At 64.7% G+C, this 178,509-nt stretch carries 156 protein-coding genes and 2 pseudogenes (1 of these 158 only partly in view); 72 read left to right on the plus strand and 86 right to left on the minus strand.

The window, feature by feature from the left end; genetic code table 11:
- On the minus strand, positions 1–739 hold the 5' portion of the coding sequence (locus ACIPZB_RS15000) for a PepSY-associated TM helix domain-containing protein (protein ID WP_400641097.1). Its footprint begins 395 nt before the window's first position; 739 of the gene's 1,134 nt are visible here — the first part of the coding sequence; its start codon is at positions 737–739; the stop codon falls past the left edge of the window.
- Positions 740–1,127: 388 nt separating this feature from the next.
- On the minus strand, positions 1,128–2,114 hold the full coding sequence (locus ACIPZB_RS15005; protein WP_400641099.1) for a hypothetical protein: 987 nt from the start codon (positions 2,112–2,114) through the stop codon (positions 1,128–1,130).
- 91 nt (positions 2,115–2,205) lie between these two features.
- Between ACIPZB_RS15005 and ACIPZB_RS15010 the strand changes: the two genes are divergently transcribed.
- On the plus strand, positions 2,206–2,499 hold the full coding sequence (locus ACIPZB_RS15010) for a hypothetical protein (protein ID WP_400641101.1): 294 nt from the start codon (positions 2,206–2,208) through the stop codon (positions 2,497–2,499).
- A 78-nt stretch (positions 2,500–2,577) separates the two neighbouring features.
- The gene (locus tag ACIPZB_RS15015; protein ID WP_400641103.1) at positions 2,578–2,868 is read left to right on the plus strand and encodes a YceK/YidQ family lipoprotein; all 291 of its coding nucleotides are present in this window, start codon (positions 2,578–2,580) and stop codon (positions 2,866–2,868) included.
- A 265-nt stretch (positions 2,869–3,133) separates the two neighbouring features.
- Here ACIPZB_RS15015 and ACIPZB_RS15020 read toward each other — a convergent pair whose 3' ends face one another.
- The 4 genes from ACIPZB_RS15020 to ACIPZB_RS15035 form a co-directional block, all read right to left on the minus strand.
- Positions 3,134–4,093 carry a zinc-binding alcohol dehydrogenase family protein gene (locus ACIPZB_RS15020; protein ID WP_400641105.1) on the minus strand — a complete coding sequence of 320 codons (960 nt, stop codon included), beginning with the start codon at positions 4,091–4,093 and terminating at the stop codon, positions 3,134–3,136.
- A gap of 149 nt (positions 4,094–4,242) precedes the next feature.
- Complete coding sequence (locus tag ACIPZB_RS15025) at positions 4,243–4,905, minus strand: hypothetical protein (RefSeq protein WP_400641107.1); 663 nt, start codon at positions 4,903–4,905, stop codon at positions 4,243–4,245.
- Between the two features lie 97 nt (positions 4,906–5,002).
- Positions 5,003–5,194, minus strand: coding sequence for a DUF1289 domain-containing protein (locus ACIPZB_RS15030; RefSeq protein WP_016394824.1), 192 nt, complete (start codon positions 5,192–5,194; stop codon positions 5,003–5,005).
- A gap of 262 nt (positions 5,195–5,456) precedes the next feature.
- Entirely contained in the window at positions 5,457–6,632 is a 1,176-nt protein-coding gene (locus ACIPZB_RS15035; protein WP_400641110.1) for an MFS transporter, read from the minus strand.
- A 207-nt stretch (positions 6,633–6,839) separates the two neighbouring features.
- Between ACIPZB_RS15035 and ACIPZB_RS15040 the strand changes: the two genes are divergently transcribed.
- The 5 genes from ACIPZB_RS15040 (at position 6,840) to ACIPZB_RS15060 (ending at position 12,332) form a co-directional block, all read left to right on the plus strand.
- Positions 6,840–7,295 carry a GNAT family N-acetyltransferase gene (locus ACIPZB_RS15040; protein WP_400641112.1) on the plus strand — a complete coding sequence of 152 codons (456 nt, stop codon included), beginning with the start codon at positions 6,840–6,842 and terminating at the stop codon, positions 7,293–7,295.
- 90 nt (positions 7,296–7,385) lie between these two features.
- Positions 7,386–8,606 carry a putative DNA modification/repair radical SAM protein gene (locus tag ACIPZB_RS15045; RefSeq protein WP_400641113.1) on the plus strand — a complete coding sequence of 407 codons (1,221 nt, stop codon included), beginning with the start codon at positions 7,386–7,388 and terminating at the stop codon, positions 8,604–8,606.
- Positions 8,597–9,436: a TIGR03915 family putative DNA repair protein gene (locus ACIPZB_RS15050; protein WP_400641115.1), complete on the plus strand. Its 840-nt coding sequence runs from the start codon at positions 8,597–8,599 to the stop codon at positions 9,434–9,436. The genes ACIPZB_RS15045 and ACIPZB_RS15050 overlap by 10 nt, the downstream gene beginning before the upstream one ends.
- Before the next feature lie 128 nt (positions 9,437–9,564).
- Positions 9,565–11,733 carry a TonB-dependent siderophore receptor gene (locus ACIPZB_RS15055; RefSeq protein ID WP_400641117.1) on the plus strand — a complete coding sequence of 723 codons (2,169 nt, stop codon included), beginning with the start codon at positions 9,565–9,567 and terminating at the stop codon, positions 11,731–11,733.
- Positions 11,734–11,828: 95 nt separating this feature from the next.
- Entirely contained in the window at positions 11,829–12,332 is a 504-nt protein-coding gene (locus ACIPZB_RS15060; RefSeq protein WP_400641119.1) for a GNAT family N-acetyltransferase, read from the plus strand.
- 160 nt (positions 12,333–12,492) lie between these two features.
- On the opposite strand, the gene ACIPZB_RS15065 is transcribed toward ACIPZB_RS15060, so the two are convergent.
- The 3 genes from ACIPZB_RS15065 to ACIPZB_RS15075 form a co-directional block, all read right to left on the minus strand.
- Positions 12,493–13,464: a biotin-dependent carboxyltransferase family protein gene (locus ACIPZB_RS15065; RefSeq protein ID WP_400641121.1), complete on the minus strand. Its 972-nt coding sequence runs from the start codon at positions 13,462–13,464 to the stop codon at positions 12,493–12,495.
- Positions 13,461–14,348, minus strand: a complete 888-nt coding sequence (locus ACIPZB_RS15070; RefSeq protein ID WP_400641123.1) for an allophanate hydrolase subunit 1 — start codon at positions 14,346–14,348, stop codon at positions 13,461–13,463. The genes ACIPZB_RS15065 and ACIPZB_RS15070 overlap by 4 nt, the downstream gene beginning before the upstream one ends.
- Positions 14,349–14,416: 68 nt before the next feature.
- On the minus strand, positions 14,417–15,175 hold the full coding sequence (locus ACIPZB_RS15075; protein WP_400641125.1) for a 5-oxoprolinase subunit PxpA: 759 nt from the start codon (positions 15,173–15,175) through the stop codon (positions 14,417–14,419).
- 117 nt (positions 15,176–15,292) lie between these two features.
- On the opposite strand from ACIPZB_RS15075, the gene ACIPZB_RS15080 reads away from it, so the two are divergent.
- From ACIPZB_RS15080 to ACIPZB_RS15095, 4 genes are all read left to right on the plus strand, one after another.
- Entirely contained in the window at positions 15,293–16,210 is a 918-nt protein-coding gene (locus ACIPZB_RS15080) for a LysR family transcriptional regulator (RefSeq protein WP_400641127.1), read from the plus strand.
- An 83-nt stretch (positions 16,211–16,293) separates the two neighbouring features.
- A complete protein-coding gene (yddG, locus tag ACIPZB_RS15085) occupies positions 16,294–17,184 on the plus strand; it encodes an aromatic amino acid DMT transporter YddG (protein WP_400641128.1) in 891 nt (296 codons plus the stop codon).
- 336 nt (positions 17,185–17,520) lie between these two features.
- Positions 17,521–19,587, plus strand: a complete 2,067-nt coding sequence (treS, locus tag ACIPZB_RS15090) for a maltose alpha-D-glucosyltransferase (RefSeq protein WP_400641130.1) — start codon at positions 17,521–17,523, stop codon at positions 19,585–19,587.
- 166 nt (positions 19,588–19,753) lie between these two features.
- Positions 19,754–20,383, plus strand: coding sequence for a riboflavin synthase subunit alpha (locus tag ACIPZB_RS15095; protein WP_400641132.1), 630 nt, complete (start codon positions 19,754–19,756; stop codon positions 20,381–20,383).
- Between the two features lie 98 nt (positions 20,384–20,481).
- On the opposite strand, the gene ACIPZB_RS15100 is transcribed toward ACIPZB_RS15095, so the two are convergent.
- From ACIPZB_RS15100 to ACIPZB_RS15145, 10 genes are all read right to left on the minus strand, one after another.
- Positions 20,482–21,186 carry an SDR family oxidoreductase gene (locus ACIPZB_RS15100; protein WP_400641134.1) on the minus strand — a complete coding sequence of 235 codons (705 nt, stop codon included), beginning with the start codon at positions 21,184–21,186 and terminating at the stop codon, positions 20,482–20,484.
- 84 nt (positions 21,187–21,270) lie between these two features.
- Positions 21,271–22,176: a LysR substrate-binding domain-containing protein gene (locus ACIPZB_RS15105; RefSeq protein WP_400641136.1), complete on the minus strand. Its 906-nt coding sequence runs from the start codon at positions 22,174–22,176 to the stop codon at positions 21,271–21,273.
- Between the two features lie 33 nt (positions 22,177–22,209).
- Positions 22,210–23,712, minus strand: a complete 1,503-nt coding sequence (proP, locus tag ACIPZB_RS15110) for a glycine betaine/L-proline transporter ProP (RefSeq protein WP_400641137.1) — start codon at positions 23,710–23,712, stop codon at positions 22,210–22,212.
- Between the two features lie 88 nt (positions 23,713–23,800).
- Entirely contained in the window at positions 23,801–24,775 is a 975-nt protein-coding gene (gene hemB / locus ACIPZB_RS15115; RefSeq protein WP_400641139.1) for a porphobilinogen synthase, read from the minus strand.
- A 228-nt stretch (positions 24,776–25,003) separates the two neighbouring features.
- Complete coding sequence (locus ACIPZB_RS15120; RefSeq protein WP_400641141.1) at positions 25,004–25,834, minus strand: substrate-binding periplasmic protein; 831 nt, start codon at positions 25,832–25,834, stop codon at positions 25,004–25,006.
- 33 nt (positions 25,835–25,867) lie between these two features.
- Complete coding sequence (locus ACIPZB_RS15125; RefSeq protein WP_400641143.1) at positions 25,868–26,536, minus strand: amino acid ABC transporter permease; 669 nt, start codon at positions 26,534–26,536, stop codon at positions 25,868–25,870.
- Positions 26,533–27,174 (minus strand): amino acid ABC transporter permease, encoded by a 642-nt coding sequence (locus tag ACIPZB_RS15130; RefSeq protein ID WP_400641145.1) that lies wholly within the window; start codon positions 27,172–27,174, stop codon positions 26,533–26,535. Before ACIPZB_RS15130 ends, ACIPZB_RS15125 begins: the two co-directional genes overlap by 4 nt.
- Positions 27,174–27,974: an amino acid ABC transporter ATP-binding protein gene (locus ACIPZB_RS15135; protein WP_400641147.1), complete on the minus strand. Its 801-nt coding sequence runs from the start codon at positions 27,972–27,974 to the stop codon at positions 27,174–27,176. Before ACIPZB_RS15135 ends, ACIPZB_RS15130 begins: the two co-directional genes overlap by 1 nt.
- 14 nt (positions 27,975–27,988) lie before the next feature.
- Positions 27,989–29,281: a M24 family metallopeptidase gene (locus tag ACIPZB_RS15140; RefSeq protein WP_400641149.1), complete on the minus strand. Its 1,293-nt coding sequence runs from the start codon at positions 29,279–29,281 to the stop codon at positions 27,989–27,991.
- Positions 29,282–29,381: 100 nt separating this feature from the next.
- A complete protein-coding gene (locus tag ACIPZB_RS15145) occupies positions 29,382–31,418 on the minus strand; it encodes an FAD-dependent oxidoreductase (RefSeq protein ID WP_400641151.1) in 2,037 nt (678 codons plus the stop codon).
- A gap of 126 nt (positions 31,419–31,544) precedes the next feature.
- Here ACIPZB_RS15145 and ACIPZB_RS15150 point away from each other — a divergent pair, with 126 nt between their 5' ends.
- Complete coding sequence (locus ACIPZB_RS15150) at positions 31,545–32,186, plus strand: TetR/AcrR family transcriptional regulator (protein ID WP_400641153.1); 642 nt, start codon at positions 31,545–31,547, stop codon at positions 32,184–32,186.
- On the opposite strand, the gene ACIPZB_RS15155 is transcribed toward ACIPZB_RS15150, so the two are convergent.
- From ACIPZB_RS15155 to ACIPZB_RS15185, 7 genes are all read right to left on the minus strand, one after another.
- The gene (locus ACIPZB_RS15155) at positions 32,187–32,708 is read right to left on the minus strand and encodes a GNAT family N-acetyltransferase (RefSeq protein ID WP_400641155.1); all 522 of its coding nucleotides are present in this window, start codon (positions 32,706–32,708) and stop codon (positions 32,187–32,189) included.
- 562 nt (positions 32,709–33,270) lie between these two features.
- Entirely contained in the window at positions 33,271–34,164 is an 894-nt protein-coding gene (locus ACIPZB_RS15160; protein ID WP_400641157.1) for a PA4780 family RIO1-like protein kinase, read from the minus strand.
- Between the two features lie 102 nt (positions 34,165–34,266).
- Complete coding sequence (locus tag ACIPZB_RS15165) at positions 34,267–35,223, minus strand: 2-hydroxyacid dehydrogenase (RefSeq protein ID WP_400641159.1); 957 nt, start codon at positions 35,221–35,223, stop codon at positions 34,267–34,269.
- A 9-nt stretch (positions 35,224–35,232) separates the two neighbouring features.
- The gene (locus ACIPZB_RS15170; RefSeq protein WP_400641161.1) at positions 35,233–36,564 is read right to left on the minus strand and encodes an MFS transporter; all 1,332 of its coding nucleotides are present in this window, start codon (positions 36,562–36,564) and stop codon (positions 35,233–35,235) included.
- 79 nt (positions 36,565–36,643) lie between these two features.
- Positions 36,644–38,218, minus strand: a complete 1,575-nt coding sequence (locus ACIPZB_RS15175) for an aldehyde dehydrogenase (NADP(+)) (protein WP_400641163.1) — start codon at positions 38,216–38,218, stop codon at positions 36,644–36,646.
- A gap of 21 nt (positions 38,219–38,239) precedes the next feature.
- Positions 38,240–39,229: an AraD1 family protein gene (gene araD1 / locus ACIPZB_RS15180; RefSeq protein WP_400641165.1), complete on the minus strand. Its 990-nt coding sequence runs from the start codon at positions 39,227–39,229 to the stop codon at positions 38,240–38,242.
- 28 nt (positions 39,230–39,257) lie between these two features.
- On the minus strand, positions 39,258–40,565 hold the full coding sequence (locus ACIPZB_RS15185; RefSeq protein ID WP_400641167.1) for an MFS transporter: 1,308 nt from the start codon (positions 40,563–40,565) through the stop codon (positions 39,258–39,260).
- A gap of 184 nt (positions 40,566–40,749) precedes the next feature.
- Between ACIPZB_RS15185 and ACIPZB_RS15190 the strand changes: the two genes are divergently transcribed.
- Both ACIPZB_RS15190 and ACIPZB_RS15195 read left to right on the plus strand, forming a co-directional pair.
- Positions 40,750–42,483 (plus strand): IlvD/Edd family dehydratase, encoded by a 1,734-nt coding sequence (locus ACIPZB_RS15190; RefSeq protein ID WP_400641169.1) that lies wholly within the window; start codon positions 40,750–40,752, stop codon positions 42,481–42,483.
- A gap of 151 nt (positions 42,484–42,634) precedes the next feature.
- Positions 42,635–43,357 (plus strand): FadR/GntR family transcriptional regulator, encoded by a 723-nt coding sequence (locus ACIPZB_RS15195; protein ID WP_400641171.1) that lies wholly within the window; start codon positions 42,635–42,637, stop codon positions 43,355–43,357.
- A 7-nt stretch (positions 43,358–43,364) separates the two neighbouring features.
- On the opposite strand, the gene ACIPZB_RS15200 is transcribed toward ACIPZB_RS15195, so the two are convergent.
- Positions 43,365–43,796: a multidrug/biocide efflux PACE transporter gene (locus tag ACIPZB_RS15200; RefSeq protein ID WP_400641173.1), complete on the minus strand. Its 432-nt coding sequence runs from the start codon at positions 43,794–43,796 to the stop codon at positions 43,365–43,367.
- A 257-nt stretch (positions 43,797–44,053) separates the two neighbouring features.
- Here ACIPZB_RS15200 and ACIPZB_RS15205 point away from each other — a divergent pair, with 257 nt between their 5' ends.
- The 4 genes from ACIPZB_RS15205 (at position 44,054) to ACIPZB_RS15220 (ending at position 49,937) form a co-directional block, all read left to right on the plus strand.
- Positions 44,054–45,799 (plus strand): hydantoinase B/oxoprolinase family protein, encoded by a 1,746-nt coding sequence (locus ACIPZB_RS15205; protein WP_008090900.1) that lies wholly within the window; start codon positions 44,054–44,056, stop codon positions 45,797–45,799.
- A 13-nt stretch (positions 45,800–45,812) separates the two neighbouring features.
- Positions 45,813–47,897: a hydantoinase/oxoprolinase family protein gene (locus ACIPZB_RS15210; protein WP_400641176.1), complete on the plus strand. Its 2,085-nt coding sequence runs from the start codon at positions 45,813–45,815 to the stop codon at positions 47,895–47,897.
- Between the two features lie 132 nt (positions 47,898–48,029).
- A complete protein-coding gene (locus ACIPZB_RS15215) occupies positions 48,030–48,986 on the plus strand; it encodes an AraC family transcriptional regulator (protein ID WP_400641178.1) in 957 nt (318 codons plus the stop codon).
- A gap of 96 nt (positions 48,987–49,082) precedes the next feature.
- The gene (locus tag ACIPZB_RS15220; RefSeq protein WP_400641180.1) at positions 49,083–49,937 is read left to right on the plus strand and encodes a LysR family transcriptional regulator; all 855 of its coding nucleotides are present in this window, start codon (positions 49,083–49,085) and stop codon (positions 49,935–49,937) included.
- Positions 49,938–49,943: 6 nt separating this feature from the next.
- Here the strand turns inward: ACIPZB_RS15220 and ACIPZB_RS15225 are convergent, their stop codons facing one another.
- A complete protein-coding gene (locus ACIPZB_RS15225; protein ID WP_400641181.1) occupies positions 49,944–50,840 on the minus strand; it encodes a DUF2950 domain-containing protein in 897 nt (298 codons plus the stop codon).
- Positions 50,837–52,483, minus strand: a complete 1,647-nt coding sequence (locus ACIPZB_RS15230) for a DUF3300 domain-containing protein (RefSeq protein WP_400641183.1) — start codon at positions 52,481–52,483, stop codon at positions 50,837–50,839. Before ACIPZB_RS15230 ends, ACIPZB_RS15225 begins: the two co-directional genes overlap by 4 nt.
- 158 nt (positions 52,484–52,641) lie before the next feature.
- Between ACIPZB_RS15230 and ACIPZB_RS15235 the strand changes: the two genes are divergently transcribed.
- Both ACIPZB_RS15235 and ACIPZB_RS15240 read left to right on the plus strand, forming a co-directional pair.
- Positions 52,642–53,019: a VOC family protein gene (locus tag ACIPZB_RS15235; protein WP_400641185.1), complete on the plus strand. Its 378-nt coding sequence runs from the start codon at positions 52,642–52,644 to the stop codon at positions 53,017–53,019.
- Between the two features lie 79 nt (positions 53,020–53,098).
- On the plus strand, positions 53,099–53,818 hold the full coding sequence (locus ACIPZB_RS15240) for a TorF family putative porin (RefSeq protein ID WP_400641187.1): 720 nt from the start codon (positions 53,099–53,101) through the stop codon (positions 53,816–53,818).
- Between the two features lie 15 nt (positions 53,819–53,833).
- On the opposite strand, the gene ACIPZB_RS15245 is transcribed toward ACIPZB_RS15240, so the two are convergent.
- A complete protein-coding gene (locus ACIPZB_RS15245) occupies positions 53,834–54,721 on the minus strand; it encodes a LysR family transcriptional regulator (protein ID WP_400641189.1) in 888 nt (295 codons plus the stop codon).
- A 226-nt stretch (positions 54,722–54,947) separates the two neighbouring features.
- Here ACIPZB_RS15245 and ACIPZB_RS15250 point away from each other — a divergent pair, with 226 nt between their 5' ends.
- The 8 genes from ACIPZB_RS15250 (at position 54,948) to dctM (ending at position 63,575) form a co-directional block, all read left to right on the plus strand.
- The gene (locus ACIPZB_RS15250; protein ID WP_400641191.1) at positions 54,948–55,787 is read left to right on the plus strand and encodes a MaoC family dehydratase N-terminal domain-containing protein; all 840 of its coding nucleotides are present in this window, start codon (positions 54,948–54,950) and stop codon (positions 55,785–55,787) included.
- 21 nt (positions 55,788–55,808) lie between these two features.
- The gene (locus tag ACIPZB_RS15255; RefSeq protein ID WP_400641193.1) at positions 55,809–56,972 is read left to right on the plus strand and encodes an acyl-CoA dehydrogenase family protein; all 1,164 of its coding nucleotides are present in this window, start codon (positions 55,809–55,811) and stop codon (positions 56,970–56,972) included.
- A 10-nt stretch (positions 56,973–56,982) separates the two neighbouring features.
- Positions 56,983–58,332 carry an MmgE/PrpD family protein gene (locus tag ACIPZB_RS15260; protein ID WP_400641195.1) on the plus strand — a complete coding sequence of 450 codons (1,350 nt, stop codon included), beginning with the start codon at positions 56,983–56,985 and terminating at the stop codon, positions 58,330–58,332.
- A gap of 9 nt (positions 58,333–58,341) precedes the next feature.
- On the plus strand, positions 58,342–59,541 hold the full coding sequence (locus ACIPZB_RS15265) for a CaiB/BaiF CoA transferase family protein (protein ID WP_400641197.1): 1,200 nt from the start codon (positions 58,342–58,344) through the stop codon (positions 59,539–59,541).
- Positions 59,538–60,356, plus strand: a complete 819-nt coding sequence (locus tag ACIPZB_RS15270; RefSeq protein ID WP_400641199.1) for an HpcH/HpaI aldolase/citrate lyase family protein — start codon at positions 59,538–59,540, stop codon at positions 60,354–60,356. The genes ACIPZB_RS15265 and ACIPZB_RS15270 overlap by 4 nt, the downstream gene beginning before the upstream one ends.
- Positions 60,357–60,592: 236 nt before the next feature.
- Positions 60,593–61,591 carry a TRAP transporter substrate-binding protein gene (locus ACIPZB_RS15275; protein ID WP_400641201.1) on the plus strand — a complete coding sequence of 333 codons (999 nt, stop codon included), beginning with the start codon at positions 60,593–60,595 and terminating at the stop codon, positions 61,589–61,591.
- Between the two features lie 68 nt (positions 61,592–61,659).
- Positions 61,660–62,292, plus strand: coding sequence for a TRAP transporter small permease (locus ACIPZB_RS15280; RefSeq protein WP_400641203.1), 633 nt, complete (start codon positions 61,660–61,662; stop codon positions 62,290–62,292).
- Positions 62,292–63,575, plus strand: a complete 1,284-nt coding sequence (dctM, locus tag ACIPZB_RS15285; RefSeq protein ID WP_400641205.1) for a C4-dicarboxylate TRAP transporter large permease protein DctM — start codon at positions 62,292–62,294, stop codon at positions 63,573–63,575. Before ACIPZB_RS15280 ends, dctM begins: the two co-directional genes overlap by 1 nt.
- A 114-nt stretch (positions 63,576–63,689) precedes the next feature.
- On the opposite strand, the gene ACIPZB_RS15290 is transcribed toward dctM, so the two are convergent.
- Positions 63,690–64,571, minus strand: coding sequence for a LysR substrate-binding domain-containing protein (locus tag ACIPZB_RS15290; RefSeq protein ID WP_400641207.1), 882 nt, complete (start codon positions 64,569–64,571; stop codon positions 63,690–63,692).
- A gap of 44 nt (positions 64,572–64,615) precedes the next feature.
- Entirely contained in the window at positions 64,616–66,406 is a 1,791-nt protein-coding gene (gene ggt, locus ACIPZB_RS15295; RefSeq protein ID WP_400641209.1) for a gamma-glutamyltransferase, read from the minus strand.
- Between the two features lie 115 nt (positions 66,407–66,521).
- On the opposite strand from ggt, the gene ACIPZB_RS15300 reads away from it, so the two are divergent.
- Positions 66,522–67,157: an ankyrin repeat domain-containing protein gene (locus ACIPZB_RS15300; RefSeq protein ID WP_400641212.1), complete on the plus strand. Its 636-nt coding sequence runs from the start codon at positions 66,522–66,524 to the stop codon at positions 67,155–67,157.
- 152 nt (positions 67,158–67,309) lie between these two features.
- On the opposite strand, the gene pobA is transcribed toward ACIPZB_RS15300, so the two are convergent.
- Positions 67,310–68,497 carry a 4-hydroxybenzoate 3-monooxygenase gene (gene pobA, locus ACIPZB_RS15305; RefSeq protein WP_400641214.1) on the minus strand — a complete coding sequence of 396 codons (1,188 nt, stop codon included), beginning with the start codon at positions 68,495–68,497 and terminating at the stop codon, positions 67,310–67,312.
- Positions 68,498–68,627: 130 nt separating this feature from the next.
- Between pobA and ACIPZB_RS15310 the strand changes: the two genes are divergently transcribed.
- From ACIPZB_RS15310 to ACIPZB_RS15320, 3 genes are all read left to right on the plus strand, one after another.
- Positions 68,628–69,506: a helix-turn-helix domain-containing protein gene (locus ACIPZB_RS15310; RefSeq protein ID WP_400641216.1), complete on the plus strand. Its 879-nt coding sequence runs from the start codon at positions 68,628–68,630 to the stop codon at positions 69,504–69,506.
- A gap of 200 nt (positions 69,507–69,706) precedes the next feature.
- Positions 69,707–70,105 (plus strand): MerR family DNA-binding transcriptional regulator, encoded by a 399-nt coding sequence (locus ACIPZB_RS15315; RefSeq protein WP_008095733.1) that lies wholly within the window; start codon positions 69,707–69,709, stop codon positions 70,103–70,105.
- Between the two features lie 20 nt (positions 70,106–70,125).
- Complete coding sequence (locus ACIPZB_RS15320; protein ID WP_400641219.1) at positions 70,126–71,025, plus strand: hydroxymethylglutaryl-CoA lyase; 900 nt, start codon at positions 70,126–70,128, stop codon at positions 71,023–71,025.
- A gap of 532 nt (positions 71,026–71,557) precedes the next feature.
- On the opposite strand, the gene ACIPZB_RS15325 is transcribed toward ACIPZB_RS15320, so the two are convergent.
- A complete protein-coding gene (locus ACIPZB_RS15325; RefSeq protein WP_400641221.1) occupies positions 71,558–72,097 on the minus strand; it encodes an MgtC/SapB family protein in 540 nt (179 codons plus the stop codon).
- Positions 72,098–72,396: 299 nt separating this feature from the next.
- On the opposite strand from ACIPZB_RS15325, the gene ACIPZB_RS15330 reads away from it, so the two are divergent.
- From ACIPZB_RS15330 to ACIPZB_RS15350, 5 genes are all read left to right on the plus strand, one after another.
- Complete coding sequence (locus ACIPZB_RS15330; RefSeq protein ID WP_400641223.1) at positions 72,397–72,636, plus strand: DUF3203 family protein; 240 nt, start codon at positions 72,397–72,399, stop codon at positions 72,634–72,636.
- A gap of 123 nt (positions 72,637–72,759) precedes the next feature.
- Positions 72,760–74,145 (plus strand): cytochrome c oxidase accessory protein CcoG, encoded by a 1,386-nt coding sequence (ccoG, locus tag ACIPZB_RS15335; protein WP_400641530.1) that lies wholly within the window; start codon positions 72,760–72,762, stop codon positions 74,143–74,145.
- A 40-nt stretch (positions 74,146–74,185) separates the two neighbouring features.
- Positions 74,186–75,595: a GntR family transcriptional regulator MpaR gene (mapR, locus tag ACIPZB_RS15340; protein WP_400641225.1), complete on the plus strand. Its 1,410-nt coding sequence runs from the start codon at positions 74,186–74,188 to the stop codon at positions 75,593–75,595.
- A gap of 56 nt (positions 75,596–75,651) precedes the next feature.
- Complete coding sequence (locus ACIPZB_RS15345; RefSeq protein ID WP_400641226.1) at positions 75,652–77,310, plus strand: ATP-binding protein; 1,659 nt, start codon at positions 75,652–75,654, stop codon at positions 77,308–77,310.
- Positions 77,311–77,376: 66 nt separating this feature from the next.
- Positions 77,377–79,452, plus strand: coding sequence for a PAS domain-containing protein (locus tag ACIPZB_RS15350; protein ID WP_400641228.1), 2,076 nt, complete (start codon positions 77,377–77,379; stop codon positions 79,450–79,452).
- A gap of 10 nt (positions 79,453–79,462) precedes the next feature.
- Here ACIPZB_RS15350 and ACIPZB_RS15355 read toward each other — a convergent pair whose 3' ends face one another.
- The 6 genes from ACIPZB_RS15355 to ACIPZB_RS15380 form a co-directional block, all read right to left on the minus strand.
- The gene (locus tag ACIPZB_RS15355; protein ID WP_400641230.1) at positions 79,463–80,209 is read right to left on the minus strand and encodes an SDR family oxidoreductase; all 747 of its coding nucleotides are present in this window, start codon (positions 80,207–80,209) and stop codon (positions 79,463–79,465) included.
- 184 nt (positions 80,210–80,393) lie between these two features.
- Entirely contained in the window at positions 80,394–81,929 is a 1,536-nt protein-coding gene (locus tag ACIPZB_RS15360) for a DHA2 family efflux MFS transporter permease subunit (protein ID WP_400641232.1), read from the minus strand.
- The gene (locus ACIPZB_RS15365) at positions 81,926–83,119 is read right to left on the minus strand and encodes an HlyD family efflux transporter periplasmic adaptor subunit (protein WP_400641234.1); all 1,194 of its coding nucleotides are present in this window, start codon (positions 83,117–83,119) and stop codon (positions 81,926–81,928) included. The genes ACIPZB_RS15360 and ACIPZB_RS15365 overlap by 4 nt, the downstream gene beginning before the upstream one ends.
- 31 nt (positions 83,120–83,150) lie before the next feature.
- On the minus strand, positions 83,151–83,624 hold the full coding sequence (locus ACIPZB_RS15370; RefSeq protein WP_400641236.1) for a MarR family winged helix-turn-helix transcriptional regulator: 474 nt from the start codon (positions 83,622–83,624) through the stop codon (positions 83,151–83,153).
- 215 nt (positions 83,625–83,839) lie between these two features.
- The gene (locus tag ACIPZB_RS15375; RefSeq protein ID WP_400641238.1) at positions 83,840–84,460 is read right to left on the minus strand and encodes a response regulator transcription factor; all 621 of its coding nucleotides are present in this window, start codon (positions 84,458–84,460) and stop codon (positions 83,840–83,842) included.
- Positions 84,461–84,472: 12 nt separating this feature from the next.
- The gene (locus tag ACIPZB_RS15380; RefSeq protein ID WP_400641240.1) at positions 84,473–85,879 is read right to left on the minus strand and encodes a sensor histidine kinase; all 1,407 of its coding nucleotides are present in this window, start codon (positions 85,877–85,879) and stop codon (positions 84,473–84,475) included.
- Between the two features lie 192 nt (positions 85,880–86,071).
- Here ACIPZB_RS15380 and ACIPZB_RS15385 point away from each other — a divergent pair, with 192 nt between their 5' ends.
- From ACIPZB_RS15385 to ACIPZB_RS15395, 3 genes are all read left to right on the plus strand, one after another.
- On the plus strand, positions 86,072–87,694 hold the full coding sequence (locus ACIPZB_RS15385) for an acyl-CoA synthetase (RefSeq protein WP_400641242.1): 1,623 nt from the start codon (positions 86,072–86,074) through the stop codon (positions 87,692–87,694).
- Positions 87,695–87,820: 126 nt separating this feature from the next.
- A complete protein-coding gene (locus ACIPZB_RS15390; RefSeq protein WP_400641244.1) occupies positions 87,821–89,590 on the plus strand; it encodes an acyl-CoA dehydrogenase C-terminal domain-containing protein in 1,770 nt (589 codons plus the stop codon).
- A 245-nt stretch (positions 89,591–89,835) separates the two neighbouring features.
- The gene (locus tag ACIPZB_RS15395; protein ID WP_400641246.1) at positions 89,836–90,843 is read left to right on the plus strand and encodes a FecR family protein; all 1,008 of its coding nucleotides are present in this window, start codon (positions 89,836–89,838) and stop codon (positions 90,841–90,843) included.
- Positions 90,844–90,847: 4 nt separating this feature from the next.
- Here the strand turns inward: ACIPZB_RS15395 and ACIPZB_RS15400 are convergent, their stop codons facing one another.
- Positions 90,848–92,167 (minus strand): Na+/H+ antiporter family protein, encoded by a 1,320-nt coding sequence (locus ACIPZB_RS15400; protein ID WP_400641247.1) that lies wholly within the window; start codon positions 92,165–92,167, stop codon positions 90,848–90,850.
- Between the two features lie 721 nt (positions 92,168–92,888).
- Between ACIPZB_RS15400 and ACIPZB_RS15405 the strand changes: the two are divergent.
- Both ACIPZB_RS15405 and ACIPZB_RS15410 read left to right on the plus strand, forming a co-directional pair.
- Positions 92,889–93,854 (plus strand): annotated as a pseudogene (locus ACIPZB_RS15405) (HAMP domain-containing protein); the annotation flags it as partial.
- Positions 93,855–93,956: 102 nt separating this feature from the next.
- Complete coding sequence (locus ACIPZB_RS15410) at positions 93,957–94,712, plus strand: methyl-accepting chemotaxis protein (RefSeq protein ID WP_400641532.1); 756 nt, start codon at positions 93,957–93,959, stop codon at positions 94,710–94,712.
- Here the strand turns inward: ACIPZB_RS15410 and ACIPZB_RS15415 are convergent.
- Complete coding sequence (locus ACIPZB_RS15415; protein ID WP_400641249.1) at positions 94,709–96,595, minus strand: S8 family serine peptidase; 1,887 nt, start codon at positions 96,593–96,595, stop codon at positions 94,709–94,711. The genes ACIPZB_RS15410 and ACIPZB_RS15415 overlap by 4 nt on opposite strands.
- Before the next feature lie 155 nt (positions 96,596–96,750).
- Here ACIPZB_RS15415 and ACIPZB_RS15420 point away from each other — a divergent pair, with 155 nt between their 5' ends.
- Positions 96,751–97,767: an ABC transporter substrate-binding protein gene (locus ACIPZB_RS15420; protein ID WP_400641251.1), complete on the plus strand. Its 1,017-nt coding sequence runs from the start codon at positions 96,751–96,753 to the stop codon at positions 97,765–97,767.
- Between the two features lie 12 nt (positions 97,768–97,779).
- Here ACIPZB_RS15420 and ACIPZB_RS15425 read toward each other — a convergent pair whose 3' ends face one another.
- A complete protein-coding gene (locus ACIPZB_RS15425; protein WP_400641253.1) occupies positions 97,780–99,267 on the minus strand; it encodes an aldehyde dehydrogenase family protein in 1,488 nt (495 codons plus the stop codon).
- Positions 99,268–99,469: 202 nt separating this feature from the next.
- Between ACIPZB_RS15425 and ACIPZB_RS15430 the strand changes: the two genes are divergently transcribed.
- From ACIPZB_RS15430 to ACIPZB_RS15470, 9 genes are all read left to right on the plus strand, one after another.
- Positions 99,470–100,621, plus strand: a complete 1,152-nt coding sequence (locus tag ACIPZB_RS15430) for an amine dehydrogenase large subunit (RefSeq protein WP_008094649.1) — start codon at positions 99,470–99,472, stop codon at positions 100,619–100,621.
- 15 nt (positions 100,622–100,636) lie between these two features.
- Positions 100,637–101,173 (plus strand): MauE/DoxX family redox-associated membrane protein, encoded by a 537-nt coding sequence (locus tag ACIPZB_RS15435; RefSeq protein WP_400641254.1) that lies wholly within the window; start codon positions 100,637–100,639, stop codon positions 101,171–101,173.
- Between the two features lie 5 nt (positions 101,174–101,178).
- On the plus strand, positions 101,179–101,814 hold the full coding sequence (gene mauD / locus ACIPZB_RS15440) for a methylamine dehydrogenase accessory protein MauD (protein WP_400641256.1): 636 nt from the start codon (positions 101,179–101,181) through the stop codon (positions 101,812–101,814).
- A gap of 14 nt (positions 101,815–101,828) precedes the next feature.
- Positions 101,829–102,350 carry a methylamine dehydrogenase light chain gene (locus ACIPZB_RS15445; RefSeq protein ID WP_016392015.1) on the plus strand — a complete coding sequence of 174 codons (522 nt, stop codon included), beginning with the start codon at positions 101,829–101,831 and terminating at the stop codon, positions 102,348–102,350.
- 4 nt (positions 102,351–102,354) lie between these two features.
- Complete coding sequence (locus ACIPZB_RS15450) at positions 102,355–102,873, plus strand: cytochrome C (protein ID WP_400641258.1); 519 nt, start codon at positions 102,355–102,357, stop codon at positions 102,871–102,873.
- Positions 102,874–103,332: 459 nt separating this feature from the next.
- Positions 103,333–103,893: an FMN reductase gene (msuE, locus tag ACIPZB_RS15455; protein ID WP_008100285.1), complete on the plus strand. Its 561-nt coding sequence runs from the start codon at positions 103,333–103,335 to the stop codon at positions 103,891–103,893.
- Positions 103,894–103,902: 9 nt separating this feature from the next.
- Positions 103,903–105,090, plus strand: coding sequence for an acyl-CoA dehydrogenase family protein (locus ACIPZB_RS15460; RefSeq protein WP_400641261.1), 1,188 nt, complete (start codon positions 103,903–103,905; stop codon positions 105,088–105,090).
- Positions 105,091–105,099: 9 nt separating this feature from the next.
- Entirely contained in the window at positions 105,100–106,200 is a 1,101-nt protein-coding gene (gene sfnR, locus ACIPZB_RS15465; protein ID WP_400641263.1) for a sigma54-dependent transcriptional activator SfnR, read from the plus strand.
- A 151-nt stretch (positions 106,201–106,351) separates the two neighbouring features.
- Positions 106,352–106,933, plus strand: coding sequence for a hypothetical protein (locus tag ACIPZB_RS15470; RefSeq protein ID WP_400641265.1), 582 nt, complete (start codon positions 106,352–106,354; stop codon positions 106,931–106,933).
- 150 nt (positions 106,934–107,083) lie between these two features.
- Here the strand turns inward: ACIPZB_RS15470 and ACIPZB_RS15475 are convergent, their stop codons facing one another.
- The 10 genes from ACIPZB_RS15475 to ACIPZB_RS15520 form a co-directional block, all read right to left on the minus strand.
- Positions 107,084–108,556, minus strand: coding sequence for a hypothetical protein (locus tag ACIPZB_RS15475; RefSeq protein WP_400641267.1), 1,473 nt, complete (start codon positions 108,554–108,556; stop codon positions 107,084–107,086).
- 146 nt (positions 108,557–108,702) lie between these two features.
- Positions 108,703–109,146, minus strand: a complete 444-nt coding sequence (locus tag ACIPZB_RS15480; protein ID WP_400641269.1) for a hypothetical protein — start codon at positions 109,144–109,146, stop codon at positions 108,703–108,705.
- A gap of 35 nt (positions 109,147–109,181) precedes the next feature.
- Positions 109,182–110,999 (minus strand): hypothetical protein, encoded by a 1,818-nt coding sequence (locus ACIPZB_RS15485; protein ID WP_400641271.1) that lies wholly within the window; start codon positions 110,997–110,999, stop codon positions 109,182–109,184.
- A 94-nt stretch (positions 111,000–111,093) separates the two neighbouring features.
- Entirely contained in the window at positions 111,094–112,476 is a 1,383-nt protein-coding gene (locus tag ACIPZB_RS15490) for an MFS transporter (RefSeq protein WP_400641273.1), read from the minus strand.
- Positions 112,473–113,684 (minus strand): acyl-CoA dehydrogenase family protein, encoded by a 1,212-nt coding sequence (locus ACIPZB_RS15495; protein WP_400641275.1) that lies wholly within the window; start codon positions 113,682–113,684, stop codon positions 112,473–112,475. Before ACIPZB_RS15495 ends, ACIPZB_RS15490 begins: the two co-directional genes overlap by 4 nt.
- Before the next feature lie 159 nt (positions 113,685–113,843).
- Complete coding sequence (locus tag ACIPZB_RS15500) at positions 113,844–115,556, minus strand: dipeptide ABC transporter ATP-binding protein (RefSeq protein ID WP_400641277.1); 1,713 nt, start codon at positions 115,554–115,556, stop codon at positions 113,844–113,846.
- Positions 115,553–116,416 carry an ABC transporter permease gene (locus ACIPZB_RS15505; RefSeq protein ID WP_400641279.1) on the minus strand — a complete coding sequence of 288 codons (864 nt, stop codon included), beginning with the start codon at positions 116,414–116,416 and terminating at the stop codon, positions 115,553–115,555. The genes ACIPZB_RS15500 and ACIPZB_RS15505 overlap by 4 nt, the downstream gene beginning before the upstream one ends.
- Positions 116,413–117,399, minus strand: a complete 987-nt coding sequence (locus tag ACIPZB_RS15510) for an ABC transporter permease (protein WP_400641281.1) — start codon at positions 117,397–117,399, stop codon at positions 116,413–116,415. The genes ACIPZB_RS15505 and ACIPZB_RS15510 overlap by 4 nt, the downstream gene beginning before the upstream one ends.
- Positions 117,396–119,030 carry an ABC transporter substrate-binding protein gene (locus ACIPZB_RS15515; RefSeq protein ID WP_400641283.1) on the minus strand — a complete coding sequence of 545 codons (1,635 nt, stop codon included), beginning with the start codon at positions 119,028–119,030 and terminating at the stop codon, positions 117,396–117,398. The genes ACIPZB_RS15510 and ACIPZB_RS15515 overlap by 4 nt, the downstream gene beginning before the upstream one ends.
- 264 nt (positions 119,031–119,294) lie before the next feature.
- Positions 119,295–119,558 carry a DUF3077 domain-containing protein gene (locus ACIPZB_RS15520; RefSeq protein WP_400641285.1) on the minus strand — a complete coding sequence of 88 codons (264 nt, stop codon included), beginning with the start codon at positions 119,556–119,558 and terminating at the stop codon, positions 119,295–119,297.
- Positions 119,559–120,211: 653 nt separating this feature from the next.
- Between ACIPZB_RS15520 and ACIPZB_RS15525 the strand changes: the two genes are divergently transcribed.
- From ACIPZB_RS15525 to ACIPZB_RS15535, 3 genes are all read left to right on the plus strand, one after another.
- Positions 120,212–120,697: a hypothetical protein gene (locus ACIPZB_RS15525; protein WP_400641287.1), complete on the plus strand. Its 486-nt coding sequence runs from the start codon at positions 120,212–120,214 to the stop codon at positions 120,695–120,697.
- A gap of 118 nt (positions 120,698–120,815) precedes the next feature.
- Positions 120,816–121,907 carry a polymorphic toxin type 44 domain-containing protein gene (locus tag ACIPZB_RS15530; RefSeq protein WP_400641289.1) on the plus strand — a complete coding sequence of 364 codons (1,092 nt, stop codon included), beginning with the start codon at positions 120,816–120,818 and terminating at the stop codon, positions 121,905–121,907.
- Between the two features lie 16 nt (positions 121,908–121,923).
- Positions 121,924–122,307: a hypothetical protein gene (locus ACIPZB_RS15535; RefSeq protein ID WP_400641291.1), complete on the plus strand. Its 384-nt coding sequence runs from the start codon at positions 121,924–121,926 to the stop codon at positions 122,305–122,307.
- Between the two features lie 335 nt (positions 122,308–122,642).
- Here ACIPZB_RS15535 and ACIPZB_RS15540 read toward each other — a convergent pair whose 3' ends face one another.
- The 10 genes from ACIPZB_RS15540 to ACIPZB_RS15585 all read right to left on the minus strand — a co-directional run bounded on the left by ACIPZB_RS15540 (position 122,643) and on the right by ACIPZB_RS15585 (position 134,637).
- On the minus strand, positions 122,643–122,906 hold the full coding sequence (locus ACIPZB_RS15540) for a DUF3077 domain-containing protein (RefSeq protein WP_400641293.1): 264 nt from the start codon (positions 122,904–122,906) through the stop codon (positions 122,643–122,645).
- 142 nt (positions 122,907–123,048) lie between these two features.
- A complete protein-coding gene (locus ACIPZB_RS15545) occupies positions 123,049–123,288 on the minus strand; it encodes a hypothetical protein (protein ID WP_400641295.1) in 240 nt (79 codons plus the stop codon).
- A gap of 323 nt (positions 123,289–123,611) precedes the next feature.
- A complete protein-coding gene (locus ACIPZB_RS15550) occupies positions 123,612–125,399 on the minus strand; it encodes an ABC transporter ATP-binding protein (RefSeq protein WP_400641297.1) in 1,788 nt (595 codons plus the stop codon).
- 134 nt (positions 125,400–125,533) lie between these two features.
- Complete coding sequence (locus ACIPZB_RS15555; protein WP_400641299.1) at positions 125,534–127,180, minus strand: dipeptide ABC transporter ATP-binding protein; 1,647 nt, start codon at positions 127,178–127,180, stop codon at positions 125,534–125,536.
- Positions 127,177–128,031 (minus strand): ABC transporter permease, encoded by an 855-nt coding sequence (locus ACIPZB_RS15560; protein ID WP_400641301.1) that lies wholly within the window; start codon positions 128,029–128,031, stop codon positions 127,177–127,179. Before ACIPZB_RS15560 ends, ACIPZB_RS15555 begins: the two co-directional genes overlap by 4 nt.
- A gap of 139 nt (positions 128,032–128,170) precedes the next feature.
- Entirely contained in the window at positions 128,171–129,226 is a 1,056-nt protein-coding gene (locus tag ACIPZB_RS15565; protein WP_400641303.1) for an NADP(H)-dependent aldo-keto reductase, read from the minus strand.
- Positions 129,227–129,368: 142 nt separating this feature from the next.
- A complete protein-coding gene (locus tag ACIPZB_RS15570; RefSeq protein ID WP_400641305.1) occupies positions 129,369–130,718 on the minus strand; it encodes an LLM class flavin-dependent oxidoreductase in 1,350 nt (449 codons plus the stop codon).
- A 14-nt stretch (positions 130,719–130,732) separates the two neighbouring features.
- Entirely contained in the window at positions 130,733–131,977 is a 1,245-nt protein-coding gene (locus tag ACIPZB_RS15575; protein WP_400641307.1) for an acyl-CoA dehydrogenase family protein, read from the minus strand.
- Positions 131,978–131,998: 21 nt separating this feature from the next.
- Entirely contained in the window at positions 131,999–132,931 is a 933-nt protein-coding gene (locus ACIPZB_RS15580) for an ABC transporter permease (RefSeq protein WP_400641309.1), read from the minus strand.
- Complete coding sequence (locus tag ACIPZB_RS15585) at positions 132,928–134,637, minus strand: ABC transporter substrate-binding protein (protein WP_400641310.1); 1,710 nt, start codon at positions 134,635–134,637, stop codon at positions 132,928–132,930. The genes ACIPZB_RS15580 and ACIPZB_RS15585 overlap by 4 nt, the downstream gene beginning before the upstream one ends.
- Positions 134,638–135,128: 491 nt before the next feature.
- Between ACIPZB_RS15585 and ACIPZB_RS15590 the strand changes: the two genes are divergently transcribed.
- Complete coding sequence (locus ACIPZB_RS15590) at positions 135,129–137,240, plus strand: TonB-dependent receptor family protein (RefSeq protein ID WP_400641312.1); 2,112 nt, start codon at positions 135,129–135,131, stop codon at positions 137,238–137,240.
- A 121-nt stretch (positions 137,241–137,361) separates the two neighbouring features.
- Here ACIPZB_RS15590 and ACIPZB_RS15595 read toward each other — a convergent pair whose 3' ends face one another.
- The gene (locus tag ACIPZB_RS15595) at positions 137,362–137,985 is read right to left on the minus strand and encodes a glutathione S-transferase family protein (RefSeq protein ID WP_400641314.1); all 624 of its coding nucleotides are present in this window, start codon (positions 137,983–137,985) and stop codon (positions 137,362–137,364) included.
- 118 nt (positions 137,986–138,103) lie between these two features.
- Here ACIPZB_RS15595 and ACIPZB_RS15600 point away from each other — a divergent pair, with 118 nt between their 5' ends.
- Positions 138,104–138,640: a GNAT family N-acetyltransferase gene (locus ACIPZB_RS15600; protein ID WP_400641316.1), complete on the plus strand. Its 537-nt coding sequence runs from the start codon at positions 138,104–138,106 to the stop codon at positions 138,638–138,640.
- A gap of 12 nt (positions 138,641–138,652) precedes the next feature.
- On the opposite strand, the gene ACIPZB_RS15605 is transcribed toward ACIPZB_RS15600, so the two are convergent.
- The 3 genes from ACIPZB_RS15605 to ACIPZB_RS15615 all read right to left on the minus strand — a co-directional run bounded on the left by ACIPZB_RS15605 (position 138,653) and on the right by ACIPZB_RS15615 (position 142,436).
- On the minus strand, positions 138,653–139,531 hold the full coding sequence (locus tag ACIPZB_RS15605) for a DMT family transporter (protein WP_008100921.1): 879 nt from the start codon (positions 139,529–139,531) through the stop codon (positions 138,653–138,655).
- A 173-nt stretch (positions 139,532–139,704) separates the two neighbouring features.
- Entirely contained in the window at positions 139,705–141,798 is a 2,094-nt protein-coding gene (locus ACIPZB_RS15610) for an EAL domain-containing protein (protein WP_400641319.1), read from the minus strand.
- A 143-nt stretch (positions 141,799–141,941) separates the two neighbouring features.
- Positions 141,942–142,436: a GNAT family N-acetyltransferase gene (locus ACIPZB_RS15615; protein WP_400641321.1), complete on the minus strand. Its 495-nt coding sequence runs from the start codon at positions 142,434–142,436 to the stop codon at positions 141,942–141,944.
- A gap of 273 nt (positions 142,437–142,709) precedes the next feature.
- Here ACIPZB_RS15615 and ACIPZB_RS15620 point away from each other — a divergent pair, with 273 nt between their 5' ends.
- A complete protein-coding gene (locus tag ACIPZB_RS15620; protein ID WP_400641323.1) occupies positions 142,710–143,027 on the plus strand; it encodes a hypothetical protein in 318 nt (105 codons plus the stop codon).
- 48 nt (positions 143,028–143,075) lie between these two features.
- On the opposite strand, the gene ACIPZB_RS15625 is transcribed toward ACIPZB_RS15620, so the two are convergent.
- Positions 143,076–143,288, minus strand: coding sequence for a PLDc N-terminal domain-containing protein (locus ACIPZB_RS15625; RefSeq protein WP_008100931.1), 213 nt, complete (start codon positions 143,286–143,288; stop codon positions 143,076–143,078).
- A gap of 275 nt (positions 143,289–143,563) precedes the next feature.
- On the opposite strand from ACIPZB_RS15625, the gene ACIPZB_RS15630 reads away from it, so the two are divergent.
- The gene (locus ACIPZB_RS15630) at positions 143,564–144,571 is read left to right on the plus strand and encodes a GlxA family transcriptional regulator (protein WP_400641325.1); all 1,008 of its coding nucleotides are present in this window, start codon (positions 143,564–143,566) and stop codon (positions 144,569–144,571) included.
- 7 nt (positions 144,572–144,578) lie between these two features.
- On the opposite strand, the gene ACIPZB_RS15635 is transcribed toward ACIPZB_RS15630, so the two are convergent.
- From ACIPZB_RS15635 to quiC, 3 genes are all read right to left on the minus strand, one after another.
- On the minus strand, positions 144,579–145,250 hold the full coding sequence (locus ACIPZB_RS15635) for a TetR/AcrR family transcriptional regulator (protein ID WP_008093737.1): 672 nt from the start codon (positions 145,248–145,250) through the stop codon (positions 144,579–144,581).
- Positions 145,251–145,448: 198 nt separating this feature from the next.
- Complete coding sequence (locus ACIPZB_RS15640) at positions 145,449–146,378, minus strand: malate dehydrogenase (RefSeq protein ID WP_400641327.1); 930 nt, start codon at positions 146,376–146,378, stop codon at positions 145,449–145,451.
- Positions 146,379–146,591: 213 nt separating this feature from the next.
- On the minus strand, positions 146,592–148,499 hold the full coding sequence (quiC, locus tag ACIPZB_RS15645) for a 3-dehydroshikimate dehydratase QuiC (protein ID WP_400641329.1): 1,908 nt from the start codon (positions 148,497–148,499) through the stop codon (positions 146,592–146,594).
- A 388-nt stretch (positions 148,500–148,887) separates the two neighbouring features.
- On the opposite strand from quiC, the gene ACIPZB_RS15650 reads away from it, so the two are divergent.
- Positions 148,888–150,261: an MFS transporter gene (locus tag ACIPZB_RS15650; protein ID WP_400641330.1), complete on the plus strand. Its 1,374-nt coding sequence runs from the start codon at positions 148,888–148,890 to the stop codon at positions 150,259–150,261.
- A 137-nt stretch (positions 150,262–150,398) separates the two neighbouring features.
- Here ACIPZB_RS15650 and ACIPZB_RS15655 read toward each other — a convergent pair whose 3' ends face one another.
- The 5 genes and pseudogenes from ACIPZB_RS15655 to ACIPZB_RS15675 form a co-directional block, all read right to left on the minus strand.
- A complete protein-coding gene (locus ACIPZB_RS15655; protein ID WP_400641332.1) occupies positions 150,399–151,811 on the minus strand; it encodes a DOPA decarboxylase in 1,413 nt (470 codons plus the stop codon).
- Positions 151,812–152,013: 202 nt separating this feature from the next.
- Positions 152,014–152,958: a LysR family transcriptional regulator gene (locus ACIPZB_RS15660; protein ID WP_400641333.1), complete on the minus strand. Its 945-nt coding sequence runs from the start codon at positions 152,956–152,958 to the stop codon at positions 152,014–152,016.
- A 138-nt stretch (positions 152,959–153,096) separates the two neighbouring features.
- The gene (locus tag ACIPZB_RS15665; protein WP_008093726.1) at positions 153,097–153,807 is read right to left on the minus strand and encodes a YebC/PmpR family DNA-binding transcriptional regulator; all 711 of its coding nucleotides are present in this window, start codon (positions 153,805–153,807) and stop codon (positions 153,097–153,099) included.
- 94 nt (positions 153,808–153,901) lie between these two features.
- Complete coding sequence (locus tag ACIPZB_RS15670) at positions 153,902–155,293, minus strand: FAD-dependent oxidoreductase (protein WP_400641336.1); 1,392 nt, start codon at positions 155,291–155,293, stop codon at positions 153,902–153,904.
- Positions 155,294–155,514: 221 nt separating this feature from the next.
- Positions 155,515–155,850 (minus strand): annotated as a pseudogene (locus ACIPZB_RS15675) (MFS transporter); the annotation flags it as partial.
- A gap of 244 nt (positions 155,851–156,094) precedes the next feature.
- On the opposite strand from ACIPZB_RS15675, the gene ACIPZB_RS15680 reads away from it, so the two are divergent.
- Entirely contained in the window at positions 156,095–156,964 is an 870-nt protein-coding gene (locus ACIPZB_RS15680) for a LysR substrate-binding domain-containing protein (RefSeq protein ID WP_400641338.1), read from the plus strand.
- Positions 156,965–157,121: 157 nt separating this feature from the next.
- Positions 157,122–157,487: a DUF2784 domain-containing protein gene (locus ACIPZB_RS15685; protein WP_400641340.1), complete on the plus strand. Its 366-nt coding sequence runs from the start codon at positions 157,122–157,124 to the stop codon at positions 157,485–157,487.
- Here ACIPZB_RS15685 and tam read toward each other — a convergent pair.
- Positions 157,484–158,260: a trans-aconitate 2-methyltransferase gene (tam, locus tag ACIPZB_RS15690; protein ID WP_008093713.1), complete on the minus strand. Its 777-nt coding sequence runs from the start codon at positions 158,258–158,260 to the stop codon at positions 157,484–157,486. The two genes, ACIPZB_RS15685 and tam, sit on opposite strands and share 4 nt — an antisense overlap.
- A 180-nt stretch (positions 158,261–158,440) precedes the next feature.
- On the opposite strand from tam, the gene ACIPZB_RS15695 reads away from it, so the two are divergent.
- Positions 158,441–158,620 carry a hypothetical protein gene (locus ACIPZB_RS15695; protein ID WP_008093711.1) on the plus strand — a complete coding sequence of 60 codons (180 nt, stop codon included), beginning with the start codon at positions 158,441–158,443 and terminating at the stop codon, positions 158,618–158,620.
- A 3-nt stretch (positions 158,621–158,623) separates the two neighbouring features.
- Here ACIPZB_RS15695 and ACIPZB_RS15700 read toward each other — a convergent pair whose 3' ends face one another.
- On the minus strand, positions 158,624–160,033 hold the full coding sequence (locus ACIPZB_RS15700) for an amino acid permease (RefSeq protein WP_400641342.1): 1,410 nt from the start codon (positions 160,031–160,033) through the stop codon (positions 158,624–158,626).
- Positions 160,034–160,358: 325 nt separating this feature from the next.
- Here ACIPZB_RS15700 and ACIPZB_RS15705 point away from each other — a divergent pair, with 325 nt between their 5' ends.
- A complete protein-coding gene (locus ACIPZB_RS15705; protein WP_400641344.1) occupies positions 160,359–161,783 on the plus strand; it encodes a PLP-dependent aminotransferase family protein in 1,425 nt (474 codons plus the stop codon).
- Positions 161,784–161,948: 165 nt separating this feature from the next.
- Here ACIPZB_RS15705 and ACIPZB_RS15710 read toward each other — a convergent pair whose 3' ends face one another.
- Genes ACIPZB_RS15710 through ACIPZB_RS15720 form a run of 3 tightly spaced genes read right to left on the minus strand, consistent with a single transcriptional unit; the run spans position 161,949 to position 165,546 of the window.
- Positions 161,949–162,971: a histone deacetylase family protein gene (locus tag ACIPZB_RS15710; RefSeq protein WP_400641346.1), complete on the minus strand. Its 1,023-nt coding sequence runs from the start codon at positions 162,969–162,971 to the stop codon at positions 161,949–161,951.
- Positions 162,971–164,212, minus strand: coding sequence for a Zn-dependent hydrolase (locus ACIPZB_RS15715; protein WP_400641348.1), 1,242 nt, complete (start codon positions 164,210–164,212; stop codon positions 162,971–162,973). The genes ACIPZB_RS15710 and ACIPZB_RS15715 overlap by 1 nt, the downstream gene beginning before the upstream one ends.
- Positions 164,213–164,241: 29 nt before the next feature.
- The gene (locus tag ACIPZB_RS15720; protein ID WP_008092695.1) at positions 164,242–165,546 is read right to left on the minus strand and encodes an MFS transporter; all 1,305 of its coding nucleotides are present in this window, start codon (positions 165,544–165,546) and stop codon (positions 164,242–164,244) included.
- Positions 165,547–165,700: 154 nt separating this feature from the next.
- Here ACIPZB_RS15720 and ACIPZB_RS15725 point away from each other — a divergent pair, with 154 nt between their 5' ends.
- Both ACIPZB_RS15725 and ACIPZB_RS15730 read left to right on the plus strand, forming a co-directional pair.
- Positions 165,701–166,609 (plus strand): LysR family transcriptional regulator, encoded by a 909-nt coding sequence (locus tag ACIPZB_RS15725; protein ID WP_400641350.1) that lies wholly within the window; start codon positions 165,701–165,703, stop codon positions 166,607–166,609.
- A 127-nt stretch (positions 166,610–166,736) separates the two neighbouring features.
- Positions 166,737–167,279, plus strand: coding sequence for a WYL domain-containing protein (locus tag ACIPZB_RS15730; protein ID WP_400641352.1), 543 nt, complete (start codon positions 166,737–166,739; stop codon positions 167,277–167,279).
- A gap of 157 nt (positions 167,280–167,436) precedes the next feature.
- Here ACIPZB_RS15730 and ACIPZB_RS15735 read toward each other — a convergent pair whose 3' ends face one another.
- The 5 genes from ACIPZB_RS15735 to codB all read right to left on the minus strand — a co-directional run bounded on the left by ACIPZB_RS15735 (position 167,437) and on the right by codB (position 172,947).
- Complete coding sequence (locus ACIPZB_RS15735) at positions 167,437–168,171, minus strand: hypothetical protein (protein ID WP_400641354.1); 735 nt, start codon at positions 168,169–168,171, stop codon at positions 167,437–167,439.
- Between the two features lie 80 nt (positions 168,172–168,251).
- Positions 168,252–168,995, minus strand: coding sequence for a sulfite exporter TauE/SafE family protein (locus ACIPZB_RS15740; protein ID WP_400641356.1), 744 nt, complete (start codon positions 168,993–168,995; stop codon positions 168,252–168,254).
- A gap of 226 nt (positions 168,996–169,221) precedes the next feature.
- On the minus strand, positions 169,222–170,463 hold the full coding sequence (gene codA, locus ACIPZB_RS15745; RefSeq protein WP_400641358.1) for a cytosine deaminase: 1,242 nt from the start codon (positions 170,461–170,463) through the stop codon (positions 169,222–169,224).
- Positions 170,464–170,467: 4 nt separating this feature from the next.
- Entirely contained in the window at positions 170,468–171,685 is a 1,218-nt protein-coding gene (locus ACIPZB_RS15750; protein ID WP_400641360.1) for a PucR family transcriptional regulator, read from the minus strand.
- Entirely contained in the window at positions 171,682–172,947 is a 1,266-nt protein-coding gene (gene codB / locus ACIPZB_RS15755; protein ID WP_400641362.1) for a cytosine permease, read from the minus strand. Before codB ends, ACIPZB_RS15750 begins: the two co-directional genes overlap by 4 nt.
- A gap of 288 nt (positions 172,948–173,235) precedes the next feature.
- On the opposite strand from codB, the gene ACIPZB_RS15760 reads away from it, so the two are divergent.
- From ACIPZB_RS15760 to ACIPZB_RS15785, 6 genes are all read left to right on the plus strand, one after another.
- Positions 173,236–173,859, plus strand: a complete 624-nt coding sequence (locus ACIPZB_RS15760) for a glutathione S-transferase family protein (protein ID WP_400641364.1) — start codon at positions 173,236–173,238, stop codon at positions 173,857–173,859.
- Positions 173,860–173,949: 90 nt separating this feature from the next.
- The gene (locus ACIPZB_RS15765) at positions 173,950–174,435 is read left to right on the plus strand and encodes a hypothetical protein (protein ID WP_400641366.1); all 486 of its coding nucleotides are present in this window, start codon (positions 173,950–173,952) and stop codon (positions 174,433–174,435) included.
- Between the two features lie 89 nt (positions 174,436–174,524).
- Positions 174,525–175,301: a ParA family protein gene (locus ACIPZB_RS15770; RefSeq protein ID WP_400641368.1), complete on the plus strand. Its 777-nt coding sequence runs from the start codon at positions 174,525–174,527 to the stop codon at positions 175,299–175,301.
- Positions 175,302–175,364: 63 nt separating this feature from the next.
- Positions 175,365–175,775, plus strand: coding sequence for a DUF2946 family protein (locus ACIPZB_RS15775; RefSeq protein ID WP_400641369.1), 411 nt, complete (start codon positions 175,365–175,367; stop codon positions 175,773–175,775).
- A gap of 68 nt (positions 175,776–175,843) precedes the next feature.
- Positions 175,844–177,994 carry a TonB-dependent receptor gene (locus ACIPZB_RS15780; protein ID WP_400641371.1) on the plus strand — a complete coding sequence of 717 codons (2,151 nt, stop codon included), beginning with the start codon at positions 175,844–175,846 and terminating at the stop codon, positions 177,992–177,994.
- A 7-nt stretch (positions 177,995–178,001) separates the two neighbouring features.
- Positions 178,002–178,331, plus strand: coding sequence for a hypothetical protein (locus ACIPZB_RS15785; RefSeq protein WP_400641373.1), 330 nt, complete (start codon positions 178,002–178,004; stop codon positions 178,329–178,331).
- Positions 178,332–178,509 lie beyond the last annotated feature (178 nt).

The raw sequence follows: 178,509 nt of genomic DNA on the forward strand, positions 1-178,509 counted from the left end.
GCGAGCCGAGTGTTTTCAGCGGCGGCGCGCTCTTGTAGGGAGCGGTCATCTCGGCCAACTGGCCGTTCTGCCACAGTCCAACGATGGGCAGCGCCAAAGTGTTGACCACCCCAGTGACGCCAACCACCATCACCCAAACCAGCGTCACCATGCCCAGTACATTGTGCAGATCGAGCCATTGCAGCCGGCGGCTGCGCCCGGTGCGCACGGTGGCGAACTCCAGCTTGCGCATGAACGGCGTGTAGACCACCACGCCCGACACCAGTGAAGCCACCAAGAACAGTCCCATCGTACCCAGCAGCAAGTAGCCGGGCAGGCCGATGAAAAGATCGGTGTGCAGGCGCAGAACCACGTCCATGAAGCCGGTCTGGGGCGGCTCGGGGGCAAACAGTTGGCCATTGCGCTTGTCGAACAGGTGCACATGACCGTCCAGCGGCGGCGGTACCAAGGTCTTGCCGGTGAATACCGCGCCGTAGGGATCGTCCGGCTCAAGGCCGACAAAGCGCACGACCTCATCCGGACGCGCAGCGAGTGCCCCGGCGATGACCTGGTCGTAATTGATTACCGGAGCATCGGCAGTCAGCGCCTTGGGCGCCGGATGCGGATCGAATACCGATTCGATTTCCTCGTGGAAGATCAGCGGCAGGCCGGTCAAGCACAACAGGAGCAGGAACACGGTACAGACCAGGCTGGTCCATTTGTGCACGAGATACCAGTATTTGAGGGCTTGCCGGGTCATGTGAAGTGATCCTTCAACAATCCATACGCGTCAACGAAGTGCGCAGGGTACCTGCCCGTCCGCAAAGAGCGCCAGTCGATCTGGATGCAATCGGTGATTAAGCTATCTTCCACCAACGGCAACTCTGGGTCGAAAGCAGTCAGTCGAGAGTGGCTGATTTCGATCCATAGCGGCCACCTGCAGAAAGCGCTTTTGTCAGTGCCGGCCACATCGCCGGCACTAGCAACAGCACTTTGCACAGGTGGCCGCTTTGGGCCGATAGTGGTCGGTCGCAATTGACCGCATTCGAACTGAAGCGCATTCGAATCATCATTGGAGCCGTGTATGGCGCTAAGAACATACATAGGTACTCAAGATGCCCTGCCCCATGCCAATACGGGACTGAACCTCAGGGCACCACGATCTCATCGGGATACGGATCGCCCGCCCGGCGACTCGGACGCACGCCCAGCACCTTACCTTCCAGGGTCTGTACTACGGTGTTTCCTCCCTCGATTGGCGACCCGCTACGCCGATCCTGGGCTTGCGCATCCAGGGGCAGGCTGAACAGTAATTGCCCGTGATAACGGCTGACCTGGGTGTTGGCGGGGTAGTAAACAGGGCCGAAGTCGAAGGGATGATTCGAATAGCCCTCCCACGAGTCTCCCTCTCCGTAAGGCCGGTCAAGGATCATGATGAATTCGCGCAGTTCGATACCCTGTACCGTTACCGGCGTTTCGTCGGACCTGGCAACCCACCCAGCGCCGTTGGCGATTACCCTTACCGGCCCAGGCCAGGTGATGCCACCCAGCGCGGTGCCAGGCGCCAGCGTGCATTGATCCAGCCGCCATTGCGAATGCTTGAAGCGCGCGCCAAACGGAAACTCGTACACGACCTGACCTGGCTCGCAGTGCCAGCCTTCCAGTTCATGTGCCGCCAATGTCTTGACCGTCGCTGAGCCATCCCACAATTCAAGACGCCTTACCTCAAGGCCCTTGATGGTGCCGGGCGTGCGGTCGAAGTCGGCGTGCTTGAGACTCTGCAGGCCATATGGAACGGGCTCGCCGGCCAAGTCGTCGAAAGGTTCCAGGTATTGCAAATGGACCTTCGTACCTACTGGTAGCACCAGGTCGCCCACCACTTGCTGCTCCTTCAGCCGAGGGTGGTGGGCTCGCCAATCCTGCCAGAGCCTAAGGGTGGACTCGACGTACGGCAGGCTGCCGGCAGCTAAGAACATCATCAAGAATCCGAACTTCCACCGCCGCGCCAGCATGTAACGACGGCTTGACGGAAACAGCATGGCGATCAGGCCAGCGGCGAAAAGCCAGAGAAAAACCTCGGAAAAAAGGTAGATCATGTAGCCGAGCAACATGAGCGGCATATCGACAGGAATCATGGACGTCCTTGTAAGTCCTGATGCAGTCCGCGCAGAATAAATCAGCTCGCAGTGATGCCCCAAGCTTCATCATGGAAGGAAATCCCCCGGCATGATGCCCGACGACTCTTTACGTTTTACCCGCTGGCTTGCAGGCCTCTCGATCACGACCGTGATCCTGGGCTTGGTTTTGGCGCTCTATGTACTGCAATCGCCAACCACTTCTCCCATCAACATTTCGGGTGTCCTCGCGCTCGGCGTTCTGGGGCTCACCAACCTGATTTCAATGGCGTTGAACGCGGTTTACTGGTTTATCCGCAGGTGGCCGAAATGGCTGCTGGTGACGCTCGTCATTCAGGCCACGCTGGCAGTGGCTGGATTGCTTCCCTTCATTTGGCCAACCTGATTTTGTGGGGTGAATGGTTCCAGGGCGCTCCAATCGAGTTACACGTTCACGGACGAAACCACATCTACAAGGGAATGTATGCCTGCAAAAACTCTGTTGTTTGTCATCGTGTTGTCACTAGGTGGCTGTTTCAGCACCATCGGTCACATGAGTGGGGAGCGCTGCGTTTATTACGGTACTCGCACATCCTGGGCCTGGGCGAATCACCCCGATACGCTGAGCAGTTGGCCAATCCTGATCGATACGCCGTTCTCGTTTGCGCTGGACACCCTCTTGCTGCCTTACGACCTCACAGCGTTCTTGCCTGAAAGCATGGGTGGGGACCGTAGCGAGTGCGTGATCAAGGGAGGGCTGAACGTCATCATGTGATCAGACCGTGGTGACGTACAGCCGACCAAGGCCAGTTGAAGCAATGCTGTCTTTACCGAAAGGCTGCCATGGTGGCCGGACGGTGCGCTGATTCGCTAGGCGCAACGACACGGATCTCGACTGCACTTTTCAGCCTTCAAGGCGACCAGGTGCTATGGCGTCATCTCCATGAAGCCTGGGCCGCGTGAGCCTTCGCAAGGCGGCCCCTTCCCTGGCCTGGTAGGCCTGAATCAGGCGAATACCTTGAAGGCCTCGCCTATTCGGCCTACACGACGAACACGATGCGTTCTGCAGTGCTGCGCTGCCAGGCCGATTCGACCTCGCTCAAGGGCACGGCCTGCGCCTCGACCTTCATCCCGGCCGGCTTGATTGCGTTCAACAGCTGCCCGACCACCTTCACCAAACCTTCGTTGGAGACACTGCCCAGGCCACTGCCGAGCATCTCCAGGCCCGTGCCGCGCAATACGCTGGGGTTCATCGGCAGGGTCGCACCAGCAATCGCGCCAATATTGACGAAGCGCACACGTGGCGCGGCCTCTCGGCTGGTATGACCGCCTAATGCATCGAGGATGCAGGCAGCCGGTTGCCCCCACAGGTAATCCAGCACGATGTCGACGCCCGGCCCGCGAATTTCATCGCGCAACGCAGCGGTCAACGGATCGGCAGGCTGGTCCAGGCAGATGAAGTCGTCCGCGCCCAGTTCGCGCAGTTCTGCTTCCACTGCACGATTGCGTGCAGTCGCCACCACGCGCGAAGCACCCAGGTGCTTGGCCACCTGAATCGCCAGGCGCCCGGACGCACCGGCAGCGCCGTTGATCAACACGCGCTCACCCGGCTTGAACCCTGCCCGCTCCTGCAGCGCCGACCAGGACGACATGCCCGGGTTGGCGATCGCCGCGGCGGTGATGTCATCGATGTCATTCGGTATGGCCACGCAGCAGCGCGCATCCACGGCCACGGTCTCGGCCATGGCGCCGATGGGGGCCCGAGGGAAGGCGAAGTACACGCGAGTGCCGTCCTCAAGCAGGCCGACACCATCGGCACCGGGTACCAACGGCAAGGTCTTGCCACTGCTGTAGTGTTTGCCGCTGGCCTGCGCACGCACCAACTGGCTGAGCGCGGCGGCACGCACCCGCACCAGCACCTCGCCCGCCGCAGCCTGCGGCACGTCGATATCGCCATAGCGTGGGGGTTGGTCGAAGGCGTGGACGATGGCTGCTTTCATGAATGGTCTCCAAGAGTTGCGTCGGCTCGGCATGCTCGAGGATATCGCGCAGCGCGAGTTGGCAAGGATGCCTGGGTGCACATGGTCATGGCCAGTGTTGGTTACGACCAGTCCGCTTGCCAACGCAACGTGGATTTCTCGCTCGCCCTTCACCCCCCTAGCGCAATGATCCCGAACATCAGTGCCGTACCCAGGATCGCAAAGGCCAACCCCGTCGCCATGGGGTAGCCACCCGAGTGACGGGCCAACAGCCAGCCGCAGATGAACAGCAGCGCCAAGGCCACCAGGTTGGAGGCACGCAAGGCCACTGCGGCGTCGTTGGTGAGCAAGAACGGAATCACCACAGGGAAGGTGGCCAGCACCACCAGCGAGAAAACGCCCAGGCTGCCAAGCACATCGACAGGCCCCAAGCGAGGGCGGACCGGCTGGTCGGCATACTCGACCAGACGCTGGCGTAGCATTTCCAGCACCTGCGGGTTCGCTATCACAGCGATGCGGGACGGTAGCGCATCGGCGATCAGCGCTCGCCCTTCCTCTTCGCTGGCGTCGTGCTTCAAGTAGCTCACGAAGTTGCGGTTGCGCGTACGTTCGGTCCAGGTACGCAGTAGGTACATGACCGCGTCGGCGAGCCCCCAGGCCAGGTTGCAACCCAAGGCGGCGTACAGCATGGTCCGCACTTCTTCACGGCCTGCCGTGGCGACGCTCAGCGTGCCTACGAACGTCATCGCCATGAGCAGGCCGAAGATGACTTCGGTGACCCGGTCGACGGGGTCGAGGATTCGATTTCGTTTGTCTTCTCTGGGCTTGGCCATAGTACCCTCGCTGCCGCTCGTCACACGAAAGCCCGACCTTTTGCACCACTACTGACGGCGTACCGAATCAAGGATAGTCGGCGTTACCCGCCGGTGTTCAGCGATGCTTGGCATTCTTCTTGGCAATGGCCTTCATGCGCGTCGCGGCGCGCTGTACGGTGGCCATCTTCTCCGGGCGTTTCATGCCACGCCATTTGCGGATTTCCTCGCGCGTGCGGCCACAGCTGACGCACAGCTCGCTGTTGAGTTGGCACAGTGAAACGCAGGGGTTGTCGATGTCTTTGGCCATGGGCTGCTCCGGTGCGGGGCGCGGATCATAACCCTTTATCGCCTGTTCGGGCCCAATCGCCGGCAAGCCGGCTCCCACAGGTACTCCGCAGGCCTTCAAGTCAGTGCTTATACTGGGGAAACAACTGTCTCGCTCAATTTGTATGAGCTGACCCGCTCCCGCAGGCTTGAAGTCAGTGCTTATCCTGTGGAAACAACGATTCCTGTGGGAGCCGGCTTGCCGGCGATGCAGGCGCCACGGTGCAAGCCAGCGCCCACAAGCCTCAAGCCACCGCCACTGCGCGCCGGCGCCGCCAAGCCAGGCGTGCCACGGTGATCGACCAGTTGGCCAGGGCGATCACCAGCAGCAGTTGCAGCAGCGCAGCCATCCCTGCCTCGACAATGACCTTACCCGCCAGCAGCGGGAAGCCGAACACTCCGATGAAGTACGCCAAGCTGAACAACAGCAACGCCTGCGCGGTCTGCCCGGCCGGTGCTTCGTTTGCCGCCAGCCCGTTGATCACCGAATAGGTCAACCCATAGCCGACCCCCAGCACGATCGCCGCCAGCAAGTACCCGCCAGGGCTCTCCACCCAATACATGAACATCAGCACCGACAGCACGATCAGCGCCGTGAGCACGCACGCCATCACGTAAGGGTCGCGTTTGACGATAAAGCCCGCGACCAGCAGGCGGCACGCGATGACCGCGGACATGAAGCCGATGAAGAACAGCGAGTAGTCCAGGTGCAGGAGCGCGGCATAAGAGGTCTGGAAGCTGGACAGCCCACCAAAGATCGCACCGCCCAACCCGACCATCAGGATGGCGAAGGCGGCCTTGGACGACAGCACCGAACGCGCCGCCACCGGCGTAATTCGGCTCACGGCAACAGCGCGCTGATGCTGTTGTATACGCGGCGCCATCAGCCAGAACATCACACCCCCCAGCACACTGGCCCCGGCCGCGACCACGAAGGCCGCTTCGACCGGATAGCCCAGCGCCTGCGCCACCCGCCCCAACAATGGCCCGGTGCCGATGCCCGTCATCATGCAGCCCGAGAGCAGGGCAAAATACTTCACCCGTCGTTCAGGCTCGATCAGCATGGCCACGATGATCGGTCCGAGGGTATAGAACACCCCCCAGCCAAAACCGAGCAGCAGGCCGAACAGCATCATGGCAACGCCCAGGCCTGGCAGCGCGGCAAAACCCAGGCAGGCTGCAGCGAGAAACACCGCGCCAACGGCCACCGATTTGGCCGCGCCGAGGTGGTCGCTCAGGTGCCCGGAAAAGATCACGGCGAGAAAGGTACTGAGCATGGCCGTGGAGATCACCGAGCCGGCGTCGGCCTCGCTGGCGCCGTGCGCGCGCAAGGTCATCGCCAGGAGAAAGGTGGTGCCATAGGACAGGGACAGCAGGTAGCTGCTCAGGCAGAAGGTGCCAAACAGGCGATTGGAAGACATCGTTGTTCCTTGACGTGCAAGCGGCCGTGAAGCCGGCTTTCCGAGCATTGTTGTTGGAGGTTCGCAAGACGTTCTACCACGGGCTTGCGCAGGCTTGGATATGAAATCGGCGGAGTGAAGCGTGGCAGGCTCATACCTATCGGCCTGCTGCATCGACCCCAGCGTGGCTGCAGTTTATGCTCGGGTCATTTCCCGGAGACCGCCCACGTGCACCCAGCCCCTGCCCTGCGCCGCGCCAACCCTGCCGACGTCGAAGCCATCCGCGTATTGGTCCACGCTGCCTATTCGCCCTATATCGCCAGGATCGGCCAAGCCCCGGCGCCGATGCTGGACGACTACCATCAGGTGATCGAGGACAACGACGTGTTCGTGGCACTGGAGGCCGGGCGCGTTGCCGGCGTGCTGGTGCTGCACCAGGAAGGCAGCGAGATGCTGCTGGTCAATGTCGCGGTGTTACCCGCCTGCAAAGGCAAAGGCCTGGGCAAGGCCCTGATGCAGTTTGGCGAACAACACGCAAGGCAGGCCGGGTGCCGTGCCATCCGCCTGTATACCCATGAGCGCATGAGCGAAAACATCGAGATCTACCAGACACTCGGTTATGTGCAGACCCACAGGGCGCACGAGCACGGTTTCGCCCGGGTGTTCATGCGCAAGCCCCTTTGACGGGGCGCAGCCACCGCCCGTCTCTCCCCCTCTTGCAATCAGCCGGCTCACAAAATACTGTATGAATAATCAGTATGACGAGATCGGCCCATGCAACTCATCGCCAAGCTAGGCATCCTCGCCGACGCCGCCAAGTACGACGCCTCCTGCGCCAGCAGCGGCGCCCCCAAGCGCAGCTCGCGCGGCAGCGACAGCCTGGGCGCCACCGACGGCATGGGCATCTGCCACAGCTACACCCCGGATGGTCGTTGCGTGTCCTTGCTCAAGGTGCTGCTTACCAACTTCTGCCTGTACGACTGCCAGTACTGCGTCAACCGCCGCTCCAGCAACGTGCCCCGGGCGCGCTTCACGCCTGAGGAAGTGGTGCACCTCACCCTCGACTTCTACCGGCGCAACTGCATCAGCGGGCTGTTCTTGAGCTCGGGCATCATCCGCTCGGCCGACTACACCATGGAGCAGCTGATTCGCGTCGCCCGCTTGCTACGTGAGGAACACAACTTCCGCGGCTATATCCACCTCAAGACCATCCCCGATGCCGACCCGCTGCTGATCGAAGAAGCCGGACGCCTGGCCGATCGCCTCAGCGTCAACATCGAGCTGCCCACCGAAGCCAGCCTCAAGCGCCTGGCCCCGGAGAAGCACGCGCACACCATTCGCCAGGCCATGGGTGTGATCCACCAGGGACAGCAGGCCGTGGCCAACGAGCCGAAGGCGCCGCGCTTCACCCCGGCCGGGCAAAGCACCCAGGTGATCGTCGGTGCCGACGCCACCGACGACAGCACCCTGCTGCGCAACGCCGAATCGCTGTACCAGGGCTACGGCCTCAAGCGCGTGTATTACTCGGCCTTCAGCCCGATCCCCGACAGCCCCGGCAGTGTGCCGTTGGCCGCCCCGCCGCTGCTGCGCGAGCACCGGCTGTACCAGGCCGATTTCCTCTTGCGCGGCTACGGCTATAGCGCTGGCGAGCTGCTGAACCAGGGCAGCAACCTGGCCCTGGACATCGACCCCAAGCTGGCCTGGGCCTTGGCCAACCGCGAGGTGTTTCCGCTGGATGTGAACCGTGCCGAACCGGCCTTGCTGGCGCGTATTCCCGGCATCGGCCTGCGCAGCGTGCAGCGCCTGGTGGCGTTGCGCCGCGAACGGCGCGTGCGTTACGACGACTTGATCCAGTTGCGTTGCGTACTGGAAAAGGCCAGGCCGTTCATCGTCACCAGCGACTACCGCCCGGCCCAGGCAGAGCTGCGCAGCGGCCTGTTGCGTGCCCGTCTGCGCGAGCCGCAAGCCCCTGTGCAGATGGGGTTGTGGGGATGATCGCGCTCGATTGCGGCGAGCGTTTCGACACCTGGCGGGAGCAGGCGCGCAAGTTGCTCGGGCACGGCATCGATCCGGCTGCAGTGACCTGGGCACAAGGCCCGATCGCTGACCTGCTGGCCCTACCGGCAGCGCTACCCGAGGGCTCCGGCCCTTTTCGCGCCAAGGTGCCGGCAGCGCTGTTGCCCCTGCTGGAACAAGCGGCCCGCTACCGCGGTGAGCAACGCTGGAACCTGCTCTACGAAGTGCTCTGGCGTGTGGCCCATGGCGACCGCACGGCCATGCTCGCCGGTGACCGCCTGGGCAGCGAGCTGCACCGGCGCATCAAGCAGGTCAGCCGCGAAGCGCACCACCTGCATGCCTTCGTACGCTTCGTACCCTTGCCTTCTGCACTGGCCGAGCAGCTGCAGCTGGACCTGGTGGCCTACCACGACCCCGCGCACGACATTCTGGACAGTGCCAGCGCGCATTTCGCCGACCGCCTGGGGCGCCAGCGCTGGCTGATCGCGACCCCTGTGGACGGCATTCGCTTCGACGGCGAGGGGTTCGACTATCGGCGCCAGTGCCCGCAAGCGTGGCGGCAATGGGCACGCAACGCCGAAGACTCAGGTGCGGAACTGTGGCGCACCTACTATCGCCACACCTTCAACCCGGCACGGCTCAACCCCGATGCCCTGCGCCTGCACATGCCCGGGCGTTTCTGGCGCCATCTGCCGGAAGGCATGCTGATTCCCCAGCTGGAAGGGTTGGCGCGACAGGGCAAGCAACGTGATGGCCAAGCGTTGGAAATCGCGGTTCAACGGGGCAAGAAAATCCTCCCGGGCGAGTGACGCTTGCTGCAAATGTGAAAAATTCGTGATTTTTTGGCATACCACACTTTCAAGGTGCGACGAATCCTGACACACTTATTGCTAATCGTTCTCATAAGCGCTTTCAATAATAGTCAGGAACCTGCCCCATGTCGTCGTACCTTGCGCCCACGCGCTCACTCCCCGCCCGCAGTCTGCTCGCCATGGCCGTGTGCATGGCCATCGTCACGCCGGCCATCGCCGAAGACGAAAAGCCCACCACCCTGGAACTGGGCGCCACCGAGATCAACTCTCACCAGCTCGGCAGCACCACCGAAGGTTCGGCGTCCTACACCACCGGCTCCATGTCTACCGCTACCAAGCTGCCGATGAGCCTGCGTGAAACCCCGCAGGCGGTGACGGTGATCACCCGCCAGCGCATGGACGACCAGGCCATGACCAGCATCAACGATGTGGTCGCCGCCACTCCGGGGCTGTACCTGGACTATTCCAGCGGCCCGGGCCGGCAAACCTACTCGGCGCGTGGCTTCGACATCGACAACCTGATGTATGACGGCATCCCCAGCGGTTATCAGGGCTGGACGGTCGGCGCCCAACCGAACCTGGCAATGTTCGACCGGGTCGAGATCGTGCGCGGCGCCACAGGCCTGGTCACCGGCTCCGGCAACCCGTCGGCGGCAATCAACCTGGTACGCAAGCGCCCGCTGGCGGAGCAGAAGGTCACCCTCACTGGTGCTGCCGGCAGCTGGGACAACTACCGCGGCGAACTCGACGCCTCCAGCCCGCTCAACGACAGCGGCACCGTGCGCGGGCGCGTGGTGGCTTCGTACCGCGACGCCAACAGCTTCGTCGATGACGTGGAAGAAGACCACGGTCTGTTCTACGCCGTGACCGAGGCCGACCTCACCGACGACACCACCCTGACCGTCGGCTTCTCGCACCAGAAGGACAAGACCAACTACTTCTGGGGCGCCATGCCCACGGCGCTGGACGGCCACCACATGGACTTCTCGCGCTCCTACAACCCAGGCACCGACTGGGAGAACAAGGACCAGGAGATCAACACCGTATTCGCCGAGGTGCGCCAGCGCCTGGCCAATGACTGGTCGCTGCAGGTCAACGCCAACTATTCCGAACAGGATGCGGTATTCACCGGCTCCTACCAGTCGCGCTGGGCCGGCCTGCAAGCGCCCCTGTCGCGCACCGTCTACCAGTCCAAGCACCAGGAAAACCAGGCCGGCGTGGACGGTTTCCTCAGCGGCCCGTTCCAGGCCTTCGGCCGTACGCATGAGCTTGTGGTCGGTGCCAGCAAGCGCATCTATGACATGGACACGCGCAACTACAGCCCGTATGACACCAACTGGCCGTTGAACGGCGGCAAGCCCAACTTCGTACACACCGACAACACCCGCGAAGTCACCACCCAGGAAGGCGTGTACCTGACCACCCGCCTGAGCCTCGCGGACCCGCTCAAGCTGATCCTTGGCGGGCGCCTGGACTGGTACGACTACGACAACAAGGAAAGCGCCACTGCCGACTACAAGGTCACGCGAAACGTCACCCGCTATGCCGGCCTGATCTACGACCTCGACGACCATCACTCGGTCTACGTCAGCTACAGCGACATTTTCAACCCGCAGAGCTACAAGGACGCCTCGGGTAGCCCGATCAAGCCGATCGAGGGCAAGAACTATGAAGTTGGGGTCAAGGGCGAATACTTCGACGGCGCGCTCAATGCCAGCATCGCGCTGTTTCGCATCGACCAGGAAAACCGCGCCGTCGCGCAGACCGACCTGAGCGGCTGCAGCGACCCGACCAACTGCTACGTCGCCTCCGGCGAAGTGCGCAGCCAAGGTATCGACCTGGAACTGCAAGGCGCGCTGACGCCGAACTGGCAGGTCGGTGCCGGCTACACCTACGCCCGCGTGCACACCCTCAAGGACGCCGCCAAGCCGGCCAACGAGAACCAGCGCTTCGACACCGACACGCCGGAGCACATGTTCAAGCTGTCGACCACCTACCGCCTGCAGGGCCCGCTGGAAAAAGCCCGCATTGGCGGCAACGTCACCTGGCAGAGCCGCATCTACAATGACTTCACCGTCGCCGACGGCAGCGAGTACCGCCTGGTCCAGGGCTCCTATGCGATCACCAACTTGATGGCCGGCTACCAGGTCAACCAGAACCTCGACCTGCAGCTGAACGCCAACAACGTGTTCGACCGCAAGTACTACTCCGCCGTCGCAGGTTCTGTGGACTATGCCGGCGACACCTGGGGCACCCCACGCAACCTGATGCTGACTGCCAAGTACAGCTTCTGACCGCTATCGCTTGACCGAGCGCAGGGACGCGCTATTTCGTCATGGCATACTGATCGTCGGCCTTCGCCAATCAGTCATCCACCCTGGAAGCCGCCATGCTCATCCGCCCCGAAACCCCCGCCGACTGCTCCGCCATCAGCCGCCTGACCTTGCAGGCCTTCACCAACCACCCACATCACGCCCCCGGCCAGGCGCCTACCGAGCACCTGATCATCGAACGCTTGCGCGGCAATGGCGCACTGACGCTGTCGCTGGTGGCAGAAGATGAGGGTGGGATCGTCGGGCAGGTCAGTGTTTCGCCTGTCAGGATCGATGGGCAAGACCTCGGCTGGTATGGGCTGGGGCCGATTGCTGTAGCGCCGGGCAGGCAGGGGCAAGGGATCGGTGCGGCATTGATGCGCGAGGCGCTGGACGGCATGCGCGAGCAAGGTGCCGCAGGGCTGGTGTTGCTCGGCGAGCCGGACTATTACCAGCGCTTTGGTTTCAAGGCGTATGCGCAGTTGAGTTACCCCGGTGTGCCGCCGGAGTACTTCATGGCGTTGCCTTTTGCAGGGGATGTTCCTGCTGGCAGCGTGGCGTACGACCCAGCCTTTGGCTGAGCCTTCACCGGCCCTATCGCCGGCAAGCCGGCTCCCACAGGGATCTCTGCAAATCTTGAAGGTTGCGCAGTACCTGTGGGAGCCGGCTTGCCGGCGATAGGGCCGGTAAGCCAGGCCACAGGATTTCGTACTGTACCGTACCATGCAGTACAGTACAGACTCAGCCAAACAACTTCGCCAGATACCCCAGCTTCTTCTTGTACGACCGCCGCGCCTCCAGCGCCTGCTCCATGCTCACCGGCAAGAACCGCGCCTGCTGGTTCGGCTGCATCTGCCCGACCAGGTCCAGGTCGGCGCTGATCACCGTGCCGATCATGGCATAGCCCCCACCCGACACCGCATCGCGGTGCAGAATGATGGGTTCGAGCCCCGCCGGCACCTGAATCGAGCCAATCGGGTAGCAGCTGTCGACGATGTTCGACGGATCCGACCCGGCCCCAAATGGCTGCTCGCGCGGCTGGAAACTCAGCGCATCGCCGCCCTTGTAGCGATAACCGATGCGGTCGGCTTCGGACCCGACCGTCCAGGCATCGGTGAAGAAGCTTTGCGCCGCCGCCTCGCTCAGGCGGTGGAAGTACAACCCCGGCACCACCCGCAACACCACTTCCCCACCCAGTGCCTGGCGCAGCGCCATGGGCAGGCTGGCCCCCGCGCGGGTCTTGCCGCTGGGCTGGCCAACCGGCAGCACGTCACCCGTCATCAACTTGCGCCCGTGATAGCCACCGAGTGCGCCCAGCGCGTAGGTCGACCGGCTGCCAAGCACCTCAGGCACATCGATGCCGCCGGCCACCGCCAGGTACGCCCGCGCCCCCGCCCTGGGGAAGCCGAAACGCAGCACCTGCCCTGCCCTCACCGCAAACGCGGTGTACGGGTGCTGCTCACGCCCATCGAGCAGCACCGCCATCTGCGCACCACACACCGCCACCAGGGCATCGTGCTGGAACTCCAGCTCCGGCCCCACCAGCGCGCATTCGAGGCCGGCAGCACCAGGCGCGTTGCCCACCAGATGGTTGGCGGCGCGAAGGGCGTACTGATCGAGTGCGCCGGAAGGCGGAATACCCAGGTGATAGAAGCCTTCGCGGCCAAGGTCCTGCACCGAGGTGGCCAGGCCAGGTTTGAGCACCTTGATCATGCCAACGCCTCCTGCAACGACTTGGGATAGCCGACAGGGTCGGCGAGAAACGCATCCAGGGAAAACTCCACCGGGCGGATACGCAGGTCGAAGCGCCCGTCCTCGACGTCTGTCACCGCCTGGTCGTAGGTACGGCGGTCGATGGGTTTGAACTGCACGATATCGCCCGGGCGGAAGAACACCATGTGGTCCTTCAGGTAGGCCAGGGTCTGCTGCGGGTCGTAGATCGGCGCCGGGGTAACGCCGAACATCTGATAACCGCCCGCGCCCCGCACCGAGTAGATGCAGCCGAAACAGCCGCCATGGCCCAGGGTCAGCTTGGGCGTGTCGGTACGCGGGCGCAGGTACTTGGGCACCTGCAACTGGCGCTCGCGCTCGACCATCTGGAACATGAACGGCAAGCCCGCGACGAAGCCGACCATCGACACGAACCACGGCGCGCCACTGTGCGCGGCAATGAACGCGTCGACATCGGCCAGGCCGTTGACCCGCGCGGCGTACTCCAGGTCGGTGCTCTGCGGGTCTTGATGGCGGTCACGAAACCGCATCAGGGTTTCATGGGTCCAGGGGTCGTTGTACAGCACCGGGATCTCGATGATCCGCGTGCTCAACGAACGCTCGGCCACCGCTTGCGCCTCGGCGCCGCGCACGGCTTCGAGCAGGGCTTCGGGGGCGATACGGTCGGGGTCGAAACGGATCTGGAAGGAGGCGTTGGCCAGGCACACGTCGAGCACGCCCTCCAGCGCCAGGCGCTCGACTGCGCGGGTGACCGCCAACCCCTTGAAGAAGGCTTCCAGCGACATGCTTTCGCTGACCTCGGCGAACAGGTGCTCGTCGGCACCGAAGCTGTAGCGGATCGGGGATGTGGCAAGCGGCTCGGCCATGTCTGCTCCTTTTCTTGGAATCTTTATCGGTATGGCAGGCAAAAACAATGCGGTGCAGCGGATGTCGCCTAACGCGGCGTGCGCACCTTGATGCCAGCGTTGTCCAGCGCCGTGCGCGTGGCCTCGACCAGGTCGAGGGCGCCCGGCGTGTCGCTGTGCAGGCAGATGGAATCGAATTCGATTGCCAGGTCCTGCCCTTCGACAGTCCGCACCACGCCCTCCTGGCATGCCCGCAGCACCCGCTCGGCGACCCGTTGCGGCTCGTAGCCACGCACATTGCGGGTGAACACGATGGAGCCGCTCAGGTCGTACTCGCGGTCCGCGTAGAACTCGCGGACCACCGGCTGGCCGAGTTCCTGGGCGATACGGCAGATCACCGAGCCCGGCATGCAGTACAGCAGCAGCTCGGGCTCGATCACTCGCAGGTTTTCCACCAGCAGCCGCGCGGCCTCTTCATCACGGGCCAGGTGCATGTACAGCGCGCCGTGCGGCTTGATGTGCTGCAGGCTGACGCCCTGGGCACGGGCGATTTCCCGCAGTGCCCCCAGCTGGTAGAGCATGTCGTCGACCAGCTCCTGGGCCGGCGCGTTGATGTGCCGGCGGCCGAAGCCGACCAGGTCACGAAAGCCTGGATGCGCACCCACCGCCACGCCAAGCGCCTTGGCCCGCTCGACCGTGCGGCGCATCGTGCCCGGGTCGCCGGCGTGGAAGCCGGTGGCGATGTTGGCCGAGCTGATGAAGGCCATCAGTTCGTTGTCGACACCATCACCGATGGTCCACGGGCCGAAGCCCTCGCCCATGTCCGAATTGAAATCCACCGCCTGCATGTCTATCTCCTGGTGCTTGTGGCTGCATGAAGGCCACGTTAGATTCTCCCTACCCCCTTGGGAAGATCTATAAACAGATAGGGTGTCTTCGGAAAAACAGATACCCAGGAGTTGCCCGTGTCATTGACCTTGCGCCAGGTTCGCTACTTCGTCGCCACTGCCGAGATCGGCCAGATCTCCCAGGCGGCGATCCACCTCAATATCTCCCAGTCGGCGGTGACCACTGCGATCAAGGAACTGGAGGCGATGCTGGGCGTGCTGCTGTTCCAGCGCTCCCCGCAGGGCATGAACCTGACCGAGGCCGGCCGGCACTTTCTCAACCGCGCCTATGTGATCCTGCGCAGCGTCGACGATGCGCTGAACAGCCCACTGCCGGACGTGCGCGCCAGTGGCCTGCTGCGCCTGGCGGCCAGCTACACGGTGATCGGCTACTTCCTGCCGCACCATTTACAGCGCCTGGAGCACTGGCACCCCGATGTGACCTTGCAGGTGCACGAACAGGAGCGCAGCACCATCGAACAAGGCCTGCTGGACGGCCGCTTCGACATGGCGGTGGTGCTCACCGCCAACCTCACCCACCCGGACATCGTCTCGGAAACCCTGTTCAACTCCGAACGCCGCCTGTGGCTGCCAAGCCATCACCCGCTGTGCGAACGCTCGGCCGTGAGCCTCGCCGATGTCGCCCGTGAGCCCTTCATCCTGCTCACCGTGGACGAGGCCGAACAAAGCGCCATGCGCTACTGGGAGCAGGCCGGTCAACGCCCCAGCGTGCGCGTGCGCACCAGCTCGGTGGAAGCGGTGCGCAGCATGGTCGCCAATGGCAGCGGCGTGGCGATCCTTTCTGACCTGGTGCACCGACCCTGGTCGCTGGAAGGCAAGCGCATCGAAACCGTGACCATCAGCGACCCGGTGACGCCGATGAGCGTGGGTCTGGCCTGGCACCGCGAGCGGGCCTTCAGCCCGGCCATGCAGGCGCTGCGCAACTACTTCCATGATGCGTTCCTGGCGCCGCAGCAACTTTCTGCTCGGCGCTGAACCGATCACGCACCAGGCAGCCCAGTGACCCACGGCAGCCGAGCCTTTAGACTTGCCGATTTTTTCGCCCGAGAGAGCCCGCCATGCGCATCACCAGCCCCTCTGCCGCCACCGCCTGCGGCTTGGCGGCGATCCTTTTGTGGAGCACCGCCAGCGGCCTGATCCGCAGTGTCAGCGAGCACTTCGGCCCGATTGGCGGCGCCGCGCTGATCTACACCCTGGGCGCTGCCCTGTTGGTGATGCTGCTGGGCCGCCCGCGCCTGCGCCACGCCTCGCGCTTCTACCTGTTCAGCGGGTCGGCGCTGTTCATTGCCTACGAGATCTGCCTGTGCCTGGCCCTGGGCTACGCCGTGAGCCGTACACAGGCGATCCAGCTGGTGGTGGTCAATTACTTGTGGCCAAGTCTGACGGTACTGTTGGCGATCTTCATGAACCGCCAGCCGGCGCGCTGGCTGATCGTGCCCGGCACCGCCATTGCCCTGCTGGGCATCCTGTGGGTGGTGAGTACCGATGGACTTTCGCTGGACAGTATCGCCAGCAATGTTGCCTCCAATCCGCTGAGCTACAGCCTGGCGGCGGCCTGTGCGATCACCTTCGCGTTGTACTGCAACGTGACTCGGCGCTATGCCAATGGGCAAAGCCATGTGGTGCTGTTCTTTCTGCTGACTGCTGGCGTGCTGTGGGTCAAGTACCTGTTCAGCAGCGAGGCGCTGCCGCCCTTCTCTTTGCCCCACAGCCTGGAGTTGCTGGCGGCAGCGGTGGGCATGGCGGGTGGGTATGCGCTGTGGAACATCGGCATTCTGCGCGGCAATCTGACTTTGCTGGCGACTGCTTCGTATGCGGCGCCGGTGTTGTCATCGGCATTTGCCGCCGCATGGCTTGGTGCGCAGTTGGGGTTGCAGTTCTGGCAGGGGGCGGTGCTGGTGACTGCGGGATCACTGTTGTGCTGGCAGGCAACGCGGCAGGCCCAGTAAGCCTTCTTCGCGGGACAAGCCCGCCCCTACAGGTTCATCACAATGCTCATGGGCGGTGGAAATGCTCGAAATCCAAAAGCCAGCGCTAATCCCTGTGGGAGCCGGCTTGCCGGTGATGAGGCCAGGGCAGGCAAAAGCGGACTGATGTAGCCTTGTACTGGCTGTTCGGGCCCTATCGCCGGCAAGCCGGCTCCTACAGGGGAAAGCATTGTTTTCAGTGACCGTGGTGTAGCCGTGGGAGATGCTGACTGCCTACAAACTTTCCCCCCAACCGAACATTCCGCCCCCCGCACCGTCATAACTTGAGCCAATGCCGACCCGCAGCGAGGACGCCAAATGACCCAGCCCGACCCGTCATACGTCAAATGGCTCGAAGACCGCTCCATGCTCAAGGCCTCCCAGGAGCGGGCGCGCTTGTACTCCGGCCAGTCACGCCTGTGGCAGAACCCCTACGCCGAAGCCCAGCCACGCCGCGCCACGGAAATCGCCTCGGTGTGGCTGACCGTCTACCCCGACGCGATCATTGCGCCTGAAGGCGACTCGGTGCTGTCTGCCCTGGGTCACGAAGCCTTGTGGAAACGCCTGTCTGACATCGGCGTGCAAGGCATCCACACCGGCCCGATCAAGCAGTCCGGCGGCGTGCGCGGGCGCGATTTCACCCCCAGCGTGGACGGCAACTTCGACCGCATCAGTTTCGACATCGACCCGCTCTACGGCAGCGAGCAGGACCTGGTGCAGATGAGCCGCATGGCCGCCGCGCACAATGCCGTGACCATCGACGACCTGATCCCCTCGCACACCGGCAAGGGCGCCGATTTTCGCCTGGCCGAACTGGCCCATGGCGCCTACCCCGGGCTCTATCACATGGTCGAGATCCGCGAGGAGGACTGGCCGTTGCTGCCCGACGTGCCCCCTGGGCGCGATGCGGTCAACCTGCTGCCGGCCCAGTGCGACCAGCTCAAGGCCCACCACTACATCGTCGGCCAGCTGCAACGGGTGATCTTCTTCGAGCCGGGCGTCAAGGAAACCGACTGGAGCGTGACGGCACCGATCACCGGGGTCGATGGCAAGACCCGGCGCTGGGTCTATCTGCACTACTTCAAGGAAGGCCAGCCGTCGCTCAACTGGCTCGACCCCAGCTTCGCCGCCCAGCAGATGATCATCGGCGACGCCTTGCACGCGCTGGACTGCCTGGGCGCGCGTGGTCTGCGCCTGGATGCCAACGGTTTTCTCGGCGTGGAAACCCGCGCCAGCGCCACAGCCTGGTCGGAGAGCCACCCGCTGTCGATCGTCGGCAACCAGCTGATCGGTGGCATGATCCGCAAGGCCGGCGGCTTCAGTTTCCAGGAGCTGAACCTGACCCTGGACGACATCGCGCAGATGTCCAAGGGCGGCGCCGACCTGTCCTACGACTTCATTACCCGCCCCGCCTACCAGCATGCCCTGCTGACCGGCGACACCGAGTTCCTGCGCCTGATGCTCAAGGAAATGCATGGCTTTGGCATCGACCCGGCGTCGTTGATCCATGCCCTGCAGAATCACGACGAACTGACCGTCGAGCTGGTGCACTTCTGGACCCTGCATGCCCACGACATGTACCTGTACAAGGGCCAGACCCTGCCCGGCGGCATCCTGCGCGAGCACATTCGCGAAGAGATCTACGAGCGGCTGTCCGGCGAACACGCCCCGTACAATCTGCGCTTCGTCACCAACGGCATTGCCTGCACCAGTGCCAGCCTGATCACCGCGGCGCTGGGCATCCGCGACCTGGAGCAGATTGGCGCGGCCGAGATCGAGCAGATCCAGAAGGTGCACCTGCTGCTGGTGATGTACAACGCCATGCAGCCTGGCGTGGTGGCGCTGTCCGGGTGGGACCTGGTCGGTGCCCTGCCGCTGCCTGCCGAGGCGGTGGCCGAGCGCATGCTCGATGGTGATACCCGCTGGATCCACCGCGGCGGCTACGACCTGGCCGGGCTCGAGCCGCAGGCCACTGAATCGGTACGCGGCATGCCGCGTGCCCGCGCGCTGTACGGCAGCCTCGACAGCCAGCTGGAAAACCCCGACTCGTTCGCCAGCAAGGTGAAAAAGCTGCTTGCCGTGCGCCAGGCCTATGGCATCGCCACCAGCCGTCAGGTGCTGGTGCCCGAGGTCAGCAGTGCGGGGTTGCTGGTGATGGTGCATGAGCTGCCGGCCGGGCGCGGCATACAGATCAGTGCGCTGAACTTTGGTCAGGAGGTGATTGCCGAGGAGCTGCTGCTGACCGGGTTTACGCCGGGGACGGTGGTGGACATGGTCCACGAGACGGTCGAGGGGGACCTGACTGAAGATGGGCGCTTGATGATCAACCTGGAGCCTTTCGAGGCGCTGTGTTTGAGGATTGTCAGCAGCAGCGGGCATGTTTGAGACTGTACCGGCCCTATCGCCGGCAAGCCGGCTCCCACAGGTTTTGCAGCGCCGTGGACACTGTGGGAGCCGGCTTGCCGGCGATAGGGCCGGTACAGTCAACTTGCTTTTAAAGCCCCAGGGGCATAGTTTTCCGGGCATTCATTTCCGTGCCCAGGAGCAACCCATGTACACCGGCATCGTCCAGGCCGTGCGCCCTCTTCTCGCTGTGACCACCTACCCGGGCCACAACGAATTCACCGTCGACCTCACCCCCGAGCTGCTCGACGAACTGAAGATCGGCGCCAGCGTCAGTGTCGAAGGCACCTGCCTGTCGGTCACCGAAATCGACGGCACCCAGGTGAAGTTCGACGCCATGACCGCCACCCTGGAGCGCACCAACCTGCGCTTCTTCAAGGCCGGCCAAGGCGTGAACATCGAGCGCTCGGCGAAGATGAACGCCGAAGTCGGCGGCCACCTGATGGCCGGCCACATCGCCACCACCGCCGAAATCGTCGAGCTGTCGATCAAGCAGACCGGTGCCTTCATCACCTTCCGCATGCCGCCGGCATGGGCCAAGTACGTGTTCCCGCGCGGCTTCCTCGGGGTCAATGGCTGCAGCCTGACCGTCGCCGATGTCGACGACACGCTGATCACCATCAACCTGATTCCGGAAACCCTGCGCCAGACCACCTTCGCCCACTACAAGGCCGGCGAGTTGATCAACATCGAAGTGGACCACCAGACCATGGTGCTGGTCGATGTGGTCGAGCGCACCCTGAAAAACACCCTGGCCCGCGAAACGTTGTTGTCCTGAAGGGCCTCATCGCCGGCAAGCCGGCTCCCACAGTGTCCGCAGCACTGCAGAACCCTGTGGGAGCCGGCTTGCCGGCGATAGGGCCAGGACAATCAACCTCAAACGCTGCGGGTAATCCCACCGTCGACCCGGATGTTCTGCCCAGTGATGTACGCCCCACCTTCGCTTGCCAGGAAGGCCACGGTCGCGGCGATTTCCTCGGCAGTGCCATAGCGCTTGAGCGGCACGCTGTCGCGGCGTGCGTCGGTGGCCGGCAGGCTGTCGATCCAGCCCGGCAACACGTTGTTGATACGAATGTTTTCGCCGGCATAGGTGTCTGCGAAGATCTTGCTGAACGACGCCAGCCCCGCGCGGAATACCGCCGAGGTGGGGAACATCTCGCTCGGCTCGAACGCCCAGGCGGTGGAGATGTTGATCACTACCCCGCCCTGCTGGCGTTGCATGATCGGCGTGACCAGGCGGGTCGGGCGAATGACATTGAGCAGGTAAGTCTCCATGCCCTGGTGCCAGTCCTCGTCGCTGATTTCCAGAATCGGTGCACGCGGGCCGTGGCCGGCGCTGTTGACCAGCACGTCGATCCGGCCCCACTGGGCGACCACCGCATCGACCAGGCGCTTGATGTCCTCATTGGACTGGTTGCTGCCGGTCACGCCGATGCCACCCAGCTCCTGGGCCAGTGCCTCGCCCTTGCCGGACGACGACAGAATGCCAACCTTGAAGCCGTCGGCCGCCAGACGCCGGGCGGCTGCCGCGCCCATGCCACTGCCACCGGCGATCACGATTGCTACTTTTTCAACTGCCATGGGGCCCCCTTGTCGAGCTTGGTCTGCATGAATGATGGGTTCAGCCTAGCAGCCGGCGTCGCCCTGCAGGGAGCCAGGCAAGCTTCAATCAGTCGATAGAAAATCTACTGCCTGCTCGATCAGCCAGTCACGAACGGTAGCCAGCGCGGGCGGCTGGTAAGCATTGCGCGGCCACACCAGGTAGAAGGCTTGGTCCAGACGCAACTCGTGGTCGAACGCCAAGGCCAGGCGCCCGGCGGCCAGGTCGCTCTGCACGAAGTAATAGCTGGCCAAGGCCAGGCCCTGGCCAGCAATCGCCGCATCGATCGCCAACGCCGTCTGGTTGAAGCGCACGTTCCGCGCTGCAGGCTGCAGCGGCAGCTGGAACACCTCGCCGATGAAGTCGGGCCAGAAGTTGTGCGCGTCGTGCAGCAAGGTGTAGCGCTGCAGCTGCTGCAGGTCGGCCGGCGCGCCTTGTGCCTGCAACAACGCCGGGCTGCCCACGGCCACGATGCGCTGGGGCAGAAACAGTTCGGTATTGAGCGCCGGGCCGAAGGGCGGGCGCCCGTAGCGCACGGCAAGGTCCACACCCTCCGGGCGAAACTGCGAAAGGCGGTCGGTGGCCAGCACCTGCAGATCGATGCCCGGGTGCTGCTCGGTGAAGGATGCCAGCCTCGGGATCAGCCACTTGGCGGCGAAGGTTGGGGTCACGCTGACGGTGAGTTGTGCGCCATCCGGCCGCAGCGCCTGGGTGGCGCTGGCGATCAGGGCGAAGGCGCTGCGAATGTCGCCGCTGTAGCGCTGGCCGGCCCCCGTCAGGCCAAGCCCTCTGGGCAGGCGGTCGAACAGCTTGAGCCCCAGGTTCGCCTCCAGGGCGCGAATCTGCTGCGCCACCGCCGCCTGGGTCACGCCCAGCTCGTCGGCCGCCAGGCGGAAATTGAGGTGCCGCGCCACCACCTCGAACACCCGCAGGGCATTAAGGGGTGGCAGCGCTGAGAAGCCATCGACCATGAAGTTTATCTACTGAGTTCAGACCCTCATACCTTACTCGATCCGTGGGTGCTGCTGCACCAGCAGCTTGCGCTTGGCCTCAAGCTCGGCGATCTGGGTATCGATGTCCTCGATCTTCTGTTCGATGGTGTCATGGTGCTCCTGCAGCAGTTCGCGGGCCTCTTCGATGTCCGACGCGGCTGGCGCGGCGCCGCGCAGGGGCTTGTTGGCGGTTTCCTTCATGGTCAGGCCGGTGATCAGGCCGATGGCGGCGATCACCATCAGGTAGTAGGCCGGCATGTACAGGTCGCCGGTGGTTTCCACCAGCCAGGCGGCGAGGGTCGGGGTGAGGCCGGCGATCAGCACCGAGATGTTGAAGGCGCTGGCCAGGGCGCTGTAGCGGATATGGGTGGGGAACATCGCCGGCAGGGTCGAGGCCATGACGCCGATGAAGAAGTTCAGCATCACGGCGATGATCAGGAGGCCTGCGAAAATCACCCCGAGCACGCCGCTGTTGATCAGCATGAAGGCCGGAATGGCCAGGGCGAACAGGCCGACGCTGCCGACGATGATGAACGGCCGACGGCCCCACTTGTCGCTGAGCAGGCCGATCACCGGCTGTACGAACAGCATGCCGACCATGATCGCGATGATGATCAGCACGCCGTGGTCTTCGCTGTAGTGCAGGTTGTGCGACAGGTAGCTGGGCATGTACGTGAGCAGCATGTAATAGGTGACGTTGGTGGCGATCACCACCCCGACGCAGGTCACCAGGCTGCGCCAATGCTGGGTCGCAACCTCCTTGAACGACACCTTCGGCCCGGATGCCAGGCCCTCGCGGTCGCCTTGTTCGAGCTTTTCGACGTGCTGCTGGAAGGCTGGCGTCTCTTCCAGCGCATGGCGCAGGTACAGGCCGATGATGCCCAGCGGCAAGGCCAGGAAGAACGGCAGGCGCCAACCCCATTCGAGGAATTTCTCCTCGCCAAGAATGGTGGAAATCAGCACCACCACCCCTGCCCCCAGCACGAACCCGGCAATCGAGCCGAAGTCCAGCCAACTGCCCAAAAAGCCGCGCTTGCGGTCCGGGGCGTACTCGGCGACGAAGATCGAGGCGCCGGTGTACTCCCCGCCCACCGAGAAGCCCTGGGCCATCTTCGCCAACAGCAGTAGGATCGGCGCCCAGATGCCGATCGAGGCATAGGACGGTATCAGGCCGATGGCGAAGGTGCTGAGCGACATGATCACGATGGTGGCGGCAAGGATCTTCTGCCGGCCGAAGCGGTCGCCCAGGGCGCCGAAGAACAGCCCGCCCAACGGACGGATCAGGAAGGGTACCGAAAAGGTCGCCAGCGCAGCGATCATCTGCACGCTGGGGTCGGCGTTGGGGAAGAACACCTTGCCCAAGGCATAGGCGACGAAGCCATAGACGCCGAAGTCGAACCACTCCATGGCGTTGCCCAGTGCAGCGGCGGTGATCGCCTTGCGCATCTTGGCGTCGTCGACGATGGTGATGTCTTGCAAGCCGATTGGCTTGACGGTTTTCTTGCGTGATTTCATCCCAGTGTCCCTGTGGCTGAGCTTCTCTGGCATCAGAACCACAGGGACACTAAATAATTCCACACTCAGCGATTTCTCGCTGCCAGGGTCAGATGCCCTCGCGTGCCAGGTCCATGGCGAAGTAGGTGAGGATCAGGTCGGCACCGGCACGCTTGATCGCGCCAATGCTCTCGCGCACCACCCGGCCTTCGTCGATGGCGCCGGCCAGGCCGCCGAACTTGATCATCGCGTATTCGCCACTGACCTGGTACGCCGCCAGCGGCAGGCGCGAGGCCGCGCGGATGTCGGCGATCACGTCGAGGTAGGCGCCGGCTGGCTTGACCATCAGTACATCGGCCCCTTCCTGCTCGTCGAGCAGCGACTCGCGCACGGCTTCGCGGCGGTTCATCGGGTTCATCTGGTAGGCCTTGCGGTCGCCCTTGAGCGTGGTGCCGCCGGCTTCACGGAACGGGCCGTAGAGCGACGAGGCGAACTTGGTCGAATAGGCCATGATCGCGGTGTCGTGGAAGCCTGCGGCATCCAGTGCGCCACGGATGGCCTGGACCTGGCCGTCCATCGCCGCCGACGGGGCGATGAAGTCGGCACCGGCAGCGGCGGCGATCACCGCCTGCTTGCCGAGGTTGGCCAGGGTGGCGTCGTTGTCCACGCCATGGTCGTGCAGCACGCCGCAATGGCCGTGGCTGGTGTACTCGCAGAAGCAGGTGTCGGACATCACCACCATTTCCGGCACGCTGTCCTTGCAGATGCGCGCCATGCGCGCGACCAGGCCGTTTTCGTTCCAGGTGTCGCTGCCGGAGGCATCGAGGTTGTGGGAAACGCCAAAGGTCATCACCGACTTGATGCCGGCGCGGGCGTAGCGCTCGATTTCCTGGGCGAGCATTTTCTCGGGGATGCGGTTGACCCCCGGCATGCTGGTGATCGGCACGAAGTCATCGATGCCTTCCTCGACGAAGATCGGCAGGATCAGGTCTTCGAGGCGGAATTCCGTCTCCTGGAAGATAGTGCGCAGCGATTCGTTCTGGCGCAGGCGGCGGGGGCGGACGGACGGGAAACGGTTGGACATGACAGCTCCAGGGAATATGGACGGCGTACACCATATGCCTGTTGGGCGCCAGTGAAAAGGGCGGATGAGGAGATTGTCTGTTGCGCTGGGTGCAGTAGGTTTGTTTTGCAGTGGCTGGGCTGGCCCTATCGCCGGCAAGCCGGCTCCCACAGGAACCCCACATTTCTCAAGACCTGTGGTGTACCTGTGGGAGCCGGCTTGCTGGCGATAGGGCCCGTCAGGCCACCCTCACTCCACCAACCGCGGCGCCCCCACCTCTGCCGCCTGTCGGTCCAACCCATGGGCCTCGAGAATCCGGGCAATCTCGCCACTGCCATGCAACGCCTGGATATTGGCATCCAGCGCCTTGCCCAGCTCGACGTTGCTCAGCATGTACGGAATCGCCGTCTGCCCCGGCTGCTCGGTGGCCTTCACCCGCGGATCGGGCGCCGACACCTTGATGCTCGCCCCCTGGTACGCACCCTTCTGCTGCGACACCACCGCCACCGCATGGCTGTCGATGCCCGCCTCGATACGCCCGGACGCCAGGTCCTGGGCCATGGCCACCGGGTTGGGGTAAAGCACCAGGTTGTCACCCAGCACCCGCTTCAGGTCATTGATCCACAGGTAACCCTGCACGGTACCCACGCGCTTGCCCTCAAGCTCCGCGACCGTGGCATAGCCCTGGGGCGAGATGATGCCCATCACGTCCAGGTACAACGGTGCCGAAAGGCCCAGCACCTTGCCGCGCTCGACCGTGCGGTACCAGTCGCCGATCACCACGTCGGCGCGGCGGGTGACCACCGACTGGATCGCCGCCCCCGGATCAAGCACGCTGGCCTTGATCTCCAGGCATTCGCGGGCGGCGATCTGCTGGATGATCTCGCCGTCCACCCCGCCCAAGGTCTTGTCCGGCCCCGGAATGGAATACGGCGGGAACACATAGGCCGCCACCGTCAGTACTCCCGGCGTGAGGGTTTCGAAACTGTGGGTGGGCTTGCACTCGGCCAGGGCCTGGGCACTGCCCACCATCGCGAAGCAGAGGGCCAGGTAACGGTTTAAGCGCTTGATGGGTTTCATGTTTGATTACCTATGCAGTGTCAGGGACAGGGTTCAGGCAGGTGTGTGCTGGCCGGGCGCCAGTCTTCTTTCCAGGGCCGCAACGCCCAGGCTCGCCGGTGCGCATACAGCCGCGTACATCAGGCCGGCCAGCACCAGCACGGGCATGTACTGGAAGGTCGAGGAGCCGATGGCCGAGGCGCGGCTGACGATTTCGGGCAAGGCGATGGTGAAACACAGCGACGAGGCCTGGAACATCATGATCGAGAAGCCCAGCAGCGACGGCAGTGCCACCCGCAGGGCCTGGGGCAGGATCACGTAGCGCAGGGCATCGACACGGTCCAGGCCGATCACTTCGGCGGCTTCGTGCTGGCCACGGGCAACCGCCTCCAGGCCACCCCGGATGATCTCGCTGGTGTAGGCCGCCGTGCAGTAGGCCAGGGCCAGCACCGCCGCCCAGAACGAACTCAGCGTGAGGCTCACCGACGGCAGGCCGAAGTAGAAATACTGCAGCAGGATCAGCGCCGGTGCCCCGCGCCCCAGCTCCACGATCACCAGTGACGGATAGCGCAGCGCCCTGCCCTTGGCACTCACCCCCAGGGCCAGCAACAAGCCCAGTGCCACGCCGAGGGCCAGGCTGATCGCCGTCACTTGCAACGACAGCACGAAGCCTTTCCACAACTCCGGGAACCATTCGGCCCAAAGGGCCAGCAATTCGTTCATTGGCTGATCCTCCGCTGCAAGGTCGCCGACAGCCAGCGCGAAGCCAGCGCCACCGGCACGCTCAGCACCAGGTACACCAACGCCGCGGCGCTGTAGACGCCCAGTCCCTGGAAGGTCTGTTGCGACACCTGGTAGGCCTGGAAGCTGATATCCGACACCCCCAGGGTGGAAGCCACCGCCGAGTCCTTGAGCAGGCCGATGGCATAGGTGGCCGCGGTGGGGATGGAGATGCGCATCAGCTGCGGCAGCACCACGTCGAAGAAGCGCTGCGGCGCCGACAGGTTGAGTACGTGCGCCGCTTCGTACTGGCCATCGGGGATGGCCGCGAAGGCACCGCGATAGACCTCCGCCATCTGCGCGGCGGTGATCAGCCCCAAACCCACCACCGCTGCGACAAACGGCGACAAGGTGAGGTAGCCGCCACCGATGCCGAAGAAGATGAAGAACAGCCAGACAATCGGCGGAATCGAGCGCACGGTCATCACGATGGCGGCCCCCAGTGCCGCCAGCAGCGGCGTGCGGGCCATGCGCAGGGCACACAGCGGAAAGCCCAGCACCACCCCGGCGGCGAAGGCGCACAGGGTCACGCCGAGGGTCCACGGCACGCCCGCCAGCAACATCGACAGAATGTCGTTCATCAGCGGTCCCTCACGGCCTGGAGGAATTTCGCCACCCGCTCATGGCGCGGCTGGCGCATCACCTGGGCGCTGGGGCCGTGCTCGATGATGCGCCCGTCGGCCATCACCACCACCCGGTCGGAGACGGTTTCGGCAAAGTGCATCTCATGGGTGACCACGATCATCGACATGCCCTCGGCGGCCAGCTCCTTCATGACCGCCAGCACCTCCAGGCCCAGCTCGGGGTCGAGCGCCGAGGTGGGTTCGTCGAACAGCATCAGCTCCGGCTCCAGGGCCAACGCCCGGGCAATGGCGATGCGCTGTTGCTGGCCACCGGAGCAGCGCGCCGGATAGTGCCCGGCCTTGGCGGCCAGGCCCACCCGCTCCAGTAGCTGCATCGACCGCGCATCGGCCTCGCGCTGGCTGCGCCCGAGGGTACGCACCTGGGCCAGGCTGACATTGCGCAGCACGGTCATGTGCGGGAACAGGTTGAACGACTGGAACACCATGCCGATGCGCCGGCGCAGTTTCAGCAACTCGGCACGCGGCAACGGCACGGCGGCGTCGATGTCCAGCTCATCCAGGCGGATGCGCCCACGGGTCGGCGGCTCCAGCTGATTGATGCAGCGCAGCAAGGTGCTCTTGCCCGAGCCACTGGGGCCGATGATGGCCACCACCTCGCCCTTGCTCATCTCGAAATTGACGTCGTGCAGCACTTCATAAGGGCCGAACTGCTTGTGGATCGATTCCAGGCGCAGGAAGGACGGCTTGGGTGCGGCCAGCGGGGGTACCTGGCGCAGCGCTATGCTCTTCGGATTCATGGGCTGACCCTCCCTCAAGACCATTGGTCATCGACCAGCGGCGTGCTCGACAGCTTGATCGCGCCATGGGCGGTGATCAGCACCTGCTCCTCAAGCTTCACGCCTTCGCGCCCGCCGCGCTCGCCGATGTAGCTTTCCACCGAGACCACCATGTTTTCCTGGAAAAATCCGTCATAGCCCCACTCGGCGAAGTCCACCGCGTAGGCCACGCTGGGGTATTCGTCGACCAGGCCGACGCCGTGCAGCATCATCATGTAGCGGTTGTGCTCGTACTTGCCGGGCACCGGCCAGCAGCGTTCGGCGAACTCGCGAAACGACAGGCCCGGGCGCAGCAGGTCGAGGTTGTGGCTGATCTGCTGCGAGGCGACGTCGAGCAGTTGGCGCTGGGCGGCGGTCACCGGCTTGCCGGGGCAGACGAAGCTGCGCGAGATGTCCGACAGGTAGCCACCGGGGCCGACCATGTCGGTGTCGAAGCAGACCATTTCCCCGGCTTCGATGACCTTGTCGGTGGCGTCCTGGAACCAGGGGTTGGTGCGCGGCCCGGAACTGAGCAGGCGGCTCTCGGCCCATTCGCCGCCCTGGGCCACGTTGGTGCCGTGGAGGATGCTCCACAACTGGTTCTCGGTGATGCCCGGCCGCAGGCTGGCACGCATGCGGGCGATGGCCAGGTCGCAGACGGCCATCGACACCTGGTGGCTGGCGACCTCTTCGGCCGACTTGATCAGCCGCGCCTGCTCCATCAGCGGCTGTGCGTCGAACAGCTCGATGCCCTTGGCCTTGAGCTTTTCGGCGCCCCACGGGTCGCAACGGTCGACCGCCAGACGGCGGTTGCCACCACTGTGGCGGACCATCAGCTCGGCCACCTCGGCGGCCCACAACGCGGCCTTTTCTTCGACCCGAGGGCCGGCGAGGAAGTACAGCCAGGGCAGCGCCGGGCGGATCTCGTCGATGGTTTCGACGTGTTCGCTGTTGTGCCGGCTGCTGGTGAACTCGAACAGCACCACCGGGCCTTCGGTGGGCACGAACACATAGCGGCTGGGCGAGTGCATCACCCACAGGCCGAGGTTGTTGGTGTCGGTGGCATAGCGGATGTTGATCGGGTCGGCGAGCAGGATGCCGCCATAGTCGTGGGCGCGCAGCTGCTGGCGGATGCGGTCGAGGCGGTAGCGGCGCAAGGCCTTGCGGTCGATGGCGGCCTGGGCGGCGAGCAACTGGCTGTCTACCGGGGCCAGGGCATGCTCGGTAACACTGGAATCGTCACGAAACTGCAGGGATGGCGCAGGGCTCGGTCGGGTACCGATGTGCATGGTTACACTCTCCACTGGATATCGTTGTCGTTGTTGGAGCCAGGGCAGTAACAGCAAAGGGTGGTGCTGGTTTTGGTTCTTCTGGGGTATCGCTGGGTGCTCAGAGGTCCTTCACCAGGCGCAGGGCGTCATAGATGGCGGCGTGGGTATTGCGCGAGGCCACCGCGTCGCCGATACGGAACAGCTGGAAGCGGCCATCGTCACGGCGGGCCACCGCCTGCGGGCGGCCGGCGATCAGGTCCATGTACTCGACCGCGCCTTCGTTGCTCGACAGCGGCACCAGCTGGAAGTACAGGTCGTCCAGCGGCCGGGTGCCGTGGTTGACCACCACCTGGTCGACCAGGCGGGTCTGGCGCAGCTCGCTGTAGTCGGTGCCGATGGTCGCCAGCAGGCCGTCTGCGGTCTTGCTCACCGCTTTCAGGCGCCAGGTCACGGTAAAGGTCGTGTCCAGCTGCTGCAGCGCACGCATGTAGGGCACCAGGTTCATGCCCATGACCTCGGGCGAAAAGGTGCGGTCCGGGGTCATGATCTCGGTACGCGCGCCACTCTGGGCGATGAACTCGGCCGCCTGCAGCGCGGCATGGTCGCCGGCGTCGTCATAGACCAGCACATTGCGCCCCGGCTTGACGTCGCCGGAGATGATGTCCCAGCTCGACACCACCAGTTCGTTGCCCTGCTCCAGCACCTCGGTGTGTGGCAGGCCGCCCGTGGCGACGATGACCACGTCGGCGGCTTCGTCGAGGATGATCTGGCTGTCGGCCCAGACGTTGTAGTGGAACTTCACCCCCAGCCGCTCGCACTGGGCCAGGCGCCAGTCGACGATGCTGATCATTTCCTTGCGTCGCTCCGATTGCGCGGTCAGGCGGATCTGCCCGCCGGCCTTGTCGGCCACCTCGTACACCACCACTTCATGGCCACGCTCGCCGGCCACCCGCGCCGCTTCCAGCCCTGCGGGGCCAGCACCGACGATGACCACCTTGCGCCGCTGCGCAGCCTTGGGGATCTGGTGCGGCATGGTGGTCTCGCGGCCGGTGGCCGCGTTGTGGATGCAGTAGGCGGCGCCGCCGTGGTAGATGCGGTCCAGGCAGTAGTTGGCACCGACGCAGGGGCGAATCTCATCTTCGCGGCCTTCGATGATCTTGCGCACGATATGCGGGTCGGTCATGTGCGCGCGGGTCATGCCGACCATGTCCACCTTGCCGGCGGCGATGGCATGGCGAGCGGTGGCGACGTCCGGAATCTTCGCGGCGTGGAAGGTCGGGAAGCCGGTCAATGAGCGGATTTCGCCGGCGAAGTCCAGGTGCGGTGCGTTGCGCATGCCCTGGATCGGGATGATGTCGGTGAGGCCGGCGTCGGTGGCGATGTTGCCGCGGATCACGTTGAGGAAGTCGATCATGCCGCTGTTCTTCAACAGCTGCGAAATCTGCAGGCCCTCTGCCTTGCTCAGCCCGCCGGCCAGCACCTCGTCGCCGGTGTAGCGGATGCCGACGATGAACTGGTCGCCCACCCGCTTGCGAATCGCCGCGAGCACTTCGAAGGTAAAGCGCAGGCGGTTTTCAAGGGAGCCGCCATAGACGTTTTCCAGCTCGTTGGTCAGCGGCGACCAGAACTGGTCCATCAAGTGGCCGTAGGCCTGCAGCTCGATACCGTCCAGGCCAGCCGCCTGCATGCGTTCGGCGGCATCGGCGTAGTCCTTGACGATGCGCTCGATGTCCCAGATTTCCAGGCGTTTGGGGAAGGCCCGGTGCGCCGGCTCCTGATTGTGCGAGGGCGACACCACCGGCAGCCAGTCGCCTTTGTCCCAGCGGGTGCGGCGGCCCAGGTGGGTGAGCTGAATCATTACCGCTGCGCCGTGTTCGTGGCACTCGTCGGTCAAGTCCTTCATCCAGCCGACCACTTCATCCTTGTAGGCCAGCACGTTGTTGAACACCGGTGGGCTGTCGCGCGAGATGGCGGCGGAACCTGCGGTCATGGTCATGGCCACGCCGGCCTTGGCCCGCTCCACGTGGTAGGCGCGGTACAGCTGCTTGGGCATGCCGTCTTCGGGGTAGGCGGGTTCGTGGGAGGTGGTGATGATGCGGTTGCGCAAGGTGAGGTGCTTGAGTTGGTACGGCTGAAGCAACGGATCATTGGACATGGTCGTTCTCGCGTTCAGGTCATCAGGCAAAATCGACATTAGCCGCCATGTACACAGGTGTCAATTAATTCGACAGTGGTGTACATTGAGCTTGTCAGGCCCCCATGGATACGGAACAATGCGCCTATGAACATGACGTCGAACAACCCGGAAATCACCGCCCGCGGCTCGATCGAGAGCTGGCTCAACGCAGCCTTCGAAACCCTCAAGGAATCGGGGGTGGACGCCGTGCGCGTGCTGCCGCTGGCGAAAAAACTCAACCTGGCCCGCACCAGTTTCTACTGGTACTTCGAGGACCGCGAAGCGCTGCTGGCGGCGCTGATCGAGCAGTGGAAGAACAAGAACACCCACAACCTGGTGACCCAGTCGCAGGCCTATGCGGCGTCGATCACCGAGGCGATCCTCAATGTGTTCGATTGCTGGCTCAATACGGAGCTGTTCGATTCACAGTGCGAGTTCGCCATGCGCAGCTGGGCGCTGCAGTCAGAGCAGGTGGCAAAAGAAATCCAGCAGGCCGACAAGGTGCGCATGGATGCCCTGAAGCAGATGTTCGACCGTTTCGGCTTCAGCGAGGACGCCGCCACCACCCGCGCCCGCTCCATCTACTTCACGCAGATCGGCTACATCAGCATGAAGACTTCCGAGCCGCTGACCTACCGCATGCACTTCATCCCCGAGTACCTGCGCATCTTCACCGGCCAGGAGCCGGCAGCGCACGAACTGGAGCGCTTCTACCAGCGCAACGACTTCGTCCCCCCTGCGGCCTGATCAGCCTTCGGTGGGCTGCAGCGGCGTGGCCAGGATCTTCTGGTAGAAAGCAAGGTCCAGCCAACGGCCGAACTTGTAGGCCGCCTCGCGAATGACGCCTGCCGGCTCGAAACCCAGGCGCTCGTGCAAGGCGATGGACGCTTCGTTGGCGAGATCGATACCGCCGACCATCACATGCACGTCGCGCTGGCTCGCCAGCTCGATCAGCTCGCTGAGCAAGCGCTTGCCCAGGCCCATGCCGCGACAGTCGTGGTGCACGTAGACCGAGTGCTCGACACTGTACTTGTTGGCCGGGCGGTCGCGGAACGGACCGTAACTGGCGAAGCCCAGCAGCGTGCCCTGCTCGTCCTCGTAGCCGATCACCGGCAAGTCGTTGCGGCGCTTGTTGGCGAACCACTCGACCATGGACGCGGGTTCGCGCGGCTTGTAGTCATACAGGGCGGTCGAGTTGAGGATGGCATGGTTGAAAATGGCGAGAATGGCCTCGGCATGGCGTTCTTCGCTGCAGTGGATGAGGCGCATGGTTGGTTGTCTACCCGGGTCGATCACTATGAGATACGTTTTGTATCAAATAGTGGATGACCAGAGAAGCGTCTCTGCCCACTCAGAGGATGTCGAACGGGAGCCCGAACAGACAGTCCAGGTTGCCTGCCCCGGCCTCATCGCCGGCAAGCCGGCTCCCACAGGGGGCGCGTCAACATTTACCTGGTCCGGCGCAACCTGATTGCCAGGTAGGTGAGCTTCCTGACACAAGCCTTGAAAGCAACGCTCTCTCTGTCTGTGGGAGCCGGCTTGCCGGCGATAGGGCCCGATCAGACAGACCAGGATGCCTGCTCCGGCCTCATCGCCGGCAAGCCGGCTCCCACAGGGGGCGCGTCAACATTTACCTGTTCCGGCGCAACCTGATTGCCAGGTAGGTGAGCTTCCTGACACAAGCCTTGAAAGCAACGCTCTCTCTCTGTGGGAGCCGGCTTGCCGGCGATAGGGCCCGATCAGACAGACCAGGATGCCTGCTCCGGCCTCATCGCCGACAAGCCGGCTCCCACAGGGATCGCGCAAGCATTTGTTGGTGCAAGCCTTGAATTCACTGCAACCAGGGCGGCGGCGGTTCCTCGCCCTTGACCGGGCCATGTTCAGCTTCGGCCAGCGCCGCCTGGCGCCGGGCCTCATCCCGCTGCGCCGCCTCGATCTCGCGCATCACCCCGATCACGTCGGCGGCATGCTCATCTTCGGCGAACTCGCCACTCAGCGGGCTGTCCGGTCGCAGCTCACCCGCCTCGTAAAGCGCCCACATCTCCTGGGCATAGCGGGTGCCTTTCAATTCCGGGGCAAAGCGCCCGAAATAGTGCGCCATGTTCGCCACATCCCGCTGCAACATGCTGAACGCGTGGTTGTTACCCGCCGCATCCACCGCCTGCGGCAGGTCGATGATCACCGGGCCGTCCGGGCCCAGCAACACGTTGAACTCGGACAAGTCGCCATGCACCAGCCCGGTACAGAGCATCAGCACGATCTGACGGATGACGAAGGCATGGTGCTCCCTCGCTTCCTCTGCCTCCAGGTGCACATCGTTCAGGCGCGGTGCAGCATCGCCGTCGGCGTCGGTCACCAGCTCCATCAACAGCACGCCATCCTGGAAATCGAACGGCTTGGGCACCCGCACGCCGGCATTGGCCAGGCGGAACAGCGCCGCCACTTCGGCGTTCTGCCAGGCATCCTCGGCTTCCTTGCGCCCGTACTTGCTGCCCTTGGCCATGGCCCGGGCCTGGCGGCTGTTACGCACCTTGCGGCCTTCCTGGTACTCGGCGGCCTGGCGGAAGCTGCGCTTGTTGGCTTCCTTGTAGACCTTGGCGCAACGTACCTGGGTACCACAGCGCACTACATAAACGGCGGCTTCCTTACCGCTCATCAGGGGTCGCAGTACTTCGTCGACCAGGCCGTCTTCAATCAGCGGTTCGATTCGTTTTGGCGTCTTCATCAGGCTAGGTTTCGGGGTCCTGTCTGGCCACTTGGCTGGAAAGCGGCCATCCTCTCACAGGCTGATCCGTCTTGCTCGTTTGTCTGCGCCCACAGCCCGCTATCAGACCACCGGATGCCTGGCCGCCCGGCCTTCGAGCAGCGCCGCCAGTTCCGCGGCCGCAGTACGCGCCATCAAGCCACGGGCCTCGACCGTGGCCGAACCGATGTGTGGCAAGGCCACCACCTGGGGCATCGCCAGCAAGGGGGAATCGGCCGGCAATGGTTCGCGCTCGAATACGTCAAGCCCGGCCGCGCGCAACCGTCCCTCGGCCAGCGCCTCTACCAGCGCCGGCTCGTCGACCACCGCGCCACGGGCGATATTGACGAAGATCGCCCCTGGGCGCATGGCTGCGAATTGCTCGCGGCCGAACAAGTGGTAGGTCACCGCGCTCAGGGGCACGCAAACGCAGATGAAGTCGGCCTCGGCCAGCAGCTCGGGCAACGGCAGGCGGCGCGCGCCGAACGCCGCTTCATACTCAGGCTTGTCGCTGTTGCCGCTGTACACCACCGGCATGCCAAAGCCGAAATGCCCGCGCCGGGCCACGGCCGCGCCAATGCGCCCAAGCCCGACGATTCCCAGGGTCTTGCCGTGCACGTCCAGGCCGAAGCGAGACGCATCGATACTGCGCGTCCAGCCGCCATCACGCACCAGCTGCGCCAGCTCGCAGGCGCGCCGCGCGGCCATCATCAACAGCATGAAACCGGTATCGGCGGTGGTCTCGGTGACGGCATCCGGGGTGTTGCTCAGGCGTATACCGCGCTGGCGCAGGTAGCCCAGGTCATAGTTGTCATAGCCCGCCGAGACACTGGCGATCACCTTGAGCGCAGGCGCCTGGTCAAGCAGTTCGGCGCCCAACGGCAAGCTGCTACCGATCAGCCCGTCCGCCGTGGCCAGAGCCGCGAGGAAACGTTCAGGGTCGGCCAGCGGCTCGTCGAAGCGCTGGAAGTGGTAGCGCTGGTCGAGCTCCGCCAGCACCTGGGCACTGGCAATAGGGCCGAAGGAAACGACATGGTGCATGGAACCTCCTCAGTCGATGGGGGATACGGTTGGGGCCGCATACAGGCGGCGGGGGACACCCCAGAGGATCAATACGATCGCCAGCAGACTGACCACCGTCAGCAGCCACAGGGCCGGTGTCGGCGAGCCGCTGGCATCGCGCACCTTGCCCACCAGGAAGGGGCCGACGATGCCGCCGAGCTGGCCGATGGAGTTGATCAGCGCGATGCCGGCCGCCGCCGCCAGGCCCGTCAGGTACTTCGGTGGCAGGGTCCAGAAGATCGGCATCCAGGCGATGATCCCGGTCATGATCAGGCTCATGCCCAGTATCAGCAGCGGCAGCTGGCCGCTGAACGCCGCGCACAGGGCATAGCCGACGGTGGTCATCGTCGCGCAACTCGCCATGTGCCAGCGCCGCTCGCCACGCAGGTCGGAACTGCGGCCGACCAGCAGGTTGCCGACCACCGCCACCAGGTACGGGATCATCGTCAGCCAGCCGATGTCCATCGCATCGGCCACCCCGGCATTGCGAATCAGCTGCGGCATCCAGAACAGCAGGCCTGTCAGGGCCATGACCAGGCACAGGTAGATCGCCGACAACGCCAACGAGGCCGGCTCGCGCAGGATCGCGCGGATCGAGCTGCTACCGCTGGGTTGCGGATCGGCATCCAGGCGTTCACGCAAGTAGCGTTTTTCCTCGGCATCGAGCCAGCGCGCCGTCTCGATGCGATCGCTGACCAGCCACAGCACCAAAAGGCCGAGCAGCACCGACGGCAAACCTTCGAGCAGGAACAGCCACTGCCACCCGGCCAGGCCGTTGACCCCGTCGAAGTGGCTGAGGATAAACCCCGCCAATGGGCCTCCGACGATGCCGCACAGGCAGATCGAGCTCTTGAAATAGGCATTGATGCGTGCGCGCCGGTCGCTGGGGTACCACTGGGTGAAGAAATACAGCACGCCCGGCACGAAACCGGCTTCCATCACCCCGATCAGAAAGCGCAGCAGGTAGAACCAGGTTTCGCTGGTGACGAACATCATCGCCGCCGAAGTCAGCCCCCAGCTGATCATGATACGGGCGATCCAGATGCGCGCGCCGATACGGTGAAGCAGTACGTTGCTGGGCACTTCGAAAAGGAAATAGCCGACGAAGAACAGGCTCGCGCCCAGGCCATACACCGCGTCGCTGAAGCCTAGCGCGCTCTGCATCTGCAACTTGGCGAAACTGATGTTGACGCGGTCCAGGTAGGCGAACAGGAAACACACGATGAACAACGGCACGATGCGCCAGTTGATCTTGCGAAACAGGCGGTTATCCAGGGACTCCCGCGCGACCAGGTCGGCGGGCACGGAGCGACTGGGCATGGCTGCAACCTCTTGTTGTTGTTCTAAGGTCTTGGGTAAAGCCCGCCAGGTCAGGCCTGGCGGGGATGGGCCGGCAGCGTCAGCTCAGCGCCTGGCGGCTGTGCGCGCCATCGACCAGGCGCAGCAAGCCCAAGGGGTTGGCGTCTTTGAGTGCATCCGGCAACAAAGCATCCGGGTAGTTCTGGTAGCACACCGGCCGCAGGAAGCGGTCGATGGCCAGGGTGCCTACCGACGTGCCTCTAGCATCGGAGGTGGCCGGGTACGGCCCGCCATGCACCATTGCATCGCTGACCTCGACACCGGTTGGGTAGCCATTGACCAACAGGCGTCCGGCCTTGCGCTCGAGCATCGGCACCAGCGCGGCAAACTGTTCGAGGTCCGCCGGCTCCGCAAGCAAGGTGGCGGTCAGCTGGCCATGCAGGCTTTCGACGGCACGGCGCAGTTGCGCCTCATCAGCCACTTCCACCACCACCGTGGTCGGGCCGAACACTTCCTCCTGCAGCAGTGGGTCACCGTCGAACAACAGGCTTGCCTCTGCCTGGAACAGTTGCGCAAAAGCCTGCTCGCCGTTCAGTTCGGCGCCTGCAAGGTGTCGTACCTGGGGATGCTGACGCAAGCCTTGCACGCCACTGATGTAACTGCGCAAGGTGCCGGCATTGAGCATCGTCTGCCCGGGCTGGTCCGCCATGCGCGCGACCAGGGCGGCCTTGAAGGCGGTGAACGCAGGCCCGGCGATGCCGATGACCAAGCCGGGGTTGGTACAGAACTGGCCGCAGCCAAGCACCACCGATGCCGCCAGTTCGCCGGCCAGCTGTTCGCCACGGGCCTGCAACGCAGCTGGCAGCACCAGCACCGGGTTGATGCTGCTCATTTCGGCAAATACCGGAATCGGCTGCGGGCGCGCCGCAGCCAGGTCGCACAGCGCTCGGCCGCCCTTGAGCGAACCGGTGAAACCGACCGCCTGGATCGCCGGGTGCTTGACCAGCGGCTCGCCCACGCCGGCACCGTAGATCATGTTGAATACCCCGTCCGGCATGCCGGTGGCCGTGGCCGCCCGCTGGATTGCCTCGCCGACGTATTCGGCGGTGGCCATGTGGCCGCTGTGCGCCTTGACCACTACCGGGCAACCGGCGGCCAGGGCAGCCGCGGTATCGCCACCGGCCGTGGAGAACGCCAGCGGGAAGTTGCTGGCACCGAACACCGCTACCGGGCCGACGCCGGTACGGTACTGGCGCAGGTCAGGCCGTGGCAGCGGCTGGCGCTCGGGCAACGCGCGGTCGATGCGCGCCCCCAGGTAGTCGCCCCGGCGCAGCACCTGGGCGAACAGCCGCAGCTGATTGCTGGTGCGGCTGCGCTCACCCTGGATCCGCGCGGCAGGCAGTGCGGTTTCACGGCAGACCGTGGCGATGAATGTCTCGTCGAGGGCATCCAGCTGCTCGGCGATGGCGTCCAGGAACTGCGCCCGGCGCTCCGGGGCCAGGCGGTTGTAGCAGGCGAACGCCTCTTCAGCGGCGCGTGCAGCAGCATCCACCTCTTGCACCGTGGCCTGGCTGAAGACGATCGGCAAGGCCTCGCCGGTGCGTGCATCGAAACTCTGCAGGTGCACGTTACCGGCGGCGCTGCGGGCGCCGCCAATGAAGTTGCTTCCAGACATGCTTGACTCCTTCAATTGCGTTCAGAGGCTCTTGACCAGGCCAGGACGGACGTCCCGCGGGGCAGCGGCGATACCGTTGCGCAGCGGCTGGCCGAAGGCATCCAGGCTGACCTCGAAGGTATCGCCGGGCCGGGCCTGGACGCCGTCGGCGAACGACAGCGTGGCGGTGCCGAAGTAATGCACATGGACATCACCCGGGCGCAGGAACTGGGTGTACTTGAAATGGTGGAACTCTAGGTTCTCGAAGCTGTGGCACATGTTCTGCTCGCCCGACAAAAACGGCTTGCTCCACAGCTCCTGGCCATCACGCAGAATGCGGCTGGTGCCCTCCAGGTGCGCCGGCAGCGCGCCCAGGCGCAGCTCGGGGCCGAAACTGCAGGCGCGCAGCTTGGAATGCGCCAGGTACAAGTAGTTGCGCCGCTCCATCACGTGGTCGGAGAACTCGTTGCCCAGGGCGTAGCCCAGGCGGAACGGCGTACCGTCCTCGCCGATCAGGTACAGCCCGACCAGCTCCGGCTCCTCGCCAGCATCCTCGGCGAATGCCGGCAGCGGCAGCTCGGCACCGGGGCGCACGACGATGCCGCCATCGCCCTTGTAGAACCACTCCGGTTGCGCGCCCTCTTCACCCGCCGGCGGCCGGCCGCCCTGCAAGCCCCACTGGAACATGCGCATGCTGTCGGTGACCGCACCCTCGGCCTGCTGCTGGTGCATCTTGTCGCGGGTGGCGGCACTGCCGAGGTGGGTCAGGCCGGTGCCGGTGACCAGGCAGTGCGCCGGGTCTTCATGGTCCAGCGGTGGCAGCACCCGGCCTTCGGCCAACAGCGCCAGGTAGTCATGGCCCTCGCCCAAACCGGCCAGTTGTACCTGGCGGGCCAGGTCACGCCCGCCTGCGATGGCCTGCAAGGCCAGCTCGCGGGTGCTGGTGACGCCGCGGATTTCCAGGGCGCGCTCGCCCTCCACCACGCCGACCCGGCGCTGGCCGGCGGCGGTTTCGAATTGGATCAGTCGCATGCTTGTGCTCGCTTGTCGGTTGCGGATTTCAGCGGGAGGCATCTGCCACCTGCGTGTTTGCCAGGCGCTGGCGGCGCTCCAGGCGGTTGTAGACGACGCCGGTCAGCACCAGCCCGAACAGCATTACCAGGGCCAGGAAGTACAAACCTGACGAAAGCTGGCCGGTGTGTTCCTTGAGTGCACCGATGCCGAACGGGCCCAGGTAGCCACCGAGGTTGCCGATCGAGTTGATCAGGGCGATACCGGCCGCCGCGCTGGCCCCGGAGAAGAACCGCCCAGGCAAGGTCCAGAAGATCGCCGTGCAGGAAAACAATGCAAAGGCCACCAGGCACAGCGCCCCCAGCTGCAGCACCGGCGCGCTCAGCCAGGCACTGAGGAACAGGCCCAAGGCGCCCAGAGCGTAGAGCAAGCCAAGGTGGCCGTAGCGATCGTTGAGGCGGTCGGAGCTGCGCGGGATGATCAGCAGGCCAATGATGCCGAACAGGTACGGCACCGCCGAGACGAAACCGGTCGTGAGGTCGCTGCCACCGAACTGGTGGATCAAGGTCGGCAACCAAAGGCCCAGGCCATAAATGCTCAAGGTCACCGGCAGGTAGAACAGCGCCAGCAGCAGCACTCGGCTGTCCTTCAAGGCATGCAGCGGGTTGCCGTGGCGGGTCTGGCCGAATTCGCGCAGGTCGTTGGCCAGCTGCTCCTTGAGCCAGCTGCGCTGTTCATCACTGAGCCAACGCACCTTGTCCGGGCCATCTGGCAGCAGGCGCAGGGTCGGCCATGCCAGCAGCACCGCCGGGGTGCCGATGCAGATGAACAGCCATTGCCAGCCATGCAGTCCAAGGTTGCCGTCCAGCCCCAGCAGTGCCCCTGACAGCGGGCCGGTCACCAGCATCGCCAGCGGCTGGGAAAGGATGAAGAAGCCGAGGATCTTGCCGCGATGGCGCACGGGGTACCACTGGGTGATGTAGTACAGCACACCCGGGAAGAACCCGGCTTCCGCCGCCCCCAGCAGAAAGCGCATCACATAGAAACCAGTCGGCCCGGTGATGAACGCCATGCCGACGGTGATCGCGCCCCAGGTCAGCAGGATGCGGGCGAACCAGCGGCGTGCGCCGAAGCGATCGAGCATCAGGTTGCTGGGCACTTCGAAGAAGAAGTAACCGATGAAGAACAGCCCGGCACCCAGGCCGTAGGCAGCATCGCCCAGGCCGATATCGGCACCCATGTGCAGCTTGGCAAAGCCCACCGCCGAGCGATCGACGTAGGCCACCAGGTAAAGCAGGACCAGAAAGGGGATGAGTTTCAGCGTGATCAGGCGGACGAGCCGCTGCTCCTGAATCATGGCGAGGTCTCCAATTGTTCTTGTAATGGGGACAGCACACAGCCGGGGTTTTAGGGGCAGACCTCCGGCAAGTGGAAGGATCATATAGTATTACTATTTAAAACAACAAGCCTTCACACACCGCGTTTTTATCGGTAAAGTCGCCGGCATAACGACAAATAGTATTACTAATTAGGTGCCCGCAATGTCTGATAGCAAACGCCCCCTGCGCTCGGCCCAATGGTTCGGCAGCGCCGACAAGAACGGCTTCATGTACCGCAGCTGGATGAAGAACCAGGGCATCCCCGACCACGAATTCCAGGGCAAGCCGATCATCGGCATCTGCAACACCTGGTCCGAGCTGACCCCGTGCAACGCCCACTTCCGCAAGATTGCCGAGCATGTGAAGAAGGGTGTACTGGAAGCCGGCGGCTTCCCGGTGGAGTTCCCGGTGTTTTCCAGTGGCGAGTCCAACCTGCGCCCGACCGCGATGCTCACTCGCAACCTGGCGAGCATGGACGTGGAGGAATCGATCCGGGGCAACCCGGTGGACGCCGTGGTGCTGCTCACCGGCTGCGACAAGACCACCCCGGCCCTGCTGATGGGCGCTGCCAGCTGTGACGTGCCGGCCATCGTGGTCACCGGTGGGCCGATGCTCAATGGCAAGCACAAAGGTCGCGACATTGGCGCCGGGACCATCGTCTGGCAGATGCACGAGCAGTACAAGGCGGGGCAGATCGACCTCAACGAATTCCTCTCGGCCGAGGCCGGCATGTCGCGCTCGGCGGGCACCTGCAACACCATGGGCACGGCGTCGACCATGGCCTGCATGGCCGAAGCCCTGGGCACCTCGCTGCCGCACAACGCGGCGATCCCGGCGGTGGACTCACGCCGCTACGTACTCGCCCACCTGTCGGGCATGCGCATCGTCGACATGGTGCACGAAGACCTGCGCCTGTCGAAGATCCTCACCCGCGAAGCGTTCGAGAACGCCATCCGCGTCAACGCCGCGATCGGCGGATCGACCAACGCGGTAATCCACCTCAAGGCCATTGCCGGGCGCATCGGTGTCGACCTGCAACTCGAAGACTGGACCCGCATCGGCCGCGGCACGCCGACCCTGGTCGACCTGCAGCCGTCCGGACGCTTCCTGATGGAGGAGTTCTACTACGCCGGCGGCCTGCCTGCAGTGATCCGCCGCCTGGGCGAACACGCCCTGCTGCCCAACCCCGACGCACTGACCGCCAATGGCAAGAGCCTGTGGGACAACTGCCAGGGTGCACCTTTGTATGACGAAGAAGTCATCCGCCCGATCGACCGGCCCTTGGTGGCCGAGGGTGGTATCTGCATCCTGCGCGGCAACCTGGCACCCAAGGGCGCGGTACTCAAGCCGTCGGCCGCCACCCCGGCGCTAATGCGCCATCGCGGCCGCGCCGTGGTGTTCGAGAACTTCGAGGATTACAAGGCGCGCATCAACGACCCTGAGCTGGACGTGGATGCCAGCTCGATCCTGGTGATGAAACACTGTGGGCCCAAGGGTTACCCGGGCATGGCCGAGGTCGGCAACATGGGGCTGCCGGCCAAGCTGCTGGCCCAGGGCGTGACCGACATGGTGCGCATCTCCGATGCCCGCATGAGTGGCACCGCGTATGGCACCGTGGTCTTGCACGTGGCGCCGGAAGCGGCGGCTGGCGGGCCTTTGGCGGCGGTGCGCGAGGGTGACTGGATCGAACTTGACTGCCATGAGGGGCGCCTGCACCTGGATGTTTCCGACGACGAGCTGGCGGGGCGACTGGCGGACCTGCAGGCACCGCAGCAGCTGATCAGCGGCGGGTATGCGCGGTTGTACCTCGACCATGTGATGCAGGCCGATGAAGGCTGCGACTTCGACTTCCTGGTCGGGTGCCGAGGGGCGGCGGTGCCCAAACATTCGCATTGAGCCTGCACTGACCTTATCGCCGGCAAGCCGGCTCCCACAGGGATTGCACACGCGATTGCCTCTGTGGGAGCCGGCTTGCCGGCGATAGGGCCGGTACTGCCTCAGGGGTGCTATCATCCCTGCCCGTCCCGATGGATCGCCCCCGCCCCACATGAACTACCGCCAGCCCACCTCGCGCAAAAGCATGCACGCCACCCTGGTCCAGGACCTGGGCCTGCAGATCGTTTCCGGCCAACTCGCGCCTGGGCAGAAGCTGCCCGCCGAGGTCAGCCTGTGCGAAGCCTACGCGATCAGCCGGCCGGTGTTCCGTGAAGCGATGCGCGCGCTCACCGCCAAGGGCCTGGTCGAAGCCCGCCCCCGCGTAGGCACCCTGGTGCGTCCGCGCCACGATTGGCACATGCTCGACCCCGACGTGCTGCACTGGCTGATGCAAGCCACGCCGCAGCAGGAATTCTTCAACACCCTGTCCAGCGTGCGCTGGGTCATCGAACCCGCGGCCGCCGCGCTGGCCGCCACCAACGCCACCCCCGCCGACGTCGCCTCGATCAGCGAGGCCTATCAGCGCATGGAAGCTGCCCGCAGCCACGAAGAACGGCTGCAGCCCGACCTCGACTTCCATTCGCGCATCGCCGACGCGACCCACAATGACCTGTTGGCCTACCTGTGCAACATGCTGTCGATGGCGCTGCGCGAATCGGTGCGCTACTCCAACCAGCGCGCCAACTTCGACGAACTGGCCCTGCCGCGGCACAAGGCGATTCTCACTGCCATCCAGAACGGCGACGCCCTGGGCGCCCGGCATGCTTCACTGGTGCAACTGGAAGACGCACGGGTGGCCTTGAGCAAGGTGCTGGGGCAGGACCCGATCGGCTAAGGTCGCTTCAAGCCGCCAGCCGACGCTGCAGCACGAAATACCGAACCCGGTCGAACGCCCAGTTGTACAGCACGGTGTAGGGCAGGATGACGACGAAGAAGCCCAGCTCGACCATGAACGCCTGCCACAGCGAAATCTCCAGCATCCACGCCGCTACCGGCAAGCACCACACCACCAGCCCGGCTTCGAAACCCAGGCCATGGATGAACCGCGTGGTGGCCTTCCAGTGGATACGTTCGGTCTTCACTACACGGTCCACCAGCGCGTTGTAGAGCATGTTCCACAGCATCGCGATCATCGACAAGGTGACGGCCAGCGCACCGGCGGTGGCCAGCGACTTGCCCATTACCCAGGACAACAGCGGCGCACAGAGCAGCACGGCGAACACTTCATAGCCAACGGCATGGACCAGGCGCTCGGTGAAAGAAGTCTTTTTCATTGCAGATTCCATCATGTGATTACGTCGTGGTTCACATTTTCTTTGATGGAACTGATACCCGCGACATAGCTCCTATCGATTTTATCTATACCTGTGCGCTACGCGTCCGCAGCGGTGGCTGCTGATTGGTGCGTGCGCGCAAACGCAACAACGGGTACACCCAACGACAAGTCAGCGTTCTCCTTCCCCCGTAGCCTGTCACCACAGGTCGCCAGCGGCGGCCTCACCCAAAAACACAAGAAAAACCTCGGTGACCTATGAATTCAGTTGACCCGATTACCCTGGCGGTCGTGCGGGGTGCGCTGGAGACGGCGCAGCGCGAGATGACCCTGACCCTCGAAAAGACTGGCCGCTCCAGCGTGTTCAACCTGGCGCACGATTACTCCAACTCGCTGTTCGACCACCTGCCGGAGATGATCCTGCAAGGCCAGGACATCCCGATCCACCTGGGCTCGCTGATTCCGGCGATGAAATGCGTGGCCGGCTTTTTCGGCGACGACATCGCTGAAGGCGATGTGATCTACCACAACGACCCGGCCTACAAAGGCAGCCACATCCTCGACTGCTGCATGTACAAGCCGGTGTTCTACCAAGGCGAGTTGGTGTTCTGGACCGTGTGCAAGGGCCACCTGACCGATATCGGCGGCCCGGTGCCGGCCGGCTACAACCCCGATGCCAAGGAGATCTACGCCGAGGGCCTGCGCATCCCGCCGGTCAAGCTGTGGGAACGGGGCAAACGGCGTGAGGACGTGATCAACTTCATGCTCACCAACATGCGCGCCCGCCCCTATCAGGAAGGCGACCTCAACGCCCAGTACGGCGCCTGCAAGGTCGGCGAACGCCATTTGCTCGACCTGCTCGACAAATACGGTGTGGCGCAGGTGCGTGCGTGCATCGCCGAGTTGAAGAACATGGCCGACCGGCATATGCGCGCACTGCTGCGTGACGTACCTGACGGTCACTACAGCGGCACTGCGGTACTGGAAGATTCCGGGCATGGGCTGGGCGAGCTGGCGATTACCGCACACGTGGAAATCCGCGGCGAAACGGCGCACGTGCGCATCGAAAGCCCGCCCCAGGTGCCCTACTTCATCAACTCCTACGAAGGCAACTCGGTCTCGGGCGTGTACCTGGGCCTGATGATGTTCGCCCAGGTCGCGCCGCCCTATAACGAAGGCCTGTACCGCTGCGTGAGCGTGGATGTCGGCGCCAAGGGCACCTTGTGCAACGCGGCCGAACCCGCCCCCCACGTCAACTGCACCACTACCCCGATGGAAACCCTGGCCGATGCCGTGCGCACCGCGCTGGAACAGGCCTCGCCGCAGCGGGTCACCGCCTCCTGGGGGCACACCAGCGGCATCAACATCGCCGGCCATGACCCTCGCCATGGCAACAGCGAGTACGTGACCATGGTGCTGGCCTCGATCATCTCCGGCGCAGGCGCCAACCAGGTGATGGATGGCTGGCATGCCTGCGGGCCGCTGTGCTGCTTCGGCGCCTTGATGAGCGGTGACATCGAGCTGCTCGAACACGCCTACCCGATCCTGATCCACCGCTACAGCCTGATGGCCGACAGCGGTGGCGCCGGCGAATACCGCGGCGGCTCCGGCACGCGGCTGGAGATCGAACCCTTGGACCACGCCATGACCGTCGTCGGCTTCGGCGAGGGCCGCCAACTGCCCACGGCAGGTGCCGCAGGAGCACGCAATGGCCTGCTGCAACCCAAGCTCGGCCGGCTGATCCACCGCCATGCCGACGGCCAGGAAGACCATTACCTGCAGAACCCGATGCTGACCCTGCAACCCGGCGAGCGAATCATCAACATCAACCCAGGCGGCGGCGGTTACGGCGACCCGCTGCGCCGGCCGGTGACATCGGTACTCGAAGACCTGCGCAATGGCCTGGTGTCCCCCCAGGGCGCAGCCCTGGACTACCGCGTGATCGTCGACGCCGACGGCCACCTCGACGAAACCGCCACCCACGCTGCCCGCGGCCAGCTCTGACCGGAGATCCAACATGCGCAACCAATATCGCCTGGGCATCGACGCCGGCGGCACCTTCACCGACTTCATCCTGGCCGACCGTGACGGCGGCGTGCAATTGTTCAAGGCACCTTCCACGCCGCACGATGGCACCCTGGCGATCCGCGCCGGGCTGGCGCAGATCGCCGACGCCACCGGGCACAGCCCGGCCGAAGTGATCGCCAACTGCGACCTGTGCATCAACGGTACCACCGTGGCCCTCAACGCGCTGATCGAACGCACCGGCGTCAAGGTCGGCCTGCTGTGCACCGAAGGCCATGAGGACAGCCTGGAAATCCGCCTGGGCCACAAGGAAGAAGGCCACCGCTACGACGCCCACTACCCGCCGGCGTTCATGCTGGCGCCGCGGCACCTGCGCCGGCCCATCGGCGGGCGGATCCTGGGCGATGGCCGCGAGCACAGCCCGCTGGACGAACAGGCCGTGCACCAGGCCATCGAGTATTTCCGCGCCGAGGGCGTCGAGGCGGTGGCCATTTCGTTCCTGTGGTCCGTGCGCAACCCCAGCCACGAGCAACGCGCCGCCGAACTGGTGCGCGCCGCGCTACCTGGCGTGTTCGTCTGTACCGGTGTCGAAGTGTTCCCGCAGATCCGCGAATACACCCGCACCTCCACCACCGTGGTCAACGCCTACCTGAGTCCGGTGATGGCCCGCTATGTGGCGCGCATCGACGCGCTGTTCGAGGAACTCGGTGCGCACCAGCCGGTGCGCTACTTCCAGTCCAACGGCGGCCTGGCCCCCGGCCACCTGATGCGCGAACGGGCGGTCAACGCGATCAACTCAGGCCCGGCGTCGGCACCCCAGGCCGGCCTGTCGGTGGCCAGGCCATTCGGCATCGACAATGTCATTACCGTGGACATGGGCGGCACCTCGTTCGACATCACCCTGACCAACGCCGGGCGTACCAACTTCAGCAAGGACGTGGACTTCCTGCGCCAACGCATCGGCGTCCCCATGATCCAGGTGGAAACCCTCGGTGCCGGCGGCGGCTCCATCGCCTCGCTGGACACCCTGGGCATGCTCCAGGTCGGCCCGCGCAGCGCCGGCGCCACGCCGGGGCCGGTGTGCTACGGCAAAGGCGGTACCGAGCCGACGGTGACCGATGCCAACCTGGTCCTGGGCTACCTGCCGGACGGGGCGCTGCTGGGCGGCAGCATCCGCCTGAACCGCCAGGCCGCGCTGGAGGCCATTCGCAGCAAGATCGCCGAACCACTGGGGATCAGCGTGGAGCGCGCCGCCTTCGGCATTACCACCCTGGTCAACCTGAACATGGTCAACGGCATTCGCCGGGTCTCCATCGAGCGTGGCCACGACCCGCGTGACTTCGCCCTGATCGGTGCCGGTGGCGCGGCCGGCATGCATGTGGTGCGCCTGGCCGAGGAAATCGGCATGCGTACCGTGCTGATCCCCAAGGTCGCGTCGGGCTTGTGCGCCTTTGGCCAGATTCTGTCCGATGTGCGCTACGACCAGCTCACCAGCCTGTCGATGCGCCTGGACGCGGCGCATGCCGACCTGCCGTTGCTCAACCGCACGCTGGCCGATCTGCGCCAGCAGGGTATGGCGAACCTGCGCGAAGACGGTTTCGGCGATCAGGCCAGCAGTTGCCACTACACCCTGGAGATGCGCTACGCCGGGCAGATCCACGAGTGCAGCGTGGAGTGGGAGGCTGACGCGCTGGACAGCACCGGCCTGGGCGCACTGATCGAGGCGTTCCACCAGCGCCACCAGACGCTGTACTCCTACAGTGAGCCGGGCAGCCCGGTTGAGCTGGTCAACCTGGAGTGCTCGGTGATCGGCCACCTGCCACGCCCGCCCCAACCGCTGCTGCAAGGCCCGGCCGAAGTCCCCGTGGCAGTACCGGACAGCCAGCGCCCGATGCGCTTCAGCGCCGAAGGTGATTGGCAAGCCACGCCGGTGTTCAATGGCAATCGCCTGCTGCCGGGGCAAAGGGTGCACGGCCCTTGCGTGATCGAAGAGGACACCACCAACATCGTCGTGCCGCCGGGCTGGCAGGCCTGCCTGGAACCGTCGGCGACCTACCGGCTGACACCCGTCGCCTGATACAGTGGTCGGCGTACAAAGCCGCCCGGAAGCCTCGCGCTGCCGGGCGGCTTGCACAATAACAAGAGCTGCTTGAGTAGCTTGCCTGCAGTTCCTTTTTTCAATGCTGCCCTCTTTGAAAAAGGACCGATGATGCCGACAGAAATCTCGACCCACAGCTGGGCTTTGCCCGAGCGCCAGGCGCGCTGGGCCGAAGCCGTCAGTGACACCTACTTCCCCTTGAGCCTGGCGTTCGCCGCCGAGCAACCCTTCGATGGCCATCTGCAGCGCTGGAGCACGCCCAGCACGCCCTGCAGCCTGTCGCGCCTGCGCTCGAGCCGGCTCGGCTATTCGCGCAGCAAGGCGCAGATCGGCCAGGACCGCGAGGCGTTCTACCTGGTCACCGTGCCCAGCCGCAGCGAGGTGCACTTCGAGCAGGACGGCCACCAGCTCAGCTGCCGCCCGGGCGGCTTCATCGTCGAGCGCGGCGATGCACCCTACCGTTTCCATTACGGCGCCGAAAATGACCTGTGGGTGCTCAAGCTTCCCGAAAGTGCCCTCAAAGGCCACCTGCGCGGGCACCGGCGTTACACCCGCCATTGTTTCGATGCCACCCAAGGCCTGGGGCTTATCTTCGTCGAGCAGCTGGACCTGTGTGCCCGGCACTTCGATGCCAACCCGCAGGCTGCCCGCCACCTGTTGCTGGAGCAGGCCATGGCCACCTTGCTGCTGGCGCTGCAGCAGGACGAACGCGTGCTTGGCAGTGAAGGGTCCAACCTCAGCACCCTGCACCTGACCCGGGTCGAGCACTACGTGCTGCAAAACCTCGCCGACCCTGAGCTGTCGCCGCAGGCTATCGCCAGCGCCTGCGGGCTTTCACTGCGCTACCTGCACAAGCTGTTTTCCAGCACTGCCTACACCCTGGGCGAATGGATACGCCAGCAGCGCCTGGAGGCGGTGCACCGGCAGCTGCGCGACCCGCAATGCCACCTGCCGATCGGCGAACTGGCGTTTCGTTGGGGCTTTGCCGACCAGGCGCAGTTCACCCGGGCGTTTCGCCAGTACTTCGGCTGTACCGCCCGCGAGGTGCGCGCAGCCTCCAGACACTAACGGCGCAAGGAGGCGCCAGCGCCCATCGGGTGCTTCCCATTTGCTTTGATGGAACTGATACTCGTGGCATAGCTCCTATCGGTTTTATCCATACCTATGCGCTACTCGCCCGAAGCCCTCGTCGCCTTTGTCGAAGCCGCCGCACTCGGCTCGTTTTCCGCCGCGGCCCGCAAGCTGCGCAAAAGTCAGTCGACCATCAGCATCGCCATCGCCAACTTCGAGGCCGACGTGGGTTGCCCCCTGTTCGACCGCGACGGCCGTCACCCCACGCTGAATGCGGCCGGGCGCCAGGTGCTGGGGCACGTTGAAGCGATACTCGATGCCAGCGCTCGCCTCGATGCCCTGGCGGTGCGCCTGGCCGGGCAGGTCGAGCCGTTGGTGTCGGTGGTGATGTCGGACAGTTACAGCGTGACGTCCCAAGGGGCTGCGATGAGCCTTTTCGCTGAACTGTATCCCCACACCGAACTGCGCTGGGGGCCTTCCGAAGACGCCGATGTGGTCGAACTGGTCCAGCAGGGCCTGGCGCAAATCGGCATCCTTGCCGCACAGCAGCATTACCCCGCCGATGTCAGGGTGGCGCGTTTGCCTGAACAGGCCGAGTTCAAGCTCTACGTGAGCTGCGATCACCCCTTGGCGAAACAACCGATGCTGCAAGCGGAGGATCTGCAAGCCGAGCGCCAGCTGTACATGAAGACCTACGCCCCCAGCCTGCACCATGGCCGTGGCCAGGCCTGGTCGGCACCGGACTACCTGACCCTGCTGGAGTTCGCAGTACGAGGCTTTGGTTGGGCAGAACTGCCCACCGCGCTGGTGGCGCGCTTTGGCAGTGGCCTGGTGGAGCTGCCGGTGGCGGGCTACCCGAGGCGGGTCGCCATGGACGTGGCCTGGTCACGGCAACGTGCACTGGGGCCCGCCGGGCAGTGGCTTCTGGGGCAATTGCTGGGGCGCTAGCGCGGCTCAATCGTTGCCGTCCTGGTTCACCTCTTTCCAGCTGTCGTCCGGGTCGAAGCGCTTCATGGCCTTGGCCAGCTTGTCGCCTTGCGGGCCCAGGTCTTTCTCGAACACCTGGCCATCATGGCTGATCATGAAGCTCATCACTCCGGTGTCGTTGTACTTGGCCGGCCAGGCGACCAGGGCAAAACCCCGGCTCATCTGGTTGCCGATCAGGTAGCTGTAGGCGCCACCCGGGGCCGAGGGGCCTTGGCCATCGAGGATGCGGAAGTGGTAACCGTACCAGTCGTCCCCCACCACGTCCTGGCCGAACAGCGGACCCAGCGGGCTGACCTGGCCATCCGCCTCGTCTTCCCAGAACAAGCCGTCGTGCTTGCCAGGGGTGCTGAAGATCTGCTGGGCATATTCCAGCGCGCCGTTGCCGTTACGGTCCTGCGAGGCGTAGTCCATTTGTGCATCGTGGTAGGCCAGCACCGATTGCAGCGCACCCAGTTCGTTGCGCCCAATGCGCCGCGCGCGGATCTCGGCACTGCCGGCCTTGAGGTCGAAGTGCCAACCGTTGGCGGCCTTGGTCAGTGGGATGGGCAAGGTCCAATGTTCGCTGCCCACTGCCAGGATAGCCTTGGCATCGCCTTGATTTTCGATCTGATGCTGCTGGTGGTACTGCTGCAGGAATGCGTCCACATCGCTGCGCTGCACGCCTTCGCGCGGAATATAGGTGCGCCAGTCTTCACCGAACAACTGCGCCAGGCGGGCCTCGTCGGCCTTCTCCGTGCCCAAGGCGGCGACCAGGGATTCCACGGCTTTTTCGGGTGTCGGGAACGCCTCCTGGGTAGCGGCCCAGCACGGCCACGTCATCGCCATGGCCAACATCAATGGGGCGAGCATGCTCATGCGTTTCATCGACGGCCTCCTCCCCCACCACCGCGACGCGCGGGCGCGCTGGGCCTGGAAATGGTATGCCCTGCCGCACGCGAGGTATTCGGCCGCTGGGCGAGGGTCTGGCTGGTGCGGCCGCGATTGGCCTGGGCCGTGGTCCGCGAAGGCGAACGCACGCCGTCGAAGGCATTGTTGCGTGCACTGCCGGCGCTGCTTCTGGGCCGGTCTTGCAGCTTCTGACGCGCCTGGCCGTCACCTTGCCGGCGCTGGCTGACCTGGGAATTCTGGTTCCTGGCCTGCACGTTCTCGCGGGTGGGTCGGGTGTTCTGCTGGCGGTCCGTCGCGCGCGGTCTTTCGGTCTGGGTCTCACGCACCCGGTCGCGGGCTTCGCGATTGCTGGTGGCTGGCCGCTCGATACCTGCCCGGTCCATCGACTCACGGGCGCGGGCGCGCGCGTCGTTGTCGGCCGTGGCCGGCCGCTCGATGCCGGCCCGGTCCATCGAAGCACGGGCGCGGTCGCGCGCCTCGCTGTTGGTCGTGGCCGGCCGCTCGATGCCTGCCTGGTCCATCGAAGTCCGGGCGCGGTCGCGCGCCTGGGCACGCTGGGCATCGTCGCCACGGAAGGCCGCGCGCTGGCTGGCGCCGTCGAGCTGGCGACCATATTGCTGGCGGCTGAGGTTGTCGCGGTAGGGCACGCCATCGCGGTGTACCGCGTTGTGCTGCCACTTGCCCTGGTTGTTGCCGATGCGGTTGTTGGCATTGATGTTGTTGTAGCGGTTCACGTCCACGTCGATGTCGTGGTCATCCCAGTCGCAGTCGCCCCAGAGCGAGTTGACGATCGCAACGCCGGTGCCGAAGGCCAGCCCCGCCATCAGCGCGGTGCCGGCGGTATACAACGGTGACGGCGGGTAGTAGGCCGGCGGCGACGAGGGGTAGGCCCAGGTGCCGTAGGTGGTGGTGGGGTTGTAGCTGGGCACGTACACCACCTGTGGGTTGGCGGGCTCGATGATGATGGTCGATGAGCTGCTGGCCGGGGCACTCGTCGAACTCGCGCCGCCGGATGCCGCGGGAGCGGGTGCCGGCGCGGCTTGAACCGTGACGTTCTGGTACTGGTTGCTCTGCAAGTTGCCAGCAGCCTTCGCCTGTTGCCGCAGGCGCTGCACCGAAGCCATCACATCGTCGGGCTGCGCCAGGAACGCGTCGCCCATCCGTTGCACCCAGACCGGGTCCTGGCCGAGCAGCACCAGCACCTGCGGGAACGCCACCAAGGATTGCACGCTCGGGTCCCAGGTCTGCTGCGCCACTTGCTTGACCGCTTCATCGCCCTGGGCCTTGGGGTTGGCCTTGGACCAGGCCACGGCTTCGGTGACTTCGCCAGGATAGGTGGATGCCATCAGCACCTGGGCCAGCAGCGAATCGGGGTACAGGGCAATGGGCGCCATCATCTGGTCCAGTTGCTCCTGATTGAACACGGTCTGTTTGGGCGCTGGCGCCTCGGCAGCCGGGGCCGGGGCGGGAGCTGGGGGTGTGACTGGAGCTGCAGCTGCAGCTGGGGCTGCGGTTGTTGCGGGTGCTACAGGTGTCGCAGGGTCTCGCGCCAGGAAGTAGCTGGCAACGACACCCAGGCCAAGCACACCCGCCACGACGTAGAGCAATGGCTTGCGCATCACAGTTCCCCTCGGGGCCTTACCGCGTGGAATTTAAGGTTAGCAAAGGCTGAGCTTTCCACACGACGGCCATCACAGTTGTCGAAAGCCTCGCAGGGTGCACTATCATGGCCCGGGCCGGACTGCGCTACGTCAGTCCCCCAAGCCTGAGGTTGCCAATGATCGATCACCTGGACCATCTGGTGCTCACCACCTGCGACGTGGATGCCTGCACCGACTTCTACACCCGGGTACTGGGCATGCAACTGGAAACCTTCGGTGCCGGGCGGCTGGCACTGCGTTACGGCCACCAGAAGATCAACATCCATGTACGCGGCCAGGAGTTCGAGCCCAAGGCCCACCTGCCCGTGCCTGGCGCACTCGATCTGTGCTTCATCGCCAGTGTCGACCTGGATCAGGTGATCGCCCATCTGCAGCACGCCCAATGGCCGATCCTGCAGGGGCCGATACAACGCACCGGTGCGACCGGGCCGATCCTCTCCGTCTATGTGCGCGACCCGGACCTCAACCTGATCGAAATCGCCCAACCGCTTTGAGTCACACCCCACGGTTTGCCCTGCTGGCCAACCCAGGTATGCTGGGTCGCTCAAGTGCAAGCCTTCCAGGACGGTGACCATGACCAGGCCCCTGCTGTTGCTGAGTGCCGCCCTGCTCTTCAGCCCGACGCTGCTGGCCCAACAGATCCAGCGTCAATTGGGCGACTTCGATTTCAAGCTCGGCACCACCGCTTCGCGCACCATGGCCCAAGGGCTGATCTCGCCGAGCGCAGTCGGCGCCTTCCACGGCGGCCTCGACCTCAGCCACCCAAGCGGCTGGTACTTTGGCCAGTACGCGCCGAGCATGGGCGTGACGCCCGATTCCACCCTGCGCCTGGACAGCTACTTGGGCTACAAGCATCACTTCGACAGCACCCTGGGCTACGAGATGGGCCTGATCCACTACAGCCAGCCGAACATCGAAGGCGCCGACAGCTATGCCCTGTACGGCGGCATCTCGGTCCTGGGCAGCCGCTTTGGCGGGGCCTTGCGCGACACCCCCGACCACCGCACCGGCACCCTGTTCGCCGACCTCGGCCAACTGCCGCTGTTCGACGTCGACCTCACCGTCAAGATGGCCCACCATCGCCTGGGCACCCCTTTCACCATCGGCGACGGCAGCCAGGTAAGCGGGTTTTCCGACTGGTCGCTGGAGCTCTCGCGGCCGTGGCTGGGGCTTGACCTCAACCTGATCTACAGCAACTCCGACCTCGGTGGCGGTGGCTGCGAGGCCTATGCGGGCATGAATACCTATTGCCAGAGCATGGTGACGTTCAAGGCCCAGCGCAGTTTCTTCTAGCGGCCCAAATGCGCTTCAGGCCTGCGGCATCAAGGTCGCGATCAACGCCCGCACCGTGCCGGGCAAAGCCTCCAGCTCCCGCACCAGAATGCTCCGTTCCCGTACTGCCCAAGGCTCATCGAGGCTGATGGTGACCAGGTCCATGGTCTGGCTGTGCCGCAGCGCCGCCGACTCGGGAATGATGCCGATCCCCACCCCCGCCTCCACCAGCCGGCAGATGGCCTCGAAGCTCGACAACTGGATGCGCAGCGACAGGGTCATGCCCATGCGCTCGACATGGTCGCGCAGAAAACTCAGCAAGGTGCTGCCGTCGTGCAGGCCGATATGCTGGAAATCCAGGGTCTGCTTGAAGGACACCCGTTGGCGTGCCGCCAACTCGTGCCCGGCCGGCACGATCAGCACCAGGCGGTCGGTGCTGAAGTGCATCACCTGCAGGCCACTGGCTTCCACGGGCCCGGCGATGATGCCCATGTCGGTGCTGCCATCGAGCACGCCGCGCACGATGTCCCGCGACAGCCGCTCCTGCAGGTCGACCGTGACCCCCGGGCGTTGGGCGAGAAAGCCGGCCAGCACTTCGGGGAGGAATTCGGTCACCGCCGTGGTGTTGGCGAAGATGCGGATATGCCCGGCCGAATCGGTGCCGAACTGGGTGAATTCGGCTTTCAGGTAGTCCACCTGGCGCATGATCAGGCGCGCATGGGTCAACAGCTTGTGCCCGGCCGGGGTCAGTTCGACGCCACGGCTGTCACGGTACAGCAGGCGCGTGTCGAGCTGCGCCTCCAGCGCCTTGATCCGCGCACTGGCGGCGGCCGGCGACAGAAACGCCCGGCGTGCGCCCTGGGTCAGGCTGGGTGACTCGCCGATATGAATGAAAAGCCGCAGGTCTGCCAGGTCGAAATGCATTGGGGCTCCGGTTGTGGCCAATGGCCTCATCGCCGGCAAGCCGGCTCCCACAGGTATGAAGCACACCGCCGTCACTGTGGGAGCCGGCTTGCCGGCGATGAGGCCCGTACAGGCAAAAAACGGCGTTCAGCATACACGAACGCTGCTTCACACAAATGCAAATTCACAGAATGCCAAACAGCTCGCATGATCCAGTGCATAACAACAAATGCAGAGGCCAATGGTTATGACTGCCACGCAATCCCCCACGGATTACCGTGCCTGGCTCGGCCGCACGGAAGAAGCCGTCGATGAGCTCAGCCGCAACCTGATCAAGCGTATCGCCGCCACCTTCGGCGAGACCGCGCCCGCCGTCGGGCAACCGTTGCCACCGTTGTGGATGTGGTGCTTCTTCCAGGAACCGGTGGCCGAAGCGCAACTGGGCAGTGACGGCCACCCGGCCCGCGGCGGCTTCCTGCCCCCGGCCGACAACCGCAACCGCATGTGGGCCGGGGGCCGGGTCGAGTTCATCGCCCCGCTCAAGGTGGGTACCGAGGCCCATCGCCTGTCGACCATCGTGCACATCGAGGAAAAGCACGGCCGCACCGGCGCCTTGCTGTTCGTCACCGTGCGCCATGACTATTCGCAGCACGGCCAGCTGTGCGTGCGCGAAGAGCAGGACATCGTCTACCGCGAACCCAACCCGCCCAAGCGCAGCAGCGCGCAAGCCGCTGAGCCGGCCGACTGGAACGAGGCCGTGGCGCCGACGCCAACCTTGCTGTTCCGCTACTCCGCCGTGACCTTCAACGGCCACCGCATCCATTACGACCAACCCTACGTCACCGCCACCGAAGGCTATGCCGGCCTGGTCGTGCACGGCCCCCTGATCGCCACCCTCAACCTGCGCGCCTTCATTCGCGCCAACCCCGGCAAACAGGTGCGGCACTTCGCCTATCGCGGCGTGCGCCCGCTGACCTTGCCCACCCCCTTCGAAGTGGCCGGGCGTATCAGCGCGCCGGGCCAGGCCCAGCTGTGGGCCGGCAATGCCGATGGCGTGGCACAGAGCGCCGAAGTGCTTTTCGACTGAAACCAGACAGAGACCACCTGCATGCATAAGTACGACAGCGAAGACCTCACTGCCATCCGTGAAGGCGTGCGCGCCTTGTGCGCCGAATTCGACGCCAGCTACTGGCGCAAGATCGACGAAGAAAAGGGCTTCCCGGAAGCGTTCGTCAAAGCCATGACCGACGCCGGCTGGCTGTCGGCGATGATCCCCGAGCAATACGGCGGCTCCGGCCTGGGCCTGGCCGAGGCCTCGGTGATCCTTGAAGAAGTGAACGCCTGCGGTGGCAACTCCGGCACCGTGCACGGCCAGATGTACAACATGTTCACCCTGCTGCGCCACGGCAGCGAGGAACAGAAGCGCCATTACCTGCCCAAGCTTGCCAGCGGCGAGCTGCGCCTGCAGTCGATGGGCGTGACCGAGCCCACCACCGGCACCGACACCACCAAGATCAAGACCACCGCCGTGCGCCAGGGCGACACCTATGTGATCAACGGCCAGAAGGTGTGGATCTCGCGCATCCAGCACTCCGACCTGATGATCCTGCTGGCCCGCACCACACCCTTGGCCGAAGTGAAGAAAAAGTCCGAAGGCATGTCGATCTTCCTGGTCGACCTGCGCGAGGCCATCGGCAACGGCCTCACCGTGCAACCGATCGCCAACATGGTCAACCACGAAACCAACGAGCTGTTCTTCGACAACCTGCAGATTCCGGCCAGCAGCCTGATTGGCGAAGAAGGCAAAGGCTTCAAGTACATCCTCGACGGCCTCAACGCCGAACGCACGCTGATCGCCGCCGAATGCATTGGTGACGGCCGCTGGTTCATCGAAAAGGCCAGCGCCTACGCCCGCGATCGCGTGGTGTTTGGTCGCCCGATCGGGCAGAACCAGGGCGTGCAGTTCCCGATTGCCGAGGCCCATATCGAAATCGAGGCGGCCGACCTGATGCGCTGGCGCGCCTGCGCCGAGTACGACAGCGGGCAGAACGCCGGGGCCAGCGCCAACATGGCCAAGTACCTGGCCGCCAAGGCTTCGTGGGAGGCCGCCAACGCCAGCCTGCAGACCCACGGCGGCTTTGGCTTCGCCTGCGAGTACGACGTCGAGCGCAAGTTCCGCGAAACCCGCCTGTACCAGGTGGCGCCGATCTCCACCAACCTGATCCTGTCCTACGTGGCCGAGCACCTGCTCGAACTGCCGCGCAGCTTCTGAGGGCCTGAACATGCAACATACCCAAGCCCTGGCGGGCTTTCTCGCCGACCTGTGTTACGCGCACATTCCAGGCCACGTGCTGGACCGCACCGAAGACCTGTTCCTCGACTGGCTGGGCTCCGCCCTGGCCAGCCAGGGTGCGCACCCGATCCCGCTGTTCGAGCGCTATGCCGAACGCATGGGGCCGGCGCAAGGCAGCGCGCGGGTGCTGACCTGCGGACGCACGTCTTCGCCCTACTTCGCCGCGCTGGTCAATGGCGCCGCCTCGCACCTGGTCGAACAGGACGATCTGCACAACAGCTCGGTGCTGCACCCCGCCACCGTGGTGTTCTCCGCCGTGCTGGCGGCCGCCCAGGACCTCGGCAAATCCGGTCAGGACCTGCTGCTGGCGGCGCTGGCCGGTTATGAGGCGGGCATCCGCATCGGTGAGTTCCTTGGCCGTTCGCACTACCGCATCTTCCACACCACCGCCACCGTCGGCACCCTGGCCGCCGCGGTGGGCGTGGGCAAGCTGCTGGACTTCAACCGGGAACAGTTCATCAACCTGCTGGGCAGCGCCGGCACCCAGGCCGCGGGCTTGTGGGAGTTCTTGCGCGATGCCGCCGATTCCAAGCAGCTGCACACGGCCAAGGCGGCCGCCGACGGCTTGCTGGCCGCCTACCTGACCGCCGACGGCCTGAGCGGTGCGCGCAACATCCTCGAAGGCGAGCAAGGCCTGGCGGCAGGCATGTCCAGCGACGCCGACCCGGCGCGCCTGAGCGACCGCCTGGGCACACGCTGGGCGCTGGTGGAAACCTCGTTCAAGTTCCACGCCTCGTGCCGCCACACCCACCCCGCCGCCGATGCCCTGCTGCAGCTGATGACCCGCGAAGGGCTGGGCCATGCCGAGATCGCCAAGGTGGTCACCCGCGTGCACCAGGGCGCGATCGACGTGCTGGGCCGGGTCACCACGCCCACCACCGTGCACCAGGCCAAATTCTCCATGGGCACCGTGCTTGGACTGATCGCCGTGCATGGCAGCGCGCAGCTGCTGGAGTTCCGCGACCTGGCGCTGACCGATCCACACGTGGCGGCGTTTCGCGACAAGGTGCAGATGCAACTGGACCCTGAGGTGGACGCCGCCTACCCGGCCCGCTGGCTGGGCCGCGTCGAGGTCACCTGCACCGACGGTCGCCATTTCCACGCGGCCATCGACGAACCCAAGGGCGACCCCGGCAACACCCTGTCGCGCCCTGAGCTGGAGGCCAAGTTCCAGCGCCTGTTGGCGTACTCCGGCGCGCGCAGCCCGGCCCAGGGCCAGGCTCTGATCGAGCGCGTGTGGCAACTGCGCGATGCCCGCTCCCTGGCCGATCTGCACTGAGGTTACCCCATGACTCAAGCAACCCCTCGCCCGCTGGACGGCATCACCGTCGTCAGCCTGGAGCACGCCATCGCGGCACCGTTCTGCACCCGCCAACTGGCCGACCTCGGCGCCCGCGTGATCAAGGTCGAGCGCCCGGGCAGTGGCGACTTCGCCCGGGGCTACGACCAGCGTGTCGACGGCCTGGCCTCGCATTTCGTGTGGACCAACCGCTCCAAGGAAAGCCTCACCCTCGACCTCAAGCAGGAGGCCGCGGGCGACATCCTCGACGCCCTGTTGGCCAAGGCCGACGTGCTGGTGCAAAACCTCGCACCGGGCGCGGCCGCGCGCATGGGCCTGTCGTTCGAAGCCTTGCATGCGCGCTTCCCACGGCTGATCGTGTGCGACATCTCCGGTTATGGCGAAGGCGGCCCGTATGAAAAGAAAAAGGCCTATGACCTGCTGATCCAGAGCGAAGGCGGCTTCCTGTCGGTGACTGGCGGGCCCGGCGACAACGAAATGGCCAAGGCCGGCTGCTCGATCGCCGACATCGCGGCGGGCATGTACGCCTACACCGGCGTGTTGTCGGCGTTGATGCTGCGCGACAAGACCGGGGTCGGCAGCCGCATCGACGTGTCGATGCTGGAAAGCCTGGTGGAGTGGATGGGCTACCCGATGTACTACGCCTACGACGGCGCACCGCCGCCCCCGCGTGCCGGCGCTTCGCACTCGACCATCTACCCCTACGGGCCATTCCCCACGGGCGGTGGCGGCACCATCATGCTCGGCCTGCAGAACGAACGGGAGTGGGCGCTATTCTGCGAAAAAGTGCTGCTCGCCCCGGCGCTGGCCAGCGATGACCGCTTCAGCGCCAACTTCAAGCGCTCGGAAAACCGCGAGGTGCTGCGCCAGATCATCATCGATGGCTTTGCCGACCTGTCGCTTGACGAAGTGGTCGCACGCCTGGAGCAGGCGCAGATCGCCAACGCTCGGGTCAACGACATGCACGGGGTCTGGCAACACCCGCAGTTACAGGCCCGCGACGGCTGGCGCGAGGTGGACAGCCCGGTCGGCAAGCTGCCGTCGCTGCTGCCACCGGGGCGCAATGCGGCCTTCACCCCGCGCATGGATGCCGTACCCGCGCTGGGTCAGCACACCCAGGACATCCTCGCCGAGCTGGGCTTGAGCGCGCACGAACAGGCCAGCCTGGCTGCCGGCGGTGCGGTATGAACAGCGTGCGCTCCGCCCTGTTCGTGCCGGGTAGTCGGCCCGAGCGTTTTGCCAAGGCCCTGGCGGCAGGTGCCGATGCGGTCATCGTCGACTTCGAGGATGCCGTGGAAGAGCCGTTGAAACAGCAGGCCCGCGAGCACCTGGCGGCGTTTCTGCAGGCCACGCCGCAGGCTGCCGTCTGGGTCCGGGTCAATGCGCCGCACCATCCCCAACACAGCGCCGACCTTAGGTTCTGCGCGCAACACGCGGGGGTTGTCGGGCTGCTGCTGCCCAAGGTCGAGAACGCTGCCCAGGTCGCGGTCGCCCGCCACATCGGCAAGCCGGTGTGGCCGATCATCGAGAGTGCCAAGGGCCTGCTGGCCTTGCAGCAGATCGCCCAGGCCGAAGGTGTCCAGCGCTTGTCGTTCGGCAGCCTGGACCTGGCGCTGGACCTTGACCTGAATACCGAAAGTACGGCGGCCCGGCAGTTCCTCGATCAGGCGCGCATGGCCGTCCAGCTGCATTCGCGCGGCGCCGGTTTGTTGCCGCCGTTGGATGGGGTGTTTCCGGCCATTGACGATGCCGACGGTTTGCAGCGGGCGATGCGGCATGCCTACGACATGGGTTATGGCGGGGCCCTGTGCATTCATCCGAGGCAGGTGGCGGTGATTCATGCGGCCTTGGCGCCGAGTGCTGACGAGCTGGTGTGGGCGCGCAAGGTGCTGGCCGCGAGCGAGGCGGCCGGTGGCGCCGGGGCGTTTCAGCTGGATGGGCAGATGGTGGATGCGCCGGTGGTGTTGCGGGCGCAGCGCTTGTTGGCTCGAGAGGTTGGTTGAAACTACTGGCCCTATCGCCGGCAAGCCGGCTCCCACAGGGACTTCACAGTTCTTGAGTGCGGTGGTGAACCTGTGGGAGCTGGCTTGCCAGCGATAGGGCCAGTCAAGGCAGAGCAGATGCCGGGTGTTCGGCCCAGCCGAACGCCGCCTTACACAAATGCTGATTCTCCACACGCAGGTGATTGGTCCATCGTGACGCTCAATCCTCCTACAACAATAAGTCAGAGGTGACATCGATGTTCAAGCTGACCCACGCGCTGTTCTGCGCCGCTGCTGTGTCCATGGCGAGCCTGGCCCAGGCCGCCGACCCGATCATCATCAAGTTCGCCCACGTGGTGGCCGACAGCACGCCCAAAGGCCAAGGCGCGCTGATGTTCCAGAAACTGGTCGCCGCCGACCCACAACTCAAGGACAAGGTCAAAGTCGAGGTCTACCCCAACTCGTCGCTGTTCGGTGACGGCAAGGAAATGGAAGCCCTGCTGCTGGGCGATGTGCAGATGCTGGCGCCGTCGCTGGCCAAGTTCGAGCACTACAACAAGCAGGTGCAGATTTTCGACTTGCCGTTCCTGTTCGACGACCTGGCCGCCGTCGACCGCTTCCAGCAGGGCCCGCAAGGCAAGGCGCTGCTGACCTCGATGGAAGACAAGGGCATCCGCGGCCTGGCCTACTGGCACAACGGCCTCAAGCAGTTGTCGGCGAACAAGAAGGTGCTGCTGCCCAAGGATGCCCGTGGCCTGAAATTCCGCGTTCAGGCCTCCAGCGTGCTCGAAGAGCAGTTCAAGGCCATCCGCGCCAACCCGCGCAAGATGAGCTTCGCCGAGGTCTACCAGGGCCTGCAGACCGGCACGGTCAACGGCACCGAGAACACCTGGTCGAACTACGAAAGCCAGAAGGTCAACGAAGTGCAGCCGTTCTTCACCGAGACCAACCATGGCCTGATCGACTACATGGTCATCACCAACGCCAAGTTCTGGAACACCCTGCCTGAAGACGTACGCGGCGAACTGCAAGTGATCATGGACGAGGTCACCGTCGAGGTGAACAAACAGGCCGAAGCCCTCAACCAGACCTCCCGGCAGAAGATCCTCGACGCCAAGACCAGCGAGATCGATCCGCTGACCGCCGAGCAGCGTCAGCAATGGCGTGAGTCGATGCGCCCGGTGTGGGACAAGTTCTCAGACCAGATCGGTGCCGACCTGATCAAGGCTGCCGACGACGCCAACAAGGCGTCCTGACCCTTCCTGTGCCCTGCCCCGGCCACCTGCCCCAGGTGGCCCGCCCTCTCTTTGTCTGGAGAATCCTTATGCAATCGCTCAGGCGTGCCTGGGAGCACTTCGAGGAAGGCATGATCGCCTTTCTCCTGGCGGCCATGACCTTGGTGACCTTCATCTACGTGGCGCTGAACAACCTTTACACGATGTTCTACACGCTCAGTGACCACTGGACCTTCGCCAGCGAGTTGTTGCTCAGCATCGGCGACCACCTGATGGACTACGCCCAGGAGATGACCTGGAGCATCGCCCTGACCAAGGCCCTGTTCGGCTGGCTGATCTTCTTCGGCATCGCCTACGGCGTGCGCACCGCAGGCCATCTGGGTGTCGACGTGCTGGTCCGGCGCTTTCGCAAGCCCGTGCAACGGGTCTTGGCGATGATCGCCTGTGCCTGCTGCCTGGCCTATGCCGGGCTGTTCCTGATGGCGAGCATCAAGTGGGTGAGCGCGGTGCTGGTCGCCGGCATCGGCGCCGAAGACCTCGACCGCTACGGCATCAAGGTCGGCCATATCGCGCTGATCGTGCCGTTCGGTTTTGCCTTGGTGATCATCCGCTACCTGGAAATCCTCTACCGCCTGTTCACCCACCGCCAGTACGGCCTGGGCCTGGCCGACGAGGCCGCCGAAGCCAGCAAGCTGGCCAACTCCGGTGAGGAGCACCACTGATGACGGTCATCTGCCTGTTCCTGCTGCTGTTCGTGTTCATGTTCCTGGGCGTGCCGATCGCGATTTCGCTGGGCCTGTCGGGGGCGCTGTCGATCCTGCTGTTCAGCCAGGATTCCCTGAGCTCGCTGGCGATCAAGCTGTTCGAAACGTCCGACAGCTACACCTTCCTGGCCATCCCGTTCTTCCTGCTGTCGGGTGCGTTCATGACCACCGGCGGCGTGGCCCAGCGGCTGATCGACTTCGCCAATGCCTGCGTCGGCCATATTCGAGGCGGCCTGGCGATTGCCGCCGTGCTGGCGTGCATGCTGTTCGCCGCGCTGTCGGGCTCTTCACCGGCTACCGTCGCCGCCGTCGGCTCGATTGCCGTGGCCGGCATGGTGCGCTCCGGCTACCCACGCGAATTCGGCGCCGGGATCATCTGCAACGCCGGCACCCTGGGCATCCTGATTCCGCCGTCGATCGTCATGGTGGTGTACTCGGCCGCCACCGAAACCTCGGTCGGCAAGCTGTTCATGGCCGGTGTGATCCCGGGCATCCTGCTCGGCGTGGCGCTGATGGTGACGATCTATATCGTCGCCCGGATCAAGAAGCTGCCCGCGCAACCACGGGCCAGTTTCGCCGAATGGCTGCGCACGGCCAGGCGCGCGTTCTGGGGGCTGTTGCTGCTGGTGATCATCCTCGGCGGGATCTACAGCGGCATGTTCACCCCCACCGAAGCGGCGGCCGTGGCGGCGGTGTATTCGGCGTTCATCGCGCTGTTCGTGTACAAGGACATGCGCCTGCGCGACTGCCCGAAAGTGCTGCTGGAGTCTGGCCGGCTTACCATCATGCTGCTGTTCATCATCGCCAACGCCATGCTCTTCGCCCATGTACTGACCACCGAGCAGATCCCCCAACAGATCACCCAGTGGGTGCTGTCCGAAGGGCTGACGCCGATCGGCTTTTTGATCATGGTCAACGTGGTGTTGCTGGTGGCGGGCAGCTTCATGGAGCCGTCGGCGATCATCCTGATCCTGGCGCCGATCTTCTTCCCGATCGCGATGAAGCTTGGCATCGACCCGATTCACCTGGGCATCGTGATGGTGGTGAACATGGAGATCGGCCTGGTGCATCCACCGGTGGGGCTGAACCTGTTCGTGACGTCGGCGGTGACCGGGTTGACCTTGGGGCAGACGATTCGCGCGTCGCTGCCGTGGCTGTCGATCCTGCTGCTGTTCCTGGTGCTGGTAACCTATGTGCCGTTCGTTTCGCTGGCACTGCCGCAGTGGTTGGGGATGCCCTGAGGTCTGCAGTGGCCCTATCGCCGGCAAGCCGGCTCCCACAGGGCCTCCACCGTTCTTGAGCGCTGTGGTGAACCTGTGGGAGCCGGCTTGCCGGCGATAGGGCCAACACAGATATTAGATCCCACCACCGGCAAGCAACTCGCTCATCACCTCGGCCAACGCCTTGACCATCACATCCGCCGTCGGCCGATGAACGATGACGATCTCGTAGCTGTCCACCTCCGGCAACCCCTGCCCCTCACCCAGCACCCGATGCTCGCCGGTCGCCGCCCGCGGCGGCAGCAGGCTGATGCCCATGCCATCGGCCACCGCCGCCTGGATGCCACTGAGGCTTGAACTGGTAAAGCTGATGCGCCAACGCCGCCCGATCCCTTCGATGGCACTGATCATGTCCTCACGGTACAACCCGCGCGGCGGAAAGGTCACCAACGGGATCGGGTCGAGCTCGAAGGACGGCATGCGCGCGCTGTCGATCCACTGCAAACGCTCCGGCCAGCACGCCACCCCTTCGCGGGTGTTGCGCCGCTGCTTGAGCAGCACCAGGTCGAGCTCACCGTTGTCGTAGGCCTGACTGAGGTCGCGGCACAGCCCGCTGGTGACCTCCAGCTTGACCTGCGGATGCAAACGGCTGAATGCCGACAGCGCATTGGTGGTGCGGCCGCCGACGAAGTCCTCGGGTACGCCTAAACGCACGGTGACGCCGACCATGGCCCCGGCCAGGGCTTCGAGCATCTGGTCGTTGAGCGCCAGCATATGCCGGGCATAACCCAGCAAGGTCTGCCCGGCGTCGGTCGGCAGCACGTCACGGTTGCCGCGCACCAGCAAGCGGTGGCCGACCATGTCCTCCAGGCGGCGCACCTTCTGGCTGATGGTCGACTGGGTCGAATGCAGGCGCGTGGCGGCCGTGGTGAAGCTGCCGCAATCGGCCACCACGACGATGGCGCGCAGCAAGTCGAGGTCGAACAGGGCTCTATTCGATTTCACGCTGATGGACATCTTGGTATTCAACTTCTGAATGACAAGACTGACTTCTACCACGCCTAGTCGCCCAGCGCCACGCCCTCGCGCCGCGGGTCGGCACCACCCGACCAGCCGTCGGCCGTGCGCTGGATGATCTGCATGCCGCTGGTCATGGTCAGCGGCGTGACCTCATGGCCCCAGGCCGCCAGTTGCCGGATCAGCGCCGGGCTGGCCAGCCCCGCCTCCACTTCGGTGCCCGCGTTGCGGCTGCCAAAGTTGGGCAGGTTGGCGGCCTGCTGCGGGTCGAGCTGCCAGTCCAGCAGGCCGACCAGGGCCTTGTTCACGTAGCCGATGATCTGCGAGCCACCGGGTGAACCGAGGCTGGCCACCAGCTCACCGGAATCGCGAGCGAATACCAGCGTCGGCGCCATGGCCGACAGTGGCCGCTTACCGGGTTCGACGCGGTTGGCCACTGGCCTGCCGTTTTCCTGCGGGATGAATGAAAAATCAGTGAGCTGATTGTTCAGCAGGAAGCCCTTGACCATCAGGTGCGAGCCAAACGCTGCCTCCACCGAGGTGGTCATGGCCAGGGCCTGACCGCTGTCGTCCACGGCAGAAAGGTGCGAGGTGGAAATGCGCAGCGGCGAACGATCCGGGGCCAGTGCCAGGTTCGCGCCCTGCGGCGTGCCCGGGCGGGCGTACTTCATGCTGGAGTCGCCAATCAGCGTGGCGCGCCCGGCCAGGTAAGCCGGGTCGGTCAACGCCTTGACCGGCACCGGCACATAGTCGCTGTCGGCCAGGTACTGGGCACGGTCGGCAAAGGCCAGGCGTTCGGCCTCGGCAACCAGGTGCACCGCCAGTGGGGTGGGCTCCAACCCCGCTGGGGAGGCAACCTTGCGTGGCAGCTGGGTGGCCAGGTCGCGTTGGGGTGAAGCACGCTGCACGGCTTCGAGGATGCCCAGGGTCTGCAGCACGCCTACGCCACCCGAGGAAGGTGGCGGCATGCCGCAGATCTGCCAGGCCTTGTACGGGCCGCATACCGGTGTGCGCGCCTTGGCCTGGTACTGGCGCAAGTCCTGTAGCGACAGCTGTCCGGCATTGGCATGGCTGCGCACCTGGGCAACCATCGCCTCGGCGATCGGGCCGGTGTAGAAGGCCTCGACGCCCTGCTCTGCCAGTTGCTCGAAGGTGTGCGCAAGCTCGGGGTTGCGCAGCAAGGTCCCTACCGCCAGCGGCTTTCCCTGGTCGTCCAGAAAGTATCGGGCCATGGCGGGTGAGCTGGAAATGTAGGGGTCTTCGGCCACCAGGGTATGCAGGCGTTCGGAAATCGAAAAACCTTCGCGCGCCAGGGCAATGGCCGGTTTGAACAGCTCACTCCACGGCAGTTTGCCATGCTGCTCGTGGGCCATTTTCAATGCCCGCAGCACCCCGGGGACAGCCACCGAGCGACCGCCGATCTGCGCGGCCCTGAACGGCATCGGGCTACCGTCGGGTTGCAGGAACAGCGTTTCGGTCACGGTGGCCGGCGCCGTCTCGCGGCCATCGTAGGCCTGCACCTGCTGGCCATCCCAGTACAGGATGAACCCGCCACCGCCAATGCCGCTGGACTGCGGCTCGACCAGGGTCAGCACCATCTGCATGGCGATCGCCGCATCGATCGCGCTGCCGCCGGCCCGCAACATCGCTCGCCCGGCCTCGCTGGCCAGCGGGTTGGCAGCCGCCACCATGTGCCGGCTGGCGTGCACCGGTTGCAGGCCGCTGCGGTAGCCGGACTGCACCTCCGGGGGCGCGGGCAGCAGTTGGTCGGCCCAGGCCCAACTGCTTGTGGCAGCCAGGCACAGGGCAGCGATCGCTGGCATCGGAAATTTCATCGGTAGGCTTCCTGCTTAAGCTATTCAGCAGGGCACTGTGGGTCATGCACATTCTTGACTTCAACCCCTGCCGTCGATTTTCTAGGATTTAGGCAGCCATTGAGGAGCCTTTGCCATGCGCTTGTCACTTACCGCTTTAGCCTTCGCCTTGTTCACCAGCCTTGCTTTCGCCGAGACGCCCGCCATGCACAACGCCGCCGCGCACAATGACACCACCACCTTGCAACGCCTGCTCAAGCAAGGTGCCGCTGTGGACAAGCGCGATGACCAGGGGCGTACCGCGCTGATGGTCGCCACCCACGCCAACCAGGTGGCAGCGGCGAAAGCGTTGATCGAGGCCGGTGCGGATGTGAACGCCAAGGACAACATCGACGACAGCCCCTACCTGTATGCCGGTGCGCGGGGATTGAACGACATCCTGCGCTTGACCCTTGCCCATGGCGCCGACCTCAAGAGCACCAACCGCTATGGCGGCACCGCCCTGATCCCGGCCGCCGAACGCGGGCATGTGGAAACCGTGCAGTTGCTGATCGATGCCGGCGTGGACGTCAATCACCTGAACCGGCTGCACTGGACCGCGCTGCTGGAGGCCGTGATCCTCGGTGATGGCGGGCCCCGCCATGTGGAGATCGTCCGGCGCCTGCTGGCGGCGGGTGCGGATCGCCAGATCGCCGACAAGGACGGGGTGAGCGCGCTGGAACATGCGCGCCAGCGCGGCTATCGGGAGATGGAGGCGCTATTGGCCCAATAACAGATTGCAGCCTTGCCACTGTACCTGTGGGAGCCGGCTTGCCGGCGATAGGGCCCGAAAAGCCAACTCATGACGGCAGTTGTCCAGCTTTCGTCTGCACCGGCCTTATCGCCGGCAAGCCGGCTCCCACAGGGGATCGCGCGCGCTTTTCGTCAGGCCACTTCTTCGAACGGCAAGCCCACATAGTTCTCGGCAATGTTCACCAACCCCGCCGTCGATGACAGGAAGTACTCGCGGTCCGCCTCCTGCATCTTCTGGTCCCAGGCATCCTTGTGCTCGCCGAAATCATGCAACAGATGGGTCATGAACCAGCTGAAGCGCTCGCCCTTCCACACCCGGCGCAGCGCCAGCGGCGAGTACTGCTGCAGCAGGTCGGTACGCCCCTCGCGGTAGACCTTGACCAGGATGCGGTACAAGTAATTGACATCCGAGGCCGCCAGGTTGAGGCCTTTGGCACCGGTGGGCGGCACGATATGTGCGGCGTCGCCAACCAGGAACAGGTGGCCGTACTGCATGGGCTCGACCACCAGGCTGCGCAACGGCGCGATGCTCTTCTCCAGGGCCGGGCCAGTCACCAGGCGCGCCGCCACATCGTCCGGCAGGCGGGCCTTGAGCTCGTTCCAGAAACGCTGGTCGGACCAGTCCTCGACACGCTCCTGCAGCGGCACTTGCAGGTAGTAGCGGCTGCGCGTCAGCGAACGCTGGCTGCACAGCACGAAACCACGCTCATGGTGGGCGTAGATCAGCTCATGGTTGACCGGCGGGGTATCGGACAACATGCCTAGCCAGCCGAAGGGATACACCCGCTCGTAGTGCTTGAGCACACCCTCCGGGATGCTTTGCCGGGAGACCCCGTGGAAGCCGTCGCAGCCGGCGACGTAGTCACAGTCCAGGCGCTGCTGCTGGCCCTCGTGGTCGAAGGTCACGCAGGGCCGCTGGCCCTTGAGCTCATGGAGCTGGACATTACTGACCGAATACAGGATTGGCGCGCCGCTGGCCGAGCGGGCTTCCATCAGATCGCGGGTGACTTCGGTCTGGCCATAGACCATCACCGTCTTGCCGCCGGTCAACCCTTTGAGGTCCAGGCGCTGGCGACGACCACCGACCAGCAGCTCGACACCGTCATGCACCAGCCCTTCACGGTCCATGCGCTCGGCGACGCCCGCCTCGCGCAGCAGGTCGACAGTGCCCTGCTCGAGCACCCCGGCGCGGATGCGGCCGAGCACGTAGTCAGGGGTCTGGCGTTCGAGGATGACGGTGTCGATGCCGGCCTTGTGCAGCAGTTGGCCCAGCAGCAGGCCAGACGGACCAGCGCCGATGATTGCTACCTGAGTCTTCATTGTTGTTGTCTCGTGCTGTTTGGGTATGCACTTGCATTTTTACGGGTAACAGCCGCCAAATAAGTGTGCAATTCCATGGAAAAACTGCACTTTTACAAAAATCGTTCGATTAACGGACAGGCACCCACGCATGCAATCCACCCTCCCCGGCGTCCCGTTGTTCCAGCTCTACGGCGAAAACCAGGCCTGGCCTGGCACCGACCTGCTGCATTGCGAATCGATCCCCGCGCGCAGCCGCCTGCACCATTGGGAGATCAAGCCGCACCAGCACGCTGAGCTGTTCCAGCTGCTGTATGTGCAGCGCGGCCAGGCCGAGGTGGAGATCGAGGGCGTGCGCAGCGCCATCGACGAGGCGGCGATCCAGGTGGTGCCACCGCTGACGGTGCATGGCTTTCGCTTCAGCGCCGATATCCAGGGGCACGTACTGACCTTCGGCACAGCCCTGGTGGCGAACCTGGAACAACGCCTGGGTACACCGCTGGGGGTGCTGACCCAGGCGGCGTGCTACCCGTTGGACAAGGACCGCGTGCGCCTGCGCAGCCTGATCGATACCCTGCAGCAGGAGTACCAGGGCAACGCCCCGGGGCGGGCGGCCTTGCTCGAAGCCCTGGTGACGGCACTGCTGGTATGGATCAGCCGTTGCCAGCAACAGGGCCAGGCGCCGCGTAACCGCGATGAACGTGACCGACAGTTGCTGGGGCAGTACTTGCGCCTGGTCGAGGCGCATTACCGCGAGCATCTGTCGGTGGAGGATTTTGCCGCCCGCTTGAAGGTTCCGAGCCTGCAGCTCAATCAGCTGTGCCGGGCGTTGTGCGGGCAGAGCGCGCTGCAGGTGGTGCACCAAAGGCTGCTGCTGGAGGCGCGGCGCAATCTGGTCTACACGCGGATGAGCATCGGGCAGCTGTCGGATAGCCTGGGGTTTAGTGACCCGACTTACTTTGCGCGGTTCTTCAAGCGGTTGAGTGGGCAGACGCCCAATGGGTATCGGCGCTCGGTGCAGCCTGACTGACCTGCTTTTGTCTGTACCGGCCCTATCGCCGGCAAGCCGGCTCCCACAGGTTCACCACATCGCTCAAGAACTGTGGGGTCCCTGTGGGAACCGGCTTGCCGGCGATAGGGCCCACAAAACCGACACCCCTCCACAGCCCTGCTTGACGTATACGTCAACCTGCCCTCAGGATACCGGCATACCCCACGCCGAGCCCTAGCATGAGCAGCCAGACCTACAGCATTTCCGACCTGTCCCGCGAACTGGACATCACCACCCGTGCCATCCGTTTCTATGAGGAACAGGGCCTGCTCAGCCCCGAACGCCGTGGCCTGGAGCGCATCTATACAGCCCGTGACAAGGTCAGCCTGAAGCTCATCCTGCGCGGCAAGCGCATCGGTTTCTCGCTGGCCGAATGCCGCGAACTGATCGAGCTCTACGACCCCAGCAGCGGCAACCTCAAGCAGCTCAACAGCATGCTGGGGAAAATCGCCGAGCGACGCGCCCAGCTGGAACAGCAGATGCTCGACATCCACCAGATGCAACTGGAACTGGACACCGCCCAGGAGCGCTGCGAACAGGCCCTGGCCGCCACCTTGAACAATAACGACAACCGTTGACCTGCCACAGGAACCCCGCCATGTCCTTGCCCGAAAAAGTCCGCCTGGTCGAAGTCGGCCCCCGCGACGGCCTGCAGAACGAAGCCCAACCCATCAGCGTCGCCGACAAGGTGCGCCTGGTCGATGACCTCAGCGCGGCCGGGCTGGGCTATATCGAGGTGGGCAGTTTCGTCTCGCCCAAGTGGGTACCGCAGATGGCCGGGTCCGCCGAAGTGTTCGCCGCAATCGAGCAGCGCCCAGGCGTCACCTATGCCGCCCTGGCCCCCAACCTGCGCGGCTTCGAGGACGCCCTGGCGGCCGGGGTGAAGGAAGTGGCGGTGTTCGCCGCGGCCTCCGAGGCCTTTTCCCAGCGCAACATCAATTGCTCGATCAGCGAAAGCCTGAGCCGTTTCGAACCGATCATGGACGCCGCGCGCAGCCACGGTGTGCGGGTGCGCGGTTACGTGTCCTGCGTGCTCGGTTGCCCCTATGAAGGCAAGGTCAGCGCCGCGCAGGTCGCCGCGGTGGCCAAGGCCCTGCATGACATGGGCTGCTACGAGGTGTCGCTGGGCGACACCATCGGCACCGGCACGGCGGGCGATACCCGGCGCCTGTTCGACGTGGTCTCGGCCGTGGTGCCACGGGAACAATTGGCCGGGCACTTCCACGACACCTACGGTCAGGCCCTGGCCAATGTGTACGCCAGCCTGCTCGAAGGCATCAGTGTGTTTGACAGCTCGGTGGCGGGCCTTGGCGGCTGCCCATACGCCAAGGGCGCCACGGGCAACATCGCCAGCGAAGACGTGCTGTACCTGTTGCAGGGGCTGGGCATCGAAACCGGTATCGACCTCGACCGACTGATCGCCGCCGGGCAACGCATCAGCCAGGTGCTGGGCCGGGCCAATGGTTCGCGGGTGGCGCGGGCGCGCAGCGCCCAGTGATTCACACGATTGTCACAGGGGTGTGGGCGGAGTGTTACCGCCCACACACAATTCAGCAAAAAATCGGGTAACAGGGAAACAAATCGGCAGAATTTCAGGCCGCTCGCATTGGGTGACTTTCATCAAGCCATTGATTTTAAAGGGTTTTCAAAAGTTGGCACGGCACCTGCTATATCTTTGGTACAACAACAACAAAAATGCGATACCCAATAAAAACAACAGATAACGGCTCTGACATAACAAGAACAACACGGCAGAGGCGTAGCAAGCAGATTTTTTTGGAGTCGACACGCTTTTCAGGGGTTCGCCCCGCGATCTGACACAGAACAATAAAACTACCTCAAGGTAGCGGCAGTCAGGATCGGATCATCACGATGAAAGCAGGTCAGCGCTCAAAAAAATACGTTTGCTCTTGACCCCGCATGGGGGTCGCTCGCGACATCAAGGCAGGCTAATAAAAACAACAAATGGCCAGTCTTCAATAATAAGAAAAGAGCAGGCAACAACGCTTTGAGGGGAGCTTCGGCTCCCCTCAGTGCTTCCTGCCCCCCTCCTCTTCCTTCGTTTCCTCCCCCTCCTTGCGTTTCGCTTCGCCTTCCCCCTCGATCTTGTCCACCACCAACGGCATCGTCGCCAGCACCAGCAACGCCATCACGGTACTGATCAGCGCCGTGGCTTCGCGCCCCATGCCTGCAGCCGTGCCGATGGCAGCCGTCATCCACAGACCGGCCGCCGTGGTCAGGCCTTTGACATGACTGGCGTCGTGGCCATTGCCTTTGAGAATCGTACCCGCCCCCAGAAAACCGATACCGGCGACGATACCCTGGACCACCCGGCTCAGTGCTTGCTCGTCGGCGCCGGCCATGCTCGGTGCCAACACGAACAGCGCCGCGCCCATCGACACCAGCATGTGGGTACGCACGCCGGCAGCCTTGCCCTTGCTTTCGCGCTCGAAGCCCAGCACGGCGCCCAGGATCGCCGCCATCAGCAAGCGCAGGAGGATGCGGGTGACTTCGCGCTCGTCGGTGATATCGGCGAATTCTGCTTGCAGGGTTTGCCAGACAAGGTCCATCGAATATCTCCTCACAGGCTTTGAAAGCCACGGCTAGCGCGATCCCTGTCATCTCTGTGGGAGCCGGCTTGCCGGCGATAGGGCCCGAGATGTTCTTCGCCTGCCCGGACCTCATCGCCGGCAAGCCGGCTCCCACAGGGATCACAGGAGTTACAGGGGTCACAGGGGTTACAGGAATCGCGCTGGCCTTTCTGGGTTGACCTGGGCAACGCACGCAAAGTGCCCGCCCAGCGGACCAATGCAGCAACCCGTCCACCCCAGCGGTCACAACTGGTAACCGCACCCCGGAGGACCACCCCATGCCCGTCGAAATCGAAGAAAGCACCCGCCGCTGCACACTCATCGGCGAAGAGCTGCGCATCGAAGGCGAAGGCCCGGACATCGAGATCGTTACCGATGAGCAGATGCACATGTCGGTGGCGCTGTTGGCCGGCCAACGTGTTCCGATCACCGAAGCCGAAGCCGATGCACTGACTGTTGCAGGTGCGGTGGATAGCCGCAGGCACTTGAAGGCCAGCGTTCCAGGCTCGGTGATATAAGGTCTCGGACGCTATTTGGCAGCCATCTGATACGCTTTTTATCGCACAACCTGAGTCTGTGCTGAAAACAGCCAGGGGGCCATAGTGCTCAGGCCTGATCGAGGCCTGATGAGCACCGTAGCCATGTACGAGAAAATCGACGTCATCCAGATCGCTGCCAAGCGCCCCAGCGCCAGCGGCATCCATACCCGCAGCTTCACCGGGCTGTACCGCAACCTGCGCATTGGCTTCGCCGGGGTGCTGTTCGTGCTGTTCTTCGGCACGGCCTGGCTAGACTGGAACGGCCGCCAGGCGGTGCTGTGGGATCTGGCCAGCAGCAAATTCCACATCTTCGGCGCCACCTTCTGGCCCCAGGACTTCATCCTCCTCTGCGCCCTGCTGATCATCGCCGCCTTCGGCCTGTTCGCCATCACCGTGTATGCCGGCCGGGTCTGGTGCGGCTACAGCTGCCCGCAAAGCGTATGGACCTGGCTGTTCATGTGGTGCGAGAAGGTCACCGAAGGTGACCGCAACCAGCGCATCAAGCTCGCCGCCGCGCCCTGGACCCTTGGCAAGCTCGCCCGCCGCACGCTCAAGCACGGTTTGTGGCTGGCCATCGGTGTGCTCACCGGGCTGACCTTCGTCGGCTACTTCACCCCGATCCGCCCCTTGGCCCAGGAACTGTTCACCCTGCAACTGGAGGGCGTGGCGCTGTTCTGGGTGCTGTTCTTCACCGCCGCCACCTACCTCAACGCCGGCTGGCTGCGCGAAGCAGTGTGCCTGCACATGTGCCCTTACGCGCGCTTCCAGAGCGTAATGTTCGACAAAGACACCCTGGCCGTGGCCTACGACCCACGCCGTGGCGAAACACGCGGCCCGCGCAAGAAAGGCAGCGATGCCCGTGCGCAAGGCCTGGGCGATTGCATCGACTGCACCCTGTGCGTGCAGGTCTGCCCCACCGGCATCGACATCCGCGACGGCCTGCAGATGGCCTGCATCGGTTGCGCCGCCTGCATCGATGCGTGCGACAACGTCATGACCAAAATGGGCTACCCCAGCGGCCTGATCGGCTACAAGTCCGAGCACAGCCTGCAAGGTGGCACGACCCGCTGGCTGCGCCCGCGCCTGCTGGGTTACGCCGCCGCCCTGCTGGTGATGATCGCGGCCTTGGTAGTGGCCTTGCAGCTGCGCCCGATGGTGTCGCTGGACGTGATCAAGGACCGTGGCCTGTTCCGCGAGAATGCCCAGGGTCAGATCGAGAACATCTACCTGCTCAAGGTCATCAACAAGACCGAGCACAGCCAGCGGTATCAGTTGCGCCTGCTGGATGCCGACGGTTTCGCCCTGCAGGGCCGCAACGAGCTGGTGATTCCCGCCGGAGAAATGGCCGAGCTGCCGGTATCGGTGGCCCTGCTGGCCGAACGCCCGGCCAGCAGTTCGCAGGAACTGGCCTTCGAAATCCAGGACAGTGACCAACCCGAGGTGCGCAGCGTGGCGCGTAGCCGCTTCGTGGCGCCGATCAATCGCTGATCCCTTACACTCAACTGTTCACCTTGCCTGCCGAGCCCTCATGAAACGTTACGAACGCTTTGCCGACGACATTGCCGAACTGATTCGCTCCGGGGTACTCGGCCCCGGCCAGCGCGTGCCTTCGGTGCGCTATGCCAGCCAGACCCACGGTGTCAGCCCGTCGACGGTGTTCCAGGCCTACTACCTGCTTGAACGCCGCGGGCTGATCCGCGCGCGGCCGCGTTCGGGCTACTTCGTCAATGCCCACGCGCCACGCCCGTTCAGTGAGCCGCAGGCCCTGGAGCCGCAGAGCGAATCGACCGACGTGGATGTCAGCGCCCTGGTGTTCTCCATCCTCGAATCGATCAAGGACCCGAGCACGGTACCGTTCGGCTCGGCCTTCCCCAGCCCCGAACTGTTCCCGCTGCAGCGCCTGTCCCGGTCGCTGGCCAGTGCCAGTCGGGCGATGGACCCGCGCATGGTGGTCACTGACCTGTCGCCGGGCAACCCGCAGCTGCGTCGGCAGATTGCCCTGCGCTATATGGTCGGCGGGCTGATGCTGCCCATGGAAGAACTGCTGATCACCAACGGTGCGCTGGAGGCCTTGAACCTGTGCCTGCAGGCTGTCACCGAACCCGGCGACCTGGTGGCGATCGAAGCGCCGGCCTTCTATGCCTGCCTGCAGGTGCTGGAGCGGCTCAAGCTCAAGGCCGTGGAAATCCCGGTGCATCCGCGCGAAGGCATGGACCTGGCAGTGCTGGCGCAAACCCTGGACAAACACCCGGTCAAGGCCGTGTGGTGCATGACCAACTTCCAGAACCCGGTGGGCGCCAGCATGCCCGAAGCGAAGAAACAGGCACTGGTCGAACTGCTGAGTCGCCACCAGGTGCCACTGATCGAGGACGATGTCTACGCCGAGCTGTACTACGCCCAGCAGGCGCCCAAGCCAGCCAAGGCCTTCGATACCCAGGGCCTGGTGATGCACTGCGGCTCGTTCGCCAAGAGCCTGGCACCGGGCTACCGCATCGGCTGGGTGGCGGCCGGGCGCTTTGCACAGAAGATCGAGCGGCTCAAGCTGATGACCTCGTTGTGTGCCTCGATGCCGGCCCAGGCGGCCATCGCCGACTACCTGCAGCACGGTGGCTATGACCGCCACCTGCGCAAGCTGCGCTATGCCCTGGAAGGCCAGCAGGCCAACATGCTCGCCGCCATCGCCCGGCATTTTCCGGCGCAGACGCGGGTCAGCCAGCCTGCTGGCGGCTACTTCCTGTGGCTTGAATTGCCCGAGCAAATGGACGCCCTGAAGCTGTTTCACATGGCCTTGGCGCAGGGCATCAGCATCGCCCCGGGGCCGATCTTCTCGCCCACCCGACGCTTCGGCAACTGCATCCGCCTGAACTACGGAAGCCCCTGGAATGCAACGGCGGAAAACGCCATGGAAACCCTGGGACGGATCATCCGCTCCTTTTGAAGGCACATTGCCTTGCACGCGACTATAGTTGGGCGACCTGATACCGGATCGCCCGCATGCCGACAGACCCATCCACCCCCACCCTCGAAGAGCTTCAAGCGAAAGTGGCAGAGCTTGAAGCGCAATGTGCACAACGCGTCGACCAGGCGCAGGCCAACAGCAAGCTGCTCGGGGAGCTGGTCGACCACAGTCTGGCCAACGTGTTCGCGGCAGATCGCGACTTTCGCCTGCTGGCCATCAACCGTACCGCGCAGGACACCTTAAAGCGTTTTCGCGGCTTCGTTCCCAAGGTCGGCGACTACATTCCGCAGCTGCTCGCCAGAGAGCCTGACATCATGCGCCAGTTGGAGCCGGTCTGGCCAAGGATCCTGGCGGGCGAGGCGTTCGTCGAGATCATCGCGCTGGGCGCATCCGGCGCGCTGCGCCACTACGAAATCCGCTACAACCCACTGCGTGACGCGCAACAGGAAATCCAGGGCGGCTACCTGTTCGCCTACGACATCACCGAGCGTGTCATCGAGCAGGAACGCCTGCGCGAAACCGAAGAAGCCCTGCGTCAGTCGCAAAAGATGGAGGCGATCGGGCAGTTGACCGGCGGCATTGCGCACGACTTCAACAACCTGCTGGGCAGTATCCTTGCTGCGCTGGAGATGGCCGAGCAACGGCAGTCCGAAACACGCCTTCAGGACAGCCGGCAGTTGATGACAGTGGCCCGCCACAACACCCAACGCGCCGCCACACTGGTACAGCGCCTGCTGGCCTTCGCCCGCCAGCAGAAACTGGTGCCACAAGCCGTCGACGTGCAGCAACTGGTGGCCGGCATGCGCGACCTCATCGGCAGTTCGATCGATTCGCACATCACCTTCGTCGATGAAACCCTGGCCGGCCAATGGCTGATCCGGGTCGATCCGCCGCAACTGGAAAATGCCCTGCTCAACCTGTGCCTCAATGCCCGCGACGCCATGCCTTTGGGGGGTACGCTGCGCATAGGTTGCGAGAACACCCGGCTCGATCCGGCCAAGGCCCGTGCACTTGATGTGCCGCCTGGCCAATACCTGCAGATCACCATCAGTGACAACGGCACTGGCATGTCCGAACAGGTCGCACAGCGTGCCCTCGAACCGTTCTTCACCACCAAACCGATGGGCCAGGGGTCCGGGCTGGGGCTGTCGATCGTATACGGGTTCATACGTCAGTCCGGTGGGCAGTTGCAGATGATCAGCAACAAGGGCCACGGCACCTGCATCCACCTCTACCTGCCCAGGGAAACCGCAGACCTGCCCGAGCCTGCGGTTCGCCAGGAGCAGCCGGTATCGAACGCCACCCGATCGGGCTCACATCGGGTCATGCTGGTGGAAGACCAGGACACCCTGCGCCTGGTGATCAGGGAAGTACTCGAAGACTACGGGCACCAAGTGCATACCTTCGCCGATGGCAAGCAGGCCCTGCAGGCATTGCACATGGGCCTAAGGCCTGACTTGCTGATCACCGATATCGGCCTGCCCGGTGGGGTCGATGGCCATCAGTTGGCAGCCGCTTGCCAGAATATGTCCCAGGAGATCGCGGTGCTGTTCATTACCGGTTATGGGCAGGGCACCGGCATGGCCAAGACCTTGCCCAGCGAGCGCGTCGAGATGATCTACAAGCCGTTCGAGCTGGCCGTGCTCAAGCAACACGTCGAGCGCCTGCTGGAAAACCTGCAGGCATTGCCGTGACCGGCTATGCACCTTGTGACTGGACAGGCTAAAGTCACGCCAGTCAGTTTTCTGTCGGAAGTCGGCATGCCATCCCGCGATCTATTCGCCCTGCGCCAGCAAATCGAAGTACTCCAGCAGCGCAACGCCCTGCTGGAGTCGCGGCTGACGCGTTACCAGGACCAGGACCAGAACGTCTACCGCTTTCTGTTCGACACGATGGACGAAGGCTTTTGCATCATCCAGTTCTTCGACGGCCCCCACGGCCCGCTCAGTGACTATGTGCACGTGCTGGCCAACGCCGCCTACGCCAAGCACGCCGGGATCCCCAACGTGGTCGGGCAGAAGCTGCGCGAAATGGTGCCCGACGAAGCCGACGTCTGGGTGGCCCGCTACAGTGCAGTGCTGCGCACCGGCGAGCCCTTGCATTTCGAGCAAGAGCTGGTTGCCACTGGCCATGTGCTGTCAGTGACCACCTTTCGCGTCGAGCCGCCCGAGCGCCGCCAGGTGGCGGTGCTGTTCAAGGATGTGACCGCGCGGCGCAAGGCCGAACTGGCCCTGCAGCAGCTCAACGAAGTACTGGAACAGCGGGTCAACGCCGCCCTTGCAGAACGGCGCCTGTTCGCCGAGCTGGTCGAGCAAGCCGTGGTCAACGTCCACGTGATCGATACCGACATGCGTTGGCTGGCGGTCAACCGCCAAGCCAAGGAGGACTTCCACAGTCTCTACGGCCGAACACCGGAAGTGGGCGAGCACCTGCCTACCCTGATGGCCAATGCGCCCGCCGATTGCCAGCAGGCGTTGGCCTTGTGGCGCCGGGCACTGGCCGGTGAGCGCTTTACCGAGGTGGTCGCTTTTGGTCCGGAGCATGACCGACGCCATTACGAACTGCGCTTCAATGCCCTGCGTGATCAGGACGGCACTCTGCAAGGCGCGTACCTGTTCGCCTACGAGATCAGCGAGCGGATCAAGGAGCAGCAGCGCCTGGCCAAGGCCGAGCAAGCGCTGCGCCAGGCGCAGAAGATGGAAGCCGTGGGCCAGCTCAGCGGCGGCATCGCCCACGATTTCAACAACCTGCTGGGCAGCATCCTTAACGCCCAGGAGTTGATGCGCCAGCGTTTGGACCAGGCCCGTCATGACGAACTGGCGCCGTTGCTCGAACTGTCCAGCAGTTGCGCACAGCGCGCCTCGTCGCTGGTGCACCGGTTACTGGCCTTCTCGCGTCAGCAGACCTTGCAACCGAGCGCCACCCAGGTCGCGACGCTGGTGACTGGCATGGAAGAACTGGTGCGCCGCGCCATTGGCCCGGCCATTACCCTGCGCAGCCACTTCGACAACCCGTTATGGCCAACCTTTATCGACCCGCCGCAACTGGAAAGTGCGCTGCTCAACCTCTGCCTCAATGCCCGTGACGCCCTCCCAGCCGGGGGGGCGATCGATGTCCTGGGGGAGAACATCACGCTCGCCGCGGAACACGCGCGGCTGCTGGAACTGCCGAGCGGCGATTACGTGCGCCTGAGCGTGGTCGACAATGGCTGCGGCATGAGCGCGAACGTGTCGGCGCGGGCGATGGACCCCTTCTTCACCACCAAACCCATGGGCCAGGGCACCGGCCTGGGGCTGTCGATGACCTACGGTTTCGTGCGCCAGTCAGGTGGCCAACTGCGCTTGTTGTCGACCCCAGGTTCCGGCACCCGGGTCGAGCTGTACCTGCCGCGCCATCATGCGCAACCCGAAGTGCCCGTGGATGAGCTCAAACCTTTGCCACTCCAGGATCAACCCACAGGCGGCCAGCGCATCCTGCTGGTGGAGGACCAGGCAGCCCTGCGCCTGGTGATCGGCGAGGTACTGGAGGAACTGGGTTACCAGGTTGAAACATTCGAGAACGGGCCCGCCGTGCTGGCCTACCTGCAGCACGCCGAGCGCCCGGACCTGCTGCTCAGCGACATCGGTCTGCCCGACGGCCTCAATGGCCGCCAGCTGGCCGAACGTTGCCGGCAGCAGTATCCCGACCTCAAGGTGCTGTTCATCACCGGTTACGATGAGAGCGCGGTGCTCAGCGACGGGCAACTGCTGCAAGGTACCGGCGTGCTGACCAAACCTTTCGAACTGCCGGCCTTGGCCGAGCGCGTTCGCCAGTTGCTGGAGGATGAGCGGCCCTGAGGGGCCGCCCTCAGCGCCCGCCGCCCAGGTCGATGAAACTGCCGGTGGAATAGGATGCCTTCTGCGACAACAGCCAGAGAATCGCCTCGGCCACTTCCTCCGGCTGGCCGCCACGCCCCATGGGCAGGCCGGCTTCCAGCTTGCTCACCCGGTCCGGATCACCGGACAGGGCATGAAAACCGGTATGAATGTAGCCAGGGCGCACCCCGTTGACCCGCACGCCCTCCCCCGCGACTTCCTTGGCCAGGCCAACGGTGAAGGTGTCCAGCGCACCTTTGGAGGCGGCGTAGTCGACATACTCGTTGGGCGAGCCCAGGCGCGCGGCGACCGACGACACGTTGACGATGGCACCGCCCTGGCCGCCATGCCGGCGAGCCATGCGCAGCAAGGCGTGCTTGGCGCACAGCATCGGGCCGACGACGTTGGTCTTCATCATCTTGAGCAGGCGAAACTCCGACATCTCCTCGACGCGGCTCTGCTGGCCGATGGTGCCCGCGTTGTTGACCAGCGCGGTAACCGGGCCGAGTTCCTGGTCGACGCGGTGGAACAGCTGGATCACCTCGTCTTCGACACTGGCATCGGCGCGCACGCTGATGGCCTCGACGCCGAGTGAGCGCACCTGACCGAGCAGGCTTTCAGCGGCCTGGTCGTCGGTGAGGTAATTGATGCAGATGCGATAGCCCTGTTGGGCGGCCATTAAGGCGGTGGCGGCGCCTATGCCACGGCTGGCGCCGGTGATGACGATGACTTTCTCCATGGAACTGCCGGTCGTTTGGGAAGGGAGCATCGACAATAGGGGAAAAGCTATCTCATGGGAATAGATCGGCGGTCGGTGTGGGAGCCAGCTTGCCGGCGATAGGGCCAGTGCAGGCAAAAACCTTCTGTGGCCTCATCGCCGGCAAGCCGGCTCCCACAGGGAAATCACTGCTTTCAAAAACGTTTCAATGCCCCGCCGACGCCGGCCCCGCCTTGGCGGTGAACGGCGGCTTGGCCAACCACACCAGCAGGATCAGCCCGGCAAACACCCAGGTCATCAGGGTGAAGTAATCCACGGTCGACATCATGTAGGCCTGCCGGTTGAGCATCTGCTCCAGCAACGCGTAGCTCTGCAGGTTGGCACCCCCCAATTGTTCCAAGGTATGCCGCGTCGCCGGCTCGAACTCACTGATGTGCTCGCTCAGGTAGGCGTGGTGCTGGTCGGCCCGGCGAATCCAGATCCACGTGGTCAGCGACGCGGCAAAACTGCCGCCCAGCGTGCGCAGGAAGGTCGCCAGCCCCGAACCGTCGGCAATCTGATGCGGCGGCAGGTCCGACAGCAGGATGCTCAAGGTCGGCATGAAGAACAGCGCCACGCCAATGCCCATGAACAACTGCACCAGGGCAATGTGCTGGAAGTCCACCTCACTGGTGAAGCCAGCCCGCATGTAACAGCTGCCGCCAATCGCCAGGAACGCCAGCCCCGCCAGCACCCGCAAGTCGAAGCGGTGGGCGTACTTGCCCACGAACGGCGACATCAGCACCGGCAGCAAGCCGATCGGTGCCACCGCCAGCCCCGCCCAGGTCGCGGTGTAGCCCATCTGCGTCTGCAACCACTGCGGCAGCATCAGGTTGATGCCGAAGAACCCCGCATAACCCCCCACCAGCACCATCGTGCCGATGCGAAAGTTACGGTGCACGAACAGCCGCAGGTTGACCACCGGATGGCGGTCGGTGAGCTCCCAGATGACGAAGATGGCCAGGAACACCACCGAAATCAGGCTGCCGATGATGATGAACGACGACTCGAACCAGTCCAGGTCATTGCCCTTGTCGAGCACCACCTGCAGCGCGCCGACGCCGACGATCAACGTCAGCAGGCCGATATAGTCCATCGGCTGGCGGCTGGTGACCACCGGCCGCGTGCGCATCTGCTGGCGCACCACGGCGGCGGCGAACAGGCCGATGGGCACGTTGATGAAGAAGATCCATGGCCAGCTGTAGCTGTCGGTGATCCAGCCGCCCAGGATCGGCCCGGCAATCGGCGCCACCACCGTGACCATCGCCAGCAAGGCCAGGGCCATGCCCCGCTTGGCCGGCGGGTAGACGGCGATCAGCAGGGTCTGGGTCATCGGGTACAACGGCCCGGCCACCACCCCCTGCAGCACACGAAAGCCCACCAGCTCCGGCATCGACTGGGCGATACCGCAGAGAAAGGAGGCCAGCACGAACAGCAGCGTGGCCCAGATGAACAGCTTGACCTCACCGAAGCGCCGGCTCAGCCACCCGGTCAGCGGCAAGGCGATGGCGTTGCTCACCGCGAACGAGGTGATGACCCAGGTGCCCTGCTCGTAGCTCACCCCCAGGTTGCCGGAAATGGTCGGCAGCGCCACGTTGGCGATGGTGGTGTCGAGCACCTGCATGAAGGTCGCCAGCGACAGGCCTATGGTGGTCAGCAACAGGCTCGGCGGCGTGAACTGGGCCGGGGCGTTGTCGCTCATCGCTGGGCCGTCTTGCCGGAAGCGCTGTTGGCGTGGATCAACCGGGCGATCAGCGCGTCGGCCTCGACCAGCGGGCGGTCATACACCTGGGTGGTGTAGCTGGCTTGCTGCGGTGGCTGCTGGGCCAGGGCCGGGCCACTCTGGTCATGCAGGTCGACCTCGACCACGGTGGAAAGGCCGATCCGCAGCGGATGGCCCTTGAGCTGATCGGGGCTCAGGTGAATGCGCACCGGTACGCGCTGAACGATCTTGATCCAGTTGCCGGTGGCATTCTGTGCCGGCAACAGGGCAAAGGCGCTGCCGGTTCCCGCGCCCAGGCTATCGACCGTGCCGCTGTACTTGACCTCGCTGCCGTACAGGTCGGCGCTGATGTCCACCGGCTGGCCGATGCGCATGTTGCGCAGTTGGGTTTCCTTGAAGTTGGCGTCGATCCACACCTCATCCAGCGGGATCACTGCCATGGTCGCAGTGCCCGGCTGCAAGCGCTGGCCCAGCTGCACGGTGCGCTTGGCAACGTAGCCGGTGACCGGCGCCACCAGGGTGGTGCGGGCATGGTCGAGGTAGGCCTGGCGCAGGTCGGCGGCGGCAGCCATGACCTCGGGGTGCGAGGACACCACGGTGTCGTCTACCAATGCGGTGCTGGTATTGAGCTGCTGGCGGGCGCTGTTCACCGCAGCCTGGGCCACGGTCAGGTCATCCCGCGAATGAGAGATTTCTTCGGCGGCGATCGCACCGCTGTCGGCCAGCACCTTGCGCCGGTTGTAGTTCTGCTGGGCTTTCTGCAGCTCGGCCTGACGGGTCTGCAGCTGGGCCTTGAGCGAATCGACGTTACTGTACAGGCCACGCACCTGGCGCACGCTGCGGGCCAGCTTGGCTTCGGCGGCCTGCAGGGCGACTTCGCTGTCGGCCGGGTCGAACTGCAGCAGCACCTGACCGGCGTGCACCAGGTCGCCATCGTCGGCACCGATGCTGGTCACGGTGCCGGTCACCAACGGCGTGATCTCCACCACGTTGCCGTTGACGTAGGCGTCGTCGGTGCTCTCGTGCCAGCGCCCGATCAGGCTGTACCAGCCCCAGGTGCCCGCGCCTGCGAGCAGCACCAGCAGCAGCAGGCCAAGCAGCCAGGCCTTGCGCTTGCGCGAGGGTTGCGGCGCGTCGGGGGGAGTTGAGGTGTCTGCGGGAGTGGCCATGGGTAGTACCTTGGAAAAAGCGTAACGGGGTTCAACGATCGCCGAAGCGGCGAATCGTCAGGGGGTCGCCGGCGCCGAGCAGGACCTTGGCCAGCAGGCCTTCGAGGGTCTTCAGCTCGTCAGGCTGCAGGACGCTGACCAGCTCGTTCATCGCCGCCGCACCGATCTCCGGCAAACGGTCGGCCAGGCGCTGGCCCTCGGCGGTGAGGGCCAGGCGCACCTGGCGGCGGTCATCGGCGCAGCGGTTGCGCAGCATCAGGCCCTTGTGCTCGAGGCGGTCGAGCATGCGGGTCATCGAACCGCTGTCCAGGCCCAGGTAGCGGCAGAGTTCGGCCGGGGTATCCACCTGGTACTGGGTGACGATGATCAGCACCTTGAACTGCGCGGCGGTGACGCCCTCGGATTCGAGGTGCCAGTCGAGAATGCGGTCCTTGAGGATCGCTGCGCGGCCCAACAGCATGCCGATGGCGCAGGTCTGAAAGTTTTCCGGGGTGAAATGGGACATCGGCATGGGCTCGGGCAATTGTTTAAAAATATTACTGCCTAGGCAGTGAATATCAAAGCTTTGATTAGGGAGCTATGTAAAATTTCATGGAATGGGGGTATTTCTTGTGGGAGCCGGCTTGCCGGCGATAGGGCCCTGACAGGCTGACGGGTTTTGCCTGGCCCGGCCTCATCGCCGGCAAGCCGGCTCCCACAGGGACGGTGGTGCATCAACGATTAACCTTTCAGTGCCTCCACCGCACCACAGGCAATCGCCATCCCCACCAGCTCCGCCAGACTCTGCGCCTGCAACCGCTTCATCACCCGCCCTCGATACAAATCCACGGTCTTCACACTGACCCCCAGCCGCTCGGCGATCTCCCGATTGTTCAACCCCTGCGCCAACGGCACGAACACATCCCATTCACGCGGCGTCAGGCCATCGATCAGCGCCTGCACTTGCGCCAACGCCTGCTCCCCCTTGCGTGCCTCCTCTGCCCGCTCCAGCGCCGCCTGCACACTGTCGAGCAGCAACTGATCGTTGTAGGGCTTCTCGATGAAATCGCAGGCCCCCGCCTTGAACGCCCGCACCACGATCGGCACATCGGCATGGCCGCTGACGAAAATCACCGGAATGGCCAGCCCGCGCTCGCGCATCGCCTGCTGCACCGCCAGGCCACCCAGGCCCGGCATGCGCACATCCAGCAGCACACACGCCGGCCCATCGTCTGCGCAGGCATCGAGAAACGCCTGGCCACTGTCGAACGGCAAAGCCTGCAGACCCACCGACTCAAGCAACCAGACCGTCGAATCACGCATGCCCTGGTCGTCATCGACCACATAAACCTTCGCTTGCACCCTGCCCTCTCCTTATCCCCTGCTCACCGCCAGGCGGCAGCACACGACCAGCCCGCCGAACTCACCCGCGCGCGCCCACAAGCTGCCACCAAAACCCTCGATCAGGCTGCGGCTCATGCTCAAGCCCAGCCCAAGCCCGTCAGCCTTGCTGGTGTTGAATGGCGTGAAGATCGCCTCCAGGCGTTCCTGCGCCACACCCGGCCCCTGGTCTGCCACCTCGACCAGCACCCCGTCGCCGTCGCGCACGGCGCCCAGCAGGATACGCGACGGCTGTTGACCCTGCTGCTCGCGGTTGGCCTCGATGGCGTTGCGCAGCAGGTTGAGCAGCACTTGTTCCAGCAATACCCGGTCGGCGAAGACAGCCGGCATCTGCGCGCCGATGCGCAGCTCGACACTCACCTGGTCGCGGGCCGCTTCCCAGGCGCACAGGCGCATGGCCTCGGCCGCCACTTCAGCCAGGTCGACGGCCTCGAGACGTCGCGGCCCCTTGCGCAGGAATGCGCGCAGGCGGCGGATCACTTCGGCCGCATGGGTAGCTTGCTCGCTGATGCGCTGCAGGCCCTGGCCGACCCGCTCGCGCGCCTGTGGGTCGCGCTCCAGCCCCTGCAGATAGCGCAGGCTGGCATTGGCGTAGTTGACCACCGCCGCCAGTGGCTGGTTGATTTCGTGGGCGATGCCCGAAGCCAGCTCGCCCAGGGTGGCGAGCCGGGCGCTGTGGGCGAGGTTTTCCTGGGCCTCGATGCGCAGGGTGATGTCACGCGACACGGCGACTACCTCCACCACTGCACCGGTGTAGGTTTCGCGGATCGCCCGGCAGGCGATTTCGAACCAGCGGTAGCCAGCGGTGGCATGGCGCACCCGGCAGGTCATGGTGTGGTAGCCGTCCTGATCCAGCGCAGCGGACGCCTGGCGCAGGGCCTGGCGGCGCTCACGCGGGTGCAGCAAGGCCAGTACCGGCATGCCACGCAATTGCTCGGGCCACAGGCCAAGCAGCCGGTAGGCCGCAGGCGAGGCATCGAGAAAGCGGCCGTCGGGACTGTGCCGGGAAATCAGGTCGGTGGTGTTCTCGATGATCAACCGATACAGGCGCCGGGCGCGATTGGCTTCCCGTGCGGCCTGTCGTTCCTCGCTGGCCTCTCGGCAACGGGCAAGTACCAGCTGGCCCTGGTCGTCGGGGATGAAGGTCCACAGCACAATGCGTTCGCCCACCTGGGTTTCCACCTCAGCGATTGCACGGTGCTGGCGCAGGCAGGCACGTACCAGTGCCGGGCAGTTGTTCGGTAACCAGTCGGCCAGCGGCGGGCCACCCTGGACCAGGGCCTGCAAGGCGGGGTTGATGGCCAGCGCGCTGCAATCGGCCGCCAGCAACAGGCTGGGTTGTGGGTCCTTGGCAAGCAAGGCGGTGTGGGTTGTTTCCACGGCAGAGGCTCTTGTTATAGTAGTTTTACTATATTGCTATAGTCGATATTCCATCTACCATAGCTGTTCGCGTAAAACTGCGACAGGGGCAAGCGGCCATCGGCGCGCTGCCCACACCCTGATCAGAGCTAACAATCAGCCAACGGGGGCCACACGCACAGGCTGCGTCTGCCTCCTTAACAGGATTACCGCATGTCGATCTTCTCCCAGGGCCTGATGCCCGCTGCCGTCAACCACGTCGCCCTGACCCCGTTGAGCTTCATCGAGCGCACTGCTGCCGTCTACGGCAACTACCCGGCCGTCATCCACGGCGCCATCCGCCGAGACTGGCGCGAGACGTACCAGCGCTGCCGACGCCTGGCCAGCGCCCTGGCCGGGCGCGGCGTCGGCCGCGGCGACACGGTGGCGGTGATGCTGCCAAACATTCCGGCGATGCTCGAGGCGCACTTCGGCGTGCCGATGATCGGCGCCGTGCTCAACACTCTCAACGTGCGCCTCGATGCCGAAGCCATCGCCTTCATGCTGCACCACGGCGAGGCCAAGGTGCTGATCACCGACCGCGAGTTCCACACGGTCATCGAAGCGGCCCTGGCCTTGCTCGAACACCCGCCTCTGGTGGTCGACGTGGACGACCCTGAATACGGCGAAGGCCGAGCGGTCAGCGACCTGGACTATGAAGCCCTGCTCGCCGAAGGCGACCCGGAGTTCGCCTGGGAGTGGCCCGATGACGAGTGGCAGGCGATCTCGCTCAACTACACCTCCGGCACCACCGGCAACCCCAAGGGCGTGGTCTATCACCACCGCGGGGCGTACCTCAATGCCATCGGCAACCAGATGACCTGGGGCATGGGCCACCGCCCGGTGTACCTGTGGACCCTGCCGATGTTCCACTGCAACGGCTGGTGCTACCCCTGGACCATCACCGCGCTGGCCGGCACCCACGTGTTCCTGCGCCGGGTCGACCCGCAGAAAATCCTCACCCTGATCCGCGAGCACCGGGTCAGCCACCTGTGCGGTGCGCCGATCGTGCTCAATGCGCTGGTCAACATGCCCGAGGCCGCCAAGGCCGCCATCGAACACCCGGTGCAAGCCATGGTCGCCGGTGCCGCGCCACCGGCGAAGGTGATCGGCGCCGTGGAGGAAATGGGGATCCACGTCACCCACACCTATGGCCTGACCGAGGTGTACGGCCCGGTGACGGTCTGCGCCTGGCACGATGAATGGCAGGACCTTCCACTGGAGGACCGGGCACGGATCAAGTCGCGTCAGGGCGTGCGCTACCCGACCCTCGACGGCCTGATGGTGGCCGACCCGCAAACCCTCGAACCGGTGCCGCGCGATGGCAACACCCTGGGCGAGATCTTCATGCGCGGCAACACGGTGATGAAGGGCTACCTGAAAAACCCAGAAGCCACCGCCGAGGCCTTCCGTGGCGGCTGGTTCCACACCGGTGACCTGGCGGTGTGGCACGCCGACGGCTATGTCGAGATCAAGGACCGGCTCAAGGACATCATCATTTCCGGTGGCGAGAACATCTCCACGATCGAGGTCGAGGACACCCTCTTCAAGCACCACGCCGTGCTGGAGGCTGCCGTGGTGGCGCGCGCCGACGAGAAGTGGGGCGAGACGCCATGCGCCTTCGTCGCGCTCAAGCCCGGGCACGAACATACCCGCGAAAGCGACATCATCGGCTGGTGCCGGGAGCACATGGCCGGGTTCAAGGTGCCGAAGACCGTGGTCTTTGGCGAGTTGCCCAAGACCTCCACCGGCAAGATCCAGAAGTACGTGCTGCGCGACCGCGCCAAAGTCCTCTGAAACCCTAGCGGCCCTATCGCCGGCAAGCCGGCTCCCACACCAGGGCAGTGGAGCCCCTGTGGGAGCCGGCTTGCCGGCGATAGGGCCCGACCAGTCAGCCAATCCATTTGCCCGAGCGCCCCGCCAATGACCGACTACACCGCCCCCCTGCGCGACATGCGCTTCATCCTTCATGACGTGTTCCAGGGCCCTGCCCTGTGGGCGCGCCTGCCTGCCCTGGCCGAGCGCGTAGACGGCGAAACCGCCGACGCCATCCTCGAGGAGGCCGCCAAGGTCACCGCCAACCTGATCGCCCCGCTCAGCCGCAATGGCGACGAACAAGGCGTGCACTTCGACGCAGGCCATGTCACCACCCCGGACGGCTTCCGCGAAGCCTGGCGCACCTACCGCGAAGGCGGCTGGGTGGGCCTGGGTGGCAACCCCGAGTACGGCGGCATGGGCATGCCGAAAATGCTCGGCGTGCTGTTCGAGGAAATGCTCTACGCCGCCGACTGCAGCTTCAGCCTGTATTCGGCGCTGAGCGCCGGCAGCTGCCTGGCCATCGACGCCCATGCCAGCGAGGCGCTCAAGGCCACCTACCTGCCCCCGCTGTACGAGGGCCGCTGGGCCGGCACCATGTGCCTGACCGAACCCCACGCCGGCACCGACCTGGGCCTGATCCGCACCCGCGCCGAACCCCAGGCCGATGGCAGTTTCCACATCAGCGGCAGCAAGATCTTCATCACCGGCGGCGAGCAGGACCTGACCGAGAACATCGTGCACCTGGTATTGGCCAAGCTCCCGGACGCCCCCGCCGGCGCCAAAGGCATCTCGCTGTTCCTGGTGCCCAAGTTCCGGGTGGCCGCCGATGGCAGCCTGGGGCCGCGCAATGCCGCGCACTGCGGCTCGATCGAACACAAGATGGGCATCAAGGCCTCGGCCACCTGTGTGATGAACTTCGACGGCGCCACCGGTTACCTGGTGGGTGAAGCCAACAAGGGCCTGGCGGCCATGTTCACCATGATGAACTACGAACGCCTGTCCATTGGTATCCAGGGCATCGGCTGCGCCGAGGCGTCCTACCAGAGCGCGGCCCGCTATGCCAACGAGCGCCTGCAGAGCCGCGCCGCGGTGGGCCCGCAGGCCCAGGAAAAGGCCGCCGACCCGATCATCCACCACGGTGACGTGCGGCGCATGCTGCTGACCATGCGCACCCTCACCGAAGGTGGTCGCGCCTTTGCCGCCTACGTCGGCCAGCAGCTGGACCTGGCGCGCTATGCCGAAGACGCCGGCGAGCGCCAACACGCCCAACGCCTGGTGGCGCTGCTTACGCCAGTGGCCAAGGCGTTCTTCACCGACAACGGCCTGGAAAGCTGCGTGCTTGGCCAGCAGGTGTTCGGCGGCCATGGCTACATTCGCGAATGGGGCCAGGAGCAGCGCGTGCGCGATGTGCGCATCGCGCAGATCTACGAAGGCACCAATGGCATCCAGGCCCTCGACCTGCTCGGGCGCAAGGTGCTGGCCGACGGCGGCCAGGCCCTGGCCGGCTTCGCCGCCGAAGTACGCGCCTTCTGCGTGAGCACACCGCTGCACCGTGACGCCTTGCAGGCCAGCCTGGTGCGGCTGGTTGCCTGCAGCGAGTGGTTGAGCGCGCGGGCGCGCGAGGATGCCAACCTGGTCAGCAGTGTGGCGGTGGAGTACCTGCACCTGTTCGGCCTGACCGCCTACGCCTACATGTGGGCACGCATGGCGGCAGTGGCCTTGGCCAGGCACGATGAAGATCCGGCGTTTTATGGCGCGAAGCTTGCGACAGCCGAGTTCTTCTTCCAGCGCGTGCTGCCGCGCAGCCTGGCATTGGACGCGAGCATTCGTGCAGGGAGTGCGTCACTTTACCGCATGACGCCTGAGCAGTTCTGACTGTACCGGCCTCATCGCCGGCAAGCCGGCTCCCACAGGATCCCTGCAGGCCTTGAGTCTGCGCCGTACCTGTGGGAGCCGGCTTGCCGGCGATGAGGCCCTTGCAGGACGCCGCGAAAGCTTCTCAAACACTGAAATTCGATTGCCCAACCGACGAAAAACCGTCACAACTGATAGTCATTCGCCATTACCTCGGTTCTCGGAACCCCTTCGCGGGGGTAGAATGCGCAAAACCCGGAGCCGCAATGAACCAAGACCGCCTCAATCCCAGCCCAGACGATGCCATTACCGACGCTGCCGCGCACTGGTGCATGCGCCTGCACGCCGACGATTGCACGCTGGTCGAGCGCGAAGCGTTCGCCCGCTGGCTGGCCGCCGACCCGCGCCACGCCGACGAGTACCAGGCCATGCTGGAGATCTGGCAAACCGCCGACTTGCTGCCCCGCAGCGCTACGGTCATCGACTTCAACCCGCCCTCGCAACGCTTGCCCCAGCACCGCAACTGGCGCCCGATGGCGTCGGCCGCGGCGCTTGCCCTGCTGGCCTTGCCCCTGGCGGGTTGGGTCGGTTGGGAGCAAGGCTGGCTACCCAACCACTACCAGCACTTCAGCGCCAGCGATAACACCCAGACTGTGCAGCTGAGCGACGGCAGTACGGTCGAGCTCAACCTCAACAGCGAACTGACCTACCTCAATTACAAGGACCGACGCCAGGTCACCCTCAAGCGTGGCGAGGCGTTCTTCAAGGTGCAGCACGACAGTGCGCACCCCTTCATCGTGCATGCAGCGCATGGCCAGACGCGGGTGACGGGTACCCAGTTCAACGTGTGGAAGTATGAAGACCAGGTCAAGGTCACCCTGGTGCAAGGTTCGGTGCTGGTCAGCAGCAATGGCAGCACGGGCGGCTACCGCCTCGGCCCCGGCATGCAGGCCAGTTACCGCACCGGCGACTTCGAGCCGCAGATGGCCCAGAGCGACGATTACGGCAACAGCCTGGCCTGGCGCAGCGGCAAGCTGGTACTCGACAACCTCAGCCTGGAACAGGCCCTGCCGGTCATCAACCGCTACCTCGAGAAGCCGCTGCTGCTGGCCGATGCCAGCACCGGGCGGATTCGCATCAGCGGCATCTACAACACCCGCGAAGTCGGGCGCCTGGTGGACAACCTGCCCAAGGTGCTGCCGGTCTACCTGACCCGCAGCAAGGACGGCAGTACCGTGCTCAACGGCATTTCCCCGCCGCCCCACAAGGGCTGAGGCCCTACAGCGTCATCGCCGCCAGCCAGCCGAAGGCCAGCAGCGGCAGGTTGTAGTGCAGGAACGTCGGCACCACGGTGTCCCAGATATGGTGATGCTGGCCGTCCACGTTCAGCCCCGAGGTTGGCCCGAGCGTCGAGTCCGATGCTGGCGAGCCCGCATCACCCAAGGCACCCGCCGTACCGACGATGCACACCGTGGCCAGCGGGTCGAAGCCCAGCTGCACGCACAGTGGCACGAAGATCGCGGCCAGGATCGGCACCGTCGAGAACGACGAACCGATCCCCATGGTCACCAGCAGTCCCACCAACAGCATCAGCAAGGCACCAATGCCCTTGCTGTGGTCGATCCACTGCGCCGATGTTTCCACCAGGCTGTTGACCTCCCCCGTGGCTTTCATCACATCAGCAAAGCCCGATGCGGCAATCATGATGAAGCCGATCATGGCCATCATCTTCATACCTTCGGTGAACAGGTCGTCGGTCTCTTTCCAGCGCACGATGCCTGACAGCGAGAAGATCAAGAAACCGACCATGGCGCCGATGATCATCGAATCCAGCCACAGCTGGACGATGAATGCCGAGGCAATGGCAAGCCCCGCCACCAGCAGCGTCAGCGGGTTGTACTGGACGCTGACCTGCTCCACCTGCTCGATGCGCGCCAGGTCGTAATCGCGCTTCTTGCGGTAGCTGACGAACACCGCCAGCAGCAGGCCGACCAACATGCCCGCGGCCGGAATGGCCATGGCATGGGTGACGTTGACCGCGCTGACATCGACCCCGGCGCGGGCGACATTGGCCAGCAGGATCTCGTTGAGGAAGATGTTGCCGAAGCCCACCGGCAGGAACATGTACGGCGTGATCAAGCCGAAGGTGATGACACAGGCGATCAGCCGGCGGTCGATGCGCAGGCGGGTGAGCACGTACAGAAGCGGCGGCACCAGCAGCGGGATGAAGGCGATGTGGATGGGCAGGATGTTTTGCGATGACACCGCCACTATCAGCATCAGGGCGATCAGTAGCCATTTGACCTTGCCACCGTTGGCGTGCCCCTGGCGGTCGATCATGCCCAGGGCACGGTCAGCCAGGGCATGGGCCAGGCCGGACTTGGCGATGGCCACGGCAAAGGCGCCGAGCAAGGCATACGACAACGCCACCGTGGCGCCACCGCCCAGGCCGCCGTTGAAGGCCTTGAGCGTCCCCTCGATACCCAGCCCTCCGACCAGGCCTCCGACCAGCGCGCCGATGATCAGGGCGATCACCACGTGCACCCGGGACAGGCTGAGTATCAGCATGATGCCGACGGCGGCTATCACAGCATTCATGGTTTGGTTTACCTCGTGGGGACAGACAAAAACCGCGCACTCTGAAGCAGTGGGGGGCGGATGTCAAAAGCGCCATGGTACGGCGAGTTACCCGGGGTGGTGAATTTTAATTGAACGTTTGAATAAAGAAAAATGCGAGGCCGACGATATAGAGGGGATGCGGGGGTGCATGGTTTGAATCTGGTGGCGTTTGGCAGGTCGAGCGCGCCTGGGTGGACCTTATCGCCGGCAAGCCGGTTCCCACGGGTACAGCGCAGGCTCAAGATGGGCGCCGAACCTGTGGGAGCCGGCTTGCCGGCGATGAGGCCCGCGCGGACGACGTTCGATCCCAACCCCTGCCCCCAAACCAGCCCCCCCAAAAATCCCCCAGCCCTTACTGCCAAAAAAAGGGATCGCCCCCATGCCTTTGCGACAACTTTCCATCCAATGGAAGATCACCCTGCTCGCCGGACTCTGCCTGGCCGGCATCGTCACCCTGCTCGTCGGCCTTTCCCTCTACCGCATGGACCACAGCTCGGACCTGGTCAAAGCCAGCAGCATGCAGATGCTTGGCGAAGCGGCGCAGGCGCGCATCGAGTCGCAAGGTGAAGTCCAGGCCCTGAACATCCGTCGCCAGTTCATGGACGCCTACCAATACGGCGCCGGCTTCGCCCGCCAGGTGCTGTTCCTGCGTGAACAGGCGGACAAACGCTTCCTCGACGCCTTCGACCTGCGCGAAGACATGACCCGCCAGGTCCGCGCCGCCCTGCAGGCCAACCCCGACCTGCTCGGCCTGTCACTGGTGTTCGAGCCCAACGCCCTGGACAACAAGGACAGCCTCTTCGCCGGCAAGCCAGAACTTGGCAGCAACGAAACCGGGCGCTTCGCCCTGTACTGGTCGCAGCCGCGTGCCGGCCAGCTGACCGCCATGGCCCTGCCCGAGCACGACATGGCCAACACCGAAATCGGCCCCAGCGGCCAGCCCGCCAACACCTGGTGGGTCTGCCCGCGCAGCAGTGGCAAGGTCTGCGTGGTGGAGCCCTACTTCTACGACATCGACGGCCAACGCGTGCTGATGACCAGCATCGTCTTCCCGCTGAGCGTCGACGGCAAGGTGGTCGCCACCCTGTCCATCGACATCAACCTCAACAGCCTGCAGGCCCTGAGCCAGGAGGCTAGCCGCAGCTTGTACCAAGGCCAGACCACGGTCGGTATCCTCAGCCCCGTCGGCCTGCTGGCCGGCTACAGCGCCGACGCCAGCAAGCTGGCCCAGCGCTTCGACCAGGTCGACCCGAGTCAGGGCGCCGCGTTGGTACGCGACCTGGCTGAAGGCAAACTGACGGTTCACCATGACCAGCAACGCCTGAAAGTGCTCGCCGCCTTCCAGCCGATTCCCGGCGGCAAGCCCTGGGGCGTGCTGCTGGATGTACCAGAAAGCGCCCTGACCGGCCCCGCCGAGGCACTGAAGCAGGAACTGGACGCGCTGAACACCAGCGGCACCCTGCTGGAACTGGGCTTGAGTCTGGTCGCCGCCATCGCCGGCCTGCTGCTGGTGTGGCTGATGGCCCGCGGCGTTACCCGGCCGATCCTGGGCGTTGCCGCCATGCTCAAGGACATCGCCAGCGGCGAAGGCGACCTGACCCGGCGCCTGACCTACGACAAGCGCGACGAACTGGGCGAACTGGCCGGCTGGTTCAACCGCTTCCTGGACAAGCTGCAACCGACCATCGCCGAGGTCAAACGCTCGGTGCAGGCTGCCCGCGGCACCGCCGACCAGAGCTCGGCGATTGCCAGCCAGACCAGCGCCGGCATGGAGCAGCAGTACCGCCAGGTCGACCAGGTGGCCACCGCCTCGCACGAAATGAGCGCCACCGCCCAGGACGTTGCCCGCAGCGCCGCACAGGCCGCACAAGCAGCGCGCGAAGCCGACCAGGCCACCCGCGAAGGGTTGACGGTCATCGACCACACCACCCAACGCATCGACGCCCTGGCCGCCAACATGAGCCAGGCCATGGCCGAGGTCGAGGGCCTGGCGCAGAACAGCGAGAAGATCGGTTCGGTGCTGGAAGTGATCCGCTCGATCGCCGAGCAGACCAACCTGCTGGCGCTCAACGCAGCCATTGAAGCCGCGCGCGCCGGTGAAGCGGGCCGAGGGTTTGCCGTGGTGGCCGACGAAGTGCGCAACCTCGCGCAACGGACCCAGGAGTCGGTGGAGGAAACCCGCCAGGTGATCGAAGCCTTGCAGGCTGGCACCCGTGAAGTGGTCGGCGCCATGGACAACAGTCACCGCCAGGCCCAGGGCGGTGTGCAACAGGTGGGTCAGGCGGTCACTGCGTTGCAGCGCATCGGCCAGGCCGTCAGCGTGATCACCGACATGAACCTGCAGATCGCCTCGGCCGCCGAGGAGCAGAGCGCGGTAGCCGAGGAAATCAACAGCAACGTCGCCACCATCCGCGATGTCACCGAGTCGCTGTCAGGCCAGGCCAACGAGTCGGCGCGGGTCAGCCAGTCGTTGAACAGCCTGGCCAACCAGCAACAGGCGTTGATGGACCAGTTCCGGGTCTAGCCCTGGGACGCGCATTCGTCGCCACAGACGCCGTCGTCCGGCAAGTGGAAGCGCCCGGCCTGGAGGATGCGATCGAGCAACACAAGGGCGCCCAGCACATTGGGCCGGGCGCCCATGGGCAGGCGGTCGGCATGGGGCAGCGTGGCATCCGTGTAGCCCGATTGCATGACCAGCAGGTGCATCTGGTCGGCGTTCAGGTACAGGTGGTGCTGCTCCATGGCATACGACTGGATCAAGGCCAAGGCTCCCGTCACCATCGGCGTGGCGCTGGACGTGCCGCCATAGGTGTCGGTGTAGTCGCGGTCGTGGCCGTCCTTGTCCTGCAGCGCCCCATAGCCCAGGGTCGCGACACTGTCACCCCAGCCATTGAGCATGCGGTAGCGGTAGTTGTAATTGGAGTACTGATGCGGTTTGCCGTCCCAGGAATGGCAGGCGCCCACCAGGATTGCGTCGGCGTCGCCGTGATCGTCGAAGTATCGCCAGCTTGAAAGATCGATCCCGTAGTTGGCGCTGGTTCCGGCGCTGTGGTCGCTCTTGTAGGCGCCGTTGCAGGCCGCGTTCAGCACCACGGCGCCACGCTCGGTCAGCGCCTGGGTGACCTCCCACCAGGTCTTGTCATTCAGGGACGGCAGGAATGCCACCATGGCGTTGATATTGGCCGTCTGCCGATTGACCGCGACGATATCGCCGGGCCGTGTATAGGCGAGCATTTTCTTCAGGGTCTGCGAATAGCCGCGGGCATCGCTTGCGCGGTTGTCATACAAAAACAACTCGGCCGCGTGGCAGATCCCGGTCATGCCATAGCCATTGTCGCGCGCCAGCAGGATACCCGCCGAAGCAGTGCCGTGATTAGGGTCGGAGTTTACCGTGGGCGGAATGACTTTCAGCCGGGCATTGCCTTGCAGGTCTTCGTGGTTGGGGTACAGCCCCGCATCGGAGAAGTGCACCCGGGCGCCCTTGCCATTCACCCCGTCCTCCCACGCCTTGCGAATGTTCAAACCCTTGTCCCTGGGCCCCGGCTCGTCCAGGTAGCGTTGCAACGCCTGGAAGTCGGGCGTTGGCTGTGCCTCGTCATAGGCATGGTTGCCAGCCACCACGGCCACGCCGGTGATCAAGGTGGCAACGGCAGCGGCTGCGGCGAACAGAAAGCCCTGTTCGAGCTGCGGTGGCAGAAAAGCCACGCGTTCCATGTAGTCGAGCGCCGCCAGGCGCCGGGCAAGCGCAGCGAATGCCTCATTGGACATCGTCGTCGGCTGCTCGATCCAGTAATGGTTGGCGAGTACTTGCAGGTATACATCGTCGCGCTCTTGCGTCTCCAGGAACGGCTGAAGATCGATGACTGCGTCGAAGTCATGCCGATCGGCCATGAACCGCGCATGGCCACCCGCCTTGAAAACCAGAATCAGCGCGGGGTAACGCTGAGCCTCTGGCAACAGCGGAAACACCACGGAATTGTCCACGGCTCGCCTGTCTCGGAGGGTGTCCAACGACAGGGGCACGCTGTCGAGGATGCGCCGGGTCAGTTCAGCCTCACTCACCTCGATCACCAGTGGGCCCTCGCGCAACACCGTATCGGTATCGTGCTCCAGGTCCAGACTCATGATGTGGCTGTCGAGCAGGCTGACCTGGGGTGTGATCACATACGTGCCCGCCTCTACCTCGCTGCTCAATGTGGCCGGACAACCATGGTCGGACACCTTGCCGCTATGGGCCTGCGAAAGCGCGGTGGCGCCATCGAGGTGAGCCACGCCGTCGGCTGTTCGGCGCTCCAGCAGGTAATGGATCGACTTGACCTTGTGCAGATCGTCACCGATGCAGCGAATGTGGAACTTCCCGACGAAGGTGAAGTTGCGGTAATACACGAATTGCAGATTCAAGCTCATCTCGTACTCCTGCCATCTCGGCTTGCGGGGGGCTGAGCCTTGCAGCCCGCCTCCACCACAAACAGACAGAAGCCGTTCCTGCCCGCCCAGGCGGGCGCCCGAAGCCGTCGTCTACACTTGCCCGACACTTGTCAATGACATCCCGTGAGGTGCAGATGAAGAAAATTCCAACGCTGCTGGCCAGCCTGCTGCTCGCCGTGGGCCTGGCCAGCACCGACAGCGCCGCCTGCGCCGAGCAGCGGGCGCCTATCCACTTTGGCGCCATCAGTTGGGAAAGCGGCGCCCTGACCACAGAAATCCTGCGCCTGATCGTCGAGCGCGGTTACGGCTACCCCACCGACACCCTGCCCGGCAGCACCGTCAGCATGGAAGTGGCGTTGGCCAAAAATGATCTGCAGGTGATCGCCGAAGAATGGGCCGGGCGCAGCCCCGCCTGGGTCAAGGCCGAAGCGGCCGGCCAGGTGTTCGCCCTGGGCGACACGGTCAAGCATGCCGAAGAAGGCTGGTGGGTACCGGCCTATGTGATCAAGGGTGATGCGGCGCGCGGCATCCCGCCATTGGCCCCCGAGCTGCGCCGTGTCGACGACCTCAAACGCTACCCCGAAGTGTTCAACGACCCCGAAGCCCCCGGCAAGGGCCGCTTCCTCAACAGCCCCAGTGGCTGGACGTCGGAAATCGTCAATACCCAGAAACTGAAGGCCTACGGGCTCGATGGCCTGTACAACAACTTCCGCAGTGGCACGGGTGCGGCGCTGGACGCCGAAATCGACTCGTCGATCCGCCGCGGCAAACCGGTGCTGTTCTATTACTGGAGCCCGACGCCGCTGATTGGTCGCCACGACCTGGTGCGGCTGCAGGAGCCACCGTTCAATGCCGAGAACTGGGCCACCCTCCTCGATCCGAAAAACCCCAACCCTCAGGGGAGTGAGTCATTGCCGGCGAAGCTGTCGATCGGGGTGTCCAAGGCGTTTCGCGATGGCTACCCGGAGCTGGTGGCGGTGTTCGAGAAAGTCGACTTGCCCATTGGCCTGCTCAACAAGACCCTGGCACAGATGAGCGAAAAACGCCTGGCGCCCGAAAAGGCCGCGCAAGCGTTTCTGCGCGATCATCCTGAGGTCTGGAAGGCCTGGTTGCCGGCTGACATCGCGGCCAAGGTCGCCAACAGCCTATGACCGCGTGAGCCCTCAGTACCTGATCATCACCGACTTCAACTCGGTATAGTCCTCGATGAACGCGCTACCGAACTCACGCCCCACCCCGGACGCCTTGCTACCGCCGAACGGCACCGCCGGGTCGAGGAAAGTGTGCATGTTGACCCACACCGTGCCGGCCTCGATCCGGGGAATCAACCGCAGCGCCTTGGACAGGTCGTTGGTCCACAGGCTGGCGGTCAGGCCGTAGGGGCTGTCGTTCATCAGCTCGACCAATTGCTCTTCGTCATCGAACGGCAGCACGCAGACGATCGGCCCGAAGGTTTCCTCATGCAACAGCGGGTCGTTGGCGTCGTTGGCCAGCACCACGGTCGGCTCAACGAAGTAACCTGGCCGGTCGACCGCCTTGGCACCGCAGATCACCGTGTTGCTGGCGCGGGCACGCTCGAAGAAACCGAGGATCTTCTCCAGGTGTGCGGCATTGGCCAGCGGGCCGAACTGGGCTTCGGGATCCAGCGCCGAGCCGATCTTCAACTGCCCCAGCGCTGCGCCCAGTTTGCGGGTGACTTCATCGACCTTGCTGCGGTGCACGTACAGCCGCTCCGGTGAGGCGCACACCTGCCCCTGGTGCACGTAAGCGGTCTGCACGATGCCGGCCACGGCACCGTCCACGTCCACATCGGCCAGCAGCGCCGCCGCGTTCTTGCCACCCAGCTCCAGGGTGGCGCGGGTCAGGTTGGCCGCCATCGCCGCCTTGCCCACGGCGATGCCGGTCGGCACGGAACCGGTGAAGGCCACCTTGGCCACGTTCGGGTGCTCGATCAGTCGCTGGCCCACCGCACCACGGCCGTTAACCACGTTCAAGGCGCCCGCCGGCACACCGGCTTCGATCGCAAGTTCGGCGATGCGCAACAGTGTCAGCGGCGTGAACTCGCTGGGCTTGATCACGATGGTGCAACCGGTGACCAGGGCCGAGGCGATCTTCCAGATGCCGATCATCACCGAGAAGTTCCACGGCACGATGCCGGCCACCACCCCCACGGGCTCGCGCAGGGTGAACGCGGTGTAGCGCTCGCCGGCGAACGAGGGGATCGACGGGGTCATGGTCTGCCCGGTGATCTTGCTCGCCCAGCCGGCGAAGTAACGCAGAAAGACTACACTTTGAGCGATTTCCAGACCGCGCGAGAGGTTGATCGATTTGCCCGAGCACAGGGTTTCGAGCTGTGCCAGTTCCTCGGCATTGGCTTCGATCAGGTCGGCCAGTCGGTTGAGCACCACCCCTTTCTGATACGGCGAAACCTGTGCCCAGGCGCCCTTGAACGCTTGCCGGGCACTGTCCACGGCACGCGCCACTTCGGCTTCGCTGGCCTCGGCGACCTGGCCGATGACCGCGCCGCTGGACGGGTCATGCACGTCGATCGACGGCCCCGCCTCGCCTGCCAGGTACTGGCCCTCGATGAAGTGGCCATGGGGCCTGGCGAGGAATTCGACCACGGCAGGTAACAGCTGGATATCGCTCATGACATGACTCCTGGAATTGGCAGTGGAAAAGCTGTGCGGTCCGATCTTCAGGCGCCTGGCTACCGGTCTGCCAGCCCTGCCAGGCGTTTTGTCAGGGAGCCTCAAGAGAATGTCACGCTGGCCAAAGCAGCGCTTCGGGCCAGGCGGCAAACTGCGATGACTGCGATTTCTGCATAACCCATAACAACATCGGAGATAGCCAATGCGTCGCGTCGACAGGCTCAGCATCTCGGCGGCCCTGGCCCTGGCCCTGGCCGCAAGCACCAGCGCGGTGCGGGCCGAGCTGCCCGCCGAAGAGATCGGCAGCAACACCCTGCCGTTCCCCCCGGACCCTCACCGTGTCTACATCCTCGATGTGGATTTCAAGAATCCCATCGCCGGCAAGGTGGTGGTGGTCGACCCCAAGGCCAAGCGCATGCTCGGCATGACCACCAATGCCTTCGTCGCACCGACCGCGCTCAGCCCGGACAACCGCACCCTGTACTCGGCCAACCTGTTCTACTCGCGGGGCACCTACGGCGAGCGCACCGACGTGCTGGTGGCCTGGGACACCCAGACCCTGCGCCCGGAATGGGAAGTGGTGTTGCCGGCCAAGCGCGCCAGCACCCTGACCGAGAAGTACGCCATGGGCATCAGCGCCGACAGCAAGCTGGCCTACGTCTTCAACCTCACGCCCTCGACCTCGGTGACCGTGGTCGACACCCAGGCGCGCAAGGTCGCCAGCGAAGTAGCGATCAGCGGCTGCGTGCTCAACTACCCGGTGGGCAAGCGCAGCTTCGCCTCGCTGTGCGGTGACGGCCAGCTGCTGCTGGTCACCCTCGACGACCAGGGCAAGGAAGTGTCGCGCACGCAAACGCCGTTCTTCGACCCGAACAAGGTGCGCCTGAACGAGCGCGCCATCGCCAACGGCGACACCTACTATTTCACTACCACCCATGGCGAGGTGTACCCGGTCAGCTTCGAGGGCGGCAAGACCAAGCCCCTGCCTACCTGGTCACTGGTCAGCGACGAAGAGCGCAAGCAGGGCTGGGCGCCAGGTGGCTGGCAGGCATTGGCCGTGGCTCCTGGCCTGAACCGCCTGTATGCGCTGATGCACGACCAGCACACCGATGGCAAATGGGAAGACCCGAGCACCATCATCTGGTCCTTCGACCTCAAGACCGGCAAGAAGCTCGGCACCCTGGAGTCGCCGAAACCGGTGTGGAGCCTGCAGGCGAGCCACGACAAGGCGCCGATCCTGGTGGCCACCGACCTGGAAGGCGGCGTGCAGTTCTTCGACCTGGCCACCGGCAAGCACAGCGGCGCGATGAACCAGATCGCCGACACGCCGGTGCTCACCCTGGCCCCTTGGTAAGCAGGAGACACGACTATGCTCGACCCTGTCCTGGTCATTGCCGCCAGTACCGCACTGGCGGCACTGCTGGCCAGCGCGGCCAGCCACAAGTTACGTGACTGGCGCGCCTTCAACGGCATCGTGCGCGCCTACCAGGTGCTGCCCGATGCGCTGGTGCCCGCAGCCACAACCAGCCTGGCGCTGGCCGAGCTGGGCCTGGCGCTGGCCTTGCTGCTGCCCGCCTGGCATGGCCTGGCGGCGCTGGGCGTGGTGCTGTTGATGGCGCTGTACGCCAGTGCCATCGGCCTGAACCTGTGGCGCGGGCGCCGCGACATCGACTGCGGCTGCTCCGGCCCCGGTGCCGCGCAACCGCTGCGCCCGGTGCTGCTGCTGCGCAACCTGGTGATCGCCCTGCTCGCGGGCCTGGCCGCCGTGCCGATGGCCGAACGCGCGCTGGGCGCGCTGGATATCTTCGTGGTGATCGCGGCCGGTGCCGTGGCACTGCTGATTCATGTAGCGGTGGATGGCCTGTTGGCCAACCAGCCGCGTCTTGCCAAATTGACTGGGAGATAACCCCCATGCAACTGCTTATCGCATCGAACATCCTGCTCTGGCTGCTGCTGATCGCCGTCGCCTTCACGGTCATGGCCCTGGTCCGCCAGATTGGCGTCCTGCACAGCCGCATCGCCCCAGCGGGCGCGCTGATGGTGGACAAAGGCGTCACCGTCAACGACCCTGCGCCGCAAGTGACCGCCGCCGACCGTCACGGCCGCCCGGTGAACATCGGTTACCGCGCCGAGCGCTCGCAGCTGCTGTTCTTCCTCGCCCCGGGTTGCCCGGTGTGCAAATCGCTGCTGCCGGCGGTGAAGTCGATCGCCAAGGACAACAGCGGCGAGCTGGACGTGATCTACGTCAGCGACGGCGACTTCACTGAACAGCAGGCGCTGATCGAGGCCAACGGCCTGCAACAAGCCACCTATGTGGTCGGCCCGGAAATCGGCATGACCTACCAGATCGGCAAGCTGCCCTACGCCGTGCTCATCGACCAGGCCGGCACCCTGCGCGCCAAAGGCCTGGTGAACTCCCGCGAACACCTCGACAGCCTGTTCGAAACCGTCCACCTGGGCAGCGCCACGCTGCAGCACTACCTGCATGGCGAGCACAAGCACGACCACGCCCATGACCACGCCCACCCACACAGCGCGCAGCACTGATCGCGGAGCCCACCATGAGTTTTCTCGACAAACTGTTTGAACGCTCCAGCCGCCATGTCGCCGACACCACCTCGCGGCGCAAGGTGCTGGCCCGCCTCGGCTCGCTGATCGTCGCCGGTGCCGCCCTGCCGGTGCTGCTGCCGATCGACCGCACTGCCAAGGCGCTGGCGGCCGACGAGCCGAAGATGGGCGACCCGGGCGACCCGACCAGCTGCGACTACTGGCGCAACTGCTCGATCGACGGCTTCCTCTGCTCGTGCTGTGGCGGCTCGATCACCTCGTGCCCGCCCGGCACCGATGCCTCCCTGGTGACCTGGATCGGCACCTGCCGCAACCCGGCCGATGGCAAGAACTACATCATTTCGTACAACGACTGCTGCGGTAAGCATGCCTGCGGCCAGTGCGCGTGCTCACGCAACGACGACGAGCAACCGCTGTACCGGCCGTTCAACAACAACGACATCAACTGGTGCCTGGGGGCCGAGTCGAAGATCTACAACTGCACCGTCACCATCATTCGCGGCGTGGCGGTGTAGCGCCATGAAAGGTGTGACGGCGCTTCTGCTCCTGTGCCTGCTGGCGCCGCTGGCCCAGGCCAGGACCCTGCCCAACCCCAACCAGCGCCCGGCGCCCGGCAATGAAGTGCCACCGGTGCCGATTGCCCAGGCCGGGTACTCGGTGCCGGTGAACTACCAGCTGCAATGCGCCGGCTGCCACCGTGACAGTGGTGAGGGGTCGGCGGCCAACGATACACCGCGCATGCAGGGCTTCGTCGGCAACTTCCTGAAGGTGCCGGGCGGGCGCGAATTCCTGGTGCGGGTGCCGGGGATTTCACAGTCGGCGCTGAACGATCAGCAGATTGCCGACCTGCTCAACTGGCTGCTGGCACGGGATGGGATGGCAGGCGACAGCTCGCCTGAACAGTGGCAGCCGTATAGCGGTGAGGAAGTTCAGCGGGTGCGCCATACCAGCATGCTCAACCTGCCCCACGTGCGGGCCGGGTTGATCGAGGCGATGCAGGCCAAGGGGATCGTCATCAGCGATGGGCTTGGCCACTGAATCACGCAAGTGCTCTACGTTCAGCCCGCTCGGTCAGCGGGCTTTTTTTTTGCCTTCAAGGGCCTTATCGCCGGCAAGCCGGCTCCCACACCGACACCACAGTGCTCAAACGCTGCGCTCCCTTCAAGGGCCCCATCGCCACCGCAATTCTCAAACACTGCGCTGTACCTGTGGGAGCCGGCTTGCCGGCGATAGGGCCCTTGAATCAAATAAAGATATAAGAATATGAATTATTATTCTTTTTTATTTGCAAACAACTCCTCTATAACGTTTCCAACTGTACAGCCGCCAACACCCGGCCAACTGTCTGCAGCGCAACACCGAATCAACATCCAACGCCCACAAGGCAACACCGGTCGAAGCCATCAAAGGCACGCAACCTGTTGATTCATAACAAAATTCAAAACCGGCACGACGATTGCTCAAGCAAAGTCCCGCTTATTCAACCGGAGACCTGCCATGAGCGCCCCCCTGAATGTCGTAGCCCTGTCCGGCGGCACTTCCCGCCCTTCGCGCACCCTGACCCTGACCGAGGCCATCCTCGCCGAACTGGGCCAGCACCTGAACATCAAGCCGCACCTGATCGAGCTGGGCGACATTGCCCGCCCCCTGGGCGCCGCGCTGTGGCGCAGCGAACTGCCCGAATCGGTCGAGCATCAACTGCGCCTGGTGGAAAAGGCCGATCTGCTGGTGGTGACCACCCCGGTCTACCGCGGCAGCTTCCCAGGCCACTTCAAGCACCTGTTCGACCTGATCGGCCAGGACGCCCTGGTCGACACCCCGGTACTGCTGGCCGCCACCGGTGGCAGCGAACGCCACGCCCTGGTGCTGGATCACCAGCTGCGCCCGCTGTTCAGTTTCCTGCAGGCGCTGACCTTGCCGATCGGTGTGTACGCAAGCCAGGCGGAACTGGCCGATTACCGGGTTTCCAGCGATGCCTTGAATGCCCGCATCCGCCTCGCCGCCGAGCGCGCCGTGCCGCTGTTCGGCGCCCACCATGCGCTGCGCAAGAGCGCCTGAGGAGCGGCCATGAATGCACCGGTAACCCCTGCCCAACGCCCTGCCCTGGCCATCGCCCGCGAACTGGCCGGGCAGTTCGCCCAGAGCGCCGTCGAGCGTGACGAGCGCGGCGGCACGCCCAAGGCCGAACGCGACGCGCTGCGCGACAGCGGCCTGCTGTCGCTGGTGATCCCACAGGCCTTCGGTGGCCAGGGCGCCAGCTGGCACGAAACCTTCGAGGTGGTGCGCGAATTCGCCCGCGTCGACAGCTCGCTGGCCCACGTGTTCGGCTTCCATCACTTGATGCTGGCCACCGTGCGCCTGTTTTCCCGCCCCGAACAGTGGCAGCCGTGGTTCGAACAGACTGCGCGCAAGCACTGGTTCTGGGGCAACGCCCTCAATCCGCTGGACACGCGCACGGTGGTCAAGCACTTCGATGGCTGGTGCGAGTTCTCCGGCAAGAAGAGCTTCTGCTCCGGCGCCAGCGACTCGGAAATGCTGATTGCCTCGGCCGTGGACGAACGCACCGGCGGCAAGTTGCTGATTGCCGCGATCCCCAGTGGCCGCACCGGCATTACCCTGCACAACGACTGGAACAACATCGGCCAGCGCCAGACCGACAGTGGCAGCGCCACCTTCGAACGGGTGCGGGTCGAGCATAACGAACTGCTGCTCGACCCCGGCCCGCTGAGCACACCGTTCGCCGCCCTGCGCCCGCTGATCGCCCAGCTGCATTTCGCCAACCTGTTCCTCGGCATTGCCGAAGGCGCGTTCGACGAAGCACGCCAGTACACCCTCAAGGAAAGCCGGCCGTGGTTCCGCTCGGGCGCCACCGGCCCCGCCGACGACCCTTACGTGCTGCGCCACTACGGCGAGTTCTGGGTCGGCCTGGAAAGCATGCGGCTGCTGATCGAACGGGCCGCCCTGCAACTCGACCGGGCCTGGGCCAAGGAGCACACACTGAGCGCCGAGGAACGCGGCGATCTGGCCCTGGCCATCGGCACCGCCAAGGTCGCGGCCACGCGCCACGGCCTGGATATCTGCAACCGCCTGTTCGAAGTCACCGGCGCCCGCGCCACCCACGCTTCGCTGCGCTTTGACCGTCATTGGCGCAACCTGAGAACGCAAACCTTGCACGACCCGGTGGATTACCGCATCCACGAGCTCGGCGAGTGGGCCCTCAGCGGCAAGCGCCCTGCCCCATCCTTCTATTCCTAAGGATCGCCCATGCAACTGCTGACCCTCCCCCCGTCACCGCAACTGGCTACCTCGATCAGGGCGACCGCGCAGGTCTTCGAAGACCCTAAATCGCAGGCGCTGCTCGCCCACCTGCAACAGGTCGCCCCCAGCGAGGCCAGCGTCCTGATCATCGGCGAAACCGGCACGGGCAAGGAGCTGGTCGCACGCCATATCCACAACCTCAGCGGCCGGCGCAACGGCCCATTCGTCGCGGTCAACTGCGGCGCGTTCTCCGAGTCGCTGGTCGAGGCCGAGCTGTTCGGCCATGAAAAGGGCGCCTTCACCGGCGCACTGGCGGCCAAGGCCGGCTGGTTCGAAGAGGCCAACGGCGGCACGCTGTTCCTCGACGAGATCGGCGACCTGCCCCTGCCGATCCAGGTCAAATTGCTGCGCGTGCTGCAGGAGCGCGAAGTGGTGCGGCTGGGCTCGCGCAAGAGCATTCCGATCAATGTGCGGGTGCTGGCGGCGACCAACGTGCAGCTGGAGAAAGCCATCAACGCCGGGCATTTTCGCGAAGACCTGTACTACCGGCTGAACGTGGTGACCCTGCAGCTGCACCCGCTGCGCGACCGGCCGGGCGATATCCTGCCGCTGGCCCGGCACTTCATTCGCAGCTACAGCGAGCGTCTGGGCTACGGCCCGGTGGAGCTCAGCCCCAAGGCCCAGGCCAAGCTGGTGGAGTACAGCTGGCCGGGGAACATTCGCGAGCTGGAGAACGTGATTCATCACAGCCTGCTGACGTGCGGCGATGGGCTGGTGCAGGCGCAGGATCTGCGCCTGTCCCATCTACGCCTGGAGCGCCAGGAGGAAGAGGCCAGCAACCAGGGTGTGGAGGATCTGCTGCTGCAGGCGTTCAGCCGGTTGTACGAGGAGCAGCCGGGGGATTTGTACGAGAAGGTCGAAAACGCGCTGCTGCGCTCGGCCTATCACTTCTGCCATTACAACCAGGTGCATACCGCGCAGTTGCTGGGGTTGTCGCGCAATGTCACGCGCACGCGGCTGATTGCGATTGGGGAGCTGGTGGTGAACAAGCGGCGGGTGCAGGAAGAGCAGGTGCTGGATGCGCGGGTGGTGCGGTTGTCGATCTGAGCTTTGCGGTAGCCGTTACTGCCTTATCGCCGGCAAGCCGGCTCCCACAGGTACAGCACCGGTCTCAGGCGCGGTGGTGTACCTGTGGGAGCCGGCTTGCCGGCGATAGGGCCGCATCTGGCCTGCTCAAATGTCAGGTCCGATCACCTCCATGATCATCCCCGACATCATGATTGACCCCATCATCCGCACCATGCCCTACACCGTGGGCCTCGCCCACATTGTGATTGGCCTCGTGATTCGCTTCGTGGTTGGCTTCGTGGTTGGCCTCATGATTAGCCTCGTGGTTGGCTTCATGGTTGGCCCCATCATCGGCCCCGTTGCGGCCACTTTCACCACGGCCCGAACTGGCATGCCCACCGCCATCGCCGCTATGACCGCTACCGCCACTGCCGTGCCCCCCCCCGCCTCCACTGCCACCACTACCGCCGCCATGACCTCCGCCACCGCCACTGCCACCACTACCGCCGCCGTGGCCTCCGCCACCGCCGCTGCCACCACCGTGGCCGCCACCGCCACCACTACCACCATGACCACCGCCACCACCACCGTGTCCGCCGCCACCACCGCCGCCACCATCCTTCGCATACGCGCTGGACGCACCGCCGAGGGAGTCAGGCACCAGTACCGCCGAAGCCGACAGCACCGCACCGATGGCCAACGCCAACATACATTTCTTCAGCATGATGAGCCTCTGCTTGGAATTGCACGGGTTGCACAGGGCACCCCATGATGTCCGGCCCCCCCATGGGGCGACCTGCCAACCAGCGCGGCCTTCCATAAGCTGCAAATGCACAAGATCCTTCAGGGCCAACTGGGCAAATATTTCAAAATATTACTTTCGTTTAGAGCGTAGTCGCTCATGCCGCTGATCGACGACCGCTTATCCAATGCAAGCGCGAAACAACCTCAGGCGATCTTCTAACTGGGTATTGCGCATCTGCCTGCGCTGTTGGCGCTGCTCGGCGACGTCGGCGAGATACTTGATGATTTTTTCCAAGTGGGTGTCAAACTCATCACTTGGCAAGTAAAGCGCGCTCAATGAATTGAGCCGCCGCCAACTGCTGTTGAACGTTTGCGCGAAAATGCCCGCGAGCCGATGCACAGCCAGCCATTGCGCGACTTGCTCGATGAACAGTGCGTCCGTAGCTCGCATCAGGCGGTGTAGCTTGTTCTCGGCAAACTCACGCTGCTGATCAAGTCCTTTGTAAATCCCGAAACGCAGCTGGGCTTCAGCTAGCATGGCCTGCATCAAGTCGGAGAAAGAGCTGAAGAAGAAGGCCATTTCCTCGATGATTTCCTTGTTACGGGCAAGGGCACCCAGGCTGAGGTTGAATGCGCGAAACGCAAACTCGGCGGACTTCTGCTGACGGCAACACCCCATCAGCAACGTCGTGATCTTGTCCAACCCATCCTCATGCAGACCGAGGTGTTTTTCATATTCCGATACTTTTTCAAGCAAACTTATGTGCTGTTGCACGATGGCCCGTGTGTCCAGCCGGTCATTTTCAAACCCGTCGACCGATGTGAGATCACGACATGCACCGCTCAATCTCGATGCAGCCAACAGCGAAATCTCTTTGATCTCGTTGAACACCGACAACGGCAACACACTCGACACCAGTGGGGCCCCGAGGTTAAGCAATTCGCTCATTGCGACCTCTACTTGGGTGGCTCTCTGCTCGTAACGTCGGACTTCTTCAGTCATTTCGGCGAGCAGCGTGGCAAGTTCCCTCTGTCGCTCTCCGGCTTCCTGCGACTCGCGCAGCAACTCCTCATTCCCCGCTATCAGCTTGCCAAGGGCAGCCTGACTGGCGTCATTGACCCGTCGTGTTTCTACAAGGATACGGTCATAGCGCTCGGCGATCTTGTGCAAGTCCTCTCTGACCTTGGCGGTGCTGTGCTGGATCTCCTCACCCAACCCCAGCATGGTTTCGCTCAAGAACCGGATGACAGCCTGCTGGCCATCATTCCTTGCCTTCAGCCAAGTCGAAAAAACGCCATCAAGCCGCGCATGGATTCCCTCGGCCACGGCAGTAGCCTGGAGGATGGCATGCTCGCTGTCCTGTTGCGCAACCTTCAGCTGCTTCATGATCGCGTCAATCTGGATGCGAATTTCGGCCTGGTCATGGGGCGTCACGTTGTAGGCGATGACAAGCAGGTCTATCGCATGCTCGGTATCACCCTTGAAGCTCGCAACGCTGTATGCACCTTCGGTCCTTACGATATAGCTCTCGACCAGCGCGCTTTGCGCCGCAGGCAGGACCAACGGCTCACGCTGGATAATCTCTGCGACCTGGTCGCGGATTGTCAGGGTGATTTGATCAAGGCATGCAAACGATTCGGGGTCGGGCATGTTGAGCTCCAGGATTCGGCAGAACACCGTCATCAATCGGCACCGACCTCATCGCCGACAAGCCGGCTCCCACAGCTACCACGGCGGGACTCATGGTCTGCCGGGAAGATGGGGGAATTGGCTTGGCGCCGATGGGGCCGGCACTGTTATGGCTTATCCCTCTCCCGCAATTGCCGCAGGGTTGGAATCACTTCCCCGAGCGCCGAAAGGGTTGCTCTTTGCTGGCGCAGTAGCTGCTCCAACTTGTCGGCCCGACTGTCCCATAACAGCTTGACGGTCTGCGTACACGCGAGCTCATTGCGCAACACCGCCAAGGTCTGGCGGTTGTCACCACTTTCGGCGGCGATTCCTGCGATGTTTGCTTTTTGCGACTCGATTTCCCGTTCTTTTTCCTGCACCTGTCTGTGTAGCCACTCGATATCCCGCTCTTTCTCCACGCTCTGTTCCTGCAGCGTGCGCTCGAGTCGCTCCAGATTCTTCACGACGCCCTCCCACTGCTCGGACGGCTGAGCCTGGACAACGGTTATACCCATTGCAAAACTCCACACGCCCATCACGGCCAACGTTCGCAGCCCAATACAGGTGGCCATAAAAACACCTCTCTACTGAACAGGTTCGACAAGGGTCAGGACGACGTCTGCAGCGCCTGGTCAGCCACGGCCTCGATCTGCTTGCGATAGTCGCCCAGATCGCTGAGTCGCTGCGCTTTCAGGGTTTCACGTGCCTTGGCGATCTCCGCCAGCTTGATAGCAGCCTCAGCAAGGTAGGCAACCAACTGCTCGCCGTTGATGTAGTTGCCGTTGAGTTCGTTCAACTTGCTCCAGCCACTCTCGAAGGTCTTGGCAAAAATGCCGCACACCCTGGCGACCGCCAGCCACTGTGCCGTTTGCTCGATGAAGAACTCATCCGTGGCGGCGAATACTTGCTCGCGTTTGTGCTGACGTAAGGTCTCGCTGCTGGCCACGTGTTCATAGCCCTCGACGCGAATGCTTGCCTCATCGACCACCTGCTGCATGAACGCGGAAAACGACATGAAGAAGTGCGCGATTTCCTCAACGATTTCCTTGGTGCGCTTGAGCGCCGTCATGCTCAAATTCAGCGAACGGATCGCCAGTTCGTTGGTCTCTTGCTCATCGCGCTGCCCAGCCAGCAACACCTTGAGCTTGGTCAACTCCGCACCATGCTCACTGCGCTTTTTCTCGTAGTCTTCGGCCTTGATAACCATTTCGAGCTGCAACTCGCGCAGGCTCTTCGCCTTGCTTTCCTGCTCCTTGCCGACGTTGCCCGCAATCTGTTCCAGCTGCGCCAGCGCGGTTTCGAGCTCATTCATTTCAGCCTCGAGCCTGCCGTTATTCCGCTTCGCCTCGCTCAGCGCCTGCTCTGCATTGGCGATGCGCTCATCCAAACCTTGAGCGGACTCACCATCGGCGCTTGCGCCCGCCTGACTGCGCTCCTGTTTCAGCGACTGCACCTGGCTTTCACCCTGTTCGATCGTGTCCTGCAGCTGCTTGTGTTTCACCTGCAGGCGACTGCGATCCTCGCGAATCTTGATGGCGCTGGAGGTGTTCCGCTCATCCTCCACCCTGCGGCTCACGCTGGCGACCATCGCGCCAGCGGCAACCGCAGGTGCCCCCACACCGCTGACCAATGCCACGATAGGCACGATGGCACTGACTACCTGGAACATGGTCTGCAGGAGGTTGGCCCTGGACGCCTTCTGCTCGGCACTCTGCGCCTGCTGCTGGTAATCGGCGGCCAGTTGCTGAAACTGCTCCACCTGCTTGCGCATGTCCTCCACCAGTGTTTCAAGCGATTCGCTGGTGGCCTTCGCCACACGCAAATCGGAGGCGAGTTTGGCATTGGCCTCCAGGGTGTCGCTCAGCAATACCTCACTTTTCTGGGTAACGCGCTCGGTCTCGGTGATGATCGCGTCATAGTCCTTGGCGGTAGTCATCAAGCTGTCCTTGACGCGCAAGGCTTTCTGCTCGATCAGCTGGGCAAGGCGCAACAGGTCCTCGGCCACGAACGCCTTGATCTCTTGTGGATTGTCGCTGTCCTTGATGTCCAGCCAGTCCGGCAGGCTGTCGCGCAGTTTCTGGTCGATGAGCGAAGCCTGCGTGACGGCGTCGCTGACTGAACGCTGGCTGGCCTGCTGAGCATCTATCAAGCGGCTCATGATGCTAGAGATGGCATTACGGATTTCGCCCTGGGCCTGTGGTGTGGTGTTGTAGGCGATGTACAGCAACTCGATGGCATGGTCGGTGTCGGTCTTGGCGCGCGCGCTGTCGTAGGTGCCTTCGATCTGCCGGACATAGCAGTCGACGATCTCGGCGTCTGCAGCCGGCAGCACCAAAGGTGCTATCGCACGGACTTCAGCGACTTTGGTTGCGACGGCATGGGCGAGGCTGGTTTCCTTGCTGGCAAATGAAATGATGTTGGGCATGGCAGTTCCTTACGGGTAGGGACGGAGTTGGGACCCGCATTGAAGCTGCCCGCCTTTGCCAACATCAGTCGGAACCTTTTGCGCATGTGCCTGCTCAGCCTGGCAAGCGCCGGAACACCCCTGCCGATACCCCGCACAGCGCCGCGCACACCAACATCACCGTGGCAATATCTGCCACCGAGGTCTCGCTACGCCCCTCAAGGCCGGCCAATGCACCCAGCAGTACCCCAGCCAGGCTGACCGACAAGGCCATGGTCAACTGCACGGACATCGCCGACAACGAACTGGCCGCCGCCGAACGCTCGCCGGGCACATCCTGGTAGCTGGCCGCGCCCAGGGTGGAAAATTGCAGCGAGCGCACCAGCCCCGCGGCGAACAGCACCAGCGCCATCAGCCACACTGCCGTGTCCCGGTCGAAACCGGCGCACAAGGCGATGCCGCAACCGCTGAACACCGCATTGCAGCTGAGCACTCGCCGATAACCGTAGCGACGCACCAACGGCACCGCCAGCAGCTTCATCAACAGCGCGCCAACACCACCGCTGACCACCAGCCAGCCGGCCGCCAACGGGCTCATGCCCAGGCAGTTCTGCAGCAGCAACACGATCAGAAAGGGCTGCGCCGCCGAGCCCAGGCGAAACAGGCCACCGCCCGCCTGGGCCACGCCGAAGCTACGCAAGCGCAGCAGCGACAGGTCGACCAAAGGGTTGGGATGCCGCCGCGCGTGCAGCAGGTAGCCGAGGCCGCACACGACGCCAGCGGCGATCAGCGCCAGCGCCCATGCCCTGGGCAACTGGCCCAGCCCCAGCGACTCCAGGCCGAACACCAGCATGGCCAAGGCACCGCCACTGAGCAGCAGGCCGCGCAGGTCCAGCGGTGGCACCCGGCGCGCCGGGTAGTCCGGCACATGGCGCACGATCAGCCAGCAGCCGACCAGACAGATCGGCAGGTTGACCAGGAAGATCCAGTGCCACGACAGCACCGTCACCAGCAGGCCGCCCAGCAGCGGCCCGAGCAACGGCCCGACCAGCGCCGGCAAGGCCAGCCAGGACATGGCCTGGAGCAACTGCTCGCGGCTCGACCAGCGCAGGATGATCACCTGCCCCACCGGCGTCATCAGCGCCCCGGCCGCGCCCTGCAGCATGCGCCCCAGGCACAGCTGCCACAGCGTTTCGGCCAGCGCGCAGGCCAGCGAGGCCGCGGTGAACAGGCCCATCGCCAGCAGCATCACCTGGCGCGGGCGAAAGCGTTCGGCGGCCCAGCCGCTGACCGGCACGCACAACGCCAGGGCGAGCATGTACAGCGACACCACCAGGTTCATGCGCAGGCCCGGTTCGCCGAAGTCGGCGGCCATCTGCGGCAAGGCGGTCATCACCGCCGTGCTGTCGAGCAGCTCCATGAACAGCGCGGCGCCGATGATCACCGGCACCCGGGGGCTTTGCACATGGCCGGCCAGCAAGGCCAGCTGGGCGGTCAAAACAGCCCCGAGACAGGCGGCTGGGTGCCTTTGAGCTGCCAGGCACCGACCACTGCCGCCTTCCATTGGCGCGGGTTGTGGTTGGCCACCGTGCGGGCGTTGCGCCAGTGCCGGTCGAGGTTGTGCTGGCGGCCGGTGGTGGAGGCGCCGCCCACATCGAACAGCGTTTCGGCAGCCTTGAGTGCAAGCTCGGCCACCAGGTACTGGGCCTGCGCCACTTCGAGGGCGGCCTGCTCCACGGCCGCTTCGTCCAGCTGCGCGGCCCAGGCCTTGTCGATGCTCGCGGCGGCCTTGAGCACCAGCGCCTCGGCGCCGTAGGCGCGGGCGGCGATGTCGCCTACCGACAGCTCGACATAGGGGTCGTCCACCGAACGGCTAGCGCTGCTGTGCTTGATCGGGCGGGCATGCTCGCGGGCGAAGCGGGTGGCATCGGTCAGCGCATTGCGGGCGATGCCGGCCAGCACGGTGCCGAGGAACAGCTGCAGGAACGGCGTGACCAGGGTGCGCTTGCCCTCCTCCACGGTACGCGTGCGGATGTCGCTGGCCTCGACCCTCACATTGCGCAGGTGCGTGGTGCCGCTGGCAGTCAGGCGCTGGCCCATGGCGTCGAAGTCGTCGACCAGTTCCAGGCCTTCGCGATCACGCGGCAGGATGAACCACACCGGCTGATCGTCTTCATCCAGTGCCACCGCGCTGACGTAGTCGGCAAACAGCGCGCCGGTACTGTAGAACTTGCTGCCGTTGGCGCGAAAGTGCTCGCCCTCGCGCACCAGGCGTGCGGCAATGGCACCGTTGGCGCCGCCCAGCTCCCAACCGGCGTTGCCGATCACCGCGCCGTCCAGGTAGCGGGCGAACCAGCGCTCGCGCTCCTGCTCGGCGCCGTCGGCGCGCGAGACCAGCAGGCCTTCGACGAAGGCGAAGCCGGGGCGCAGGGCCTGGGCGACGTTGGAGTCGACCGAGGCGACCTTCAGCAGCAGTTCGATCACATCACTGACACTGCCGCCGGGGCCGCCGTACTGTTTGGGGATGCGCACGGTGTAGAGTCCGGCTGCCGCGAGCTGGGCGATGGCTTCGTGGGGCAGCTGGCGTTCACGCTCGCGCTGGGCAGCGCCCTCGCCGATAGCGGGTAGCAGGGCCAGGATACGGGCCTTCAGTGCTGCAACGCTGGTGGCCGGGGTTTGGGTAGGAAAACGTTGAAACGTAGTCATGGTTCATTCCTTTAATTTCAGACTTGCACAGGTTCCCTGTGGGAGCCGGCTTGCCGGCGATGAGGCCGGCGCAGGCAATACACCTTGAGCAGCCTGTTCGGGCCCTATCGCCGGCAAGCCGGCTCCCACAGGGATTGCGTAGCTTTCAGATTTCGAGGGTCAGATCGCGATCTTCCAGAGCCGTGATTCGTCAAACAGGTCGAAGGCTTCGTGCGAAAGATCCAACGGCGGCACCACCAGCTCGGCACCGCTGCCGGGCAGGCGCGGCACCGCGCCGAGCAACCGCTGGGTGTACTCATGCGCAGGCCGCTCGAACAACTGCTCCACCGGCGCCTGCTCCACCACCTGGCCATGGCGCATCACCAGCACGTCGTTGCTGACATGACGGATCACCCCCAGGTCGTGGGAAATGAACAGGTAGGCCAGCCCCAGTTCATCCTGCAGGTCAGCCAGCAGGTCGAGCACCTGGGCCTGCACCGACACATCCAGGGCCGAGACCGGCTCGTCGCAGATGATCACCTTCGGCTCGCTGGCAATCGCCCGGGCGATCGCCACCCGCTGGCGCTGGCCGCCAGACAATTGCAAGGGCCGGCGCTGCGCCAGCGCCGCGGGGAGGCGCACCTGGTTGAGCAGCACGGCGATGCGCGCCGGCCTGGCCGCGGCTTCGATCCCCGCCACCTGCAAGGCGTCGTCGAGGATCTGCGCCACGCTCCAGCGCGGGTCGAACGAGCCCAGCGGATCCTGGTAGATCACGCTGATCTCCCGGCGCAACGGCCTGCGTACGGCCTCACTCACGGCATTGCCCGGCCGGTTCCAGGGCTGGCCGCGATAGAGCACTTCGCCCTGGTCGGGCTGCAGCAGCCCGAGGGCAATGCGCGCCACGGTGGTCTTGCCCGAGCCCGACTCGCCGACAATGCCCAAGGTGCGGCCGGCGCGCAGGGTGAAGTCGACACCCTGTACCACTTGGCGCAACAACCCGTCCGGGCCGAGGTAGCGCTTGCCCAGGCCACGGCCTTCGAGCAGCACGTCGCTGTGCAGGCGCGGGCGTGGCTCGCGGCGCACGCCCGCCCGCTCCGGTGACAGCCGGCTGCCGCGCGGGTGCTCGGCCGGCACCGCCGCCAGCAGTGCCTGGGTGTAAGGATGGCGTGGCTGGCGCAGCACCTGCTGCATCGGGCCCTGCTCCACCACCTCGCCGTGGCGCAGCACCACCACCTCGTCGGCCAGTTGCGCGACCACTGCCAGGTCGTGGCTGATGATCAGCAGCGAGGCGCCACGGGCCTTGATCTGCTGGAACACTTCCAGAATCTGCGCCTGCACCGTGGCATCCAGTGCGGTGGTGGGCTCATCGGCGATGACCAGCGCCGGGTCCAGCGCCAAGGCGCTGGCGATCAACGCCCGCTGCCGGAGGCCGCCGGACAGTTGCCCAGGGCGTTGGCGCGCACGCAACTCGACATCCGGCACACCCACCCGCCCAAGCAATTCATGCACCCGCTCGGCACGGCGGTGGCGGTCGCCGTACTGGTGAGTCTGCAGCACCTCGAGAATTTCCTTGCCCACCGGGCGCAACGGGTCCAGCGACACCAGCGCATCCTGCAGCACGAAGCCGATGTCCTTGCCACGCACCGAGCGCCACTGTCGCTCGCTCAAGTCCAGCAGATCATGGCCATCGAAACTCAGCCGACGGGCGCTCACCTGGGCCCGGGCACCGGCCAAGCCGACCAGGCTGCGGGCGCTGACACTCTTGCCAGAACCCGACTCGCCCACCAGCGCCACGCAACGGCCCGGCGCCAGGACCAGGGACAAGTCACGCACCACGCTGCGGCCCTCGAAGGCCACGTTCAGCCCTTCGACGATCAAGGTCTTGTCAGTCATGGCAGACGGCCCTCCAGGCGTTGTTGGATATAGCGGCCAGTCACCGTGGTGGCCAAGGTGGTGAGCACGATGAACAGGCCGGGGAAGAAGGTCAGCCACCAGGCATTGGCGATGAAGTCGCGGCCCATCGACAGCATGGTCCCCCACTCCGGTGCCGGCGGCCGTGCGCCCAGGCCGAGGAAGCTCAGTGCCGAGGCCCAGACGATGGCCTGGCCGACGCCCATGGTCAGGGTCACCAGCAGCGGCCGCATGGCGTTGGGCAACAGCTGGCGCAACACGATGCGTGAAGTCGGGTGGCCCAGCGCCCTCGCCGCTTCGATGTAGCCGGCATTGCGCACCGCCAACACCTGGCCGCGAACCATGCGCGCATAACCCGGTGCGCCACCCAGCCCGGTGGCGACGATCAGCGGGCCTACGCCGCTGCCGAACACCGCCACGAACAGCAGCGCCAGCACCATGCTGGGGAAGGCGAACAGCACTTCCAGCAGCCAGCCCACCGCCCGGTCTACCCGTGCGCCGCCAAGGCCGCCGAGCAAGCCCAGGGTGATGGCAATGGCCATGGAGATGGCCGTGGCCGCCACGCCGATCAGCAAGCTCTGCCGCGCCCCATGGATGATCCGCGCAAAGATGTCGCGGCCCGACTGGTCGGTGCCCAGCCAGTGCGCCCAGCTCGGCGGCTGGAAGGCGTCACGCGGGACGATGGCCAGCGGGTCGATACGGGTGAACCACCCCGGCGCCAGGGCTGCCAGCAGCAAGGCGAAGAGGAACAGGATGGCCAGGCTGGCACCCAGCGGTGGCAGTTTCAGGTGCCGCTGCCGGCGCTGCGGCGCAAGCGCCTGGTCGAGGGTCAGGTCAGTCATGCTGCGGCCTCCTGTTGCCGAGGGTCGATCCACTGGTACAGCAGGTCGACCAGAATGTTTGCCAGCACATAGCCGGCCGCTACCACCAGGCTGATGCCGATCACCAGCGGCAGGTCCTGGGCCTGCACCGCCTGGTACAGCTGACGGCCGACACCCTTGCGCGAGAAGATCACCTCGCACACCACCGCGCCGCTGATCAGCGCGCCGATGGCCCAACCCGACAGCGACACGCCTGGCAGCAAGGCATGGCGCAGGGCATGCCTGAAGCGCACCGCCAGGTCGCTCAGGCCACGGGTGCGGGCTGTGAGCACGAAGGGTTGTTCGAGGGTCAGTTCCAGCGATTCGCGGGTGACCTGGGCGATGAAGCCGGCCAACGGAATGGCCAGCGAAAACGCCGGCAGCACCAGGCTTGCGAAGCTGTCGCTGCCCGCTGGCGGGAACCAGCGCAGGCCGAAGGCGAACACCGCCAGCAGCACCACGCCGAGCCAAAAGTGCGGCAACGCCGCGCTGAGGGTTTCGGCCAGCGAGGCGATGCCACCGACCAGCCTGCCGCGCCCGGCGGTAACCACGGTCAGCAGCAGTACCAGCAGCCACGCCAGCACCAGGGCCGCGAGGGTCAGTTCCAGGGTCGCCCCACCCTGCTCGGCCAGCACACGGGTCACCGGCAGGTGCTGCGAATAGGACACCCCGAGGTCGCCTTGCAGCAGACGCCCGAGGTAGATCAGGTATTGCACCGCCAGTGGCTTGTCGAGGCCGTATTCCTGGCGTGCGGCCTCGATCGCTTCCGGCGTCGGGTTGCCACTGGGGCCGCCGAGAATCGCCAGCACCGGGTCGCCGGGCATCAGACGCAGGGCGAAGAAGGTCAGGGTCGCCACCGCCCACAGCACCAGCACGCCACCGCCAAGGCGGATGGCGGCGCGTCGGCCCAGGGCGGCCAGCCGTTCGCGGCGCGGGTCGGTCACGGCAAGCGCAGTCGTACTCATTTGTTCACCCATGCGTCATAGAGGTAGGTCACCGCCAGCGAAGGCTCCAGGCGCACGCCGTGGGCGGTCTTGTAGATGCCCAGGCGGGTGCTTTGCGGGTAAGTGGTCAGTTGCAGGTACTGCGCCGCCGCCTGTTGCTGCGCCTGCTGGTAGCGCTGGCGGCGCAGGTCGGCGTCCTGGGTGGCCAGGGCGCTGTCGAGCAGCGCGTCGAAGGTCGGATCGGCGTAGCCGGAGGAGTTCTGGTGATAGCCCCCTACCCCGGCCGGCTGCACGAAGGCGGTGGTGAAGATGATGCGCAGCACATCAGGGGTATTGGTGTTCCAGTAACCGATGCGGATGTCGTAGTCCCAGGTGGCCTGGCGCGCGGTGACCTGGGCGTCGCTCATCTGGTCGAGCACCAGCTCCAGGCCTGCCTGGCGGGTGGTGGCCTGGACCTGCTCCCAGAGGGTCAGCTCCGAAGGCGGCGTGCGCGCGCCGATCAGCACGACGGCGCGCAGGCGCTGGCCGTTCCGGGTCCGGTAGCCCTCGCTGTCGCGGCCGGTCCAGCCGGCTTCGTCGAGCAGCTTGGCGGCGCGCGCCGGGTCGTAGTCCTGGTTGCGCTCGAAGTCGCCGCTGTAGAACGGCGTGGCCACGCTGAGCGGGCCACCGGCGCGGGGGAACTCGCCGAAGTACACGCTCTTGAGCGCGCCGTCGACATCGGCGCTGCGCACGAAGGCCTCGCGCACGCGGATATCGTCGAACGGCGCGCGGCGCAGGTTGAAGGTGCCATTGGTGGGGTTGCCGGGGCGCTGGGCGATGATCAGATCGACATCCGGGTTGCGCCGCGCCGCCTCGTGCGACTCCGGTGGCAGCGTTTCGATCACGTCCACTTCACCGGCCTGCAGCGAAGCGAAGCGCACCGACGGTTCCTGGATGAACTTCCAGACGATCCGATCGAGGTAGGCCGGCCCTTGGTGCTGCGCGGTCGGCGGTGCCCAGTTGTAGTCCGGGTTGCGCACCAGCTCGACCTGATTCTGCCGGTCCCAGCGCACCACCTTGAACGGCCCGCTGCCGACTGGGCTTTCGCAGTTTTCGTCGCGGCTGCGGGTGAGCGCGGTGGGCGACTGGATGCCGAGAAAGCCCTGGGCCAGGACTTCGAGGAAGGCGGCGTAAGGGGTGGCCAGGGTGACCCGTGCGGTGTAGTTGTCCAGGACCTCGGTGCCTCGGTATTGGCGGATGTAGCCACCGGCAGTACTGGACTGGGTCTTGGGGTTGGCCATGTGGTCGAGGTTGGCTTTCACCGCTTCGGCGTTGAAAGGCGTGCCATCGGTGAAGTGCACGTCGCGGCGCAGGTGGAAGGTGTAATGCAGGCCGTCGGCCGAGACTTCCCAGCTGCTCGCCAGCCAGGGGCCGATCTGGCCGTTGCTCTCCATCGATACCAGCGAGTCGAGGTATTGCTGGGCGACGAACACCTGGGGCATGTCGCCGGCCACGTGCGGGTCCAGGCAGGTGGGTTCGCGGTCGGTGGCGTAGACCAGGGTGCCGCCGTGCTGTGGCTGGGTGCTTTGCGCGGTGTGATGCTCGGTGCGTTCGCAGCCGATCAGGGCCAGCGCGGCGCAGAGCGGGATCAGGGGGGAGATGGGTCGGTTCAAGGGCGCTCCTGCGGGGACTGGGCTTTGGAAGGCCTGTTGCAGGAGTTGTGCCGGGTTCAACGGGTTGATTTTGTTGGGGTTTGCCGGGTGGGTGGTGCTGGTGCGAGGGCAAAGTGTGTGGGGGGTGTTGGTAGGGCAACAGTCTGTTCCGGCCTCTTCGCCGGCAAGCCGGCTCCCACAGGTACCGCACAACGCCCAAGGGCGGTGGAGATCCCTGTAGGAGCTGGCTTGCCAGCGATGAGGCCAGTGAAGGCAATAGATGACTCAGTGCACCATGCCCAGCTCGGCATCATCCATCAGCGCCTTGGCCATCGCGCTCAGGTAGTGCGATGCCCAAATCATCATGGGCTTCTCTTCCATCAGGCCGATGATGGTCAGTTCTCGCACATAGCCCATCAGTTCCGAGGCCTGTTCGCGAGCATTCTGGCAAGGGATGCCGGGCTCGATGCGGAACAGCGGGTGGGTCCGGTTTTCGCCTTGGAAAAAGGTGGTCTTGCCGACCGTGAAATGGGTGTTGTCTGTGGTCATTGTTCGTTCTCCCTGAAATTTTCACTGCCTGGGCTGGCCTCATCGCTGGCAAGCCAGCTCCCACAGCGATCGCGTGGGCGCTGGAGATCCCTGTGGGAGCTGGCTTGCCAGCGATGAGGCCAGCCCAGACAACACATCACTTGAGCCCTAGTGCAAAGTCCTAGGCTCAGCCGGCATCTGCACCTGAATCAACATCGACTCAAGCATCACCCGCAGCGCCTCCATTTCATGCATCGACGCCGTCATCCAAATCGAAGCAGGCGATTTGGGCTACAGGCCCTGTTCAACTTGAACAGACGTGTTTCAACACGAATGATGTTGGCCAAAATTTCGCGCAGTGCCGATTTCAATGGCACACGGTGTATTCCAGTGACGATGACCACTCGTTCCACCGCTTGTGAGCCGCCCATTCCAGTGATTTTGATTCCGGCGATTGTTACCTACCCTGGCGTTGATGATGCTTGCTGGCCAAAACAGATTCTCTGCGGATGAGTGCCTGTCAGAAATTTCATACTTACTTTCTACAAACACTCCTCCAGGATGCAGCCTGCTAATCCTCATTGTCGTCGGCCAGACATGCTCTAGGCATGACGTGCTCGCCAAGGTGACAAGGGGAAAATAGCTCAAAGCCCCCTTGAATCAGGATCATACAAATGAATGCAGCATTCCCCCTGTTGTATACCAACGAAGTCTCGCCTGAGTTTCTTCGCACTCTGGACGACTCGCCATACACGGAGCAGCAGCTTGCCGGCTTCAATGAACAAGCCTTGGCGATTGTTAGTAAGAATCAGGTTTACGCTAGAGCCCATCCCCCGATCGGCATTTACCGAGTGGCCACCGAGGGCAGCCAAACGCGTAATGGCGGGGTGATACAACAAGCGACAGCTCCGCTGGTATTCACTTTGGACAACGGTCAGCCGGCACGCGCAGCGCAGAAAGGTGATTATGTTGTGTATGACGATGGCCGCATGGCTCAAATCGTAACGGGCTCGGGTGAAGACAATAGCAATGTTGCCCTAGTCGGCAGCTACCTCAGCAATGGTGACGAGATTATCAATACGCTCCAAGGCGCCTGCTTGTTCGTGGTGCGTGAAGGTGTGCCGAAGGCTGAAGATTTTCTACCCGCTATCGAGGGCTGAGCCATGAGGCGTGGCACTGCTTGATGGTTGTTCAGTGTCGCGCTGTTGAAATAAATTTGACGGTCAGTTTACGGTCGAAATCAGCTTGGGCTCAATTGAGTGAAACGGAGAAAAATCAATGAATAAAGGATATTTCATTGGCCTGGGTGATAAAACCACCTGCGGCGGGAAAGTGCTGGAAGGTGATCACAGAATCAACTTTTTTGGTGTCCTTCATTCTCGCGAAGGTGATCTGGTCTCATGCGGGAAGGACGGGAAAACGTATCGGATCGTCGGCGGCATTTCGCATATGGAGAGCCATGGCAGGCTCATGGCCGGCACACTGAATAGCTTCAGCGATTGCCCCTGCAAAGCCGGACTGATTCCTTCGATCTATCACGCCACCTATCAAAATGAGGTACGCCCTACAGCACGAACCACTACGGCTGTTGCCCAGCCATCAGCTCCTGCCGTTACTACCCACACGGTAACATCAAGTCAATCCATCTTCGCCCCTACATCCGTCATTCCAACGCCAGCAGAGAAGAAGCCAGATCCTGCCGCTTGCAATCACCCAGACATGATGGAAGAGCTGGCGAGTTACATTGCTGGGGAAATGAACGCCAACATTCACGATCCGGCCGTGCTGGAGATGAAAGCACTGATAAACTACGACACTAGCAATGCGGCAAAGGAGTTCGTTAAACTTCCTTGGTACGCCAGACTAGCTGGCCCACAGGATTTCAACACTATTGCATGGACGAAGAAGCTTGGGGCCATGATCATTTGGACGAAAAAAGTGGGTCAGGACATGGAATGGGATCACAAGCCAAAGCTTCGCAAGCTCTTCCCCGGCGTGCGCCACAAACAGGGAAAGTACGATTACTTCTTTGACATCTGGTCAAACATCCATTACGGATACGTTGGAGTAGCGGGTGGAATTTCAGAGAGCGTCCTTCTGGATGGAGCGGGAGTCGAGCAGATTGGTTCGGACATCAAAAGGTGGCTTGAAGATCGCCAGAAAAACCCTGGCCCGCATCTGACAGCGAGTCTATTTGACGGACTGCGAGCATTTGATGATGTTGCCGATAGAGTGTCGATCAGTATCGGCGTGAAGCTCTACAAACAACACCCAAGCGGCGGTATTACAGCAAGGATAATCATGGACGAAGTGTTGGCGGTAGCGCCAGAAAACTGGGGAGATGGAGTGCGTGTCCACGAGTGCAATTAAGCCCCGACCAAGGTACATGCGGTGGATATGGATTCCAGTAGTATTTCTGGCCATCAGTCATTGGGATATCGCGCTCCCTACTGTCACCGTCCACTACTCCAAGGAAGGACACCAAGAGTTCCGATACATCTGGAACGTCAAAGACAGGATTTACAAGGGAGGAATGCTCCCCGGCGGTGGCGCAGTTGATAACGGCTTTCTATTCCCTGATGACGAATTTTTTATGGAATTTTCTTGGTGGAGCAAAAAAGAAGGTCGTAATCATTGCATCAGTATCACACCAAAATGGCCGAGCACCGACATCTATCTCGACGCAAACGGCAACATTGACCTGCGGAAAGAAAGTGGTACTGATGCAGATCGCTTGAAAGAGTGCCGATGGGACTTAGCCAAGCCCTGAGTAGTCGCCAGCACTTGCAAAAATCAACATGTTGAAACCAAAACAACATGAGATTTCAGCCGATTCACGCCCCTATTTACACGCCTATATCGTAATCAGAACGTCAAGAGAACTCACCTGGAGTGAGGTCACCGCCTCGGATATTTTGCGCCTTGCTTCAAAGGATGCGACTCAGGCTGGGGCGGCACAGTTCCGTTTGAAACATGGCGGACGATTGGGCTGGCCTCATCGCTGGCAAGCCTGATCCCAAAGGGTACTGCGCAGTTCTCGGATGTTGCGCAGTACCTGTGGGAGCCTGCTTGCCGGCGATGAGGCCATTTCAGTCAACAGAGCACTCAGTGCATCATGCCCAGCTCGGCATCATCCATCAGCGCCTTGGCCATCGCGCTCAGGTAGTGCGATGCCCAGATCATCATGGGCTTCTCCTCCATCAGACCTATGATGGTCAGTTCTCGCACATAGCCCATCAGTTCCGAGGCCTGTTCGCGGGCATTCTGGCAGGGGATGCCGGGCTCGATTCGGAACAGGGGGTGGGTGCGGTTTTCGCCTTGGAAAAAGGTGGTCTTGCCGACCGTGAAATGGGTGTCGTCTGTGGTCATTGTTCGATCTCCCTGAAATTCTCACTGCCTGGGCTGGCCGCTGGCAAGCCAGCTCCCACACCGATCGCGTGGTCGCTAGAGATCCCTGTGGGAGCCGGCTTGCCGGCGATAGGGCCAGCCCAGACAACACATCACTTAAGCCCTAGTGCAAAGTCCTGGGCTCAGCCGGCATCTGGACCTGAATCAACATGGACTCAAGCATCACCCGCAACGCCTCCATTTCATGCATCGACGCCATCATCAGAATCGAAGCAGGAGATTTGTGCTGCAGACGCAGAGCCTGATGGATCACGGTGTGCGCACACAGCGCGTAGTCCGTGGCCTGGATGAGGGTGTCTTCGAGGGAATGGTTGTGCGGTGGATCGGGGACAATTTTCAGCATAGGTAGTATCCGTTTTTGGGGCGACCACCCACTGCTGTCAAACAGAAGGGTGGCAGCTGTGCATAGGTTGACAGACCGGCGGATACCAGAACCGGCGCACGCGAGCGTGCCCCATGCACAGCCGCCATAAAACGGCAAAGCAATGCAAGGTATCTCGTTACGGCCTGTCAAAGCCGCGTCGTCGAAAATCAACGACAGGCCGAGACTAGAGGTGTGCTCAGGCGACCGCAACGAGAAAAAGGCGGTAAGAGTATCTTTGGGAAATGTCCTACAAGAAAGAGGTTAAAACTGATTATTTTCATGCCTCGACAACAAAAACGCCTTCATGCCACCTCCCCCTGCCGGCTCCACAACCGATGGTAATACCCCCGCCGCGCCAGCAACTGCGCATGGCTTCCATCCTCGACAATCCGCCCACCATCGAACACCACGATCCGATCCAGATGCGCCACGGTCGACAACCGATGCGCCACCACGATCACTGTCTTGTCTTCCATGATCTCGTCCAACTTGTCCTGAATGTACCGCTCGGTAATCGAATCCAGACTCGACGTCGCCTCGTCCATCACCAGGATCGGCGCGTTCTTGAGCAACACCCGGGCAATCGCGATGCGCTGCCGTTGGCCACCGGACAACTTCACGCCACGCTCCCCCACCAGCGAGTCGAACCCCAACTCCATGGACTCGATGAAATCCCGCGCCCCTGCCCGGTCGATGGCAGCCTGCAAGGCATCGTCCCCAGCATCGAGGCGACCGTAATGAATGTTCTCGCGAATACTGCGGTGGAACAGCCCTGGCTCCTGCGGGATCAATCCAACCTGCTCATGCAGCGAATGCTGGGTGACCGTGCGCACGTCCTGGCCATCGATCAGTACCTGACCGTCATCAACGTCATACAAACGCAGCAGCAACCCCAGCAGCGTCGACTTGCCCGAGCCTGAAGCGCCCACCAAGCCCACCCGCTGGCCAGCCGGGATATGCAGGTTCAGACCCTGGAAAATCGGCCGCCCAGGGTGATAACCGAAGGTCACGTCAGCAAACCGCACCTCACCGCGCTCCACCTTCAAGTCCCGCGCCTCGCTCGCATCGCGCACCTCGTGCGGACGCACCAGAGTACGCACGCCGTTGGCGATGTTGCCCGTGGCCTCGAAGAATTCCAGCAGGCGCCGTGACAGGCCGGCCACGTCGGCGATGATCATCAGCGACAGGCTGGTGGCGGTGACGAAGGTGGCGATGTCGATGCTGCCGCGCTGCCACAGCCACAGCGCCAGCAGCAGGATGCCGAGCTTGAGCAGCACACCGCAGGCGTTCTGCAGCCAGCGGATCTTCTCCATGTAGCCCAGCGAGCGATCCGCCGCCGCCACCTCGCGGTCGAGAAAACGGCCCAGGTAGCCATGCTCGTAAGGGTGGCGGGCGAACAGGCGGATGTTGGTGAGGTTGGTGACCGCATCCACCACCTTGCCGGTGCTCACACTCCGCGCGGCGGCGAAGTCGCGGGCCAGTGGGTGGCTGCGGCGGGCGAGGAACCAGCACAGGGTGAGAAAGCCCACGGCCCACAGGCCCATGAAGGCGGCCAGCCAGGCGTTGGCGGTGGCCAGCAGGATCACCGCCAGGGTCAGGGTGGCCAGCAGCGGGATCAGGTCGAAGATGAGGATCGCCAGGGTCTGGGTGGTGCCCAGCGCCACTTCGCTGATGCGGTGCGCCAGGGCGCCGGCGAATTCGCTGGTGATGTAGCGGTGCGAATGGCGCTGCAGGTAGGCGAACAGGGCCTGGGTCACGGCGCGCCGCTGCCGGGGTACGGTGTGGATGTGCAGGCCGCTGGCCAGGCGCATGCTGAGCATTTCCACGGCCAGCAACGCGGCGAAACCGGCCAGGGGCCAGGCCAGGGTGTCGATGGCGCGGGCGGCTTCGAGGCCCTGGCTGACCAGGCGGGTGATCTGGCCCAGTTGCCAGGGGACCAGGACGGCGCAGAGTACCGACACGGTCTGCAGGGCGAGCATGCCGCTGTAGGCCAGGGGGTGGCGCAGGATGAAAGCGCGGACGAAGGCCGTGGGGGTGTCGGGTAGGTGGCGGATGTCCCAGCCATCGGGGAGGCGGTGGGTCGATGTCACGGTGGTTTCCTCAGTGTTCAAGGTGCTGCCACTGGCCCTATCGCCGGCAAGCCGGCTCCCACAGGAGTACCACCGGTCTCGAGTGCGGCGGGGTACCTGTGGGAGCCAGCTTGCTGGCGATAGGGCCAGTGGCTTCAAACAGCAATCCGGCTGACCCAGCGCGGCTGCGCGGGCGGCAGGCTGGGCACGGCATCGAGCAATGCGCGGGTATAGGCATGACGCGGCTGGCGCAACACCTGCGCAGCACTGCCCTGCTCCACCACCCGCCCGCCCTGCATCACCAGCACCTGGTCGCTGACCTGCTCGACCACACCCAGGTCATGGGAGATGAACAGGCAGGCCAGGTTCAGCTCGGCCTTGAGCTCGGCAAGCAACGCCAGGATCCGCGCCTGCACCGACACGTCCAGCGCCGAAACCGGCTCATCCAGCACCAGCACCCGCGGTTTCATGGCCAGCGCGCGGGCAATGGCGATGCGCTGGCGCTGACCACCGGAAAGCTCCAGCGGGCGCCGGTCGAGCAGCGGCGTTGGCAGTTGCACCCGCTCCAGCAACCTCGCCGCCTCGGTACGCCGCAAGCCGCGCGGCACGCCGGCCTGGGCCAGCGCTTCGGACAACACGCGCAACACGGTAAAGCGCGGGTCGAACGAGGCCAGCGGGTCCTGGAACACCACCTGGATGCCCTGGCGTACCCGCCGCTGCTGCTCGCCCGAGAGCCCCACCCAGTCCTCGCCGGCGAACTGCACGCTGCCGTGCTCCGGGTGTTCCAGGCCGAGCAGGATGCGCCCCAAGGTGCTCTTGCCAGAGCCGGACTCGCCCACCACGCCCAGGGTCTGCCCCGCGCGCAATGTCAGCGAGACATCCTTGAGTACCTGACGCAGCTGGCCATCCGGCCCCTTGAACGACTTGCCCAGGCCGCGGGCCTCCAGCAACACCGGTTGCTCGCTCACGGCGTTCTCCACCAGGGCCAGCGCAGGGCCTGAAGGACGCTGAAAATGCACCGCCCGCGCGGCACTGAGCAGGCGTTGGGTATAAGGATCCTGCGGGTCCTGAAGAACCTGTTCGGCACTGCCCTGCTCCACCACTTCACCCCCGCGCATCACCGCCACCCAGTCTGCCAGGCGCGCAACCACCGCCAGGTCATGGCTGACCATCAGCAAGCTGTTGTCGCGCTCACGCAACTGCTCCAGCAGGTCGAGGATCTGCGCCTGCACCGTGGCATCCAGCGCCGTGGTCGGCTCGTCGGCAATCAACAGGCGTGGCTGGCAGGCAATGGCCGAGGCGATCAGGGCACGCTGGCGCAAGCCGCCGGACAGTTGCCAGGGATACTGCCGAGCCCGCACCTCCGGCTCGGGCACGCCGACCTGGCGCAACAACTCGAGCACGCGCAAGCGTCGCTGTTCGGCGCCCAGGCCGGTGTGTAGCAGCAATGGCTCCTCGATCTCGGCACCCACCCGGCGCAGCGGGTCGAGCGACCCCAGCGCATCCTGCATGACGAAGCCGATGTGCCCGCCGCGCAAGCGCTGCCAGGTAGCTTCATCGACGCCGAGCAGATCCCGCCCGGCGAAGGCCAAGCGTTGCGCCTGCACCTGCGCGCCCTGCCCGGTCAGGCCGACCAGGGTGCGCGCCGTGACGCTCTTGCCCGAGCCCGATTCGCCGACCAGCGCCAGGCACTGCCCGGCGTGCAGTTGCAGGCTTACGCCATGCACCACGGGCACGCCGTTGAAACTCACCCGCAGGTCACGGATATCCACCAGCGGTCCCTTCTTTTCAAAGCTGTTCATGCGCGTCTGCCCTCGCTGCGCCGCAGCCAGTCACGGCCGATGACGGTGATGGAAATAACGGTCAAGGTGATTGCCAGCGCCGGCCAGGCCATCAGCCAGGGGGCGTTGGCCATGAAATTGCGGGCCACGGCCATCATCGCGCCCCACTCGGCGGCGGGCGGTGGCGCACCGAATCCGAGGAAGCTCAATGCCGCGGCGGCGGTGATCGACCCACCCAGGCCAATACAGGCGAGGATCAGCACCGGCTGCACGGCATTGGGCAGGACGTGCCCGAGCACCACGGCCAGCGGCCGGCGGCCCAGGGTCAGCGCCGCCTCGACGAAGCCGGCGTGGCGGATGGTCAGGGTCTGGGCCCGCACCAGCCGCGCGTAACGGGGCACCGAGGCGATGCCCACGGCGAGGATGAGGTTGCTGGTGCCCTGGCCGAACAGGGTGATGATCACCAGCGCCAGCAGCAGGTCGGGGAAGGCCAGCAGGACGTCGACGGCGCGCATCAGCAGGTTGTCCAGCCAGGCGGGCGCCAGGCCGGCGAGCAGCCCGAGCAGTGTGCCCAGGCCAAGGCCGACCAGGGTCGCCGCCAGGCCGATGAGCAGCGATGGGCGGGCGCCGTGGATCAGCCGGCTGAGCACATCGCGGCCGTTTTCGTCGGAGCCCAGCCAGAAGACGCTGCTGGGCGGGTGGTAGGCCAGGCGGGCGTCGGCGGCCAGGGGGTCGGTGGGGGCCAGCCAGCCGGGGGCGGCTACTGCCAGCAACAGCAGGGCGAGCAGGGTCCAGGCCAGGTACAGGCCGGGGCGGGATAGCCAGCGGGGGCGCGTAGTTAAAGTGAGGGGTGATGAGGCGATCGCGTTCATGACTGTCCTTCTGATCCAGCGCTGTCTGAGGGAGCCGGCTTGCCGGCGATGCGGGCACCGCGGTGCATGGCACCGGCTGCGCCGGTGATCGCCGGCAAGCCGGCTCCCACAAAAGAAAAAGGCGCCTGCCGAGCGCGGGCTACGGGGCTGGGTTGGGCAGGCGCCGGTGAACTGCCTGAATCTCGGCCAGCACTTCGTCACTCAGCTGCACCTCCAGCGCACCGAGGTTTTCCTGCAGCTGCAGCAAGGTGGTCTGCCCGGTAATCGCGCTGGCCACGAACGGCTGGCGGATGACGAAGGCCAGGGCCAGTTGCGCCGGGGTCAGGCCATGCTCGCGGGCAATCTGTACATAGCTGGCAATGGCGCTGTTGGCCTCGTCGCTGCCATAGCGATTGAACGTGCGGTACACCGACGACAACCGCGAGCCCTCGGGCCGTGCGCCGTTCAGGTACTTGCCGGTCAGCGCGCCGAAGGCCAGCGGCGAATAGGCCAGCAGGCTGACGCCCTCGCGGTGGCTGAACTCCGACAGGCCGTTCTCGTACAGGCGGTTGAGCAGGCTGTAGGGATTCTGGATGCTGGCGATGCGCGCCAAGCCCCGGTCTTCGCTGTGGCGCAGGAACTGCGCCACAGCCCAGGGGGTTTCATTGGACACGCCAATGTGGCGAACCTTGCCGGCCTTGACCTGCTCGTCCAGCACCGCCAGGGTTTCTTCGACGGCCGCCGTTTCCGGGTGGTCGTCGGCATAGGGGTATTCGCGGATGCCGAAGAAGTTGCTGGTGCGGTCGGGCCAGTGCAGTTGGTAGAGGTCCAGGTAGTCGGTCTGCAGGCGGCGCAGGCTGCCTTCCAGGGCGGCGACGATGTGCTTGCGGTCGTGGTGCGACAGGCCATCGCGGATGTGCGCCTGGGCGCCGGGGTCGCGGGCGGGGCCGGCGATCTTGCTGGCCAGCAGGAGCTTGTCGCGGTTGCCGCGGGCTTTGATCCAGGTGCCGATGTAGCGCTCGGTGGTGGTCCAGGTTTCGGCGCGGGTGGGCGTGGGGTACATCTCGGCGGTGTCGATGAAGTTGATGCCGGCGGCGATGGCGGCGTCCAGTTGCTGGTGGGCGTCTTGTTCGGTGTTCTGGTGGCCCCAGGTCATGGTGCCGAGGCTGAGGAGGCTGACTTGGAGATCGGTGTGGCCTAGGCGGCGGTAGTGCATGGGGGGGGATCCTTGAGTTATGTAGTGGGGTTGAGATCTTGGGGCTGCTTTGCAGCCCTTTCGCGACACAAGGCCGCTCCTACAGAAACCGCGATCCTCTGTAGGAGCGGCCTTGTGTCGCGAAAGGGGCGCGCAGCGCCCCTCAAACAGCCGACGCGACCTCGCGCCGAGCCTCGGAAAACTGGTTCACCGCCCTGGGCAAACCCAGGTGCTCACGCAAGGTCGTGCCGCTGTACTCGGTCCTGAACAACCCCCGCTTCTGCAGCAACGGCACCACCTCCTCGACGAACACCCGCGCCCCCGACGGGAACATGTCAGGCATGATGTTGAACCCATCCCCCGCCCCCGCCAGGAACCATTCGGCCAGGGTGTCGGCCACCTGCTCCGGCGTGCCCACCGCCAACCGATGCCCCACCAGAATCCGCCGCGACAGCTGGCGAATGGTCAGGTTCTCACTGCGCGCCAGGTTCAACTGGGCCTCCAGAAACCCATGGGACCCGCGCTCGAAATCCGCCACCGCACCAATCCTCTCCCACGGCAGCGGCGCATCCGGGTCCAGCTCGCTGGCATCGATCCCGATGCGCCCGGCCACCTGTTGCAACAGCCCATGTTCGCCATGCCAGGCATTGAGCTCGTCGAAGCGGGCATGGGCCTCGGCCTCGGTGCTGGCGATCACCGTCGACAACCCCGGCATGATCTTCAGGTGCTCGGGGTTGCGCCCCCAGGCCTTGGCCCGGGCCTTCATCTCGCGGTAGAAGGCCTGGCCGTCAGCCAGGGTGGTCTGGGTAGTGAAGATCGCATCGGCATAGCGCGAGCCCAGTGCCTTGCCGCCCTCGGAAGAGCCGGCCTGCACCAGCACGGGCCTGCCCTGGGGCGAACGTGGCAGGTTCAGCGGGCCGCGCACCTGAAAATGCTGGCCCTTGAAGTCCAAGGTGTGGACCTTGCGCGGGTCGGCGAACCGCCCGGCGGCGCGGTCACCGATGATCGCGTCGTCTTCCCAGCTGTCCCACAACTTCAGGGTCACGTCGACGAACTCCTCGGCGCGCCCGTAGCGGTCCACATGCAGCGGCGCACCGGTCAGGCCGAAGTTCTGCGCCGCCGCGTCACCGGCATTGGTGACCACGTTCCAGGCCGCGCGGCCAGCGCTGATGTGGTCGAGCGAGGCGATGCGCCGGGCCAGGTTGAACGGCTCGTTGTAGGTACTGGAGCAGGTGGCGATCACGCCGATGCGTTCGGTGGCCGCGGCCACGGCGGTCAGCAGCACGGTCGGCTCCAGGCGCCCGCCCGGCTGGGCGGACACATCCGGCGGCAGCGCCGGGCCGTCGGCGAGGAAGATCGCGTCCAGGCAGCCGCGCTCGGACAGCTTGGCGATGTCGCGGTAGTAGTTGACGTCGATGTAGGCATCGATCGCCGCCTCACCCTGGCGCCAGGCGCCCGAGTGCGAACCGAAGCCGAGGATGTTCATGCCCAGGCTCATCTGTTTGGTGCTCATGGTGATTCTCCTGATCAGACCGCGCTGGCTTCGTCGCCGCTGCCCTGCCCTTCGCTGGCGGCGGCATGGCGGGCACGCCAGGCCTGGGCCGGGCTGATGCCGTTGAGGTAGTAGTTGCCCAGCGCCTGTTCGCGCTGGATCGCCGGGTTGTGCGAGGCCAGGGTGCGCGCGTTGCGCCAGTGGCGGTCGAGGCTGCGGGCGCGGCTGGTGGCCGAGGCGCCGCCGACTTCGAAGAGCAAGGTGCTGGCCTCCAGTACCTGCGGCAAGACCACCTGCTGGGCCTGGAAAGTGTGGATCTCGGCGTCGGTGTACAGCTGCTCGGGCACCTCACCCGCCTGGCCGGCCTCGAACACCGCCTGCAGGCTCTGGCCCACGGCGCTGACTTGCGCCTCGGCGGCGAAGGCCAGGCTGGCCAGGCGGCCCACCACAGCCTGCACCAACGGGTCCTCGGCAGGATGCGACTGACCTGGCACGCCGAAGGTACGGGTGCGGCCCTGGACGAAGGCCACCGCATCGGCCAGTACCGCGCGGCCGATGCCCGCCAAGGTGGCCAGGTGCACCGCCTGGTAGAACGCGGTGAGGTACGACTCGGCGCGCAACTCGCCCTTGGCGAAGCGGCGCAGCAGGTGCTCGGCTTGCACGCGTACCTGGGTGAAGCGCGTGGTGCCGCTGCCGGTCAGGCGCTGGCCGAAACCGTCCCAGTCATCCTCCCGCTCCACCCCCGGCGCCCGCGTCGGCACCGCCAGGCTGACGAAGTCGTCGCCGTGGTTGGCGACCGCCGCCACCCAGTCGGCGTACAGCGTGCCGGTGCAGTAGTACTTCTCGCCGTCCAGGCGGTAGCCATCGTCGCCGTCGCTCAGTTGCACGGTGTTGCCAGTGCTGTCGGTGCGCTCGGCCATGGCTGCGCCCCACAACTCGCCGGCCACCACACGCGCGAACCAGTAATCCTGGGAGGCGGCGTCGTTGGACGACAGCCGCCCTTCGACGAAACCGAAGTGGGCACGGAAGATCTGCGGCAGGTTGGCGTCGGCCTGGCCCAGGCGCACCAGTTGGCGCAGCAACTGCGGTAGGGTGGCGCCGAGGCCGCCATGGCTGCGCGGCACGCGCACGGCGCCGAGGCCGGCTTCACGCAGCCAGGCCACCGGCTCGTAGGCCAGGGTGCGTTGCTGCTCGCGGGCCACCGCGCCTTCGGCGATGCGTGCATAAATGGGCGCAAAGTGCGCATCCAGTTCGGCGTCGGTAATCGGGGTTTGACTCATGACAGTTCCTTTCTCGTGAATTCAGGGACGCGTGGTGCGCGGGTCGATGGCCTGGGTCGCCAGGTCCACCAGCAGGTTGACCAGCACGTACAGGGCGGCCGCCAGCAGGGTCACGCCGAGCACCAGCGGCACGTCCTTGTTGGCGGTGGCGTCGAGCATCAGCCTGCCGATGCCCTGGCGGCCGAACAACAGCTCCAGCACCACCGCGCCACCGAGCAGGCTGGCGAAGACGAAGCCGGCCAGGGTCACCAGCGGCACCAGGGCGTGGCGCAAGGCATGGCGCAGGCGCACGGCGGTGTCGGACATGCCCCGGGCGCGGGCCTGGGTGATGAAGGGTTGTTCCAGCACCTGCTCCAGCGACTGGCGCAGCACCTGGGCCAGCACCGCCGCTATCGGCAGCGCCAGGGCCAGGCTCGGCAACACCAGCGAGCGCCAGCCGCGCGAGCCGGACGGCGGCAGCAGGTGAAAGTGGAAGGCGAACGCCAGCAGCAACAGCGTGCCGATGACGAAGTTGGGCGCCGACGACAGCACCAGCTCGATCCCCGACACCAGCGCCCGCAGGCGTCGGCCACGGTTGGCGGTGAGCAGTGCCGAGACCAGGGCAATCAGCACGGCCAGCAAGGCTGCGCTGCTAGCCAGGGCCAAGGTCGCGCCGAGCTGCTCGGCAATCGCCTGGCCGACCGGGATGCGCAGCCGGTACGACTCGCCCAGGTCAGCGTTGGCCAGGCGTGCCAGGTAGTGGCCGTACTGCACCCACAGCGGCTGGTCCAGGCCATATTCGGCGCGTACCTGGGCGAGCATCTCGGGGGTCGGCATGGCATCCGGGCCGCCGAGGATCGCCAGGGCGGTATCGCCGCCGCTGTACTGCACGCCGAGGAAGGTCAGGCTGGCCGCCGCCCAGAGCACGATCACGCCGTCGCGCAGGCGACGCAGCAGGGTTGCCAGCAGCTTCATGGTTGCTCCTTTGCCAGCCACACGCTGGTGAACAGGGGAACGTTGTGCGAGCCGTCGAACAGCACACCGCCGACGGCCTTGCGGTAGGCCAGCAGCATCTGGCTCTCCACCGACGGCACTGCCGGCACGGTCTCGGCCAGGCGTTGCTGGGCCTGGCGATACAACGCGCGGCGCTGGGCCGGGTCGGTGCTGCGGCGGGCTTCGCCGAGCAACTGGTCGAGGCTGGCGTCGCGAAAATGCCCGACGTTCTGGCCGATCATTCGCGCGCTGGGGATCGACTGGCTGTGGTAGAGGATGTACAGGCCGTCGGCGGTATTGGTGTGCCAGTAGCCGCCGCCGATGGCATCGAAGTCGCCGGCGTAGCGCAGGGCCATGACCCGGGTGATCGGCAGCAGCTCGATCTGCAGGTCGAAGCCGACCTTGCGCAGGTCGGCCTGGGCGGCGACCGAGACGTTGGCCGGGAACGCCGGGTTGTCGTAGGTCAGCAAGGTGGCGCCCAGACGCTGCCCGTCGCGGGTACGGAAACCCTGGCTGTCGCGGCCGGTCCAGCCGGCGGCATCGAGCAGGCGGCCGGCTGCGGTGGGGTCGAAGGCCAGGGCATCGCGGGCCACCGGGTCGTAGCCGGGGGTGTTGACGGCGAGGAAGTCGCCCTTGGCCAGGTACTCGCCGAAGCCGGAGATCCAGGCCAGGCCGTCGCGGTCGATGGCCTTGGCCACCGCCTGGCGGACCTGTACATCGTCGAATGGCGCGCGCTCGACGTTGAAGGTGATGCTGCGCGCAGGGTTGCCCTTGCGGATGCGGTTGCGCAGGGTCAGCGCCGGGTTGGCACGGATCGCCGCGGCGTTCTGCGCGGGGGCGTCCAGAGCCATGTCGCTGTCGGCGGCTTCCAGCGAGGTGTAGCGGATCATCGCTTCGGGCACGTAGCTCAGCTCGATGCCGTCCAGGTAAGCCTCGCCTGGGTGGCCGATGGCGGGCGGCGCCCAGTGGTAGCCAGGCCGGCGAGCGAAACTGGCGCCCTGGTCGCGCACCCAGCCGGTCAGCACGAAGGGACCGGTGCCGATCGGCTGGCTGGCAATGCTCTTGGGCGCATCGAGGATCTGTCGGGGCGAGATCATGCCCAGCCAGGCTTGCGACAGCACATCGAGAAACGGCGCGTAGGGCGTGCGCAGGGTCGCCTCGAAGGTGAAGTCGTCGACTACCCGGCCCTGCAGGTACGGGGCGATGTAGGCGGCGGCCAGCGGCGACTTGGTCTTCGGGTCGCGCATGTGCTCCAGGTTGACCCGGACCGCTTCGGCATCGAAGCGTTCGCCGTCGCTGAAGGTGACATCGTCGCGCAGGTGGAAGGTGTAGGTCAGGCCGTCGGGGCTGATGTCCCAGCTTTTGGCCAGCCACGGCGTGAGGGTGCCGTCCTCGGCTTGATACACCAGGCAATCGAAAAGGATGCGGCCCAGCCACTGCATGTTGCCGTTGGACTGGGCATGGATATCGAAGCTGCCGGCATCGCTCGAGGCGGACACGCGCAAGGTGCCGCCCCGCTCGCCCACGCGTTGCTCGACGAAGTCGCTGGCCGGGTAGCGCATCACGCCGTTCACCTCGGTCACGGTTTCACCGTTGAGGGTGCCAGTGGTCTGCGTTGGCGTGGCTGGCGAGCAGGCGGCAATAAATAAAGCGCTGCCCAACAACCATGGCTGAATGAAATGATTCATCGAATGCAGCGACTCCCTTCTCTATACAGGCCAATTGCCTTTTATGCCAGAAGGGGTATTGCAGTTGTCGTGCCAGCTTGTTGCCCGCGTATTTACTACGCCAACTCGGTATTGATCGCATTACAACTGAACAAACTGCTCATCCACTGTTGCAATACAAACAGCCACCACGCTGCGGGCCCCTGTTGGAGCAGGCTTGCCCCGCGAAACAAGCACCGCGGAGGATGGCACCGGCTTTGCCGGTGTTCGCGGGACAAGCCGCTCCCACAGACAGAATGGGTATTTATATATAACCGGCACTGTCTGGCTTACAACAGCGACACAACAAAATTTATTATTCCGTTCAATATTCAAGTTAGAACTTGCGGCCACCCCCCAGAACTTCCGGCACTTTGCCAGCTGGCACAGAAACTGCTCTTACTGTTTTCGACAGGCCTGACTATGCCCATAGAACGCCGAGGTACCTACGATGACTTTCAAGGAATACAACGATGCGTGCGATCCAACCCCATCCACTGCGCCTGGCCATCCGCCACGCCGCCCTGGCCACAGCCGCTACGGCCCTGCTGGCCCCGTTCACGGTTTCAGCGGCTGACCAGACCCTCGGCACGGTGACCGTGCAGGGCGCCAAGCAGAGCGAAGTACAACAGGCCGCCAGCGCCCTGGCCGAAGTGCCGGGCGGCACCAGCGTGGTCGACAGCGAAGAGGTCGCCAAGGGCCGCACCGCGACCCTGCAGGACACCCTCGCCTACCAGCCCGGGGTGTTCGTGCAGTCCACCGGCGGCAACGACGCCGCCAAGATCTCGATCCGTGGCTCCGGCGCCAACACCTCGCCGGGCTACTTCCGCGAAGGCATCAAGTTCCTCTTCGACGGCCTGCCACTGACCGGCCCAGGCGGCACCCCCTACGAATTCCTCAACGCCGCCGGCGTGAACTACACCGAGATCCTGCGCGGGGCCAACGCCTTCCAGTACGGCGCGCTGACCCTCGGCGGCGCGGTCAACTTCGTCAACCACAGCGGCTACAGCGCCCCGGGCCTGCGCCTGCGCGCCGAGGCCGGCAGTTACCACTACCAGAAGCAGACCATCAGCTACGGCGGCGTCGAAGGCGACCTGGACTACTACCTGCAGGCCGACAACTACCGCAACGAAGGCTACCGCGACTATAGCCTGGCGAAGAGTTCCGGCATCGTCGCCAACGCCGGCTACCGCTTCAGCCCGAAACTGGAAACCCGCCTGCTGCTGCGCTACCGCGACGAAACCCACAACGACCCCAGCGCCACCACCCTGGACAACGCCCTGCACCACCCCCGCCGCGCCAGCGCCACGGCAGAAAGCAGCGGTGCCGGCGCGCGCCGCCCCGGCAGCATCTGGGTGGGCAGCAAGACCACCTACACCTTCGACGACGATGCCCGCCTGACCTTCGGCGCGTCGTACCACGACTACCGCCACACCAACAGCCCGCGCAGCCCGAGCAACCCCAGCTACTGGGACTGGCATGACCTGGGCCTGCTGCTGGGCTATGACCGCGTCGACGCCCTGTTCGGCCTTGAGAGCCGCAGCAACATCGCCTTCACCTCCACCCAGCATTTGCGCGGCGGGGTGAACTCGGCCAACGATGACAAGGTGTCGCTGAAGAAGGTCGACTACCAGGACTCCTTCGACCGGGTGATCGCCTTGGGCAACGACCTCAACCTGGTCGACAACCTGTGGCTCACCAGCGGTGTGTCGTTCATCAACGTGCGGCGCAAGGTCGACATCGATCACGCGGTCAACCGCAACACCACCACCTTCCCGCAGCATGTGGACTACGACAACTGGAGCGTCGCTCCGCGCATCGGCCTGCGCTACGCGTTCAACCCGAACCTGCAGGTGTTCACCAACTTCAGCCGCAGCATCGACCCGCCTGCCTCGTGGGAATACTCCGGCTCCGGCCCGACCCTGCCGTACATCCGCCCGTTGGTGGAGCAGAAGGCCAACACCTTCGAGGTCGGCATCAAGGGCTCGCACGGCATCTTCGACGGCAGCCTGGCGCTCTACCGTTCATGGATTCATGACGAGCTGCTGAACGTGCAGATCATCCCGGCGACGTCCAGCTCGGCGGCGGTCACCGGTGCGTTCAACGCCTCGCCGACGATCCACCAGGGCGTCGAAGCGGGCCTGAACACGCGCCTGTGGGAGAACCCTCAGGGCGACCTGGTGCGCTGGCGCCAGGTGTACACCTACAACGACTTCTACTACCGGCATGACGACACCTTCGGCGACAACCAGCTGCCGGGCGTGCCCAAGCACATCTACCAGGGCGAGCTGCAGTACCAGGACCACAGTGGCTGGTACACCGGGGTGAACGTGCAGTCGGCGTCGCGCACGGCGGTGGACTATGCCAACAGCCTGTATGCGCCGTCGTACACCATCTGGGGGGCGAACCTGGGGTATGAGGCGCCGAAGGGCAACTGGAAGGTTTCGCTGGATCTGAAGAACCTGGCCAACAAGGCCTACGTGACGGCGGTGACGCCGGTGTACAACGCGCGGGGGCAGGACACCGCGTCGTTCTGGCCGGGGGACGGGATCGGGGCGTATGTGGGGGTTGAAGTGAGGTACTGACAGGTCGGTTGGCTCGATGGCCTCATCGCCGGCAAGCCGGCTCCCACAGGGTCGGCGCACATCCCGAGGGCTGCGCTGTACCTGTGGGAGCCGGCTTGCCGGCGATGAGGCCCCTGCGCAATCAAGCCGTCCGAGGCATCAGCTCATAGGGGTGCTTCCACCCCTGCACCGCCTGAATCCGCTGCTTCCACGCCTCGATATGGCTGAACTCGGTCAACACGATGCCGGTGTCCTCCGGCATGAACACATACCCCGCCAACGACAGGTCCGCGATGGTCAAGCGCCCGCCGACCATGAACGGCGTCTTCGCCAAGTGTGCATCGACAATACGGTAGGCCGCCGTGGCACGTTCGCGCAGAAAACCGGTCACGTCCGTTTCACCCGTCTTCTTCAGGCACAGCAGAAAGCGCAGCGCCGCGTAGTAGCTGGTGAACTTATGGTTATCGAATAGCATCCAGCGCCAGATCTCGCGCTTCTCGGCGTCGTCACGCGGGCCGAACTGGCCGGTGCGTTCGGCCAGGTATTCGAGGATCAACGCTGACTGGGTCAGTTTCTGCCCCGCGTGTTCCAGTACCGGCACCTCGCCTTGCTCATTGACTTCGTCACGCCACTGCTGGCCGCGCGTCTGGCCGTTGAAGAAGTCGACGAAGACCGGCTGCCAGTCCTGGCCGGTGAGTTCGAGCATGAGGGCGGCCTTGTAGGCGTTGCCGGATTCGGCGAAGCAATGCAGCTTGTAGTCGGGCATGGCGATCCTTCACTTCCCTGGGATGATGGGGGGTCCCGAGCAAATCACGCACTGCCAGGCACGGTCAATCCCCTCTATGATTAGGGGACTTACCCGACAGACAACGCCAGGAAGGCCCATGCCCTACCCCACTCTGCCCCGCACCCTTTCCACTCCACGTACCCGCCTGGTACGCCCCGACCCGGCACTGGCCGCACAGGTGCTGCAGGCCCTGCTCGACAGCTACAGCCTGCACGAGCCCTTTCTGGCCTGGGCCAAACCTGACTGGACGCTGGACGAAGTGCGCGAAAGCCTGCAGGCAAGTGCCCGCGAGTTCCTCGACCCAGCGGCGGAAAAGCGCTTCTTCGTGCTGAAACCGGACGGCGATGCCGTGCTCGGTTGCATCGGCCTGCGTCCCGGCAATGGCGAGTATGAAGTGGGCTACTGGGCGAGCCAGGCCAGCAGTGGCCAGGGCCTGATGCGTGAAGCGCTGGTCTGCCTGCTGGATGCCCTCGACACACCCGTGTGGCTGACCACTGACATCGACAACCAGGCCAGCCAGCGCCTGGCGCAACGTTCAGGGTTCGTGCTGGCCGGCAGCCTGCTCACCGAACTCGACCCGAGCACACCGCGCCCACTGTATCGGCGCGTGCCGAAGGGTGAGCAAGGCCGCTAGCGGTGCGGCGCTTCACTTGCTGCGCTGCATCCACGCTGCCCCCAGCCCGCTCACGCAGATGATCGCGATCCCCAGCAAGCTGGCGCTGTCCGGCACCTGGCCGTAGATCACCAGGCCCAGCAGCCCGGCGAACACGATCTGGCAATAGCTGAACGGCGCCAGCAGCGCCGGTGCGGCATGCCGGAAGGCCTGGGTCAGCAGCAGGTGGGCGCTCATGCCGAAGCCGCCGAGGGCCAGCATCAGCAGCGCGTGGTCCCAGCGCGGCAGCTCCCAGAAGAACGGCACCAGCGCGCTCATCGCCAGGGTGTTGCACAACCCGGCGTAGAAGTTGCTGGTGGTCGGGCTGTCATAGGCCGAGACGATACGGGTGAGCAACTGGTAGAAGCAGAAGCCCATGGCCGAGCCGAGCGGGTAGAGAATCGCCGGGGTGAACATCGCGCCACCTGGGTGCACCACCACCAGCACGCCAATGAACCCAAGCCCCACCGCCAGCCACTGCCCCGCCGTGACCCGCTCCCTGAGCAGCGGCGCGGACAGTGCGGTGACCAGCACCGGCGCAAGGAAGTTGACCGACGTGGCCTCGGCCAGCGGCAGGTACTGCAGGCCGGTGGTGAACAGCAGGCTGGTGCTGAGCAGGCTCAGCGCGCGCAAGGTCTGCAGCAGCGGGCGCCGGGTGCGCAGCACGTTGAGGCCGGCCTTGGGCAGGAAGATCCCGGCCATCAGCAGGGTGTGCACCACATAGCGGACCCACACCACCATGACGATCGGGTACAACCCACCGAGAAACTTGGACAAGGCATCGTGGCTGGCAAACAGGAACGTCGCCACCACCACCAGCACAATGCCGCGCAAAGGCTGGTTGACGCCGGACAACGGGGTACTGGAACTCATGGCGATCTCGACGGCGGCGCAGCTGGATGCAGCGCCAGGGTGACTCGACAGCAGGGATTCTAGAAGAGATAAGACGACTTACCCAAGCGCAATCGCCGCTGCGCTTGCAGGGGTACCAAGCTTTCCGTTCGCTGATCGACCACTTTGTGCGAGGGCCGCTTAGCGGCCCCTCGTTACAACGCGACCACTTGCTTCAAACGTTCGCTGGCCGGCGCCGGCCGTCCGTAGAAGTAACCCTGGAAGTGCGAGCAGCCCTCGGCCGCCAGCCGGCGCATCTGCTCTTCGGACTCCACGCCCTCGGCCGTGGTCTTGATCATCAGGCTGTTGGACAGGTCGGTGATGGCGCGGATGATCGACATCGCCTCGCGGCTGTCGCACATGTCATGCACGAACGACTTGTCGATCTTGATCCGGTCGAACGGGAACGAGCGCAGGTAGCCCAGCGACGAATAGCCGGTGCCGAAGTCATCCAGCGAAATCGACACGCCCAGGTCCTTCAGCGCCCGCAGGGTGCGCACGTTCTCTTCGCTGTTGCCCAGCAGCACCGACTCGGTGATCTCCAGCTCCAGGCGCTGCGCCGGCAGGCCCGAGTCAGCCAGGGCCAGGGTCACGATATGTACCAGGTTGCCGTTCTTGAACTGCACCGGCGAGAGGTTGACCGACACCGTCTGCTCGCTGTCCCAGCTGGCCGCCTCCTGGCACGCCAGGTTCAGCGCGCGGGTGCCGAGCTCGTGGATCAACCCGGTCTCCTCGGCGATGGGAATGAAGTCCATGGGCATGACCATGCCGCGGGTCGGGTGCTCCCAGCGCAGCAATGCTTCGTAGCCGGTCACGCTGCTGGTCTGCTGATCCACCACCGGCTGGTAATGCAGGTGCAGCTGGCCCAGGTGCAGCGCGGTGCGCAGGTCGGTTTCCACCAGGCGACGCTGACGGGCGGCGACATCCAGCTCGACGTTGAAGCATTCGTAGCGGTTGCGGCCGTTGCGCTTGGCTTCGTACAAGGCCATGTCGGCATAGCCCAGCAGTTGTTCGGCCTGGTCGTTGTCATCGGGGGCCAGGGCAATGCCGATGCTGACGCCCACCGTGAACTGATGGCCCTCGATCTGGAACGGCGGGCTGATCGCCTCGATCAGCCGCTTCGCGGTATTGCAGGCGGCATCGCGGCTATCCAGGCCGGCCAGGACCACGGCGAACTCGTCGCCGCCCAGGCGCGCCAGGGTGTCGTGCTCGCGCAGTTCGCGGCGCAGGCGCTTGCCCAGCGCGCGCAGCAGTTTGTCGCCGAAGGCGTGGCCGAGCGAGTCGTTGATGTTCTTGAAGTTGTCCAGGTCAAGGCACAGGGCGGCGGTCAGCTTGTCATGCTCATGGCCGCGCAGCAGGGCCTGCTTGAGGCGCTCGTTGAACAGCGTGCGGTTGGGCAGGCCGGTGAGCGCATCATGGTGCGCCATGTGGTGGATCTGCGCGTGGGCCGCCAGCTCCTCGGTGGCATCTTCGGCCACGAACAGCACGTAGTCGGCCTGGCCCTCGCGGTTCTGGCTGAGCAGCGCGCGGCTGCGCAAGGTGCGCGGGCCACACAGCGTATCGACCCGGGTTTCGGCGGCGAAGCCCTTGGTGCTGCGGGCGCCACGGATGAGCTGCTGCTCCAGGTAGTCGGCGGCGGCCGGGGCCATGCATTCGCCGGGCAGTTGCCCGATCATGCTGCTGCCGCGCGCGCCGAACAGGCGTTCGGCCTGCTGGTTGGCCAGCAGGATGCGCTGGCTTTCCAGGTCCTGAACGATGACGCTGGCAGGAATGTTGGCGATCACCGAATCGAGGAACTGCGAGAGGTTGGCCATCTCCTGGCTGTACTGCTCGGCCAGTTCCTTGGCCTGCAGCAGCTCCAGTTCCTGCTGCCGGCGTTCGGAAATGTCGCGGGTGACCTTGGCAAAGCCGACCAACTGGCCGGCGTCATCGCGCACGGCATCGATCACCACATGGGCGTGGAAGGCGCTGCCATCCTTGCGCAGACGCGCGCCGATCTCCTCGAAGCGCCCGGTGCGGCGTGCCTGCTCCAGGTTCTGCTCGGGCACACCGGCGGCGCGCTCGTCTTCGGTGTAGAACAGCGAGTAGTGCTTGCCGACGATTTCCTCGGCAAGGTATCCCTTGGCCCGCTGGGCGCCGGGGTTCCAGTTGGCGACAGTACCGTCGGGGGTGAGCAGGTAGATGGCATAGTCCACCACGCTCTGGATCAACAGCCGGTACATGATGTCGGGGCTTGCGACTAGCGACATGAAATTTACCTGAACCTGCGACGTGCGCGAAAAGGAACCCCGGAACAGAGCGGCCGGATCGTGAACAGCGATGGTGGCATTATGCCGTTTGAGCTGTTTTTTTGTGAAGTGGGTCACATAATTTTGCGCATGCCGTTTACGACTCAGTGGCGGGCAGAAGTGATGCGATAAGTGAGCAGGTCCGGGTCGTCGTCCAGCATGATCTGCTGCACCGGCCGTGGCAGGTCGGCGACCACCGCCTTGCAGAAGGCGACGGCTTCAGGGTCAAGGGCGTAGCAGCGCAGCAGCCAGTCGCCGGGCTTGCCGAGAAGCTGTTGCGCCACTGCCCGGCCGATGCCTTGGCGGCGATAACGCTTGAGGATGAACAGGTCGGCCAGCTCATGGGCCTCGACATCCGGCAACTCGCTGCGCTCGATTAGCACGAAGCCTGCGATGTAGCCGTCGACCAGCACCAGGTTGGCGCTCCAGCCTGGGGACTGCCAGTAGCGCTGCAGGTGCTCTTCATGGATGTAGAAGCGCCCGTCCACCTCCACGTCCTCCTGCTCCCAGGCGGAGGATTCGTAGGCGTAGAACTGGTAGAGATTGCGGATCAGCTCGGCCTGGTCGGGGGTGGTTGGCAGGAGTTCGATGGGTAGCATGGGGGTGGCTCGGGGGAAAAGGTCATTCTAAGGCTTTTGCGTTGGCAGTACCGGCCCTATCGCCGGCAAGCCGGCTCCCACAGAAAGTCCGGCGGGGTACCTGTGGGAGCCGGCTTGCCGGCGATAGGGCCGGTACAGACGCCAAACTTGTAGGAAATTTCGCGGTTATGGCCCCGGTGTTCAACACCACGTATGTAGGCGCCAGGCGTTCGACCTTGTAAATTGCCGGCTCCGGCACGGAGGCCAGCCATTTGCCTGTATCAAGGAGATACCATGACCAAGCACCATTTCCAGCTCGCCTACACCATCAAGCCCCGCAGCGATGACGACGAGGGCGCAGCCGCAGACGCTCGCCTGCATTTGCGCAACATCGGCTGGGACACGCTGCCGCAGATCGAAACCACCTTGCTCGGTGAAGTCCACCTGTTTCACAGCACCACCCACGACCGCATCGATGAAGCCGAAAAGCAGATACGTGACCGCATTCATGAAGAGCTGAAAGGCTTGAAGGTCCTGACCCGGGTCAAGTTCTACGCCAGCGTGATGGTCGACGGCCTCGGACCTGCCATCCGCTTCAGCATCCTCGCCTGACGTTACCCGGTCGCATCAGGCGCAGATCGCGCCTGATGCACGACAGCCTCATTTCTCCTGCAGCACCGCCCTGCCCTTCACCGCCCGCGGGCCGCGCCAGGCCCAGAACAGCAGACCGGGGATAGGGGCATAGACGACGAAGACGACCCACAGCATCTTGCGCTCGGCACGCCGGTCGCTGCCGATGATGTGCCAGATGGCGAAGATTTCCAGCACGATGATCAAGGCCGCGACAATGATCCAGATCGTTCCGATTTCCATGAGCGCTCTCCCGTTGGCATGTAAGGGGTTGGGTTGCTGCCAGCGGTGAGGGTTCAGTTGGATGTTGGCTGCATGGGCCCTATCGCCGGCAAGCCGGCTCCCACAGGTACATCACCACTCTCAAGGCCTGTGGTGTACCTGTGGGAGCCGGCTTGCCGGCGATAGGGCCGCAGTTGTCTCAACCCGACCTCGAATACGACACCGCCACCCTGGCGATTGTCTTTCCCCCGGCCACCCGCCACACTCTGCGGGCCAGCCAGGAAGCGGAGTCCAGAGTGCCCACCCCACGCCAGTTCAGCCAAAAGACCAGCACCAGCAACATGCTTCGGCTCAAGTCCGCCGCCGGCAGCCCCCAGGTGCCCTACCGGGTCGACTTCGTGTTGCTCGAACACTTCTCCATGGCCAGCTTCACCGTGGCCATGGACGTACTGGTCACCGCCAACCTGCTGCGCGCCGACAGCTTTAGCTTCACCCCGCTGTCCCTGGACGGCGACCGCGTGCTGAGCGACCTGGGCCTGGAGCTGGTAGCCACCGAGCTGTCCGCCGGCGAACTCAAGGCGTTGGACCTGCTGATCGTCTGCGGCGGCCTGCGTACCCCGCTGAAATACCCGGAGCTCGACCGCCTGCTGGACGACGCTGCCGCCCACGGCATGGCCCTGGGCGGGCTGTGGAATGGCGCCTGGTTCCTCGGCCGGGCCGGGGTGCTCGACGACTACGGCTGCAGCATCCACCCCGAGCAGCGCGCCAGCCTGTCCGAGCGCAGCCCGCAGACGCGCATCACCCCCGCCAGCTTCACCCTCGACCGCGACCGCCTCACTGCCGCCAGCCCCAATGGCGCCATGGAGCTGATGCTCGGGTTGGTGCGCCGGTTGTATGGCGACGGCCTGGCCGAAGGCGTCGAGGAGATTCTGTCGTTCTCCGGCGCGCGCTACCGCCAGGTCGGGCCAGGGGCGAAGAAGTCCATGAGCCTGCACCTGCGCACCATCGTCGAGCTGATGGAAAACAACCTCGAAGAAACCCTCAGCCTCGACCAGCTGGCCGCCTACAGCGGCCGCTCACGGCGCCAGATCGACCGCCTGTTCCAGGCCCAGCTCGGCACCTCGCCGCGGCGCTACTACATGGAACTGCGCATCACCAAGAGCCGCCGGCTGCTGCAGTACTCCGACCTGTCGGTGATGGAAGTGGCGGTGGCCTGCGGCTTCGTCTCGGTCTCGCACTTCAGCAAGTGCTACGCGGCGTACTTCGGCTACCCGCCGTCGCGCGAGCAACGGCTGGGCGAGTGAGCGCGATTCAGGCGCGCAGGTAACGCATCACCACATCGCAGATCATCGCCTTGTGGCGCTGCTTGACCTGCTCGTCGGACATGTCGATGTCGAAGATATGGCCGAAGGTGTGGCGGTTGGAAACCCGGTAGAAGCAGAACGAGCTCATCAGCATGTGCAGGTCGATGACCTCGATGCCGGGGCGGAACACCCCTTCGGCTACACCGCGCTGCAGGGTCTTGGCCAGGGCCTCGACCACCAGGCTGCTCATCTCGCGGATGACGGGCGACTTCTTCACGTACTCGCCGTAGTGGATGTTCTCGGTGCAGACCATGCGCACGAAGTCGACGTTGCGATCATGGTGGTCGAAGGTGAATTCGGTCAGGCGCTGGATCGCAAGCTCCGCGGGCAGCGACTCCAGGTCCAGGCTGTGCTCGGTCTTGCGGATGTCGCCGTAGAGCTTGACCAGGCACTCGACGTACAACTGCTCCTTGCTGCCGAAGTAGTAGTAGATCATGCGCTTGGAAGTGGCCGTGCGCTCGGCGATGGCGTCCACCCGCGCGCCGGCCAGGCCTTGCTGGACGAACTCGTTGATGGCGGCCTGGAGGATGTCCTCACGGGTTTTCTCGGGGTTGTTCTTGCGCGACTTGCGCACCCCTTCGATTTCAGGCTGGCCAAGGCTGACTACGGGATTGCTCATACCTACTCACGCGCTGTTTATTGGAATAGCTGGGGATTATCCGTGAGCGAGGCGGTGCAGGGAAGCTCGCTGTTGGTCGGGTGTTCAGGATTGGGGTTGCCTGGGCTGGCCCTATCGCCGGCAAGCCGGCTCCCACAGGGATCTGAGCTGCACCACGGATCTTGCGGGGGCTGGCTGGCCAGCCCCCGCAGTGGCCGCTTACAGCGCTTTCATTTCAGCGATATCACGCACCACATGATCTGCAGAGTGGTCGAACATCGCCTGCTCCTGCGCATCCAGCGGCAACTCGATCACCCGCACAATGCCATCCCCGGCCAACACGCAGGGGACGCCCATGGCTATATCCGTTCGCCCGTACTCGCCCTCGAGAATCGCCACTGTTGGCAAAATGCGGTTTCGCCCGTGGGCGATCGCATCCACCATCTGCGCAATGGCCACGCCCGGTGCATCGCAGGCGCTCCCGACCTTCTTCAGACCCAGAATCTCGCCGCCCCCCTGACGGGTGCGCTCGACGATGCGCTCTATCTGCTGATCGGACAAAAAGTGAGACAGCGGCACCGAGCCGACCGCGCAGTAGCGCATCAACGGCACCATGCTGTCGCCATGCCCTCCCAGCACCAGCGCCGTGATATCCCGAGCGCTAAACCCTGTTTCCTCGGCAATGAAACACTTCATGCGCGCTGTATCCAGGACCCCCGCCTGGCCGAACACCTTGTTGCGGCCCAGCCCACTGAGCGACCAGGCCCGATAGGTCAGCACGTCGACCGGGTTGGACACCACCAGGACCGTCGCCGCCGGGGCATGGCGTTTGATATCGGCCATGATGCTATCGAGAATCGGCACATTGATACTCAATACATCCTGGCGCGACTGACCCGGCTTGCGCGGCACCCCCGCGGTAATCACCACCAGGTCGGAATCCTGCAGCAATTGGGCATCGGACCCGCCGAGAACCCGGGTATCTGAACCTGACTCGACTGCCGCCTGCCAGATGTCCAGCGCCTTGCCCTTTGCCAACTCACCCTGCACATCGATCAGCATCAACTCATGGCAGAACTCTTCCCGCGCGATGATCTGAGCCGCTGCCTCGCCCACGATTCCAGCACCTACAATGGATAGTTTCTTCACCTGACACCTCCCGCAGCCCGCGCCACCAGCACGGCCGCCTGTACAGGGAAGTATTACCCGCGAATACCAAAAGGCCACCCGAAGGTGGCCTGTGGTTGTTTCATCTGCTTTTTGCCAGGTGGCCCCATCGCTGGCAAGCCAGCTCCCACAGGTACTGCGTACGCAGCACCCTGTGGGAGCCGGCTTGCCGGCGATAGGGCCCGTGCAGCCGACTTACAACACCGGCTTGCGCGCCGCCCCACTGCGCCGCTTGGCCATCGCCGCCAGGCGCACCGCCACGTTCGCCGCGCCATACCCCGCATACCCACCCTTGCGCTGGATGATCTCGAAGAAGAACCGCTCCTCGAACGGCTCGGTATAAACATGGAACAGCTCACCGCCCTGGGCATCCCGGTCATACAACACGTTGTAGTACGCCAGCTCGCTGAGAAACTCGTCGTCGAAATCGAACCGCGCTGCGAGGTCGTCGTAGTAATTCAACGGAATTTCCAGCAACGGCACACCGGCCTCTTTCGCCCGCGCCACTTCCCGGAAGATGTCCGCACAATCGAAGGCGATGTGGTGCACCCCGGAGCCGCGATAGCTGGACAACGCGTGGGCAATCGCGGTGTTGCGGTTTTCCGAGATGTTCAGCGGCAGGCGCAGGCTGCCGCACTGGCTGCGCAGGGCGCGGCTCTTGACCAGGCCGTAGGGGTCGGGCAGCACCACCTCGTCATCGGCGGCGAAGTCGAACAGGCTCTTGTAGAACAGCACCCAGCTGTCCAGCGATTCGGCCGGCAGGGCCAGGGCCATGTGGTCGATGCGTTGCAGGCCGCCGCTGGCAGCAGCGGCCGGGTCCAGGCGGAAGTCGGTGTCGTACAGCGATGGGCCTTGGGCGCCCTGCTCCACCAGGTAGATCAGGCTGCCGTCCGGGGCGCGCACGGCAGGCACTTCGCATTCATTGGGGCCGACCAGGCCGCGGAACGGCTGGCCACGGAAGTCGGTGGCGCGCTGCAGCGCGGCCTGTTCGTCCTTGACCCGTAGCGCCGTGGCGCACAGGGACGGGCCATGGGCTTCGAAGAAGTTGTGGCCAAAGGAGTACGGCTCGGCGTTGAGCACGATGTTGATGTCGTTCTGGCGCAGCAGGCGTACGTCCTTGCTGCGGTGCTTGCCGGCCTCGGCGAAGCCCAGGCGCTTGAGCCAGCTGCCCAGGCGTGCGCCCACGGCCTCGTCGACGGCGAATTCGAGAAACTCCACACCGTCGTAAGTGCTGGCGGCCGGTGGGGTGAACAGCACGCCAGGCTCCATGGCAGTCCCTTCCTGCTCCAGGCGCAGGCGGGTCTGTTCTTCCAGGTACAGCAGCGAACGCAGGCCATCGGCGGCGTTCTGCCGGGGCGGCGCGGCGCGGAAGCCGTCGTTGAAGATCTCCAGCGACAGCGGGCCGCGATAGCCGGTGGCAAGGATCGGTGCGAGGAAGCCGGCCAGGTCCATCTCGCCCTGCCCCGGGAAGCAACGGAAGTGGCGGCTCCACTCCAGCACGTCCATGTTCAGGATCGGCGCGTCGGCCATTTGCACGAAGAAGATCTTGTCGCCCGGGATCTCGCGGATCGCGGCAGGATCACCCTTGAGCGACAGGGTGTGGAAACTGTCGAGGATCACCCCCAGCGCCGGGTGGTCGGCCTGGCGCACCAGGTTCCACACCTGCTGGTAGGTGTTGACGTGACGGCCCCAGGCCAGGGCTTCATAGCCGATGCGCAGGCCGCGCTGGCCAGCGTGCTCGGCCAGCAGGCGCAGGTCGTCCACCAGCAGCTGTTCTTCAGCCAGCGCGTCGGCCTGGACGTTGCTGCACACCAGCACCAGGTCGGTGCCCAGTTCCTGCATCAGGTCGAACTTGCGCTCGGCGCGGTCGAGGTTCTTCTGCAGGCGGTCACGGCGGCAGCCTTCGAAATCGCGAAACGGCTGGAACAACGTGATGGCGATGCCGAGGTCGGCGCACATCTGCCGCACTTCACGCGGGCTGCCGGCGTAGTACAGCAGGTCGTTCTCGAAGATCTCGACGCCGTCGAAACCGGCGGCGGCGATGGCTTCGAGCTTTTCCGGCAGGGTGCCGCTCAAGGACACGGTGGCTATCGAACGCTGCATGGTGGAGTTCCTTGTTATGGGGGCTACGGGGCTGGAAGTGAGGGGGGCTGCACCGGCCCTATCGCCGGCAAGCCGGCTCCCACAGGTACTGCACAGGTCGTCAATGCAGTGGGGTAGTTGTGGGAGCTGGCTTGCCAGCGATAGGGCCAGTGCAGGCAACGCACCACCTGACTTCTTGGCACGATCGATTATTCGCAGGTAAAGTCGCCCCATCAATCATTTTGTACGGAACAGTTAGTTTTGTGTTCGATTATCGCCCAAAACCCGTTTCGACGAATTGATTCGCCCCACCCCCTGGGCAACCATGAAACCCAGCGCGCTCACCGAACACTCCCAAATAACCCCACGCTCGCCCGTGCGGGAACCAACAAGAACAACGGAGACACCCATGGCCCACTCAAGCTCTCAAGCCAAGAAAGCGACCGCCAGCGGATGGATCGGCTCGGCACTCGAGTACTACGATTTCTTCATCTATGCCCAGGCTGCGGCCCTGATCTTCCCGCAGATCTTCTTCCCCAACACCGACCCGAAAATGGCCATCATCGCCTCCCTGGCGACCTATGGCGTCGGCTACCTGGCCCGCCCCATCGGTGCCTGCGTGCTCGGCCACTGGGGTGACACCCGCGGGCGCAAGAACGTGCTGCTGCTGTGCATGTTCCTGATGGGCCTGTCGACCATGGCTGTCGGCCTGCTGCCCACCTACCACGACATCGGTATCCTCGCCCCGGCCTTGCTGGTGGTGCTGCGCCTGATCCAGGGCTTCGCCGTGGCCGGCGAAATCTCCGGCGCCAGTTCGATGATCATGGAGCACGCCCCGTTCGGCCGCCGCGGCTACTACGCCAGCTTCACCCTGCAAGGGGTGCAGGCCGGCCAGGTGCTGGCGGCCGCGGTGTTCCTGCCACTGGCTTACTTCATGCCCAGCGAGGCGTTCAACGAGTGGGGCTGGCGGATTCCGTTCCTGATGAGCGCGATGGTGCTGATCGCAGGTTTCATCATCCGCAAGGAAGTGCATGAAACCCCGGCGTTCGTGAAGGAAGAGAAGCAGGACAAGGTGGCCAAGTCGCCGATCAGCGAGGCCTTCCGCCACAGCTGGAAGCACATGGTGCTGGTGATGTTCATGGCCTTGATGAACGTGATTCCGGTGGTCGCCACCATCTTCGGCGCCGCCTATGCGGTACAACCGGCCTACGGCATCGGCTTCGACAAGAGCGTGTACTTGTGGATCCCGGTGGTGGGCAACATCGTCGCGGTGCTGGTGATCCCCTTTGTCGGCAACCTCTCCGACAAGATCGGCCGGCGCCCGACCATGATCGCCGGTTGCCTGGGCTCGGGCCTTTTGGCCTTCGTTTATCTGTATGCGATCAGCATCCAGAACGTACCGCTGGCCTTCGCCTCGTCGATCCTGATGTGGGGCATGGTTTACCAGGGTTACAACGCTGTGTTCCCAAGCTTCTACCCGGAGCTGTTCCACACCCGCTACCGGGTTTCGGCCATGGCCATCGCGCAGAACGTCGGCACCATGCTGACCGCGATGCTGCCGGCGCTGTTCGCCCTGGTGGCGCCACCGGGTTCGGAGAACATTCCGCTGGTGGTGGGTGGGTTGGCGTTCTTTGTTACCTGCCTGTGTGCGCTGGCAGCGTATATCGCGCCGGAGACGCATCGTCTGGCGATGGAAGATTTGGGGAATCCGCAGGCCACGCCGATGGAGAAAGGCGCCTTTGAGGCCAGTCGCAAGGGGAGCTTTCAGCCGGTGAGCAACTGATAGACCGTAGGGGGCTGCTTTGCAGCCCTTTCGCCGGCAAGCCGGCTCCCACAGGTACATCACCGCTTTCAAGGCCTGTGGTGTACCTGTGGGAGCCGGCTTGCCGGCGAAAGGGCCGCACAGCGGCCCCAGCGATGTCAGCCCTTGACCACGTCCTGAAGCCGCACCCACAACTTCTCCACATGCTCACGCTCGGTCGGCAGCGCCCCCACCGAAACCCGCACCATCCAGCGCCCATTCAAAGTCGCCGGCGTCACATAAGCCTCCCCGGAAGCATTGAGCCGCTCGGCCCAGCCCTTGGTATGCGCATCCAGCGCTTCCCCTTCCAGCCCCGCAGGCTTATGCACAATGCACAAGGTCTGCAACTGCACCGGCGCCAACACCGCCCACTCCCCAGCCGCCTCCACCTGCTCGGTCAGCCACCGAGCATTGTCCAGGTCACGCCGCAAACGCTGCTGCAACGCCTCGACACCCTCGCTGCGCAGCATGAACCACAGCTTCAGCGCGCGGAACCGGCGCCCCAGCGGAATGCCCCAATCGCGCAGGTTCTTCACCTCGCCATCGACCGCCGATTGCAGGTAGCTGGGGTTGGTGCTCATCACCCGGATCAGGTGCTGCGGATCGCGCACGTAATAGATCGAGCAATCGAAGGCCACGCCCAGCCATTTGTGCGCGTTGACCACCACCGAGTCGGCCAGCTCGATGCCGTCCCACATCCAGCGGCACTCCGGCAGGATCATCGCCGAGCCGGCCATGGCCGAGTCGACGTGCAACCACAGGCCCTTGGCCTGGGCGATTTCGCCGATCGCGCGCAACGGGTCCAGCGCGGTGGTGGTCGTGGTGCCGGTGGTGGCGACCACCGCGCAGGGTTGGTTGCCGGCGGCCAGGTCCTGCTCGATCGCCGCCTGCAGCGCCTCGGGGCGCATGGCGAACTGTTCGTCGGTGGCGATCAGGCGGATGTTGGCGCGACCGAAGCCCGCCAGCAGCGCGGCCTTGTCCACCGAGCTGTGGGCATGGGCGCTGACGTAGACGATCAAGGGCTTGGCTTCGGCCTGCAGGCCGCCGCGGACCAGGGCGTAGTCGGTGGCTCGCTCACGGGCGCAGATCAGCGCGACCAGGGTGCTGGTCGAGGCCGTGTCCTGGATCACGCCGCTCCACTGCGAGGAAAGACCGAGCAACTGGCGCAGCCAGTCGAGGGTGGTTTCCTCCAGCTCGCTCAGCGCCGGGCTCGATTGCCACGACAGGCCGAGCACACCCAGGCCGGTGCTGAGGAAGTCGCCCAGTACCGATGAGAGGGTGCCGTTGGAGGGGAAGTAGCCGTAGAAGTCCGGGTGCTGCCAGTGCGACAGGCCGGGCATGACCAGCTGGTTGACGTCGTCGAGGATCGCTGCGAACGGCTCGCCCTGTTGCGGGGCGGCGGTTGGCAGGGCGGCCTTGAGGTAGCCGGGTTCGACCTGGGCCATGACTGGGCGCTCGCCGACGGTCTGGCGGTAGTCGGCGATCAGGTCGATCAGTTGGTGGCCGTACTGGCGGAATTGTTCTGGGGTCACGGGGGGGCTCCTGAGGGATCTCTACTGGCTGCACTGGCCTCATCGCCGGCAAGCCGGCTCCCACAAAGATCTCCACAAGTCTTGAAATCTGTGGGGTACCTGTGGGAGCCGGCTTGCCGGCGACAGGGCCCGTGCAGCCAACACAATGCCCCCAGTCTAGGCGCCCCTCCCCCAGCGAATAACCCCGCTTCGCGAATACCTGCTATGGCAAATCCGCATGCCCACCCTGCACACCGAACTGCGATTGGCGCCACAACTCGAACACCCGGTTGCGCAGCCAGCGATGTTCAGCCGACCCCTGCAAGCGCTGGTGCCACACCACCCAATAGCGCTGAGTGTGCTCGACAAACGCCAGCGGCCGCCACGCCAGGTCATGCAGCCGGCACAGCTGGCGGGCGATATGCTCGGGCACGGTGGCCAGCGCCTGGCTGTTGCCGATGACCTGCACGGCGGCCGAGAAGAACGGCACTTCCAGGCTGACCCGCCGCTGCAAGCCCTGGGCGCGCAAGTGGCGGTCGATGAAACTGTCCTTGTCGCCACCACCGGAGATGCGCACGTGCTTGAACGCCAGGTAATCCTCCTGGCTCAGCGCCTCGCTGGCCGTCAGCGGATGCTCGCGGCGCATCAGGCACACCGCGCGGTCTTCACCCAGCAGGCGACCGTGCAGGTTGGCCGGCGATTCGTCGAACAGCGTGGTGGCCAGGTCGATCTCGCCGCTGGCGAGCAAACCGTACTGGCCGGCCTGCCAGGTGCGGTAGTCGATGGCCACGCCCGGGGCTTCCTGCTCCAGGGCCGTCATCAACAGCGGCAGCATGTGCTCGGCCACGTAATCCGAAGCTGCCAGGCAGAAGCGCCGTTCGCAGCGGGCCGGGTCGAAGGTGGCGGGTTGGCGCAAGGCCTTGAGTTCTTCGAGCACCTGGCGCAAGGGCTCGACCAGGGCTTCGGCGTGCTCGCTGAGCACATAGCCGCGGCCTTGGCGCACCAGAAGCGGGTCGTCGAAGGCTTCGCGCAGGTGGGCCAGTTGCCGGCTCAGGGCCGGTTGGCTGACGCCCAGGCGTTCGGCTGCGTGGCTGAGGTTCTTGAGCTGCAGGAGGCAGTCGAGGGTGCGCAGGTGGGCGAGGCTGAGGGAGGCGAAGGTGGGGTTCATGCTGGGGTCCTTTGGTTGCCTTCGCGGGCCCAATCGCCGGCAAGCCGGCTCCCACAGGTACACCACAGCATTCAAGAATTGTGGGGTACCTGTGGGAGCCGGCTTGCCGGCGATTGGGCCGCAAAGCGGCCCCGATGATCAGTCGGTCAGACCAACGTAAACGTTCTGTACATCATCGTTCTCGTCGATCGCCTCGAGGAACGCCTCAACCTCGGCCAATGCCTCGGCACTCAGGCTGGCAGCGCTCACCGGATTCTTCGGGGTGTAGCCGATCTTCGCCGAAACCACGGTGAAGCCCTGCTCCGGCAGCGCTTTCTGCACCGCGTCCAGGTCGGTGGTGTCGGTGATGAACAGGGTCGAGCCCGCTTCTTCACCTTCCTCGAAGTCCTGTGCACCGGCTTCGATGGCGGCCATTTCCGGGTCGGCATCGCCTTCCGGGGTGGCTTCGATCAGGCCGACGTGGTTGAAGTCCCAGGCCACCGAACCGCTGGCACCCAGCTGGCCCTTGCGGAACAGCACGCGGATCTGCGCAACGGTGCGGTTGACGTTGTCGGTCAGGCACTCGACGATCAGCGGCACCTGGTGCGGCGCGAAACCTTCATAGCTCACCGCCTGGTATTGCACGGCATCACCGTCCAGGCCAGCACCCTTGCGGATTGCCCGGTCCAGGGTCTCGCGGGTCATCGAGGCCTTTTTGGCCTGGACGATGGCCAGGCGCAGGCGCGGGTTCATGTCGGGATCGGCGCCCGATCTGGCAGCGATCTGGATTTCCTTGGCCAGCTTGCCCATGATCTTGCCCTTGGCATTGGCAGCTGTTTCTCTATGCTTGGCTTTCCACTGTGCGCCCATGTCGACTCTCTTGTTTCAGCGGCCGGTTCAGGAAGCGACCGGCCAAAAGTGGGTGCAGTTTATACGCCCTCGCGCAGCGGATCGACAAGTAATCTCACCCTTTATCGGCCTTGCCCGCCGCCGCGGCGAAGCGCGCCAGGCGCACATCCAGGCGCCGTGGCCGCACACCGTGATCCTCGGCCCGCTCCTTGCGGCGGATGGCGTTGCGCACCAGCAGCGAGCCCAGGTAGCGGATCGGCTCCGGCGGAAACAGCCCCAGCGGCCCCTTGACCAGCGGCGAGCGGGTCCAGGGGTTGTCCAGCCCCAGCGCCAGCGACGAGAGGATCTGCCCGCCCATGTGGCACGGCCCCACCCCGCTGCCGGAGTAGCCAAAGCCGTAGAACACGTTGCCCTGCCCGTCCAGCTTGCCAAAGAACGGCAAGCCGGTCACCGAACGGTCCGACGGGCCGTTCCAGCTGGCCGCCAGCGGTACGTCGGCCAGGGCCGGGAAGAAATCGCCGAGGCTTTCGCGCAGCAGCGGCCGGTACGGCGAAGGCTGGTCGAACACCGACAGCATGCGCCCGCCATAAGCGAACGTGTTGCCGCCCTTGCCGAGCATCAGGCGGCCATCGGACGTATTGTGGTAATAGTGCACGAAGATCCGCGAGTCGAGCACGCTGATGCCGCTGTCCAGGCCAATCTGGCCCAGCAGCTCCGGGCACGGCTCGGTAATCACCATGTCGCTGGAGACGATGGCCACGCTGCGCTCGAACTGCGGGAAGGCCCGCGCCATCCAGGCGTTCAGGCCAAGCACCACACGGTCGGCACGCACCGTGCCGTGGGCCGTGCGCACCTGCACCGGGGCGCCGTGCTCAAGGCCGGTCATGGCCGTGCCTTCATGAATCCGCACCCCGCGCTGCAAGGCCACCCGGCGCAAGCCGCGTACCAGCCGGCCCGGCTGCACCGTGGCGGCGGCTGGCGAGAACCAGCCTTCCAGGTGCCGCGCCGAGCCGGCCAGGCGTTGGACTTCATCCAGCGGCAGGCGCTCGAACGAATTGATCCCCTTGCCCTCAAGCGCCGCGATCACCGCATCGGTGGTGCCGACCTGGGCCGCGTTGGTGGCGGTGTACAGGGTGCCGTCCAGGCGGTAGTCGCAATCGATGCCATTGGCTGCGCAAAACGCCCCGATGGCACCGATGCTGCGCTCCGACTCGCGCACCAGGCGCACCGCTTCGGCCACCCCGAACAGGCGTTCGAGGGTGAAGTACTTGGCCGACCAGGACAGCGCGCAACCGCCGTTGCGGCCACTGGCACCGGCACCGCAGATGTCGGCCTCGATCAGCATCACGTCCAGCGCCGGGATCGCCTCCTTGAGCATCAGCGCGGTCCACAACCCGGTGTAGCCGCCACCGACGATGCACACGTCGCAACGGGCATCGCCTTGCAGCGGCGGGCACACCGCGTCCTGCTCAGAATCCAGGGCCTGTTGCAGCCAGAAGGGTCTCATTCGCTCGCTTTCCTTTAAGTACGCAGTGGCTTGATCGCCATGCTGGTGTTGGGTGCCACGTCCTGGGCCTGGGGTGCGCTGGCCGGGCGGCTGTTCCAGTGCGGCAGCAGCACCAGGGCGGAGAACAGCGCGCAGCCGACGAACACGATGAACACCGTGACGCTGTCGAAGTAGCCCGGCAGCAACCCGCCGAGCACCGCGCCCACCGAGCCGCAGCCGTTCAGCATGCAGGTAGCGAAGATCGGGAAGGTCGCGTAGCTGCCCATCACCACGGCTGCTGCGGCCGAGATCAGCAGGCCGCCGAGCACCACCACGCGCGGGCCGAAGCGGTCGGCGAGCATGCCCCAGGTGAACTGGCCCACGGCGTAGGCGGCCAGGTAGATGCCGTCGAGGTTGGCCATGGCGGCCTTGTCGAGCATGAAGGTGGGGTCTTCGCCGATGCCGAGCTTGGCCACCGAGAAGGCTTTGCGGGTGAAGTAGAAGGCGGCGTAGGCCAGCCAGGTGATGGCGAAAATCTGGATGCGCCAACGTTTCAACGCGGCTAGGGATTGATTCATGGTGAGTCTGACCTCTTGCTCAAGTGTGCCGACAGAATGTGAAAAAACGCCTGTCTTGTTGTTGTGTTGCGCACTGCATGACGGGGCTCGTGATTGGTCAGATGGCGCAGGTGTGTGCGCCATGGCCCGGCAACCGCTTGTGGCGGCGGCGATGGGCTGAGGGCTATGGAAACAGCGGGTGACTGATAAATAAAATCGATTTATCGTATTTCACACATAAGCCCAGCTTGTTACTGGAGTCGTCATGTCGGTGTCCCACGCTCAACTCAAGGCCTTTCACGCGGTGGCCGTGCACGGCAGCTTTACCCGCGCCGCGCAAAAACTGTTTCTGACCCAGCCCGCGGTGTCCGACCAGGTGCGAAAACTCGAGGAACGTTTCGGCGTGCTGCTGTTTCACCGCAACAAGCGTTCGGTGCAGTTGACCGACCTGGGTGAGCGTCTGCTCGGGGTCAGCCAGCGCCTGTTCGCCTGCGAGGCCGAAGCCCTTGAGCTGCTGCAGGACTCCCGTGCCCTGCACACCGGCAGCCTGGTGCTGGCGGTGGATGCCCCGGTGCACGTGCTGCCGCAGATCGCACGCTTCTGCCAGCGCTACCCGGGGATCCAGGTCAAGATTGAAACCGGCAACACCGACGAGTCCCTCGCCCGGCTGTTCAGCTACCAGGCCGACCTGGCCCTGCTGGGGCGTGATGTCGACGATGAGCGCTTGTTCTGTGTGCCCTTGCGCCGCGACCCGATGGTGGCGTTCGTTTCCCACCACCATCCCTGGGCCAGCCGCGGCTCGATCAGCCTGGCGGACCTGGATGACACGCCGCTGGTACTGCGTGAGCCTGGGTCGGTGACCCGGCAGACCCTGGAAGAAGAGATGCAGCGCGCCGGCCTGCGGATTCGCCCGGCGATTCAGGTCGAAGGCCGGGAAGCGGCGCGCGAGGCGGTGGTGGTGGGGATTGGCGTGGGGGTGGTGTCGGCGGCGGAGTTTGGTGCCGATGCGCGGGTGTGTGCGTTGCCGATCGTGGATTGTCAGCGGCACCTGACCGAGACATTGGTGTGCCTGAGTGAGCAGCGCACGCGGCGGGTGGTGGCGACCTTTCTGCAGATGGTTGAGGAAGGGTTGTAGTGGCAGTACCGGCCTCATCGCCGGCAAGCCGGCTCCCACAGGGGCCCCACAACATTCCAGGGCTGTGGAGTAGCTGTGGGAGCCGGCTTGCCGGCGATAGGGCCGGTAAAGCCAACACAACTATGCTGGCAGTACCTCAACTCCAGGCACACTCGCCATGCTCTTTCGCCTAGCCGCCGACACCCTGGTCCTGCTGCACCTGGCCTTCATCCTGCTGGTGCTGTTCGGCGGCCTGCTGGTCCTCCGATGGCCCCGCGCCCTGCTCCTGCACCTGCCCGCCCTGGCCTGGGGCCTGGCAGTCGAAGGCCTGCACCTCCCCTGCCCCCTGACCGACTGGGAAAACCAGATGCGCTTCGCCGCCGGCGATGCCGGCTACCCAGGTGGTTTCGTCGAGCACTACATCTGGCCTCTGATCTACCCCGCCGGGCTGACGCCGCAGCTGCAGTGGCTACTGGGCGCCATCGTGCTGCTGCTCAACCTCGGCATCTACGGGTACGTGATCTGGCGCTGGCGCCAGCGCTAGCGGGTAGCAATCACAAACAGCCGCGGAAACGGCAACAGCACCGTGCCGTCGCTGGCGGGCGGGTATTCCCGCTGCATGGCCTGCAGGTACATCTGCAGGAAGTCCGCCTGCTCGTCCTCGTCCAACTGCGTCAGGTAGGGACGCAGGGCCGAACCCTTGAACCACTCCACCACCGCCTCGGCACCGCCCGCCAGTGGGTGGTGATAGGTCGTGCGCCACACATCCACCCGTGCGCACAGGGGGCTGAGCAGGTCGTAGTAGAACGCGGCCTTGTGCCGGGGCGGCAGGCTGAAGTCGGCGAACTTGTCGGCCCAGGGGCCGCGGCTGGCGATCTCGCGCAACTGGCGGTGCGCCGGCTCGTCGAGGTTGTCCGGGGTCTGCACCGCCAGGCTGCCGCCTTCGCTCAACTGGCGCACCAGGTGCGGGTAGAGCGCGCCGTGGTCGGGTACCCACTGCAGCGAGGCGTTGGCGAGGATCAGGTCCTGGGGCTCGGGAGCGGTCCATTGGCCGATGTCGGCGACTTCGCAGCGCACCCGCGGGATGTGCAGGCGCTTGCGTTCACGGGCCTTGTCGATCATGTCCTTGTCGCTGTCCAGCGCGGTCACCTGGGCATCCGGGCAGCGTTGCAGCAGCACTTCGGTAGAGTTGCCGGGGCCGCAGCCCAGGTCGGTGGCATGGCGCACCGGGCGGTGCGGCACGGCGGCGAGCAGGTCGCGCACGGCGCGGGTGCGTTCGTTTTCGAAGAGGGAATACTGGGTGGCGGACCAGGCCATTTGGAGCTCCTATTGGCGGGCAGTGTGCTCAGCATAAGCCATCTGTCGGGCTTGAGGGCCCTATCGCCGGCAAGCCGGCTCCCACAGGTACCCCACAACTTTCAAATCCTGTGGTGTACCTGTGGGAGCCGCCGGCGATAGGGCCGGAACTGCCAGTCTATGCTTCGAGTCAGTCTCAATATGCGCATGCCCATGAAAACCTCCTTGGCCCTCGCCATCCTGGCCCTGATCGCCGCCGCCGCCCTGCTCGGTTCCCCCTGGATGAACCAGCGCTTCCACATGCCCGACGAGAAACCCCAGGCCCAACAACGCGAAACGGCCGGGTCCCCAAGGGAGCCGGCCGTTTCGAACCACCACTAGCGCTTAGTGTTGCTTGGCGCTGCGGATCTGGTGCACCACACCCATGGCCACTACCACAGCCGCGGCGATACCGGTGGAGATCACCAGGATCTGGTAGTCAGGCATGAATGCCATGGTGATCAGCGCGGCGACGATGAAAGCAATCACCAGGTAGGTCAGCCAAGGGAACAGCCACATCTTCAGGCGCACTTCCTTGCCTTCGGCGATCAGCTTGCGGCGCATGCGCAGCTGCGAGAAGGCAATCACCAGGTACACCAGCAGGGCGATCATGCCGGTGGTGTTCATCAGGGTGTCCAGCACGTCTTTCGGGCGCAGGGTCTCGCTGAAGTTGATCAGCGCGCAGACCACGGCCACGGCGCAGGAGCCGATGATCGCGAACACCGGTACACCGGTGCCGGCGCGGGTGATCTTGAAGAACGACGGTGCGTCGCCACGCTGGGCAAGGGAGAACAGCATGCGCGAAGCGGTGTAGTGGCCCGAGATCAGGCAGCTGCTCACCGAGGTCAGCACCACGAAGTTCATCAGCAGCTCGGCATATGGCACGCCCAGCAGTTCCAGGGTACGGCGGTAGGCGCCATAGCCGGAGACGCCCAGTTGCGGGTCGTTCCACGGTACCAGGCAGACGATCAGGAAGATCGAGCCGACGTAGAACAGGCACACACGCCATACCACCGAGTTGGTGGCCTTGACGATCTGGGAAGCCGGGTCCTTGGCTTCGGAGGCGGCGATGGTGACGATTTCGGCGCCGAGGAAGGCGAACATCACCCCAAGCAGCGCACCGATCACCGTGGTGATGCCATTGGGCATGAAGCCTTCGGCGGTCAGGTGGGTCATGCCACGCACTTCTCCGAACTGCCAGACGTTCATGACCGCAGCGGTACATACGATCAGGAAGCAGACGATCGCAATCACCTTGATCAGCGCGAACCAGAATTCGAACTCACCGTAGTGCTTGACGTTGAAGAAGTTGACAGTGATCAGCAGCAGGGTCGTGGCCAGCACGAACACGTTGACGCTCACATCAGGGAAGAAGCCATGCAGGATCTTGCCCGCCACATAGGCTTCCCAGGCCATGAGGATGACCCAGTACCACCAGTACAGCCAGCCGATGGTGAAACCGGCCCAACGGCCGATAGCGCGGTCAGCGTAGGTGGAGAACGAGCCGGTGTCAGGCGAGGAAGTCGCCATTTCACCCAGCATGCGCATGATCAGTACCACCAGGATGCCGCCGGCCAGGTAGGCCAGGACAGCAGCCGGGCCGGCGCTGTGGATCACGCTGCCGGAGCCGACGAACAAGGCGCCGCCAATAACCCCGGCGATCGACATCATCGTCAGGTGGCGCGACTTGAGCGAGGCACTGAGTTTGCTCTCGTGCCCGCTTTTCGCGGTGGTGGTTGTGGATGTTGCGTCCATCAGTTGTGTACCCCGTGCTTCTTTTTATCCAAGGAAAACTGCGAGACCGCGATGGTCATCGGCCTCACCTGTACATCAGTGCTAATGCGGGCAGGAAGTGTGTGGCTACACACGCAGACCTTCCATGGCGGCCTGCTGACGCGCCCCGGGTTTGCCCCTCGGGCGAACTGAACATGCTTTATGTGGCGATATCTGACACCTAATGTAAAAATGTATGACTCAGAGAGCCATGCACAGCGACATGAAAGTCGCACTGCACTGTACAGGCCACCGATGCAATACACCCTGCAGACACCAGGCGCTACGCACCCTTCAAGGCACCCGAATGTTTGAATTACAGCCAGACTCCTCGACCCCGTTGGTCAACCAGATCATCGACGGGCTGCGCGAGATGATCGACAACCAGACGCTCAAGCCGGGCGCCAAGGTGCCGTCGATCCGCGCCTTTGCCGCCAGCCACTCGGTGAGTACCTTCACCGTGGTCGAGGCCTACGACCGTCTGGTGGCCCAGGGGCTTCTGGTGAGCAGGGGCAACGCCGGGTTCTTCGTCAACCGCGCGGCGGCCGAGCTGCTGGACAACCACAACGCCGAAGCCGACGCCACTCGACCATTGTTCAACTCCGAGTGGTACCTGCAGCAGATCTTCGAAACCCGCCAGCTGCCCTTCAAGCCTGGCTGTGGCTGGTTGCCCAACGACTGGATGTACGAAGAGGGCCTGCGCCGCGGCCTGCGCCAGGTTGCTGGCAGCCCGCTGGAGCTGTCTGGCTACGGCGACCCGATGGGCCTGTTGGAGTTGCGCGCGCTGACCGCGCAGAACCTGCAGCAGGAGTTGTCGATCGTCGCCAACCCGGCGCAACTGATGCTCACCCATGGCGCCAGCCAGGCCCTGGACCTGGCCGTGCGCACCCTGGTGCGCCCCGGCGACGTGGTGCTGGTGGACGACCCTGGCTACCCCAACCTGATGAGCGTGCTGCGCACCCAGGGTGCCACGCTGGTGGGGGTGCCGCGCACCCCCAACGGCTACGACCTCAACTACCTGGAGCAGTTGCTCGCGCACCACCGCCCGACAGCGTTCTTCACCCAGCCACACCTGCACAGCCCCACCTGCTCGCGCACCCCGCTGCCGCAACTGCATCGGCTGCTGCAGCTGGCCAGCCAGCACGGCTTCCGCCTGGTGGAGAACAATCTCTACGCCGACATGATCGCCGAGCCGCAACCGTGCCTGGCCAGCCTCGACCACCTGCAGCAGGTGGTGTACGTGGGCAGCTACTCGAAAAGCATCTCGCCCAACGTGCGGGTCGGCTACCTGCTGGCCAACCCGGAGCTTTCGCAGAAGCTCTTGCACATGAAGATGCGCTCGGGCCTGACGACCTCTCAGGTGATGGAGCGCGTGGTCTACGCCGCGATCATCGATGGCCGCTGGCGCAAGCACCTCAAGCGCTTGCGCCAGCGCCTGGCCGATGCGCACCAGGATGTGGGCCGGCACTTGCACCGACTGGGGTTCGAGTTGTTCATCGAGTCGGACGAGGGGATGTACATCTGGACCCGGCATCCGGCGATCCCGGACAGCGCGGCGCTGCTCGATGATGCGCTGGAGAAAGGCATCATGCTCGGGCCTGGGCAGTTGTTCATGGTCGATGCCGAGCCGACCGGGTGGATGCGGTTCAACGTGGCGTTCAGTACTGATCCTGCGATGTGGGAGTTGTTGGAGAAGGTGTTGGTCAAGCATGTGCGCCGGAGTGGGCGCTAGGGGCGCAGCGACTTCGCCCCTCTGGGGCATTGCCCTGTGGGAAATGACCCTGTGGGAGCCGGCTTGCCGGCGATGAGGCCCGAACAGACACCATCTGTTGTCTGCTCCGGCCTCATCGCCGGCAAGCCGGCTCCCACAGGTACAGGATCGAGCTACAGGGGTGAGCTATCGCCAGTCTTGCTTCTGGGCAAAGAACGCCTGCGCGTTCGCCTCCAGGCTCTCCAGGTGATACCCCCCCTCCTGCACGATCACACACGGCATGCGCAACGCCCGAATCCGCTCACCCAACGCTGCAAACCCTTCGGTCGTCACCGCCACCTTGCTCTGCGGATCGAGCTCGTAGATATCGAACCCCAGCGACAGCACCAGCACCTCGGCGCCAAAGTCCTTCACTGCATCCAGCGCAATCTCCAGCTGGCCCATGAAGTCCGCCTCGCTGGCCCCATGGGCCATCGGCAGGTTGAGGTTGTACCCCTCCCCCGCACCGCTGCCACGCTCATCCTCGAACCCGGCCACACCCGGATAGAAATTGGTCGGATCGCCATGGGTAGACACATACAGCACATCATTGCGCTCGTAGAAGATCTCCTGAATCCCCTGCCCATGGTGCATGTCGGTATCGAGGATCGCCACGCGGCTGTAGCGGCTGCGCAAGGCCTGGGCCGCGACGGCGGCATTGTTCACGTAGCAGAACCCACCGGCCGCATCGAACCGCGCATGGTGCCCCGGTGGCCGGCACAGGGCATAGGCTGCAGGCTCGCCATCGAGAATCGCCTTGGCCGCGGCCACCGCGCTCTGCGCCGACCAGTAGGCCGAGCGCCAAGTGCGCTCGCCCACCGGGCAGCTGCCATCGGCCAGGTAACGCGCGGCCTGGGCGAGAATGCCACGCAGGGCGTTGGGCTCACGCACGAAGATGTTCGACATCACTTCATCGCCCCAGTCCTCGGGCACTTCCTGCCAGCGTGCGTGCGCCTCTTCGAGGAAGGCCAGGTACGCTTCGCCGTGCACGGCCTTGAGCGGGGCAAGGCCGGCGTCGTCGGGCTGGCGAATGTCGAAGCCAAGGTCCTTGGCCGCCTGCAACAGGCGCTGGGCGCGCTCGGGGACTTCCTGCGGAGTGCGCATGGCGCCGCGCGAGTAGTAGCTGCGAGGGTGGTGCAACAGCTGTTCGGGGTGGAAGTAGCAACGCATCAGGCTTCTCCTTGTTCTGTATGGCCAGCGCGGGCCAGCACGGCATTGAGCAATACGTCGACACCCTGGCGGGCGTCCTCGGGCAGCACGTCTTCGGCCTCGTTGTGGCTCAGGCCGCCGACGCAGGGGATGAACACCATGGCCGTCGGGCAGTAGCGTGCCAGCAGGATAGCGTCATGGCCGGCGCCGCTGACGATCGCCTGTTGGGCATAGCCCAGGCCGTCCACCGCCTGCTGCACGGCCGCCACGCATTCGGCATCGAAGGGCGTCGCCGGGCTAACCCAGTGGCGTTCGATGCGCACCTGCAGGCCGCGCTGCGCGGCGATGGCCTGCAGCTGCTGGCCAAGGTCGCGCTCCATGGCCTCGATCGCCGCGTCACGGTGGTGGCGCAGGTCGACCGTGAAACGCAGCGCACCGGGGATGGTGTTGCGCGAAGACTTGGCGATCGACAACTCGCCCACGGTGGTCAAACCTTGCGGGGCAAAATCGGCGGCCAGTTGCTCGACCGCCTGGATCATCCGCGCGGCGCCATACAAAGCATCCTTGCGCAGCGGCATCGGCGTGGTGCCGGCGTGGGCGGCCATGCCTTCGACGGTCACGTCCAGCCAGCGGATGGCCTGACCGCCCGTGACCACGCCGATGGCCTTGGCGTTGTCTTCGAGAATCGGGCCTTGCTCGATGTGCGCCTCGAAGTAGGCATCGACCTTGCCGCCCAGTGGACGCTGGCCGGCGTAGCCGGTGCGCTGCAGTTCATCGGCCACGCTGATGCCGTCGGCATCGCGGATGGCCAGGGCCTGCTCCAGCGCGAGGGTGCCGGTGAACACCGCCGAGCCGAACATGGCCGGGGTGAAGCGGGCGCCCTCCTCGTTGGTCCACACCGCGATTTCCAGCGGTTTGCGGGTCTGGATGTTCAAGTCGTTCAGGCGACGTACCACTTCCAGGCCCGCCAGCACACCGTAGACACCATCGAAACGGCCGCCCTCGGGCTGGGTGTCGAGGTGGCTGCCCATCATCACCGGGGCTGCATCGGCGTCGGTGCCGGGGCGGCGGGCGAACAGGTTGCCGATGGCATCCACCGAAAGGCTCAGGCCCGCCTCGCGGCACCAGTGGCTGAACAGTTCGCGGCCAGCCTTGTCCTCGTCGCTCAGGGCCAGGCGGCAGCTGCCGCCGCGGGCGGTGGCGCCGACTTCGGCCATGGCCATCAGGCTCGCCCACAGGCGTTCGCCATTGCTTTTCAACATGGGGGAAACTCCTCGCTAAAACGGATGATTCAGGCCAGTTCCAAGCGCTGGCTGCGGGCGTACTGGCGCGCCAGGGCCAACACGCAGACCAGGGAAATGCTGGCGATCAGGGTGTAGAACAGCGCCATCGGCCACCATTGCCCGGTGAAGCTATGGGCCAGCCAGGTGCCGATCAGCGGGGTCAGGCCACCGGCGATGGCGCCGCAGACCTGGTAGGCCATGGAAATCGCGGTATAGCGCACGCGGGTCTCGAACATGCCGCTGACGTAGCCGGCGATCACGGCGTAGAACGAGGCCATGCAGGCCGCCGCCAGGGCAATGCCGAGCACGATCAGCGGGCCTTCGCCGGAGCTGACCAGTACAAACATCGGGTATGGGGACGCCATCGCCAACAGCGCGACCAGGGCCAGGAAGCGGGTGGCGCCGAGCTTTTCCGACAGCCAGGCGGCCAGCGGCTGGACACAGAACTGGATGATCGCCACGAAGAACAGGCATTCGAGGATCAGCGAGCGCTCAAGGTGCAGCTGTTGGGTGGTGTAGCTGATCATGAAGGTGTTGGTGAAATAGACTCCGGCGATACCCAGGGTATTGGCGCCGATGCACAGCAGCAGTGGCCGCCAGGCCGTGCGCAGCACTTCCAGCACCGGCGCCTGCTCCTTGCGCTTGGCCTTTTCCGCCTGCTCGCGGCTGGCCAGGAACTCGGGCGATTCATTGACCCCCAGGCGGATCGCCAGGCCCACCAGCAGCAACAGCGCGCTGGCCAGGAACGGCACGCGCCAGCCCCAGCTCATCAGGTCTTCCTCGGGCAGGCGGGTGACGGCGCCAAAGGCCAGCAGCGAGAGAATCAGCCCTGCCGGGCTGCCCAACTGGGCGAACGAGGCAAAGAAGTTGCGGCGCCCCTTGGGCGCATGCTCCCCGGCCATCAGCACCGCCCCGCCCCACTCGCCGCCCACGGCAATGCCCTGGACCACACGCAGGATGATCAGCAGCACCGGCGCAGCGGCGCCAATCTGCGCGTAGGTCGGCAGCAGGCCGATGCACACGGTGACGATGCCCATCATCAGCAAGGTGATGACCAGCGACTTCTTGCGACCGATGCGGTCGCCCACATGGCCGAACACGATGCCCCCCAGCGGCCGGGCGAAGAAGCCCACGGCGAAGGTGCCGAAGGCGGCCATGGTGCTGAACAGGCTGTCGTCGGAGGGGAAGAACAAGGCGCCGAACACCAGGGCGGCGGCGGTGGCGTAGATGTAGAAGTCGTACCACTCGATCATGGTACCGATGAACGCGGCGGCGGCGGCACGGCGCGGCTGGGGCGAAGCGATGGGCTTCATGGGGGCTCCTTTGCTTGTTTTTTTGGCAGGAGTTACGGGGTCACGGTGGCGCTCTGGCGGCGCCCTGACTGAGATTTATCGTGCCGGGGCTATGATTAGTCAATTTTCTATTTATTATTCGAACTATTAACCCTGCTTATCATCGAGCTTGATCATGTCCGACCGCCTGCTCAACGACCGCCTCGACTGGAACCTGCTGCGCACCTTCCGGGTGATCGGCCAGGAGCTGTCCATCAGCCGCGCCGCCGCGCGCCTGCACCTGACCCAGCCGGCGGTGAGCCAGGCGCTCAAGCGCCTGGAAGACCAGCTCGGCCGCCAGCTGATTGCCCGGCGCGGGCCACGCTTCGTGCTCACCGACATGGGCGAGCAACTGTTCCAGCTGGCCGGCGAGGTGTACGGCCAGATGTCGCAGATCGGCGGCCTGCTGGAGCAACCGGCGGATGAGCTGGTGGGCAAGGTGCGCTTGCTGATGATCAGCCGCATCGTCAGCGACCGTTTCGACGATTTTCTCGCCGACTTCCACCGCCAGCACCCGCGGGTGGATGTGGAGATCGACGTGATGCGCAGCTCCGACATCGTCGCCGCGCTGCAGGAAAAGACCGCCACGGCGGGCCTGAGCCTTAACCGCCGACCGCAGCCCCGGCTTGAGCAACGCCTGTTCCTGCGCCAGCGCTATGCCTTTTTCTGCGGCAAGCACCATGCGCTGTTCGGTCAGGCGCAGGGCGACCTGCAGCGGGAAAACTTCGTCAGTTTCACCAGCGATCAGATCGGCGGCATGCTCTCGCCGCTGACCATTTTTCGTGACCAGCAGGGGTTTTCCGGGCGGATCGTGGCCTCTTCGCCAAGCCTTGAAGAAGTGCGTCGGCTGGTGATCGCCGGCTTTGGCATCGGTTGCCTGCCGGAGCATGTGGTGGCGGCAGATGTGGCGGCGGGTTTGCTGTGGAAGCTGCCGCCGCAGGAAGGGATCGCGGACGTCGACATTCACTTGCTGTGGAACCGGGAGCAGCGCTTGAGCCGGGCTGAAGAGGTGTTCATCGAAGCGTTGCAAGCCAGCCTCGACTGAGGGGGACGCACGAAGCGCCGGCTTGGCTAAAACTTGGATCCCATTCGTTGAGCGGGTATGCTAAGCGCAATAGCTAAACGCCATTACTCCGGGCGCTCCTTGCGCCTGGCGCTCAAGGAAGAGACTCGTGCCTAGCCACCCTACCCGCCACACCATCGCCCGCCAATGGCAGTTGCTCAAACTGCTCCCCGACCGCCACCCAGGCAAGAGCGCTGCACAGCTGCAAGCCGCGCTGGCCAAGCTTGGCCACAAGACCAGCAAGCGCACGGTCGAGCGCGACCTCAATGAGCTGGCCACGCTGTTTGCGGTGCACTGCAACAGCAAGGGGATGCCCTATGGCTGGTATTGGCAGCCGGGCCTGGACCCAAGCCAGCTGGAGCAGCTACAGCCGGATGTGCTCTCACCCACGGCGCAGATCGAACTGCGCGCCTGGGTGGACGACGGCCTGGCCCGGCGACTCGAAGATCAGCCGCTGTCCGAGGACATGCGCCTGGCGCCGCAGGAAACCGGGGGCGCGAAACTCGATGCCACCGTCCATGACAGTCGAGCGTTGATGGGCTGGCTGCTGTCGCAGGCGGGTTCCATCTGCGTGCAGTCGCCGCAGGCGTTGCGCATGGCCATGGTCGAGCAACTGCGCCAGAGCCTGGCCTTGCACGACGGGGGTAGCTGACAGGTCCAGTTGCTGAAAGCCCTGTTTCCCCCTGTGGGAGCCGGCTTGCCGGCGATAGGGCCCTCACTGGCTGCAGGGAATCGTCCAGCTACCTTGTGTTTGCCTGCCCCGGCCTCTCCCACAGGGGTCGTGCTGGCTTATGGCATTTGGTAGCGGCTCAGGACGGCAAGCTCGGCATGCGCCGCCGCGCCAGGCAGGCATAGCCCAGGCACAGCACAGCCAGCACCAGCACACCAAGCACCACCACCAGCTCCCCGCTGTAGCGCGCCACCAGCGCCGGGAAGCCGGCAAATTCGCGGTAAACCTGCACATCCGCCACCCCGTCGGCGTGGCTGATGCTGATACCGCCCTGGCGGATCTGCGAATAATCGGCATCGAAATAGACCCAGACCTTGCACACCCCGCCAGGGTCGATGCTGGCGATCTCCACCAGGGGCGTCGAGGCCTCGTACAGCGTGTCGTTGCCCGTCGCGTCGCGTACCTGCACCAGGCCTTTGGCCGGCAGGTGGATCCTGACCTCGCGTACGGCCTTGTCGCCGGTGTTGCGCAGGTCGATGAGCAAACCGGTGCGGTGGTCCACCAGCCCCGCCTCGAACGGCTTGGCGAACAACTGGGCGTAGGGCGCCTGGGCCAGCTCCACCAGCCTGTCGACCTGATCCTGACTCAAGGCCCCCTGGCCAATGCGGCTGATGCGTGACTGCAGCTGTTCGTACTTGAGCTGATCGTTGGCCTTGCTGATGCGCTCGCTGAATTGGCTCGGGTAGGTCAGGTAGGCGTAAGTCAGGGACGCATCCAGCCGAGCGGAGTCCTTGAACACCAGATAGACCAGCAGCATGGCGATCAGGCCCAGCAGCGTGGCCACAAGGCGTTTCCCGACGTTGTCCCGACTCAACGGTGCGATTCCTTCTGTAGCGCCTGGTAAATGTGCAGCGGTCCAAAGGTTGCCAAGTTCAGCACCCCCAAGGCAAGCGTTCAGCGTCCCAGCAACTGGGGCAACGAGGCCATCAGCATGGCCACGCCCGACAAGGTCAGCAGCCCCAGCACCACCCGGCGAAACGCCTGCTCGCTGATCCCCAGGTACACCCGCGTGCCAAGCAGCGCTGGCAGGGCCATGGCCAGCAGCACGACGCCGAACGAGGGCAGCATGTCGCGGGTGACCACACCGGTACCCAGGTAGGTGAGCATGGTCACCAGCAGCATCGACAGGTTGAAGTTCTGGATCACCGCGCGCTGGGTATCACGCTCGAAGCCACGCAAGGTACACCACAGTGTAGGCACTGTCCCGGTAAAACCACCGATGCCGCCCAAGACACCGCCCAGCATACCCACCGCACCATCGGCCAGGCGGTTGCCCGGCAGCCGTGGCAGGCGCGGTGCCAGCAGCATCAGCGGGCACCACAGGACCAGCAAGGTGCCGAACACGGCCTTGAACCAGAGCATGTTCAGGTAGGGCAACACCCACACCCCCAGCGGGATGCCAGCCAGGCCGCCGAGCACGAAGGGCCACAGCAGTGGCCAGCTGAAGCCGCGGCGCACGCTGAATACGGCGATGAGCTGGCCGGCGAGGCTGCCGAACACGGTCAGCGAGGCCGCCAGCCGTGGCTCCAGGCCCCAGGCCCAGAACGACATGGCGACCATGCCAAAGGCAAAACCGGACAGGCCCTGGACGAATCCGGCGACGATGGCACCAACGGCGATGAGGTAGAGCGAGTCCATAGGGCCTTGTCAGCTTGGCTTGATCGGCGTCATACCATGCCAGAGCTGGGGGCGGATGTCTGCTTGAAGCAGGGCCTGCCTTGCCGCTGTCCTTTGGGCAATCGCCGCTGACTTTGTGGGAGCCGGCTTGCCGGCGATGCAGGCGCCGCGGTGCATGGCACCGGCTTTGCCGGTGATCGCCGGCAAGCCGGCTCCCACAGGAATCGCGTCAGCTTTTGAGAAAGCTTTAAGCAAAGCGCTCGATCTGGGCCGGGGTTCGGCGCATCAGCACTTTGCCGTGGCGGATCGACACCAGCGCGTGGCCCTGGCTGCGCACCATTTCGTAGTCATCGGCCGCCGACAGCAGCAACAGGTTCGCCGGGCGCCCTACCTCGATGCCGTAGCGCTCGCCCAGGTTGAGGGTGCGGGCACTGTTGTCGGTGATCAGGTCCAGGCAGCGTTGCAGGTCTTCGTAACCGAGCATGTGGCAGATGTGCAAGCCGGCTTCGAGGATGCGCAGAATGTTGCCGTTGCCCAGCGGGTACCAAGGGTCGACGATCGAGTCCTGGCCGAAGCAGACGTTCATCCCCGCCCGGTCGATCTCGGCCACGCGGGTCAGGCCGCGGCGTTTCGGGTACGTGTCGAAGCGCCCCTGCAAGTGGATGCTCTCGGTCGGGCACGAGACGAAGTTGATGCCCGACATTTTCAGCAGGCGGAACAGCTTGGAGCAGTAGGCATTGTCATAGGAGCCCATGGCCGTGGTGTGGCTCGCCGTCACCCGCGCGCCCATGCCGCGCACCCGCGCCTCTTCGGCCAGCACTTCGAGGAAACGCGACTGCGGGTCGTCGGTCTCGTCGCAATGCACATCGACCAGGCAACCGGTGCGCTCGGCCAGCTCCATCAAAAACTTGACCGACGAGACGCCCTGGTCACGGGTATTTTCAAAATGCGGGATGCCACCCACCACATCGGCGCCCATGGCCACCGCCTCGGTCATCAGCGCCCGGCCGTTGGCGTAGGATTCGATGCCCTCCTGGGGGAAGGCCACGATCTGCAGGTCGACCAGTTCGCGTACTTCGTCGCGCACCTCGACCATGGCCTTGAGCGCGGTGAGCTTGGGGTCGGTCACGTCGACGTGGGTGCGTACATGCTGGATGCCGTGGTCCACCAGCATGCCAATGGTATTCTTGGCGCGGGTCTTGATGTCGTCATGGGTAGTGATGGCCTTGCGCTCGGCCCAGCGCTCGATGCCTTCGAACAGCGTGCCGCTCATGTTCCACTTCGGCTCGCCCGCCGTGAGGGTCGCATCCAGGTGGATGTGTGGCTCGACGAAGGGCGGCACCACCAGGTTCTGCTGGGCGTCCAGGTCGTCGGCAGCGCTGCCGGCGACGACGTCGGCCTGGGGCTCGATGGCAGCGATGCGATCGCCCTGCAGTTCGATACGGAACAGGCCGGCCTTGCCACGCAGGCGTGCATTGATGATGTTCATGGGGTTACTCCTTGCCTTGGGCTTCGGTCATGCGCCATATCAGCATAGCGACCGCAGCATTCATACGAAAAAGCGGGTCGTCGAGGGACTGCCCGCTCAATTGTTCGATACGTTGCATCCGGTGGTTGATGGTGTTGCGGTGCACGCCCAGGCGCTGCCCGGCCTTTAGGCCGTTGCCGTTTTCCATGAGCAGCGCGTCGAGGGTGTGCAGCAAGGTATTGGGCTGTTTGCGCCCGGGGCTGCGCAGTGGGCCGAGGGTCCGGGTGACGAAGTCGTCGAGCAGCGAACGGTCGACGATCCCCTGCAGCAAGCGCAGCACGCCCAGTTCGCTGAAGTCGCACAGGCCCGTGGCCGGGCGCAGGTTCTGCGCCACCTCCAGCGCCTGTCGGGCTTCGTTGAGGGCCTGGCGATAATGGGCGCAGTCTTCGGCGGGGCTGGAAAGCCCCATGAACAGGCCCATTTCCCCGACCAGCGCAGCGAGTTGCCGGTGCAGATCGGCCAACGCTGCACGCAGGTGCGGCGAATCAGGCAGCAGCAACACGAACAGGTCACCCGCCAATTGCGCCGTGACCGCCTCGGGCCGGCCGCGACACCAGGCTTCGAGCAGGTCTTCCAGCGCTTGCCGGGTGCCTTGCCACAAGCGTTCGCCCTGGGCCAGCCCGTGCCGTTCGAACAGCTCGTCGACCGCCGACAGGCGCAGCGCCACCAGCCGGCGCGGCCCGTCCAGGGCCAGCTGCAGGTGCGCCGCACGCTGGCGAGCGATGGCCAGGCTTGGGTAATCACCGGTCAGCAACTGGCCGAGGATGTCGTTGCGCGAACGCCGCTCCTGGGTCATCTGCACCAGCGCAGTGCCGATCAGGTGGGTGACCACCACCATCTTCAGCGCATAGGGCTGCTCGATCAGCGGCAGGCCCAGTTGCTCGGCACGGGCCATCACCGCGGGCGGTATGTGCTGGATGAACGAGCCACCGGTGAGGATCACCATGCCGGCGATACCCACCGCCTCGCCATCCTCGACCAGGCTCAGCAGGTTGCTTTCGCCACGCGGGTGATTGATGCCGGTGACGAACACCAGCTCGCCGCCCATCACCCACTCGGCGATGCCTTCATTTTCCGCCACGTAGGGCCAGCGCACACGCCGCTGCAGGTTGCGTGCGCCGGCCCGCACGCGCATGTCTTGCAAACCCGGCAGGCACAGGAGTTCTTCCAGTGCCAGGCTCACGGTTCGACCTCGGCCTGGCCCAGCGCCTGGCGTCGGCCACGCAGTTCGAGCAGCAGGATGTAGCACAGTGCCGAGGCGCTGATGCCAACAAGCGGGGCCACCCAAGGCGAGGCGTAGGCCAGTACCGCACCGACGGCATAGGCGGACAGCCCGGCAAGGTTGTAGCGCGGCAGGCTGACCGACCCCAACGCGGGGTACTTGCCACGGTGGCGGTACCAGAAGTCGGCCATGATCACCCCGCCCACCGGCGGGATGATCGACCCCAGCAGCACCAGGAACGGGATCAGCAATTCATACATGCCACCGATCGCCAGCAGGATGCCGACACCCGCCGCCGCCAGCGTCATGGTGCGCCGACGCTCACTGCGCAGCAGGTGGCAGGCCGCCGCCGAGACGTTGTAGATGGTCGGCCCCTGGATGGTCCACAGGTTCAGGCAGAGCATCACCACCGCCGCGAACGACAGGCCCTGGAGCATCATCACTTCGACGATGTCGGCCTGCTGGTAGACCATCGCGCACCAGGCCCCGGCCACCACCATCAGGCCATTGCCGAGCAGGAACGCGACGATACTGGCCGTGACCGCCACCCGCCCGCTGCGCGACAGCCGCGTCCAGTTGGTGGCCTGGGTGGCGCCGCTGGCGAAGGTGCCGAAGACCATGGTCACCGCCGCGGAAAAGGTCAGGGTTTCGTGTGGCACCAGTGCCGCGAGCTGTTGCAAGCCTCCGACATCGCGGGTGGCGATCACCATGGAGAAGATCAACAGCGCGAACATCAACGGCACCGACACCCGTGACAGCAGGTCCAGGCCCTTGAAGCCGACAATGGCGGTGATGCTGAAGCCCAGCCCGAACAGCACCATCAATGGCACGGTGAAACCGGGGGCCAGCCCCAGCAGCTTGACCAGTACGATGGCCACGGTAGCCGTGCCCCAGGCGTACCAGCCAAGTTCCGCGAAGCCAAGCAGAAAATCCGAAAGCCGGCTGCCCGCCTCGCCGAAACAGAAGCGGCCCATGAGCACGGTATTGAGCCCGCTGCGCGACGCGATGAACGCCAGCGCTGCGGCATACAGCGCCAGCAGGCTGTTGCCGATGGCGGCGATCCACAGCATGTCGACGAAGCCGAAGGCCATGCCGAGCTTGCCACCGGCGAACATGGTGCCGGTGAAGAAGGTGAAACTGAACAGCACCATGGCGATCGGCAACAGGCCCTTGCGCGCATGCTGGGGCGCTTCGCAGAGAGGGAATTCGGAGGGTGAGCTCATGGTCGGGTGGCTCCGGGTTGAAGGTGCAGCGACAAGAGCAATATGCGGGCCGCTTTTGCCAAGGCCGGGAAAGCCGAAAAAGCAGGCGCGAGGCATAAGAAAGACTGTGCAGGCTGCACAGAATAGCGTCGCCAAGGAGTAAGCAATGTGTGCCACGTGACCCATTTGGAGGCGAACATGCACCAATGCGAAACAGGCTGGGTAATTTTCACCCAGCCTTCACCCAGCCCCTTGACCCAAGTCATGGCCTGATGGACGATCGACGCTTCCCCGACCAAGGACGAAGGCATGTTACGGATACTGGGCAGAGCGTCTTCCATCAACGTGCGCAAAGTCCTGTGGGCCTGCGCCGAATTCGATATCCCGTTCGAACGCGAAGACTGGGGCACGGGCTTCCAGCCCACCGACGCCCCTGAATTCCTTGCGCTCAACCCCAATGCCATGGTGCCGGTCATCCAGGATGGTGACTTCACCCTGTGGGAATCCAACACCATCATCCGCTACCTCGCCACACGTTATGGCGATGGAGGCTGCTACCCGGCCGAAGCGGTCGCCAGGGCCCGCGTGGATCAATGGATCGACTGGCAGGCCACGGACCTGAACCGCTCGTGGAGCTATGCCTTCATGTCGCTGGTCCGGCATTCCCCCGCACATCAGGACCCGCAGGCACTGGCCGAGGGTTGCGCGCAATGGGTGCACTACATGCAGATCCTCGAGCGACAGCTGGCCACGACCGGCGCCTATGTGGCGGGTGATCGGTTCACCCTGGCCGACATCCCGATCGGGCTGTCGGTGAACCGCTGGTTCGAGACCCCCTTCGAGCACCCGTCGCTGCCAGCCGTCAGCGCCTACTTCGAACGCCTGACCGACCGCCCCGGCTTCGTTGCGCACGGACGCAACGGCACCCCCTGAGTGGCAAATTCTGCGCACGCCCAGTGCGTGCGCAGCGCCTGGGCGACATCGCTATAATCCTCCGTCTGATCTGCGCCCAAGGCCCCCCACATGCCCCGCTTGCCGAAGTTGCTGTTGCCCCTGCTGCTCATCGCTGCCCTCGGCGCCTGCGACCAGAAACCCACCCGCGAAGAACAGATCCTGGCCAACCTGCCCTTGCAGGAAGCCTACGAGCACAACATCGAGCGCATGGCCGCGCTGCTCACCCGCACCCACCCGCAACTCGATGAACAGACCATTCGCGAGGTGCTGCGCAAGCACCTCACGGTCGAGGACCAGCGCCAGGACCTGTTCAAGCTCTACAGCGAGAAGCACTTCAGCGACGCCGAGTTCGCCAGCATCGTCGCGGCCACCCGCGACCCGGCCAAGGCGCGGGCCATGGAAGAGACCGAAGAAGGCCAGCGACTGAGTGAAAAACTCACCCGGCTGATGCGCGAGACGGCGCGCGATGCCAAGGTGCAGGCGCTGGCCGCGCAGCGCATGCAGCAGGTGGAAGATGAACTGAGCGAGCGGGAAGAAAACGCTCTGCTACGCTAGCTGTAACAAGTCTTGTCATAATACTGTCGTCTTTCGGTCATAGGATTGACCCCAACCTGACATTTACCTACTTCATGGATGAGCGTCTCATGCGTCGTGTGGTTTTCAATCAGAAAGGTGGCGTGGGCAAATCGAGCATCGCCTGCAACCTGGCCGCAGCCAGTGCCGCCGAGGGCTATCGCACATTGCTGGTCGACCTCGACCCGCAGGCCAACGCGACCTACTACCTCACCGGGCTGACCGACGACGCCATCCCGGCCGGCATCGCCGACTTCTTCCGCCAGACCCTGTCGCCCTCCACCGCCGCGGGCAAGAAGCACCGCGTGGCGATCACCGAGACCCGCTACCCCAACCTGCACCTGGTCACCGCCAGCCCCGACCTCAGCGACCTGCAGAGCAAGCTGGAGCACAAGTTCAAGATCAACAAGCTGCGCAAGCTGCTGATCGAGCTGGGCGAAGACTACGAGCGGATCTACATCGACACGCCCCCGGCCCTGAACTTCTACACCTTCAGCGCTTTGGTGGCCGCCGAGCGCCTGCTCATTCCCTTCGACTGCGACAGTTTCTCGCGCCAGGCGCTGCTCAGCGTCATGGCCGAGGCCGAGGAGATGCGCCAGGACCACAACCCGGCGCTGCAGGTCGAGGGCGTGGTGGTCAACCAGTTCGCCGGGCGCACAGCCTTGCACCAGACCCTGGTCGACCAGCTGCGCAGCGAAGGCCTGCCGGTATTGCCGGTGTACCTGAGCAGTTCGATCAAGATGCGCGAGTCGCACCAGGCCTCGGTGCCGCTGGTGCACCTGGCACCGCGGCACAAACTGTCGCTGGAGTTCGTCGACCTGCTCGACGTGCTGGAACGGGCCGCCTGAGCGGGCAAATCTTCCACGCGCAGGGGCTACCCGACCGCTCGTCCGGGTGATAGATTCGCCGCCATGAAAACCACCCGGCAGACCCGCACGCTGACCGCCTGGACGCTCTACGCCAGCGTCCTGTTCAGCCTATTGCTGTGCGGCCTGCACCATGGCCAGATGGGCGGCTTGCGCCTGGCCGGCCTGGAAGGCGGGTTCTGTTCGGTGAACAGCGAGCACGGTGTCGCCATCGACCTGGATGGCGCCGGTGGCGACCAGCACATGGCCCAGCTCGACTGCCCGGTCTGTTCTTCGTTCGGCATGGCAGTACCCCTGAGCAGCGCTGGCTTCTCGTTCGCCCCAGCACACAGCGCCGCCACCTCACCCATTGTCGTGCGCAGCTGGGCGCAACCGCCGCCCCGCTACCAACGCCCTGCCCTCACCCCGCGTGCGCCCCCCGCCACCTTCCCCGCAGCAGCCCTTCACATCGCCTGACCCCAGCCGGGCGCGCCTGCGTGCGCGGTCGTGGTCAGCCATGACCCTTGCGTGGAAGACACAATAATATGCTTCGCAATACCTCCCTGGTGCTCCTCATGGGCACCTGCACCTTCACCTGGGCGGACGACGCCGCCGTGGAACTCGGCGCCACCACCATCGACGGCGAGCGTGACGCCCCCTCCGGGGTGCAACTGGATGAACCGATCCGCACCGGTTCCCGGCTGGGCCTGACCGCCCGCGAAACCCCCGCGTCGGTGAGCGTGTCCGACCGCCGCCTGATCGAAGAGCGCGGCGCCCAGGACAGCCAGGACGTGATCAACGCCATGACCGGCGTGAACGCCTCGGCCAACCCCGGCTTTGGCGGCTTCGTCAGCTATCGCGGTTTCACCCAGAACCAGGTCACCCAGTTGTTCAACGGCATCAACCTTGGCTACAGCAGCGCGATGCGGCCGGTGGATGCCTGGGTGCTGGACCGGGTCGAACTGCTCGGCGGGCCCTCGTCGTTCCTGCACGGTGCAGGCTCGGTCGGCGGCTCGATCAACTACATCACCAAGCTCGCCACCCGCGACCAGCAGGTCTTCGACGGGCGGGTGCGCTATGGCAGCTACGACGACTCGGAAGTGGCCTTCGGCATCAACCAGGCCCTGGCCAGCAACCCGGCCGATGCCCGCCACTTCATGCGCCTGGATTACAGCCACAGCGACGGCAACGGCTACATCGACCGCAACGAGCGGCAGACCGACAGCGTTACGTTTTCACTGCTCAGCGACCTGGCCCCCGACCTCACCCACACTCTGGCCCTGGAGTACCAGGAGGACCGCGAAGACAGCCCGTACTGGGGGGCGCCGATCTTGCCCGGGCGCAGCACCATGAAGATCGACAACAGCCGCCGCTTCGAAAACTACAACGTCGCCGACGGCCGTTATGAACAGCGGGTGCGCTGGCTGCGCTCGATCCTCGACTACCAGGTCAGCGACAGCACCAGCGTGCAGAACACGCTGTACCACTACAACGCCCAGCGCGACTACCGCAACCTGGAGCGCTACAGCTATACCAGCGACGGTAACGTACTGCGCGCCAGCCCCTACCTGCAGCGCCATGACCAGAACGTGCTGGGTGACCGCGTCGAGCTGCGCCATGACCACAAGCTGTTCGGCCTGGCCAGCCAGTGGTCGCTGGGCCTGGACTATTCGCGCATGCGCCAGACGCTCTACCCGACCTCGAGCAACTACACCGACGTGGTCGACCCCGACCACTTCGACCCGGGCAGCTTCGACGACATCCCCGGGGTGAATGCCGGCCTGACCAAGGGGCGCCGCCATGAGCTCACCAACCGCGCCGTGTTCGCCGAGCACCGCCTGCAACTGACCGAGCGCCTGGCCCTGCTGACGGCCCTGCGCTACGACTACCTGGACATGCAAGTGACCAACTACGGCGCCGTCACGCCGACCTCGCCGGCCTTCTTCGAACGCCGCTGGGAACCGCTGTCCGGGCGCATCGGCCTGACCTACGCGCTGACCCCTGCGGCCAGCGTCTATGTGCAGTACAGCACCGCCGCCGACCTGCCTGCCGGCTCGCTGGCGGCGGCGACCTACTCCAACGTCGGGCTGTTCGACCTGTCCAAGGGCGAGCAATGGGAGGTGGGCAGCAAGTTCGATTTCCTGGAAGGGCGTGGTGCGGCAACGGTGGCGCTGTACCAGATCGTGCGCAAGGACTTCGCCGTGCGCGATTCGGTCGACCCCAACCAGACGGTCCAGGCCGGGCAGCAGACTTCCCGCGGGATCGAGTTGTCGGGGCGGCTGCAGGTGACGCCGAAGCTGCTGGCCGAAGCCAACTATGCCTATGTCGATGCCGAGTACGACGCGTTCAACGAAGCCGTCAATGGCGTGTCGGTGTCGCGCGAGGGCAATTCCCCGGTCAACGTGCCGGCCAACGTGGCCAACCTGTGGCTGACCTACAGCCTCGACCCGGCGTGGTCGGTCGGGGTGGACAGCCGCTATGTCGATTCGGTGTATGCCGACAATGCCAATACCCTCAAGGCCCCCGCCTACACCCTGTTCGGTGCTTTTGCCCGCTACCGGCTGGACGAACACACCACGGTCACCGGGCGGGTGCGCAACCTGACCGACGAGGTGTATGCCAAGCAGGCGTACGGACTGCAGTACTACATGGGCGCGCCGAGGACGTTCGAGGTGGCGGTGGACATGCGTTTCTGACGGGTGAATGAGTGCCGGGCGACACAGCGCCATTGCACAGCAGCAGTTCTTCTGGGAGAGCCTGTTGCGTGACCAGGCGGTGACCAGCATTGGCAAGGCCTCGGTGTATTACGAGGCCAACGCCCAGGGTCACGTCGAGGGCTGCCTGGTGCAGCTGTACCCGCACCCGCTGCGCCGCGACGCGTTTCGCCTGGATGGCAACCTGCAGGCGCAGCTGAACAGCCGCTGCATGGCACTCGACCTGCGCAAGATGCCCGGTTTCGTTACCGATGAGAGGGGGCTGGCGAACGGCTACAGCGAGGTGGATTACGCGCCGTGGCGAGTGGGGCGGCCATGATGCTTTGATTAGCCTGTTCTGGCCCTATCGCTGGCAAGCCAGCTCCTACAGGTACATCACAGGCTTTGAGAGCTGTGGTGTACCTGTTCTGGCCCTATCGCTGGCAAGCCAGCTCCTACAGGTACATCACAGGCTTTGAGAGCTGTGGTGTACCTGTTCTGGCCCTATCGCTGGCAAG

This window comes from Pseudomonas sp. NPDC089396, assembly GCF_044749545.1.
Classification (GTDB): Bacteria; Pseudomonadota; Gammaproteobacteria; order Pseudomonadales; family Pseudomonadaceae; genus Aquipseudomonas.

What these genes read in the sequence shown, in the direction of transcription:
- ACIPZB_RS15480 (WP_400641269.1), bottom strand. Translation starts at nt 109,146, where the DNA reads ATGGCCACCTGTATTGGGCTGCGAACGTTGGCCGTGATGGGCGTGTGG.
- ACIPZB_RS15205 (WP_008090900.1), top strand. Translation starts at nt 44,054, where the DNA reads ATGAATTCAGTTGACCCGATTACCCTGGCGGTCGTGCGGGGTGCGCTG.
- ACIPZB_RS15150 (WP_400641153.1), top strand. Translation starts at nt 31,545, where the DNA reads ATGAACATGACGTCGAACAACCCGGAAATCACCGCCCGCGGCTCGATC.
- ACIPZB_RS15775 (WP_400641369.1), top strand. Translation starts at nt 175,365, where the DNA reads ATGAAAACCACCCGGCAGACCCGCACGCTGACCGCCTGGACGCTCTAC.
- ACIPZB_RS15425 (WP_400641253.1), bottom strand. Translation starts at nt 99,267, where the DNA reads ATGAGCGATATCCAGCTGTTACCTGCCGTGGTCGAATTCCTCGCCAGG.
- ACIPZB_RS15395 (WP_400641246.1), top strand. Translation starts at nt 89,836, where the DNA reads ATGAACCAAGACCGCCTCAATCCCAGCCCAGACGATGCCATTACCGAC.
- ACIPZB_RS15560 (WP_400641301.1), bottom strand. Translation starts at nt 128,031, where the DNA reads ATGAACGCGATCGCCTCATCACCCCTCACTTTAACTACGCGCCCCCGC.
- ACIPZB_RS15700 (WP_400641342.1), bottom strand. Translation starts at nt 160,033, where the DNA reads ATGGACGCAACATCCACAACCACCACCGCGAAAAGCGGGCACGAGAGC.
- ACIPZB_RS15715 (WP_400641348.1), bottom strand. Translation starts at nt 164,212, where the DNA reads ATGTTGAAAAGCAATGGCGAACGCCTGTGGGCGAGCCTGATGGCCATG.
- ACIPZB_RS15320 (WP_400641219.1), top strand. Translation starts at nt 70,126, where the DNA reads ATGTCCTTGCCCGAAAAAGTCCGCCTGGTCGAAGTCGGCCCCCGCGAC.
- ACIPZB_RS15475 (WP_400641267.1), bottom strand. Translation starts at nt 108,556, where the DNA reads ATGCCCGACCCCGAATCGTTTGCATGCCTTGATCAAATCACCCTGACA.
- ACIPZB_RS15400 (WP_400641247.1), bottom strand. Translation starts at nt 92,167, where the DNA reads ATGAATGCTGTGATAGCCGCCGTCGGCATCATGCTGATACTCAGCCTG.
- ACIPZB_RS15215 (WP_400641178.1), top strand. Translation starts at nt 48,030, where the DNA reads ATGCCGACAGAAATCTCGACCCACAGCTGGGCTTTGCCCGAGCGCCAG.
- tam (WP_008093713.1), bottom strand. Translation starts at nt 158,260, where the DNA reads ATGGCCTGGTCCGCCACCCAGTATTCCCTCTTCGAAAACGAACGCACC.
- ACIPZB_RS15770 (WP_400641368.1), top strand. Translation starts at nt 174,525, where the DNA reads ATGCGTCGTGTGGTTTTCAATCAGAAAGGTGGCGTGGGCAAATCGAGC.
- ACIPZB_RS15695 (WP_008093711.1), top strand. Translation starts at nt 158,441, where the DNA reads ATGCGCATGCCCATGAAAACCTCCTTGGCCCTCGCCATCCTGGCCCTG.
- quiC (WP_400641329.1), bottom strand. Translation starts at nt 148,499, where the DNA reads ATGCAGCGTTCGATAGCCACCGTGTCCTTGAGCGGCACCCTGCCGGAA.
- ACIPZB_RS15495 (WP_400641275.1), bottom strand. Translation starts at nt 113,684, where the DNA reads ATGACTACGTTTCAACGTTTTCCTACCCAAACCCCGGCCACCAGCGTT.
- ACIPZB_RS15005 (WP_400641099.1), bottom strand. Translation starts at nt 2,114, where the DNA reads ATGATTCCTGTCGATATGCCGCTCATGTTGCTCGGCTACATGATCTAC.
- ACIPZB_RS15300 (WP_400641212.1), top strand. Translation starts at nt 66,522, where the DNA reads ATGCGCTTGTCACTTACCGCTTTAGCCTTCGCCTTGTTCACCAGCCTT.
- ACIPZB_RS15520 (WP_400641285.1), bottom strand. Translation starts at nt 119,558, where the DNA reads ATGACCACAGACAACACCCATTTCACGGTCGGCAAGACCACCTTTTTC.
- ACIPZB_RS15055 (WP_400641117.1), top strand. Translation starts at nt 9,565, where the DNA reads ATGTCGTCGTACCTTGCGCCCACGCGCTCACTCCCCGCCCGCAGTCTG.
- ACIPZB_RS15010 (WP_400641101.1), top strand. Translation starts at nt 2,206, where the DNA reads ATGATGCCCGACGACTCTTTACGTTTTACCCGCTGGCTTGCAGGCCTC.
- ACIPZB_RS15370 (WP_400641236.1), bottom strand. Translation starts at nt 83,624, where the DNA reads ATGTCCCATTTCACCCCGGAAAACTTTCAGACCTGCGCCATCGGCATG.
- mauD (WP_400641256.1), top strand. Translation starts at nt 101,179, where the DNA reads ATGCAACTGCTTATCGCATCGAACATCCTGCTCTGGCTGCTGCTGATC.
- araD1 (WP_400641165.1), bottom strand. Translation starts at nt 39,229, where the DNA reads ATGCGACTGATCCAATTCGAAACCGCCGCCGGCCAGCGCCGGGTCGGC.
- proP (WP_400641137.1), bottom strand. Translation starts at nt 23,712, where the DNA reads ATGAAATCACGCAAGAAAACCGTCAAGCCAATCGGCTTGCAAGACATC.
- ACIPZB_RS15075 (WP_400641125.1), bottom strand. Translation starts at nt 15,175, where the DNA reads ATGCAGGCGGTGGATTTCAATTCGGACATGGGCGAGGGCTTCGGCCCG.
- ACIPZB_RS15330 (WP_400641223.1), top strand. Translation starts at nt 72,397, where the DNA reads ATGCCCGTCGAAATCGAAGAAAGCACCCGCCGCTGCACACTCATCGGC.
- ACIPZB_RS15020 (WP_400641105.1), bottom strand. Translation starts at nt 4,093, where the DNA reads ATGAAAGCAGCCATCGTCCACGCCTTCGACCAACCCCCACGCTATGGC.
- ACIPZB_RS15095 (WP_400641132.1), top strand. Translation starts at nt 19,754, where the DNA reads ATGTACACCGGCATCGTCCAGGCCGTGCGCCCTCTTCTCGCTGTGACC.
- ACIPZB_RS15710 (WP_400641346.1), bottom strand. Translation starts at nt 162,971, where the DNA reads ATGCGTTGCTACTTCCACCCCGAACAGCTGTTGCACCACCCTCGCAGC.
- ACIPZB_RS15680 (WP_400641338.1), top strand. Translation starts at nt 156,095, where the DNA reads ATGTCGGTGTCCCACGCTCAACTCAAGGCCTTTCACGCGGTGGCCGTG.
- ACIPZB_RS15275 (WP_400641201.1), top strand. Translation starts at nt 60,593, where the DNA reads ATGTTCAAGCTGACCCACGCGCTGTTCTGCGCCGCTGCTGTGTCCATG.
- ACIPZB_RS15225 (WP_400641181.1), bottom strand. Translation starts at nt 50,840, where the DNA reads ATGAAACGCATGAGCATGCTCGCCCCATTGATGTTGGCCATGGCGATG.
- ACIPZB_RS15360 (WP_400641232.1), bottom strand. Translation starts at nt 81,929, where the DNA reads ATGAGCGACAACGCCCCGGCCCAGTTCACGCCGCCGAGCCTGTTGCTG.
- ACIPZB_RS15175 (WP_400641163.1), bottom strand. Translation starts at nt 38,218, where the DNA reads ATGTCTGGAAGCAACTTCATTGGCGGCGCCCGCAGCGCCGCCGGTAAC.
- ACIPZB_RS15485 (WP_400641271.1), bottom strand. Translation starts at nt 110,999, where the DNA reads ATGCCCAACATCATTTCATTTGCCAGCAAGGAAACCAGCCTCGCCCAT.
- hemB (WP_400641139.1), bottom strand. Translation starts at nt 24,775, where the DNA reads ATGTCCAACCGTTTCCCGTCCGTCCGCCCCCGCCGCCTGCGCCAGAAC.
- ACIPZB_RS15740 (WP_400641356.1), bottom strand. Translation starts at nt 168,995, where the DNA reads ATGGACTCGCTCTACCTCATCGCCGTTGGTGCCATCGTCGCCGGATTC.
- ACIPZB_RS15590 (WP_400641312.1), top strand. Translation starts at nt 135,129, where the DNA reads ATGCGTGCGATCCAACCCCATCCACTGCGCCTGGCCATCCGCCACGCC.
- ACIPZB_RS15200 (WP_400641173.1), bottom strand. Translation starts at nt 43,796, where the DNA reads ATGAAAAAGACTTCTTTCACCGAGCGCCTGGTCCATGCCGTTGGCTAT.
- ACIPZB_RS15390 (WP_400641244.1), top strand. Translation starts at nt 87,821, where the DNA reads ATGACCGACTACACCGCCCCCCTGCGCGACATGCGCTTCATCCTTCAT.
- ACIPZB_RS15785 (WP_400641373.1), top strand. Translation starts at nt 178,002, where the DNA reads ATGAGTGCCGGGCGACACAGCGCCATTGCACAGCAGCAGTTCTTCTGG.
- ACIPZB_RS15660 (WP_400641333.1), bottom strand. Translation starts at nt 152,958, where the DNA reads ATGAACCCCACCTTCGCCTCCCTCAGCCTCGCCCACCTGCGCACCCTC.
- ACIPZB_RS15100 (WP_400641134.1), bottom strand. Translation starts at nt 21,186, where the DNA reads ATGGCAGTTGAAAAAGTAGCAATCGTGATCGCCGGTGGCAGTGGCATG.
- ACIPZB_RS15445 (WP_016392015.1), top strand. Translation starts at nt 101,829, where the DNA reads ATGAGTTTTCTCGACAAACTGTTTGAACGCTCCAGCCGCCATGTCGCC.
- ACIPZB_RS15385 (WP_400641242.1), top strand. Translation starts at nt 86,072, where the DNA reads ATGTCGATCTTCTCCCAGGGCCTGATGCCCGCTGCCGTCAACCACGTC.
- ACIPZB_RS15035 (WP_400641110.1), bottom strand. Translation starts at nt 6,632, where the DNA reads ATGTCTTCCAATCGCCTGTTTGGCACCTTCTGCCTGAGCAGCTACCTG.
- ACIPZB_RS15450 (WP_400641258.1), top strand. Translation starts at nt 102,355, where the DNA reads ATGAAAGGTGTGACGGCGCTTCTGCTCCTGTGCCTGCTGGCGCCGCTG.
- codB (WP_400641362.1), bottom strand. Translation starts at nt 172,947, where the DNA reads ATGAGCTCACCCTCCGAATTCCCTCTCTGCGAAGCGCCCCAGCATGCG.
- ACIPZB_RS15540 (WP_400641293.1), bottom strand. Translation starts at nt 122,906, where the DNA reads ATGACCACAGACGACACCCATTTCACGGTCGGCAAGACCACCTTTTTC.
- ACIPZB_RS15625 (WP_008100931.1), bottom strand. Translation starts at nt 143,288, where the DNA reads ATGGAAATCGGAACGATCTGGATCATTGTCGCGGCCTTGATCATCGTG.
- ACIPZB_RS15665 (WP_008093726.1), bottom strand. Translation starts at nt 153,807, where the DNA reads ATGGGCGCACAGTGGAAAGCCAAGCATAGAGAAACAGCTGCCAATGCC.
- ACIPZB_RS15725 (WP_400641350.1), top strand. Translation starts at nt 165,701, where the DNA reads ATGTCCGACCGCCTGCTCAACGACCGCCTCGACTGGAACCTGCTGCGC.
- ACIPZB_RS15065 (WP_400641121.1), bottom strand. Translation starts at nt 13,464, where the DNA reads ATGATCAAGGTGCTCAAACCTGGCCTGGCCACCTCGGTGCAGGACCTT.
- ACIPZB_RS15525 (WP_400641287.1), top strand. Translation starts at nt 120,212, where the DNA reads ATGAATGCAGCATTCCCCCTGTTGTATACCAACGAAGTCTCGCCTGAG.
- ACIPZB_RS15685 (WP_400641340.1), top strand. Translation starts at nt 157,122, where the DNA reads ATGCTCTTTCGCCTAGCCGCCGACACCCTGGTCCTGCTGCACCTGGCC.
- ACIPZB_RS15620 (WP_400641323.1), top strand. Translation starts at nt 142,710, where the DNA reads ATGACCAAGCACCATTTCCAGCTCGCCTACACCATCAAGCCCCGCAGC.
- ACIPZB_RS15420 (WP_400641251.1), top strand. Translation starts at nt 96,751, where the DNA reads ATGAAGAAAATTCCAACGCTGCTGGCCAGCCTGCTGCTCGCCGTGGGC.
- ACIPZB_RS15585 (WP_400641310.1), bottom strand. Translation starts at nt 134,637, where the DNA reads ATGAATCATTTCATTCAGCCATGGTTGTTGGGCAGCGCTTTATTTATT.
- ACIPZB_RS15705 (WP_400641344.1), top strand. Translation starts at nt 160,359, where the DNA reads ATGTTTGAATTACAGCCAGACTCCTCGACCCCGTTGGTCAACCAGATC.
- ACIPZB_RS15290 (WP_400641207.1), bottom strand. Translation starts at nt 64,571, where the DNA reads ATGTCCATCAGCGTGAAATCGAATAGAGCCCTGTTCGACCTCGACTTG.
- ACIPZB_RS15155 (WP_400641155.1), bottom strand. Translation starts at nt 32,708, where the DNA reads ATGCGCCTCATCCACTGCAGCGAAGAACGCCATGCCGAGGCCATTCTC.
- ACIPZB_RS15120 (WP_400641141.1), bottom strand. Translation starts at nt 25,834, where the DNA reads ATGAAACCCATCAAGCGCTTAAACCGTTACCTGGCCCTCTGCTTCGCG.
- ACIPZB_RS15265 (WP_400641197.1), top strand. Translation starts at nt 58,342, where the DNA reads ATGACTCAAGCAACCCCTCGCCCGCTGGACGGCATCACCGTCGTCAGC.
- ACIPZB_RS15565 (WP_400641303.1), bottom strand. Translation starts at nt 129,226, where the DNA reads ATGCACTACCGCCGCCTAGGCCACACCGATCTCCAAGTCAGCCTCCTC.
- sfnR (WP_400641263.1), top strand. Translation starts at nt 105,100, where the DNA reads ATGCAACTGCTGACCCTCCCCCCGTCACCGCAACTGGCTACCTCGATC.
- ACIPZB_RS15310 (WP_400641216.1), top strand. Translation starts at nt 68,628, where the DNA reads ATGCAATCCACCCTCCCCGGCGTCCCGTTGTTCCAGCTCTACGGCGAA.
- ACIPZB_RS15015 (WP_400641103.1), top strand. Translation starts at nt 2,578, where the DNA reads ATGCCTGCAAAAACTCTGTTGTTTGTCATCGTGTTGTCACTAGGTGGC.
- ACIPZB_RS15045 (WP_400641113.1), top strand. Translation starts at nt 7,386, where the DNA reads ATGCAACTCATCGCCAAGCTAGGCATCCTCGCCGACGCCGCCAAGTAC.
- ACIPZB_RS15635 (WP_008093737.1), bottom strand. Translation starts at nt 145,250, where the DNA reads ATGAGCAATCCCGTAGTCAGCCTTGGCCAGCCTGAAATCGAAGGGGTG.
- ACIPZB_RS15355 (WP_400641230.1), bottom strand. Translation starts at nt 80,209, where the DNA reads ATGGAGAAAGTCATCGTCATCACCGGCGCCAGCCGTGGCATAGGCGCC.
- ACIPZB_RS15030 (WP_016394824.1), bottom strand. Translation starts at nt 5,194, where the DNA reads ATGGCCAAAGACATCGACAACCCCTGCGTTTCACTGTGCCAACTCAAC.
- ACIPZB_RS15105 (WP_400641136.1), bottom strand. Translation starts at nt 22,176, where the DNA reads ATGGTCGATGGCTTCTCAGCGCTGCCACCCCTTAATGCCCTGCGGGTG.
- ACIPZB_RS15720 (WP_008092695.1), bottom strand. Translation starts at nt 165,546, where the DNA reads ATGAAGCCCATCGCTTCGCCCCAGCCGCGCCGTGCCGCCGCCGCCGCG.
- ACIPZB_RS15505 (WP_400641279.1), bottom strand. Translation starts at nt 116,416, where the DNA reads ATGACTGACCTGACCCTCGACCAGGCGCTTGCGCCGCAGCGCCGGCAG.
- ACIPZB_RS15535 (WP_400641291.1), top strand. Translation starts at nt 121,924, where the DNA reads ATGCGGTGGATATGGATTCCAGTAGTATTTCTGGCCATCAGTCATTGG.
- ACIPZB_RS15135 (WP_400641147.1), bottom strand. Translation starts at nt 27,974, where the DNA reads ATGAATCCGAAGAGCATAGCGCTGCGCCAGGTACCCCCGCTGGCCGCA.
- ACIPZB_RS15760 (WP_400641364.1), top strand. Translation starts at nt 173,236, where the DNA reads ATGTTACGGATACTGGGCAGAGCGTCTTCCATCAACGTGCGCAAAGTC.
- ccoG (WP_400641530.1), top strand. Translation starts at nt 72,760, where the DNA reads ATGTACGAGAAAATCGACGTCATCCAGATCGCTGCCAAGCGCCCCAGC.
- ACIPZB_RS15415 (WP_400641249.1), bottom strand. Translation starts at nt 96,595, where the DNA reads ATGAGCTTGAATCTGCAATTCGTGTATTACCGCAACTTCACCTTCGTC.
- ACIPZB_RS15255 (WP_400641193.1), top strand. Translation starts at nt 55,809, where the DNA reads ATGCATAAGTACGACAGCGAAGACCTCACTGCCATCCGTGAAGGCGTG.
- ACIPZB_RS15615 (WP_400641321.1), bottom strand. Translation starts at nt 142,436, where the DNA reads ATGCTACCCATCGAACTCCTGCCAACCACCCCCGACCAGGCCGAGCTG.
- ACIPZB_RS15070 (WP_400641123.1), bottom strand. Translation starts at nt 14,348, where the DNA reads ATGGCCGAGCCGCTTGCCACATCCCCGATCCGCTACAGCTTCGGTGCC.
- ACIPZB_RS15250 (WP_400641191.1), top strand. Translation starts at nt 54,948, where the DNA reads ATGACTGCCACGCAATCCCCCACGGATTACCGTGCCTGGCTCGGCCGC.
- ACIPZB_RS15780 (WP_400641371.1), top strand. Translation starts at nt 175,844, where the DNA reads ATGCTTCGCAATACCTCCCTGGTGCTCCTCATGGGCACCTGCACCTTC.
- ACIPZB_RS15230 (WP_400641183.1), bottom strand. Translation starts at nt 52,483, where the DNA reads ATGCGCAAGCCATTGCTCTACGTCGTGGCGGGTGTGCTTGGCCTGGGT.
- ACIPZB_RS15765 (WP_400641366.1), top strand. Translation starts at nt 173,950, where the DNA reads ATGCCCCGCTTGCCGAAGTTGCTGTTGCCCCTGCTGCTCATCGCTGCC.
- ACIPZB_RS15170 (WP_400641161.1), bottom strand. Translation starts at nt 36,564, where the DNA reads ATGCCCAGTCGCTCCGTGCCCGCCGACCTGGTCGCGCGGGAGTCCCTG.
- ACIPZB_RS15500 (WP_400641277.1), bottom strand. Translation starts at nt 115,556, where the DNA reads ATGACTGACAAGACCTTGATCGTCGAAGGGCTGAACGTGGCCTTCGAG.
- ACIPZB_RS15060 (WP_400641119.1), top strand. Translation starts at nt 11,829, where the DNA reads ATGCTCATCCGCCCCGAAACCCCCGCCGACTGCTCCGCCATCAGCCGC.
- ACIPZB_RS15470 (WP_400641265.1), top strand. Translation starts at nt 106,352, where the DNA reads ATGATCATCCCCGACATCATGATTGACCCCATCATCCGCACCATGCCC.
- ACIPZB_RS15570 (WP_400641305.1), bottom strand. Translation starts at nt 130,718, where the DNA reads ATGAGCACCAAACAGATGAGCCTGGGCATGAACATCCTCGGCTTCGGT.
- ACIPZB_RS15595 (WP_400641314.1), bottom strand. Translation starts at nt 137,985, where the DNA reads ATGCCCGACTACAAGCTGCATTGCTTCGCCGAATCCGGCAACGCCTAC.
- ACIPZB_RS15410 (WP_400641532.1), top strand. Translation starts at nt 93,957, where the DNA reads ATGGAGCAGCAGTACCGCCAGGTCGACCAGGTGGCCACCGCCTCGCAC.
- ACIPZB_RS15220 (WP_400641180.1), top strand. Translation starts at nt 49,083, where the DNA reads ATGCGCTACTCGCCCGAAGCCCTCGTCGCCTTTGTCGAAGCCGCCGCA.
- ACIPZB_RS15580 (WP_400641309.1), bottom strand. Translation starts at nt 132,931, where the DNA reads ATGAAGCTGCTGGCAACCCTGCTGCGTCGCCTGCGCGACGGCGTGATC.
- ACIPZB_RS15650 (WP_400641330.1), top strand. Translation starts at nt 148,888, where the DNA reads ATGGCCCACTCAAGCTCTCAAGCCAAGAAAGCGACCGCCAGCGGATGG.
- mapR (WP_400641225.1), top strand. Translation starts at nt 74,186, where the DNA reads ATGAAACGTTACGAACGCTTTGCCGACGACATTGCCGAACTGATTCGC.
- ACIPZB_RS15610 (WP_400641319.1), bottom strand. Translation starts at nt 141,798, where the DNA reads ATGTCGCTAGTCGCAAGCCCCGACATCATGTACCGGCTGTTGATCCAG.
- ACIPZB_RS15145 (WP_400641151.1), bottom strand. Translation starts at nt 31,418, where the DNA reads ATGTCCAATGATCCGTTGCTTCAGCCGTACCAACTCAAGCACCTCACC.
- ACIPZB_RS15345 (WP_400641226.1), top strand. Translation starts at nt 75,652, where the DNA reads ATGCCGACAGACCCATCCACCCCCACCCTCGAAGAGCTTCAAGCGAAA.
- pobA (WP_400641214.1), bottom strand. Translation starts at nt 68,497, where the DNA reads ATGAAGACTCAGGTAGCAATCATCGGCGCTGGTCCGTCTGGCCTGCTG.
- ACIPZB_RS15235 (WP_400641185.1), top strand. Translation starts at nt 52,642, where the DNA reads ATGATCGATCACCTGGACCATCTGGTGCTCACCACCTGCGACGTGGAT.
- ACIPZB_RS15130 (WP_400641145.1), bottom strand. Translation starts at nt 27,174, where the DNA reads ATGAACGACATTCTGTCGATGTTGCTGGCGGGCGTGCCGTGGACCCTC.
- ACIPZB_RS15245 (WP_400641189.1), bottom strand. Translation starts at nt 54,721, where the DNA reads ATGCATTTCGACCTGGCAGACCTGCGGCTTTTCATTCATATCGGCGAG.
- dctM (WP_400641205.1), top strand. Translation starts at nt 62,292, where the DNA reads ATGACGGTCATCTGCCTGTTCCTGCTGCTGTTCGTGTTCATGTTCCTG.
- ACIPZB_RS15185 (WP_400641167.1), bottom strand. Translation starts at nt 40,565, where the DNA reads ATGATTCAGGAGCAGCGGCTCGTCCGCCTGATCACGCTGAAACTCATC.
- ACIPZB_RS15210 (WP_400641176.1), top strand. Translation starts at nt 45,813, where the DNA reads ATGCGCAACCAATATCGCCTGGGCATCGACGCCGGCGGCACCTTCACC.
- ACIPZB_RS15270 (WP_400641199.1), top strand. Translation starts at nt 59,538, where the DNA reads ATGAACAGCGTGCGCTCCGCCCTGTTCGTGCCGGGTAGTCGGCCCGAG.
- ACIPZB_RS15545 (WP_400641295.1), bottom strand. Translation starts at nt 123,288, where the DNA reads ATGCTGAAAATTGTCCCCGATCCACCGCACAACCATTCCCTCGAAGAC.
- ACIPZB_RS15140 (WP_400641149.1), bottom strand. Translation starts at nt 29,281, where the DNA reads ATGCACATCGGTACCCGACCGAGCCCTGCGCCATCCCTGCAGTTTCGT.
- ACIPZB_RS15530 (WP_400641289.1), top strand. Translation starts at nt 120,816, where the DNA reads ATGAATAAAGGATATTTCATTGGCCTGGGTGATAAAACCACCTGCGGC.
- ACIPZB_RS15160 (WP_400641157.1), bottom strand. Translation starts at nt 34,164, where the DNA reads ATGAAGACGCCAAAACGAATCGAACCGCTGATTGAAGACGGCCTGGTC.
- ACIPZB_RS15575 (WP_400641307.1), bottom strand. Translation starts at nt 131,977, where the DNA reads ATGAGTCAAACCCCGATTACCGACGCCGAACTGGATGCGCACTTTGCG.
- ACIPZB_RS15280 (WP_400641203.1), top strand. Translation starts at nt 61,660, where the DNA reads ATGCAATCGCTCAGGCGTGCCTGGGAGCACTTCGAGGAAGGCATGATC.
- ACIPZB_RS15435 (WP_400641254.1), top strand. Translation starts at nt 100,637, where the DNA reads ATGCTCGACCCTGTCCTGGTCATTGCCGCCAGTACCGCACTGGCGGCA.
- ggt (WP_400641209.1), bottom strand. Translation starts at nt 66,406, where the DNA reads ATGAAATTTCCGATGCCAGCGATCGCTGCCCTGTGCCTGGCTGCCACA.
- codA (WP_400641358.1), bottom strand. Translation starts at nt 170,463, where the DNA reads ATGAACATCATCAATGCACGCCTGCGTGGCAAGGCCGGCCTGTTCCGT.
- ACIPZB_RS15165 (WP_400641159.1), bottom strand. Translation starts at nt 35,223, where the DNA reads ATGCACCATGTCGTTTCCTTCGGCCCTATTGCCAGTGCCCAGGTGCTG.
- ACIPZB_RS15670 (WP_400641336.1), bottom strand. Translation starts at nt 155,293, where the DNA reads ATGAGACCCTTCTGGCTGCAACAGGCCCTGGATTCTGAGCAGGACGCG.
- ACIPZB_RS15195 (WP_400641171.1), top strand. Translation starts at nt 42,635, where the DNA reads ATGAACTACCGCCAGCCCACCTCGCGCAAAAGCATGCACGCCACCCTG.
- ACIPZB_RS15325 (WP_400641221.1), bottom strand. Translation starts at nt 72,097, where the DNA reads ATGGACCTTGTCTGGCAAACCCTGCAAGCAGAATTCGCCGATATCACC.
- yddG (WP_400641128.1), top strand. Translation starts at nt 16,294, where the DNA reads ATGCGCATCACCAGCCCCTCTGCCGCCACCGCCTGCGGCTTGGCGGCG.
- treS (WP_400641130.1), top strand. Translation starts at nt 17,521, where the DNA reads ATGACCCAGCCCGACCCGTCATACGTCAAATGGCTCGAAGACCGCTCC.
- ACIPZB_RS15190 (WP_400641169.1), top strand. Translation starts at nt 40,750, where the DNA reads ATGTCTGATAGCAAACGCCCCCTGCGCTCGGCCCAATGGTTCGGCAGC.
- ACIPZB_RS15260 (WP_400641195.1), top strand. Translation starts at nt 56,983, where the DNA reads ATGCAACATACCCAAGCCCTGGCGGGCTTTCTCGCCGACCTGTGTTAC.
- ACIPZB_RS15125 (WP_400641143.1), bottom strand. Translation starts at nt 26,536, where the DNA reads ATGAACGAATTGCTGGCCCTTTGGGCCGAATGGTTCCCGGAGTTGTGG.
- ACIPZB_RS15350 (WP_400641228.1), top strand. Translation starts at nt 77,377, where the DNA reads ATGCCATCCCGCGATCTATTCGCCCTGCGCCAGCAAATCGAAGTACTC.
- ACIPZB_RS15555 (WP_400641299.1), bottom strand. Translation starts at nt 127,180, where the DNA reads ATGAACAGCTTTGAAAAGAAGGGACCGCTGGTGGATATCCGTGACCTG.
- ACIPZB_RS15605 (WP_008100921.1), bottom strand. Translation starts at nt 139,531, where the DNA reads ATGAGTTCCAGTACCCCGTTGTCCGGCGTCAACCAGCCTTTGCGCGGC.
- ACIPZB_RS15600 (WP_400641316.1), top strand. Translation starts at nt 138,104, where the DNA reads ATGCCCTACCCCACTCTGCCCCGCACCCTTTCCACTCCACGTACCCGC.
- ACIPZB_RS15240 (WP_400641187.1), top strand. Translation starts at nt 53,099, where the DNA reads ATGACCAGGCCCCTGCTGTTGCTGAGTGCCGCCCTGCTCTTCAGCCCG.
- ACIPZB_RS15315 (WP_008095733.1), top strand. Translation starts at nt 69,707, where the DNA reads ATGAGCAGCCAGACCTACAGCATTTCCGACCTGTCCCGCGAACTGGAC.
- ACIPZB_RS15025 (WP_400641107.1), bottom strand. Translation starts at nt 4,905, where the DNA reads ATGGCCAAGCCCAGAGAAGACAAACGAAATCGAATCCTCGACCCCGTC.
- msuE (WP_008100285.1), top strand. Translation starts at nt 103,333, where the DNA reads ATGAGCGCCCCCCTGAATGTCGTAGCCCTGTCCGGCGGCACTTCCCGC.
- ACIPZB_RS15430 (WP_008094649.1), top strand. Translation starts at nt 99,470, where the DNA reads ATGCGTCGCGTCGACAGGCTCAGCATCTCGGCGGCCCTGGCCCTGGCC.
- ACIPZB_RS15460 (WP_400641261.1), top strand. Translation starts at nt 103,903, where the DNA reads ATGAATGCACCGGTAACCCCTGCCCAACGCCCTGCCCTGGCCATCGCC.
- ACIPZB_RS15510 (WP_400641281.1), bottom strand. Translation starts at nt 117,399, where the DNA reads ATGAGTACGACTGCGCTTGCCGTGACCGACCCGCGCCGCGAACGGCTG.
- ACIPZB_RS15365 (WP_400641234.1), bottom strand. Translation starts at nt 83,119, where the DNA reads ATGGCCACTCCCGCAGACACCTCAACTCCCCCCGACGCGCCGCAACCC.